Source organism: Sinorhizobium sp. KGO-5, from assembly GCF_036245905.1.
Lineage (GTDB): Bacteria > Pseudomonadota > Alphaproteobacteria > Rhizobiales > Rhizobiaceae > Sinorhizobium > Sinorhizobium meliloti_A.
Map to the genome: position 1 here is coordinate 1 of NZ_BDIZ01000003.1, position 227,904 is coordinate 227,904.

The following is a 227,904-nucleotide window of genomic DNA, read 5'->3' on the forward strand; positions in this document are numbered from 1 at the left end:
GGTCGTCCGCACCGTCCCCAGCACCAAGGCCTATGTCAGCTTCAAAGGCCGCAAGTGGAAAGTCCCAAAGGCCTTCTGCGGCGAACGCATCGCCATTCGCCCGCTCGACACGGACGGGCGATACGGCGTCTTCTTCGCTGCCCTCCGCATCGCAGCCATCGACTTGACAACCAAGCAATCCGTCAGTGATCTATCCGAACAGGTGTCAGCTATCTCCCCGGGCTAAACACTCGTCACAGGGATCCAGCAGCGCCGCGTCGGCGGCGCGGGAAGCGTTCTTTCAGTCCAAGGACTTGGTCTGGCTGGATTCCTGTGACAAGCGCAGGAATGAGGAATTCAACAAGCGGCGGCGGGTATTCGATCTCAACAGGCCTGAGGGCCGTGCAGTCGGCAGAGCTAGGCCAAGGTCGCTATCGGGCTTCAGCGATCTTTTGGCTTTGCGGAGACGGTCTCGTTGTTCCTTTTCTGATCGGCTATTCGCCCTGCGCGGCATCCAGAGCGTCGATGATGGTCTTGAATGGCAGGATCAGGCTAAGGGGGCTGCTGTCGAGCAGCGGCATTGCGCCGAAACGCTCGTACCAGCACGCCGCCTTCTCGTCCTTGGCGTCGATGGCAAGCGCCACCCCACCGACCTGCGCGGCAACGGCAAGCGCTCGCGCACCGGCTGCCAGCAAAAGATCGCCGCCAAGCCCCCGACCCTGCAGCGGAAGCGCCACCGCCAGACGGGCAAGCCGATACACGGCGACCTCGTAGCGGCCCAATCCTTTGGTCAGGGGGGCGGGGACTTTTGCGAAGGCAATTGAAGCGGGGCTGATGGAATAGTAGCCGAGTATGGTTTCGGGCGCGGTTGGAGCCACCGCCACGAAGGTCTTGGAGCCGCCGCCTTCGTGGTTCTGACGGGCGTGCCGGCGTAGATACTCGTTCAGTTCCGGCGTGCCGCAATCGAACGCCTTGCGGTCATGGTGGCGTCCGATAGGTTCCTCCCGCCAGTCAAGCACTCTTGCCGTCTCGTGCGATACGGCGGCGGGCTGCGGCGAGCAGAGCCGGCGTCGGGGCCGGCGGATTTTCCAGAAGATCGAGCACGCGCAGGGAATCCCGCTCCGACAGCGAAATACGTTCCGCGTTCTCAACCACCTCGCGCGCGGCCGGCAGGACAGCGCGCATGATGAAGCTGGTTACGTCCAGCCGCTCATGGGCGGCGGCGGCGGTGAGAAGCCGCTTTTCGTCGCGCGTGGTGCGCAGTTCGATGCGGTCGTCACGATTAGCTTGCATCTGGGCCATAACGATCTCCCTTCTATATGTACGGATAATAGCCGTACCATAGAAGAATATCAAGATGACGCTCAACGGCCCTAGCCCGTGCAGTCGGCAGAGCCAGGCCATAGGTCGCTCCAAGGGCGCACGGTCCGACCTGAAATTATCGGGATTCAGCGATCCTTTGGCTTTGCGGAGACGGTCTTGGTGTCGCCTTCGCGAAGCGGCTTCGCCAGCTCGTCAACCTCGCTCTGGCGTTTTGCAGCAACCAAAGGGTCCTTCGATTTGAGTGAAGGCACGAAGATCGCCGCCAGAACACCGATCGGCCCGAGAAGACAGCCGATGAGCAGCCAGAGCAGACTATGGCCGCCTCGGACCGCCGCGACGACGGCGGTAACAATGGCGCACAGGATCCAGAGTTCTAAGATCATTGGCTCTCGTTTGCAGCCTTCAACAATTCGGCTTTCGGTTTACGCGGCCGACGCGCGCCGCGCAGGCGTGTTCGGGCTGTGCGCGCCAGATTCCGGCACCGTTCGATTTGGCAGTTTGCTGCGCGGATGCATAGAGGCCTTTGTTGTCCGTGTCGCGATCGACTGCATTGCCGGACTCGATCAACCAGCGGTTCACGTCCTTGCCATCGGCCCGGAAACACGTTCCGACGAAGCGGCCGTAACGATCCCGTCCGGCAAACTCGCAGCGGGTCGGACGGGATGCCGACAAGAATGCATCCAGGGCCGAGGCCGATTCCTTGCCGCACCGATAATCTGCTCCTCTTTCATCGAGGCAGACCTGCCACTCTTCCGGCGCGTCCACACTGTTAAGTTGGACGCGTTCACCCGCGATTTCAATAGTATCGCCGTCGATCACCGAGGCGTGACCAATGATCGGATCTGCGGCCTCGGCGTTATGGGTCATAAGAAGCGTCGCCAGAGCGGCGCCGAGTGCCCGCGCGCCGGCAGAGACCGGTCGTGCCGAGTGCGGTGCGCGCCTGCCGCCGGCAGCTACCGCGCTTTTGATGCCGATCATGCCCCATCCCCGTCCAGCCGAAATACCCGAACAGGCTAACCCAGGTGGGTGCCATTCACATCCTTCAAAACTATGGGTGAATGCCACCGCGGCGTGCATAACGGCGTGACTGAGCGCGTGTAATCGCGCGACTTTTGCTCGTCAGGCGGATGATTCGCGATGCCGCGCGGTCAGAAGACGAACATATAGAGCAGGATAATGACGATGAGGGGAACGCCCATCAACCAAAGAATAATGCCTTTCATCTCGACCATCCATGTTGTTGCCGTCGAACTGTAACGCGGCGTGCCGCAAACCGTTCCCGCGGCCGCGCCCTGGCGGTAACAAAAGGGCGGGACGACTCGTCCCTTTTTCTCAACAGTCGGGCTCGTCTGACTATTCGGCGGCTCCTGCGGGAGCGGCTCTCGGCTTGCGTGCTCGCGCCATTTCCAGGAGCCTCCGCAACAGCGATCGCTCCGTCAGAAGGATCAGAACCGTGTAGATCACGGTGCCGATGACCGTTCCGGCGACCAATTGCAGAACGGCGTTCGGCACATGGGCGCCGAAATGCTCGAGCAGGAAACGGACGACGAGCGCCATCAGCAGCGCCGCGATCATCGGCCGGCTGGATAGGAACAAGCCCTTGACGAAGGGCGTGCTGTCGGCACGAAACACCACCCAGGAGTATCCGACAAGCGTTACGGCATTGACGATGCACAGCCAGATCATCGCCTCCACCAGCGAGCCGTCGATGGCTCCGTAGGCGACCGCACCCGTTGCCGCAATCGCGCGAATCAGCGCCCACCAGAACAGGACGGCTCCCTGGCCGACCCCCTTCAGATAGGGGATGAACGTGCTGCAGGGGGTGAGAATCCCTTTCGATAGCGCGAGAAGTCCGAGGACCGGCCAGGCATAGGCCCATTGGCTCCCGAAAAGTACGAGCATCGCCGGCTCGGCAAGTGCCCAGAGGCCGAACATCATCGGCGCCAGCAGAACGGTGGTCACCTGAGTGCTAAGCATCAGCGCCTGTGATCGCCGCTCGCGATCATGCATCATCTGGCCGAAGGTTGGGAACAGCACCCCCATGACGGCGGAGAGGACGACCTGGTTCGGGATGCTCGCGAACCGGTTTGCCGCCGAATAGGCACCGGCATCGGACAGCCCGAGATAGCGGGATATGACGACCATCGGGGATTGGAAGGTGATGAAGTTCGCGATCTCGGAGCCCATCATGCCGAAACTGAAGCGGCTGAGCGCCAGAACGCGTTGCAGCGAGAATACGAAGCGCGGTGCGTAGCGGGAAACGGCATAGAGGCCGGACAGGCGCACCAGCGCCGAGACGAAAAGCTGGGCGAGCAGCGACCATATGCCGAAACCGAGCAGCGCCAGAAGGACGGCAATAACGGCACCGAGCGATTCGGAGATCATGCTCCACACGGCGTCCTTGCGGAAATTCATCCTCCGGACAAGCAGCGAATAGGCGACGTCGCCGCCGAGCTGCAGCGGGATCAGCAGGCTCATGATCCTTAGCAGGTAGGCAGCCTCCGGCGCGCCGAGCAGCGTGGCCAGAGGCTCGGCAAATATGAACAGTCCGAGCGCCATCATGAGCGCGATGGCGAGGTTTGCCCAGAAAACCGAGTGCACGGTTTCCATCTCCTCATCCTGCTGGATGACGAGTGCGGAGGTGAGGCCGGCGCCGCCGATCATGGCGAGGAACTGCACCACGGTGAGCGCAACCGCGACGGCGCCGAACTCCTCGGGAGACAGAATGCGGGCCAGAATCGGCACCGTGACAAATTTAAGCCCGAATGTCCCTGTCTTGGAAAGAACGCTCCAGCCGACGTTGCGCGTTACGGTTTTTGCGTTAACGGTTGGGGCCATTGGCGAGGATTCCGTGAAAGTCCTTTGAAGGAGGAATGCAAAGGACAAACTCTAGATATACGGCCGCGACCCGGTGGGAGGAGACCACGCAGACTCTTTTTAGAGAAACCGCAGGGGCGAAAAGATGGCGAAGCTCACAGTTGTCATTCCGTACTACCAGAAGGAACCCGGAATTCTCCGGCGCGCGCTGGCATCCGTTTTTGCTCAGACGCTCGAGGATTTCCACGTTCTCGTGATCGACGACGAATCCCCCTATCCGATAGCGGACGAGCTTGCCGGTCTCGCCCAGGAAAAAAGGGAGCGCATCACCGTCATCCGCCAGCCGAACGGCGGGCCGGGTGGCGCGCGCAATACCGGTCTCGACAATGTTCCTGCCGACAGCGACTTCGTCGCTTTCCTCGATTCCGACGACGTCTGGACGCCGGATCATCTCCTGAACGCCTATCAAAGCATGACGCGTTTCGACGCCGACTGCTATTGGGCCTCGATCACGGGCGGCGACGCCTTCTACTATCATTTCGGGGTCGCGGATCTCGAAAAGAGCGAGACGGTCACGCGCCTCTCGGAAAGTCCGCTCGTCGTCGAGCTCCCCGAGCTTCAGGACGTCATGCTGAAGAACTGGAGCTTTCTTCACATGTCCTGCATGGTGATCGGGCGCAATCTCTTCGAAAAGGTGCGCTTCGAGGCCACGCTCAAGCTTGCGGCCGAGGACGTGCTCTTCTTCTGCGACTGCGTGCTCGCATCCAAGCGCGTCGTTCTTTGCGATGCAGCGGGCGCGGTGCGCGGCGAAGGGCTCAACATCTTTCATTCGATCGATAACGACTCGCCGCAGTTCCTGAAGCAGCAGTTCAACACCTGGGTTGCACTCGACACGCTCGAAGGCCGATATCGTAACCGGCCAAAGGCGATGGAGGCGATCCGATCCTACAAGCATACGGCGCGGCGGCAGGCGCTATGGAGTCAGGCACGCCGGATAAAGCGCAGGAAACTGCCGCAATTCGATCTTCTTGCCCGCTGGCTGTGGCGAGACCCGCGATTGATCGGCAGCGCCGCCGAATTGGCGGTTGGAAAACTATCCCGCTAACTTCCTTCGGCCCGATCGGGCACGCGCTCTTGCGCTGACAACACCCGGAAATCAAGCGACGACATTTGCCGCGGCGCGTGTCGTGTCGCCTCACATTACAAACGGAGACGGTCATGAAGCCGTATTATTGGGAATCCCAGCACGGAAATTTTGGTGACGACCTCAACCTGTGGCTTTGGGATTTCCTGCTGCCCGGTTTTCGCGAAGTCCATCCGGAGACGCTGCTCGTGGGGGTCGGGACGGTCTTGAACCGCGCTCTGCTGCCCGAGGCTACCCATAAGCTCGTCATCGGCAGCGGTTTCGGCTACGGCACGCTTCCCGACATGAGCGACCCTAAGGAGTGGGATATCCGCTCGGTCCGTGGCCCGCTGACGGCTGCGAAGGTCGGCGTGGCTCCCGAGCTCGGCATCATCGATCCTGCGGTGATGGTCGCTGACCTTCCGGAGTTCCAAGACCTTCGAAAGATCTATAAAAGAAGCTTCGTACCACACTGGGAATCGGCGATCGCCGGATTGTGGCCGGCGATCTGCGACGCGGTCGGGCTCAACTATATCGACCCGCGTGGCGAGGCCAAGGACGTCATCCGAAAGATCGGCCAGTCGGAGCTTATCGTCGCCGAATCCATGCACGGCGCCATCCTGGCCGACGCGTTCCGCGTTCCCTGGACCGCGGTCAGTACGTCGCACAGCATCAACAGTTTCAAGTGGAACGACTGGGCCCAGACCCTCGGTGTCACCTACCGCCCTCGGCGGGTGCCGGTGTCGACGCGGGCGGAAGCCATGATCAAGGGTGCCCGTTTCTGGGGCATGGGTTTCCAGGCGAAGGAGCCGCAGCCGGAGGACCCGAACCGCCGGCAGATCGACGGAGACCTGGCCGTCGCCGAGCGTGAACCACGCCAGACGTCATTGCGCGCTGCCGCCAAGCGAGCGCTCGCTGCGCCGGCGACGCTGGCGCTGTGGCAGGCAAGCCGAGCGGCGCCGCAATTGAGCAGGGACAGTGCGCTGGCAGAGCGCAAGGAGCGCTTCCGCACGGTGCTCGACGGCATACGCCGGGATTATTTTTGAGGATGATCCACGGCGAGAGCCTCGAGCAGATAGCGCACTTCGCCCTTTCCACCGAGAGCGAGGGGCGCGGGCGAACCGGACGGACGAAAACGTTCGGTCTTGTCCGCAAGAATTCCGCCAACGATCGCCGGCAGTGCGGCCGGATGGGTCAGGGCGTAGCCGATTGCACGACCAAAGCCCTGCTGATTCTTGAGATCGAGAAAATGCCGTAGTTCGTAGCGGTCGCGAATGTGCCGCTCATGCCGGCGGACCGCCGCTTCGCCGTCGCTGCTCAGGCGGCTCCCTGCGAGAATTGCACGGTCCGCCTCATAGAGACGCTTGAGGTCGATCGTCCGGTGACTGCCGCTCAGCGAGTTGCCGCGGACGACGGCGGCATAGCCGCAACTGTGGATGATCTTGTAGCGTGCGCCATTGGCGAGCGCGCGAGCGTACAGATCGTAATCTTCACCGAGGCGCAGCGTCTCGTTGTAGCGCAGGCCGTGCTGGTCGAGGAAGGCGCGCCGCATCAGCGGCTTCAGAAAGCCGATTTCGCCGCGTCGCAAGCCGCGCCGCGAGATGTTTCCTTCGACGAAGCCGACAAGATCGATGAGCCGGGGAGTAGGGTCGAATCGGTCGATCCTGCCATGCGCGTTTGCCGCCTGCGCGGCATCGATGAAGGCGATGTTGTCGGCGACGAAGTCCCAGCCGTCCTGCGAAAGCAATTGGCCCAGACGTCCCGGAAAGAAGAAATCATCCGCGTCGAGCACGCCGATAAGCGGAGAATGCGAGATCGCAATCGCATGATTGCGCGCGGCCGCGGGGCCGCGGTTTTCTTCGAAGCGAACGACATTCAGCCGCCCCGTTCCGTCATCCGCAGCGCGTGCCACCGAAGCGGTATCATCGGTCGAGCCGTCATCGATGACGACGACTTCTGCCGCCTCCGGTTCGGCAAGCGCCGAAGCAATCGCGCGCGCTATGGTGTCGGCGGCATTCTTTGCGGCAATGATGATGCAGACGTCCGTCGGCGCGGCTGCGGTCATGTGAGGCCTCCAGCAAGTTATCGGCTGCCGCGCCTCAAGGGCGCGAAGGTGCCGAACCATGCCGCGCGATCATGTCGCAAACGCGTCAGGCGAAAAATTTTTTGCAAGTGCGAAGGAGAGCAGCGTCAGCCGCTCAGGAATTGAGATGATGAGGCCGGTTCAGTCTGCGCAACGAGACCTTCCCCGGTTGCTTCTCATCGTTGGCGGCTTCGGCCGTCACGAACTGCTTCTGAGAAGAAAGCCTGCGGCGCTCCCGTGCCTCTTTCCATACGAGGAACAGGACGGCGACGAAGTAGCCGACCTGAATAAGGACTGCGCAGATCAGGGTCTGAATCGCCGTCGAGGCGAGCGATCCGTTGAGGTAATAAGTTGCAACGGCAAAAGCCGCCAACGCGCCGATCATGCTCAGAAAAACACGCGGTGCGAACATGGCGCTAACCTACCTTCGGGTCTGCGATTGGGAACCTCATTAGAGTTGTTGCCCTCTCCTCCTGCCCGGCCACTATATTAGCGCCCGCTTTTCTCTTCAACCAGGAAACGCTACTTTGTTGCAGTCGAGCATACATCGGAAATCTTTCCGCCGTCTTTAAGCATTGGCTCCATTTCGCACAATTCAAACGGGTGTGATCGCGGATAAGTTCCCCATTTCGAGGGCAGTTTGACGCACGAAATGGATGCGGAGCGAACGCGGCCGTCGTGCCCCTAAAATTGCAGGGCCTTTCGTAAAGCTGTCTTGCACGCTGCCTCTAACGGCGTGTAGCCGGCCCTTTTTTCCAATCAACTTTTGTTACACCTGTTTGCGCGGGTAGCCCGAGCAACTGTGCGCCGCAATAAAATGTTGCAATGCAAAAACTGTCGAGGAAAGTTGCCGCGCGTCAATTTCGGGCGGCACTGGTCCGCCGTCCGCCAGTGCAGAATGATGCGTCTATTAACAATACTTTATAATCCGAAATAACTAGCCCTCGATGATGTTTCCGGTGTGCGATACCGCGGGGAACTATCCTGACCCTGATTTGCGCTCTCCGAAATTAACTCTTCGTAATATTTCGCGACTTTAGCTGGCTTGAAGCCTCTGGGGGAAGGGCGCCGGAGGGCTGCCATCATTCCGCCTTTAAAAAACAAATTCTGACCACACACTCACGTTAGATGAGCCCGCGTCCCACGGGACCGACAATCGCCAACGTAAATGGAGTCACCTCTATGAAGTCCGCGACTCGCTCGGCCAGTTCGCCGTTTTTTATCCCCGAGGAAACCGGGGCAGTCCGACCGATCGGGGGCATGGCAAAACGCAGTTTCGACATTCTTGCCGCCTCCGTGGCCCTCCTTCTCTTCAGCCCGCTCTTTTTGCTCATCATGGCCCTCGTCAAGTTCTCGGACGGCGGCAGTGTCTTTTATGGCCATCGCCGAATCGGTCACAACGGCCAATCCTTCAAGTGCCTGAAATTCCGTACGATGATGGAAAAGGGCGACCAGGTCCTGGAAGAGTTTTTCAGGAACAATCCCGACGCCTACGAAGAATGGCGTACGACCCGCAAGCTTCAGAATGATCCGCGTGTCACCGTTGTCGGGACAGTCCTGCGTAAGCTCAGCCTCGACGAGTTGCCGCAACTCCTCAACATCATTCGCGGTGAAATGAGCGTCGTCGGCCCCCGTCCGGTGGTCGAAGACGAACTCGAACTCTATGATTCGGCCGCCGTGTTTTATCTGCGCTCGCGTCCCGGCCTGACGGGGCTCTGGCAGATCAGCGGCCGCAACGACGTCTCCTACGCCACGCGCGTCGCTTTTGACACGCAATATGTCCAGAACTGGTCGCTTTTCGCCGACCTTGTCATTGTCTTCAAGACGATCCCTGCCGTCTGCCTCTCCCGCGGCAGCTACTGAAATCTTGGCGCCGGCCCGGCACGGGCAACGTCGAGCAACGGAAATATCCAAAAATGCAATCGAATAGACGATCAGCGAAATCCGCTGGTTCCCGCATGGCTTCCTATTTTACCCGCCTGGCGCTCCTTGCTGCACTCGCAGCCTCAGGGGCGTCGCTGGCGTCGGCCGATGAATACCGGCTCGGCGTCATGGACAAGCTTCGGGTTCGCGTGGCCGAGTGGCAAACCGCCGAAGGAACGGTCCGCGACTGGTCTGCCGTCAGCGGCGACTATACGGTGGGCCCATCCGGCAACCTTTCCCTGCCCTTCGTCGGCGATCTGCCTGCCTCCGGCAAGACGACGCAGGAGGTGGCCGAAGAGATCGGCGTCAAGATGCAGAAGCTTTTCGGCCTCAGGGATCGCCCATCCGCGTCGGTGGAGATGGCGCAATATCGTCCGATCTATCTCTCCGGCGAGGTGCAGACGCCGGGAGAATACCCCTATGCTCCCAACTTGACGGTCTTGAAGGCCGTCAGTCTCGGGGGAGGGCTGCGGCGGGCGGATAACGGCCAGCGATTCGCGCGCGACTACATCAATGCCAGCGGGGAATCCGCGGTGCAGGTTGCGGAACGCAGCCGCCTGCTCATTCGCCGCGCGCGACTGCTTGCCGAAATCGGCAAGCGCGACACAATCCCCATGCCCGAGGAGCTCAAGAACGTTCCGGACGCCGACAAGCTGCTCGCCAGCGAGATCGCGCTTATGGAATCGCGTGACAAGCGCCAGAAGCGTCAGCTCGATGCGCTTGCCGATCTGAGATCCCTTCTTCAAAGCGAGATAGAAGCACTCGCAAAGAAAGCCGAAACGCAGGCGCGCCAGCTCGACCTTGCCACCGAGGATCGCGACAAGGTCGACAGCCTTGCCGAAAAAGGGCTGGCGCTCAGCCAGCGCAAACTGTCCCTCGAGCAGCGGGTCGCAGACGTTCAGGCGTCGCTGCTGGACATCGACACCGCATCCCTCAAGGCGAAGCAGGATGCGAGCAAGGCGGCGCAGGACGAAACGAACCTCCGCAACGACTGGGATGCTCAGCTCGCTCAGGAACTGCAGAACACCGAAGCGGAGCTGGACACGCTGACGTTGAAGCTCGGCACCAGCCGGGATCTCATGACCGAGGCGCTGCTGCAGTCGGCGGATGCCGCCCAGCTCGAAGATCAGGCCGCCGAGATCACCTATTCGATCATTCGCGACAAGGACGGCAAGCCGACCGAAATCGCCGCCGACGAGAACACACCCGTTCTGCCCGGCGATGTCATCAAGGTGAATACTGCCCTGGCAATGCGGTGAGGCAGGCATGAGGATATCCAAGGCGAGCCTTGTCAGACCTGGAGCGAATGAAGTCTACGGCATCTTCGCCTTGGCCTTGTCGCTCTTCGTCTTTGCCTATTCGGCGCGCTTCGGACAGGTTTCTATCCTCGCCTATTATGGTCTGTGGCTGCCGCTCGTCCTCGTGGACTACCGCAAGGTTCTCGGCAACTACGCCAGCTATCTCTGGATATTCGCTTTCACCATCTTCGCCTGCATTTCGATCTTCTGGTCTGCGGCCCCGTCCTTGTCGCTGCGCACCGGAATACAGTATCTGAGCCATGTAGTCTGCGCGCTCATCGCGATGCGCACGATCGACACCCGCACGCTGACGCGCGGCATGATTGCGGGCGCCGCAATCGTGCTCCTCTATTCGCTGCTCTTCGGTACCTATCATTACGATCCGCTGGACGGCACCTACAGCTTCGTTGGCGCATTCGCGTCGAAGAACCAGTTGGGCTTCTACGCCTCGCTCGGCATCTATTTCGCCTTCGCGGCCGTCTTTGTGCTCGGGGAAAAGGGCCTGTGGACGGGCGCGGCAGGGGTTGCCGGATTGCTTGCCGCCTATTGCCTGCTGACGTCGCAATCGGCGACCTCCGTGTTGACGACCGCGGCCGTCATCGGTCTTTGCCTCGGGATGCGGGCGATCACGGCCTTGCGTCCCGCGAGCAGGAAGCTCCTCTTCATTGCCGCGTCGGTGTTCGGCGGCGTTGCCGCCGTCGCGATGATCTATGCCGGCGGCGTCGATCTGATCCTCGGCGCCTTCGGCAAAGATTCGACGCTCACCGGGCGCACCTATCTTTGGCAGCAGGGCATCGAGGCGGCGAAGGCGTCGCCGCTCTTCGGCGTCGGCTACCAGGCCTATTGGGTACAGGGCTTCTCCGAGGCCGAGCGGCTATGGGAGGAGTTCTATATCGGTTCGCGCGCCGGGTTCCATTTCCACAACACCTTTATCGAAGCGGTCGTGGAGACGGGCCTGGTCGGCCTGATCCTGCTTACCATGGTGCTGGTCATAGCGCTCGTCGGCCAGTTGAAGCGCCTGCTCGCGGAGGATCGCGACCCGGAGGCGATGGTGCTCTTCGGTGTCGGCGCGCTGCTCTTCGTTCGTGCCTTCGTCGAAATCGATATACTCACTCCCTACCACGTCGGATCCTTCCTATTGTACTTCACGGCGGGGAAACTGACGATACCGCGTCGCCGGCAGGCAGCGACCCTGCTCTGGCCGGCAGGATTCCATCCGGCGCCTTACGGGCGGTCTTTCGGCCCGATGATGCCGCGGCCGGGAGACGGCCATTGAAGACGATCTACGGCATTCAATATCTTCGCGCGGCTGCGGCAATCGCCGTCGTGCTCTTCCATGCTGCGGAAAAGACAGGCTATCATTTCACGATCGGAGCCGCCGGCGTCGATGTTTTCTTCGTCATCAGCGGCTTCATCATGTGGGTCATCAGCGACCGCCGATCCGTGACCCCGGTGGAATTCATCGCCGATCGCTGCCGCCGCATCGTGCCGGTCTATTGGCTCGCGACCGCCGTGATGGTCGCCGGGGCACTGGCGGGTCTGTTCCCCAATCTGGTGCTGACACTAGAACATGTTCTGGCGTCGCTGTTCTTCGTGCCCGCGCGCTCGCCGAGCAGTGGAGAGATTTGGCCTGTGCTGGTGCAGGGCTGGACGCTCAATTTCGAGATGCTCTTCTACGCGGTCTTCGCCGGCTCGCTGTTCATGCCGCGCAACTGGCGGCTGCCCGTCGTCACAGGGCTGTTCCTTGCCTTGGTGATCGTGGGCCGCGTGGTCGCCTTCGACGATCCGGTGATGCTGACCTATACGCGACCGGTCATTCTGGAATTCGTCGCCGGCATGATCATCGGGGAGTTCTGGCTGAAGGGCAGGGTACCGCCGCTCGCCGTCGGATCTGCCCTGCTCGCCTGCTCGCTCGGCGGCTTCGCTCTCATCGGTGTGCTCGGCCTGCCATTCGACGAACTGACGACCGGGCCGCTGGCGGTTCTGCTCGTCACCGGGGTGCTTTCGCTCGAGGTGAACGGCTGCGTGCGGGCGCTGCCGCTGCCGGGGCTTCTAGGAGACGCCTCCTATTCGATCTATCTCTGGCACACATTTGCGATTTCGGTCGTTGCCAAGGCAGGCCTTGCGATCGGTCTCGGCGCACCCGTGACGATGTTCGCGGGGGTTCTTTCGGGAACGCTCATAGGGATCGCTGCCTATATGATGCTCGAACGCCCGTTGCTGCGGCGCGGCCGCGCCCGGCGTGTCACGGCGGGCCCGGCACGCCGAGCGGCCGAATAGAGCAGCTCCAGGAAAAGCCCGAACGGTTTACCTGGAAGACCCGGCTGCCCCGTCATTTCCGGCAGCCACGGTCGCTGGTCGGGAAGATCAGCCGCCCTGATTTCTGCGCGAGTGCCAGTTCCACGCCGATTCGGTGATCGCCGCGAGATCGTATTGCGGCTCCCAGCCGAGAACCTGACGCGCCTTGTCATTGTTGGCGACAAGCGTGGTCGAGTCGCCTTCCCGGCGTTCGGCGTAGCCGATGTTGAACGGTCGCTTGGCCACTTTTTCGATGGCGTCCAGCAGCTCCTTCACCGTGGTACCGGTGCCGGTCCCGAGATTGAGTGCGACGCTCTCGCCACCCTCCAGGAGATAGTCGACCGCCCGCACATGGGCATCCGCCAGATCGAGGACGTGGATATAATCGCGGACGCACGTTCCGTCGCGCGTCTCGTAGTCGGTGCCGAAGACCTTGAAGCCTTCGCGCCGCCCAAGTGCCGCATCGATGGCGAGCGGGATCGCATGGGTCTCAGGCTCGTGCCATTCGCCGATGCGGCCCTCGAAGTCTGCGCCCGCGGCATTGAAATAGCGCAGGATGACCGAGCGAAGGCCCTTGTAGAGACCGTAGTCCTTCAGCGCCTGCTCGCAGATCCACTTGGTGCGGCCATAGGGATTGATCGGCGCCTGCTTATGGCTCTCGTCCATCGGTACGCTGTCGGGCAGTCCGTAGGTCGCGCACGTCGATGAGAAGACGAAGGCATCGATGCCCGCGGCAAGCGCCGCAGACAAAAGGGTCAGCGTGCCGATGACATTGTTGTCATAGAAGGCGGCCGGGTCCTTGACCGACTCGCCTACCTCGATCATCGCCGCGAAATGCAGGATCGCCCGCGGCTTGTGCCGGGCAAGAACCTCTTCAAGACGCTGCCGGTCACGGATGTCGCCCTTTTCGAGGACGCCCCATTTGACGAATTCCTCGTGGCCGTTGGAGAGGTTGTCGTAAACGACGGGTTGGTAACCCTTTGCCGCAAGCTGAAGGCAGGTATGCGAGCCGATATAGCCGGCGCCGCCGACCACGAGAATGTTGTTGTTCTGCACGGGCAACCTCTGAGGATGATTCTGAAATTCGACAGGGCAGGCTTTGCAATGAATAGCGGCGAAATTTCCAACACATTATGAAAGTTCTGCAAAATCGCGGCATTTTCAACAGCTTCGCGGCGGGGACCCCAGACTGAACCGACGTTCGATCCCGCATGCCGCAGGCTATGGCCGCATGTCGCGGCGTGATCCGGCAAACTGTTGCAAACTTGCAGCACGCCGGCTCTGCTTGCAGGAAAATACAATATTGGCGCTTGGCGCGCGCCGCGTCCTCAACTATAAGCGGTCCTCCGGCAATCAGATTAGGGAGGTTACGATGCAGGCATTTTCTTCTCCCTACGGGGCGGATCCACGATCCTGACCTTCTGACGCAAGCGTTCGCGCTTCTTCGCAGCAGGCAGGAATTGTCATCGCCCCACCGCTTCTTCTTAGAAGCCGGCGATCCGCTGATGCCGTTCTGACCCTTTCCCCAACGGCATTTTCACGCTTTCGAAATATTGAGGCCGGTGCGCTCGTCACCGGGCAACACCTATGGCATTTACTCGTTTCACGGCGCGCAACCGCGCCTTCCGTAGCGTTTTTCGATTCTCCTGGGCCCATTGGAAGAAGCAGCCGGTGCGGCTCGCGGCTCTACTGTCAACCGTGCTGCTTTCGACGCTCGCCGATGTGCTTACGCCGCTCTACTCCGGCCGGCTGGTCGACGCGGTGATTTCAGGTGCGGCGAGCGACGAGGTTGCCTGGAACGCGGCGATGGCGGCCTTCATGATGTTGATGGCCCTGTCGTTCGGAGCCATCATCCTCAGGCATGTGACCTTCATGGGTATCGTCAGCCTCACGCTGAAGATGATGTCGGATATCGCCGCTGCCGCCTTTCATCACATCCAGCGGTTCTCCAGTGACTGGCATGCCAACAGCTTCGCCGGTTCCACGGTCCGCAAGGTGACGCGCGGCATGTGGGCGCTCGATCTCTTGAACGATACGCTTCTCGTCGCGCTTTTCCCTTCTATCGTCATGCTGGTCGGGTCCACGGCGCTGATGGCCTGGTACTGGCCGATGATGGGGGTGATCATCGGTCTCGGCTCGATCGCCTTCATCGCCGTTACCGTTTCCCTGTCACTCGGCTATGTGGCGCCGATGGCGAGCCTTGCCAACAGCTGGGACACACGGCTTGGCGGGGCGCTCGCCGATGCGGTCAGCTGCAATACCGTCGTAAAGGCCTTCGGTGCGGAAGGGCGCGAGGACGCGCGTCTCGCCAAGGTTCTCCGCAAATGGGAGAACCGGACGCGCCGTACCTGGTCGCGCGGCACGCTCAACGGTACGGCGCAGGGCGCAATGCTGCTCGTCCTGCGCGCGGCGGTGATCGGCTTTGCCCTCCTGCTGTGGGCGAGAGGGCAGGCGACCGCAGGCGACATAACGTTCGTGCTCACCTCGTTCTTCATCCTGCAGGGTTATCTGCGGGAGGTGGGGATGCACATCCGCAACCTGCAGCGGTCGATCAACGACATGGAGGAGCTCGTCGCCATCCACGGTCAGACGCTCGGCGTCGAGGACCGGCCGGGCGCAAAGCCCATCCGCATCACCGAGGGCGAGATCGAGTTCCGCGATGTGACGTTTCACTACGGGGCCCATCGCGCACCCCTTTACGAGGGATTCTCGGTCAATATCGCGGCCGGCGAGCGTGTCGGTCTCGTCGGGCATTCCGGTTCCGGCAAGACGACGTTCATCAAGCTGATCCAGCGGCTCCATGATCTGAATGCCGGCGAGATCCGCATCGACGGACAGAATATCGCCGACTTCACCCAGGCGTCGCTGCGCCAGCAGATCGCCATCGTGCAGCAGGAGCCGATCCTGTTTCACCGCTCGCTTGCCGAGAATATCGCCTATGCACGGCCGGGAGCGACGCAACGCGACATCGAGGAGGCGGCAAGGCTTGCCAGCGCGCATGACTTCATCGCCGCCTTGCCCAAGGGCTATGGGACGCTGGTCGGCGAACGTGGCGTGAAGCTCTCCGGCGGCGAGCGCCAGCGGGTGGCGATTGCCCGCGCCTTCCTGGCGGATGCACCCATCCTCATTCTGGACGAGGCGACGTCGAGCCTCGATTCGGAGTCCGAGGTGCTGATCCAGCAGGCGATGGAGCGACTGATGACGGGGCGCACCACGCTCGTGGTCGCACATCGGCTTTCCACGGTGCGTGCGCTGGACCGGCTGCTGGTCTTCGATCGGGGCCGCATTGCGGAAGAAGGCGATCACGGGGCGCTCATCCGCGTCAAGGGTGGCATCTATCGCAGTCTCTTCGAAAGACAGGCGCTGGAGCTGACGAAGGGGCTCATTCTCAGCGAGGGATGAGGCCACAAGCCCGGGCAAACGGCCGGTCGACCGCTGCGAGCAAAGATGCGGCGATCGACCGGTCGTGTAGACAGGCGCACGGATCGGCGGGCAGGGCCGCCAATTTTCAACGAGTTACAAGGACTTGGGCCAGCCTGAGGTCCGAATGCCGCAGTCACTCTTGCGGCAAGGGAATCAACGTATTCGTCGTGCTTTTGGTCGGCTTCTCGCCCGGAACGTGGGACATGGTCTTCGTCCGGCTCTGCAGTCCGTCGTCCGTAACCTTGGTCTTGGTCTGTGACTTGCTGAACGTTCCTTTGTCCATGGCCTGAGCCTTGGACTGTCCCTGCAGCTGGGAGGGATTCTCGTTTACCTTCGTCTGGCTCTTTGCCTTTCCTTGCGAGGTTGCTGCGCTTCCGCCGACGCCGATCGACGATGTCGTTCCGTCATCGGTTCTGCATGTGCCGGCCGTTCCCAACGTGCTGGCTGAGGTGCCGCCGGCCGCGGCACTTCCGCCAGATCCGACAGTTCCGGCGACATCGCAGTCCTGAGCGTACGCTGGTACGAAGGCAGCCGATGCCGACATCACGACGGAAATTGCAAGTATCGTTCTTCGAAGCATCACAGCTCCTTTCACTTCTTCGGCTGGATGATTGCGCAGGTTCCATTCGACCGGCGCGTAATGGTGGTGCCGTCGGGGCGGGTCACGCTCGCGGTCGCAAAGCTCTCTCCGCCGGAGGATCCGCTCGTCGCCGACGATGCGGAACTGCTGCTGGCAGACCCACCGCTCGCTGCCGTGCCGCCGCCAACCGTCGTGGACGAGGATACGCTGCCAGACCCCGCTGTGACCGACGACGAAACGCCGCCCCCTTCCGACTGTTCTTGTTCGATGACCATGCATGTCGAACCGTCGTCGAGTTTGATCTCTTTCGCCACGGCATGGTCCGGGGCGACCATAGCAGCCGCGAACAGTGCCGTGACAGCCGGGATTAAAAATGAACTGGAGGTCATCGGAGCTCCTCCTTTTTGAAGAACGCTGGCTTCGGAGGGCGCTCCGAAGCCAGCCGAGTTGACGTCAGCAGGACGGTTTGTTGCCCTTGGAGGCGTCCTGCTTGGCGAGGCCAGGAGGACAATTCTTGTTGCTCTCATCATCCTGGGCGGCGTCGCGGGCGCTGTTTTCATCGCCCTGGACACTGCCGGTGGTCTCATCCGATGTTCCGCCACCCGATCCAGCGGCTGAACCACCGGTTCCAACGGAGCTGCTGGAGCTTCCGCCGCCCGCGGACGAGCCGCCGGTGCCAAGGGTCGAAGCGGAGCCGGCGCTACCCGAGCCGGCGGCCGATCCGCCCGTCCCGACCGAGCTGCTTGACGTACCGCCGCCGGCCGAAGATCCGCCCGTTCCGAGCGTCGATGCAGAGCCGGACTGGCAATCGCTGGTGTTCGGATCGCAACCGCCACCAGCCGAACTTCCGCCCGTTCCGACGGTGCTGCTTGAGGTCCCGCCGCCGGCGCTGGTGCCGCCGGTGCCGATCGTTGTACTCGATTGCGCGAACGCGCCGAGGGTGGTGCCCGCGAGAAGGCCCGCCGCGAGGGCCGTCCTGATGAAATACCGCATTGGAGTTCCTTTCCTGACGTTGATGTCCTTGAGGCTGCAACCTGCCTACCAACCCAAACCCGCGTAACGTGTTCCGGGCCGGGACTTCGGACCGAAGGGATGCCGGCACATAGTCTGGAAGACGATCGGACCTTTGTCGGTTCGGCGCGTGCATAGGTCCGAGCGGCGCTTGCGAATGGAACCGGGCTGGCATGCGGTTCGTTTTGTGCCCTTGGTTTTCGGGCAACCCTTTTCAACAAACTGACAGTGCTTGCTCCCGGGGGGAGCCCTGTGGCTCAGTTTTTGATTTTTGGCCGTTGGACAATCCGTTCCTTCCATACCGGTCGGCCATTCACAAACAGTCCTCTATGGCCTAGAAGGCGCGCAGTAGAACTCCGGTCGCAGCCTACCCGGTCAAAACAAGGACACCTGTCATGAAGACAATTGTAATCTGCTCCGGCGGATTGGATTCCGTTTCGCTTGCGCACAAGGTCGCGGCTGAACAGTCGCTTTCCGGCCTCCTGTCGTTCGATTACGGCCAACGGCACCGTAAGGAACTGGATTTCGCCGCCGCCTGCGCCATGCGCCTCGGCGTCCCGCACCAGATCATCGACATCCGCGAAATCGGCCGCCACCTCACCGGATCGGCGCTGACCGACGATTTGGACGTGCCGGACGGGCACTATGCCGAAGAGACGATGAAGGCGACGGTGGTGCCGAACCGCAACGCCATCATGCTTGCCATCGCCTTCGGCGTCGCTGCAGCCGGCAAGGCGGATGCAGTCGCGACCGCCGTGCATGGCGGCGACCACTTCATCTATCCCGATTGCCGGCCGGGTTTCATCGACGCTTTCCAGGCGATGCAGAACCGCGCGCTCGACGGATATGCGGATGTTGCGCTCTATGCGCCCTATGTGAACGTCGCCAAGGCCGACATCGTAGCGGACGGAGCCAGGCACGGCACGCCCTTTGCCGAGACATGGTCCTGCTACAAGGGCGGCGCCCACCATTGCGGGCGCTGCGGTACCTGTGTCGAACGGCGCGAAGCCTTTTACCTCGCGGGTGTCCCTGATCCGACGGAGTACGACGATCCGCTTTTCTGGGTCGCGGCGACCGGCTCCTTCGTTGCCGAAGAGGTGAAATGATGTTCCGCATCACCAAGGAATTCCATTTCTCCGCCTCGCACCAGCTGAAGAGCCTTCCGGCCGAGCATCAATGCGCCCGACTGCATGGGCACAACTACATCGTCGAGGTCGAGCTTTCCGGCGAAAGGCTGAACGAGCACGGATTCGTGCGCGACTATCACGAGCTCGCACCGCTGAAGCAATATATCGACGAGTGCTTCGACCACCGCCATCTGAACGACGTGCTCGGGCACGATCGGGTGACGGCGGAATGCCTGGCGCAGCATTTCTACGAATGGTGCAGAGCCCGGCTACCCGAGACGACGGCCGTTCGCGTCAGCGAGACGGCAAAGACCTGGGCGGAGTATCGCCCATGATCCACACCCGATCCGACGAAATCCGCGTTAGCGAGATCTTCGGACCGACGATCCAGGGGGAGGGGGTGCTGATCGGCCTGCCGACGGTATTCGTCAGGAGCGGCGGCTGCGATTTCCGTTGTTCCTGGTGCGACAGCCTCCATGCCGTCGACAGCAGCTACCGGCATGAATGGCAAAAGATGTCGACCGAGGAGGTCTGGCAGGAAATCGTTCGGCTTTCGGGCGGAGAAGCTGTGATGGTGTCGCTATCGGGCGGCAACCCGGCAATACAGCCGTTCGGCGATCTGATCGCCCGCGGGCTCGAAAAGGGCTATCGATTTGCGCTGGAAACGCAAGGTTCGCTTGCCCGCGACTGGTTCGCCGCTCTCGACGTTCTGGTGCTCAGTCCCAAGCCGCCCTCGAGCGGGATGGAGACCGACTGGGAAGCCTTGGACGACTGTCGCCGCAGTGCTGGGAGCAAGCCGCAGACGGTGTTGAAGTTCGTGGTCTTCGACGAGACGGATTATGCCTATGCGCGGGCCGCCGCCGCGCGCCAGCCGGATCTGCCCGTCTATCTGCAGCCCGGCAATCATACGCCGCCGCCCGCGGACCAGGCGGACGCGCCGATCGATATCGACGGCGTGATGGAGCGGATGCGCTGGTTGGTCGACAGGGTCGTTGCAGACCGGTGGTTCGGGGCGCGGGTCCTGCCGCAACTGCATGTCCTCATCTGGGGCAACAGGCGGGGCGTTTGAAGCAGCAGTCACGTGTCTGGTCAGGCCGCAACACGCTGACCCGACTTCAAGGCGCACCGCGTGCGGCCACCTCCAGGCCCGAAACGCCACCGCCGAGGCGAACCGGCTTCAGGGCCGGGCCTTCGGCGTCCTTGACGAGATGGAGCACGCGAGAGAACTGCACTCCGTTCCGCGGCGTTCGGCCGATCTTGATTACCGCGGTCTCCCGCAGGTCGGCCTCGAAGATCGAAAGTGCCCGTTTCAGGGCATCGGCGTCCATGGTCTCCAGCGCTTCGTCGATGACGACCCAGCGGGGTTTCTGCACGAGAAGCCGGGCGAAGGCCAGGAGGCGCTGCTCGTCGTCGCCGAGTTCGCGTTCCCAACGGGCCTCGCGATCGAGCGAAGTCGCAAGGTGGTCGAGCCCGACCTTCGAAAGCGCAGTCACGAGCACTTTGTCGGGAAAACTGTCGGCGTGCGGATAGGCAAGGGCGTCGCGCAGCCGGCCGCGGGGGAAATAAGGCGCGCGAGGAATGAAGGCCACGGTTTCGCCGGCAGGCATTCCCACGCGACCGCTTCCCCAGGGCCAGAGCCCGGCGAGCGCGCGGAAGACCAGCGTCTTCCCGGCACGCGGATCGCCGATGATGTTGACCCGTTGACCGGGGGCGATCTCGATACGAGACTCTGCCAGCCTGGTTCGCCCCGAGCGGGAGACCACCTCGAGGTTCTCGAACGTCATGGTGGCAGTGTCGTTCTCGACGAAGTCGATACGCTTTTCGTCGCCATGCAGCGTGTCTGCGGTGATCAGCGCGCGGCGGAAGGCGGCAACGCGCAGCAGCGTTGCGCGCCAGTCCGTTATCGCGCTCACATTGGCGACGAACCATTTCAGCGACGAATGCACCTGATTGAACGCCCCCACCGCCATCATCAGGCCGCCGAAGCTGATGTTTCCCGCGAAATAGACGGGCGCCGCAACCAGAATGGGCGCGACGACCGTGACCCAGCCATAGCCGTCCTGAACCCAGGCAAGATTGATTTCGGCTCGGAATATGTTGCGCGTGGCGTCGAGCACGGAGGAGAGGTCGAGTTGCAGACGCCGTCGCTCTCCAGCCTCGCCGCCCGCAAGCGAGATACCGTCGATATGCTCGTTGGCGTGCATCATCGAGAAGCGAAGATCGGCCTCGCGGGCGTAGCGCTCGCCGTTCAGAACGATCAGCCGGCGGCCGACGAGCCAGCTCAGCCACGATGCGGAGCCGGCGTAGAGGATTGCAGCCCACACCATGTAGCCCGGAATTTCCAGCGACCGTTCGCCGATCTGGAAGGCAAAGCCCGCTGAAAGGGACCAGAGGACGCCAACGAACGAAATGAGCAAGATCGACGATTGCAAAAGCCCGAATCCGAGGCTGGTCGTGAGATCGGCAAGGTGTCCGGCATCCTCCTGCATGCGCTGATCCGGGTTCACGCCGATCGTGCCGGCATTGGCCAGTCGGAAGGCACGTCGCGGCCGCATCCACTGGCCGATCAAGTCCAATGTCAACCCTTCGCGCAGCTTCAAGCGCACCATCTGATTGAGCCATTGCTGGGCGACGTTGAACACCAGAAGGACGCCGGCGAGCAGGACGAACAGCATGAGCTGATAGAAGAAGCTGTTGAGATCACGCCGCTCGATCGCGTCGAAGAAGGGCCGGTACCAGCGATTGAGAACGATCTGCCCGATGGCCGTGACGATGATTATGGTGAAGCTGCCGGCCGCGAGCCACAGGATAGGCTTCAAAACCGGCGAGTCGACGAAGGCGTGCCGCATCATCTCGAACTGCTGCCAGATACTGCTGCCTTCCGGTGGGGCGGTGGACGTTCGGGCCTGAGCCTCATTGCCGGTTTGGTTCTTCATCTCCAATTTCTCCTCGGCGCACACGGCATCCCAGTCTAATCCGCGAAAAGCGCGAACGGAAAAGATCCGGGACGTTGTGTTTACGGTCGCCTCTGTGGCTTGAACAATCTGCCGGCCGGGGCAAGTGCCGTATGGCAGCGCCCGGTTTCATGCTCGGCGGCGGCGGTCCGCCAAGTGGAGATTCAGTGCCGAGCAACAGTCGGTACGAAGCAAATAGGCCGTTAAAAATCTGTAATAGAGCTAAATTAGAAATCCCCATACTGCTCAATGTATGGACAACGGCGCCGCCTGAAAACCGGATTTTGATCCGTTCCTAGACAGTCGGACCCCACCCGTTTCCCGAACGGCATCGCTGAGCATGCAGCCGCGACGTGCGACCCTTTGAATGTATTCGAGATTTTCTTCTGCAACTGTCGCATGGGAAGTACCTGAAAGGTCCCACCGGCTATACAGTAAACTTTTGTGATCTACGAGGCCTGACCGTTATCGCCGCCGGACATTTGCCCGTCGTCAGCAATATTGAGCACGGTTCTCGGCCCGGTCGCCGAATCGGGACATCGCAACCCCACGATGCCGAAAGCGACATTCCGGTGCTGGACTGGCGCTTCCGGTGCACAAGAGCGATTTCGGCTTGTCCATGTTACAGCGATGACATAAAACGTTACCGCCGTCCTGCAGCGCCGCGCGTCTCACGCGCACAAAGGTTGCTGCAGCACTTTTATCTGTTGCATGTCTTTTCCCTTGAATTGCGGTTCAGGGGGCATGCAGTGACGCGTGTCGACCCGTACTCAACAGCAAAATTCGTAAGAATTTTCATGCCAAGAGAAGGAGACATTTATGTCTATTTCACCCTCCAACATTGGCGACAAGGAAGCCGCTCCGATGCCCAACGGCGACATCGCCGCTCGCGTCAAGGCCGCGCGTGAAGCGGTCGGCTACAGCATCGAGGATCTCGCGGTCACCTGCGGCCTCGCCGTCGTCGAAATCAACGATATCGAGAACGGCACGGAGTTCAGCCCGGCGAAGCTCAAGCGCGTCGCCGGCGCACTGCAGGTGCCGCTTTCCCATTTCCTGCCCACGGAAATGTGAGATCGGCAGAACGAGGTGCGCGGTTCCGCCACCCTCTGCCGGAAGCGCTCAGCACCGTGACCCGTTGAAATCTGGCCCGGCCGGCTCATACGCCGGCCGGGCTGCCATGAAATGGGTGAAGGCCTCTTATCTTCTGGATGAGCTGCGTGCCGTTGAAGGGTTTTGCCAGGCGAGGCAGGGCACGAAATCGTTCAGGCAAGTCAAACACGGTGTAACCGGTCAACAGAAGCACCGGCACCTCGCGCTCCATGAGTTCATCGACAAGTGGATAGGCGAACTCGCCTCGTAGGTTCAGATCAAGGGTCGCGATATCGAACGGGTGTGCGCGGACTGCGGAAATCGACTGTGCGAGGCTCGTGAATGGGCCGATCACCGAATAGCCCGCCGCGACGAGATCGTCTTCAATCTGAAGCGCGACAAGAAACTCGTCCTCGACGACGAGCACACGGCATCGGTCGCCGGGGTTCATCCCGGAGCTCCGCGCGGATAAGGAACGTCGATCGTACAAACCAGCCCTTGCGGCGCAAACTCGAGATGCACTTCACCGCCAAGATCAGAGGCGAGGACCCGCTCGAGCAACAGACGCCCGAAACCGTTGTGCTTGGGCGCAACAACCGCCGGTCCGCCCGTCTCGCTCCAGCATATCCGCAGCCGCTCACTTGCCACGTCGATCATCCATTCGATATCGACTTTTCCGCTCTTGACGGAGAGTGCCCCGTGTTTCGCGGCATTGGTTGCAAGCTCGTGCGCCGCCATGCCGAGGGTGAGCGCATGCTTGGGCGGCAACATCGCCGGCGGCCCCGCAAGGGTCACGTTGGTCCTGCCGTCGTCCTGATAGGGTGCCAGTTCGTCGAACAGCACGGTCTTCAGGGAAACTCCAGACCAGCTCGCCTCCGCCAGGCGCGTATGCGTCTGCGCGAGCGCCCTTATGCGCGCATCGAAGGAACGGTGCGCCGCGGTGGCGTCCGGATTGGTCGAGAAGGTCTGTCGTGCGATCGAGCCGACGATCGCCAGCGTGTTCTTCACGCGGTGGCTGAGCTCGGCGACGAGGAGATTGCGCTGCGCTTCGGCCTCCCTGCGCTCCGTGATGTCCATGCAGACGCCGATCAAACGCCTTTTGGGGCCGTTGCGCGGCGAAAGCTGTCCGAAAGCCTCGATCCACCGGGTAGTCCCGTCGGGGAGCTGAGCACGGTACACGACGTGGTAGTCTCCCTCTTCCTCGATCGCCCTGGCCATCTCGCGCTCGATCAAGGGAAGATCGTCCGGGTGTATGTCGCGCTTGAAGTCGGCCAGCGTTCCACCGAACGATCCGGGCTCGATACGGTGAAGCGCCTCCAGCCCCGGCGACCAGATCACCTCACCCGTTTCGAGGTTCCACTCCCAGGCGCCCATATGTCCGGCATCCAGTGCGAGCTGCAGGCGCCGTTCGCTTTCCTGGAGCGCCTCCTCGGCCTGCTTGCGTCCGGTGATGTCGACAGCGGCAGCGACGGCTCCGACCACTTCGCCTGTGACGTCGCGCAGCGGAGTCGCGTTGCCGAAGATATGACGGGAGCTTCCGTCGTCGAAGCGTATTTCTTCCTCGAAGTTCTGCACCTCTTCGCCGCGCGCCGCCCTTTGTACGGGCATCTCCTCCGGCGACAATGCCCGCCCTTCCGAGAAAACGCGGAAGTTGGTGGGGTGCTCGCCGGGAGGCGCCGACATCGAAAGGTTGCTGTCGTGCGGTAGCCGCAAAATCTCGTAGGAGCTGTTATTGCCGCTGATGACGCGGCAATCCGGCGTGCGCGCCATCCAGATTAAAGCCGGGACGGCCTCCATGATCGCCGCCAACTCGGCCGCGCGCGCCCTTTCGTTCGCCTCGTTGCGGCGCAACTGCTCTTCCGCCTGGCGCCGCGCATATTCGGCTCTCATGCGCTGAATGCTGAATCCGAGTTGCCGCGCGATGGTAAGCGCCATGCCGATCTCGGTTTCCGCAAACTGATGTGGCCGGTCGTAATAGGTCATGAATTTGCCTATCAGCCTGCCTTCCGTGACGAGCGGGAAGAAGCCGAGCGCGCCAATACCTTCGCCGACTATGCTCTCCTTCAGCTCCCGCGAGATTTCCGTCTCGTCGATATTCTCGACGAAGATCGGCTCGGGTTCGTTCGCTCCCGTATGCCAAGGGGAGTGTCCGTCGACAGCGCGCTGGTAATGCTCTGAAAGGCCGCGGGCGGCGACGAACCGCATGGTCCCGGAATCGTCGAAAAGCAGAATCGACGCACGGTCGCAATTCAACGCGCCCTGGATGGCGTCCAGTGTCGCCTCGTAGACTTCTTCTATCCGTTTGGTACGCTGAACCCTTTCGGTCAGACGATACAGTGCGGCCTGCTCACGAAAGCGCGCAGCCAATGCCTCTGCCGCGCTTTTCGTCTCGGTGATGTCGCGGGCGATCTTGGAGGCGCCGATGATGCGGCCGGTTGCATCCCTGACGGGCGAAACGGTGAGCGAAATATCGACGAGAGTCCCGTCCTTGCGCCGGCGCTTGGTCTCGAAATGGTCGACCAGTTCGCCTCTACGAATGCGTTCGAGAATGCCGGGCTCCTCGCTCAGACGTTCCGGTGGTATGAGGAGGGTGATCGACTTGCCGATAACTTCTTCCGCCGTATAGCCAAAAAGCCGCTGCGCGCCGCGGTTCCAGCTGGTGATGATCCCGTCCAGGTTCTTCGCGACGATCGCATCGTCGGAAGATTCGACGATCGCGGCGAGATAGCGGGAACTGCGCTCCATATCCTTCGCGCCGCTGAGGTCCACGAGAAGATTGACGGCTCCTGTCAATGCGCCCGTGTCGTCGAAGATCGGCGTCGGATGCGGGAGAAGCGGGACCGAGGTGCCGTCCGGACGGACCGCGATCAGTTCTTCGCCCCTTATCGGCCGCCCTTCTTTCAATGCGCGCGCCATCGGGCACTGGTCGTGCGCAAGAGGCGAGCCGTCCGGCCGCCTCAGTTGCCAACTGACGCACCAGCGATCCTTGCCGAGCTCCGGCTCGCGCCCCGCAACGGCCACGGCCGCGGCGTTGCAGTAAGTGACGATACCTTCAGCGTCGGTCGCGTATACCGGCACCGCGAGTGCGTCGAGCACGGCCCGATAATCGGTCGCCTCTGAAGTCGTGACATCGTCGATCGTCGTTTTGGGTAGAATTTCTGCGCCGTGCATGTTCCCTCCGCAGCCGCCGCCAACTTCAAAGAACGCAGCCATCGCTGCTTTGTTCCGCGCCCGTCCCCCAAACTCTTGGGGGTTATTAAAACGGCAGCCCCGTCTAGATTAGGCCTGAGGACGCGATCAGCGCCGGGGTGAGCGGAGGAAACCGAACATCAAACCGGAGACATTTCGATGAGCAAAACCGTATTGAACGCCGTGGGAACGCCGCTTTACTACAGCGGCAGTTCGACTGCTTGGTTCTCCGCCACCGGCTCTGGCCCCACGCTCCATGGCACTGCCGGCAACGATTCCATGTGGGGCGACAGCTCCGTGAACGTCACCATGATCGGCGGCAGGGGCGACGACATCTACTACCTGTATTCGTCGATCAACCGGGCATCGGAAGCGGCCGGCGAGGGCGTCGACACGATAAGCACGTGGATGAGCTACACCCTGCCGGCGAACTTCGAGAACCTCACGGTTACCGGAAGCGGTCGTTTCGCATTCGGCAACGATACGGACAACATCATAAAGGGCGCGTCGGGAACGCAGACGATCGACGGGCGCGGCGGCAACGACGTCCTGATCGGCGCGGGCGGTGCCGACACCTTCGTGTTTGCGCGAGGCAACGGAAGCGACCTGATTACCGATTTCAACTATGACGACATCGTACGCCTCGACGGCTACGGCTTCACGTCGTTCGAGCAGATTCTGTCCAATGTGGCTCAGGAGGGCGCCGATCTCCGGCTCCATCTCGCCGATGGCGAGAGCCTGGTATTCGCGAACACCACCGCCGACGAATTGCAGGCGCACCAGTTCAGGCTGAGCCTCGACCGCTCCGTCCTGTCTCAGACTTTCTCGGACGAGTTCAATACGCTTCAGCTCAGAAACGGGACAAGCGGGGTCTGGGACGCCAAATTCTGGTGGGCGCCGGAAAAAGGAGCGACGCTTTCCAGTAACGGCGAGCAGCAATGGTACATCAATCCGAGCTATGAGCCGACCGCTTCCGTCAACCCCTTCTCCGTCCATAACGGCGTGCTGACGATCACGGCCGCGCCGGCGTCGGAGGCGATCCAGGCCGAGATCAACGGCTATGATTACACGTCCGGAATGCTGACGACCTACTCGTCCTTTGCCCAAACCTACGGCTATTTCGAAATGCGCGCGGACATGCCGGACGACCAGGGCGTCTGGCCGGCCTTCTGGCTGCTGCCCGCCGACGGTTCCTGGCCGCCGGAACTCGATGTCGTCGAAATGCGCGGACAGGACCCGAATACTGTCATCGCCACGGTGCATTCCAACGAAACGGGCTCGAGAACGAGCATCGAAAATGCGGTGAAGGTCGCAGATGCGAGCGGGTTTCACACATACGGGGTGCTTTGGACGGAAGAAGAGATCGTCTGGTATTTCGACGATGCGGCGATCGCGCGCGCCGATACGCCTTCCGACATGCACGACCCGATGTACATGCTCGTCAACCTGGCGGTCGGCGGCATCGCCGGCACGCCCAGCGACGGTCTCGCAGACGGGTCCGAAATGAAGATCGACTACATCAAAGCCTATTCGCTCGACGCGGACTGGCAGATCTGAACCAGGGAGTGCGAAGGCCGGCAATCCTGCGGCGCTGCAGGCTGCCGGCCTTCGACCGGCTATTTCTGGATGCAGGTATCCGCGGTCTCCTTGGTGCACTCGTCGAGGCCGGTGAAGACCGGGTCTTCGACCGGTTTGCCGGCGATCAGGTCCAGCATGACCTGCGGGGCCTTGTAGCCCATTTCGAATGGCCGTTGCCCGACGAGAGCGGTGACCAATCCTTCCCTGGCGATGGCGACCTCCTCGCCGATCGTGTCGGCAGCGCCGATGACGAATTCGTTCTTGGCGATCTTGTCGGCCATCGGCTTGAACAGATCGCGATAGGGCTGTGGCGCGCCGAACAGCGGCCACCCGCCCATGATCCCGAAAGCATCGAGGTCGGGATTGGCGGCAAGGATGTCGGTCATCGCCTGCACGCCCTTGGCGCCGTCGTCATTGGTGAAGACCGGGCAGCCCGCCACTTCGGTCCAGTTGCCTTCGCCCTTGAGTTCCGCCAGGCCTTTCTGGCCGGTCAGGGCGTCCCGCATGCCCTGGGCGCGGCGCAGAATGTTGTCGGCGCCGGGATTGCCCTCGATGGTGCAGATCTTGCCGCCATCGGGCTTGGCCTTCTTGATGTACTCGCCGATGCGGTAGCCCATCAGATAGTTGTCGGTCCCGAGATAGGTCTTGCGCAGGGCAGAGTCTTCGGCGGCGAGATCCGCATCCACGGTCATGACCGGAACCGATGGATTGGCGGTCTTCAACGTCTGGGCGATGAGCTTCGCATTGGATGGCGAGATGGCGATTGCGGCGGTTTCAGCCTTGCCCAGCATGTCCTGAACGATCTGCGCCTCGCCGGCCTCATCCGAGGTCGAAGCCGGGCCTGTGTAGAAGCACTCGTATTCCGAGTCCGGATTTTCCTTGTTCCACTTCTGGCAACCCTGGTTGATCGCTTCGAAGAAGGGATTGTCCAGCCCCTTCACCACGATGACGAGCTGTTTCTTCTGGGCCATGGCCGTTCCGGCGCTGAGTGCCAGAGCGGCAACGGCAAGCAATAGTGCCTTCCTCATTCCTTCCTCCCTTGAAACAAGCGGACACGCGCGTGCCCGCGCCTTAAATATCAGAGTTTCGGGTAGGCGGCGGCGTCGCGCAGCCGTCGATCCATCGAGGCATTGAAGAGCGGCCGGTCGCGCGCGGATCGTCAAGCAGCGCCGCGATGAGGTCCGCCTGACCCTGTCCGTGCCCCGGGGACAAGGATCAGCATGCTCTCCTCCCAGCACCAGCTAATATCCGCGCGAACGGCACGTCAACGACTATTTGTATGACAATATGCGTTTCAGCGTGTGCGGAGCGATTTGTAGGACTATTGATTGACGCTTTCCCGCGCATTTGCGTAAATGGAAGCGGTCGCCTTGCCGGGAGAGCGCGAGAGCGGGGGCAAGCGACCGAGGAGGCGGCCCGCTGCTTCGGGAGGCTAGACGGCTGTGGCAGTTCTCGAACTCGTCAATATTTCCAAGCATTTCGGCGCCATTCAGGCGGTCAGCGACGTGTCGCTCTCGCTCGACCGCGGCGAGGTGGTCGGGCTCATGGGCGACAACGGCGCCGGCAAGTCGACACTGGTCAAGATGATGGCCGGCAACTTCCGGCCGAGTCATGGAACGATCCGGCTCGACGGTGCGGAACTCGTGATGCATCGCCCGGTCGAGGCACGGCAGCACGGCATCGAGATCGTCTATCAGGATCTGGCGCTTTGCGACAACCTCACGGCTGCCGCGAATGTCTTTCTCGGGCGGGAGATCAGGCGCGGCATCGGGCCGCTGCGCATACTCGATTACAGGGCGATGTACCGCCGCGCCGGCGAGATTTTCAAAGAACTGAAGTCGGAGACGCCGCCGCGCAACCTGGTCAGGCAAATGTCGGGCGGTCAGCGGCAGGCGGTTGCAATCGCGCGGACGATGCTTTCAGAGGCCAAAATCGTGCTCATGGACGAACCGACGGCGGCCATTTCGGTGCGGCAGGTGGCCGAGGTGCTGAACCTGATCCGCGAGTTGCGCGACCGGGGCATCGCCGTCGTGCTGATCAGCCACCGTATGCCGGACGTCTTTACCGTCGCCGACCGGGTGATCGTCATGCGGCGGGGCAGGAAGGTTGCCGACAAGCCGATCGCCGCGAGTTCGCCGGAGGAGGTGACGGGCCTGATCACCGGCGCCATCGAACAGGTGTGAACCATTCGGAAAGAAAGCGAAGGTCGACAATGGCAATTACGCTCGATCGAGCAGTCGGACAGAGAGACCGCGGATGGCTCTCGTTCCTGTTGGCCAGCCAGGCATTCTGGGTCCTGGTGGCGGTCATCCTCGCCTGCCTCTTCCTGTCGGTTGCCACCGACTCCTTCGCAACGGCCAAAAACCTCTACAACATCACGCGTAACTTCACCTTCGTCGCGATCATCGCGCTCGGAATGACGCTGGTCATCATTACCGGCGGCATCGATCTGTCGGTGGGGTCGGTCCTCTGCCTGTGCAGCATGGTGCTGGCCGTGGTCATGCATGCCGGCTACGGCATAGAGGTGGGTATTGCCGCCTCGATCGGCACAGCGCTGGTCGCCGGCGCATTCAACGGGGTCATGATAGCCTATCTCGGCTTTCCACCTTTCGTGATCACCCTCGGAATGCTCTCGATCGCGCGAAGCCTGGCGATGGTTGCCTCCAACAATACGGTCGTATTCGAGTTCGGCCCGGACCACGACACGCTCCTGGCTCTTGGCGGCGGCGCCTGGTTCCTCGGTATCGCCAATCCGGTGCTCTACATGATCGTCCTGGCGCTCCTCACCGGCTTCGTTCTGCGCTGGACGAAGTTCGGCCGCTACGTCTTCGCCATCGGCGGCAACGAGCACGCCGCGACGCTCACCGGCGTTCCGGTGAGAAGGATCAAGGTTGCCGTATACATGATCTCCGCGCTCGCGGCGGGGATTGCCGGCATCATCCAGACCGGCTGGCTCGGCGCCGTGACGACCAATATCGGTGCAGGAATGGAGCTTCAGGTCATCGCCGCTGCCGTCATCGGCGGCGCCAATCTTGCCGGCGGTGCCGGCACGGCTTCCGGCGCCCTGATCGGAGCTGCGCTGATAGAGGTGATCCGCAACAGCCTCGGCTTGCTCGGGATTAACGCATTCTGGCAGGGCGCCTTCATCGGCGGCGCCATCGTGCTCGCGGTGCTTTTCGACCGGATCCGAAACTTTCGGCAAAGCGAATAGACGAGGGAAGGGCGGGTCGACGCGGCCCGCATTCAAGAACCGGTTCACCGGCTCAGCCCTTGGCGAGGATGCGCCGCATCTCTTCCATGGCGGCTTCACGCTGGGGGTCGCGTCCGTCGGCATAGGGCAGGGGGAACGGAACGGTTACGTCCGGCTCGACGCCGCGCCCCTCCAGACGCACGCCCTCATCGATCACCGCGTCGGAAACCGCAAGCTCCAGAATGCTGTCGTCCGGCAGGATATAGGCGCGGCCTGCGAGAAGCGCCCCCGCCGTGCGCGCCCCGACGAGCGGGATTCCGTTGGTCTTCAACGCATAGGCGAAGAGTTCGAGGCCGCTTCTCGATCCCTCGTCTATGATGGCGACGATCGGGCGGCGCCAGCGGACATTGGCGAGCATATCCTTGCCGTTGCGGGAGATCAGCCTGAAGTTCGGCGTATCGCCGACGAAGAGCTCCGCCGCGTCGGGCGGACCGCCGCCCCAGCGTCCGCGCAGATCGACGACGACTCCATCGGCGTCCTTGAGACGGCCGGTCGCCAGTTCACGCGCCGCGATGTCGAGACCGTCGGGACTTGAAAGGGTCCAAAGACGCAGATAACCGATGCGTCGCCCATCGCTCTCGTTGACGGACACGCTGTTCTCGATCGCCTTTTCGAATGTGGGCAAGGGCCGCAGCCGTTCGACCGCGACACTGGCCGTGAAGGGCTGTGCGTCGCGATTACGGCGCAGGCGTATCTCCACCTTTTGTCCGATCCTGTCGCGGAAGGATTCGATTTCGCGATACGGCGCGCCATCCACCGACAGAACCTCGTCGCCCACCCGGATACCCGCCTTGTCCGCAGGCGAGCCGTCATAGACGTCGCTGACGAACAGGAGGCCGTTTTCCATCCGGGCGACCATGCCGACCCCGGCATAGCTGGCCCGGCCATCCGGCGGGAACAGCCGCTTCATGTCGTGGCGGATAGCATAGCGGAATATGTCGGCGAGTTCGTAATAGGCAATCGAATCCCGCGTGAAGCGAGCGGTATGCGACGCGTCCAGGCTCGCGAGGACTCTCTCGACCGCAGCGTCGAGCCGGGGCTCCGTGCTCTTCGCGTTCAGCGGGTCGCCGCCGTCGAGTTCCTGCCGCACCGCTGCGCCGAAGCCGTCGAGCGCTGCGGGATCGTGAAAGTTGTCGACGACAAGCGTGACGACACGGTCGAATATCGGATGACCCGAGCGCGGCAGGTCGAGGCCGAAGCCCTGGGCAGGAACGAGGAGAAGCAGGAACCCGGCCAACAGGCCCCCGGGCATCTTCGCGTGCATGGATCGATCTCCGTTCTCCGGGGATCATACCGGCACATCGGCGACTGCAGTGAGGCCGCTCTCAACAACATTCCGTGAGGTCGGCGAGAGCGGCATAGTCTCTCTTTTTCATGGAACACTTGCCCATCGCCAAAGTTGTAGGCCAGGCTGCCGATGACATACGTAAAGGCGGGGAAATGGTCGTTTATCTTACAGGCCTGGTATCGCTGCTGCTCGCGGCTCTCAGCCTCGGCCCCTCCTTTGCCCATGTATTGGAGGCGCCGCCGCGGCTGTTCGTCTGGGCGCCGGAACTGTGGCGCGAGGCGACCGTCTTCAACGGCCAGTTCGCGCTTTTTGCAAAGGTCGGCGGGCCGCTTGACGTCACGACGATACTGGCGGCGTGCTTTCTTTCCTACCTGCTCGCCAATGAGCGGCCGGCGTTCTGGTTCGCCCTCGCCGGCGCGGCTTTTTTCGCTGGAGGGCTGGCGGCGTGGTTCACGCTCGTCGCTCCGGCAAACGCGATCCTGGCCACCTGGAAACCAGGCCCGATCCCGCCGGATTTCGAAGCGATACGCCTCAGATGGGAGACGGGCCACATGGCCGTCGCCGCGTTGAAGGTCCTCGGTTTCGGGTCGATTTCTATCGCCCTGCTGGCACCGCGCCTTGGCAGTGGCACATAGCGCAGTACTCAGAGAGCTATCGCCGTTGCGAGCAAGACGAGGCTGGCGAGGCCAAGGACAGCCCGTACGACATGGGATCGCTCCCAGCGGTCCCGCAGGGCGGTCCAGTCCGCGTTTTCCGCGGCCGTCGAAGCGCGCGGGGCGCCGAAAGCGAAAAAGCGCGCCCCCGTTCCTCCCAACTGCGTATCCTTGAGCCAGAAGTTGTTTACGGGGTGCGTCAACATCCAATAGGCCGCGTGCATCGCCAGCAGCCCGGCGAATGCCCCGGCCGTCAGCCAGAAGGCCGCCGTCCCGCCGGGCAGAAGGAAGAGGAGAGCGGCAGTAAGAAGCAGCGCCGCCGGCTCTGCTGCGCCCCCGATGGTGAAGCCCGGATAGTAGATTGCCTGCATCGCCAGATATTGTTCTCTAGGCAATCGCAATTTGCCGGGCAACTCGAGTGCATGGGCAAGGGCCAGTGCCGTTGCTATCGCGACCAGGACGATCGTGAGAACTTCTACCGTCACGAGCATTAAGTCGATCCGATTTGCCTGCAGGTTCCTCGACCTTGCGTGTTTCGCCAGGACGCGCAGCGCCGTAGGGTTGTGGCCCGAACCCCGGAGCGCCGATTCGGTTCCATCATTCTTCGGGCTCAGCCTCGGCTTCCGGTCTGCCGCAGGTGGCCGAATCGGAAGCGGCCCGGGGCGGCCGCGCGCACCATCATCATCTCGCCGATCGTTTCGTGCGTCATCAGCCCGACGAGGCGGTCGGAGCCGTCCAGGACGGCGAGGGCCGGCGAATGGGATTCCTGCATGAGCCGCAGGCTTTCCTCGAGGCGTTTGCGATGATGGATCGTCGGCAGGTTGCGGCGCATCGCGGCGACCACCGGTGTCGACGGGCCTTTTTCCTTCAGAGCGCGGATCATGTCGTCGCGCGTCAGCAATCCCTCGAAGTGGCCTGCGGCATCGACCACCGGAAATTCGCGCTGCGTGGTGGCAAGCAGCGTGTCGATGGCGTCGTCGATGGTCGCCGACCGGTCAAGGGTCGCGAATTCGGTGATCATCACGTCTGAGATCATCACGCTGCCGGAGATCTCGCGGATCTGGGCGTTCTGGGCTTCCGCCGTTGCGGCCAGATAGACGAAGATGGCGATGAAGATGAGAAGAGGATTGTAGAACAGACCGACGAAGCCGAAGACGAAGGCAAGGCCCTGGCCGATCGTTGCGGCGATCTGGGTCGCACGCGACCAGCTGAGCCGCGAGGCGAGTGCGGCCCGCAATACGCGGCCGCCGTCCATCGGGAAGGCGGGGATCATATTGAAGAGCACGAGGAAAACATTGACGCCGGCAAGCCTTGCCAGAAATCCGCTCTGGGGGTCTTCGACGCCCGCTATCTGCTCCATGCCCGCCGAGCTGCCGAGGATGGCGATGAGTACCGCGGCAATCGCCACATTGACCAGAGGACCGGCGATGGCGATTACGAATTCCTGGCCGGGCTCTTCCGGCATGCGCTCGAGTCTGGCGACGCCGCCGATCGGCAGCAGCGTTATGTCCGGCGTCTTGATCCCGAAACGGCGTGCCGCGGCGATGTGGCCGAACTCGTGGAGCACGACGCAGACGAAGACGGCGACTATGAAAGCAATCCCCTCCATCGCAGCCGGTGTGCCGCCGATCCGGTAGTGCATCAGCCATATCCAGATCAGAAGCAGCGCGAAGGTCACGTGCACGCGAATGACCGTGCCGGCAATCGTTCCGATACTGAAGGACCAAGCCATGAGCGATATGCTCCGTCCAGTTCTCAGGCCCGCTGAGGAAGCGCCGTTCCATCATGACAGTTGCTGCCGCGCCACACAATCGCAGGTGCCCTTAGCCGTCTAATCGGTTGGCCGTGGGATCGTTCCGCAGGCGGCGGCGAGACGAGGCCAAGGGCGAAAAATCGAGCGAGGCGCGCGCGTCTGTATCGGATATTTTGATACAAAACAAAACTCTTGAAATAAAAAATCATACAATTTAGCTTCGTCCAAAATCGACTTCAATAAACGAGGAAACACCATGCGAGCGAAGGCTACCCTTAATCGGGAATATACAATCTCGTCCGTCGACAAGCGGGTCTACGGCTCGTTCCTGGAGCATATGGGCCGTGCCGTTTATACGGGGATCTATGAGCCCGGCCACGAAAATGCGGATAAGGACGGCTTTCGAACCGATGTTTTGGATATGGTGCGCGATCTCGATATGCCGATCGTCCGCTATCCCGGCGGCAACTTCGTTTCCGCCTATCGCTGGGAGGATGGTATCGGGCCGCGCGAGGAGCGTCCGGTGCGCCTCGATCTCGCCTGGCGCACGCGCGAAACCAACCAGGTCGGCGTCAACGAGTTCGCCGATTGGGCGAAGCTTGCGGGTACCGAGATGATGCTGGCGATGAACCTCGGTTCACGCGGTCTCGACGACGCACGCAACTTCCTCGAATACTGCAATCATCCCGGCGGCACCTATTGGAGCGATCTGCGCGCAAGGCATGGCTACAAGGAGCCGCACAATGTACGCATCTGGTGCCTCGGTAACGAGATGGACGGACCTTGGCAGGTCGGTCACAAGAGTGCGGCCGAATACGGCCATCTCGCCAACGAGGTGAGCAAGGCCTTCAAATATTTCGACAAGACGCTGGAAACCGTCGTCTGCGGCTCCTCGAACGACAAGATGAAGTCCTACCCGGAATGGGAGGCGACGGTTCTCGAAGCGAGCTACGACAGCGTCGACTACATCTCGCTGCACAAATATTTCGGCAACGAGGAGCAGGACACCCTCAATTATTATGCCAAGGCGATCGAGCTGGACCGGTACATAGTCACGATCGGCGGCGTGATCGACTACATCAAGGCGAAGAAGCGTTCGAAGCGCGACGTCAAGATCTGCTTCGACGAGTGGAACGTCTGGTATCACGACCGCAAGGAGGACGGCGAGCGGATTGCCAGCTGGGACTGGCCGGAAGCGCCGCCGCTGCTGGAAGAGCTCTACAATCTCGAGGATGCGATCTTCGTCGGCTCTCTGCTGAACGTCTTCATCCGGAGATCGGACCGCGTCAAGATCGCCTGCATGGCACAGCTCGTCAATGTGATAGCGCCGATCCTCACCAAGGCCGGCGGCCCCGCCTGGCGGCAGTCGATCTACTATCCGCTTCAATATGCCTCGAAATACGGCCGCGGCACCGCGCTCACCGTGGCGCAGTCCGGCCCCACCTACGATTGCGAGGTGGCTCAGGACGTGCCCTATCTCGACCTGTCGGCGGTGCTGCACGAGGACGGCAAGTCGATCGCCGTCTTCGCGATCAACCGCAGCCTCGACGAGCCGCTCGGCCTCACCCTCGATCTTCAGGGCTTCAAGGGGGTGAAGATCGTCGAGCACCAGATGCTCGCAGGCGACGACCTGAAGGCGCGTAACTCGGTCGAGGATCAGAACCGCATCGTTCCCAAGGCTGGCAGGGAACTCGCCATCGACGATGCGGGGACGCTGGTCGGTTCGCTGCCGCCGCGCTCCTACCACTTCGTCCTTTTGTCCGTCGCTTCTGCATAAGCCTTTCCGGCCCGGGCGGCCGGGTGACGCCCGGGCCGGAATTCACTATCGGGGAGGTTCAATGTCCGGAATCAAATTGACCGGCGTCAGCAAGTCGTTCGGCGCCGTGAAGGTGATCCATGATGTCGATATCGAAATAGGGCAGGGCGAGTTCGCTGTCTTCGTCGGGCCCTCGGGCTGCGGGAAGTCGACACTGTTGCGCATGATCGCGGGGCTGGAGGAGACGACCGGCGGCGAAATCAGGATCGATGCCGAGGACGTCACCCACAGGGAGCCATCGAAGCGCGGCGTCGCCATGGTCTTCCAGTCCTATGCGCTTTATCCGCACCTCTCCGTCTTCGACAATATGGCGTTCAGCCTTTCCATCGCCCGCCGGCCGAAGGCGGAGATCGAGCAGAAGGTCAAGGCAGCCGCGGAAATCCTTCGGCTCTCGGACTATCTGAACAGCAAGCCGAGCCAGCTTTCGGGCGGCCAGCGTCAACGGGTCGCAATCGGGCGTGCAATCGTGCGCGAGCCGCGGGTCTTCCTTTTCGACGAGCCGCTTTCGAACCTCGATGCCGAGCTCAGGGTCAAGATGCGCATGGAGATCGCCCGGCTGCACCGCCAGATCGGGGCGACGATGGTCTACGTCACCCACGATCAGGTCGAGGCGATGACGCTGGCGGACAGGATCGTCGTGCTGAAGGCCGGCGTCGTTCAACAAACGGGTGCGCCCCTCGAGCTTTATCGTAATCCGGACAACATGTTCGTTGCGGGCTTCATCGGCTCGCCTGGGATGAATTTCCTGAAGGCACGCGTCGTTCCCGGCGGCGGCGACAGGCTCACGATCGAGCTCCACGACGCGCCAGGAGTTCCGTTCGAAATTCCGGCTCGGGCGGGTGTCGCCGCGGGCGAAGAGATTTTCATCGGGGTGAGGCCGGAGCACATCACGCTCGGCGAACGGGAGGGCGGCGTCGGCCTGGACGTGACGGCCGAGTTCATCGAGGAACTCGGCGGGACCGGTTACCTGCACGCCCTCACGACAACGGGGGAGGAAATGACCATCGAGTGCCGCGGCGATGAGCGGCCGCACCCCAAGCAGGCGGTCCGCCTGACCTTGGCACCCCAGGAGATGTTCGCCTTCGAGGGAAGCGGCGATCGGCTCCGTTGAAAGCGGTTCGGATGGGACCCCATCCGGGCGAGGAGCAATGCGGCGCAAGCCGGTGGATTGAACTTCAAAACAGGAGGAGAGAGACGTGAAGAAGCTACTGAAACTTGCCCTTGCGGGTGCTCTGGCGATCCTGCCTTCGGCAGTTGCCCATGCACAGACGGACATTACCTGGTGGGACTTCCTGAGCGGCGGCGACGGCGTCCGCATGAAGGCGCTCATCAAGGAGTTCAACGACACGCACCCGGACATCCGCATCAACGCGACCACGCTCGAATGGGGCGTACCCTTCTACAGCAAGGTCCAGACGGCGGCCGCCGTCGGCCAGCAGCCCGACATCATGACCTATCATCTGTCACGCTTCCCGCTTGCCATACCCTCGGGCGTTCTGCGGCCACTGGCACCTGAAGAACTCGAGGCAGCCGGAATCAAGAAGGAAAACTATGTCGAAGCGAGCTGGAACTCGGCTTCTGCCGACGGCAAGACCTATGGCATTCCCTTCGACGTGCATTCGGTTGTCCTCTACTACAACAAGAACATTCTGAAGGAGGCGGGCCTGCTCGGGGACGACGGCCTGCCGAAGGGCCTGGACGGCCTCGACAACTTCAACGCCGCCCTCGAAAAGATCAAGGCGACCGGCAAGGTCCAATATCCGCTTTCGCTCCACACCGACGAAGGCGGCTCGATGTGGCGGGTGTTCTACACGCTCCTTTCCCAGCAGGGCGCCAAGTTCATCGAAGGCGAGGAGATCCTGCCCGGCGAGGCCGGCGTCAAGGCGCTGACATCGATGGCCAACTGGGTTTCGTCCGGCTATTCGCCGGAACTCATATCCTATGAGGCTTCGATCGCTCTTTTCACCTCCGGCAAGGCGGCCATGCACATCAACGGCGTTTGGGAAGTGCCGACGATGGTCGATCTCGAGAAGAACAACGATCTCGGTTTCGAATGGGGCGCTGTCCAGATCCCGGTTCTGATGGGACAGCCTGCAACCTGGGCGGACTCCCATGCCTTTGCCGTTCCGAACAGCGAAGAAAAGCCGATCTCGCCGGAGAAGCTGAAAGCGGTTCTCCAGATCATTGCCTGGATGAACGAACACAGCATCTCCTGGGCCGGTGCCGGCCACATTCCAGCCTATAAACCGGTGACCGAGAGCGCCGAATTCAAAGCGATGCAGCCGAATTCGACCTACGTCAAGCTCGCCGACACCGCGGTCTTCGATCCCGTCTCTCCGCTGGCCGGCGTTGGCGGACCGATCTACGAGGCGACGCAGAATTTCATCGTGCCTGCCTTGAACGGCCAGCTCGATCCGGCGGATGCCATCGAGCAGATGCGCGAAGAACTGAAGAGCCAGATGTAACGCGAAAATCAACGAACCGGCCGGCCACTGCGCCGGCCGGTGGTTCGTACATTTGGCAACGGGGAGGACTATTTCGGTGATGACGAGCGAGAGACGGAGCAAGACGCTGACCGCGGTTCTGATGATCACACCGTTCGTGATCACCTATCTGACGGTCTTCGCGTATCCCGTCTACAAGATGTTCGCCTTGAGCTTTACCAACGCGCCGCTGATCGGCGAAGGCGAGTGGGTCGGCTTCGACAATTATCTGAAGCTGCTCAACCAGAAACTGTTCTTCACATCTGTGTGGAACACGGGCTATTTCGTCGTGCTCACCGTCGTACCCAACACGCTGATCGGTCTCGGTCTGGCGCTCATGGTCGTGCGCCTCAAAGGCTGGCTTCAGAGCCTCATCCTGGTGCTGTTCTTCCTGCCCTATATCCTGCCTGTCTCGGTCGTGACGCAGATCTGGGAGTGGGTGCTCGATCAGCAATTCGGGATTGCGCAACATGTCATCGAATTCGTCACCGGCAGGCGCATCAGTGTCTTTCGCGACCCTCTGTGGGCAATGCCTATGGTGGCCCTCGTCACCGTCTGGTGGACCAACGGCTTCAACCTTCTGCTTTTCATAGCCGGCCTGCGCAACATTCCGGCCGACTATTACGAGGCGGCAATGCTCGACGGCGCGACGCGCTGGCAATGCTTCAAGCGCATCACGTGGCCGCTGATCTGGCCGGTCACCGCGCTCGTCCTGACACTGCAACTCATCCTGCAGCTCAAGATTTTCGATCAGGTCTATCTGATGACGGAAGGCGGTCCCTTCAACTCGACCTACGTCCTGCTTCAGCTCGTCTATCGCGAGGCGTTCCGCCTCAACCACGGCGGGCTCGGCTCGGCTGTGGCGGTCTTCCTGTTCCTGATCATCGTGACCGTATCGGTGCTTCAGTACCAGCTTCTGCGCGTGAGGGGGCGCTGAGCGATGCAACGGAAATCCATCGGCAATATCCTTCTTCTGCTTCTTACCCTGTGCGTCGCGTGCATGTGGGCCTTTCCCCTCTACTGGGCGGCGGTGACGTCGATGAAGCCGGAACAGGAAGTCATCAGCAAGACGACCTTCATCCCCGACGTCTTCAACTTCTCGGCCTATTATTTTGCTTTGTTCGAGACCAATCTCGCAACCTGGTATGTGAACTCGCTCGTCACCTCGATAACGGTCACCGTGGTCGTCATCCTGATCAGCGTCATGTGCGCCTATGCGCTGTCGCAGATCGTCTTTCCGGGCCGGCGGCTCCTCTACGGGATCATTCTCGCGAGCTTCATGGTTCCCTCCCAGGCCCTGGTCGTTTCGCAATTCGTGCTGATGTACCGCTTTGGTCTGATCAACAGCTGGGGCGGCATCATCCTGCCGCAGCTCATCGTCCCGGTGGTCGTAATCGTCTACAAGCAATTCTTCGACTCCGTGCCGAAGGAGCTGCGCGAGGCGGCGAAGCTCGACGGCTGCGGCGATTTCCAGATCCTTTTCCGGCTTTATCTTCCGCTCAACTGGGGGATCACGACGGCGCTGGCGATCATCACTTACATCATGGCCTGGAACGCCTTCCTCTGGCCGTTCCTCGTGACGAATTCGGAGGAGATGATGACGGTGACCGTCGGTATCACGCAGGTCGACGACGCCTTCGGCGTGAAATATGCACGCGACATGGCCGTCGCAATTCTCGCGGCGATGCCGGTCGCGCTCGCCTATCTGCTCTTCCAGAAGAGGGTGACGCAGGCGCTGATGCTGTCATCCGGCATCAAGGGCTGAGCGGGCGATCCGCGGCGGTTTCGACCGCCGGATCGGCATTCGTAAAACGAAACAGTGCGACAATTGGCGGAGGTGCGTGTTATCAGCGCAGATCACGCCTGAGCCGGAGCGGCAGTAGCAGAGTATGGAGACGAAGCTTCTTACAGTGGACCCGATCAAGGATGCGGATGTCGTCCAGGCATTGGGCTCGGCAACGCGCATCGAGATACTCAACCTTCTGCGCCTGAAGGGGCCTCTGAACGTCAACGAGATCGCGACCCATATGGGCCTGCCGCAATCGACGACGGCGACCAACCTCAAGTCTCTGGAGAGGGCCGGCCTCATCCAGACGCATACGATGAAGGCGACCAAGGGCAATCAGAAGATCTGTTCCAGCATCTACGGCGAGATCCTCATCCGTTTCGACGACCGCACCAATCTTGCGGACGACGTCGTGACCGTCAGCATGCCGATCGGCCTTTTCACCGAATTCGAGGTGGAAGCGCCCTGCGGGCTCTGCTCGGTCAACAACGTCATAGGCATGCTCGACGTCCAGGAAGTCTTTCTCGATCCGCAGCGCATGCAGGCCGCACTGCTCTGGTTCACGCGCGGCTATGTCGAATACAAGTTTCCGAACAATGCCAAAGTCACGGGGCGGACGGTCCGGAAGATCGAGTTCTCCGCCGAACTGAGCTCCGAGACGCCGGCCACCAACGCCAACTGGCCCTCCGATATCTCCATCTGGATCAATGGGATCAAGGCCGGCTACTGGACGTCGCCCGGTGATTATGGCGACCGGCGGGGCATGTATTCGCCGGCGTGGTGGAAACTCAGCGGCTCGCAATACGGCAAGCTCAAGACCTGGTCCATCGACGACCGCGGTACATGGATCGACGGCGCGATGGTGTCGACTCAGACGATAAATTCCCTCGGCATACCGGATCATCATTCGATACGGTTCCGGATAGGCATCGACGAGAAGGCGGAGAACCCCGGCGGGCTGAACATCTTCGGCAAGGGTTTCGGCGATTTCGATCAGGACATCGTCATGACGATCTATTTCTAGGATCGCGGTGTCGGGCAAAGGGTAGCGCCGGTTCGTGGCCTCGACATGCCGGCCCGGAGGCGACCACATGCAATGCGATGCCCAAGTTCTTCTAATGGCTCGCGCAAGTTCTTGTCGTTTGTGAAATGCGCACAGGGCTCATAAGCATGTCCCGTCTGTTTGCCTCGTCCGGTTGCTGTGCGCCGGGCACGCGCCGCAGCTCCGGCGCATGCGGGTTGACGGACGGCCGCACCCGCCATGCGGGAGATCCAAACGAACACGAGGCTAGACACCTGTCATGACAAAGATTTCCGCGACGAAATTCGCAATGGCTGCGGCTGCTTTGCTCTGCTGCGGAGCCGGTGCGCACGCCGCCGACCGAGGCGATGAAGGACAGCTTGCACGCGTAGTGGACGAGACGATCCGGCCGCTGATGAAGGAGAATGGCGTTCCGGGAATGGCGGTCGCGGTCACCGCCCGCGGAAAGAGGTACATCTTCAATTACGGCCTCGCGTCGAAGGCGAGCGGGCAGAAGGTCACCGACGAAACGCTGTTCGAGATCGGCTCGATCAGCAAGACCTTCACGGCGACGCTCGCATCCTATGCCGAAGCGCGTGGGGACTTGGTCCTGTCCGATCCTGCCGGCAAATACCTGCCGGCGCTCGCCGGAACGAGCTTCGACGAGATCAGCCTTCTCGATCTCGGGACCTATGCCGCCGGCGGACTGCCCTTGCAGTTTCCCGATTCCGTTGCCGATCAGAAGAGCATGATCGACTACTACAGGGGCTGGCGCCCGACCTATGCCGCCGGCACGTACAGGCTCTACTCGAACCCGAGCATCGGCCTCTTCGGCTATCTCGCCGCAAAGAGCATGGGCGAACCCTTCGCCGATCTGATGGAGAAGAGGATATTCCCGGCCTTCGGCTTGACGAGCACCTTCATAGCCGTGCCGCAGGACCGGCTGGACGATTATGCCTATGGTTATTCGAAAGCCGGCAAGCCCATCCGCGTCACGCGCGGCGTTCTCGACTCGGAAGCTTACGGCGTGAAGACGACCGCTGCCGATCTGATCCGCGTCGTTGAGGCGAACATGGATGGCACGAGCCTGGACGAGACGATCCGGCGCGCAATCGCCGCAACGCACACGGGATATTTCAAGGTCGGCGCCATGACGCAGGGGCTCGGTTGGGAGATGTATTCCTATCCGACGAAGCTCGACGATCTGCTTGCCGGCAATTCCAGCCGGATGGCACTCGAGCCGCACAAGGTCACCAGACTCGTTCCACCCGCGGCGCCCAGGGAGAACGTGTGGATCAACAAGACCGGCTCGACCAACGGGTTCGGCGCCTATGCAGCCTTCGTCCCGGCCGAGCGCATCGGCATCGTGATGCTGGCCAACAGGAACTACCCGATTCCTGCCCGCGTGAAAGCTGCATACCGGATCCTGTCGACGCTCGAGAGCGACCCCGGATCGGCGGACGCCCGCTGACGCCGGCCGCCATCGTACCGCGCTCCGATCGGGCGCGGTGCCGGACCCGCATGACGAGAAGTGCGGTTCTCGACGCCTCGGTTATTCAATAACCCCTCGGGGGTACAAACAGACAGATCGTCTTCCCATAGGCTTTACCCGCCGCAGAGCACCAGTGGTACTCGCCGTCCGGCGACATTCGGACTCTGCTGTCGGCATAGGGGAGGACTTCGCCAGTTGCTCTGACGATATAGCCTTGCGGTCGCTCGCTGATCGCTGTCTGCGCGACCTGGCGGCAATCCATTGTTGAACAGCAGGCGCTCGGATACTGCCAACCGCTTGGAGCGTCGTGGGCAAAGGCCGTCGTTGCGGACAGCCCGGCGAGTAGGAAGAAAAATCCGCGCATGGGGTCTCCTTTCAGGAGCAGTCACCGATCCGGACTGCAGCCGGCAGGTTCCTACGGCGGCGTGTGCCCAAGGCGCAGAACCCGCCTAGCACTTTGCGTGCTCCATGACATTGCCCCGCAATCTGCTCGGATTTAAGGAATCATGCAGCAAGCTTCAAACCTGCGGATCGGTAAAATGATCCACCTCGGCGGGGCTTATGTCAGCCACGACTTTCGTCGCCATTGACGAGAAAGCCGTCGCTTTCGCCCTCGACCAGTTCCATCGGCCAGACCGCGTTTACCGGCGCTTGCGGATAATGGTGCTTGAAGGCAGGCATGGTCGACAGAAGCGTTTCCGCAAGCGCTATGCCGAGGTTGCGCAGCGACAAGCGAAAGCAGGTGAGCGGCGGCGAGAGAAAGTGTGCATGCGGGCTGTAGCGCCCGATCACCGCAATGTCGCGGCCCGGCCTGACGCCCGCTTCGGAGAGGCCCTGGTAGAAACCGATGGCAATCGTCTCATTGACGAGCAGGGCCGCCGTCGGTCGGTCCTTGAGCGCCAGGAGCTCGCGCGCGATCTGATAGCCGCCGGTCTCGTTCGGCGTCGATCGGAAGATCAACTCTTCCTCCAAGGGAAGGCCATGCGCGGCAAGCGCTTCTCGGCAACGGTCGACGAAGATGTAGCCGAGGTTGGCATCGTCGTGCGGACGGGTGACCGCGATGCGGCGATGTCCGCGCGCAACCAGACGGTCGATGGCGATCTGCGCCATTCCCTCGAAATCGAGGTCGAGCCAGGGGCGGCCGGCATCCGTCAGGCTTCGGCCGAGCGTTACGAAGGGGATGTTGCGTTCGGCCAGAAACTCTATGCGCGGATCGTGGCGCCGCGTTGCCGAAAGGATCAACCCGTCGGCAAAACCGCGCGCGACGACGCGGCGCAGGTAATCGGTCGGATCTTCCTCCGACGAGCAGAGCAGGGCAACGAGGTCGAGCTTGTGCCTGGCGAAAACCGCCTGCACGCCGTCGAAGACGCTCATGAAGAACGTGTCGCCCTGGCCGGTGATCTCCGTTCCGGTCTGCATCATGAAGCCAATGATGTTGGTGGTGCCCTGCCTCAGGCTGCGGCCAGACTGGTTCGCCACATAGCCGAGCCTTTCAGCCGCCTCCAGGACACGCCTGCGCGTCTCCTCATTGACGTCGGGGCGGCCGTTCAGTGCGCGCGAAACGGTTCCGATCGAAATATCGAGATGTTGCGCCAGGCGCCGAATTCCCTTCATGCGAAGCGCTTTTCCTCTCTGGTCACCGGTGACTCGACCGGCAATCGACACGAGCGAGATACTGTGCAGTTGAACCGGTCAGGCGGCCATAAGCAGTCCGCCATTCCCCGGCACCGGCCCAGTTTTCCGAATCCCTATTGACATGTTTCGGAAAGTCCGCATAGTTCCGTAAACGTTTACGGTGGCTGAAACAAGCCGGAAACGCAGGTTTGCGGGAGGAGAATGGTGATTTTGCGCGCAGTTCTGTGCGGGTGCGGAGCTATGGCCAAAGGTTGGCTCAAGGCGATCGCCGCGGACCGCGAACTCCAGTCGGCAATCCGGGTCGTCGGGCTTGTCGACGTGAACCCCGAAGCGGCTCGTGCGCTCGCGGCGGAGTTCGAGATCGAAGACGCCGTTGTCGGTTCGGACCTCGATAGCGTGTTGACGGAAGCGGCACCCGACATCCTCTTCGACATTGTCGTACCGACGGCGCGCCGCGACGTGGTCGCCACCGCGCTCAGGCATGGCTGTCACGTGCTGAGCGAAAAGCCGATGGCGGCCTCGCTCGAAGCCGGCCGCGAGCTGATCGAACTCGCCAGGAATGCGGGCAGGATCCATGCAATCGTACAGAACCGCCGCTTCATCTCCGGCATACGCCGCATCCGCCGCTTTATCGAAAGCGGCGCGATCGGCGATCTGACGGGCATCCATTGCGACTTCTTCATCGGCGCGCATTTCGGTGGTTTTCGCGAAGAGATGGAGCATGTGCTGCTTCTCGACATGGCGATCCACACCTTCGATGCCGCCCGGTTCATCGCCGACAAGACGCCGCTCGCCGTATATTGCCACGAAGAAAACCCGCAGGGCTCCTGGTACGCGCACGGCGCGGCCGCCACCGCGATATTCGAGCTTTCCGACAATGTGACCTTCACCTATCGCGGTTCCTGGTGTGCCGAAGGGGCCAATACGAGCTGGGAGAGCGAGTGGCGGATCATCGGCACCAAGGGCACGCTGCTCTGGGATGGCGCCGAGGCGCTGAGCGCCAACCGTGTCGCCGGCAGCGAGGGTTTCTTCCGGCCACTCGTACCGGTCGAAGTTCCCGAACCAGCCGATCCGCTTGAGACGCACGGACATGCCAGCGTCATCGCCGATTTCGTCGCTGCGGTCCGATCCGGTACCAAGCCGGAGACAGCGGGCGACGACAATATCAACAGCCTTGCCATGGTCTTTGCGGCGATCGAAAGCGCCCGCACCCGGCAACGCGTGACAATCTGAAGTGAGGCATCTGATGAGCAATCCAGCCAAATCCATCCGCGTCGGCACCATGATCAGCGCCACAAAGGGCGAAGCCGCGAAGCGCATAGGCGAGATCGCCGATCTTGGGTTCGAAAGCTTCGAACCCTTCTTCTGGCAGACCACCAACGGCCAGGATCTTGCCGAGCTCGGCAAGCGCTGCCGTGAGGCGATCGGCGACCGCGACATCACGATCTCGACGCTCGGCATGTTCGGCAATCCGCTGGAGGAGACCGACATCGACCTCCAGAGCCTGCAGGGCTGGAAGGACTGCATCGACAACGCTCACCATTTCGGCGCGACATGCGTTGCCGGCTTTACCGGACGCATCCGCAACCGGCCGCTGACCGACAGCCTGCCGCGCTACCGCAAGGTCTGGCGCGAGCTCGCCCAGCGCGCCGCCGACAAGGGCGTAAAGATCGCCTTCGAGAACTGCGCCATGGACGGCAACTGGGCAACCGGCGACTGGAACATCGCTCACAATCCGGACGCCTGGGAACTCATCTTCAACGAGACGCCGGACGATAACATCGGCCTGGAGTGGGAGCCTTGCCACCAGATGGTCTATCTGATCGATCCGCTGCCGCAGATCCGCAAATGGGCGCACAAGATCTTCCATGTGCACGGCAAGGACGCGACGATCCGCTGGGACGTCATCCGCGAGCACGGCATCTTCGGCAAGGAGAAGTTCGTCTTCATGCGCACGCCCGGGTTCGGCGACAGCAACTGGACCGACATCATCTCGGAACTCCGGCTCGCCGGCTGGTCCGGTTCGATCGACATCGAAGGCTGGCATGACCCGGTATATCGCGATGCGCTGGAAATGACGGGCCAGGTGCACGCTCTGAATTATCTGAAAGGCTGCCGCGGCGGCGACTTCGTCGCCGATCCGGCCTGAGACATGCCCGACGGCCGGCACGGGGGGCGCCGGCTGCGGAAAAACCCGAAAGAGGAGGAGTCCATGGGTATCCGTAAATTTGCAATGCTGGGCGCGTTCGCCCTTGCCAGTGTTTCCCTGCCGGCGTTTTCGGCAAGCGCCGACGACGTCACGATCAGCGTCTGGTCGCTCGACCGGGACATCCAGCCGGCGCCTAACTTGATAAAGGAATTCAACAAGCTGAACACCGGCATTAAAGTGGAATATCGGCAAATCCAGTTCGACGACGTGGTCAGCGAAGCCATGCGGGCCTATTCGACGGGGCAGGCGCCGGACATCATCGCTGTCGACAATCCCGAACACGCGCTCTTTGCGTCCCGCGGTGCATTTCTCGATCTGAGCGAGATGATCGCGAAGTCCTCGGTCGTCAAGCCGGAGAACTACTTCAAGGGGCCTCTCGCCTCGGTGACCTGGGATGGCAAATATTACGGCATTCCAAAGGCCACCAACACGATCGCCCTTTACTACAACAAGGACATGTTCAAGGCGAAGGGCCTGGACCCGAACAAGCCCCCGCAAACGTGGGACGAGCTCGTCGAGGCGGCGCGCAAGCTGACCGACCCGGCTCAGAACGTCTACGGCATCACCTTCTCAGCCAAAGCCAACGAGGAGGGGACATTCCAGTTCCTGCCCTGGGCGCAGATGGCCGGTGGCGGTTACGACAACATCAACGCCGAGGGCGCGGTCAAGGCGCTCGACGTCTGGAAAACGATCATCGACGAGAAGCTCGCCTCGCCGGACACGCTGACGCGTAGCCAATGGGACGCCACCGGTACTTTCAATTCCGGCAACGCGGCCATGGCGATCTCCGGCCCCTGGGAAATCGATCGCATGCTCGAGGAAGCGAAGTTCGATTGGGGCGTAGCGCTGCTGCCCGTACCGGAAGTCGGCGCCGAACGCTCTTCGGCCATGGGCGATTTCAACTGGGCGGTCTTCGCAAATACCGAGCATCCGGAAGAAGCCTTCAAGGTTCTCGAATATTTCGTTTCTCAGGACGACCGGATGTTCAAGGACTTCGGACAGCTGCCGCCGCGCTCCGACATCGCTATTCCGGCGACCGGCGAACCGAAAAAGGACGCGGCACTCCAGGTCTTCGTGGAACAGCTGAAATATGCGAAGCCCCGCGGCCCCCATCCCGCGTGGCCGAAGATCTCCAAAGCCATTCAGGACGCCATCCAGGCGGCGCTTACCGGGCAGATGAGTTCCAAGGAAGCGCTCGACCAGGCGGCCGAGAAGATAAAGGCGGTTCTCGGCTGATTGTCGCGACGATCCGCCCAGGATTTTCTCCCGAGAGAGGCGATCCCCGGCTTCGGCCGGGGTCGCCGCTGCACAGGCCGCGCGAGACTCGGCCCAAGGGACAGGTGATCGCCAATGAAAAGAATTCTATCGAGCATAACGGATGGCAGGGGCTTCGATATCGGTCTTGTGAGCTTGCCGCTCGCATTCCTGTTCATCCTCTCCGGGCTGCCGCTTGTCTACAATGTCGTGATGAGCTTCCAGGAAGTCGACATGTTCAGCCTCGGCAGCTTTACGCGGCCGTTCGTGGGGTTCAAGAATTATATCGAACTTTTCGCTCAACCCGAAACCTGGCCCATTCTCCTCAACACGGCCATCTTCGTGACCGCCTCGATCGCCGGACAGTTCCTCATAGGCTTCGGTCTCGCGCTGTTCTTCTGGGTCAATTTCCCCGGTGCGTCGTGGCTGCGCGGTCTCTTCCTCGTCTCCTGGGTCATGCCGGGCCTCGTTGTCGGCGCCATCTGGAACTGGATTCTCTCCGGCGATTTCGGCGTTCTCAATTTTCTGCTGCGGGAAACAGGCGTGATTTCCGGCAACATCTTCTGGCGTTCGGACCCGAACTATTCGCTCTGGGCCGTGATCATCGCCAATATCTGGCTCGGCACCTCATTCAACATGATCCTGCTTTCGGTCGGCCTGTCAGGTATTCCGAAGGACCTCTACGAGGCGGCCGAGCTCGACGGTGCCAATGCGTTCCAGCGCTTCTGGACGATCACTCTGCCGATGATGCGCTCGACGATCGGTGCCATTGTCGCGCTGGGGCTCATCTTCACTTTGCAGCAGTTCGATCTCTTCGCCGCCATCACGTCCGGAGGACCGAACAACACGTCCAATGTCACGCAATACTGGGCCTGGGACCTTTCCTTCCGTCAGTATGATTTCGCCAAGGGCGCGACGATCTCGGTCATCATGATCGTCTTCGTGATGTTCGCCTCCGTCGTCTATGTCCGCTCGACGCGTCATGAGGTCAGAGGATGAGTGACACTTTCCGCAACCGGTTGATGCTGGCTGTCGCGCTCGTGCTCGCCGCCATCTATCTCTTCCCGCTCTACTGGATGTACATCACCGCCCTGAAGACCGGCTCGGCGATGTTTGCGACCCCGCCGAAATTCTGGCCGAGCGAACCGCAATGGAGCATCTACGCCTTCGTCTGGGAGAGCCGCAACATGGCGCGGTATCTCTGGAATTCGCTCGTCATCGCTTTCGGCTCGGTGGCGCTGATCGCCGTGCTCGGCGTCGGCTGTGCCTATGTGCTCGCGCGCTATCGCAACGTCTGGGTGGACATCGGCCTGTTCCTCATCCTGATGCTGCAGGTGTTGCCCGCTTCCCTGATGGTGACGCCGATTTTTGTCGGCTTCTCGCAAGTGGGCCTCCTCGATACGCCGCGTCTTGCCGTGATCCTGGCGATCGCTGCCAAAAGCATGCCCTTCTTCGTGGTTCTCGTCCGCGCAACCTTCATGAGCGTGCCGATGGAGCTCGAAGAGGCAGCGCTCGTCGACGGCAATTCGCGCATCGGCGCCTTCTTCAACATCGTGCTGCCGCTCGCCCGCAACGGCATTCTCGTCAGCGCGATCCTGATCTTCATGCAGGCCTTCGGCGAATTCGTCTATTCGAAATCGATGATCCAGGCCGTCGAGCTGCAGCCCGCAAGCGTTGGCCTCAACACCTTCATGGGCCCGAACACCAATGAATGGAACAATATCATGGCCTATGCCACGATCTATGTGACGCCCATCCTTGCCGCTTTCATCCTCTTGCAGCGCCGCATCGTTTCCGGCCTCACTTCAGGAGCCCTCAAATGACCCTTCAGATCGAGCTCAACGGCGTCAACAAGTTCTACGGTTCCTACCACGCACTCAAGGACATCGATCTCGCGATAGAGGAGGGGACCTTCGTCGCCCTTGTCGGGCCTTCCGGCTGCGGCAAGTCCACGCTCCTGCGGTCATTGGCCGGGCTCGAGAAGATTTCGGCCGGTGAGATGAAGATCGCGGGTGCGCGGATGAACGACGTTCCGCCGCGCAAGCGCGACGTCGCAATGGTCTTCCAGTCCTATGCGCTCTACCCCCATATGACGGTGGAGGAGAACCTGACCTACAGCCTGCGCATACGCGGCGTGAAAAAGGCCGACGCATTGAAGGCGGCGGCCGAGGTGGCGACGACCACCGGCCTTTCCCATCTCATGAAGCGCTATCCTCGCGAACTTTCGGGCGGGCAACGCCAGCGGGTCGCGATGAGCCGCGCCATCATCCGTCATCCCAAGGCATTCCTCTTCGACGAGCCCTTGTCCAATCTCGATGCCGCGCTGCGCGTGCATATGCGCAAGGAGATCCGGGCGCTGCACGACCGGCTGGGGGCGACCTCAGTCTATGTGACGCACGATCAAATCGAGGCGATGACCATGGCGGACCATGTCGTCGTCATGCGCGACGGCGTCATCGAGCAGCAGGGCCGCCCGCTCGATCTTTACGACAGGCCGGCCAACCGCTTCGTTGCCGGGTTCATCGGCTCGCCGGCGATGAACTTCATCCCCGCGCTCGTGCAGGACGACGGCGGCCACCTGGCTCTGGACCTCGGCGCAACAAAAGCGAGGCTCTCGCTCATCGACCCGGTATCGCCGGGGGCGTCGGTCACCGTCGGCATTCGGCCCGAACACATCCGCATCGTCGGCGCGGGGCAGGGTGCCTTCGACATTCCCGTCGGCGTCGTGGAGTCGACCGGCTCGGCCACTTACATAACTTCGGCGACCCAGCCGGAACTCATGGTCGTGGAGACCGGACGCTCCGCTGCATCGGGCGGGGAACTTATCGGTCTGGCGATAGACCCGAAGCAATTGCATCTCTTCGATGCCGAAACGGGCAAGCGCCTCGAACCCAAAAGAGCGCAATTGGACGCCCAAATTACGCCTCGCGCCGCCCCTCATCCCGCTGCCGCGACCTTCTCCCCTTCTTGACCGGGAGAAGGGGCAAGCGGCTGCGTCACAATCCTCTCAGCGGGTCGCAAGTGAGGCGGAGGGTCCGCGAGTCCCCTTCGCCCCGCCTGCGGGGAGAAGGTGGCCGGCAGACCGGATGAGGGGCCATCGCGTCGCTAACTCTCCCGCCCCTTCAGATCCATGATCAACCGCTCCTGACCGACGCGGATCACATGCTCCATCGCGCTGCGTGCGGCTTCCTCGTCACGGCGCCGAATCTCCTCGACGATGCGGATATGCGCGATCGCGACGCGGTCGATCTCCGTTTCATCAGCTGTCGGGCTGGTAAGCTGAAAAACGCCCATCAGCGCCGCCTCGATCAGGCTGCCGACCGTTCGCATGAATGGATTGAGCGAGGCCTCCAGGAGGCGGAGGTGGAATTCGAGATCGGCGAGCGCCAGCGTGTGGGGGCTGTGGCCGGCATCGCCCATCGCGACGGCAAGCCGCATCATCCGCGCAATGTCCGCGTCGCTGGCGCGGCGTGCTGCCAGTGCCGCCGCATAGGGTTCGAGGGCCAGCCGCACCTCGCTCACATGACGCAGGAAATCCTCGTCGACACCGGCACCGAAATGCCAGGTGAGCACATCGCTGTCGAAGAGGTTCCAGTGAGTCCGGGGCAGCACCCGGGTGCCGATGCGGGCGCGGGCGACGACAAGGCCTTTGGCGGCGAGCGTCTTCATCGCTTCGCGCAGCACGGTGCGCGATACGTTGAAGCGCGCAGCGAGATCGGTGTCGCCGGGTAGCGTGTCGCCGACGGAAAACTCGCCGCTGACCACCGCCTGGCCGAGTTCGTCGACGACGAGCCTGTGGCTCGTGCGTTTGCCCCGTTGGCTACCGAAGATTCCCGGCATGGCGCGCGGACCCCGCGGCTACGCCCGCTGCCGTTCGGGGCGCGACAGGTGGATGATCCCCTTCTGCAGCAGGATGAAGGCAAAGAGCAGGAGTCCGATCAGGATCTTCGTCCACCAGCTCGAAAGCGTGCCGTCGAACGTGATGTATGTCTGGATGAGACCCTGGATGAGGATGCCGACCAGCGTTCCGGCAACGAAGCCGGATCCGCCGGTGAGCAGCGTCCCGCCGATAACGACGGCGGTGATTGCGTCCAGCTCGACACCGACGGCGGCCAGCGAGTATCCGGCGGAGGTATAGAGCGAAAAGACGATGCCAGACAGGCCGGCCAGCAACCCGGACAGCGCGTAGATACGGATCGTGGTGGCAGCGACCGGAACGCCCATGAGCTTCGCCGTCGCCGTGCCGCCGCCGAGCGCGTAGATATTCGTGCCGAAGCGGGTGCGGTGGGCGATGAGAATGCCGACCGCGAAGACGAACAGCATCAGGCCGCCTATGAGGGTGATGCGCCCGCCGCCGGGCAACTTGAAATAGAGGCTCTTCAAGGTCGTGTAGAAGGGATGCTTGATCGGAATGGAGTCGATCGACAGTACGAAAGCCATGCCGCGGGCGAGAAACATGCCGGCGAGCGTAACGATGAATGCCGGCATTTCGAGATAATGGATGATCGCGCCCATCAGCGCTCCGAACAGCGTCGTGATGGCCAGCAGCAACGCGAAGGCGACGAGCGGATGCATGCCGCCTTGCTCCAGTACGACGGCCAGAAAGACACCGGCAAATGCGATCACAGCGCCGATCGACAGATCGATGCCGCCCGAAAGGATGACGAAGGTCATGCCGACGGCGGCGATGCCGAGGAAGGCATTATCGGTCAGAAGGTTTCCGATCACGCGGGTCGAAAGCATGTTCGGATACTGCGCGACGCAGAGCGCGTAACTTAAGACAAAGATCAAGATCGTTGCCGTAAGTGGAAGATATTTCTGCTTCATTTCGCTTCTCGCTCGGTCGGCTTGCCGGCTGCCTTCGGGATACTCAGAAACGAGACCCCCGTGCGGAAGCGCGGTGACTGGAGCACCAGGATGAAGATGATGATCGCTGCCTTGATGATGAGGTTGAACTCGGGCGGGAAGCCGGACAGGAGAATGCCGGTATTGATCGCCTGGATGATGACGGCGCCCAGCACAGACGCCGCAATGCTGAAGCGGCCGCCGAGCAGCGACGTGCCGCCGACGACCACCGCAAGGATGGCGTCGAGTTCCAGCCAGAGCCCGGCATTGTTGGCATCGGCACCGCGGATATCGGCGGCGGCGATGATGCCGGCGATCGCGGCGCAAAGGCCCGAGAGCACGTAAGCGGCCACCAGGAGGACGGGCGTGAGCACGCCCGAGAGCGTGCTTGCCTGGCGGTTGATGCCGATCGCCTCGACAAGCATGCCGAGTGCCGTCCGTCGAACGAGGAGCGCAACGATGAGGCCGAAAACCAGCCAGATGACGATCGGCATGGGCAGGCCCGCAAAGGAACCGCTACCGATGAAGATCAGACCGGGGTGGTTGAAAGTGAGAATGGTCCCCTCGGTGATGAGTTGGGCTATGCCGCGCCCAGCCACCATCAGCACGAGTGTCGCGATGATCGGTTGGATGTCGAGGAAGGCGACCAGAACCCCGTTCCAGATGCCGCAGATGATGCCTACCGCGAGCGTCGCGAGCAGGGTCTCTGCAAGCGAATGCCCGGACGTGATCAGCGAGGCGGCAACCGCGCCGCAGATCGCCATCACAGCGCCGACGGAAAGATCGATCCCCTTGGTGGCGATGACCACGGTCATTCCGATCGCCAGAAGAACGACGGGCGCGCCGCGGTTGAGGATGTCGATCATGCTTCCATACAGACGGCCGTTCTGGATCTGCAGGTTTAGAAAACCGGGAAAGACAATTGAAATCGCTATGACAATTGCCGTCAACGCGATGAGCTGCGGCAGCAGGCGGCCGGCGTAGGTCCGCATAATCGGAATCAAGACGCTTCCCTCCCGTTGGTCGCAGCGATCGCTTCGACGATCCGATGTGCAGTCAATTGAGCGCCATCGAGTTCGGCGACGTGGGCGTGGTCGCGAAGGACGACCACCCGCGTGCTGTAGGCGACGAGTTCTTCTATTTCAGAGGAGATGACGATGAGCGACATGCCCTTCTCGCGCAGGCTCTCGATGAGCCTGATGATTTCCGCATGCGCCCCGACGTCGATGCCGCGCGTCGGCTCGTCGAGGATGAGCAGCTCCGGTTCGGTCGCGAGCCAGCGCGCCAGAATGGCCTTTTGCTGATTGCCGCCGGAAAGCAGCCTGATCGGTTTCTCGCGATCCGCGGTGCGGATATCGAGTGCCCGGATGTAGTGGTCCGCGAGACGGTTCTGCTCCGCGCGGGGGATCGGGCGGGTCCAGCCGCGCCTTGCCTGAAGGGCGAGCACGATATTCTCGCGCACGGACAGATCGCCGACGATGCCCGCGGTCTTGCGGTCCTCCGGGCAGAAGCCGAACTTCTGCCGGATTGCGGCACGCGGCGAGGAAAGATCGACGGTCCGGCCTTCGATCTCGGCGGTACCGCTATCGGCACGGTGGGCGCCGAAGAGGATTTCTGCGGTTTCCGTCCGCCCCGAGCCGAGCAGGCCCGCCATGCCGACGACTTCTCCGGCGCGGACATCGAGATCGAAGGGGTCGATCTTTCCGCGGCGGCCAAAGTTTCGAAAGCGGTAGCGTGGCTCACCCGCGACCGGGTCGGAATGGGCGGAATGGATCTCCGTCGCCAGTTCGCGACCGATCATCATTGCGATCAGCTCGCGCCGGTCGAGATCGGCCGCGTTGCGCGTGCCGACCAATTGCCCGTTCCGCAGAACGGTGATGCGATCGGAGATGGCGTAGACCTGCTCCAGGAAGTGGGTGATGAAGATGATGCCGAGCCCGCGTCCCTTAAGGCGCCGCACGATGCGGAAGAGCATCTCCACCTCGTGTGCGTCGAGGCTCGCGGTCGGCTCGTCCAGGATCAGAACCTTGCCGGAAAGATCCACGGCCCGGGCGATGGCCACGACCTGCTGTATCGCTACGGAATAGCTCGCGAGATCACGGGTGACGTCGATGTCCAGTTCGTATTCCGCGAGCAGTTCCCGCGCCTTGCGGTTCATGGTGCGCGTGTCCACCATGCCGAAGCGGCGGGGCTGCCGTCCGAGAAAGAGGTTCTCGGCAACAGTGAGGTTCCCCAGCAGGTTGACCTCCTGGTAAACGGTCCCGATGCCCAGCCTCTGGGCATCGAACGTGTCGCGCGGGTCGGCCTCGGTCCCGTCGAGCAGCATGCTGCCGCCATCCCGGCGATAGGCGCCGGTCAGGCATTTGATGAGCGTCGACTTGCCGGCGCCGTTCTCCCCGAGGAGCGCGTGAACCTCGCCGCGCCGCAAATGAAAATCCACCTTGTCCAGCGCCTTCGTGCCGGGAAAGCCCTTTTCGATCCTTGTGGCCGAAAGGATATTGTCGCTGCTGGTCTGCATGGCTGCCGTCTCTGGAATGCCGCCTGACGAACGATCGGGCGTCCGTTCGATGGAATGGCCCGCGGCGGCTGCCGCGGGTTCTAGCTCAGTGCGCTCGGCCCGATAGTCGGTGTCGATTTTTCGGGCCGAGCACTGGCGGGATCAGTAGCCGAGGCCCTTCTTTTCTTCGTAGACCTTCATCGGATCATCGGCCTGCGTGTAGAGCTTCGATTCCGTCTGGATCCATTTCGGAGGCTCTTTGCCGTCCTTGAGGAAGGCGGCAAGCGCGTCGAAGGCGGGGCCTGCCATGTTCGGCGTGAGCTCGACCGTCGCATTGGCTTCGCCGGCAGCCATCGCCTGGAAGATATCCGGAACAGCGTCGATCGAGACGACGAGGATGTCCTTGCCGGGCTTCAGACCGGCTTCCTTGATCGCCTGAATCGCGCCCACCGCCATGTCGTCGTTATGGGCATAGAGCGCACAGATGTTCTTGCCACCGTCCTCGGCCTTCAGGAAGCTTTCCATCACTTCCTTGCCCTTGGTCCGGGTGAAGTCGCCGGTCTGGCTGCGGACAATCTTCAGGTTGTCGTTGCCGGAAAGCGCCTGCTCGAATCCCTTCTTGCGGTCGATCGCCGGCGAGGAGCCGGTGGTGCCCTGAAGTTCGACGACGTTGCACGGCTTGCCCGCGACGGTATCGACAAGCCATTTGCCGGCCACGCTGCCTTCGTGGACGAGATCGGAGGTGACCGCCGTCAGGTAGAGATCGTCGGAGGCGTCGACGGTCCGATCGAGCAGGATGACCGGGATCTCCGCGTCCTTGGCCTCCGCCAGGACTTCATCCCAGCCGGTGGCGACGACCGGAGCGAGAAGGATGGCATTCACCCCTTGCGCGATGAAAGAACGGATCGCCTTGATCTGGTTTTCCTGCTTCTGCTGCGCGTCGGCGAATTTGAGGTCGATGCCGCGCTCTTCCGCCTGCTGCTTCGTCAGCGTCGTTTCGGCTGCACGCCAGCCGGATTCCGATCCGATCTGAGAAAAGCCGACGACCAGTTCGGCGGCCGAAGCGCTGCCGAAAGTGCAGGCAGCAAGGATCGTTGCACTCGCAAGTGCCTTCACGATTTTCATGATTTCCTCCCAAAGAAAGCTGCTCTTCCATGCAGCTGATCGAGAAAAAATCATACTATATTACTTTTGTAAACTCACTTTTGCTGACGACGGGACGCGTCGGTGGATTCGCCCACAGATCGTGCAGTGCGCGAGATCGGAAGAGCGTGCCGGCGCGCGGTCAAAGGACCGCTAACGTGCGGTTCGGAATGGTCCCGCGGTAGAGTTCGTGGATTCGCAGTTTGTTTTCCAGCGCGATGATGATCTCTTCGCTGAAGTCCACACCGCAAAGCGCCGCAATCTCGGGAAGACCGCCCGGCGTGAAGACATTGGCTTCCAGCACCTTGTCACCGACTATATCGAGCCCGACCAGGAACATGCCGTCTTCGATGAGCTTGGGGCGAAGCCGTTCCGCGATCTCGAGAATCTGAGGCGTAACGGTCGCGGCTTCCGGCTTGCCGCTCACATGCATGTTCGAGCGTACGTCGCCCTCGGCAGGAACGCGCCGGAAGGCGGCGTAGACGCCGTCGCGCTCGAGCGGCCTGCCATTCAACAGGAACAGACGAATATCGCCGGCGACCGCGTCGGGAATGTAGTTCTGCGCGATCAGGTAGCCGCCGCCGCTGGCGACCTCGAAGATCTGGTTGAGATTGGCCTCGTCCTTGGAGTTGATCTTGAAGACGTTCTTGCCGCCGGAGCCTTGCAAGGGTTTCAGGATAGCCCCGCCCGGATGATCCTCGATGAAGCCGCGGATTTCCTCGATGCTTCTCGAGATCAGGCTGGTTGGCCGGATGATCTCGGGGAACTCCTGAAAATAGAGCTTGTTCTGCGCGAGCGACAACCCGTCCGGGTCGTTTACGACCAGAATGCCGCGCGCGGCGGCGAGCCGCCCGAAATTCGTGCCGACATAGACTGCCCAGGGCCGCGTGTCCGCGTCTTCGGAAGGGTCGTTCCGCAGGAAAAGCACCTGAACCTCACGCAGGTCGAGCGTGGTGATCTGTGCCTGCTCGCCCTTGAGCGCTGTGAGCAGCGTCTCCGGCTTCTTCGGCTTCGTGCCTTTCAGCGTCGTTGCGCGGATCAGGAGGCTGTCGTCGGGGCGCAGCACGAAGTCGCCCGGCGTGACGTAGCAGACCTCGTGACCACGTGCGAGCGCCGCGAGCGCCAGCCATGTCGTCGTGTAATAGGGGGCTTCGCCTTCGATGGAGTTGACGAAAAAAGCGATGCGCATGTGAGCCGCTCCTATTGCCGCAGCATATCGAGTGGAGCCATCCGCTCGCGCGCTCTGGCAAGCCGCGACGGCGCTTCCGGACCATCCAGAAACATGGGTCGAACCGAAGGACCGCCGAGCAGTCCACGGGCATGAAGTTCCTGCATGACGGCAAAATGGGAGGCGGCGATCTTGCCCATCCAGAAGGGCTCGAGCGCGCCCCCGGCTGCGAGATGATCGAGGAGTTCCAGAAGTCCGCGCAGGTAGATCGCGTCCTTGACGAGGCCACCGCCGCGATATACCCGCAGAACGACGTTGAAGGCGTCAGCCCTCTGGAATCCGTGTTCCTTGACGAGCAGGCGGTACACCTCCGGCAAGGACGCGCCATCGATCATCGCGGCGCAGGCGAGCACACGGGCGGCGAGGAGACGCAGCCGCTCGCCGGTCATTCCCCCCGAAAGATATTCCGCGAAGACCGCAAGGCCCTCCTGCATTCCCTCATACCCGGCAAGACCGGAGCGAAACAGGCGAAGCCCCTGCGCCGATCCATTGAAATAGGTCAGGAGGTGAACGCCGATTTCGTGGCTTAGGATCGGATCGACGCGACCGGGCTCCATGATCGTGCTGCGCGCGATCAAAAGCCGCCTTCCCGAAACCAGCAACCCGGCGGGAAGATCGTCCCGCACCTCCACGAGCGCTTCGAAGCCCGCATACTGCCGGGCATATGCGGCGATCATCTCGCCCGCCCGCATTTCGACGAAACGGCTGTCGGCACGGCGTTCGGCGGGTGCTTGCGGGTGCGCGGCGATTTTCTGGGTGCGGGCGAGGATCTCTTCGGCCGCGCGCAGGAGGTCCGGCTCGACCGGACCGTACAGTGCACGGCCGAACTCGATGAACTTCTTCGTTTCACGGGCGGAGAGCATCGTCAGCTGCAGATCGACTTCCTGCTGCTTTTCACGGTAGAGCTGATAGAGCACCGGGTCTTCGAGGTGATCGAAGGGGATCGAGAACAGCGTCTTCTTTGCGGCTTCGATCTCGATGATCAAAGGCCGGTAGAGGAAACGCGGCGCGCGCGCGAAATCGCTCGCCGCGAATTCGCTCCAGGCGGCTTCCGCGTTTATCGGCGTGACGGCGAGAAGAAAATCGAAGCTCGAGGCGACTTCGTCGATGCTGCGGTCGGTGCGCTCCACGGCATCGATGAATGCCTTTCTCCCGAGGGCGCGATGGGTCGGGAATTGGAGGCTGCGCGTCGACCGGGCGAAGGCAGCGAAGGCGTGCAGGGCGGCATCGAAGATGCTCGCGATCAACCGCTCGCGCACTTCCGGGAAGATCCGGCCGGAATTGCGCTGCCGGTAGACCGGAGCGAAACGAACCCGCATCGAGGGGAATGGCAGATCGAGCGTCTCTCCCTCCAGTGCGGAATCCTGCGGCCGCTCATGGAGTTCGACCCGCGGCGTTCGGAACTTCGCGGGGATCGCTTCGACGGCCTCGACGAAGGCCATTGCTGCGGCTCGGATATTTGCCTCGGCGCCGGCCATCACTTCGACCTTGAAGGGCGGCAGCAAAGGCGCATGGTCGGTCAGGAGCTCATCCTGCGCGAGTTCGTCCATTTCGAGCACCATGAAGGCGCCGAAGCGACGCTCGAGCAGTTTTCCGATTGCGGCGACGATAGGTTTCGCCGTGGCAGCATCCTGCGCGAGCAGGTGGGAGGCGTTCGCGCGGACCACTTCGCGCGCAACGGGTGCCCCGTCGCTGCCGGCCAAGTGCACGCAGAGAAAGGGCAGGGCGCGGTCGATGTGGAGGCGTCCGCCGCCTTCGAACTCCTTGCGCACGGCCCTGCCTGCCTCGATCGCGGCCAGCGCCTCCGCCAGCCAATCGGGAGGATCGACCCCCGCCTCGATGGGTATGCGCGCAAGCTTCATCGACCCCGCTCCAAAGCGTCGTTGAGTGCAGGCAGCGTCGAGGCGAGCAATCTTCTGAGCGCTGCGAGCACTTCGGGGCGCGGCTCGCCCGTCCATTCCTCCATGAAGACCTTCTTGAATTCGACGGCGATGGCGCAGCCCGTGTCGGGGAAGTGCTCATGGATGAAGCGCGTCTGTTCGCCCCGCCCCTGAAAGGCGATGTTTTCGCGCACGTCCAGTGGTCGGCCGGGAAAATCGAAGGAGCGAAGCGCCGCCATGAAGCTGTCGACCACGTGCGCCCATTTTCGGCGATCCATCGAGATGGTGCCGATATTGATGTCCGGTGCATCGGTCGAAAGCGTCGGCTCCGCTTCCGGTCCGGCACGGCGATGATTGTAGCTGTGAACGTCGATGACGACGAAGCGTCCGTGGCAGCGTTCTATACCGGCAAGGAACGATGCCAGCATCGCATAATACTCGTCGTGCATGGAAAGGGATGCATCGACGAGGGCCTGCGGCGGTTCTTCCGCCCACACGTCCAGGCCCCAGGCCTGTTCCGGCCGCAGGTAGACTGCGCCGCCGCGGGGACGATTGATGTCCACCTCGAACCGCGAACGATGGACGATGATCCGATTGGCGAAGTCGCGGATCAGGAACTCGGTGAAGGGATCCTCCTCCCGCAGACGTTCTTCTTCGGAAATCGCGAACATGCGCCGCACCGCGGCACGCGTGGCATGGCCGTCGTGAATGGCGGTCGCGACGACGGGCGTATCGCCACGGTGCTGGGTCCACCAGGCGGATGTGGCGGATGGCGTCAGATCCAGCAACTGTTCAGAGGCAAGATTCATGTCCGTCGCTTCCGCGAGCGCGTTCACGGATTAAAATTCCGGATCGCGATTTCGGTTCCAAACGCCTCAGGCACGATTGATCGTCGGAAGGAGGAGTTCCACTTCGCGCTGCATCTGCGGCGACAGCGTCTCGATGTTCGTCCTCCAGAAGTCTTCCGCCTCCTTGGGCTCGTTCTCCCAATTCCTGACCGATGTCTGGTTATCGTCGATGACCACCCGGCGATGGCCGCCGAGGCGCAGGTACTCGGTCGCAAGTTTACGCGCGTTCGTCAGTTCCATGGCTGTACTCCAGGTCTTGAGTTTCGCGACGCCAGCCGGCTGCCACATATGCGAAAACGCTCCGGGCTTCTGGACGTTCCCGGTCCATTGCGACTTTGATCCTGCTCCCGATTCTACCGGTCCGGAGGCAAAATCCGGTTTGACGCCAACGACTAAGCCATCAGTCTCATGACGTCAGAAGCCGGTAGGCCAGATAGGCGACGGCGAAACTTGCAGCAAAGCCGAGCGCCACGAGGAACCCGTTTCGGAGCAACAGGAGCGAGCCCTTCATGAACGGATAACGCCTGACGCGATGGCATCGTTCGCGTCAGGCGTCTTTCGTCAAAGGCGCCGCAGAAAAATCTTATCTGTCGTCCGATGCGTTCCTCATGCCGCCTCGAGGCCGACTTTCTTGGGCTCGCCTTGCGGGGTGGGGGCGGTCTGCCTCAGGACACCCGGAAGGTTCTGGTAAATGTCGAGATAATCGCGTGTCATCCGTTCGGTAGTGAACCGTCTCTCGAAGCTTTCGCGAACCTTACGCCTGTCGAGTTCCAGCACCCGTTCGAGGCTTTCGATCGCTTCGTCGACCGTGTCGACCAGGATCCCCGACACACCGTCGTCGATCACCTCCGGCGCCGAGCCATAGCGGAAGGCAAGCACCGGAGTGCCGCAGGCCATCGCCTCGATCATCACGAGGCCGAACGGTTCCGGCCAGTTTATCGGAAAAAGGAGTGCTGCCGCATTGCCGAGGAAGTCCGCCTTCTGGTTTTCGTCTATCTCGCCGATGTATTCGACGTTGGAATGGCTTGCGACGAGAGGTTCGACGACTGCTTCCCAATAGGCGCGATCCTGGGCGTCGATCTTCGCAGCGATCTTCAGAGGCATGCCGGTCCGTGCGGCGATTTCGATCGCGCGGTCGGGACCCTTCTCCGGTGCAATGCGCCCGAGGAATGCCAGATACGCGTCAGATCGTCTTTCCCGCAGCGCCAACACCGTCGGATCCAGTCCATGCAGCACAGTGCCCCTCCAGTTGACCGGCGGCATCGGCGCTCGCTGGTGCTGCGATATCGAAACCAGGGGGATATCGGGGAAGGCGAGATAGAAGGGTTGCAGATCGGGCAGATCGAGGCGTGTATGAAGTGTCGTCACCGTCCTGTCGGCGAAATCTCTGATCAGGGGGAAATGCAGGAATTCGATATGGAAATGCAGAACGTCGAACTGAGGCGCGCGGCGGCGGACCTCTTCCAGCATTGCGATGTGATGGGGAAGGAAATCTTGAACTTTCGCATTGAGCCTAAGCGCGACATCGCAACAGGGCACCAGCTCGGCACTTGTAAGCGAATCGCCGCTGGCAAAAAGGGTCACGTCATGGCCCAGCCTTACGAGTTCTTCGGTCAGGCAATGGACGATTCGCTCCGTGCCTCCGTAAAGCTTCGGCGGGACGCGTTCTGCAAGGGGTGCGATCTGCGCAATTTTCATCGCTCAACTCCTGATATCGAGGGGCGTCGGCAGGACGTACCTCGGCGATAAGAAGGATGTTCTCACCCCTGCACAATTGCCGGAGAGCCGCTCTTGTTCCGGAGTGCCGGCTGTGTTTGCAGAGTTGGACCGCGCGCACGCACCTGCGGCTGCATGGCCGTCCGCCTTACAGCCGCAGGGAAGCTGTGTGTGCCACTTCTGGTAGCGATGTCGTGACGATAATAACCAGGGGTTTTAGGATGATGTCGACCAGTGAAGAGACCTGAGAACCCATGACCGCAGCTTACGCCGGCCTCTTCCTCGTCGCCTTCGGGGCAGCCACCGTCCTGCCGTTCCAGTCCGAGCCGTTGCTGGTGGGGCTGCTCGCTTCAGGCAAGTTTTCGCTCGTGGCACTTATCGTCGTGGCTAGCCTCGGCAATATCCTCGGAGCCGTATGCAATTGGTTCCTCGGGAGGTTCATCGATCGTTTTCACGACAGACCATGGTTCCCGGTGAAGGAGGCGTCGCTTGAAAGGGCAGGCGGATGGTACCGGCGTTACGGCCGCTGGACCCTGCTTCTCTCCTGGATGCCCGTTTTCGGCGACGCCTTCACCGTGATCGCCGGCGTCTTGCGCGAGCCGCTCTGGTCCTTCCTGATCCTCGTCGCCATCGCCAAGACGGGCCGATACGTCTTCCTTGCCGCGGCCACTCTCGGCGCCAAAGCCGTTCTCGGTTTCTGAGGCGCTCGCATTTGCTATATCCGGACGCCTCTCAGTCTCAGTGAATTGGCGATTACGCTTACCGACGAAAGGGCCATTGCCGCCGCTGCGATGATCGGTGAGAGCAGGAGGCCGAAGCTAGGATAGAGAATGCCTGCGGCGACGGGGACTCCCGCAGCGTTGTATATGAAGGCGAAAAACAGGTTCTGGCGGATGTTCTTCATCGTCGCATGGCTTAACTGCCGTGCCCGGGCGATTCCCTGAAGGTCGCCTTTGATCAGGGTCACGCCTGCGCTCTCGATTGCCACGTCCGTCCCGGTCCCCATGGCAATGCCGACATCGGCCGCGGCGAGCGCGGGGGCGTCATTGACACCGTCTCCAGCCATGGCGACGATACGTCCGTGCTGGCGCAGGCGCGCGACGATTTCGCTTTTGTGATCCGGAAGCACTTCGGCCTCGACGTCTTCGATCCCGAGTTTGCGCGCGACGGCTTTGGCGGTGGTCTTGTTGTCCCCGGTGAGCATGACGACACGGATGCCCTCATTCATCAATGTTCGCATGGCATCGGGGGTTGTCGCCTTGATGGGATCGGAAATCGCGAAGAGACCGCCGACGCGGCCGTCGATGGCCACGAAAATGACGGTTGCTCCTTCGCCGCGAAGACGTTCGGCTTCTTTCGCAAGGGCTGACACATCGACGCTTTCTTCTTCCATGATCCGGTGACTGCCGATGATCAGCTTCCGGCCATCGACCGAACCCGTGACGCCTTTGCCGACCGGGCTGTCGAAATCCTCCGCCTTGCCCAAGGTTAGATCGCGCGCCGCCGCGGCGTCGACGATTGCGTCTGCCAGCGGATGCTCACTCCCCCTTTCGAGGCTTGCGGCCAATTGGAGAAGCTCATTCTCGCCCAACCCTTCGGTCGCGACGATCGACGTCACCCTGGGCTTGCCTTCGGTGAGCGTTCCTGTCTTGTCGACCACCAGCGTATCTACTTTCTCGAACCGCTCCAGTGCCTCGGCATTCTTTATGATCACGCCCAAACGCGCGCCGCGCCCTACGCCGACCATGATCGACATCGGTGTGGCGAGACCGAGGGCGCAGGGGCAGGCGATGATGAGCACCGCGACCGCAGCGACAAGGCCGTGAATGAATCGCGGCTCCGGTCCGAGCCACATCCAGGTGGCGAAGGCGGCGACGGCGGTCGCGATGACGGCGGGAACGAACCAGCCGGAGACCTCGTCGGCCAAACGCTGGATAGGGGCGCGCGAGCGCTGCGCTTCGCCTACCATCTGCACGATCCGCGACAGCATGGTATCGCGTCCCACCTTGCCCGCCTCCATGACGAAGCCACCTGTCTTGTTCACGGTGCCGCCTATAAGGTGAGCGCCGGCTTCCTTGGTGACCGGCATGGATTCGCCGGTGATCATCGACTCGTCCACCGAACTGCGGCCTTCGATGAGCTTGCCGTCTACAGGCACTTTCTCGCCCGGCCGTACGCGCAGCCAGTCACCGACGACCACGGCTTCCAGGGGTACGTCCACTTCGTTACCCTCACCTTCGATGCGGCGAGCGGTCTTGGGCGCAAGGTCGAGCAACGCTCTTATGGCGCCGCCCGTCTGTTCCCGGGCGCGCAGTTCCAGAACCTGCCCGAGCAGGACCAGCACCGTGATCACGGCAGCCGCTTCGAAATAGACCGCAACCGCTCCGCCGTCGGAACGGTACGTTGCCGGAAACAGGCCCGGCGCTGCTGTCGCAACGACACTGTAGACCCAGGCAGCTCCCGTGCCCATGGCGATCAGCGTGAACATGTTCAGGTGCCGCGCGATAATGGACCGCCACGCCCTTTCGAAGAACGGCCAGCCACCCCACAGGACCACCGGCGTGGCAAGGACGAGCTGCAGCCAATTCGACATTTGCGGCGTGAGCAGCATGTGTAGATCGACGAGATGGCCGCCCATCTCCAGTATCAGCACGGGCATTGCCAGGACGAGACTGATCCAGAACCGCCGACGCATGTCGGCGAGTTCCGGGCTCGGTCCTGTTTCATTAGTCGCGATTTCCGGCTCCAGCGCCATGCCGCAGATCGGGCAGTTCCCGGGGCCGACCTGTCTTACCTGCGGATGCATGGGGCAGGTGTAGATCGCGTCCTCTGCCTGAGCGGCGACCGCGCGCTTTTGCGTGCGGGCCTGGTTCTCGCCTTGCGCATTATGGCGGTGATGGTGGTGTCGATCCCCATGATCTTTTTGATCTGCCATCGAAGTCTCCGTTCCGAGTTGGACGCTATTTCAGCGACGCGACGCCGAAGCGGGGATTGACCTCGGTGTTCACCCGGACGGATCCGTTCGCGATTTCTTCGATGATCGGGCAGTCCGGCCGATCGTCGCCATGACAATGGCCCGCGAGATGCTTGAGCGTCCGCGTCATTTCCTGGATGGCGGCTATCTTGCGTTCCAGTTCCGCGATGTGTTCCAGGGCGACCGCCTTGACGTCGGAACTCGCCCTGGACCGATCGCGCCAGAGGGCAAGCAGTTCCTTGATCTGCTCCACCGAAAACCCCAGATCGCGTGCCCGGCGCACGAAGCGAAGCGTATGGACGTCGTTGTCGCCGTAAGTCCGATAGCTGGACGCGGTTCGAAGGGCGGGACTGATAAGCCCGATCTGTTCGTAGTAGCGGATCATTTTGGAGGAGACGCCGCTGGCCTTGGAGGCTTCGCCGATATTCATGTGTTTCTCCTTTTCTGCGAGCGTCGATTGCGGCCGGCCGGTCGCCCTCGCACCTGCGCCTTCATGCCGGGTTGACCGATTTCAGCCGCAACGCATTGCCGAGGACGAAAACGCTCGACATCGCCATGGCCGCTGCCGCGAAAATCGGCGAAAGCAGGATGCCATTCACCGGGTAAAGCACGCCGGCTGCGACCGGTATGAGACTGACGTTATAGGCGAATGCCCAGAACAGATTCTGCTTGATGTTCAGGATCGTCGCCTTGCTGAGCGCGATCGCCTTCACAACGCCGTTCAAGTCTCCGGACATCAGCACGACGTCGGCGCTTTCTATCGCGATGTCGGTTCCCGTCCCGACGGCGATGCCGACATCCGCTTCGGCGAGAGCCGGCGCATCATTGATGCCGTCGCCGATGAACGCCACCGACCGGCCGTCCTGTCGAAGCTTTCTGATCGCCTCTACCTTGCCTTCCGGCAAGACCTCGGCGACGACTTCGTCAATGCCGAGCTTTCTGGCGATCGCCTCGGCAGTGCGGCGGTTGTCGCCGGTGATCATCGCCACTTTGAGGCCGAGCTCATGCAGGGACTTGATCGCCTGAGGCGTCGTTTCCTTGACCGGATCCGACACTGCGATGATCGCCGCCAGCCGCCCGTCGATGGCCGCATAGAGCGGCGACTTGCCGCTGGCGCCGAGCCGCTCGGCCTCGGTCGAGAAACCGGAAACGTCGATCCCGTTCGTGGCGAGCGCTCGGTCCGCGCCGACCAGCACCTGCCGCCCGGACACCGATCCGCTTACGCCAAAGCCGGGCGTCGCTTCGAAGCCGGCGACCGCGGCCGTCGCGATCCCCTTGGACTTTGCCGCCGATACGATGGCCTCCGCGATCGGATGCTCGGAAAGCGTTTCGAGACTCGCGACGAGGAAGAGCACTTCGTCGGCCTCGAAGCCCTCTGCAGCGACGAGGTCGGTCAGTTCCGGGCGGCCCTTCGTCAAAGTCCCGGTCTTGTCGAGCGCGACCACATCGGCGTCGCGCAGGCTCTGGAGAGCCTCTCCCTTGCGGAACAGGATGCCGAGTTCGGCGGCGCGGCCGGTACCGACCATGATCGAGGTCGGGGTCGCCAGGCCCATCGCACAGGGGCAGGCGATGATCAGGACCGCGACAGCATTCACGAGGGCGAATGAGAGCGCAGGCGAGGGGCCGAAGGCGTACCAGGCGGCAAAAGTCAGCACGGCTGCGAGAATCACGGCCGGAACGAACCATCCGGTAACCCTGTCGACCAGGGCCTGGATCGGCAGCTTCGAGCCTTGGACGGCTTCGACCAGTTTGATGATCTGCGCAAGCAGCATGTCATTGCCGACCTTGGTGGCCTTGAAGGTGATGGACCCGGTCTTGTTGATCGTGCCGCCGACCACCGCGCTCTCGGTTGTCTTCCGGATGGGAAGGGGTTCACCGGTGATCATCGACTCGTCGACATAGGAGCTGCCGTCGATGACCATGCCGTCCACAGGGATCTTCTCACCGGGCCTAATGCGGATGACGTCACCGGCCACGACCTCGCTGATTTGCGCCTCGACGAATTCGCCGCCGCGCAGCACGAAAGCCGTTTTCGGCTGCAGGCCGACGAGCCGCTTGATCGCCTGACTCGTGCGACCCTTCGCCCGTGCTTCGAGATAGCGGCCGAGGAGGATCAGGGTGACGATCACGGCAGCGGCCTCGTAATAGACATTCGCCGTTCCCGAAGGCAGAACGCCGGGGCCGAAGGTCGCCACGACCGAATAGCCCCATGCGGCGGTGGTCCCGAGGACGACCAGCGAGTTCATGTCGGGCGTCCAGCGCAGAAGGTTCGGCACGCCCTTCCGGAAGAACCGCAGCCCCGGTCCGAAGAGGACGAACGTGGCGAGTGCAAACTGAAGGTACAGATTGTTTCGCATGCCGATCGTACCCATGATCAGCTCATGGACGCCTGGAATGAAGTGTGACCCCATTTCGACCAGGAAAAGCGGAAGGGTCATCAGCGCCGAGATCGTCACGGCGTATCTGAGAGAGCGGAGCTCGGTGGCGCGGTGATCCTCTTCGCCTGCCGAAGCCTCGGCGGCCCTCGTCTTGCGAAGCTCGTATCCGGCACCGCGGACAGCAGCTTCGAGGGCGGACATGTCGACGGTTCCGGAAAGCAGGCGCACGGTCGCCTTCTCCGTCGCAAGATTAACAGCCGCATCCGCAACGCCTGGGACGGCCTTCAACGCCTTCTCCACGCGAGAAACACAGGAGGCGCAGGTCATGCCTTCGATCTGGAGTTCCTCGGCGGCGATCCTCGGCGCGTAGCCGGCTTTCTCGATCGCGCGCAGCACCGCAGGCGTGTCCGGCTCTCCATCGAACCGAACCGTTGCCCGTTCCGTCGCCAGGTTGACATTCGCAGAGGCTACGCCCGGCACCGCGGTGATCGCCTCTTCGACGCGTCGGACGCAGGAGGCACACGTCAGGCCCTCAATGCCGAAGTCGGTGGGAATCGGAATCGGTGTGGATTTTTCAATCTTTTTCAGTGCAGTCATCGGAAGGTCCTTTCCAAACTGCACCCTTCATAATCCTTCCAATAATGGGAAGGTCAAGCACCTTTGCGTGTTTTCTTCCCTCCACGGCAAGCAGCAGCGGGAAGTGCGTAGGGTCTTCGGCTCGGAAGGACGCCGTATCAAATACTTGGAGCGGTTCGGTGAAACACCGAACCGCTCCAAGCTCCAGCCTTACGGGGCATTCAGATGCCTTGGCTGAAGCAGGCATTGCCAATGGAAGCCTTGTAACCGGCATTCTCAATGGCGGCGACAAAGGCAGCGGGACCAATGTCGGACTCGATCGATGCGATTTTCGCCCGGAGATCAACGGTGACCTTGGCGTTCGGATCGACTGATTTCACCGCCTTTTCGACGGTGCCGGCGCAGTGGCTGCAGGTCATATGGGATATGCTGATATCGTACATGGAACACCCTTGCTTCACGAAACCGCCACAGCATGCATCTTCCAACGATGTCAGGGTCAAGGGAACGCCCGGACTTTATTTTCGGGCGCTACGGCCCGTTCACCGCCACTTCAGCGGTGTTGCCGCTTCCCGCCAGCCGTTGCCCTCCATGCAAGGGTCGGCTGGCCGGCATTCATCTGCGACAGCGGCAAGCCAGCCGGGGTGCTGACATCGAACTTGCGCGCAGCCCTTATCATCCGGGCCGCCCCGAATGGCCGCTGGCTTCATTCGACGACGCAATCGTCAGCCTTCGCGGCGGCTGTCTGCTCGCCTGACTGCTGAGCTTCGGCATCCTGCTGCGACGTGGCGAGGTTCTCGTCTCCTCCGCCCTGTTGGTTAGCCAGAGGCATCGTCTGACCGTCCTTGCTCGCAGCATTGTTCCCGGTTTCCAGCGGGGCTTTGGTTCCGTCCTTTGCTATCCCCGGCTTTTCGGCATTGATGGAGGCGGTGGTGTCCGCCGAAGTACCATCTTTGCAGGCGGCCGTGGCTGTACCGGATGCGAGGCCCGCAATCGAAATTGCTGTAAGGATCGTAGCGAGTACCTTCATTGTAATCTCCTTTATCTCGGAAGCAGATGTGTGAAAACCAATCGGCAGGCCGATCGTTCCATCGCTTGCGCGGACCAGGGATTTAAAGCTCAGGAAGCGTGATCTCACTTCGGACTTGCCGATCCGCGTCAGGTCGGCTACCCATCAATTTGATTATTGTAGGAAGATTGAAATATGGAAGAGCGACAAGCCCGATCGTCCTTCGCCGCCCTGTCGCAGGAGACGCGCCTGGGAATTGTGAGAACACTCGTCGTTGCGGGGCCGGGGGGCATGGCTGCGGGCGCGATAGCAGAAAAGATGGGCGTCTCGCCCTCGAACGTCTCCTTCCACCTGAAGGAACTGGAACGGACCGGATTGATCGCGCAGAGGCGCGAATCACGCTCGATCGTCTACAGCGCCAGCTACGAAACCCTTGCCGATCTTGTGAAGTTCCTGATGGAGGACTGTTGTGTCGGACACGCCAGCGTACGTGCATCCTTGAACGGGCCCAAACCGTGTAGCGTGGCATCCTCCGGGCCGGCCGAAGGCGGGAACGGCTGATATGAAGTCCGGGATCCCCGCAGGCATCGTCGCCGCACTCGGCCTCACCCAGATCATCGGCTATGGCACGCTCTATTACAGCTTCAGCATTCTAGCGCCCGGAATGGCACGCGACCTCGGCCTGACCGTCGAGCAAGTGTTCGGCGTGTTTTCCGCTTCGCTGCTGGTGGGTGGCCTTTCGGCTCCTCTCGTTGGGGGATGGATGGATCGGTTCGGCGCCGCGACGATTATGACTTCCGGCTCGGCCGTCTCCGCTCTGGCTCTTTTGCTGTGCGCCTGGTCTCCCTCGACGGCCGTGTTCGCCATTGCCATAGTCCTCCTGGAAGTGGCCTCCGGCATGGTGCAATATCAGGCGGCCTTTGCGGCACTTGTGGAAATTCGCCCCAAGGCGGCTTCACGCAGCATCACCTATCTGACGTTGATCGGAGGCTTCGCTTCGACGATCTTCTGGCCGATTGCCGCAACCCTTGGAGAGTTTCTCTCGTGGCGCGAAATCTACATCGCTTATGCGGCGTTGAACCTGCTCGTCTGCCTCCCGCTGCATCGCTGGATCATGCGAAGCCGGACGTCTGCAGCGATCGAATCTGCCGGCCTGGACCGGGAAGCGATTGCCGGCGCGCTTCCGGCACAGGCCAGACGGCGTGGCATGCTTCTCGTATCGTTAGCCTTTGCCCTACAGGGATTCACGCTTTCCGCGATACTGACGCATATGGTTCCGATGCTGGGAACGATCGGCTTCGGTGCGGCAGCCGTGATGATCGGCTCGCTCTTCGGACCGTCGCAGGTTCTGAGCAGGCTCATCAACATGACGTTCGGCGCAAACTTGCTGCCGCCCATGCTCGCGACCCTGTCCGCCACGCTCATCGTAGCGGGTGTCGTCATCCTCGGTCTTTCCGGAACCTGGCTGCCCGGGGCTGTGGTCTTCGCGATCTGTCTCGGTCTCGGATCGGGCATCAACAGCATTGCGCAGGGATCGCTTCCGCTCTGGCTGTTCGGATCGGCCGGTTACGGTGCGATAACGGGAAGAATGGCCGCCGCACGGCTGGCGGCGGGCGCGATGGCACCCTTTGTCTTCTCCGTCCTGATGGAACGTTTCGGCACTGATGTCGCCTTGTTGGCCAATGCCTGCCTCGGCGCGGTCGGCATGGGCGCCTTCGTGGCGGTGGCATCGGCCGCCAAGCGTCGGCCGGATGCTCTCACTCTTTGACGCTGCGTTGCCTCAGCCGGGTTCGGAGTCGACTGAGGTTCAGTCGGTGAACTCGGCGACCACCCCCGGCTTGACCATCGCCGCCAGTTCCTCGGCGTCCCAGTTCGTCAGACGAACGCACCCGTGTGACTGGGCTTTATCGATCAAGGACGGTTCGGGCGTGCCGTGGATTCCATAGGTGGGCTCCGTCAGATCGATCCAGACGGTTCCCACCGGATTGTTGGGGCCTTTGGGAAGGGTCAGGGGCTTGTTGTTGTCGCCCTGCTTGAAGTTGACATCGGGGTCGTATTCGTAAGGGGGCATTCGCGCGACCCCCTTGACCTTGTGGATGCCCGTGGGGGAGGGGGTCCCTTCGCTGCCGATGGAGGCAGGATAGGCAGCGAGCGGCGAACCATCTTCGGCGAATGCCAGAACTTGCCCCGTTCGTTTGCGCACTTCTATCCTTTTGACCGCGCCTTCCTTCGCGGCGCCGGGCTTCGCAACCCAGACCGTTTCCCCGACGGTAAACGACGCACCTGGATTCAGCGCCTTCAGAAGGTCGACGTCCATGTGAAACCGTTCGGACAACCTCTCCTCGACGCTCGTATAGCCGAGGTGATCCATCTTGGCCTGCTTGGAATAGTCGTCGGGAATCTCATCGACGAGATCCTTGGCATCCTCTTTCGTGATGACATAGGACTGGATGACAGGCTGATCCTGCGAAAGCCGGCTGACGACTTCGGGGTCCAGCCTTCCATCGACGGGAAGACGTTGCATGGCCTCGAATCCCGCAACGGCCTTGGTTACATTCTCGCCGTAGTAGCCGTCGATTACCCCGGGAGAGGCCCCCGCGCGATCCAAGAGGATCTGGAGATGGACGATGGCGGGATCCGGGTCAGGCGGCTCTTTCGGCGGCCTTTCCGGCGCGATCCCGACAATCGGCGCGTTGTTGACGGCTTCCGGCTGAAGGTCTTCAGCGCTGGCGGTGGAATGGAGGCCCAATGACAGGGCGGCTGCGAAAAGGATGATGTTCTTCATGAACATCAAATGGCCAGCCGGCCCGACTTGTTCCGCCCGCTGATTTCCTTGCCCTCGGAAGTGGATGCGGCGTGCGTCTCGCACGCCGCATCGGCGCAAGGCCGTCAGAGCGCCGCTTTGATCTTCTCGGCGGCTTCAGGCGAGACCCACTTCGACCACATGTCTTCGTTCTCTTCGAGGAAGCGCTTCGCACCTTCTTCACCGCTGGCCTGATTGTCGGTCATCCAGGCCATGAGCTGGCTGACGGTATCGTTGCTCCAGGAGCGCTTGGTCAGATAGTCCATGACCTCGGGACCGACCCGCTCGGAGAAGGGCTTGGCAACCAGCGTCACGATCGTGTCGACCGGCCATGCATTCGGCTTGGGGTCGGAGCAATCCGCTACGGTGTTGCAGCGCTTCCATTCGGCCGCGTCATGGGGCACGCCGGGGTCCAGCTTGACCATCTTGTATTTGCCGAGCAGGGCGGTAGGAGACCAGTAATAGGTAAGAAGACCCTCCTTGCGTTCATAGGCCTTGGCGATGGCCCCGTCCAGGCCGGCAGCAGAGCCGGTGTCGACCAGGGTGAAGCCCGCCTTCTCGCCGTCGAACGCGCTGAAAAGCTGCGTCGTCACCACCGTGCCGCCCCAGCCTTGCGGTCCGTTCAGGATCGCGCCCTTGCTGGGATCCTCGGGGGCCGGAAAGAGCTCGGGGTGCTTCAGCGCGTCGCCGATCGTCTTGATGTCGGGGTGTGCGTCGGCGAGGTATTGGGGGATCCACCATCCCTGGACGCCGCCGTCGGGCAGCGGCGAGCCGACTGTGATGATACGACCGTCGTCCTGGCCTTTCTTGACGACATCGGGCAGGAGGTCGATCCACGCCTCCGGCGCGATATCGGGCTGGCCCTTTTCGGCCATGGAGGTGATCGTCGGCACGGTGTCGCCGATCGTGATCTCGGCACTGCAGCCGTAGCCTTCATTGAGAATGAACTTGTCCAGGTTGGAGAGGACCTCGGCACTCTGCCAGTTCATGCTGGCAATGGTGACGCTCCCGCACTCGGCGGCATTCGACGCCGATGCTCCTGCGATGAGGCCAAGCATCAGACATGTCGACGCAAGCAGCTTTTTCATTACACTGTTCCCTCTTCTTTTTGCGGCGTCTTATCGGAAGAGCAGGGTGCCGCGTCTGCCCGCTCCTGCCTCGCTCGTTCTTTATCGCCCTCTGTCGCTATCCGGAGTAGCCGTGCCGGGCGAAGAAGCGGTCAAGCTCTCTCTGCTCCGGAGCTTGTCCGGTGAAGATCTCCACATATTCCGGAATGCGCTTCATCCGCACGGATACGTCTTCCTTCGTCTGCATCGAGATGTAGCCGATCTGCACGAGATAAATCGTGCGCGCACGCACATCGGCCCGCGCCTCGCCATGCCCGAACCGCAGGAACATGCGCGTGAGCGCGTCGAGTCGCTGCTGATCGGCGCTTTGGACTTCCGCAAGAATTTCAGGCGACTGCAGGGCCCAGCTTCGCACCGCGAACTCGAACTGAGAATCGAACAGACCGCCATCAAGCCAGCAGTCGAAAACGTTGAGCATCGCTTCGGCGATCGTCTCGGCATAGGCCTCGGACTGTCTTACCAGATTGCCCGTGTTCTTTTCGCGCCAGCGCGAGACGAGCCTGTCGAGCAGTTCCTCGCGGTCCTTGAAAAACCAGTAAAAGCTCGTCCGCGACAGATTGAGCTTCTTCGCAAGCGGCTGGATTTTCACCGCATCAATGCCGGCATCGAGCAGGGATTCGTAGGCTGCTCCAAGCCAGACATCCGGGGAACCGCGCCAGCCGCTGTCGCTCGTGATCTGCTCCATCGTCGCTATTTAGCAGATCGACGCGTACCCCCGCAAGAAAAATGTACATCAGTGTCTCCGACCCTGACTTCAATGCCTGATTTGTTGACACATGTGTACATTTTCCCCTACGCTGCCGCCACGTCCAAGCCGGAGCCCCGCAAATGCCGAACGATCCCCTCCTTCAACCGTACCAGCTGAAGCACCTGACGCTGCGCAACCGCATCATCGTAACGGCGCACGAGCCGGCCTATCCGGAGGACGGCATGCCGAAGGAGCGCTATCGCGCCTATACGGTGGAGCGCGCGCGGGGCGGCGTGGCGATGACGATGACCGCCGGTTCGGCGGCCGTCTCGAAGGACAGCCCGCCGGTCTTCAACAATCTGCTTGCCTACAAGGACGAGATCGTGCCGTGGATCCGGGAGATGACCGACGCCGTGCACGAGGAGGGGGCGGCGATCATGATCCAGCTCACTCATCTCGGCCGGCGCACGCGGTGGGACAAGGGAGACTGGCTCCCGGTCGTCGCTCCCTCGCATCATCGCGAAGCGGCGCATCGCGCCTTTCCCAAGAAGATCGAAGACTGGGACATCGACAGGATAATCAAGGATTTTGCCGATGCGGCCGAGCGCATGAAGGCCGGCGGTATGGACGGCGTCGAGCTCGAGGCCTACGGTCACCTCATCGACCAGTTCGCCTCGCCATTGACGAACGAACTCGATGGTCCTTACGGCGGCTCGCTCGACAACCGCATGCGCTTCTGTTTCGACGTTCTGAAGGCGATCCGGGCACGTGTCGGAGACGAGTTCATCCTGGGCGTGCGATACACGGCCGATGAATGCCTTCCCGGGGGGACGGACAAGGCGGAAGGTCTTGAGATCTCGAAACGTCTCAAGGGAAGCGGACTTATCGACTACCTGAACATCATTCGCGGCCATATCGATACCGACCCCGGACTGACGGATGTGATCCCTATTCAGGGCATGGCCAATTCGCCGCATCTGGACTTCGCCGGCGAGATACGCGCAGCGACGAATTTCCCGACCTTCCATGCGGCTAAAATCCCCGACGTCGCGACCGCGCGCCACGCGATTGCGTCCGGCAAGGTCGACATGGTCGGGATGACCCGCGCCCACATGACCGACCCGCACATCGTCCGCAAGATCATCGAGAAGCGGGAGGACGACATTCGCCCCTGCGTAGGCGCGAACTACTGTCTGGACCGCATCTACCAGGGGGGCGCCGCCTATTGCATCCACAATGCTGCGACCGGACGCGAGCTGACGATGCCGCACAGCATCGCGAAGGCACACTGTCGCAGGAAAGTGGTCGTCGTCGGGACCGGACCGGCCGGCCTCGAGGCGGCACGCGTGGCGGGGGAGCGTGGCCACCAGGTGGTTGTGTTCGAGGCGGCAAACGATCCCGGCGGCCAGGTCCGCCTGACTGCGCAAAGCCCGCGCCGGCGGGAAATGATCAGCATCATCGACTGGCGCATGAGCCAGTGCGAAAAGCTTGGCGTCACCTTCCATTTCAATACATGGGCGGAAGCGGAGGCTATTCAGGCGGAAAATCCTGACGTCGTCATCATCGCCACCGGCGGGCTTCCGCATACGGAGGTGCTGTCGAGGGGCAACGAGCTGGTCGTGTCGGCGTGGGACATTATTTCCGGCGATGTGAAGCCGGGCACCAACGTCCTGATTTTCGATGACGCCGGCGACCACGCCGCTCTGCAGGCCGCCGAATTTCTCGCCAATGCCGGCGCCAGGGTCGAGATCATGACGCCCGACCGCTCCTTCGCGCCGGAGGTCATGGCGATGAACCTCGTGCCTTACATGCGTTCCCTGCAGAAGCTCGATGTGACCTTTACCGTCACCTACCGTCTGGAAGCGGTCGAAAAAAGCGGCAATCAACTGGTCGCCCATGTCGGCAGCGACTACGGGGGTATCTCCAAACAGCGGACCTTCGACCAGGTGGTCGTCAATCACGGAACCATCCCGCTCGACGATCTGTACTTCGAGCTGAAGCCCTCCTCCAGCAATCTGGGCGAGATCGCGCACGACCAGCTGATCGCCGGGGAACCGCAATCGGTCGTCCGCAACGCGGAGGGCAAGTTCCAGCTCTTCCGGATCGGCGATGCGGTCGCGGCGCGCAACACCCACGCCGCGATCTACGACGCCCTCCGCCTTCTCAAGGATATCTGACGCCAGGCAGATCCACCGGCGTGTTCCCACCTTGGCGGGGACTGCAATCTCTCCTTCTTCCTCCTCCCTGTGCTCGTCACAGGGAGGAGAGCAGCGCCGGGTCTGCGGCGCGGGAAGCGTTCTTTCAGCCCAAGGACTTTGGTCTGGCTGGATTCCTGTGACAAGCACAGGAATGAGGAAACCAAACAAGCCGCGGCGGCTGTTCCAAATCTCAACAGGCCTTGGCGCGGGAGACGCAAGTGCCCTTTCAACGCCGGAAATCAGTGAATGTTGAATTCGCCATCCACCTGCCGCCACTCGTTCGGGCCGATCAACCGTTTGTGGGTGAACCGCACGGAGTGGAGCGGCCCGTCCAGCTTGGTCTGCCAGAAATCGAGGAACTTTCGCATCTGGGGAAATTCCGGTGCGACGTCGTAATCCTGCCAGACATAGGTCTGCAGGACGGATTCGAAATCGGGAATGCGGTAGAGGATATGCGCGGTCGTGAGACCGTAACCGTTGAGCTGGCGCTCGAGATCCGATGAAAATTGCATACTTCATCTCCGTTACATATCATTCGCCGGCTCCCCGCTAATCCTGCGGGGCCCCCGGCATGACCTTAACGTCACAACGAAAATTCAGGTTCCTTTCCAGTCTGTTAGCAGCCGCGTCGAAGCGCTGCTGATTTTTTTGCGGGCACCTCTTGAAATCCATTTTTTGCCCAACCAGATCAACCCGCGCGAAGTGCTCGAACGAGGCTTCGCACCCGTCCGGATTGGTCATCCGGTCCGGGATGGGGAACAAGATCATCAATGTTTGTCCATGGAGGAAAACATGGCGTTTCGACCGCTTCATGATCGTATTCTCGTCCGCCGCGTCGAGTCCGAAGAGAAGACCAAAGGCGGCATCATTATCCCCGACACTGCCAAGGAAAAGCCCCAGGAAGGCGAAGTCATCGCTGTAGGTCCTGGCGCGCGCAGCGAACAGGGTCAGATCCAGCCGCTCGACGTCAAGGTGGGCGACCGCATCCTGTTCGGCAAGTGGTCCGGCACCGAGATCAAGATAGATGGCGAAGATCTGCTGATCATGAAGGAAAGCGATGTCATGGGAATCATCGAGGCCCAGGCCGCCGAGAAGATAGCCGCCTGAAAATGCGAAGATACAGTCAACAAGCTGCCTTTGAGGAGTGAAGAAATGGCTGCGAAGGAAGTCAAATTTCAGACCGACGCACGCGAGCGCATGCTGCGTGGTGTCGATGTGCTGGCCAATGCCGTAAAGGTAACCCTCGGCCCGAAGGGCCGTAACGTCGTCATCGACAAGTCGTTCGGTGCACCGCGGATCACCAAGGACGGCGTCTCCGTCGCCAAGGAAATCGAACTCGAGGACAAGTTCGAGAATATGGGCGCGCAGATGCTGCGCGAAGTCGCGTCCAAGACCAACGACCTTGCCGGGGACGGAACGACGACCGCGACCGTGCTCGCACAGGCAATCGTCCGGGAAGGTGCCAAGGCCGTCGCCTCCGGCATGAACCCGATGGACCTGAAGCGCGGCATCGATCTCGCAGTCGATGCGGTCGTGAAGGAATTGAAGAACAACGCCAGGAAGATCTCCAAGAATTCCGAGATCGCCCAGGTCGGCACCATTTCCGCCAACGGCGACACTGAGATCGGACGCTATCTTGCCGAGGCCATGGAGAAGGTCGGCAATGAAGGGGTGATCACGGTCGAGGAGGCCAAGACGGCCGAGACTGAACTCGAGGTCGTCGAGGGCATGCAGTTCGACCGCGGCTATCTCTCGCCCTATTTCATTACCAATCAGGACAAGATGCGCGTGGAACTGGAGGACCCCTATATCCTCATCCACGAAAAGAAGCTTTCGAACCTGCAGGCCATGCTGCCGGTGCTCGAAGCCGTCGTACAGTCTGGCAAACCGCTCCTCATCATCGCCGAGGATGTGGAAGGCGAGGCGCTCGCCACCCTCGTGGTCAACAAGCTGCGCGGCGGCCTCAAGGTTGCGGCCGTGAAGGCGCCCGGCTTCGGCGACCGCCGCAAGGCCATGCTGGAAGACATCGCCATCCTGACCGGCGGCACCGTCGTCTCGGAAGACCTCGGCATCAAGCTTGAAAGCGTCACGCTAAACATGCTTGGCCGGGCCAAGAAGGTCTCGATCGAGAAGGAGAACACCACCATCATCGACGGTGCGGGTTCGAAGGCCGAGATCGAGGGCCGTACCACGCAGATCCGCGCCCAGATCGAGGAAACGACCTCCGACTACGATCGCGAGAAGCTGCAGGAGCGCCTTGCCAAGCTCGCCGGCGGCGTCGCGGTGATCCGCGTAGGCGGCTCTACCGAAGTCGAGGTGAAGGAAAAGAAGGACCGCGTCGACGACGCCTTGCATGCGACGCGGGCGGCAGTCGAGGAAGGGATCCTGCCCGGCGGTGGCGTCGCATTGCTGCGGGCGGTCAAGGCTCTCGACGGCCTTGAGACCGCCAACAACGATCAGCGCGTCGGGGTCGATCTCGTGCGCCGCGCTATCGAAGCCCCCGTCCGCCAGATTGCGGAAAACGCCGGAGCCGAGGGCTCTATCATCGTCGGCAAGCTGCGCGAGAAGGCGGAGTTCTCCTATGGCTGGAATGCCCAGACCAACGAATATGGCGATCTCTATGCCATGGGCGTCATCGACCCGGCCAAGGTCGTCCGCACCGCGCTTCAGGACGCAGCGTCGGTCGCCGGTCTTCTCGTTACGACCGAAGCCATGATCGCAGAAAAGCCCAAGAAGGACGCCGCACCGGCGCTTCCGGCGGGCGGCGGCATGGACTTCTAAGCGATCGGTCAGCCCGCCCTTGCCCTCGGGGGCGGGCCTCCCTTCCGGGTGGAAAACATACTTTTCCTCATACCGCTCGAACGTATCGGAGGACTGCAATCTCTCCTCTTCATCATCTCTGTGCTTGTCACGGAGATGAGAGCCGCGCCAACGTCTGCGGCGCGGGAAGCGTTCTTTCGGCCCAAGGTCGCCCCGATCTAGTCCTGGTTCCGGAACGCCGCCTCTCCGGCGTCCGACACCTCGACCCACTTCTTGTCCGGCTCGGCGTCTTTGACGTAGCTGTCGTGCCAGTTCCACCACTTATAGGTCGGGGTCTGCGGATAGCCCTCGGGCGAATCCTCCCAGACTTCCTGCCGGCCGAGCGGCGTGATGTCGAGGTAATTCCACGTGCTGCCCATCTGCTCGTCGCCGCGATTGTTGATGAAGTAGGTACGGAAAACGCGGTCACCGTCGCGATAGAACACGTTCGTGCCGTGCCACTCGTCCACCCCGAAATCGGCGTCGAAGCTGTCTGTCACCGTAAACCACGGGATCTGCCATCCCATGCTCGCCTTCAGCCGCGCGATTTCCGCCTGGGGCGCCCGCGAGACGAAGACGAGGGTTGTGTCACGGGCGTTCAGGTGGGCGAGGTGCGCCACCTGATCGGCCACCATGGAGCAGCCTCTGCAGGCGTGGTCGGGCCAGCCGAAAACGCCCGGTTCGAAGAAGGCGCGGTAGACGATCAGCTGACGGCGACCGTCGAACAGGTCGACGAGGCTGACCTTCCCCGCAGGGCCTTCGAACGCATATTCCTTCTCTACAGCCATCCATGGCATCCGCCGGCGCTCGGCGGCCAGCGCGTCGCGCGCCCGGGTCAGCGCCTTTTCCTTGACGAGGAGCTGCTCGCGCGCAGCCTCCCAGGCCTGCGGCGGGACGACGGGTGGCGTGTGCATCGGTTTCGTCATGGCTCGGCACCTCCAGTTTGTGCGCTTTGGCAATCTGTACGCATTGGCGCCTCTTGGAGGCGCGATCCCGACCGCGCCATCGCCTGGCTGTCGGGCTTGAAGTAGTTTGGCACCGGAACGCCGATGGTGGGAGTAACAAGTGTGGCGCCATTCCATCGGAGCTGCTGGCGGCCGCGCATTCCGACATATCGCGTGAGATCCCCTGGACATGTCGATCGAGCGGGACTGACCTAGATTACGTTGGTGCATTGGAAGAACGTGGCCGCGAATGATCGTATTCCTGGATTTCGAAGCATCGTCTCTGAACAAGAAAAGCTTCCCCATAGAGGTCGCCTGGGTCTTCCAGGACGGCCGCTCGCGTTCCTATCTGATACGACCGGCTCCGGAATGGATCGACTGGTCCGACGAAGCCGAGGAAGTCCATGGCATATCGCGGGAACTGCTTCGGGCGGAGGGGCTCCCCGTCGCGTTCATCGCCGAAGAAATGATCCGTGAGCTTGCCGGACACCAGCTCTATGCCAGCGCACCCTCCTGGGACGGCAAATGGCTGAGCGTGCTGTTGAGAGCCGCCGGGCTGCCAAGGCACGCTCTACGGCTGAAAAGGTCCGACGAGGCCTTCCTCGATGCGGCACGGCGCAAGATGGGCGAGAGGTTTTCGGATAGGGAGATATCGGACCTGGTCCTCGGCGTCATCGGCGCAACCGGGCCGTCGCCCGTCCATAGAGCGCTTCCCGATGCGCGCCTCGAGCTGGATCGATTGAGGCTGGTCGCCGAGGCGGCGGCGGAGCGTGCCGGATCGGTGTAGCTCGTGCTCGCGTCCTCCAATTTACGGCGCAGCGGCGGCTTTACATTTCTTTACATTCGCCCAGAACGGTCGAAACGTTGTCCGGTTAGCTTTTCTCCATCGCAGCAGGTGCTGCGGAGCAAAGGAGACTGACAATGGACAACGAAGAAAAGGACCTGTCGGGCCCGGGCGCCGGCAAAGCCGTTTCGAAAGGATGGGGACGGCACGCGGCAATCGGCGGCCTTGCAGCCGTCGCGGCCGTCAGCGCGGTGGGATTTGCAGCCGCGCGCAGCGACGATTTCGGCTTCGGCATGGGCCGTTTCGGCATGGGCGGCCATGTAATGCAGGCGCATATGGGAGGTGGCGGCTTTATGGAACACCGGATCGGCACCATGCTCGACGAGCTCGACGCGACACCCGAACAGGAAGACAAGCTTTGGGACATCATCGACAATGCCCGCGCCGAGATCAGGCCGACTTTCCGGGACTTCCGCGAGACGCGCGAGGAGGTTATCGAACTCTTGGGCGCGCCGGGCATCGACCGGGCCGCCGCCGAGAAACTTCGCAGCGAACGCATTGCAGCCATTGACGAGGCCTCACGCAAGATGACGACCGCGCTGCTCGACGCGGCCGAAGTGCTGACGCCGGAGCAGCGCGTCAAGCTCGTCAAGCATTTGAAAGAGCGCAGGGGCCACGGCCGGTGGTAAATATGAGTCGGGCAGAAGATTGAGCGGAGCGCAGGGATGGCGGAACGGGTCTTGATTGTTGACGACGACACGCGCCTGTCCGCCATGCTCTCCGACTATCTCTCCGGAAACGGCTACACCGTCGATACCGCGGCGACCGCCACGGCGGGCATCGCCGAGCTCGGGCGCCGCAACCCTGACGTCGTCATCCTCGACGTCATGCTGCCGGATTTCGACGGCTTCGAGACCTGCCGACGCATACGCGCGGTATCGGACGTCTCCATCATGATGCTCACGGCCAAAGGCGAGGAGACGGATCGCATCGTCGGGCTGGAGCTCGGGGCTGACGATTATCTGCCCAAGCCCTTCAATCCGCGCGAGCTTCTGGCACGGCTGAAGGCTATTCTGCGCCGCCGAAACGGCAGCGCCGCGGTTACGCGGTCCCTTCGCTTCGGACGGCTGGAGATCGATCCCGGTTCTCGCTCCGTCAGGATCGACGACCGCGAGTGTACGCTGACGAGCTACCAGTTCGACCTGCTTGTAGCGCTCGCCGAAAATCCCGGCCGCACGCTCTCGCGCGAACAGTTGATGGATGCGGTCAAGGGCGAGGAGCTGGATGCTTTCGACCGCTCGATCGACGTTCACATCTCGCGCATCAGGGCGGCCATCGAGAGCGACCCCAAGCATCCGAAGCGCATCATAACAGTGCGCGGCGCCGGCTATGTCTTCGCCCGCTATCAGGACGATATGAGATAGAGCGATGCGCAGCCGGCTGTTCCTGAAAATCTACCTGACACTGCTCGCGAGCCTTGCTGCGGTTGCCGTCGCCAGCGCCGCATTCGTATGGCTCGGGCAGGGCGAGGAGGAATCCGGTTGGCAAAGCCAGCGCGCCCGGTTCGTCGCCGCGCTCATTCCGCCGGACATGGACAACCGGACCGTCGAGGCGACCATTGAGCGGTTTTCACGCGCCTTCAATGCCGACATTGCCGTATTCGACCCGCGCGGCGGGCTGATCGCAAGCGCCGGCAGCCCGCTTCCGCGCGACATTCTCGGCCAGGCTTGGCGCCACGGCCCGGGCAATTTTCACACCATGGTGACCGAACTGCCCGACGGCCGTACCGTGGCTGCGCGCATGGAACGGCCCTTGCGTCCCTCCGGCCGCAATCCGCTCGCCTACCTCGTTTTGATCGCCGGCGTCATCGGGCTGGCCGCCTATCCGGTGGTGCGTCACCTGACCCGCCGGCTGGAGCGGCTGCGCGTGGGCGTGGATGCCTGGGGCAAGGGCGATCTAGTGGCTCGCGTGCCGGAAGACGGCAGCGACGAGGTGGCGGCGGTGGCCAAGAGCTTCAACAGAGCCGCCGACCATGTCGAGCGGCTGATCAAGTCGCACCGGGCGTTGCTCGCAAATGCGAGCCATGAATTGCGCTCGCCGCTTGCGCGCCTGCGCATGGCGATCGACCTCTACGAGCAGGCGCCGAACGAGGATCGTAAGCAGGAAATCATCCGTAATCTTTCCGAGCTGGACACGCTGATCGAGGAGATCCTGCTGGCAAGCAGACTGGACCACGTCGAGAAGCTCGATGCGCTGGAGTCCGTCGACCTTCTGGCTCTCGTCTCGGAAGAGGGCGCGCGCAACGATGTCGAGGTTTCCGGAATGCCTGCGATCGTCGCAGGCGATGCTCGCCTGCTTCGCAGGCTCGTGCGCAACCTTCTGCAGAACGCGCTGCACCACGGCGGTCCACCTGTCACAGCCGCTGTCGCGCCGGCGGACGGTGCTGCGATCCTCAGGGTCCGCGATCACGGGCCCGGCATAGCGGATAGCGAGAGGCACCGCGTTTTCGAGCCATTCTACCGCCCTTCGGGACGCAGCGAGGCTGCGGGCGGCTGGGGTTTGGGACTGGCGCTGGTGCGCCAGATAGCCGAACGTCACGGCGGCGCCGTCCGCTACGAATCTCCGCCGGACGGTGGCGCCTGCTTCGTCGTGACGCTGCCGGTGCAAAGCAGGCCTGCGAGGGATCGGTAAGGCGCCGGGGTCACCGCCGCGTGCAAACTTCGGAGAGAGGGGCAGGACATTCGAAAGCTCGGGGCACCTCGACGCGGCAGTTGGAATGCGGCAAAGTGGCGATGCACGTTTATGTGAAAAGTGGCGTCACGCTGACCCGTTAACCGCCTCGTGCAAGTACACGCTGCCGCCAATACAAGCCGTCACTTCACCAAACTGTATATTTTGCAAATATTCGAGCAATGCTAGCGTTCGCGAAGCTTGGGCCAGCTGTAGATTGAAGAAGAGGGGGCAGCGGTGGGGGGAAGTGCGCTTGCGGACACGATGGTTCACATTCGGCGTTTGCAGCGAGGCCTGGCGCCGCCTGTGGCCCCGGAGGCGTTTTCAGGCGACACGCGGCTGGTCGGCCGGTGGCGGAACCAGCCGTTCGAATATGATCTGCCGCCCCTGAGGGATCACGTCATCTCGGCCACCTATGCGGGCGCCGGTATCGCCTCGGCGAAAATTGACGGGAAGACCATTTCTGCTCCCGCAAGACCGGGCATGATAACGATAGGGGTGAGGGGACATGATGGCCGTTGGCGGGCGGACGGTTCCGTGGAGGTCTCGAATATCTTTCTAGGCCACAGCCGCCTTCACGCTTGTGCCGATCAGATCGGAAATGGCCGGGAGCCAGAGTTGGTCGACCGCGTGCACTTCGACGACCCGAAACTGTTCACGATTATGGCGCTGATCAACGACGAGATCGGTTCGGCAGACGCGATTTCGCACTTGTATATCGAGCAGCTCCTCGATCTTATGTGTCTGCAACTTCTCAGAGCTCACTCCGCAGCACCGGCGCCGATGGCGAATGGGCCTCGGCGCGGCCTTTCGGCTCGGCAAGTCAAGCGCGTGACGACCTATATGCGCGAGAATATCGCGGAGGACATCCGGCTTCAGGAACTGGCGGCACTCGTTAACCTGAGCCGCTTCCATTTCTGCACCGCATTCCGCGTGGCCACCGGGCAGACACCGTACGGATGGTTGACACGCCAGCGCATCGCCTATGCCAAATCGCTCCTGAGAGATAGATCGCTGCGGATCAGTGACGTCGCCCTGGTCGTAGGATACGAGACACAATCCGCCTTCGCTGCGAGCTTTCGAAAAGCGGTGGGGATTAGCCCGACCGAGTTTCGCCGTCGCCTCTGACATCTGTCACCACGAACTGCCTGGCAACGCCTTTGTCCGGGCCAGCACGCCGGCGGCTGGCGCCATCCTCGTCCGATCCCCAAACGATCACAGCAACATCGGAACAATTCCGAAAGACCGGAACAGTGAAGCCGCGGCGCACGTCCTATCCTCTATCGCCACTACTGAGCTGAAGGGGACCTTTCATGACTGACGAAACAGCAGAATCGCATCCGCCAGGTCTTACCATGTCACGCCGAGAAGCGCTTCAGGCAACCGCCGGGGCCGTGGCCTTTGCGGCGCTGCCGCTCCCAGCCGGGGCAGCAGCGGATTCAACCGCAACGCCCGGGCCTGACACGCACACGCTGCCGTTGGAAGTGACCGTGAACGGTCGCGTCCATCAGCTGGTCGTCGATCCCCGCTTGTCGGTTCTGGATATGCTGAGGGAGAGGCTCTCTCTGACCGGGACCAAAAAAGGGTGCAACCAGGGTGCGTGCGGGGCCTGCACGGTGCTGATAGACGGCCGGCGCGTCAATGCCTGCCTGGCGCTCGCCGTCATGCATGACGGCGCGAAGATCACGACCATCGAGGGCGTCGCGGAAGGAGAGGCGCTGCATCCGCTGCAGGTGGCCTTCATCGAGCATGACGCCTTTCAATGCGGCTATTGCACATCGGGACAAATCATGTCGGGGCTCGGCTGCATCAGCGAGGGTCATGCGTCCTCGGCCGAGGAGATCAGCTACTGGATGAGCGGCAACATCTGTCGCTGCGGCGCCTATCCCGGGATCGTTGCGGCCGTCGCCCAGGCTGCCAAGGAGGATCGTACATGAGACCCTTCGACTTTCAACGGGCGGCCAACGAGTCCGAAGCGATCGCCGCAGCCGCTGCCGGAGCCAGATATCTTGCCGGCGGGACGACCCTCGTCGACCTGATGCGCGAGGAGGTGGAGACGCCGGAAAAGATCGTGGACATCAACAGGCTGCCGCTGAATTACATCCGGGCTACGGATGAGGCGATCGTCATCGGCGCGCTGGCGCGCATGTCCGAGGTCGCCGCCGATCAGGACGTGCGCAGATTGCAGCCGCTCATTTCGGAAACGTTGACCGAGGGTGCATCGCCGCAGCTCCGCAACGTGGCGTCGATCGGCGGCAATCTGCTGCAGCGGGTCCGCTGTCCCTATTTCCGAATGCTGGACGCGCCTTGCAACAAGCGCGTACCGGGCTCGGGATGCTCGGCAATCGACGGCCTGAACGCCGGCCATGCAATTCTCGGCACGAGCGAGCACTGCGTCGCCACACATCCATCCGATCTGGCCGTTTCTCTCGTCGCGCTGGGCGCGACGCTCTCCTTGAAGGGGCCGGCCGGCGAGCGAACCATTCCGGTAGAGGAGCTCTTCCGGCTTCCGGAGTCGACGCCTCATCTCGAGCACACGCTGGAACCAGGCGAACTCATCGTGGAGGTCCAGATCCCAAACGGCCCCTATGCGAAAAAGGCGCGCTACCTGAAGGTCAGGGACCGATCCTCCTACGAGTTTGCCCTCGTATCGGCGGCGGCGGCTCTTCATGTGGAGAACGGAACAATCAAAGAGGTCCGCATCGCTGCGGGGGGCGTGGGCACCCGCCCGTGGCGCATGAACGCTGTCGAGCAGGCGCTGGTGGGAAAACCCGCCGCTCGCGCCAGCTACGAGATCGCGGCGGCGGTTTCGACCGAGGAGACGCGTCCTCTCTCCCACAACGGGTTCAAGGTGAAACTCCTTCCCGCAACGATCGTACGAGCACTCGAAATGGCAGGAGATGTGGCATGACGACGGCTATCGGTAAATCCTTGTCGCGCGTCGACGGCCGCCTGAAGGTCACTGGCCAGGCCACATACGCGGCCGAGTTCAACCAGGAAGGCCAAGCCCACGCGGTCATCGTGGGCAGTACTGTCGGGCTCGGTCGAATAGAATCGATTGACAGCGCAGCAGTTGAGAAAATGCCGGGCGTCGTGGCTGTGATAAGCCACATCAACGCGCAGCGGCTTGCCTACAATGAACACCGAGGGCCTATCGACCCGCCGGCGGGAGAACGGCTTCACGTGCTGCAGGGCTCCGAGGTACGCTTCTTCGGAGAACCGGTCGCCATCGTCGTCGCCGAGACGCTCGATCAGGCGGAGCATGCGGCCAATGCCCTCAAGGTTACCTACTCCGCTCGCCAGCCGCAGGTCGATGCACATGCCGGCGAGCGGGTCATCCCGGCCGTCGCGCGCCGGCCGGGTGCCCGGGCCGAAGCCGATCTCGCCCGCGGAGATGCCGACAAGGCGCTCGAAACCGCGGCCGTGAAGGTCGAGGCGGAATATGTCATTGCGCGTGAGAACCACAACCCGATGGAGCCGCACGCGACGATCGCCGCCTGGAACGGCGACCGCCTGACGCTGTGGAGCAAAAGCCAGTTCGTCGTCAACGAGCAGGCGGAGATCGCCGCCATTTTCGGGCTTCCGCCGGAAAACGTGCAGGTGAACTGTCCGTTCATCGGCGGCGCGTTCGGCACCAGCCTGAGAACCTGGCCGCACGTTACCCTGGCGGCTCTGGCCGCGCGGCACGTCAACCGTCCGGTAAAGCTCGTGCTCACCCGTAAACAGATGTTCTTCGCAACGGGGCATCGGCCTTACACGCTACAGCGCATCGCCCTGGGGGCGCAGGCCGACGGCAAGCTCATCGGTATCGTCCACGAAGGGGCAGGGGAGACGAGTCGTTACGAGGAGTTCATGGAGGCGCTCACGTCCGTGACGAGCTTCATGTATTCCTGCCCGAACGTGCGCACGAGCTATCGTCTCATTCCCCTGGACGCCAGCACACCGACCTATATGCGGGGCCCCGGCGAGGCGAGCGGTATCCACGCGATGGAATGTGCGATCGACGAACTGGCCTACAAGCTTCAGATGGATCCGATCGACTTGCGGCGGATCAACGAGCCGCAGATCGACGAAGGGCGGCAGGTTCCGTTCTCCAGCCGATCGATGCTGAAATGCTACGATCTCGGAGCCGAGCGCTTTGGCTGGAGTCGCCGGACGCCCGAGCCGGGCTCGATGCGGGACGGGCGCCTTCTGATCGGTTATGGGATGGCCAACGCGTCTTATCCATGCCTGTTTGCCCCGGCAAACGCCCGAGTAAGACTTCTCCCCGACGGGGCGGTGGAGGTGGAGGCGGCGGCAAGCGACATGGGGCCGGGCACCTACACCTCGATGACGCAGGTCGCCGCGGAATATCTGGGAATTCCCGTCGAGAGAATCAGGTTTTCTCTTGGCCGCTCCGATTTTCCGGCGACGCCACCCCATGGTGGGTCGATGACCATGGCGTCTGTCGGCTCCGCGATCAGAGCCGCATGCCTCGATCTTCAGGCGAAGGCGGCCGTGCTTGCCGCAAAAGGCGGAGGCAATGCGGGGCTTGCCGGGCAATCGCCGGAAGCGCTGGAATGGCGCGATGGTATGCTGTTCGTGAAAGGCCGGTCCGATCGAGGCGTCACCTATGCCGAGCTCGTGTCCTATGGCGGGGAGAGCCCGCTCGTCGGGGAGGGGACTGCCGCCCGTGACGGCGAAACCGGACAGAAATATTCCATGCATTCATTCGGCGCGGTCTTCGCCGAAGTTGCGATCGATCCCGACGTGAAGACGATCAAGGTCAGGCGAGCCCTTGGCGCCTACGGAGTGGGCCGGGTCGTCAACCCGAAGCTGGCGACGAGCCAATGTATCGGAGGCATGATCGGCGGCATCGGCATGGCCATCATGGAACGAACGGTGCTCGACGGGCGCAACGGGCGTCCGATCAATGCGCACATGGCCGATTATCTCGTGCCGGTGAACCTCGATACGCCGCACATCGAAGCCCACTTCGTCGATGAGGAAGACACGATCGTCAACCCGCTGGGGGTAAAGGGGCTCGGTGAAATCGCGCTTGTGGGAATGTCGGCGGCGGTTTCGAACGCCATTCATCACGCGACCGGAAGGCGGGTGCATGAACTGCCGATCATGATCGAGAGCCTGCTGTAGAATGTAGCCGCTTTCTTCTCCTCATTCCTGTGCGCGTCACAGGAATGAGGGTCGCCGCTTCGGCGCTGTCTCTTGCTTCCTTCACGCCGAACCACCAGGCGGCACCACTTCCACCGGCTCCAATTTGCCGCTGAAGAGCGGCCGCCCAGCAAAGAGGCCGCCGACCAATTCGAGCTCGAGCCGCTTCTCGTCCCGCTGCCGAACCTTCTCGATGATTTCGGCGACCTCGGGCAGATCCGCTCCCAAGGCCTCCAGTGTTTTCTGCCCGAGAACCAGCGAGGATTCGAACGTCTCACGAATGTGGAAATCGGCGCCCGCGCCGATAAGATCCAGCGCGTGCCGCCGGTCCGAGGCACGCGCGAGAACCGGGAGGAGAGGGAACTCGGCCTTGATGAGCTCTACGATTTTCGTGGCGTCGTCCGCCTTGTCCACGCAGACCACGATCGCATTAGCGCGCTCGGCGCCCGCCGCATGGAGGATGTCGAGGCGCTTGCCATCACCGTAATAGACTTTGAAATCGAATTCGCGGGCTGTGTTGATCATCTCCACGTCGGTATCGATGATGGAGATGACGTGACCTCGTGTCAGAAGGACCTGGCTCACGATCTGGCCGACACGGCCGAAACCGATGATCAGGACATTGCCGCTGAGGTTCTCGGGCCGCTCGACGCCATCCGTCGACAGCGGAATGTTCCTCTCCACGAGACGCAGCGCCGCGATCAGCAACGGCGTCACCATCATCGATACGATGATGATCGCCGTCAGTATGGCGTTCTCTTCGCCGCTGATGATGCCGGTGCCGAGGGCCGCGGCGTAGAGCACGAAGGCGAACTCGCCGCCCTGCGCCATGAAAACCGCACGCTCGATCGCCTCCCAATTGGACGCCCTGAAGAGCCGCGCCACCAGGTAGATGACGAGGGCTTTTACGACCATGTAGGCGACCACGTAGAAGAGGATCATCGCCCAGTTGCGAGCGATGACGCTAAGATCGAGCGACATCCCGACCGCAAGAAAGAAGAGGCCGAGCAGAATGCCCCGGAACGGTTCGACATCAGCCTCGAGCTGATGCCTGAACGTCGACTCCGACAGCAGGACACCGGCGAGGAACGCGCCCATCGCCATGGAGAGACCGCCGAGCTGCATGACATAGGCCGACCCGAGCACAACCATCAGCGCTGCCGCCGTCATCACCTCCCTGGCCTCGACGCTTGCAATGAGGCCGAAAAGCGGATTGAGCAGATAACGCCCGGCGAGGACCAGGCCTGCAATCGATGCAAGTCCGATCGCGATGGAAAGCCAATCTATCCCCCCGGACGCGGCAACGCTTCCGGGCACGATCGGCGCGAGGAACGCGACCAGCGCAAGCAGGGGCACGATGGCCATATCCTCCACGAGGAGAATCGACACGATGCGTTGTCCCTTCGGAGCCGCCATCTCTCGGCGTTCCTCCAGCAACTGCATGACGATCGCAGTCGAGGTGAGCACGAAGCCGGCGCCGGCGACGAAGGAGGGGGCCACCGGAAAGCCGGTCAGAACGCCGACGCCCGTCAGAAGTATCGCGCAAAGGGCGACCTGTACGATGCCCAGCCCGAAAATCTCGCGGCGAAGCCCCCAGAGGCGAGAGGGCCGCATCTCCAGTCCGATGATGAAGAGGAACATCACCACGCCCAATTCGGCGACGTGAAGAATGGATGACGGCTCCTGGAGCAGCCGAAGGCCGAAGGGGCCGATGGCAATCCCGGCGGCGAGATAACCGAGAACAGAGCCGAGCCCGATACGCTTGAAAAGCGGAGCCGCGACGACGGCCGCTCCAAGCAGGGCGATAACCGGCAGCAGGTCTATGCCGTGGGACTCAGCAGCCATATTTCGCTCCGAATTTCCAGATGACGGGCGCCCCGTAGAGCGGCACCAGCGACCGTTGAGGCCGGGACATCCTTCCACTCAACCAGGTTTGAATCAAGCGCGAACACTTTCGACAGAACCTCAATTCGCTGCACGTCACGCTCGCTCAATCTCCCACGCCGTCAGCCGACGTCCGCCTTGAATTCGGACGTCGGCACGATCACCTCAGACGGTCGGAACGGTGCCTCCGTCGATGACGAACTCGGCGCCGTGGATGGCGGCCGCACGGTCCGAGGCCAGATAGGCGATGAGATCGGCGACTTCGTGGGGGTCGGCCGGACGACCGATCGGAATCCCGCCAAGGCTGTCGAGGACTAGCTGCCGTGCTTCTTCGATCGTACCACCATTGGCCGCCTGTAGACGTTTCAGCAGGTCGACGGAGGACTCCGTCATGATCCAGCCGGGGGAGACGACATTGACCCGAACCCCCTTGGGACCAAGCTCCTTGGAGATGGACTTGCTGTAGGTCCTGAGCGCCGCCTTGGCGGAAGCGTAGGCGGTGGTGGCATCGGGCAGGGGAAGCACCGACTGGATGGAGGTAACGTGAACCACCGCGCCGCTGCCGCGTTCGATCATCTGCGGGATCAGAAAACGATCAAGGCGGACGGCCGCCAAGAGGTTGAGGTTCAGTTCGGACAGCCAGTGGTCGTCTGTAAGGGCAGTGAAGCCTCCGCCTGGTGTCGACGATCCGCCAAGAACATGAGCCAGGACGTCGATGCCGCCAAAGCGCTCGAGGGCGGCCTTGGCCAAGGTTGCTGCCCCCTCGGACGTCTTCAGGTCTGCCCGGACGAACTCGACGCTGTCGACGGACTCTGGTGTTCCGCGGGCTGAGGTAATCACGCGGGCGCCTCCTGCCAGGAAGCGGTCAACAGTGGCGCGGCCCGCGCCCTTGGTGCCTCCGCTGACCAGCACACGCTTCCCCGCAAACTCGGTTGGATCCACTTTGCTGTTCATGCCGTGATCTCCAAAGCCTTTATCCCGTCGTTCTCGAGGGAAAACCGATAGGTGAAACGGATCGGGCTGCCTTTGAAGTCACCGTGGACGGGTCCTTCAACCACGACCTGAAGGTTTTCATGACGCACACTGTCCGGAGTGAAGATCGCCTTCACACCTGCAGCCTCGACGAGCAGGTTCCGCAGTTCGGCATGGCCTTCGTAACGACGTCCGTTGTCCAGCACGACCGTATCCGCGCTGAATGGCTTCAGCATGCCGTCAACGTCGAGAAGTGCGTTGGCTTTGACATAGTCCGCGATGGGTCTGGGTAATGGCGGGATCATGAGTGTCTCTCCTTTGCTTGCAGAAAATCTAGCACTCAGATATTGGTCACATAAGTGGGATTAACTTGCATGCGCTGATGAAGGGATCGGGACAATGGAGCAGGCTAGCCTGAAGGAACTGGAAGCTGCGGTCGCCATCGCCCGGCGCGGGACGTTCCGCGCCGCTTCGATCGATCTCGGTATCTCGACCACCGCGCTGAGCCATACGATCGGCAGGCTGGAGTCGGCACTGGGAGTCAGGTTGTTCAACCGCACCACGCGGAGCGTTTCGCTGACGGATGCGGGGCGCCTGTTCATTCAACATGTCGCTCCGTCGTTGCAGGATCTCCACGCCGCACTGGAAACCGTGCGCGAGCAGCGCGAAACACCTTCCGGAACGATCAGGATCAACGCGGCACCATTCGCCGCGCGCGCGATCATCTCGCCGCTCGTGCTCGAGTTCGTGCGCCGATATCCCGACATGAACGTTGACATCGTCACGGAGGGTAGGATGATCGACATCGTCCGGGACGGGTTCGACCTGGGGGTCAGAGTCGCAGGACTTGTTCCCAGCGACATGATCGCCGTTTCGCTCGGTCGGCCTCAACGGCACGCTGTCGTAGGGTCTCCTGCATATTTCGAGAGGCACTGTGTCCCTGTGGTGCCGCCGGATCTCCTTACCCACAAGTGCATCCGCGTCCGGCTACCTGACGGCTCGACGTACCGTTGGCGGTTCGAGAAGGACGGCGAGCAGGTTCAGATCGACGTCGAGGGACAGATCTCGCTCGATGAAGCCAGCCTCACGCGGGCTGCTGTGCTCGCAGGTGCGGGCATCGGCTACCTGTTCGAACAGGACATTCTTCCGGAGATCAAGACGGGGCGGGTCATCCGAGTGCTGGAAGACTGGACACCGCCGTACCCGGGTCTCTGCTTGTACTACCCCGGAAGGCGGAATCTTTCGGCAGGTGTTAGAGCTTTTCTGGAACTCGCTCGTGAGCTTGCGCGGCGAGATAGTGATTAACGAACCCGAGTTGCAGTGATCAGGTGCAAGGCAGAATTACCCCTCGTGACCGCCGCTGCTGAGAGCTTGCGATCGAATGTCGCCAGTTGCCCCCCACGCGCCTTGGCGAGCGCAAGGAGATAGGTGTCAGTTACCTGCCCCGAAGTTAGGATTTTCGTGGGAGCGATATCACCTGACCCGACAAGGCTCACATCGTCCGGCCAAAAACTGTGACCGGGGAGCGACCGCATTTTGCCGAGATCTCCATCACGAGTGACGGTGAACCGGGAGAATTCGGATATTTGGGATTGCCGACAATCCGGATGACGCCGTTTTCGGTAATGGGGCAGGTAGCCCACGCGGTCTGACCCGTCGCCGCGAACCATTCGTGCGCATCGTCATGGGCAACATGGCCAGGATCGATTAAGGCAATCAGCACATTGACGTCGAGAAGGAAAGTCACGGCAGTTCGTCACGCAAGGCGTTGACGATCTCGAGCGTCACTGGCGGAGCATCCGGCTGAGGTGATAAGAGAGGAATTCCATTGCGCTCGCCGCTGCCGCGCGGTCTGCGCAAAGAACGTCTAGCCAGTTCGGAAATGACTTCGCCGACGCTCCGGTGCTGCTGGGCTGCCATCGCCTTTGCGGCGATCAGTACATCGTCGTCGATTGACAGGGTCGTTCTCATATCTCGTCGCGCATCAGCCATCACGCATCATTTAAAGGAAGAGGTCGGCCTTCTCAAGGTGGATGCGAAGGGACGCAGTCATTGGTCCGATCCGCTCACGGCGGAAAAAATCACAGTCTCACCTCTCTGCGCGAAACACGGGTCTCCGCGTGAGGCAGCGCTGCTGGCGGTTCGGTTGGTGAGTATGTTTTTGCGTTACGCTTCCGATTGGCGAACGTAATAACATCACCCAAGCAGTCGCTGTCGATCACCGAGGACGCGATGACCAACACTTGTCTGGAATTCAGGAACCTGACGCTTGGCTACCTTGGCCACGCGGCCGCCGTCAAACCGCCGGGAGAGTAACATTCTTACTTTGCAGAAACAGGACACTTTAACTTTGCGGCTACATGCAATGTCACAGCTATTTAAAGATGAGACAAAGTAGTCAACTTAGAAACGCGACAACATCCTATCCATTACTACTGCATTTGCAAGTTACTATATTTAAAAAGTACGGAGACGCAAGCCGCCGGCCGGGTGGAGCTGGTCAGGGTTGCGCAGCCCGGTCGGCGGCGGATGGCTCCAGCTGCAAGATAAACTTTAGCTTTGACATCCCGATCACTCCGCCGCTTTCAGCTGCGCAAGGGCTTGCTGGCGCTTGGCGATGACCACCGGATCCTTGGTAAAATCCGTCTTCCGGCCAGGCTTCGTGCCGCGCTTTTGATAGCCATTGCTCTGGCTGCCGTCGCGAATGCCGAACATATGGTCCGTCTGGCCGGTGCGGCGCGGCCCGCCCTTGCTGCGCTGTTGCTCTCGTCCGGCCTGCATTTCGGCCACCACCGCCAGCATGTCATCAAGGCGCTTGTTCTCAACCACCTCGCAGCGGTGCACCGAGCGCAGCGTGTCGAAGGTTCTGTAGGGCAGGGACGTCCCCTCATGGGTGACCTCGAGGCGACCGTCGGGATAGTCGCAGACAATGACCTTCTTGCCGGCCAGCGCCGTGGCGAGGTCGGTCGGATCGAGGATGAACACCACCTTGTCATAGCGCAGCGTCAGCGACTGCGACAGCTTGCGGATCTCCTTGCGGCACATCGCGCCATCGAGGTTCTCATGCGCGGCAAACGGCCGGTGCATGTCCTTCGGATTGCGCGGCGCCTTGCCAAAGCGGCGATTGAAGTCGGCCATGAACTCCGGCGCATAGGCATTCGCCGCGGCGATCGTGTCGATGCCGCGCAGCCGCAGTTCCTTGACGAGGCGATCCTGCAGCGTCTGGTTGGCGCGCTCGACGCGTCCCTTGGCCTGCGGGGTGTTGGCGCAGATGATGTCGATGTTGAGTTCATAAAGGGCTCGTCCGAACTGCGTCAGGCCACTGGTTCTGTCCTTCTTGGAAGCATGGGTGGTGCGGAAGACGCCATGCTTGTCGCTATAGAAGGCGATCGGCTTGCCCCATTGCTGCAGGTAGGCCTTCGTCGCGTGCAGATAGTCGAAGGTGTTCTCCGATCCGGCGAAGCGTAAGTGCAACAGCTTGCCGGTGGCATCGTCGATATAGACGAGCAGGGCGCATTTGGGACCGCGGTTCTCGAACCACCAATGAAGCGAGCCGTCGATCTGAACGAGTTCGCCGAAACAATCGCGCCGGCCGCGCGGCTGGAAGATCCGCTTCTTGCGCTCGCGTCGCGACACCCAGAGGCCGACTTCCATCATCCACTGACGCAGCGTCTCCTTGCTGACGGCAATCCGGTGGCGTTCCAGCAGCTTCTCGGCGGCCAACGTTGGTCCAAAATCCCCGTAATGCTCACGCACCAGATCGAGCACCAGGTTGCGGAAATCCTCGCTATGACGCCGGTTGCTCGGACGGCCGCGCTTCTTCGACACGAGACCGTCGGCGCCGTCCAGGTCATAGGCCTGCAACAGCCGGTGGACCTGACTGCGGCTGAGACGAAGCAACGCGGCCGCCTCGACGACGGTCAGGCTGCCACCGCGAATCCGCTGTATGAGTTCAAGACGATGCAATTCCTTCTGCGACATGGTGATCAAACAAGACATGACGACTCCGAACGCTCATGGTCTCAACCACGCTTCACGTCGCCAGTCTTCCTTCCAAACGTTGACGTTTGACCAGCATCCCGAGAGGCGACGACGTCGCATCTCTAACTGGCTCATATGTCGCATCTCTAAACTGCCGCTACATGCAAAAATCAGATAATCTATCTTATGGAACACCGCAGGTTTTGTTTTCGTTGCTTTGCTTAATGACAACAAGATGCTTTGACCTGATCCGCATCTTCACGACGCGATAGCGCGCGCCAAGACAAATCTTGACATGCTGAAGCGAGTGCACGCGCAAAGTCCGCCTCAGGGATTTAGGCAACAGAAGGCTATCCTGGCCGCTTCTCTGACTGGACGCACTTCGCTGCCAGCTCGTACCTTTCCGATCCGCACGGCACATTGTACCTTCGGGTCGGTAGCAACGATTCCACAAAACGCCTGTGATTACAGGCGTTTCCAGTCACTCACTCACCCAGTTTCGGAGCCGAAAGCGCACTCTTTGGAGCTTTGGTATGGTTAACGGGATCTGCTTGATCCTCGTTCGCCACATCTAGCCACCCGAAAGCTTGAACTCCGAAGTTACCTCCAGCGCGCGGTCCTGGCGCGCTTCGACGCCTTCAGGCTGGCGGTGTGTGAGCAAGGTGCGGTCACGCTCGCGGATCAGTTCGGTTATTTGCGGCTCGTAGGCGGCGAAAATTGCCGTCAGCCAACGGTTCACGAGATAAGACGGCCGCGGCATCTGTACGTCGAAGCGCGGCAAAAGAGCGATCGTGCCTTCCGCGCCGAGCCAGTCATCGCCGACCACCCACTGGTTCACCGTGAAAAGCCGCAAAAGGCGCCCGTGAGCGTCGACCCCCACAGCCGCGAGATGGTGGATCGGCCCTTGCGGTCCTTGCGGTCGCAAGAAGCAGTGGAAATGGCCGTGTTCTTCCGCTGCCTCTTCAGCCGGGTGGCAGTGATAGAACCACTGAGCGCCGCTCGTCGGGTCGAACACATCGCCTGTCGGGTAGTGGTCCCAGGCCTTGATTTCGGCCGTGTCGCGAAAGGTCTCGCTGAGCACGTTGAGACCGCCCTTGGCGAGCAAGGTTTCGCAGTAGGCAATCTCGCGGCGCGCAAGTTCTATGGCTTGCTCAGCCATTTTCCCGGTCCGGCAAGGGAATGGGCGGCGGAGGCGGCGGAAGCTTCTTGCTCTCGGCCGGGAGGGGACCCGGCGGCGGCGGTGGTGCGAGCTTGGGTGCCGCTGCCGTGCAGGGTGCCCCGGCGGCACAAGGCGCGATGGGCACTGGCGCGGGCGGCGGAGGTGGTGCCGCGAGCGGAGCTCCGGCGGCGCAAGGCGCACCGGCCGCACAAGGCGCGGCAGCGGCGCACGGGGCACCTGCGGCACAGGGCGCCGCCCCTCCCGCCGAACCGGAGGTCGCTGCCGGCTGGGCGCGCGGAACGGGATGCGTGTGGTGATCGACTGCCACAGCGGCGGTCGCTGCCGCCAGCGCTGCACCGAAAAGAAGCGTGTTCCTTGTCGTCATTTCTTCTTGAACCCGTCGAGACCGAAAAGCGGACGCATCCAGACGCCGACGAACGAGCCGACAAAGGCAGTCGCAAACCACAGCCAGCCATGCAGGCTGCCCGAAGCGATGCCTGAGAACAGCGCGCCTATATTGCAGCCGAAGGAAAGCCGTGCGCCATAGCCCATCAACAGACCGCCGACGACGGCCGCGAGCATGGAGCCAAACGGAATTTTCGCCTTCGGCGCGAATTTTCCGGCAAGACTCGCGGCGGCAGCCGCGCCAAGAACGATACCGAAATTCATCACCGATGTAACGTCGGCGAGGACGCTTGCATTGAGCGCCGCTTGCGGCCCCGGCCAGTTCCAGAACTCCCACGTCGCGACCGGAACGCCGACCGCCTGCGCCGCCTTGGCGCCCCACAGGCCGAAGCCGAACGTGACCGACCAGGGATGGCCGGCAAGCAGCAGCGTGGCGACGTTGAGCAAAGCCATGAGCAGCCCTGCCCCCACCAGAGGCCATGGACCGTAAAGCAGCCAGGCCCAACCCGCACGCGACGGTTCCGGCTCCCTTTCGATATTGCCATGCGCGCGCCACTCGATCAGCGCCGTCGCCAGGGCAACGAGGCCGAGCCCTGCGAGCGTCGCGAGGATGGCAGTGCCGGTCCCGAGCTGCCGGCCGAGATCGATCGTGCCGAAGGATGGAAGGGTCAGCCACCACGGAAGATGCGCCGAGCCGATGAGCGCGCCGACGATGAAGAAGGCAAGCGTGACGAGCATGCGGGCCGAACCGCCGCCGACGGTGAACAATGTGCCCGAACCGCAGCCGCCGCCAAGCTGCATGCCCAACCCGAACATGGCAGCCCCGACGAGTACGGAGACCCCGACCGGCGCCAGCGCGCCGACGATCGGCTGGCCACCGAGGCTGCCTGCCGAGATCAGCGGGATCATGGCCAATGCCGCCACGCCGATCATCAGCATCTGGGCGCGGATGCCGCGCCCGCGACGTTCGACCACCATCCGGCGCCACCCGCCCGTGAAACCGAAGGAGCCGTGATAAAGGGCGACCCCCAACAGGCCGCCGACGACGAAGAGGGCCGCCTGCCGCAGATCGATCAGCTGCGCGATGACGAGAAAGCCTATCAGCAGTGCGCCGCCGGCTACGAGCGCCGGCCCACGGTCGACAATCGCCGGCGGCAAATATCGCGAACGATCAAAGGAAATGTCGGTCATTTCGAATTCCTGCCGCTTGTGCGGCATTGGTCAGATCGCGAATGTCCGCAGCTTGCGGACATTCGCCTGTTCTTCCGCTACCGCGGATCGGTCCCGGTCCGCTGGCGTCAGGTGCCCGACTTGTTCTCGACCGGGCGCGCCGGGTCGGCCGTCCATTCGGCCATCGAGCCGTCATACATGGTGGTGTTCTTGTTGCCTAGCACCTCGGACAGGGCGAACCATGTTACGGATGCCCAGTGCCCCGTGTTGCAGAAGGCGATGTTTTCCTCTTCCGCAGCCAGACCGGCGGCCTCCGTCAGGGCCTTCACAGTTTCGGGTCGGGCGAAAAGCGCGTGGTCCTGACTGTAGAGCTTGGAGTGCTCGATATTGATCGATCCAGGAATAGTGCCGTTGGCGCGCACGACCGGGCTCTTGGACTTGCCCTCGTGCTGCTCGGCCGGCCGGCCATCGATGAGCTTGACGCCGACCTTAAGCGCGGCAGCGACTTCCTCGGTCGTCGCCAGCAGTTTTTCCTGCGGCTCGGCGTGGAACGTCGCCGGTTCGGGCTTTACTGCCTCGGCGGAACGGGCCCCGCCGGCGGCGTCGTACTGCCGCCACCCGCCGTCGAGGATCGAGACTTCCTCATGGCCGAGATATTTGAACGTCCAATAGACGCGGGTCGCGCCACCGAACTCGGTCGAATCCGTACCCCAGGGCACGATGACGACGTGATCGTCATCGTCGATGCCGAGATCGCCGATCAACTTGGTGATCTGCTCCAGCGGCGGCAGCATGCCGGGGACGCCACCCACCTCGGTACGCCAACCGGCGCTCGCATAGGGGGCGACCACCGCGCCCTGTATATAGGGCTTGTCGCCAAGTTCTGTCTCGGCGACCTTGTCGCGGATGTCGAGGATGACGACGTCCTTATCGCCGGCATGCGCCTTGACCCATTCGGCATCTACGAGTGGACTGATGTCGGCAGCCAGCGCTGAAGAGGCGAGGAAGGACAGCGTGAAGGCAAATGATGCGATGCGCATTTCGTGAGGCTCCCGAATTCATATGTGAACCTCATCTACCCCGCGATGTACGTCGAGTCAGGACATGGTTTGGCTGGAGATCCGCCAACTCTTGGAAAATCTTTCTGTACGGTACCAGCGATGCGGTAAGCCGCGTCGAGGACGCCCCGCCGGGAGCGTCCGCTGCTCCTGTGCAGCTGCATTGTCTCCAGTCGTTTCCTCAGAACTTGTGGCTCAAGCGCAGCGAACCGGCATGACTGTTGTAGGTGTCCGAGAACGAGCCATTATATTCCACGCGGAGACCGAAGCCGCTATCCGTTGCAAGATCGATGCCCGCGGTTACCCGCCCGACCACGTCTGCCAGCGGCACCTCGCTGTCGAACATGCCGATCCCGGCCGGAGCACCGGCCAGCCGGGCCGAGGTATCCCAGCTGTCGACCGTGCTGAAGCTCACTCCTGCGCCTGCAAACGCCCGCATCACCGTCGTTTCGTTCACCTCGACCCGCATGCCGACCTCGATCGCCGGGGTTGCGTGGAAGCTCCATTGGCCGGAGTCGTCAACCAGGAGATCGAGCGCGCCGGTTCCCGACTCGCGATAACCGCTGGCATGCGAGTAGATCAGATCGAGATCGACCAGAGGCCGCACATAATAGGGCTCCTGCGCGAAGGTATAGGCGGCGCGTACCCGGGTGCTGAGGTTGTAGATCTCCGGATCGCCCTCGGCCTGGCCGGCGAAGCCCGGAATGCGGATCGTGCGCGTGTTGTCGTACCAACCATAGCTGCCGGCGACGGCGCCCGACAGCAGCCATGGGCCGATCTCATGCTTCAGCGAGGCGCCGGCATAGATGATGTCGCCGTCGGCGTTGACCCGGCCGTCGTCGCCGCGAATGGAACTGCGGTCATAGCCGCCGGCGAAGCCGACGAACCAGTCCGGCGATACCTCCACCTGGGCCCCCGCCCGAAGAGCGTAGGTCGTCGTATCGAAGCCCGACACGCCGCCGCCGGCCTTCTGGTCCAGTGTTTGTGCGCCGGCCTGGCTCCACATGCAACTCGTCTCGACCAGAGCCGAAGTGCCATCGGCAAACATCGGGCAGCTCAATAGCAGGTCGAGACGCTGCTGCGTCATGGCGATGCTGCCGGCCGCGGCCGCGCCCGAAATGCCGGGCGACATGTCGGAGAGAGCAGCCGCGTAGTCGCCGGAATCGTGGTCGGCCAGAGATCCGAGCGTGCCGAAAAGCGTGCCGAAGGAACCGCCGCCGGCGTCCCAAACCTGCTGCAGATGACCGGCGACGTTGTTCTGGTCTTGGTTCAGCACGGCACCGGGATCGGTGAAGTGAGCCGAGTCCGCTGAAACCGACAGCTCATTTCCCGCCCGGCTGATGGAATAATCGAAGATCGACGACTCGGCGCTTAGCGAATGGTCCAGCGCGCCTTCGACGGTGAGGAACGGCAGGCTGATGTCGGGCAGGACGCTGATGGCGTTCACCGTCAACTTGCCGGCGAGCGTGGCGTCGCCGTCGATGATCAACCGGTCCATACGGAAGCCGGCGAAGTCGGCGGTGATCCCCAGCAGCCCACCTGCGTCCTGCGTGAGGTTGCCTGTGATCCGGGTGCCGTCGATACCGCCGGAACGACCGATCGTCAGGCTGCCACGATTCATTACGTCAGCCTCGTAGATCTCCGCATCCGCCAGCAGGCCGCCTGCCTCGTTGACGACGGAGACCGCCGTGTCGCCGCCCAAGCGGGCCACCCTCGACATTTTGGCCGCGACGGGCAAGGCTCCTTTCACGCTGCCGCTGATGGTACCGGCGTTGTTCACCATCAGGGTGCTGTCTCCGGGCGAGTTTACGCCGGCCGTATATTGAACGGCGACGCCCGAAGCGGCCGAGACGCTGCCTCCCGAGTTGACGGTCAACACGTTGTTTTTACCGGCCGAAACCCAGATGCCGGCACCGTTGTCGCCGGAACCGCCGGTCACAGTACCACTGACGGTCACATCGACCGTGCCGTTGTTGTCCGTTCCTGCATCGCTCTGCGCGAATATGCCGATCGAGTCCTTGCCGGACGCCTGAATAGTCCTGCCGGCAGCGAGGCTGACGGTAACATTGCCGCTCTCGCCGTTCGAGGAGAGATTTCCGTTGGAACCGATAAAGGCACTCGTCGCATTGCCGCCGAAGCCGCCGCCGCCCCCGATCGACTGCGCCAGCACGCCGAAGGCGTAGTCGCCGCGCGTGAAGATGCTGCCGTCGGCCGTGACGGCGACGTTGCCACCGTCACCGTAGCTGCCGGGACTGTTGCCGGTGAAAGAGAGCGGCGCACCCGAGGCGGCGCCGCCAACACCGCCGCCGCCGCCGATCGACTGGGCGACGAGGCCATGGGCGGCTATGCCCCGCGTCGTGATCGAGCTCTGGCTCGTCAGGTCGACGGTGACTGCGCCGCCGTTTATTGTTCCACCGCCCGAGCCGCCTACCACCAGCGAGGCAATGCTGTCGGCCTCGCCAGCGCCCCCGATGCCGCCGCCGCCGCCGATCGACTGGGCGACGAGGCCGAATGCCCGAGCGCCCGACGTGTTGAGGGTCGTGCCGACGCTGAGATCGACTTCGCCGCCGCTGCCGCCGACACCGCCGCTGCCGCCGACAACGAGATCGATCGTGTGGCTGTGCTCTTTTTCGGCGGCGGTGCTGCTTCCGGCGCCGCCGACGCCGCCGCCGCCGCCGATCGACTGCGCTACGATGCCGTGCGCGTCATCGCCGCTCGTCGAAAGGTTGATCCACCCCTTGGCGGTGACCTTACCGCCGCTGCCGCCGGCACCGCCGCTGCCGCCGAAGCCGCCGCCGACCGTGATCCTGCCTGCCGCCTGGTCGGAACCATCGCCGCCCTGCCCGCCGCCGCCGCCGATCGACTGCAGCAGCACGCCATAGGCGCTGTATCCCGCGGTGCTGATGCTGTTGCCATGATTGTCGTCGAAGGTGACGTCGACCGCACCGCCATTGCCGCCCGCACCGCCACTGCCGCCGACACCGACGGTGATGTTGGCCGTTGCCTGGCTTCCGGACGCGGTGGAGGTGCCGCCCGCACCGCCGCCCCCGCCGATCGACTGGGCGACGATGCCGTCGGCCCAGTCGCCCAGCGTGGCGATGCGACCGGCATGCGTCAGCGTGACCGCGTTGCCGTTTGCGGCCGTCCCGCCAGTGCCGCCGTCGTCGATGGTCGCGCCGACACTGACTCCGAAGCAGTAGCCGGATTCACCATCGCCGTCGATGCTGGAGCAATCGCTCTCTCCCTCGTCGTCGAGCGGCTCGGAACCGTCGGAAGTAGCCTGCCCCACCGAGCCGCCCAGCCCGCCGCCACCGCCGATCGACTGCGCCAATACCCCGTCGGCATCGGCGCCAAAAGTAGTGATCTTACCTGCGGTGGTGACGTCGACCGTGCCGGCCGAGCCGCCGCTGCCGCCGGTGCGGCCAAGCGAAACGTCGACAGATGCGGAGAAAGCGCCGCTGCCCTCTTCCGATTCTTCGGCTTCCTCGCCGCCGCCGGGCAGACTGGCGCTGGCCGACAGCCCGACGCTGGCGCCCTGCGAAGTCCCGCCGCCACCGCCGATCGACTGAACGAGCACGCCGCGCGAACCGGACCCGCTGGTCTGCAGGCTGGTGCCGCCGTCGAGCGTCACAGTCGCGTTCCCGGCGCCGGCGCCGCCGCTGCCCGATCCGCCGATCCCGACTTTTGCCGTCAGGTTGAAGCCGCTGCCGATCTGCTTGCTGTTGACACTGCCGACGCCGCCATTGCCGCCGCCGCCGCCGATCGACTGCGCCACGATCGCATTGGCATAGTCGCCGGCCGTCGCCACCGAGGCGCTGTCATCGAGATCGACCGTGACGGTACCGCCATTGCCGCCGCCGCTGCCCGAGCCTCCGACCGAGACGCCGATGTTGGCGCTAACCGTGTCCACCGTGCCCGCCGTCGCGGCCAACGACGACGCGCTGCCGCCATTGCCGCCGCCGCCGCCGATCGACTGCGCCACGAGGCCATGCGACGAAGCGCCTTTCGTGGAGACCGCGGTGCTGCCGTCGAGCGTCAGTGACACCGCGGCGGCGTCATGGGACGATCCACCGCTGCCTCCAACCGCCGTGGAGACGCTCATCGCCAGGGAGACGTCCTCACCGGTCGGCACCGCCACGGTGAGTGCGTCGGCAATCGAAGAGCCGCCACTGCCGCCGCCGCCGCTGATCGACTGCGCGAGCACGCCGATGGCATCGGTCACGTCGCCGTCGTCCTGTCCGGTCCAGATGGAACTGTCGGTCAGATGCACTGTAACCTTGTCGCTGTACCCGCCGTTGCCACCGGTACCGCCGACGGCGACCGACGCGGTGAAGCCGAGACCTGCGGAATAGGAGCTCGCGGTACCGCCGGTGCCGCCGCCGCCGCCGATCGATTGCGCCACGATGCCCGCGGCGTGCGAGCCGCCGGTCATCAGGCTGAGGCCCTGGAAGCCGACATCCACGGTATTTGCATAGCCGCCACCGCCACCGCCGCCCCCGATCTGGAAGCTGCCGAACCCGGCATCGCCGCCCGTGGCGTTGCCGCCATTGCCGCCGCCGCCGCCGATCGACTGCGCGAGAATGCCGACCGCTCCGGAACCCCCGGTCGCGATCGTGACGGGCTGCGGCGCTCCGGAACCTGCGGAGCAATCGCTGCTGGGATTCGCATTGGTGACGCAGACCCATCCGCCGCTACCGCCACCCGAGGCACTGCCGCCGACGCCCAGCCCCGGAACCGCAACCGACATATCGATCACATCGCCGCCATTGCCGCCGCCGCCGCCGATCGACTGCGCCATGATCGCATGCGCCATTTCTCCCTGCGTGGTGACCGAACCGCCGGACAGCAATATGTTGGCATGAGTACCGTAGCCGCCGGCGCCGCCCGAGCCTCCGACGCCCGCGATGCCTTCAGCACCGCCACCTGAACCGCCGCCGCCGCCGATGGATTGCGCCATGATACCGATCGCCGCGTCGCCGGCGGTGCTGATGGCACCCGAGCTCCGGACCTCGGCAGTACCGCCGTAGTTGGCGGCGCCGCCGGTACCTCCGATAGACAGCACCCCGCCCGCCGTGCCGGCAGCGCCGCCGCCGCCGCTGATCGACTGCGCGATGATGCCGTGCGCGGAATAGCCGGTCGTGGTGATGATTCCGGTATGCTGGACGCTGGCCGTCTCGGCCTTCCCGCCGTCGCCGCCATCGCCACCCAGCTCGAGCGTCAGCCCGTCGGCGATGCCGCCTGTGCCGCCGCTGCCGCCGATCGACTGTACCAGGATGCCATAGGAATGGTCGCCCGAGGTGTCGATCGTCCCGCCAGCATTGTTGATGGTGGCCGTATTGCCATCGCCGCCATTGCCGCCATTGCCGGCACCGCCGCCGAGCACGTCGGTGAAATCGCCGCCCGTGCCGCCGCCGCCGCCGATCGAATGCAGGGTGACCGCAGCCGAAAAGTCCCCTGTCGTCGTGATCTTGGAGCCAGCAGTGACATACGCGCCGACACCGCCGGCATTGCCACCGTAGCCGCCGCCGCCGCTCGTTCCGACAAGGGCCGTGTCGTCGCCGCCATTGCCTCCCTGACCGCCGATGCTTCCCCCCAGCAGGCCGTAGGCCTCAAGGCCGTCGGTCTCGATGGAACCGCCATAGACGTTGATCTGAATCTCGCTGACGTCGCCGCCTTTACCGCCGGAGCTGTCCTTCTCGCCGCTGGCGCCGTCGCCGCCTCTACCGCCCTGCGCCAGCCCGACGACGCCGGCGACATAATCGCCTTTCGTCGAAACCGTGACGCCCGATTGGACGCTCAGGGTCGAGTTGAACGCAGAGCCGTTCCCGCCACGACCTCCGGTCGTTGACTTGGTGCCGGCGCCGCCATCACCACCCTGGCTGATGGCAACGATGCCGCCGGACAGTTCGTTCGGACCGGAGCCGGTGGCGACCACGGTGATGTCGGAATAGGTGTCGATGATGAACTGGTCGCCGTCCGCGCCGGCGCCGCCATTGTCGGATGAATCCTGAGAGGCCGTGCCATAGGAGCCTTGGCTCAACGCATAGATGCCGCGCACGCTGTCGGCACTGTTCGAGTAGATGTTGATCGCACCGACCGAGGCATTTCCGCCGGTTGATCCGTTGCTGATGCGGATGGCGCCACCTGCCCCACCCGCGCCATTGTCGTGCCCCCCCGCCTGGCCGATGGATTGGGCGGCGAGACCCCAGACATAGTCCAGCCCGTTCAGCGGGTTGGTCGCGCTGCCGAGATTCACCTGTCCAGTGTTGGTGATGCTGATGCTTCCGCCGCTGCCGCCGACTCCCCCGAACTGGTCGCCTGCCGCGCCGCTGTTCTGGTTGCCGCCGGTGCCACCCTTGCTCACGGCATGGATGCCGGCCATGCCCCTGGCCGTATTGGAGCTGAGCGACTCTACGCTCAGCGCGCCGTAGTTGGTGATCGTCAGCGCGCCTCCGGACCCGCCTGCCCCACCGTTGGACTTGTAATTGTCGTTATCCCCGTCCCCCGAGCCGCCGAAGCTCGTCGCGGAAATCAGGCTGCCGATCGAGCCTGGATCCGTCGAGGTGGTCAGAGTTATGGGCCCGTAATTGGTGATCGTCACGGTGCCCCCTGCGCCGGCGCTTCCCTCGTCGACGCCAGCGCCACCCATTGTGTACGTCATGATGACACCGCCGACGGAATCCCAGGGCATGGTGTAAGGGAGACTGGCGCCGGCCGTGTACGAGGCCTGGGTGTCGATCGTTATGTTCGCTCCGGGATCACCGTTCTTCTCATCCTTGTCATCCACACCACTGTCGCCCCAACAGGCCGACCATGTGTATCCATAGTCGACCTGGCCGATCGTCTGGGTTGCACTTCCATTGCAACCCGCATACGCCTCGCCGGCCAGGGCCGCCCCGCCGAGACCCACGGCCAGCACGAACAAAAAATGCGACGTGTTCCGCTCGGACGGAAGCGCCGCTTGGTCGCCGGGCCGGAATGCTGTGAGCGAAGACCTCGGCCGGGCTTTCCTGCTTCTGGTGGCGTGCTTCATCCGATGTATCCCCCCGAAAAATGGCGCCCGTACAGCGAGACACGGCGGCAAGCCTTGCACCGCCATGTTCAACGTGCGAGTGTGCGACGCACTGAATATGCGACTCCTCATAGGTATTAATGATGCGCTCTCCGCGCATGGACACGCCCTATTCGATGAACCGGTCGATCTACTCGGTGAAGAGACCAATCCAGCCCGGGGATGACGGCAATTAGGGAATTACAGCTTCGATGGTTGTCATTGCCGAGCCCGATCCTCGTCGCGAGCTGAGTGGAGGCCACATCGCGGATCCGAGCTCCGGGCGGAGCCGGATGACGCGAAAAACCGACAGGTCGGGCACCGTTCTGGTGGGTGCGCTCGGTTCGTTCTGGCGGGCGCAGACGGCCGGCTGGCTCTTCGGCGCGCTGTTTGCCGTCGTCAGCCGTATTCTCGCATTCGAGGACGTGGCGTTCGCGTTTGCATTGACCGCCGTTCTCGAGCCCCTCGGCTTCGCGCTCACCACCCTTGCTTACCGGGTATTTCGCCACCGGATCGGCGGCGTCACGCTGACGGTCGTCGCGGTCGCCCTGGCGCTCTCGATTGCCGGTGGCCTGCTGCAGATGCTGATCGCCAACGGAATAAAGGACATCCTGCAGCCGAACATCGATCCGGACTACGGCGCCAACGGCTCGGTGATCCCGGCGATCTACTATACCCTGATCTTTCTGGGATGGTCTCTTGCCTATCTCTGGATCAAGGCGGATGCCGACGCGAGAAAGCAACGGATCCGGCGCCACCGGGCCCGCGAGGAGGCGCTGCGGGCCGAGCTTCACCAGTTGCGCCTGCAACTCGATTCGCACTTCCTGTTCAACGTGCTGAACACCGTGGCGATGGAGATTCCCGAGGAGCCGGACACGGCGCTCGAGATGATCCACCGGATCACGGCCTATCTGCGCTATTTGCTCGAGAACCAGACGCGTCGCATCTGTCCGCTCTCGGACGAGATCGAAGCAATGCTCGCCTACATCCGTATCCAGGAGCTGCGGTTCGAAGGCCGCCTCGATTTGATGGTCGAGGTGGACCCCGCGGCCCGGTCGATCGCCGTGCCGCATCTCATTCTGCAGCCGCTGGTGGAGAATGCCGTGAAGCACGGACTGCGCTCGTCGGCCAGCCGTTTCGCGGTCGGCATCACCGTGGAGCGTCGAGACGCCGACCTCGTCATCGAGATCAGCAATCCCGGCAGGCTGGAAGCGGGCGAACGTGACCGCCCGGCCATCGGTCTCGCCAACATTCGCCGCCGGCTGGAACTGCACTATCCGCTCGGTCACGCATTGACACTGATCCAGGCCGGCGACAACGTGATCGCGCGCCTGATGCTGAGGGGGGATGCATGCTTCGCGTGATGGTTGTCGACGACGAGCCGCCGGCCCGGCGAGGGCTGAAACGTCTGATCCAAGCGCACCCGGATGTCGAAGTCATCGGCGAAGCCGGTTCGCTGGACCAGGCGCAGCAACTGACGCATGCCCTGCGGCCAGATGCGATCTTCCTCGACATCGATCTTGGCGACGATAACGGATTCGGCCTGATCAAGCGGCTCGATCAGGTGCCGGCGATCGTCTTTGTGACCGGACACGGCACCTACGCGCCGCAGGCGTTCGACGTCGCAGCGCTGGATTTCCTGCTGAAGCCCGTGGAGCGGCAACGTCTGGCATTGACCCTGGACCGGCTGCGGCGCTATCGGCGCGCGCACGACCTTGACGGCAAGATCGAGGACACGGCAACAGCGCCGGTAGCCACGCCCGACAGGAGACGCCTGCACATCAGGATGGCGGGCCAAACAGTCGTCCTGCCGACCGACGGGATCGCCATGCTCGCCGCCGAAGCGGACTTCACGCGCATCGTGATGGCGGATGGGCGGGACTATCTGGTGTGCCGGCTGCTCGGCCAATGCGGCGCAGACCTTCCGACGCCGCCATTCTTCCGCGTCAGCCGCTCCCTGATGATAAATCTGGATCGGGTGGTACGCGTGAGAACGCACGACAAGGGGCGCTCGCTCCTGTCGCTCGGGCGGTCCCTTGCGCCCATCATGCTCGGTCGAGTCGCCACCACGCGCTTGCGGCGTGCGCTCGACGGAGTTCAGCGAGTGAAAACTGTATCTGACGGGAATGACGCTCCCGCTTGACCGATCAGACCGGCGCCGTCGGAGACTGCTGCCGGCCTTCAATAAATCACTGCATTGAGTGTGACGTATACAGGCGAGCCCGCCTCCAGCCGTGTGCTGCCGCGCGCAATCAGCCAGCCGTCCGCACGCTCCAGACGCGCCACGATCCGCCGCGTCGGAGAAGGCGTCGCGCTTGCAGGCGACGGCAAGGAAAATGCTATCGACTTCGATTTTCCGTCGCTTTTGATGCGCGTTTGCGTGGCGCGACGCCTCGTCTCGTCCTGAATGGCAGGGTCGTCGAGATAAATCTCGAGATGACCTTCCGGGATGACCGCGCTACCCTCGAAGGTGACTGCACCGCGGATATCCGTCGATTGCGCGGCGACCGGCCCGGCGACGGCGGCGACGGCGGCAGCTCCGACGGTCAAGAGTACCGTGCGGCGGTCGGTAGGGCGCTTCATCACACACTCTCCCTGGAGCCCCGCGAAACGCGGCGCTGCGGATGGGGCGCCTGAGGCGCCCCATCCGTGCGTCAGATGATAATGAAGTCGGAGGCCGAAAGCCTCAGATTCGTGCTCAGCTGCGCAAACTGAATGGCTGCAACGTCTCCGCCGCCATCGGCGTCATAGGACAAGGCGCCGCTGTCCGTGTCGTATATGATGCGGTCGTCTGCGTCATGGGCGACACCTCCCGCGCTTCCGTAAAATGCGCCCAGGGCGAGAGTGCCTTCGCCACCCACGCTTTCGAAAACGAGGTTGTCCAGCAGGATCATGTCGTCGATGACATCGAAGTCCTTGATCCAATCGACATTGCCGTTCCCAAGCGCCGTCGAGAAGCGGAATGTATCCTCTCCCGCGCCGCCGGTGAGCATGTCTGCCGCCAGTCCGCCATCCAGCAGATCGCTGCCTGCGCCGCCGATCAGGGTGTCCGATCCCGCGACGCCCGGCTGGGCCGGAGCCGGAGGGAACTCGACCGACACATTAAGCTCGTATGACGCGCCTGCCGGCACGGCTTCTGCCCAGCCGTCGCCCGGCGCCGTGGGCGACCAGCTGCCTTCCAGTATGTAATAGGTTCCGGTCTCCTGAGCCACGAATACCAGGCTCGAATCCCGGTTGCTGGCAGAGCCCGGATCGCCGCCGCCGTCATCGTTCTGAGCGACGATGTTGCCGGCGCTGTCGAGCAGCCTGACCCAACTGTCATGGACGTTCGGATCGGCGATTCCGTCGATGTCGATCGTAATCACCGTACCGGCCGCCAGATCGATCTTGTAGTATCCGCCCTGGCCGTTTCCGGTGGCGTTGACGGTCGTATGAAGGACGGTGGTCGAGTCGAAGATATCGGGGTCGCTGGTCAGGGAGAAGTTGTCGGAGATGTCGAACGCGGCCGCGATCGAATTGTTCGTCGCGTCCGGTCCGAGCGTCGCGTAGCCGGTTCCCATGCCCGGGCGTGGCGGCGCGTCCCCCTGATAGGCAAAATCGCCGAGCAGGGTGTCGTCACCGCGGCCGCCGTCGATCGTGTCGTTGCCGCCCTGGCCGGTCAACACGTTGGCCGCACCATTGCCGGTCAGCCGGTCATTGAATCCCGACCCTGCGAGATTCTCGATGGAGATATATGTATCTCCGCCCGACCTGCCTCCAGTGAGACTGAGCCTGACGCCGCTCGCTGCATCGGCGTAGTCTGCCGTATCGCTGCCGGCGCCGCCGTTCAATCTGTCGGCGCCGCCGCCGCCGGTCAGCGTGTCGTCGCCAGCACCGCCGGCGAGATCGTTGGCCTGCGCATTGCCGATGAGATGATCGTCAAAGGACGAGCCGACGGCATTTTCGAAGCCGACCAGCATATCGTGCCGGATAACCGCGCCTCGCCCGACGATCTGCACCGGGCCGTCACCGTCGCCGCCGCTGGCAGTGCCATTGGCAAGATCGATCGTGACGCCGTCAGGGCTACCCGCATAGACGACCGTGTCGATACCGGAACCACCATCCAGATAGTCCTGACCGGCCCCGCCGATGATCGTGTCGTTGCCGGCCTCGCCATACAGGATGTCGCCATCGTTGCCGCCATCCAGGGTGTCGTTGCCGCCGCCGCCATTGAAGTAATCTCCGCCGCCCTGGCCCCAGAAGTGATTTGCGGCGGATGTGCCGATGAAGCGGTCGATGCGGTCATCGGACCCGATCAGGTTTTCGATGCTGTAGAAAGTGTCGCCGGAGGCGGTGCCGCCGCTGGCAACATTCGTGGCAAGGTTGACGAGCAGCTGAAACGGACTTTCCTTGCTGAAATCGACGGTATCGATCCCCGCGCCGCCCCTGAATATATCGACTCCGTCCTGGCCGCTCAGCGTATCGTCGCCGGCGCCGCCGTCGAGAATATCATTGCCCTGGCCACCGAGGATCGTGTCGTTGCCGGCCCCGCCGTAGAGCGTATCGTTTCCGTCATCGCTCTCGGTCTGGTCTTCGAGGTCTTCGACGTCGATCGTATTGTTGATGTCGCGGCTGGCGAGCGAGTCGCGGCCCCCGATAATCAGGTCGTCACCACCCTGACCAAAGATCGTGTCGTCGCCGGCGCCTCCGTCGAGGGTATCGTTTCCGCTGCCGCCGAAAATGATGCTTGTCATCGTGTTGTCGCCGATGCTGGGCGGCGACGCTCCGCCGCCGCCAGGCTGCGTCATCGACTCGTCGGCATAGATGATGTTTTCGACGTTGGCGATTTTCCTGATTTTCAGGTTCCTGGACAGGAGGATGACGGTGTCGTTGCCGCCGTTGACCTCCTCACGAACGATGTCGTCAAGCGAATCGACGAAGTAAGTATCGTCGCCGCCATTGCCGGCCATGCGGTCGCCACCGCCACGGCCATCGAGCGTGTTGGCGCCGTCATTGCCGATCAGAATGTCGTCGAAACTGCTGCCGATGCCGTTCTCGATGTAATAATCGGTCCCATCCGCATTGTGGCCGGCGAAGATCGACACGTTGTTGCTGTGACCGTTGACGCTGGAGAACTGACCGGCGCGCAAGTCGAGGATCGTACCCGCGGTCGAGCCGGAGAAGTCGATCGTGTCGGTTCCGCCCGTATCGTGGATCGCAAAGCCGATGTCATGCTGCATGCCCGAGGAGGTCAACTGATAGCCGTATTGCGTGCTCCCGAAGCCGTAGACGTTGTCCCCCGTGTTGAGCTCGATGTGCTGATAAGTGCGCACTCCGTTCTCGTCCACGGTCGAGAAAAAGCGGCGGATGACCGCCTCGATGTCGGCCATGAGGGGCGTCGAGGCAGACCAGCGGCTGGTTTCCCCGACATCGATCCCGTCGAAATAGGACATCACGCTGTATTGCTGGCGATCATAAGTCCAAGTCGCATTGTTCAGATAGTTGATCTGCACGCCGCCGGGACCGCTGTAATTGTAAAGTCCGGGATGGTTCAGTCCGAATTCATGGCCGAACTCATGGATGAAGGAATCGAAGACATAGCCGCCGATGTCCGTCTTATTGGGTTCCGTGTCGTGGAAACGCTGCCCGATGCTGACATAGCGGTTGCTCGAATAGGCGCTGCCATCGTCCTCCTCGCCGAGCTCGGGGCTGACGACCTCCATCCAGTCCGTCGTGCTGTCGAACGGTGCGTCGTCGACGATCTCGAATTTTAGAGGGGTGACGGACGCCCACATCTGCAACGCGCCGATCGCGGCGGCTTTGTATTCGGGGTGATCGTTGAGCTCGTAAACGTTGATCCTCAGCGTTCCCGCAGCCAGTTCCGGCGTCAGACTGCGGGGCAACGCCCCAAGGTAGTCGAGAAAGGACTCATAGTCCTCGCTCTTGCCATAAGGGTTATCCGGCGTCTGATCGTTGATCCACCAATTGTCGCTGGTCTGGCTAGGGTTCGGCATCTTAAGCTTCCCTCTCTGACGATTGTGCGCATTTACGGCTTTGCCGTTCTGCAGCTGCCAATTTTCCACCCCGCACGCTTGGCGTGCGCCTGCCCGTCAGCCCCACCTGAAATAATGAGATTGGAAACGTCGACTTGTCACCCCCACAAAGCCGGGGGTGACGTCACCTTAGCCGGCGCGGCGGTCAGTGCGGAGCGGTAGCCGCTGCACTCTGCGATACACGCCGCCAGCCCTGTGTGCGGGCAAGAAGAAGCCGCGATACAAACGCATGAAGAAGTTTGGCCGCCACATTGGTGTAGAAGATCATCATGCCCATCGCGGCCGCCGGCGCTATGTCGCCCGCGTCATCCATGTTCAGGATGGCAACCGAGGCGAGCTTGGTGTCCGTGGCATAGAGGAACACGACTGCCGAGACCGTCGTCATGGCGTTGACGAAGAGATAGATCGCGATCTCCAGCACGGCAGGAAGGCAAACCGGCAGTGTGACCCGGAAGAAGAGCTTGTAGAAAGGTATCTTCAGAGAACCCGCCACTGCCTCGAACTCCGGATCCAACTGCTTCAGCGCAGTGAGCGCCGTCAGATGGGCGACGGTGTAGAAATGCGTGACCGTGCACAGCACCAGAATGGTCATCGTGCCGTAGATGCCGTGAAGCGGGTTTGCGGCACTGTTGAAGAAGAAGATATAGGCAAGACCCAGCACCATGCCCGGCACGGCCATCGGGAGCATTGCGAGCATATGAAAGGTCGCCCTGCCGAGCCCGAAGCCCTTGGTCTTTTCGACCATGTAGGCGCCGGTGAACACGATCAGCGAGCCGATCACAGCCGTCATGAGAGCGAGCCGGATAGAATTGTAATAGGCATCCCAGCCGCCGCCATCCATAAGGTCGAAGGCATAGTTGCGCAGCGACGGGCTGAGGTCGTATGGCCAGAATTTCACGACCGCCGCAACCTGGCACATGCCGATCATCCCGAGGACGAAGACCGCGACCAGGGAGCAGAATGCGAAACAAGCCGCATCGAAACCGCGCCGCGGCTTCGGCTCGTAGGGGACGGCGCGCGCGGAAAGCAAAGCCACCTGCCGGCGCTGCGTCATGCGATCGACGACGAAGGCCACAAAGGCCGGAACGAGCAGGATGACCGACACGACGGCGCCCATTTCGAAATTCTGCTGACCGATCACCTGCTTGTAGATGTCGACGGCCAGCATGCCATATTGCCCGCCGATCACCTTGGGCAGGCCGAAATCGGTTATGACCAGTGTGAAGACCACGAAAGCCGCGGAGATCAGGCCGTATCGGGCACCAGGCACGGTCACCGTCCAGAAGATCCGCCACTTGCTTGCGCGAAGCGACGTCGCCGCCTCGTAGTGACGGGCATCGGCGACCGAGAGAGCCGTCGATATGATCAGAAAGGCGTGCGGCAACGTGAAAAATACCGAGCCCACGACGATTCCGAGCGGGCCATAGATCGAATGGCCGAACAACAGATCATTAAAGACGCCCTGATTTCCGAACAGGTACACGAGCGCGATACCCGGCAAGAGAGACGGAATCAGGATCGGGATCGTGACGATGAGCTTGAACAGCCCCTTCCCCGCCATCCGGCTCCTGTTCAGGGCATAGGCGAGCCCGAAGGCGACGGCGAGCGTGACTGCGGTGCTGATCAGCGCCATCGTCACCGAATTCCTGATCGAACGGACGAGCGAAGGTGTTGAAAAATACTCGGCGAAATTGGAAAGTCCGATCGAGCGCGAGGGCCGCAGCATTACCCTGCGGAAATTGTTGCTGTCATATTCCTGCCACTCGGTACCGCGCACCAGCTGCGAACCGGCAAGAAAGTGCGCCTCGTCGCTCGTGCCGCGGATGCGATATCTGACCGGGCTGCGGAAGCTGAAATCCGGGAAGAGCTTCGCCGCCTGCAGCCGACCATCGGCGCTGGCCTTGAGCTCGCTTTCCGGGAAGGCGGCGACGGCGGCATTGAGCGCCGCAGCGGTAACGGCATCGCTCCACCCCTGCCCGCTTTGGTCGCTCACTTGGAACTCGAACTGGCGGAGATCGAACGTGTAGGTGGAGAACGATTTCGACAGCATCACGAAGAGCGGTAGTGCAAGAGCAACGACCAGATAGATGCCGACGACGAGCATGACTGCGCGTTTGAGCCTGTCGTCGCCGGAAATCTGCTGGCGAACGGCTCGGCCGGGCGGAAGGAAATCGACAGCAAGCGTCATTTGCGTCAGGCCTTTGCAAAAAGGAGCAGGCGTTCCTGCGGGATTTCGACCTGGATGGCGCTGCCGATCTCGATGCTCAGGCGGCGAACCGCGTTTGTCGAGAAGTCCGCAACGAGCGCCTTCTCTTTCAGGCGCGGGGCTGAGAGCCGTGTGCGCCAGAACATGCCGAGAAACTCCATATCCTCCACATGGGCGTCGATGAGATTGTCCGCATTGCCGACGGCATCGAGCCCGGTCGCCCGATGGGCGGCGGCGCCGTGCGGGATGATATCGGCTGGACGGACAGCGGCTACGACCGCCGAACCCGGGGGTAACCGATGCTCGGCACAGGCAAATCGCGTGTGACCGATTTCGACTTGCGCCCCCTTCCCGACCGTTGCGGGGAACTGGTTGGTCTCGCCGATGAAGTCGGCGACGAAGAGTGTCCTCGGGTGGCGATAGATCTCGGTCGGCGTACCGACCTGTTCGATGCCGCCATGGTTCATGACGACGATCCGGTCTGCCATGGAGAGCGCCTCTTCCTGATCGTGCGTGACCATGATCGTGGTGACGCCGAGCTTGCGCTGCAGCTCCTTGATCTCGTGTCTCAGATGCACGCGCACCTTGGCGTCGAGCGCCGACAGGGGCTCGTCGAGAAGCAGCAGGCCCGGCGAGATCGCCATGGCGCGGGCAAGCGCCACGCGCTGCTGCTGTCCGCCGGATAGCTGGGCCGGATACTTCCGGCCCTGGCTGCCCAAGCCGACGAGTTCCAGAAGCTCAGCGACGCGTGAGGCGATTTCGTGCCGCGGGCGGCCGATATTCTCGAGCCCGAAGGCGATGTTCTTCTCGATGGTCAAATTCGGGAAGAGCGCATAGGACTGGAAGACGATGCCATAGTCCCGCTGCGCCGGCGGTAGCCTGGAAATATCCTGCCCGCCTTGCCAAATGGTGCCCCGCGACTGGATGTCGAGGCCGGCGATGGCCCTCAGAAGCGTGGTCTTTCCGCAGCCGGAAGGTCCGAGGAAACAGATGAATTCGCCCTCCTTCACCTGAAGGTCGATGTCGCGCAGCGCGACGAAATCGCCATAGGCCTTCCAGAGGCCGCCGATTTCGAGGAATGGCCGTCTTTCGATCTGATGGATAGCGGAGGCGGGCATGGCCGGCTCCGTGGGGGCTGTTGCATGTTTCATCCGCAAGCTCCTGAGCAATAGGCATTCGATGAGGCTTGACGGGAACGCCCGTGGCTAAGCGCCGAACGTTCCCGTGAGATGCATGCGGATCAGGACTTGGGCTCGGATTTCGCGTCGTAGCGCTTCTGCCATTCCTTCAGAATGCGGGCGCGATTGTTTGCGGCCCACTCGAAGTCGTTCTCGATCATCTTGTCGGCGACGTTGTCAGGAAGATTTTCGATCGGCTTGGCGACGCCGGGATAAGCCACGACGGCATAGCCGACATTGTACATCTCGTTCGCTTCCTTGCTGACCGACCAGTCGACCAGCGTTTTCGCCGCCTCGAGATTGGCCGTCCCGGCGATGATCGCCGTGGCCTCGGCTTCCCAGCCCGATCCTTCCGAAGGAAAGATGATGTCGATGGGCGCGCCCGACGTCTTCGCCTTGGCACCCGGGAATTCGAAGGATACGCCGATGACGGTTTCGCCTGATGCCGCCATCTTGCAAGGCTTGGAGCCCGAATGGGTATAGGCGGCGATGTTCTCGTGCAGGGCGTCCATGAAAGACCAGGCTCCCTCTTCGCCGAACGTCTGAAGCCAGGCGGAGACGTCGAGGAAGCCTGTGCCGGAGGAATTGGGATTGGGCATCACGATATGGCCCTTGTATTCGGGCTTCGTGAGATCCTGCCAGCTGGTTGGCGGCGTCAGGCCGAGCTTCCCCGCCTCCACCGTATTGTAACAAAGAGCCGCCACATAGGCGTCCATACCCACCCAGCTCGGCGGCTTGTCACCATCCACGAAACGGGGGTCGAGCGCCTCTACGTTCTTCGGAGAATAGGGTTCGAGCATGCCCTCGGACTTCAGCAGCAGCAGCGATGTCGCAGCCACACCCCAGACCACGTCGGCCTGCGGATTGTCTTTCTCTGCCAGAAGCTTGGCCGTCATCACGCCGGTGGAGTCGCGGACCCAGTTGATCTTGATGTCGGGGTGGGCCTTTTCGAATGTCTCCTTGTAACGGTCGAGGTCGACCGCTTCGATGGACGTGTAGACGGTGAGCTCCGTCTCGGCATAGGCGGAAGATGTGAGGATGAGGGCAGTCGCTGCGCCCAGGAATATCTTTGAAAACGGCATGCTAATTCCCCTTTTTGTTGGCATTCGAATTGGCAAGCTTTTGTGGCGGTATCGGCGACTTGCGCGCCTGGAAATCCGCGCTGCCTGGGAAATCTGCGGGGGATGGATCGATAAGTAAAATCTATTTATTTTATATAAGTATTGTCTCAGCTTATATAGCTTCACGTAGGTTCTCGAAATGGAAGGAGCGGCCATCGGGCCGCTCCTTTCGCTGCTACTTGGGGGGCAGATTGTCTTACGGCCAGGGCAGCGAGAAGGTCTTGACGTTGGTGAAGCTTTTCATCGCCTCGATCACGCCTTCCTTGTAGCCGTTTCCGGAGTCCTTGATGCCGCCGAAGGGCGACATTTCAATCCGATAGCCGGGCACTTCCCAGATGTTGACCGTTCCGACCTTCAGACCGGCTATGTATTTCTGCATCCTGCGGTAATCATTGGTGCAGACGCCGGAGGAGAGGCCGAAGGCCGTGGAGTTCGACAGGGCGATCGTTGCCTCGTCGTCGTCGGGAACCCGCACGATCGGTATGATCGGACCGAAGGTCTCCTCCAGCACGAGGTCCGACTGGTGCGGCACCCGATCGACGACGATCGGCGGCAGGAGCGCGCCGCTTCTCCCGGGATGGTAGAGAATGTCGGCTCCCCCCTCCGCCGCACGCATCACCCTCTCTTCGAAAAGTGCCGCCGCCTTTTCGTGAATGACGGTCCCGAGATCGGTAGAGCGATCCATCGGATCCCCGAAACGCAAGCGCTTCGCCCGTTCGAGAACCATCGGCACGAAACGGTCCGCGACGCTCTCCTGGCAGAGAATGCGTTTGACCGCCGTGCAGCGCTGGCCGGAATTCTTCGTGGCTCCGGCGACCGCAAGCTCGGCCGCCCTGGCGAGGTCGTCGTCGGACAGGTCGTTGAGGATGATCAACGGGTCGTTGCCGCCGAGTTCGAGTACCTGGCGCTTGTAGTGCGCGTTGGCGGCGATCAATTTCCCGACAGGAACGCTGCCCGTGAAGGTGACGAGATCGACATGCGGATTGGTGATCATTTCCATGCCGATATCGGCGGGCCACCCGGTGACGACCGAAAGCATTTCCGGCGGCAGGCCGGCCTCGTAAAGAATGTCGGCGAGCAGCAGCGCCGTCATCGGCGTGAGCTCGGTCGGCTTCACCACCACGCAGTTATTGGTGGCAATCGCCGGTGCGACCTTGTGCGCCACCATGTTCAACGGGTGATTGAACGGGGTGATCGCCGAAATTGCGGTCAGGGGTTCGCGCATCGTAAAAATCTTGCGCGCCTTCCCGTGGGGCGTGAGGTCGCAGGAGAAGATCTCGCCGTCGTCGCGGATGCACATCTGGCCGGCAAGCGTAAAGACGTCGAAGGCGCGCCCGACTTCATAGAGCGAGTCAGCCTTCGAGATGCCGAGTTCCAGCGTGATGACGTCGGAAATCTCCTCCTTGCGGGCGGCCAGCGCCTCCGCGGTCGCCAGCAGGATTTTCTGCCGCTCGTAGCGCGTGAGCTTCGGCTGATAGGCGGCCGCGATCGCAAAGGCTTCTCTTGCGTGTTCGGCGCGGCCGGCGGGTACGGTGCCGACGACGGTGTCGTTCCAGGGATAGCGGACCTCTATGCGATCGTCCGTGTCGATAAGGCGCCCGGCTATGCGCATCGGTTCGTGGCGCACTGCGATTGTGACCTCCGCCTTCGTCATAGCGCGCCCTCCGCACCGGCCTCGGCCGCCGCCGTGACCGCGTAGAAGAACGCATCGAAGTTGCGAAGACGCGGCGCGTTCGGGAGTTCGGGCAGCCCGCGGTTGACGATGAACGGAACCTCCTGCTCGGTCAGCCCTCCATGGGAGCGCAACGGTTCGTCGAGGGCGGCCAGATCGTGCCGGTGCTCGCTGGTGCCGAGCGTCTTGTTTTCGGATGAAACGAGGACGATGTCGCCGATGCGGTCTTCCGGCAGCTCGAAGCGCCGGCACGCCTCCGAGCGGTCGAGCACGACGTCGATGCCTTGGATCCCATTCAGCCTTGCCATGATCTCGCCGCGGTCGCATCCATCCGGAAGATAGGCGGTGGCAAAGGACCCGAGCGCGCCGTGATGCACGACATAGGGGTCGGTGATCGGCAGGATGACGCGGGCCGCATCCTTGCCGAGCCATTCGTCGAGCAGGTCCTGAACATAGATGACGTCGGGTGAGCCGTCCGCCTTGTGCTTCGGCTTCATGCCGTGATCGGCAGTGACGACGATGGCTGCTCCGAGCCCGTCCAGTTCGGCGAGATACCGGTCGAACATTTCGTAGAAGGAATTGGCTTCGGGAACGCCGGGGGCATATTTATGCTGAACATAGTCGGTCGTCGTCAGATACATGATGTCGGGGCGAAACTCCCTGAGCAGCTTGACGCCCGCAGCGAAGACGAATTCCGAAAGTGCTGCCGAATAGACCTCGGGAACCGGCCGGCCGAGCCAGGCGGAAGCATTGTCGATCCCGTGCTCCGCGCGGGTCGCCTTGTCCGATTTTTCGGACGAGAAGCAGACGGCGCGCTCTTCGTCGAAACGGAGCCCTTTTCCGAGCAGCGCCCGCAGCTTGTCCTTCGCCGTGACGACCGCGACCCGGGCACCTGCATCATAGAAAGCCTGGAAAATGGTGGGCGCGCGCAGGAACTTCGGATCGTTCATCATCACCTCTTCGCCCGTCGACGGCTCATAGAGGTAGTTCCCGCAAATCCCGTGGACCGCCGGCGGGCTGCCGGTTGCGATCGAGAGATTGTTGGGATTGGTAAAACTCGGGATGACGCTGTGCGCCAGCCGCACGGCGCCCCGTTCCTTGATGCGCTTCAGCGCGGGCATCAGCCCGGCGTCGATCGCTGCATCGAGATAGGCGGGCTCGCATCCGTCGAGGCAAATCGCAATTGCGGGCACGCGGGGCCATGGATAGCGGCGGCCATTGACCGTCACCGAAATCTTGGACATCTGGTTCATCTGTTGTGCTCCTGGAAGGGGAATCGGTCAGGCGGCGAGGCGGGCGCGCTCGGCGAGCGCGAGCGCCGGTGGGGTGGCGGTGTCGACGCCCATTTCCGCAAGGCTCTCGGCGGCGGCGGCAACCACCTTTTCCATCACCTGCGCGTCCATCTGGCCGATGCAGCCGATCCGGAAGCTGTCGACGACGGTGAGCTTGCCGGGATAGATGATGAAGCCCCTCGCCTTCATCAATTCGTAGAAGCGCTCGAAATTGAAGTTCGGATGGGCGGGGCTGAAGAAGGTCACGATAATCGGCGAGAGCCACTCGTCACCTAGCAGTGTCTCGAAGCCGAGCTGGCGCATGCCGGCGACCATGACGTCGCGGTTGTTCGCGTAGCGCGCGCCGCGTCCGGCAACGCCGCCTTCCTTGCGATGCAGCCGCAGCGCCTCGAGAAAGGCGGCGACGACATGGGTCGGCGGAGTAAAGCGCCATTGGCCCGTCTTGTTCATGTAGGCCCATTGCGCATGGACGTCGAGACTCAAGGAATGGCTGCGATCCTTCGCAGCCTCCAGTTCCGACTTGCGCGCGATGACGAACCCGAAACCCGGTACGCCTTCGATGCATTTGTTGGCGGAGGAAACGATCGCCTCGTAGCGGAAGTCATCGACACCGGCGGGCACAGCGCCGAAGGCGCTCATGCTGTCGACCAGCAGCTTGCGGCCGCGACTGTAGACTGCCTCGGAAATTTCCTTGAGGGGATTGAGAATGCCCGAGCTCGTCTCGCAATGGACGGCCACGACATGGGTGATTGCCGGATCTGCGTCGAGAGCCGCCGCAACCTCGCTGCCGCGCGGGGGCATATAGTCGCCCTTGTCGATCGAGACGTGCGTGCGGCCGAGATATTTGAGCGTCTGGCCGATGCGCTGACCGTAGGCCCCGTTCATCAGCACCAGAACCTTGCCCTCGCGGGGAATGAAGCTGCCGAGCATGGCTTCCACCGAGAAGGAGCCGCTCCCCTGCATGGGGACGCAGTCGTATTCGCCGCTTTCGTCTCCCGCAATCGCAAGCAGTTCGCGACGCAGCTCGGCCGTCATGCCCCGGAAATCGCCGTCCCAGGACCCCCAGTCGCGCAGCATGGCCTCCTTTACGGAAAAGGCGGTGGTCAACGGCCCAGGCGTCAGCAGGTACGGCTCGCCCAATCTCGGCGCTTCGAGAACTTCATTCGTCTTTGAATCTGCGGGCATCTGGTTTCTCTCCTTTGAGAACTGCCGGGACATGGGCGAGGATGGCGATCCCATATGTATCTGTAAAATCGATATTTCATATTCATTCATAGATTTGGCTTATCAACCTTTGACAAGCGCAAGACGGCTCTCGAGCAGATCCCCCCGCTGTTTCAGGATTGGATAGGCGAGCGTGGCGAGAAGGGAGTTCACCTCCTTGAGCGCCCGTGCGACTTCGAGGTGCATGTTGCTGGACTCGACGCTTTCCGGGCGCCCTGCCCGCAATCTCGCCAGATGCCGTTCGTGACTTTCCCGTACGAGCGCGCGTACCCGCTCCTTCTCCCGGACGAGCTTTCGCGCCATCGCCGGGTCATCCGACACCAGCAGGTTGAAAGCGAGACGCATGTTGTCGCGCACGCTGGCGTGAAGCACCTTGAGCTCGGTCCAGCCCTCGTCGGAGAACTTGTTGCCGTTCTCCAGCTTGTCGCGGGCGATTTCGACCAGGGTCTTGGACACGATGTCGCCGGCATGTTCGAGATTGATGGCGATGTCGATGAGTTCTACACCCCGCCGCGACTGACGCTCGTCGAGCACGCCGCGATGGATGGCTGCGAGATAGAGCTTGATGTCGCGGTGGGCGCGATTGACATATCCGTCGAGCCGGCGGATTTCCTCGATCTTCGCCGGGCTCGGATGCTCCAGGAGCTCCATCACCGGACAGAGCATCCGCTCGACCACCTCGCCCATGAACAGCACCTCGCGCGTCGCGGCGGCGAGGGCCGTGTCGGGGCTGTCGAGCAGAGTCCGGTCCAGCGCGCTGATTCTCCGGGCAAGCGTGTCGCCGTCTTCGGAGCTCTTGAGATCCGATTTGATGAGAGAAGTAACGGCGCCGGCGGCAAGCTGCGAAAGCGGCAGGCAAAAAATCGCGAGGCAGGCGTTGAAGGCCAGATGAAAATGGACGAGCTGCTCCGCCGGGGTTGCGCCAAGATGTCGAAGTTCTGCCGACAAGGGGCCGATCGCCGGCAAGGCGATCAAGGCGCCGGAGGCCCGGAAAAGGAGATTGCCGGCCGCGACGCGCCGCGCCTCGGCTGAAAACCCGCGCGTCAGCCACATGGCGATCAACCCGCTGCCGAGATTGGCGCCGAGAATCAGCGGCAGGCCTGCCTCGACGGGCAGAAGCCCCTGCGCGGCGAAACCCAGGATGAGGATCAGGACCGCGACGCTCGAATGCACGATCCAGGTGAAGAGCATCGCCGCCGCGAAGGCCGTCACCTGGTCCTCCGCGAGATAGCCGACGATGGCGGGCAACACGTCGCTCTGTTTCAACGGCAAGGTCGCCTCGCCGATCAGCTTCAGCGACATGAGGACGAAGCCGATGCCGAGCAGCATGCGGCCGAGCTCGCGGGGCTTGTCGCTTCTGCCCTTCAGGTAAAGCAGTCCGCCGGCCGCAAGCAGGAGCGGCGACAGCCAGCCCAGGTCGAAGGAAAGAACGCGAACCACCAGCGCCGAGCCGAAATCCGCTCCCAACAGAACGGCAAGGCTGGTGTTCAGCGTAAGATAGCCGCTTGCCGAAAGACCGGAAGCGAGCATCGCCACGGCGGTCGAGCTCTGCAGCAGGACCGCAAGGACCGTGCCGCTTGCGGCGGCGTAGATGCGGCGCTCCCCTCCCCTCGCCAGCACACGCTTCAACGACGTGCCATAGGCATTCTCGACGCCGCTGCGGACGAGATGCACCGCGTAGAGCAGCAGCACGGTCGCGCCGGCCAGATGCAGCGAAAGAGTAACGAGAGCCATCTTCAATCTCTCCGGAATATCGATCCGACGACCGTCACTTTTCCCTTTACATAAATCAAATCGTTCGTTTCTATCGTTTGATCAGGTCAGCTTATGATTGGGAGAGGCCATGCGGTACGTCCAGCTTCGCGCGTTCCACAATGTTGCAGTTTGTGGAGGCTTCTCCCGTGCAGCAGAGGCGCTGTTCCTCACGCAGCCGGCCGTGTCGGATCAGGTCCGCAAACTGGAAGAGGAATATGACGTGCTCCTCTTCAACCGGAACAAGAAGCAGGTGACGCTGACCCAGGCCGGTCACCAGCTGTTGGAGATCACCCGACGCATGTTCGACACCGAGCAGCAGGCGCTCGATCTGCTATCGGAATCGCGCGCGTTGCGGGCCGGCACGCTTCGCATCGTCGCCGACGCCGCCCACCATCTGCTTCACATCCTTGCGGCCTTTCGTCAGAAATATCCGTCGGTTCAGATCTCGCTCAGGGCCGGCAACACGGAAACGGTCATCACCAGCCTCTATTCCTACGAGGCCGACATCGGCGTGCTCGGCGAGGTTCCCGAGAGCCGGGAGTTCGACATCGTCACGCTGAACTCGACGCCGATCATCGCTTTCGCGTCGAGCGAACATCCGATCGCCCGGCGAAGCACCGTCAGCCTCGAGGAACTCTCGGGCCAGCCGCTGGTGATGCGGGAACGCGGTTCGAAAACGCGGCAGAAGCTCGAGGATTTCGCGGCCGCCGCAGGCGTCACCCTGAAGCCGGCCATCGAAGCGGAGGGTCGGGAGGCCGTGCGGGAGATCGTCGCGGCCGGTGCCGGGGTGGGCTTCGTCTCAGCCGCGGAATTCGGCCGGGACGGACGTCTCGCGCCGATCGAGATCGTCGGCGCCGAAATGCTGATGGACGAGGCGTTGATCTGCCTGAAGGAGCGCAGCGGCGGAAAGCTCGTGCGCGCCTTCTTCGAAATTGCCCGCTCGCTGGCGGAGAGGTGAATGGAGCTGCCCGCTTCAGGCGGCGGCTCGCGGCTCCCCGGCATCCGCCCGCACGCGTTCTGACTTCGGATCGTAGGGGCACTTCAGGTGAGCGGTCGCCGGGTGGCGCTCACCGGCAAGGTCGATCTGGAAACTCCCGTTTGCGATGAACTCGCGGTCGACCCCTTCTCCATGTTCTATGAGGCCGAGCGCAACGGAACGCCCGAGCGTGTGGCCATAGGCGGCTGAGCGGACTTCGCCGACAGGTTTGCCGTCACGCAGGATGAGCTCCCCGCCCCAAAGCATCGGCTCGGGATCATCCAAGGTGAATTGCACGATGCGTCTGAAGGGGGCGCCGACCTGCTTTGCCCGGATCAAAGCCTCGCGGCCGATGAATCCGCCCGGCTTGTCGAACGATACGGCGAAGGCGAGCCCCGCTTCGTGAGGATTGATGTCAGGCGTCAATTCGCGGCTCCAGGCGCGAAAGCCTTTCTCGATGCGGAGCGCCTCGAGAGCGTAATAGCCGCAATCAACGAGCCCGAGATCGCGCCCCGCCTGGTGCAATGCCTCGTAAACGCCCACGGCAAATTCACTGGGCACGATCAGTTCCCAGCCGAGTTCGCCGACATAGGTCATTCGGTTGGCGTAGGCCGTCGCGTAGCCGATGTCGATCTCGCGGATGGTCGCAAAGGGAAAGCCTGCATTCGAGAGGTCAGCGGACGTGATCCGCCCGAGTATGTCGCGTGCATTCGGTCCCATCAGGGCCAGCACCGCGTAAGCCGATGTCACGTCGGTGAGGGTGACGTGGGCGTCCGGTGAGGTGTTCCTGCGGATCCAGTCGGCGTCGTGCACCGCCTGCGCGGATCCGGTGACGATGAGGAACCGGTCGACCGCGAGCCGCATCACCGTCAGGTCGCTTTCATAGCCGCCCCGTTCGTTGAGCATGCCCGTATAGACCGACCGGCCGACCTCGACATCGACGTCCGCGGCGCAGATGCGGTTGAGCGCCTTCGCTGCGTCGGGCCCCTGCACGAGAAATTTGGCAAATGAAGTTTGATCAAATATCCCAGCAGCTTGTCGCGCCGCGTTCATCTCTCGCTTTACCGCCTCATGCCAGTTCTGCCGACCGAAGGCATAGTCCGTTTCCGGTATTTGGCCTGCTTCGGCAAACCAGTTCGCGCGCTCCCAGCCCATCTTCGAGCCGAAGCATGCACCCTTGGAGGCAAGCCGGTCGTAGAGCGGCGAGCGCCGGAAGGGTCGCGCTGTGAGCAGCTCGCGGTTCGGCCATGGCATGGCATAGTGCAGTCCGAGCGTTTCCTTCACCCGGTCGTGCAGCCAGCGCGGATTGTTGTTGAAGCTCGCGAAGCGGCGAATGTCGACCGGCCAGAGATCCATTGTCGGCGCACCGTTGACGATCCACTCGGCAAGAGCCCGCCCGGCGCCGCCGGCGCTGGCGATGCCCATGGAATTGAACCCTGCTCCTACATAGAAATTCCGCAGTTCCGGTGCCTCTCCGAGAATGAAATTATTGTCCGGCGTGAAGCTCTCCGGCCCATTGTAGAATTTTCTGACCTCGGCCGTTTCGAGCTGCGGCACGCGCACCAGCGCGTTCTGCATCAGGATCTCGAACTGGTCCCAGTCATTTGCAAGCAAGGCGAATTCGAAATCGTCCGGAATGCCGTTCATGCCCCAGGGCTTGGCTTCCGGTTCGAAGCCGCCCATGACGAGACCGCCGACTTCCTCCTTGAAATAGATGTAGCCGTCCGGGTCGCGCAGCACCGGCAGGTCGGGATGCACCCCCTCGATCTTTCCGGTGACGATATACATGTGCTCGGCCGAGTGCAGAGGGACCGTCACGCCGCACATCAGCCCGACCTTGCGCGCCCACTGGCCGGCGCAATTGACGACGATTTCGGCGGCGATATTCCCCCCATCGGTCTCGACGCCACGGACCGTCCCGTCCTTAACCGTGATGCCCGTCACGCGCACGCGCTCGATAATGCGGGCGCCGCGGTTGCGCGCTCCCTTCGCCAGCGACTGGGTGAGGTCCGTCGGATTGGCCTTGCCGTCTCCGGGAAGCCAGACGGCTCCTACGAGATCGTCCATCGCCATCACCGGCCAGAGATCGGCGGCTTCCCGCGGTGAGATCACCTCGACGGCAACCCCTTGCGCCCGCGCCGATGCTGCGGTCCGCTTCAGCACGGTCATGCGATCGGTCGTGCGCGCCACGGCGAGCGAGCCGCAATTCTTCCAGCCCGTCGCAAGGCCCGTCTCCGCCTCCAGCTCGCTGTAGAGCTGCGTCGAATATCGGATGAGGCCGGTCATGTTGGCATGGCTGCGCAACTGCCCGACAAGGCCGGCCGCGTGCCAGGTGGTGCCTCCGCTGAGCTGCCCCTGCTCCAGCAGGACCACGTCGGTCCAGCCGAGCTTTGTGAGATGATAGGCGACCGAGCAGCCTATGATGCCGCCGCCGATGATGACGACCCGCGCCTGTGTTGGAAATTCCTGCGCCATGAACCGACCTCCCAATGGACTGGAGTCAGCATAGCCAGGGACTCACAAAACGCAACACAAGATGCAACAAAATGCAACATCATGCGGGGGCGACGATGACGCGGGGGCCTTTTCGCTCGAGTGCTTCCGAGATCGTCGGGGGCGGCGGCCTATCCACGATCACACCGGTCGCCTGATGAAACCCGGGTATTCGAAGGGGAGTCAGCCGCCCGAATTTCGAACTGTCGAGGACGAAGTAGGCCTTGCCCGCCATGGCGATCATGCGCGAGCGCTGCTCGGCGCCGTTGCGGGTGAAGTCGGTAACCTCGCCGTCAGGAGAAAGCCCTCCCCCACCGAGAAAGGCGATGTCCACTCGGAAGCGTCCTATCGCTTCCAGCGCGTCGAGGCCCACTGCCGCCTCCTCGGCAGGATCGATCTCGCCACCCAGCATGTGCACCCGGACTTGCGGCTGGCGGCACATGTGCAGCGCGATGGCAAGGCCGGTGGTGCAGATGGTCAGATCACGCGGACCGCTCAATGCGTGCGCGACGGCCAGTGTCGTCGTGCCCGAGTCGAGAAAGACGACCATGCCGTCCTTCACCAGTTCGGCCGCCCTCCGGCCAATCGCTGCCTTCGCGGCGGCGTTTTCCCCGCTTCGCAGGACCAGCGCCGGCTCGGTCGCTTCGAACAGCGTGGCGCCCCCATGCACGACATCGAGCTGGCCGCGATCGGCGAGCAACTTCATGTCCCGGCGGATCGTTTCGCGCGAGACGTCGAAATAGGCGGCAAGCTCGGCAATGCTCACCGAACCTTCGGAAACGACGCGCCTCAATATTTCTTCGTGGCGGCGGGGCGCGAGCGCTCGGGTGTTCGGCAACTTGGACATGTGAACAATGTTGCAATATTTGCGGCCCCCCGCAAGAGACGTCACGAACGCGAAGCGTCGGGTGCAACTACAATGCAGGTGTCGGCTGAGGGAGAAGTGACACCGTAAGCCAATTGCGATGTCCCACTTGAACCCTCGAACATGGTTGGCGATGACCAAAATGGGGCCGACTGCGGACTGTCCGGTCCTGGAAAATGCCCAGCCGATAGCTGCCGTTCGGCAAGCGACCTTCATTGTCGCCGTTCGGAGTGCCGCCACCCGGCCCGATGGCGGACAGTCCGCTCCCGAGTAGCCAGCGAAAGCCGCCCTTTCCAATTACGATCCGGCGCGCTGACTTCGGCCCCGATGCTTTATCCCTTTACGTATCCTCGACCTTCAACGATCTTTCCGTCCCGAACGCGCATGATGTTTACCCCTCGAACCCGGTCCGCCGGGCTATCGCCCCAACGAAGCCGCCATCGGATGATCCCCCGATCCTCGCTGGCCCAAATCTCCTCGGCTTCGAAGACGAGGTTCGCAGAGGATGCAATCCCCTTCCAGAAGTCGAGGCAAGCTTCACGCCCTACGTAGCGTGCGCCATCCGGTGCGGGCGCCGTGTTCTCAAGGACGCAGCCCTCACCAATCAGATCATCGAGGTCTTCCGGGCGGTGCTTCTCAAACGCGTTATGGAAGCGTTTCACGATTTCGCGGGTAGTCTCGCTATCGGTGGTCATCTTTTTACCTCTTGAGATCAGGGCCTAGAAAGGCTTTTCGGACTTGTTGGTGCGATAAAGGCTTACGGCCACCTCCCGGGGTTTTCCGCGCGGACCTCCCCTCGCGACCTTGCGCCAGGCGTCTAGCGTGGCCTGATCGCGCCAGCACTCGAAGAGATTGACGCGCTCCGGATCGACCGCGTCCGCGCTTATCGAGAAGTCGACACAGCCGTCATAGGCTCTCGCGCGTTCGACCATACTCTTGAAGGCTTCCACGGAGCCGTCCCGCTTCTCAGCGTCGGTCCGGGTATAGCCGGCTATGATAATCATGAGCTTTGCTCCCTGAAACGTGTGGATGGGTTGCTGCTGTCACTCAGGAAGCGGCGCCGACTGGCCGGGAATTTTTGAATAACCCAGCGTCATAGCCTTCGTATCGCGTTCCATTGGGTGCGGGCTGAATGGACTCCATCACGCAGTCCGGGGCGATCAGGTCTTTGAGGATAGCGGGCTTGTGATCGCGGAACGCCTGGTTGAACCTGCGCATGATCTCGGCTGTCTCGATCGTTTGCATAATCTCCTCCTAGTCAGACAGGTCTGTCTAGTTGCAGTATACAGACCTGTCTGTTAGAGTCAACCGCATGAAAAAAGCCATGTCGCCGACCGATTCCAAGGCAAGCGCCGCACGCCGCCGCTTGCTCGATACCGCCACTAGTCTTTTCTATACCGAGGGCATTCGTGCAGTCGGCATCGACCGCATCATCGCGGAGGCGGGCGTGGCCAAGGCGACGTTCTACAATTACTTCCCATCGAAGGATGACCTCGTCCTCGCCTATATCGAGGAGCAGGACCGGCTTGGGCGGGCGGCAGTCGCAGCGCTGCCGAAGCAGCCTCCACGGGACAGGATCGCCGCTATCATGGGGCGCATCAGCGAGGCCGTGGTCGCGGGAGGTTGGCGTGGATGCCCGTTTCTCAACGCGGCGGCCGAATATCCAGCCCCTAAAAGTCCCGTGCGGCAAGCCATTGAAGCGCGGCGCGCCTGGTATTACGGTGTCCTCCGGGACCTCCTTCAGGCCGACGGCGATCCGACCCCTTCCGTTACTGCCTCGTTGCTTGTCGCCGTATCAGACGGCTTGCTCGAAGCCGCATACCTTGACGATCCGGCGGCCGTTCCCGCCCTTGTAGGCGAAGCGCTGGATAGGTTGCTGGTCCGACTTTGAGGAAGTCGGATGGGCTCAAATCTGCCGAAATTCGTGAACTGTGCGCCGGGGACTTTGCCGCCAATCAGGGGCAGCTCTCCGACTCGCCTGCCCAATAGCGGCCAGTCCGATCCAGTGACCGCAATGGGTCCTCTTGGTGTCGCAGATGCTCCCGGCACTGCGACACCCGATCCTATGAACTATAAGAGGCGGACGGACATGCCCCCGTCAACGATCATGGGACTACCAGTCATGAACTGGGACCGATCCGAGAGAAGAAAGAGTGCCGCTTGAGCGATCTCCAAAGCCGAAGCCATTCTCTTTATGGGGTGCAGGTCAGAGACGAACTTTAAAGCTTCAGGATTACCTTCGCCACCTGCCGGGGTGACTGTCCCTCCGGGCAGCAGCGCGTTGATACGGATGCCCTCTCTGGCATGCTCAGCGGCAAGCGATTGGACAAGCCCATTCAACCCTGCCTTGGACGCGGCATAGGCTGCCATGCCTGGTAGTCCGCCGTTGCTGAACCCGACGAAAGAGGACGTGAAGACAATAGAGCCGCCGCCTTGCTCCTTCAGAATTGGAACCTGCGCCTTGGCCGCCCAGAAGGCGCTGGTTAGGTTTGTCGAGATTACTCTGTTCCAGTTGTCAATGGACATGTCAGGTACCGCCACCATGTCACCCACCACGCCTGCGTTGTTAAAAGCCCCATGCAGGCTGCCGAAACGCTCCAGGGCCAACTCGGTCAGCACACCTGCATAGGCTTCATCCAGTACATCACCCGCACGGTACACGACGCTGCCGCCGCCTCTGGTGATGTCCTCGGCAACCGATTGAAGTTCATCAGATCGTCGCGCGGCCAGAACGACATTTGCCCCCTCGGATGCAAACAATCTGGCGGCGGCTGCTCCGATACCACTGCTGGCTCCGGTCACGATCAAAGTCTTGTTAGCCAGTTCCATTTTTATCTCCTGTTAATGATGCAGGAGATGGCTATTGCGCCCTCAGGCCGGTCGCCACCCGTTTCCTGTCTCAGCAGAAATCCGCTTCGGGCCGAACGCGGACGCATTTGCCCAGCAACTGGCCTTGATGGGCACAGGATTGTCCCCTTCCGCGGTGCCCGTCATTGCTGTTAGGGGGATGACCTCCCCTTGGTGTCACGGCGGCCGCAATCTCGCAGCCCGCTGTTGGTGCATCAGACGGCCCTGCATTTCGTCCTCTCCTTGAACCGACCCCACGCACGCGATTAATTTGCGATTTGTGATTTTTTGTGGAGCCCTGAGATGGACGGGCGCGGCGAAACTGGCGTCAGGCGGCCTGAATCACCGTCACGGCAATCATATGGAAGACGTCGGCCGCACTGCAGCCGCGCGAAAGGTCGTTGGCGGGCCGTGAAAGCCCTTGGAGGATCGGTCCTATTGCCGTCGCGCCGCCGATCCGCTGGGCGATCTTGTAGCCGATATTGGCAGCGTCGAGGTTCGGAAACACGAAGACGTTGGCCTCCCCGCGCAGCGCCGAATGCGGCGCCTTGGTCAGACAGACGGCCTCGACGAAGGCGCTGTCGAACTGCAATTCGCCGTCGATGATAAGATCGGGCTCGGCGCGCCGCGCCATGCCGGTCGCCTCGACGACCTTCGAAACGCGCTCGTGAGCGGCGCTGCCGCCTGTCGAGAAGGAGAGCATCGCGACTTTTGCCCGTTCTCCGGCAAGCCTCTCAAAGGACTTGGCCGACATGCGCGCGATGTCGGCGAGACCGGCTGCGTCCGGGTCCACGACCAGTCCGCAATCGGCAAAGACGAAGGCCCCCTTCCTGGCGTGATGGGGCTCGCAAAGCATCATGAGGAAGAAACTGGAGACGAGCCCGACGCCGGGCGCCCTGCCGATCACCTGCAATGCGGCACGAACGGTGTCTGCGGTGGTTGCGACCGCGCCGCCGACAGTCCCATCGGCCATTCCTTCGCGCACCATCATCGCGGCGAAGGTCAGCGGTGACAGGACGGCGGCCCGAGCCGCGGTCTCGTCGACGCCTTTGCTCCTTCTGTGCTCGAGATAGGCGGTCGCGAAATCATCGGTAAGCGGAGAGCACGCCGGGTCCTCGATCCGGAATTCCTGCGGAATTGCGTCCAGGGCTGCGAGCCTCTGCGCAATCACCTCGCGGTTTCCGACCAGCGTAATCTCCGCCACGCCTTCCCGCCTCGCCTGCACGGCGCCGGCGACGATCCGCGGGTCCTCGCCTTCCGGAAGGACGATGTGCCGCGGCGCTTTCCTGGCGGCGTCGATGATGCGATCGAGAGGTTTCATCAGCTGTGTCCCAGATAGTACATGCCGGCGAGTATGAAGACGGCGATGAACAGCGTTTCGGCCACGACGAGGGCAACGGCATCTCCGCCGACTTCGAGGACGCGGCGCAGCGACGTCTTCATGCCGACGGCCACGATGCCCGCCAGCAGTGCCCATCTGGATATGGCCATCCCGACCTCGCTCGCGAGCACCGGCACCAGCCCGGCGGAATTGAAGCCCGCGAGGACGAGGAACGCCAGGACGAAGCCCGGCACGAGCGGCGCGCGCTTTCCGATGGACGCGCCCTCCTGCGGAACGCCGCGCAGGGCGAGGGAAAAGATCAGGACCACCGGCGCCAGCATCGTCACCCGGATGAGCTTGACGAGCGTCGCGGTCTCGCCCGCCTCCGGAGAGACCGAAAAGCCGGCTCCCACCACCTGGGCGACATCATGGATCGTGCCGCCGAAAAAGATGCCGGTGGCTTGGCCGTCAAGCCCGAGATACTCGGCGACGATCGGATAGCCGATCATCGCAAGCGTGCTGAGCACGGTCACCGACAGCACGGTGAAGATCAGATTGCGCTCGGAGAATTCGTTGCGGGGCAGCACGGCGGCGATGGCCATGGCGGCCGAAGCGCCGCAAATGGCAACCGCGCCGCTGGTGAGAAGGGCGAGACGCCAGCCCCGGCCAAGCAGGCGGGCGGCCAGGAGGCCGAACAGGATGGTTGCCACGATCGCCGAGACGAGCAGCAGAATGGTGCCGGCGCCGAGGCCGATCAGAAGATCGACGCTGATGCGCATGCCGAGCAGCGCCACACCGATCCTCAAGACAAGCTTTGCCGAAAGCTCGATGCCCGCGACGCAACGTCCTTCTTCCGCCAGGAAGTGGAAGGCGATCCCCAGCAGCAGCGCCATCAGCATCGCCGGCGCCCCGTAATGCTCCGACAGGAACTGGGCAGCCATGGCGACGGCGGCCGTCACCAGGAGACCCGGTCCATAGGTCGACAGGACGGCTGACAGGGATTGCTTCCGTCGCTCGGTGTTGGGGATCGCGTCCATCTTTTCTTTCCGTTGAGTGAGCTCGGCGGCGACCACCGCCGAGCGAGTCGCGAGAGCTTCTTACATAGGTCGCTGGGTGCGCATGTCGGCGCGATCGATGCCGGCCACCGCTACCGGCTTCTTCATCGCATCGCGGCGGAAGGGCTCACCGAGTTCCTGGTTGAGGATAACCTCGACGAAGGTGGTGATCCCCCTGGCCTGGTCCTCGATCGCCTTCGCAAGGGCCTCGGTGAGTGCGGCCGGCGTGTCGACCGTCACGCCCTTCAGGCCGCAGCCATCTGCAACCTTGGCGTAGCTCAGGTTCGGATTGAGCTCGGTGCCGACGAAGTTGTTGTCGTACCAGAGCGTGGTATTCCGCTTTTCCGCTCCCCACTGGTAGTTGCGGAAGATCACCATGGTGATGGCCGGCCAGCCCTCGCGACCGATCGACGTCATCTCGTTCATCGAGATGCCGAAGGCGCCGTCCCCGGCAAAGCCGACCACCGGCACGTGCGGGCAGCCGATCTTGGCGCCGACGATCGACGGGAAACCGTAGCCGCAGGGGCCGAACATGCCCGGTGCCAGATATTTCCTGCCCTGTTCGAAGCTCGGATAAGCGTTGCCGATCGCGCAGTTGTTGCCGATGTCGGTGGAGATGATCGCCTCCTTCGGAAGCACGGCCTGGATCGCCCGCCAGACCTGGCGAGGCGACATGCGATCGGGCTCGCGCTGGCGTGCGCCGACGTTCCACTCCGTGCCCGGATCGTCATCCTCATGGTCCATCGACGAGAGCTGCTGCAGCCAGGCCGAGCGCGTCTGGTGGATCAGCGCCTTCCGTTCTTCGCGGCTTGCGTCGCCGGCGGCCGGCGCAAGCTGCTGAAGAATCTGCCGCGCTACCTGCTTCGCGTCGCCGCAGATGCCGACCGTCACCTTCTTGGTCAGGCCGATCCGGTCGGCATTGATGTCCACCTGGATGATCGCCGCATCCTTCGGCCAGTAGTCGATGCCATAGCCAGGCAGCGTCGAGAAAGGATTGAGCCGCGTACCCAGGGCGAGCACGACGTCTGCCTTGCTGATCAATTCCATCGCCGCCTTCGAGCCGTTATAGCCCAAGGGTCCGACCGACAGACGGTGGCTGCCGGGAAAGGCGTCGTTGTGCTGATAGCCGCAGCACACCGGCGCATCCAGCTTCTCCGCAAGTGCCATGGATTCCTGGATGGCGTTGCCGATGACGACGCCGGCGCCGTTGAGAATGACCGGGAACTTCGCTTCCGAAAGCAGCCGCGCGGCCTGGGCGATGGCCGCGGGGCCGCCCGCCGGCCGCTCGAAGCGGACGATGCGCGGCAGATCCACGTCGATAACCTGCGTCCAGAAGTCCCGCGGGATGTTGATCTGCGCCGGTGCACAACCGCGCCATGCCTTTTCGATGACCCGGTTAAGGACCTCGGGAATGCGGCTCGGATCGCGCACTTCCTCCTGATAGCAGACCATCTCCTCGAACATAGCCATCTGGTCGACTTCCTGGAAGCCGCCCTGGCCGATGGTCTTGTTGGCGGCCTGCGGCGTGACCATGAGCAGTGGCGTATGGTTCCAGTAGGCCGTCTTCATGGCCGTGATGAAACCGGTCACGCCGGGGCCGTTCTGGCCGATCGCCATCGACATCGTGCCGGTCGCACGGCTGAAGCCGTCGGCCATCATGCCGGCATTGGTCTCGTGGGCACAGTCCCAGAACCGGATGCCCGCCTTCGGAAACAGGTCCGATACGGGCATCATCGCCGAGCCGATGATCCCGAACGCATGCTCGATGCCATGCATCTGCAGGACTTTTACAAACGCCTCTTCGGTCGTCATTTTCATGTCATGTTCCTTTCGCGTTGAGGGTAAGGCCGACCGGGCGGCTAAAGAATTTCATCCTTGAGGTAGTACCAGCGATACATGCCCCACTGGCCGAGGCGTCTGAACGGCGTGAGCAGGCCATGACTCGGCAGCGGCGACGTGAAGATCGGCAGATCGAGGGCGCCGCCCTTGCCCGCCACCATCTGGGCCATGCGGCGGCCGGCCTGTGCGGAATACATGACCCCGTTGCCGCCATAGCCCATGGCGTAGAACAGCGGCTGCTTCGGGTCGGGGCGGAAGATGCGCGGCATCATGTCGTGGCTGACATCGACCCAGCCCCACCAGGAGTAGTCGATCGTGATCCCCTTCAGGATCGGGAACTTCCGGTAGAGCCCTTCGAGCAGCCGATCGAGATGTTTGGGGTTGACCGCGTCGCGGCCGGTGATGGCGCTGCGGCTGCCGATCTGCACGCGACCGTCCGGCAACATCCGGTAGTAGTGGCGCAGCGTGCGCGTATCGGTGAGCGGGATCCGGGTCTTGAAGTTCAGTTCGGCGCGTTCTTCCTCGGTCAGCGGGCGTGTGACGATCGAGTTCGAGAGGATCGGCATCAGCCTGTGCCGCGTCAGCGTATGCAGGTCCGGCGAGGTATAGCCTGCCGTCGCAATGCAGACGGCGCGCGCACGAACGGTGCCGCCCGGCGTCGTCAGATGATAGGCTCCGTTTTTCCAGTCGCAGCCGAGAACGGGGCTTGCCGTGTGGACCCGCGCACCGAGCTTGCGCGCCAGACTGAGGTAGCCGAAGGCGAGCTTGGCCGCGTGGATGCCCATGCCGTCCGGTTCGTACATCGCCCCCCTCGCCTCCTCGTCGCGTACGAAGTCGCGGTGGACCTCATCGCGGCCGACCATGCGCGAGCGGTAGCCGAAAACCTCGTTGAGAAGCCGCGACTCGGCTTCGAGCGCCGGCAACACCTTGTCGCGGTGGGCGATATAAAGATGGCCGCCGTCCTGAGGGTCGCAGTCGATCTCGGGCGAGCGGATCAGGTCCCGGAAGAGATCGAAGGCTTCGCTGATTTCGCCATGCAGCCTTTTGGCGACATCGACGCCCCAGCGCTCGATCCATTGCGAACGCTTGAGCCGGCCGGCGGAGATCTGCGCCTGACCGCCGTTGCGGGTGCTGCAGCCCCAGGCGACGCCATTGGCTTCCAGCACCGTCGCCTTGATGCCATGCTCCTGGGCCAGATGGATCGCGCAGGAGAGCCCGGTGTATCCGGAGCCGACGACAGCGACGTCGACGTCCATATCGCGTGTGACGGGTCCGTCGTCGGCAGGCGGAGTGCCGGCCGTGCCGATCCAATAGGTCGGCGCATAGTCCTTGCCGTCGCCCGGATTAGGCGCGCGGATCGGATCATAGGTCGGATCGAAGGGCTTCCGCGATGCGATCGGTCTGGCCAGTTGATGTTCCATGTCGTGATCCTGCCCTGAGGCTCTCAGTATCTCGGCTGCGGTTCGATGAGCGGCCGGTTCTTTCGGAATGCCTGCTTGCGGACGATCTTTCCGTCGCGAAGCGTGAAGAGATCGCAGCCTTCCGCGACGATGCGCGAGCCGTCCTCATTGGTGCCTGAGAACGTCCACTCGGAGACGGCGCGATCAGCGTGGACGAAGTGGCTATGATGATCCCAATGGGCATCCCGCATTGCCGTCCATACACCTGAGAAGGCATCGGCAATCGCCGCAGCGCCGACGATGCGCTTGCCGCAGGCCTCCGGCCCGGCAACGGCGTTGAAGACGCAATCGGCGGCGAAAAAGGCCATGACGCCGTCGATGTCGTGCCTGTTGAAGGCGTCGAAAAGCTTTGCGAGATCTTCGGCAGTCATGTCGAAATTCCTTTGTTCATGCCTGGGCATAGCTTCGCCGGGCGGGCGGCCCTAAGCCCGTTTGAAATGGGTTAGAAGAGGTTGTCCGGGGCGGCGCCCACTACGTCCGATCGGCTGCCGTCACACTTTGCCCTTCCAGGGAATGAGCGCCTTTTCGAGGTAGCGGATCATGAGATCGAAGGCGAAAGCGAAGACGCCGATGACGACGATGCCCATGATGACCGTATCGCTGGCGAGATATTCGGCCGCATTCAGCACCATGAAGCCGAGGCCACGATGGGCGGCCACCATTTCGGCGGCGACGAGCGTGGTCCAGCCGACGCCGATTCCGATACGCATGCCGGTGAATATCTCCGGCAGGGCAGCCTTCAGGATCACATGCCTGATCACCTGGGCTCGCGTCGCGCCCATCGCATAGGCCGCATGGATCTGTTCCGTCGAGACCGAGCGGACACCGGCTCTGGCGGCGATCGCCATCGGCGCGAAGATCGCCAGATAGATCAGGAACACTTTCGGGAATTCGCCGATTCCGAGCCAGATGATGATCAGCGGCAGATAGGCGAGCGGCGGCAGCGGCCGGTAGAATTCGATGATCGGGTCGAAGAGACCGCGCACCACCCGGTTGACGCCCATGAGGATGCCGACGGGAACGGCCGTGACGAGTGCCAGCAGGAAAGCTCCGAGCACGCGGCCGAGACTTGACAGCGTATGCTGCGCCAAAGTGGAGTTCGAGACGCCTTCCGTAAGCGCAATCACGAACTTGTCCCAGACGGCGAGCGGCGACGGCAGGAACAGCGGCTTGATCCAGCCCATTTCGGTCACGAGCAGCCAGAGCGCGATGAAGGCAAGGGCCGTGAGCAGGCTGATGTGGCCGCTCATGCCGTCGCCCGGCGCACCGTAGATCCTGCCCGGACGAACCGGCTTGCTCTTTGCGACACCCTCAAGCATGGAGGATCTCCGGGTTCCCGGACTGGCGCTCGTCGCCATAGATGATGCCGAGGATTTCTTCACGCATGTCGATGAAGTCGCGGCTGGATTTGATTGCGCGTGCATTGCCGTTCTCCAGGAAGCGTTTGTTGAAATCGAGCTCGTAGGTATGGGTGATGCGGCCCGGACGGGGCGACATCACGATCAGCCTGGAGCCGAGGAACAGCGCCTCCTCGACGCTGTGGGTGATGAAGAAGAACATCTTGTTGGTGAGTTGCCACACTTCGAGCAGCAATTCCTGAATGGTCTCGCGCGTCAGCGCGTCGAGGGCAGCCATCGGCTCGTCCATGAGCAGCATCGCCGGATCGCAGGTGAGCGCGCGGGCGATGCCGACACGCTGCTGCATGCCGCCGGAGAGGTGATAAATCATGTGCCGGTGGAAATCCTGCAGCCCGACAAGCGCGAGATTTCTGGTCGCCAGGTCCCGCCGGGTCGCCTTGTCGACACCCCTGAGCTTCAATCCGAACTCGGTATTGTCGATGACGTTAAGCCAGGGGAGCAGCGCGTGCTTCTGGAAGACGACGCCACGGTCGGCACCGGGGCCGGTGATGCGGCGGTCGCCCAGCATGATTTCCCCGGCGCTCGGCGCCATGAACCCCGCCATCAGGTTGAGAAGCGTGGTCTTGCCACATCCGGATGCACCGAGGGCGACGACGAAATCGCCGCTTTTGATTTCGAGATCCACGCCCTTGAGCGCGATGACCGCCTGGTCCGAATAGAGACCGGGATAGGTCAGACTGACATTGCTGACGTTAAGCGTTTCCATGTCGCAGGCCTTCCTGGAAAGTGCTGTGTCGAGGGTATCAGCGGCGCTCCTGACCGCGCACGGCGCGCGGGCGGGAGCGCGCGTCGTCTGCTACTTGGAGGCTTCTTTCGCATATGAGCTGTTGACAAAGGGCGCGTAGTCGTCGAGCGCGGTGTCGATCTGTTTCTGATCGACCAGAAACTTGGCGCTCGCCTCAAGCGCCCGGACAGCGCCGCCGCCAAGCCACTGATCGGAGACCTGTTCGTCGACGGTCGGGAAGGACAGGAGGTTCAAAGCCTGGACGATACCCTCGGCGTCGCCGCCGATCAGCTTGACCATGCCCTGGACCTGCGGCGAGTCGGCCTTCCAGCCGCTGCCGTTCGCCTTGTAATCGGCATAGGCGTCCGCGAGCACCTTGGTGAAGGCGGCCATGAATTTGGGGTTTTGCTCGGCCCATTCCTTGTCGGCCACGAGGCCGTCGAAGGTCGGCACGCTTGCCGCGCCGATCGCCTCGGAATCGGAGATGACCTTGCCGCTCTTCAGGAGTTCCGACAGCGCCGGTGGCCAGACATAGGCGGCATCGATATCGCCGCGCTGCCAGGCTGCGACGATCTGCGGCGGCTTCATGTTGAGGATGTTCACTTCCCGCGGATCGGTTTTCCAGACCTGTTCGAGGCCGACCAGCAGATGGAAGTGCGAAGTCGAGACGAAGGGAACGCCGACATTCTTCCCCTTCAGGTCTTCCGGCTTTTCGATGCCGGAACCTTCTCGGGCGACGAGCGCTTCCGACTTGCCGATATTGTCCAGGATCCAGAAGAGTTCGAGCCCGACGCCGCGGGTCGCCGCGGCAGTCGTGCCGGTCGAACCGATGACGCCGATCGGCACGTTTCCGGAAGCGAGGGCGGTCGAAATGTCACCGCCGGAACTGAACTGGCGCCAATCGATCGTATAGCCGGCTTCCTTCGCTGCGGCATCGAAACGACCGTCGGCGATCGCCGAGATGAACGGGCCGACGATCTGCTGGTAGCCCACGACGACGCTGGTTTCCGCCTGGGCCGCGAAGGAGGTGAGGACACCGGCGGCGATGGCCACGGCTCCGAATAAGTGCTTGAAACTTCTAAGGTGGATCATGTCGTTACCCTCTTGGTTATGTCGCCCCGCTTTTTGCGGGGTCGCGCCGTACATTGAATGACGGTCTTTGCTTGCCGAATAGAAATATGCCCACGTCCCGGATTGCCTTATATCCAGATAGGAAGTTAGATGAGTCCAGTTGAAGGAGGTGAACAATGGCGGGCTCGACGGTCTCGGAAACGATCTTCTTCCTCGACCGGGCCAGCCAAACGGGCCTGCAGGCGCAGATCCGTGAAACGATCGTTTCGGCCGTATTGTCGGGCCGCCTGGCGCCGGGCGCCCAATTGCCCTCCAGCCGCAAGCTTGCGGCCTATCTGAATATTTCGCGGATCACCGTAACGCTCGCCTATCAGGAGCTCGCTTCCCAAGGCTATGTGGAGGCGGCGAACCGGAGCGGCTACCGTGTCGCCGGCAAACCCCCGACGACAGCAATCGCGATGCAGGCCGCCCATGCTGCGGCCGATGCGATCGACTGGTCGGCCAAGTTGCGCTCGACCTTCATCGTGGCCAAGCAGATGCGTAAGCCCCTCGACTGGCGAGCCTATCCCTACCCGTTCCTTTACGGTCAGATGGACCCGTCACTGTTCGATCTCACGGCCTGGCGCGACTGCGCGCGACGGGCGCTGGCGCGCGAGGATTTCGAGCTGATGGCGGGCGACTTCGCGGCGGCGGACGACATCCAGCTCGTCAACTATATCTGTTCGCGCACCTTGCCGGGCCGCGGCATCCGTGCGAACCCCGACGAGATCCTGGTGACGGTGGGCGCGCAGAACGCCCTCTGGATCGTCATCCAGCTCCTGTTGCGTCAGGGCGCCCATGCGGTCTGCGAGAACCCCTGCCATCCCGACATGAGTGCATCGCTTCGCTTGAGCGGCGCCGGGATCACCTTCGTCGATGTGGACAGGGACGGCCTGCCGCCCGCCGCGCTTCCGCAAGAGGTCGATGCCGTGTTCGTCACGCCCAGCCATCATTCGCCGACCGGCGCGACGATGCCGATCGAGCGGCGGGCGGCCTTGCTCGAGGCGGCCGCCTCCAAGGACTTCATAATCGTCGAGGACGATTACGAGTTCGAGATGAGCTTTCTGGCGCCCCCTTCCCCTGCCCTCAAGGCCTTCGACCGCAGCGGGCGGGTCTTCTACATCGGCAGTTTCTCCAAATCGCTGTTTCCCGGCCTGCGTCTTGGCTATCTGGTGGCACCGGCTGCCGTGATCCGGGAGGCGCGGGCACTACGGGCGCTGATGTTGCGGCATCCGCCGGGACACCTCCAGAGAACGGCCGCCTATTTCCTGGCGCTCGGCCACTATGATGCCGTGCTGCACCGGATGCGCGAGGAGTATCATCGCCGCCACATCATCATGGACGCCGCCCTCCGGGATGCCGGATTGAAGATTGCAGGATCTGCGGCTTTCGGCGGCACGTCCTTCTGGATCGAGGGGCCGGAAGGTCTCGATGCGGACCTGCTGATGAACGCTTTGCGCAAGGACGGCGTGCTGATCGAATCCGGATCCCCCTTCTTCCCGCAGGACGACGGACCGTGCCGCTTCTTCCGCATGGGCTACTCGTCGATTGCACGCAACCGCATAGCCGACGGCGTGGCTCTGACCGCGGCGCGGATCGCGGAGCGGGGTAGTATGAATCTTGCAGCTTCGGGTGGCAGTGGCGGGCAGTAGCGATCTGCGCATGGGCATTCACCGTGTCAACTTTGGCAGACGTGGGGAGTTGCCATTGGTTGAGGGTGAAAAGGGGCCGGAGGCGGACCTTCTGCTTCTAAGGCGGTTGTGAGAGACGCAGATATCCGAGGCGCGGTGTGAGGTCTGAGACTCGGCCCGAAGCCGTTGTTAAAGCTTCCTGACGCCGACGCGACACCGACGTTACCCTGCTGTCACGCCGGCATCCCACCGATATAGCGCATCGGGCATCTTCTCCTGACAGTCGGTTCCGTCCGTCTCACGAATCCTGACGAAGCCGTTTCGCTCGTAGAAGGCGATCGCATCAACATTCGCCTGGAAAACCCAGAGCTGAAGATGGTCGAAATGGTCCTGCGCCTTCGCAATCAGCTTCCGGCCGATCCCGCGGCCCGTATAGCCAGGCAGGAGGTAAAGATGTTCCACCCAACCTTGCTTGAAGGCGCAGAAGCCGACGACCCACTGCTGCTCGTCAGCCACCCACACATCGCAGTCTCGGAACACGATGTTGCGGAAGTAGGCCTTGTCTTCCTCAAAGGTGTGCAGATCTGGCAAGTAGGGGAGAAAGGCTTGGCGCGACCTCCGGAATACAGATGCCACAGCCTCTGGTTCAGTAGATCCAGCTCGACGAATCTTGATGCTGCACGGATCGGAACTCATCGCTTATGAATTTACCCTCGGTCTGGATGGGCGATCGACCCTGTGAGAATCGCGCTATCGATGTTCAAGTCAGTGTCGATGATTTAGGGAGCATTCATCGACGCCAGCAGAGCGCCATGGCTGAAACTCTTCGGGCAGTCCGAACCGCCCTGGCGGCCTGTCGGCAGTAAGCGCCTCCTTGCGCCTGCCCGGGGGCATCGGCGAAGAACTCCTGCTCGTTATCCGATCCCGGCCCGGTCCCCCGTCCAAGGTCACGACGCCAGACGCTCTCTATCACGTCTTGCCAGTCGGGTCACGTTCGCGCCTCCAGCGCATGTGAAGGATCGGATACGGTCGACCCTCTGAATCCGTGTCCGATCGTCCCTGCTGATCAAAGCCCATGGCTTCATAGAAGCCTTTTGCCGAGGCGTTCTGCTCGTTGACGTCGACGGTCGCCTCGCTCCGGGTTGCCAGAAACGAATGCAGAAGGAGCCGCCCGATGCCTTGACCCCTACTCTCAGCGTGGACGAACAAGGCATCGACATGATCTCCGGTCGTGCCCATGAATCCATGGGCGGTGTCATCCGCGTCAACCGCAACTGTGAAATCTGCGGTTGGCAGATACGACTTCTCGACGAGCTCGCCGATCTCGTCGAAGTCTTCCGCCGAGAGAAACTGGTGCGTCGCCAGAACCGACGTGCGCCAGATCTCGAAGTTGCGCGCAAGGTCTTCGCGTTTCGCCGCTCTCAAGGTGAACATGCGGTGTCCTTGAAAAGGTGCAGCGCGGCATATTGCAGGAGCATAATGGTCTTGCCGTCGCGGATCCGGCCGTCGGCGATCATCCTCAGCGCCTCTTCGATTGTCGGCTCCAGACGTTCGATGTCTTCGCCTTCGTCCGGGTCGCCACCGCCCTCCGATACTTGATCAGCGGTCGAATAGGCTCCGACAAAGAAGTGAAGCCGTTCCGTCACCGATCCAGGGCTCATGAACGCTTCGAACACCTGACTGACATCGGTGACGCGGTATCCGGTCTCCTCCTCCACCTCCGCCTTGATCCGCTCTTCCGGTGTTGCCTTGTCCAGAAGGCCAGCGGGTGTCTCGATCAGAAGATCGTCATACCCGTTGACAAAGGCAGGGTAGCGGAACTGCCGGGTGAGCAAGACCTTTCGGCGCTGCAAATCGTAAAGCAGGATCGTTGCGCCATTGCCGCGATCGTAGGTCTCCCTGCTCTGTCTCTGCCACTCTCCGTCCGTCCGACGGAAGCTGAAGGTCGTCTTCTTCAGGACATACCAGTCGTCCGACAGGGTGGTCACCTGCTCGACCCGAATCCGATCTGCAACCGACATACACGTTCTCCATCACATACTGCACGATATTGCATGATATTTGTGTTCGTGCAATATGCGGAGCATCGGCGACGGACGCATCATGGCGGGCGCGTTAAGGCGAGCTTCCACGTTCGGGAAATTCCTGCAGTCACTTCCGAGGCTGCATTGCAGAGCCGCCACAGGCTGGAGCTAGGGATTCAATTGCAGCGGTTATTGCCAGGTTTGCACTATCTGAAAAGGAAGCTTCCACATGCTGACCACTGAGCGCAAGGCGCTGCTCCTCGACGCCCTCGGCAAGGAAGGCCGGATCGTCGCGAAAGAGTTCAGCCGGAAGCTGGGCCTATCCGAGGACACGATCCGGCGAGACCTTCGGGAGCTTGCTGGCGAAGGACTACTTCAACGCGTGCATGGCGGCGCTCTCCCCGCCTCCAAGGCACTCAAAGACCTTCCCACGCGCCGAAATGTGTCAGTCAACGACAAGGCCGAGATCGCCAAGGTCGCCGCCGGCATGGTCAAGGAAGGACAGATCGTCTTCCTGGATGGGGGCACGACGACAATCAGGCTCGCGCGCGCCCTCCCAAAGGGCTTGAAGGCGACGGTCGTGACCCATAGCCCCGACGTCGCAACCGCTCTTCTTGATCATCCGGGAGTGGATGTGGAGCTTATCGGCGGTCACATCTACAAGCATTCGAACGTCTCCGTAGGGGCCGTCGCCATCGAAGCAATATCGCAGATCCGCGTGGATCTCTACTTCATGGGCGTGACCGGTATCCATGTAGAGCACGGCCTGACGACGGGAGACCGCGAGGAGGCGGCGGTGAAGCGGGCGATCTGCCGGCAGGCTGCTGAGACGGTCGTGCTTGGCTCGAGGGAAAAGCTCGGTGCCGTCTCCGCGTACAGCGTCGTTGGCTTCGATGACGTCGACGGGCTTATTGTGAGCAGGAAGTGTCCCGAGGATCTGCTCACCCCTCTTCGCGATCGAGGCATGCAGATCATATCGTCGTAAATGGCGGACAGTGGCGGAAATGAAGGCTCATTCCTGTCGCAAGATTCGTCGCTTCATGGCCAAAACACCAGCTTCCAAGCTAAGCCGGGAGCCCGTCACGCCACCTCAAGGTGCGAGGATTCCGTTCCCTGCGTGATAAGCGGCGCGGGAGACTTCGCATGCGGATGGGAAGCGTTAAGTCGCCGAGCCACGATATCGTGGTTGAGCCACAGGACGGGACCGGAGGGTTCGGAAGATTCGCCGAAAATCAGCTGCCCGGTTGCCTTCACGACGAGACCGCTCAGGAGATCGCTGATCATCAACTTGCTATCCCGATGCATCCGGGTGATTTCGTTGGACGTGCCGATGGTCAAATCGGCCTGTGCCTGGCTGTTTGCCATGGGCCATGCCGAAAACTCATAGAACGGGCGCATGACCTCGCTGGCCTGCATGTCGGTGATCTTCCGGAACACATCCTTCATGGTTAAGCCGTCTGCCAGAAGCTGCTCGCAGGCCTGCCACTGTTCGTCTGCCCATTGGCCGCCGTTTTCTTTCTTCAACGCAAGCAGCAGCGGTATCAGGGGCAGTTCGATACCCGTGAACACATCGGACGAATTGGTCCGGATTTCGGGACAGTTATAGACAGTTGCCTTGATGCCTTTCGCCCAGGCTTCCTCTGCAATGCCTTCGAGCCGCATCTTGGCATAACCCTGGGTGTAGTTGGTGTAGGTCTGCCAACGATAGCTTCCGTCAATGAGGATCGCCGATCCGTGGTAACCATAGGCCGTATATCGTATTTGACCGCCCGAAGCTTCCACGCGCTCGCGAATCGCCGCGCTGAAATCAATGAGATGGCGAAAGGTGTTTGCGGAGACGTCGTCAAAATTCTGCAGGATGAGTTTTCCCATATCACTGTCGAGCAGGGTCTGCGACGACATGTGGCGGGTTCCGGTTCCCTTGTAGATTCGATTGGCGACGACCAATAATACCTTCGCCTTCGGGATGCCTCCGGCCATTGTGTGGGCGAAGAAAACATTGCGGCCAGCGGCGATCATTCCGTCGAGAACGGTCATGACCTTTGCAAGCGACTCCGTAAAACGCGCAGTGGCGATGTCGCGGCATTGCCTCACATAGTCCCAGTCGAGCTTGTCGTGTTCCCAGCTCTCAAGCGTCATCTTTGCCAGGAGATCGGTGGGAGTTGGGCCGCCTGCGGGCGCATCGAGATCGAATCCCGCCATAAGAGGTATGTTGATGACCCTGCCGCCCAGCCGGGCCTCCGCTGAAGACAGTTCCTCGGCGTCGAGCGGCCGAAGCGCGTTGTTCTCGTCGCGCCGCCCGACGGTGATCCCCACAATCTCCATGCCAGCCCGCCGGGCTTCCTCGAGCAAACCGGTGGCGTATCCGCGGCCGAACAGTTCGCCGAAGAGTACGAAAACATCGCCTTTACGGAAGACCGTGTTCTCGGAAAGACGATTCAGTGCAACCGGATTTTCCATGCTGTCAGCTCTTTGATTCGTGTGTCGTCGAGCAATGGCTCATACGAGCGTCGCAAAGACATGACCGCACTGGCACCGAATGGGAACTCATTTTCGGTGACGGTTCATTTCAAAACGTGAAGTCGGTCTCTGCTGTTCCTGCAATGCGGCGAAATGCCGAGGCCGTTGGAGATCGGCGCGCCGATACCGAAACGAGTGCGGCTTTCGGCGGCACGTCCGTTTGGATCGAGGGGCCGGAAGGTCTCGATGCAGCTTCGGGTGGCATCGGTGCGGCAGCGGCACTAGCAAGCGGAGCGCTGTTTGCTGGCGGCTCGAAGTTTGTGAGTACCTTCTTTCTGCAAGGCGATACCCTTGTTGAGCACACCCCAGGTAGAGTGTCTTCACACCGGATTGAAGGCAGTGATAAAAACCTCATGGGCATCAAGAACTATCTAATCGAAGGCGGCTCGGGTACCGGAAAGACGTCTGTCGCTACCGAACTGGAGCGGCGGGGCTACCATGTCGTCCATGGTGACCGCGTTTTGGCCTATGTCGGCGACCCCGAGACAGGCCAGGCGCTCGCAGGACCACCCGAAGGCGCAGACCGCATCGCCTGGGGATACGCGCACTGGATCTGGTCTGTCGATAAAGTCCGAGCTATTGCTGCCGACACCACCCATCCCGCCACGTTCTTTTGTGGCGGCTCGCGCAATTTCCACAAATTCCTGGACCTGTTCGATAAGGTTTTCGTGCTCGACATCGACGTTGAGACGTTGAACCGACGACTGGATGGGCGGCCGAATGAGCCGGGCTTCGAGCCGGCCGAGCGGGCCCTGGTACTCCGCTATCATCGTACCCGGGAGTATCTTCCTGCCGGCATCAATATCGACACGGCGAATACCGTCCCAAGTGTCGTCGACGCTATCCTCGCCAAACTCACCTGAAGCCCGGCAGGCTTGTGATAGGGAGGGAAGCAACTGATTGTTGCGAGAAAGCCGCTAGCTGCCGTACGGCTCACTGGCGGCGGTGCCGGCTTCACCGGCCTTTCTGGCCGGAGCGGGCGCCAACCAGACTCCGTTCGCATTCCGCGGTACGCGCTGAGGATCGACAGGTCTACTCAGGCGCAACCTCAAGGCGCTGTTTCAGAAGCCAGTCCCAGAGCTCGGGATCGTTCAAGGCGGCCCGCTCGACGCCCGAGTGGTCCACGCCCTCCAAGACACTCAGACGAGCATTACGCTTCAGACCCACAAGCCGCTCATAAAGCACGACTGAATCCGACAAAGGGATGACTTCATCGTTCGTGCCGTGGAACACCCAGAAGGCTGCCTTTTCATTTGTTCTGCTAAGGTAGTGGCGATTGCCGCCGCCGGCGATCGGAACGACAGCGGCGAATGTTTCGGGAAACTGTTCTGCCATGGCCCAAGCAGCGAAAGCGCCGCGACTGAACCCCACGACATAGACACGCGCGCGATCGACGCGATACTTCGACATAACCTCGTCGAGTGCCGCCTCGACTTTCTCGATCGGATAAAGCAGCTCTTCACTCGGATTCTGAGGTGAAAACACCAGGAAAGGGAACTTCTTTCCCTCGTCGATCAATTTCGGAATGCCACTCGATCTGACTTTCTCGATATCGGTCCCGCCCTGATCGCCGCCGTGTAGCCACACAACAAGCGGATACGCGTTGCTGGAGGACGCATAGTCGTCCGGCGTGTAAATCAGATAGTTGAGATCATTCTTTATGGTGGTGCTCGATCTCGCTGCCAACTGCTCTGCATGCGCCACGCCTGCACTGCACATTCCGATTACGGCCGTGAAAGCCAGTGCCATGATGTTCCGCGTCATTCGACCACCTGCTTCATAATGTTGCGCCTGCAAGCATCAAATGGAACCGAAAAACCAGAACTCAAGCCTGCCTACCCCGAGGATGGAACCGCCGCCTCGGGGAAGGATTGTCGCGGAAAGCCGCGGCAATCTCGGAAGCGCGACCTGACAGCCCGGTTGTCGAGTGAAGAATTACCTCCGGCGTGGCGAGCAATCACTGGGTCGGGCCGTTCTCTCCTTCTCGTAGAAGGGCAGACAGGTCGAGCCGAACGAGCGGGTCCTGCCGCTACGTTTCCTCGATCGCATCCACCCGGTCCGGATAGAATGCCATGTGCTCCTTGATCTCGCGGACCGCTTCATGCGGATTCTCATAGGTCCAGACGGCATTCTTCGAGCGTTCGCCACCGGCCGCGATGCTGTAATAGGACGCATCGCCCTTGTAGGGGCAATAGGTCCCATGATCGGTGCGCGCAAGCAGCGACATGTCGACGTCGCTGCGGGGGATGTATTGCACGGGCGGATAGGACGCCTCGCGCAATGTGAGCGCGTCGCGCGTATCGGCCACGATGCGGCCATCGAGCCTGACTACAACACGCCGGGGATTGCGTTCGACAGTGATCGGATGGTCGGGGCCTGGAATTCTGATCGGCTTGTCTGACATGAGCGTTCGCCTTCAGATGGTTGCACCGCCTCTTAGATAGGGTCACGCCTCCCGCTCCCCAAGGGCCGCACCGCCTCGACGGGTCGGGATGCTTCCGGTCCGGCCAAACAAAATCATGAACCATCGGATATCTGAAAGAGTTGGAGCGGATGCGGGCGGAAACGGGCATGCGCCTTTCCTTGATCCCGCTTGATGTTTAGCCAGATTGGAGATGCCGGCAGATGATTGCGAGAACAGGTGGGTGCCTTTGCGGCGCGCTGAGATATGAGGTTCGCGGAGAACCTTTGCGGGTGGGACTTTGCCATTGTGCGGACTGCCGCAAGGAAAGCGGCTCTTCTTTCGTGACCTTCGCCGTCTGGCCCACCCGGGCTTTCAAGAGCTCTGGCGAAGTCAGGATATTCGCGGGCCGTGGCTTTTGCCCCGACTGCGGATCGCGGCTCTTCAACCCGGGAGAAGAGGAAACCGAAATTCGCGTCGGGTCACTGGACGACGCCCCGGCCGCCCTCAATCCCCAATACGAGATCTGGGTCGTCCGGCGCGAGGGGTGGTTGCCTCCCCTTCCGGTGCCGCAATATCCGGGGGATCGAAGCCGAAGCTAATATTTTCTCGTGCGCTGAATTTTGTTGTTGTGTGTTCTTTTTAAAATTGACGCGCGATAAGTTTTATGGTGTTTACTCCCTGCCAAGGTCAGGGACGGGAGGGCCCGCCTGCCTGGTTGCAAACGTTGAAGGCCCGCCGTTTCCAAGGGAGGAAACCATGAATATGCCCCGCATTCTCAAAACTCTCGTCGCCGGCACTGCGCTCACCTTGCTGGCATCCGGCGCCTTCGCCGACGGTATCGGCGCATCGCTCCTGACCCAGCAGCACCCGTTCTACATTGAGCTCGCCGAGGCGATGAAAGCCGAAGCCAAGGAAAAGAACGTCGCGCTCGAAGTGGCGATCGCCAATCAGGACCTCAACAAGCAGCTCGCCGACGTCGAGGACTTCATCGTCAAGGGCGTTGACGTGATCGTCATTTCGCCTGTCGACAGCCAGGGCGTGCGCGCGGCCATCGCAAAGGCGGAAAAGGCCGGCATCAAGGTGATCACCGTCGACGTTCCGGCCAATGGGGCGACGGTGACGTCGCATATCGGCACCGACAATTTCACCGGCGGCGTGAAGGCGGGCGAGCTCATGGCCGAGGTTCTCGGAAACCAGGGCAAGGTCGCCATCATCGACTATCCGACGGTTCAGTCGGTGGTCAATCGCATCAACGGCTTCAAGGAAGCGATCGCCAAGCATCCGGAAATGGAGATCGTCGCGACCCAGACCGGCATCACCCGCGCAGAAGCCCTCGCCGCCGCACAGAACATGCTGCAGGCCAATCCCGACATTACCGGCATTTTCGGCTTCGGCGACGATGCGGCCCTTGCCGCGGCCGTTGCCGTCAAGGCTGCCGGACTGGAATCGCAGGTCAAGGTCATCGGTTTCGACGGCATGAAGGAAGCACGCGATGCCGTCGACGGCAATCCGGTAATGGTCGGCGTGATCCAGCAATTCCCAGACCAGATGGGCAAACAGGCGATCGACACCGCCGTAAAGGTTGTCGCCGGAGAGACGGTACCGGCCGAGCAGCCGATCGTACCGGGCGTCTACACCGGGAAATAGGTCCCTCCCAGGACGGCTGCCGCCTGCGGGCGGCGGCATACCACGGGCGTATCCGGCGCATGCCGCCGGATACGCTCCGGTCCGGCTGAAGGAGGCCCGCCATGCATGGTTCCGCTGCGGATACCATTCTCAAGATCACCGATGTCACCAAGTCCTTCGGGCAGGTCGCCGCTCTCAAGGGGATGCGGCTCGAAGTCCGGCGCGGCCGGGTGCATACGCTGCTCGGCGAAAACGGCGCCGGCAAATCGACCTTGATGAAGATTCTCGCCGGCGTGCACGGGGCGACGTCGGGAGAGATCGTTCTCGACGGGCAGGCCTACCGGCCCGCCAACCCGCAGGAGGCCGCCTCGCTCGGGCTGGCGATCGTCTTCCAGGAATTGAGCCTCTGCAACAATCTGACGGTCGCTGAGAACATCCTCGCCACGCGCGAGCCGCGCCGTTTCGGCTTCATCAACGACAAGGCGCTCGTCGCAAAGGCGCAACGGATCGTAGCGGACCTCGGACTTCCCATCGACGTGACGGAGAAGGTCGGCAATCTCTCGATCGCCCAGCGACAGCTCGTCGAGATCGCCAAGGGCCTGAGCCATGATGCCAAAGTCGTCATTCTGGACGAGCCGACTTCCTCGCTCAGCGACAGCGAGGCCGAGATCCTCTTCGAGATCATCGGCCGGCTGAAGCAGCGCAACGCGGCGATCATCTATATTTCGCACCGCATGGAAGAGATCATGCGGCTCAGCGACGACATCACCGTCATCAGAGACGGCGAATATGTCTCGACGCATGCGCGCGACGAAGTCACCATCGAGACGCTGATCGCATTGATGGTCGGGCGCCGCATGGACGAAATCTACCCGCCGCCGATGCACCGTGTGGCGGCGGACGGCGCCCCGGTCCTTGCAGTCGACCGGTTGACGCGCGAAGGCGAGTTTCACGACGTGTCCTTCCACGTGCGCGCCGGTGAGATCCTCGGCTTCTTCGGCCTTGTCGGTTCGGGCCGCTCGGAGGTGATGAACGCGCTCTTCGGCATGAAGAACGCCGAAGGCACGGTTCGCCTCGATGGCGAGTCCGTGCGGTTCCGTTCCCCGGACGAGGCCATCGCCCGCGGCGTCGGTTTTGTCACGGAGAACCGGAAGGAAGAGGGCCTTGTCCTCGGCCACAGCGTCGAGTGGAACATATCCATGGCGGCTCTCGCGAACTTCGCCGGGGGTTTGGGCTTCATCCGCAACGACGCGGAACGGGCGGCGGCATCAGAACAGGTCGGGAAGCTCTCCATCAAGACGAACTCGCTGGAAACGCCGGCGGGGGCGCTCAGCGGCGGCAACCAGCAGAAGATCGTGCTCGCCAAATGGCTGCTCACGCGACCCAGGGTGCTGATCCTCGACGAGCCGACCCGCGGCGTCGACGTCGGCGCGAAATTCGAGATCTACAAGATCATCCGCCAGTTGGCGGCCGAGGGAACGGCAATTCTGCTGATCTCCTCCGACCTGCCCGAAGTCCTGGGAATGAGCGACCGCGTGGTCGTCATGCATGAAGGCGCGCCCGGCGCCACGCTCGAAGGTTCCGCCCTCACTCCAGAGACGATCATGGCTCACGCGACAGGGTTTCAATCATGACACAGAACACAGCAGCCAAAGCCGCCCTTGTTCGGGCTCTCAAGCAATATGGCGGCATCTTCCTTTCGCTGGTGATGCTCTGCATCGTCTTTTCCTTCTTCAACCCGCGCTTCATGACGGTTGTAAACTTCATGAACATCCTGCAGCAGGTCGCCGTTGTCGCGATCGCGGCCTTCGGGATGACGTGGGTGATCCTGCTCGGCGAGATCGACCTTTCCGTCGGCTCGATCATCGCGGTGGCAGGAATGGTCGGGGCGCAATGCTTTGCCTTCGGGATGGGTTTCGTGCCGGCGATCGCGCTGACGCTCGTTGCCGGCGCCCTGATGGGAATGTTGAACGGGGTGCTGACGGCCAAGCTGCTCTTGCCGTCCTTCATCGTCACCGTCGCGACCATGGGTATCTATCGCGGCATGGTGAGCCTGCCCACCAACGGCGCGCCTGCCATGATCGAGAACGAAACATGGACCGCAATCGGCACCGAGAGTTTCCTGGGGCTGCCGATCATCATCTGGGTCGTCGCCGTCCTCTTCGTCATCAATCAGATCGTGCTCAGCAAGACGAGCTTCGGCCGGCGCGCCTATCTGACCGGCGGCAACCGCGAGGCGGCCGTCTACTCCGGCATCAAGGTCGACCGGCTGAAGATCCTGATCTTCATGATCTCCGGCGTGATGGCGGCCATCAGCGGCATTCTGCTTTCCTCCCGCCTGTTCTCCGCACAGACCAATGCGGGCATGAGCTACGAGCTTGACGCCATCGCCGCGGCCGTTCTCGGCGGCACCAGCCTTGCCGGCGGCGTCGGAACCATGGTCGGCACGCTGATCGGCGCGCTCATCATCGGCGTGATGAACAACGGCATGAACATGCTCTCCGTCCCCTACTTCTATCAGCTGATCGTCAAGGGCCTGGTGATCCTCGTCGCCGTCTGGCTCGACGTGCGCGCCAAGCAGGCAAAGCGCTGAACCCCGACACGAGTGACATCCACATGCACAAGATACTGACGATCGGCGAGATTCTCGTCGAAATCATCGCGACCGAGAAGGGTGACGGGTTCCGCCAGGCGACGCCGCTCATCGGCCCCTTCCCTTCAGGTGCACCGGCCATATTCATCGACCAGGCCGGGAAGCTCGGTCAGCCATGCGCGATCATCTCCCGCGTCGGAGGGGATGATTTCGGCACGGTCAACCTCGAACGCCTCAAGGGCGACGGCGTCGACATTTCCGGCATCGAGGTCGATCCGCTCGCCACGACCGGCAGCGCCTTCGTCCGCTACCGGCCCGATGGCAGCCGCGCTTTCGTCTTCAACATCCGCGACAGCGCCTGCGGCAAGATCATGCTCGACGAGCGAATGACCCAGCTCGTCGGCGAATGCAGCCATATCCATGTCATGGGCTCGTCGCTCTACGCGCCGAGCGTGGTCGAAAGCATTCTCGCCGCGATCGGAATCGTCAAGGCGGGCGGAGGCACCGTCTCCTTCGATCCGAATCTTCGCCCGGAAATCCTCAAAGGCCCCGGCATGCGCGAGGCGCTGCTTACGGTGCTCGCCGAGACAGATCTCTTCCTGCCGAGCGGAGACGAGCTCTTCCTCTTCACCGAAGCAAAGACGGAAGGTCAGGCGGTCGCGGAACTCCTCGCATCCGGCATCAAAGCCGTCGTCGTCAAACGCGGCGCAGCAGGCGCCAGCTATTTCGATGCCGTGACGGCACTCTCCCTGCCGGGCTTCCCTGTCGAGGAGGTCGACCCGACCGGGGCCGGCGATTGCTTCGGCGCCACCTTCGTCAGCTTCTGGCTCAACGGGGCGAGCCCCCGCGAGGCCCTTGAATTCGCCGCCGCTTCCGGCGCCCGCGCCGTCATGCACTTCGGCCCTATGGAAGGCGCTTCGACACGCGCGGAACTCGAACGATTCATCAGCGAGCAACAGGCCTGATCATGCAAGAGAACTATCTCATCGACATCGCCCGGTGGAGCAAGCGTCCCGGTCCGCGCGGCATCCCGTCGATCTGTTCCGCGCACCCGCTCGTCATCGAAGCCGCCATGCTGCGTGCGCGCCGGGAGAATACGCCGGTGCTGATCGAGGCGACCTGCAACCAGGTCAATCAGGACGGCGGCTATACCGGAATGACGCCTGAGGATTTCACCCGCTTCGTCGGCGCCATCGCCGACCGGATTGCGTTCCCCCGGGAGAAGATCCTGCTCGGCGGCGACCATCTCGGCCCCAATCCCTGGAAGCATCTGCCCGCCGCGGAGGCGATGGCCAAGGCAGAGGCGATGATAGCGGCCTACGCGAAAGCAGGATTCACCAAGCTGCATCTCGACACCAGCATGGGATGCGCCGGCGAACCGACGGCCTTGCCCGATGCCACGACGGCGGCCCGCGCGGCGCGGCTCGCGGCCGTCGCCGAAGACGCCATCGGCGGCCCTGGGGGCGTACTCCCGGTCTACATCATCGGCACCGAAGTCCCGATACCGGGCGGCGCGCTCGAAGAGCTGGACACGCTCGAGGTGACTGCTCCCGAAGCTGCCATAGAAACCGTGCGCGTGCATCGCGCGGCGTTCGAGGAAGCCGGCGCCGCCGGTGCCTTCAGCCGCGTCGTGGGCGCCGTCGTCCAGCCGGGCGTGGAATTCGGCAACGAGAACGTCATTGCCTATGATCGTGCCAGGGCCGAAAAGCTCAGCGCCACGCTGGGCCGACTTGACGGGATGGTCTTCGAGGCCCATTCCACCGATTACCAGACGCCGGATGCGCTTCGCCAATTGGTCGCCGACGGCTTCGCGATCCTGAAGGTCGGACCCGGCCTCACCTTTGCTCTTCGTGAAGCCCTCTACGGCCTCGACCAGATCGCTGCCTTTCTCTTTCCGGCCGCGCGCGAGCGGACGCTTGCCGAAGTCACGGAAGCGGTGATGCGCGAGGAACCGGCGAACTGGGGCAAATACTATCACGGCTCGGCGGACGAGCAGCGCCTCCAGCGGCACTTCTCCTATAGCGACCGCATACGCTATTACTGGCCGCATCCGAAGGCCGCTGCAGCCGTGGACGAACTCATGTCTCTGCTCGACGGCGTTGCGATCCCGGAAACGCTGATCAGCCAGTTTCTCGCCGGCAGCTACGCGCGCGTTCGCAATGGCGAGGTCGCGCCGCAGGCCAAGCCGTTGGCGCTTGCCGCCGTCGACGCCGTTCTGCAGGACTATTTCGCAGCGTGCCGGGTCTAGATCAAGACGTCAGAGCGGGATGCGGGCGGAAAGCCGCGCACACTTTTCCTCAACCCGCTCTAGCGGAGGCGCCGTGATCGGTGAATATTCCGAAAGACCAAATCAGATGAGCGGGGACGCTTCGACCGTGACCAGACAGATCAAGACGATGGAGGATTTTTCGGAGTTCGTCGGACTGTCGCGCCCCACCGTCTCCAAATATTTCAACGACCCCTCATCGGTGCGCAAGAAGACACGCGACGCCATCGAGGCGGCGATAAAGCAATCGGGCTTTCGCCCGAACATCTTCGCCGTCAACCTGAACCGCCGCCGCACCAATATCCTCGGGGTCATCGTGCCCAACTCGACGGACCCGTTCTACATGGCGCTGACGCGGCGCATCGAGCACATTGCCGATCAGGCGGGATTCCTCGCCTTCGTCCTTTCCTCGGACGGCAGGCCCGAGATGGAAGAACGGGCGATCGAAACCTTCAAGTCGATGAACGTCGCCGGCGCGATCATCGCGCCGCTCGGCGTCCAGTCGCATCACCAGAAGCTGAATGCGCTCGGACAAAGCATACCGCTGATCTATGTCGACTCGCCGCTCGACGACAGTTCCTCCTTCGTCGGAACCGACAACCGGCAGAGCTTCAGGCTGATGGTCGACTATCTCTGCCGTTCGGGTGGCCCGCCCTGCTATCTCGGCATGCCCCCGGTCAACAACAACGCCATGGCGCGCCAGGACGCTTATGTAGAAGCCATGCGGCAACTGAAGATGAAGCCGGCGGTCGTAGAGACGACGGCATATGCCTCCTGGGACTTCGAGAAGTTCGGCTTCGACGAGACGCTGCGCATCCTGTCCAGTAGCGGTTTCCCGACGCAAACCGTTCTTTGCGCGAACGACCGCGTCGCCTTCGGCGTCATTGCCGCCGCGTTTCAGTCCGGCCTGAAGGTCGGGCGGGATGCCGACAGCGATCTGAGGGTCGCCGGGCACGACGACCATCCCTTGTCCCGCTACACCTGTCCGCCACTGACCACGGTCGCGCAGAACTACAACGAAATCGGCAGGCTGGCGATCGAACTGCTCCTGTTCAAGCTCGGCGAGGCTTCGGGTAACGGTGAAGCCTTTCGCGACGACGAACGCATTTTGCTGAGCGCGGAGATCATGTTGCGCGGTTCGGCTTAGAACTCACCTGAACTGCGCGCATGGCGCAAGCGCGAGCGCCCCAGAGCCGGTCCACAGGACGCCCGTCAGGGCCAGGACCGTCAGAAGGCGCCCCGCGCGGATCAGGAAAGGCTGGTCGTCTCCCGGATCGGCACAGCGAAGCGCTTGCGCGAGCTTTCCCGGAAAAGAGAAGGCCAGCAAGAGTGCTCCGGCCGCGGCGAGTGTGGCCACGACGATGGATCCCGGAACGATGGTGGTCGCCCACGGCCCCGCGGCGGCGCATGCCACGGCGTGGAAAGTATAGACGGCAAGCAGATGTCCACCCCAAAGGATCGGCCCGGCCAGAAGGAAGAGAATTGCGCCGGCAATGGGTGGTTCGCGGACGGGATCGTTCATGACGCACCTATCCGATCAGTCGCGGGAAGCCGTGAATCAGTCCGAGGCCCAGCAGCGACTGGGCTACGGCGTAGTGATAGAGCAGCGCGTAGCTGTCGTAGGTCACCCGCCGTACGGCATCCAGCTTCCCGGCCAGATGCCGCGCCATCGCGAACAGTCCCATGATCAGCAGGGCGAAGACGAGTTGAGCGAAGAGAACGGCGCCTAGATAAACCATGGCTCCGTAGGCGTTCCCATCGGGGCTCAAGCCCGTCGCCAAGTGCCCCCGGAGTTCAAGTGCGAACGCACCCGTCAGGCAGGCGAGCGAAAGAAGCAGAGCGGCCGCCATTGCCACGCGCGATGCCGAGAACATCCCCAGCCTGCGGCTGACAAGCCATAAGATACCCGAGCCGGCAAGAAGCAGCGCCGCGGACCCCAAGGGCCAGCGAAGGGGCGGTGGTTCCGGAGAACCGGCCGGTGCCCAGACCTCCGGCGAGACGACCCAGAGGAACAGATAGGAAAAGACATAGGCGAGATAGAGGGACGCCGCAACGAACATCAGGACCACCATCGCCCACCAGGAATGCGACGTCGGTCCGCTCATATAGGTGGGAAGGCGAACGCCCTTGGCGATTTCGATCATGCCTTTCGAAGGCCCGGGGTCGAGCCCCCAGGCCCAGACGAGGATGAAGGCGATGGCGAGGACTCCGCAGATCGTTGCGATCGTCACCATCTTGACCGTCAGCAGCAGGAAGAACGCCGCCGTGAAGACGGCCGCGAGGAAAGGCGGCCAGCCGGGGCCGGGCATCTGGATGACATATTGCGGACGGGCATGGATCGGCGAGGTCACGATCGTTTCCCGCCAGCCGGTCGGAGCGTTTGGAAGATAGTGATGGCCGTCGCGTACCTCCTGAGGGAGGCTCGGCCGGTCCCAGAGCGGTTCGCGACTGGTGATGTGAGGGATGCTTCGGGTGGAGTAGACGTCGTTCGGCAGCCATTCGAGCGTGCCCGCCCCCCAAGGGTTCTCGTGAGGTCCGTTGCCGGGGCGGAACTTCGCGGCGAGATCCACCAGAAAGACGAGTACGCCGGCGGCAAGCACATAGGTCCCCACGGTTGAGATGAGGTTCAGGGTGTCCCAGCCCATTTCGCCGGGATAAGTCCAGACCCGCCGCGGCATGCCTCTGAGACCGGTCAGATGCATCGGCAGAAAGGTGACGTTGAAGCCGATGAAGATTAGCCAGAAAACCCACCGGCCCAGCCGTTCCGAGAGCATCCGGCGGCTGAAGAGCGGCATCCAGTAATAGATCGCCGCAAACAGCGGGAAGACGAACCCGCCGATCAGCACGTAGTGGAAATGTGCAACCACGAAGTAGGTATCGTGTACCTGATGGTCGAAGGGCACCATGGCCACCATGACGCCGGTAAGCCCGCCAAGGGTGAAAATGAACAGGAAGCCGAGAATGAACAGCGATGCGGTCGTTATCCGGAAGCGCTCCCGTCCCGCGGCGATGGTCGCGATCCACGAAAAGACCTGGATGCCCGAGGGAACGGCGACCGCCATGCTGGCGGCGGAGAAGAAGGCGAGGCTCAGCGCCGGAATGCCTGTCGTGAACATGTGGTGCACCCAGAGCCCGAAGCTGAAAAAGCCCGTGCCGATCAAGGCGACGACGATCAGGTGATAGCCCACGAGCGGTGTGCGGGCCATGGTCGGTACCATCATCGAGACGAGGCCCGCGGCCGGAAGGAAGATGATGTAGACTTCCGGGTGCCCGAAGAACCAGAAGAGATGCTGCCAGAGCAGCGGATCTCCCCCCAGCGCGGCGGTGAAGAAGGGCCAGCCGAACGCCCGCTCGATCTCCAGCATCATCGTCGCCAGGATCACTGCCGGGAAGGCGAACATGATCATGCTGGCGAAGATCAGCATCGTCCAGGCGAAGATCGGCATTTTGGCGAGCGACATGCCCGGCGGCCGTGTCCTCAGCGCGCCAACGACGATCTCCACCGCCCCTGCGATCGCCGAAATCTCGATGAAGCCGATGCCGAGCAGCCAGAAATCGGCGTTGTCACCCGGCGAATATTCCATGAGCGTCAGGGGCGGATACATGAACCAGCCGCCTTTCGGCGCGAGGTCGTAGAAGATGGTCGAGAAGAAGACCAGCCCGCCGACAACATAGGCCCAGATCGCGAAGGCGCTGAGGCGCGGAAAAGGCAGATCGCGCGCCGCCAGCATCTGCGGCAGCAGCATGACGCCGAGCGCCTCGACCGCCGGCACGGCAAAGAGGAACATCATCGTCGTGCCGTGGACCGTGAACATCTGATTGTAGAGGTCCTGGTCTATGAGGCGATTGTCGCCGAGGGCGAGCTGCGTGCGCATGACGACGGCCAGCAGACCGGCCATGAGGAAGAAGAGAAACGCGACGCCGATATAGAGAAGACCGATCACCGTATTGTTGACGGCCGTCACCAGCCGCCAACCGCGCGGCGTCGCCCAGATGCGCTCCAGTTCACGGACCTCGCCTTCGGGCCGGGTATCGGGATTTGGCAGTTCCATCATCCGCCTCCGCCGCCAGTGTCGCGCAGGAAATAGAGGACGACCAGCCCCGCCAGGTAAACGGTGAGGACCGCGAAGGAGTCGTAACCCATCCTGAAGATCGTCCGGTCCCGCCGTTCGACCAGCCCGATGAAGAAGATCGCCGTGACCGTGATCGCGATCAGCGCTGCAAAGGCTTCGAAGCGCCCGGCCCCGTTCATCACCGCGTCGGCACCTCCGGTGATATCGACGATGAAAAGAAGGAAGAGATCAATGAGGTTCGTGCCGAAGATATCCGACATGGCCATGGTATAGAGGCCGGCACGCGTGGCGCTGAACACCGTGCTGACTTCCGGCAGCGACGTCGCAATCGCCACGAGGACCGCGCCGATGAAGCTCTGGCCGAGTCCGGTCGCTTCGGCGATCGCATCTCCCGAACGCGACAGCAGATAGCCCGCGACGATGATGACGGCGCCGCAGCCGGCAGTCGCCCAGCCCACCTCGCGCAGCGATTTCTTCTTGCTGTCTTCGGCCTCCTTCCGCGCCCTCTCTTCCTCCTTTTCGGGCGTAACCTCCTCGTCATTCGCGATCCAGGGCTTGTCGCGCTTCGAGCGTGACAAGACCCACATGCCGAAGCCCGTGACCGCTGCAAGCAACCACATCCACACGCCCGAGAAAAGCACCGGCACGTCCCCCACCACGATCGAGGCGGCGACGATCGACAGGAGAAGGATCTTGAAGCCGCCCTGCAGCATGACGACCGGGTCGGGAATGACCGAAGTCAGTGCCTGGCGGCCGATCAGCATGTCGGCAAGGGCAAGGATCGCCACCTGCATGGCGATGCCGCCCAGGATGCTGTTGACCGCGAGACTGGCATCACCGCTGAGCGACGAGGTCACGCCTACCGCCAGCTCCGGGAGCGAAGTGATGCCGCCGAGAAGCACGACGCCGATGAAGGCCTGGCCTACGCCCGTCTTCTCGCTGATCGCATTGGCATAGCCGGTGATCCTGACGCCAGCCATCCAGACTGCCACGGCCGCCCCCGCGAAAATCGCGAGATTCAGCCAAAGTCCGAGGCCGGCGAAGTCAAGCATAGGTCACCTCAACTGGTCCAGATAGGCGGCGAGCTGCCGCAATTCGTCGTCGGTGAAGATCTCGTATGGCGGCATCAGATTTTCCGGCTTCACGTGCTGGCCGTCGCGGATCCAGCGGACGAAGGCGGCGACATCGTTCTCGAGCGTGGCAGCGGCAAGCGAGTGCCGGCTGCCCACATGCGTGAGATCGGGGCCGATCGTACCCCGGGCATCCGTGCCGCGGACCCGGTGGCATGCGGCACAGCCGGAGGAGAGGAACAGCGCCTGCCCTGCGGCCTGATCCTGTTTCGCAGCCGAGGCGTCGCCGGCCTCACCTGCCAGCCAGGAGGAAAACTGATCTTCGTGCATGGCGATCACGTAAAAGGACATGAAGGCATGCGGCCCGCCGCAATATTCCGCACATTGGCCGCGACTGATGCCGGCCTTCGTCGCTTGAAGCGTCAGCGTGTTGGTATGGCCGGGGATCATGTCGAGCTTGCCGGCGAGCCGCGGCACCCAGAAGCTGTGAATAACGTCAGCCGATGTCAGTTCCAATTCCACCGGCCGTCCGACAGGCAGCCTGATTTCGTTGGCGCTCTCGATGCGGCGACCGGTCTCGTCGACATAGGTCACCCGCCACCACCAGCGCTCGCCTACGACCTCGATGCGCAATCCGCCCTGCGAACGGGCCGCAGTGGTGCCGGGCGCCATAAGATAGAAGCCGTAGCCCAGCAGGACGCTGAGAGCGAGGATCGGGAAAACGAGACCGCCACCGATGACCACCCTTTCGCCCGCGATGCGGGCACGCCAGCGCTCACCGCCGAAAAGCGCGACCGCCGTGATCAGGCAGACCCCGACGAGAATGGCGGTAGAGAACAGGATCAGCAGCCAACTGAGCGTGCCGATGCGCTCGGCTTCCGCTCCGGAAGGATCGAGCGCAGACTGCAGCCCGGCGCAGCCCTGCAGCGCGAGAGCGCTTGCCACCGCGAAATATCGGGCGAGCCTCATCGGTTCGCCTCCGTCATCGGCGCTGTGGCGCTTCCCGGAGGCAGTGAGCCCAGATAGGCGGCGACGTCTTCGATCTGCGCTTCGTCCAGTGCGCCGGCAACCGCCGTCATGATCCTCCCGTAGGGGGTCCCGATCCGCCCGCCGCGCCGCCAGAGCCGTATCTGCTCCTCTATGTACTCGGCATGCTGGCCGGCGAGGACCGGAAACTGCTGCGATTGACGTCCGGAATGGCAGCTCAGGCAGGCCGGTACGCCCTGATGCGCGATGCCGCGCCTGGCTATGGCTTCGCCGCGCCTGAGTTGCTCAGGGTCAGGTGGCGCCGATTGGTTTCCGGCGGTTGGCTGAAGCGCCGAGTAATGCGCTGCCAGCTCCCGCATGGCGTCCTCTGACAGAAGGTCGGCGACCGGTTCCATGGCACCGCTCGCCCGGGCACCCTGCGCATATTCCTGGAGACTGCGCAGGAGATAGGCTTCGGGCAGTCCCGCGAGCCGCGGTACACGGTCGCCGTTCGTGCCTGTGCCTTCGCGTTCATGGCAGCGCCCGCAGGCGGTCAAGGCGCTGCCGCTCACGGATCCCTCATCTCCACTCGCCTGGCTGCGCGTGAGGCCCGCCAGGTCGGGATAATTGCCTGCCGTTGCGGGCAGGCTTGCGAGGAATGCCGTGACGGCCCAGACTTCGTCGTCGCGCCGGGTATTCGGCCATGCCGGCATGCCGGTATATTTGAGGCCGTGCTTGACGATCCAGAAGATCTCCTCCGGCGGGCGGCGCTTGCCGATGTCCATCAGATCCGGAGGCGGGGGCAGCATGCCGCTGACGATCGGATTTATCTCTTCGCCGGGGCGGTTGTGGCACGCTACGCACGCACCTTCGAAATGGGATGCCCCGAGTCGGATCATGCCGTCGTCATCGAGCGGCGGAACTTCGATCGTAAAGCTTCGGTTGGCGATCGATCGTTCGCGGATCAGCGTCAGGATCCATGTCGTAATCCGCAGGTGGTCCTTGGAGGCCGCGACGTTGTAGACACCGGACCAGACGAACACGACGCCCGCGGTCACGAGCAGCACGGCGCCGACCCCGACGATTTTCGCAACGGCCGTCCAGTGAAGGTTTCTCAGGTCCACGCTGCTGCACCTGCTCTGGATCCGGCCTCGTCTTCCTCCATCGCCAAAAGCCAGCGCGCGGCAATCACGATCCCTGCGAGAACATAGGTCACAGGACAGGCGACCAGCATGATAAGCCCCGCGAGCTGCTGATCGGCCAAAGTTGCGTTCAGGGTTCCAGTTGCATGCGCCGTGTGGGATGCAGCGAAAGCGGGGTAGAGCGCTCGCGGCGCGAAGACGAAGAGTACGGCGAGAAGACAATAGAGCTTGCTGGTCATCAGAAGGGCAACGATCGGTTGCCAGGAACGCTTGCCATGAAGAAGCAGGACCGCCCGCCAGAACAGGAATGCGGTCAGGAACAGGCTGGCATTCATGAGCAAATGAACTGTGGGAAATTCCAGGGCCCGCTTGAGAAATGGCGGCGCATGCCAGGCCCAGAGGGCGGCGATCTGCGCAAGTGTCGCAAGCGGCAGAGCCCACCCGGCGATTTCCCGCCGCTGCGGCCGACCCCAAGTCATTGCGACTGCAGCCAGGGGCGCGGCGAGGTTCATCAGCAGGATGTGCACTGCCATATGCGTCGCCAACGGCCCCATCACGCCCCCTAGTCCTCCGAGCGGCTGACCAAGACCCCGCCGGTCAGGTTTCAGAAAGGTCGCCGGCGCAGGCCGCCGGTCGAAACACGGCATCGAATTACTGTGTCGCAAGGCGAAACTGTTTGGGGTGCTTCATGGTTCCAATCCGCACCTCCTGTGGTTGCGTAGACGGTCGAACCGCCCGCCGCGAGCGCTCCCGGAACAAATGGGCGGGCCCGAGGTTTCAACGGTCGACCGAACAGGAGGCGCCGATGAATCTAAATTCCGCATCGACTGCCGCGACCGTTACCACCCCGGTCCATTCGTTGCTCGTGCCGTTTCCGGTCGTCTGTTTTACGCTCGCCCTTCTGACCGATATCGCCTTCTGGCAGACGGGACATATCATGTGGCAGAACTTCTCCGCCTGGCTGCTCTTTGCCGGCATCATTGCCGGCGTGATTGCCGGTCTGGCCGGTGTGTTGGAGTTCCTGTTTCGAAGGGAGCGGCGTAGGCAAGGGGCGGTTTGGCTCCATGTACTCGGCTACGTCCTCGTCTTCGGTCTCGCCTTCGTCAACAACCTCGTCCATGCCGCCGATGGCTGGACGGCTGTGGTACCCTACGGGTTGATCCTCTCCGCGGCGACGGTGCTTCTGACGATCCTCTTCGCTTTGCTTGGCCGCGCCACCCTCTACAGGCAATCCGGAGTGAGCGGTTATGAATAGCTCTGCCTTCTTCCGTGCAAGAATCCTCATCGGAACCGGCGTTCTCCTCCTGGCGCTCGCAGGCTGCAGCGATGACGGCGCGGATTTCGATGTTTCGCAGCAGATCGGCCCCGATCCGGTCTTGCCGGAACCGACATCGGAACTCATGCCGGACATGAAAATCGCCGAGGTCGTCGGCTGGCAGGACGGCACGACACCGAGCGTTCCCGACAATCTCGTCATTGCCGCCTACGCGAAGGACCTTGCCAATCCGAGGACCGTCCATACGCTGCCGAACGGAGACGTTCTCGTCGTTCAATCGCGCGAACCCTCGGGCAAGCCGATAGAGCGGCCGAAGGACATGATCCGGGGTTGGATCATGTCCATGGCCCACGGCGGTGGTGCCGGCCCCGAAAAGGAAAGCAATCTGATCACGCTGCTCCGCGACACCGATCGCGACGGAACGGTGGACGAACGCCACGACCTGCTGACAGGGCTCAATTCTCCTTTCGGAGTGGCGTGGCACGACGGAACGCTTTACGTGGCTGCGGCCGATGCGATCCTCGCCTATCCCTATCAGCTCGGGCAGGCGGAGATCACCGGCGAGCCGCGGGTTCTAACACCGCTTCCGGGTGGCCCGATCAACCATCACTGGACCAAGGATCTGGCCCTCAGCCCCGACGGGCGCTACCTCTATGCCTCCGTCGGTTCCAACTCGAACGTGGCCGAGCGCGGGCTCGAGGCCGAAAAGGGCCGCGCTGCGATCTGGCAGGTAGATCGGGAAACGGGTGCGGCCCGCGTCTTCGCGTCCGGCCTTCGCAACCCGAACGGGTTGATCTTCCATCCGGAGACCGGCATGCTCTGGACGGTCGTCAACGAGCGTGACGAGCTGGGGCCGAATCTGGTGCCGGACTACATGACCTCGGTGCAGGAAGGCGCTTTCTACGGCTGGCCATGGAGCTATTACGGCGCCCATGTGGACGAGCGGGTCCATCCGCCGCGGCCGGACATGGTCGAGAAAGCGATCCCCCCGGACTATGCTCTTTCCAGCCACGTCGCCGCCCTGGGCCTGGTCTTCTCCAACGGCTCCGCCTTGCCGGAGCCCTTCGCCAACGGCGCCTTCATAGGCGAGCACGGGAGCTGGAACCGCAGCAGCTTCAACGGCTACAAGGTCGTCTATGTCCCATTCGAAAACGGCCGGCCGGCCGGGAAGGCTCAGGACGTCGTGACCGGCTTCATCGAAGGCGATCAGGCTCGCGGTCGTCCGGTCGGCGTTGCGATCGACGGGACCGGGGCGCTGCTTGTTGCCGACGACGCCGGCAACACCGTCTGGCGCGTCGCCGGAGCCGACGGCAGGGTCACACCGAGCCCTGTCGGTACGGACGGACAGGGGGATAGCGCGGTCACCAGTGAAGCCAGCCCGCCAGCGGGTGAGACAGGAGGGACATCCGGACGGGCCGCTCCTCCCGCAACTGGTGCCACGCCTCCGGAGCCGCCGCAGACCGATGTCGCGCCGGCTACTCTGCCGAGGGCTACGGAACAGGGATCACCGGAGCCACAGCAATAATTCCCGATCTAATCCTCGGCGTCGCCGACCGTGTCGGCGACATAGGCATCGCGCTTTCCGAGCTCCTTGGGCCGCCCTGTCGTTGAATCCCTCGCCGTCTGATGTTCCAGCTCGGCATTGAGTTCAGCACCGATGATGACGATCATCGTGGATATCCAGATCCAGAGCATGAAGCCGATCAGCGTGCCGAGAGCGCCGTAGGTGGCATTGTAGTTTGCAAAATTGTCGATGTAATACGAGAACGCCAGGGACGCGACGAGCCAGCAGATCGTGCTCAGGGCTGCACCCCAGGTAAGCCACCTGAGTTTGGCCGGCTCCCGGCTAGGACCATAGCGATAGATCAGGGTGATGCCCGCCGCTACGAGCAACAGCATCACGGGCCAGCGCACGAACCTGAGGAGACCTTCCAGTTCCAGGTGGAGAAAGGCCAGCACTGCCGGCAATATGGCAATGGCCGCGATGAGGACGGCGGTCAGGATCAAACCGGCCAGCGTGAAGCCGATGCTTAACAGTGCCAGCCGGACGAAGCCGCGCTTTTCCGTCTCGTCATAGGCGATATTCATCGCTTCGAAAAGGGCGCCTACGCCGTTGCGCGCACTCCAGAGAGCGAAGAGCAACCCGCCTATGAAGCCGAGGCTCAGGCTGGACGTTTCCTGGGACGTCAGGGTTTCCAATTGATCGGTCATCATTTGAAGCGACTGCGCCGGGAGCACGGTGGCGAGCAATGTAGCCTGCTCGGCGATCGCGGCCGGATCGGAAACGAGACCGTAGATGGAGACGAGCGAGCCGAGCGCTGGAAATATGGAGAGGAGCACATAAAAGGTGACGCCGGCGGCAACGAGCGAAATCCGGTCCTCGCTGATCTGTGAAACCACCCGCCAGAAGACGTCACGCAGACCCCTCGCTGGAATTTCGCCCGGGCTGTCGGCCGCGCGTCCCCTGCCCCCCTCTTGAGCCTTTTCGTCAGTTCCCCTCTTTGCATCACCGGATTTCATCTGCTCTTCCTCACGGGTTCGAAAGTCCGCCGTGCCGCTGATCGGGCTTGCCGATGGCGGGCGATCGCGGGTGGCATTCGAACACGCCAGGCGATGGCTTGTTCCTTGCGATGCCCCCTATTGGGGCGCGAAGCCCTTACTTCACGGCGCGACTTATTTTCTCATAAGAAGTGCTCCATGCTCTCGTGACGCGTTTTCGGATTTGAAAAGAACTGAATCATGAAACCTGCGACGCTGCGCCTCACCGCCATATTTTTGTCTGCGGCTACTCCGTTTCTTCCGGCAATCGCGGGGAATGTGCAGCACGAAAAGGGAAAAGTTCGAAGTCAAAGCCTGGCCATGAAGAAATTCGTAGATGCCAATCCCGACTGCCTCGAGTTCAATGATCAATGCTCTGTTTGTTCGTTGATCGACGGAGTGGCCGAGTGCTCCTCGCCCAAGATCGCATGTGTCAAGGGGGAGTATCGTTGCACGATGAGATCGAAATAAGTGGCACCTACATTGGCTGACGAACCGGGATTTCCAGCTTGGCACCGCGTTGTCATCTCGGAATGATGCTTATTCCCCCGTCCGCCTCGAGAACAGCGAATTTGATCTGGTCGAGGCGAGCCAGACCCTGCTGCTCTCGGGCCGCGACAAGTATGTCCTCGATGTTGACCCGGGCTCTTCTCACGGCGCGTTCGTCGACCTTCCCGTCGGCGATAAGCACCGTCGGCGTGCCGTCGAGAAACAGGGCGATCTTCGGCGACCATTGCTTGACGTAGGAGAGAACGATATCGACGCCGAAAAGCGTAAGGATGAGCAATGTTGCGTTGACGATGGAGAAGTCGTCGCCGAGCAGCGCCTGCTGAGTCGTCTCGGCGATGATGAGGAGCAGCACGAAGTCGAAGGTGGTCATCTGTGCAACCGTGCGCCGGCCGGAAAGCCGGAGCGCGGCGAGGAGTATAAAATAGATCGTAATACCGCGAACGACGGAGTCCATGACGTATCTCCTAGGGCCAGACGATCGTCCGCACCTCCTTTACCGGCTCGTCATCGATACTTGCCCGGTAGGAAACGACACCCGGAGTTTGGGCACGGAGGTGCAGAGTCAGTACGAGGGGCTGCCGCGAAGCGGACCGGAAGCGGTATACCAGCCCTTCATCGCCTGCTTCAGCGGAGATCGGTGGCGGATCCATATCCTCCACCTGAAAGCTTTTGAAGAATTCGGGCGACAAGGTCAGGCGACGTTCGTTCTCGCCGCCGGCCAATGAAGCGTTCAGCGTCTCGGAAGCCTCCCAGCGGCTGAAACGGGGCATATCGACGGCGCCGCCGGCGAACGTCACGGTCTGCCTCTGTAGCCAGCCCCTTGAGCCGGTAACGCCCAGGACGGCGGCAAGCAGCGTCAGTCCAAAAACGATCCATGCGACGCGCTCTACTTTCCAGAAAAACTCCTGGAAGGTGCGATGCTCTTCGATCTGCAATCCGTCCGGTCGAACTGGTGGTTGATCCAAAGCTTAGACCTCGCCCTTGAGCTTTGTAGAATGGCTGAACGGGCGGAAATGTTCCGTGAACCACCCTGTATGACGGCCCGCTTCCTTGCGTCGGCGTCCGCCGCAGAACTCAAGCAGTGTCCACGCAGGATACGGGCGGCAACCGGAAATCGGCTGGTTGCCGCCGGGGACGAGAGGGCCTTTAGATGTGCTTCGTCCCGTGCCTGGTGATGGATGGCGTGGCAGCGCCGTCCTCCGCCTCGGGGTCTATGCCGACCCGATGATGATAGACGAGCTCCCCGCCTTTCCAGCCGGTGTAGAGAAGCAGGAGGACGGTGGCGAGAGATAGCAGAAGGCCCCAGGGCCAAACGGCCTCGACGGAACCGTTCGCGTAGCGCAGCCAAAAACTGGCGACCGCGAGGAGTACGACGACAACGTTTCCGATCATGTGCTTCCAGGCATCGTCGATCGCCCGAATAAGGGCATTTCCGAGGAAATCCGTCAGTCCGGCGAGAGCGGCCAGGGCTGCCATCACGATGGCTGCACCGAGCGACCACATAGATACGTCTGCCCAGAATGAATTTCCGTTCGCGAGATACACGATGTCACATATGAACGTTGCGACAAGAAGCGCGATTGGAAAGGGAACGAGCATCGGATGGATCGGATGCCCGCCGATTTTCGCGCTGGCCGCCAGACCCAAGAGGTCACGATCTGCCATGGCATAGTCCTCCAGCACCGCAAGTCCCGGTGATCCTGAAATGCGTAAGAAGCGGCGATTGTTCCTTGGCGATGCGAACCGGCGCATGCCGCGGCTGATCAATCAGCCGCCTTGCCGATGGTATCGGCCACATGAGCGCCGCGCTCGCCCAACGGGAGCGGCTTGCCCGTCGTCGAATCTACCGCCGTCTGGTGTTCGAGTTCGGCGTTGATGAGTGCGCCGATGAGGAGAATCATCACCGAGATCCACACCCATGTCATGAGACCGGCAAGCGCGCCGAGAGCGCCGTATGTCGCGTTGTAGTTGGCGAAATGTTCCAGATAGTAGGAAAAGAGCCATGAGGCGGCCAGCCAAAACAAGGTACTGAACACCGCGCCCCAGTTCAGCCACCGCAACTTCGCCCGCTCGCGGCTCGGCCCGAAACGATAGATGAGGATGGTGCCGAAGGTAACGAGGAGGAGTACCACCGGCCATCTCGCCGCTCGGGTCACGAGCTCGACCCAACGATCGACCCACACATAGGCCAGTACGGCCGGCACGACGCCGATCGCCGCGATCAGCGCCACCGCGAAGAGGAGCGCCGCGAAGGTGAACGCGATGCACAGGAGGGTTCTCGACAGAAAGCCTCTCTTTTCCCTTTCTCCATAGGCGACGTTCATCGCGTCGAAGAGGGCGGCAATGCCGTTGGCTGCCAACCACAGTGAGATTGACAGGCTCACGAAGAAACTGATGCCGAGAGTGGAGGGCTTCTGCGTCGTCAGGGTCTCCAGCTGGTCCATGATCAGCCCGTAGGAGTCCGCCGGCAGAATCACCTGCAGGATACCGACATGGGTGCCGATTTCCGACGGGTCCGCGACGAGCCCGTAGATCGAGACGAGGGCACCCATCGCGGGAAAGAGCGACAGCAGAAGGTAGAAGCTTACCCCCGCGGCTATCAGCATGACCCGCTCTTCGCCAATTTCGGAAAGCACCCGCCAGAAGACGTCCCGCATCCCCTTGGCGGGGATATCCGCGGGCGTGTCGGCTGCACGCCCCCTGCCCGGCTCCGCGGCCTCCAGCTTTTCGGCAAGTTCGATTTCGTTCGCACCCATGAATCAACGCCCGCCCGGTGTCGGAACCCGGCTTTCGCCTCGCCGCATGCCTAACCAACGCCGCGGAAAATAGCTTGTTCCGGGACGCGACGGCTCAGAGGCGGTGCGCCTGCCCGCTTTCCGAAGCGCCGAGAAGCGCATTGATGAGCCGGTGGACCTTCAGCGCCTCGCGCCCGTTGACGCGCGGTTCGCCATTACCCTCGACGGCATCGAGAAAGTCGGCAAGGACCGCACGGTGATGGTGATGCGGGAATGCCATCGGATCGGCGCCGGCACCACCCGCGGCCTCGTCCTCGATCGAGAATTCCGTTCCGTCGTGGAAGGAAACCGCAAGCAGCCGGCCGCCCAGACGCGCCATGCCGCGTGTCCCGATTATATCTATCTCGTCCGGATAGCCGGGATAGGCGCAGGTGGTCGCGCTCACGGTCCCTATCGCGCCGCCCCCGAAGCGGATCGCCGCCATCGCCAGGTCTTCGGTTTCCATGCGGTGGATTCCGCTCGTCGCCGCATAGGCCTTGACCTCTTCCGGCAGGCCAGCGAGCGAAACGAGAAGGTCGAGGGTGTGTATGGCCTGGGTGAGAAGCACGCCGCCGCCGTCGCGAGCCCGCGTACCCCGGCCCGGTTGATCGTAATAGCTCTGCGGCCGCCAGTTGTGCAGCCGGGCCGAAGCACTGACGATTTGGCCGAGGCGGCCTTCATCGATGAGCCTCGCAAGTTCCTGGCTGACCCTGCGAAAGCGGTGCTGAAGCACGATGCCGAGTTTTATTCCGGCGCGCTCGGCCACCGTCACCAGGGCTTCCGATCGCTCCGGGGTGATCTCCAGCGGTTTTTCGAGAAGCACATGCTTGCCCGCTTCGGCCGCCTGCCGCACCAGATCGAGATGCGTGCTCGGCGGCGTCAATATCATGACGGCCGTGATCGACGGATCATGGAAGATCGTCTCGGCGGAGTCGCAAGTCGGTAAACCATAGGCCTCGGAAAAGGCCTCCCGCCTGGCGGCCGTGGGACTGTACGCGGCAGCGACGTCAACTCTCTCCTCAAGGTCCAACAGGCTTTTGGCATGCGGGCCAGCCGCCATGCCGAGTCCGATCACGCCGATGCGCGTCTTTTTCATTCCGTCACCCCCTCAGCACAGTTCCTCCGGACCTCTATCTACATCCTGCAGCGATGCGCGGCAAGAAAGTCATCATACAACTTCATGAAGTTTGTATGTTGACAATATATTTTACAAGCCGTAGCCATAGAGCACCTGTTGGAGGAGCGGGAGAGTGATGAGGGGACTGATCGATCCAGATCTGTTGTTTCCGGCCGAAGAGCGCACCCGTGCGCTGGCGCGGAGGCTATATGCCGAAGTAAGCGGTCTGCCGATCGTCAGCCCGCACGGGCATACGGAGCCGCGCTGGTATGCGCTGGACGAACCTTTTCCCGACCCCGCCCAGCTTCTCATCGTGCCGGACCATTACGTGTTCCGCATGCTGTTCAGCCAGGGGATCAGGCTGGAGGAGCTCGGCGTTCCGGCGCTCGACGGTTCGCAGGTCGAGACGGATGGCCGCGCGATCTGGCGGCGTTTCTGCGAAAACTACCATCTCTTTCGCGGCACGCCGACGCGGCTTTGGTTCGACTATACGCTCTCCGAGCTTTTCGGCATCGACGAACTGCCCTCCGCCGCCAGTTCGGACCGGCTTTACGACCATGTCGCCGACTGTCTGGGGCGCCCGGATTATCGCCCGCGCGCGCTCTACGAGCGGTTCAATATCGAGGTGATCTCCACGACCGACACTGCCCTGGACGATCTGGGCTGGCACGGCAAGATACTGGAAAGCGGCTGGAAAGGACGGGTCGTCCCCGCCTACCGTCCCGACGCGGTGGTCGATCCGGATTTCCAGGGTTTCTCGACCAATCTCGACAAGCTCGGCGACATAACCGGCGCCGACACCGCAAAGTGGTCGGGCTATCTGGACGCCCATCGCTCCCGCCGCGCCTATTTCAAGAATTTCGGCGCGACCTCGACGGATCACGGCCATGCGACGGCAGACACGGCCAACCTTTCGCAAGCGGAGGCCGCGGCACTCTTCGACAGGGTGCGGCTGGGCAAGGCGGATGCCGACGAGCGGCGCTTGTTCCGGGCGCAGATGCTGACCGAGATGGCGAAGATGAGCCTGGACGATGGGCTCGTAATGCAGATTCATCCGGGCTCGTTCCGCAACCACTCGCCCGCGATCCTGGCAAAATTCGGCCGCGACAAGGGCTTCGACATTCCGGCACGCACCGACTATGTGACTGCACTCAAGCCGTTGCTCGACGCAGTCGGGCTCGAGCGCGATCTGACCGTCATTCTCTTTACGCTGGACGAGACGAGCTATGCGCGCGAGCTGGCGCCGCTTGCCGGCGTCTATCCCGCGCTGAAGCTCGGACCCGCATGGTGGTTCCACGACAGTGCGGAGGGCATGCGCCGCTTCCGTGAGATGACCACCGAGACGGCGGGCTTCTACAACACCGTCGGGTTCAACGACGATACAAGGGCGTTTCCGTCCATCCCCGCGCGCCACGACATTGCGCGCCGGGTCGACTGCGCATTTCTCGCGCGTCTGGTCGCGGAACATCGCCTGCGGGAGGATGAGGCGTACGAGCTTGCGCGGGACCTTGCCTATGGTCTCGCCAAGGAGGCGTACCGGCTCTGAGAATTCACATCATGCAAACGGGAGGAAAAGCATGAAAATCCTGGTCAAACTGGCGGCCGGTCTATTGGTCGCCGCTTCTTTCATAGGCAATGCAGCCAATGCTCAGACGGTGCTGCGTTCATCCGATACGCATCCGGACGGCTATCCGACGGTCGAGGGGGTCAAATATTTCGGCGAGCTGGTCAAGGAGCGCACAGCCGGCCGCTACTCCGTCGAGGTCTATCACTCCGCGCAGCTCGGAGAGGAAAAGGACACGATCGAGCAGGTGCGCTCCGGTGTCATCGAACTGAACCGCGTATCGATGGCGCCCTTCAACGGAACGGTGAAGGAGTCGATCGTTCCGGCGTTGCCCTATCTCTTCCGTTCGGAAGAGCACATGCACAAGGTGATGGACGGCGCGATCGGCGATCAGATCAAGAAGGCCTTCGAAGGCGCCGGAGTGGTGGTGCTTGCCTTCTATGACGCCGGCGCGCGTTCCTTCTACAACAAGCAGAAGCCGATCAATTCGGTTGAAGACATGAAGGGCCTGAAGTTCCGCGTCATCCAGTCGGACATTTTCGTCGACATGGTGGCGGCACTCGGGGCGAACGCTACGCCGATGCCCTACGGCGAAGTCTATTCGGGCATCGAAACGGGCGTCATCGACGGCGCGGAAAACAATTTTCCAAGCTACGACACCGCCAAGCATTTCGAAGTGGCCAAGAACTTCTCGCTCGACGAACACACCATCCTTCCGGAGGTATTCGTCATGAACAAGGCGGTCTTCGACAAGCTCACGCCGGAAGACCAGGAGATCTTCAAGCAGGCAGCGAAGGATAGCGTTGCCAAGCAGCGCGAGCTCTGGGCTGCCAAGGTGAAGGAGTCGCGTGCGAAGGTCGAAGCGGCCGGCGCGAAGATCACCACACCCGACAAGCAGGGGTTCATCGACGCGATGAAGCCGGTTTACGAAAAGCACGTCACCGATGAGGTCCTCAAGAAGATGGTCGAGGACGTTCGCGCGGTGCAGTGACGAGTCGGACGGGCAGGCCTGCTGTGCCCATGCGCGTTGGAGCGGGATAAGGAAAAGCGTGCGCGGTTCTCCGCCCACATCCCGCTCTAATCAATTGAAATCGATGACGTTCATGATTTTAGATCGACCCGACCCAGGATCATCATAATCGAGCGCAAAGGCCGCGGCAGAAGCCTGCCCGTCCCTTTCAATAGGAATGAAACCTTGTCCAACGGATTGGCAAAATTGGGCCGGGGCCTCTCGTGGCTGGGCACTCTCTCGCTTTGGATGGCGGGTGTGGGCCTCGTCGCGATGACGCTCATCGTCGCCTGGCAGGTGTTCTGCCGCTACGTGTTGAACGACTCGCCGAGCTGGACCGAACCCGGCGCCGTCATGCTGATGAGCTGGTTCATCTTCTTGGGTGCCGCCGTCGGGGTGCGCGAAAACTATCATCTCGGCTTCGACGTGCTGCTCTATCTCGTGCCGAAAGGCGGCAAGATCTGGCTGCGCATGATCTCCGATCTCGTCGCGCTCGCCTTCGGGATCGGCATGATCTGGTATGGGGGGCAGCTCGTGGCTCTCACCTGGAACACCATCCTGCCGTCGCTGCAGATTTCCGGCGGCTGGAGCTATGTGCCCCTCGTCGCGGGCGGCGTCCTCATTTGCCTGTTCGCGCTGGAGCGCATCGTCCTGCGCCTTGCCGGAGAGCCGATCGACGATCTTCTCGACGAAATGCCGCCGGCGGAGGTTGCCGCCGAACTCGACCCTGCTGAAATAAAGGCCTGACCCGATGGACATGATGATCCTTTTCGGCGTGTTCACGCTGCTGATGCTGATCGGCACGCCGATCGCCTTCTGCCTCGGCGTCGCGTCCTTCGCGACGGTTCTCTATCTGGGGCTGCCGCCGCTGGTGATCTTTCAGCGGCTCAATTCCGGCATGAGCGTGTTTTCGCTGCTTGCCATTCCATTCTTCATCTATGCCGGCGATCTGATGGTGCGTGGCGGAATCGCCCAGAAGATCGTCGCCTTCGCGGCCTCGCTGGTCGGGCACATCCGGGGCGGGCTCGGTCAGGTCAACATCGTCACCGCAACGCTGTTCGGCGGCATTTCAGGATCGGCCGTGGCGGAAGCCGCGGCTGTGGGCGGGCTGATGATCCCGCAGATGAAGCAGCGCGGTTACGGCGCGGACTACGCCGTCAATGTCACCTCCATGGCGGCCCTGATCGCGCTGATGCTGCCGCCTTCGCACAACATGATCATCTACTCGATCTCGGCAGGCGGAAAGATCTCGATCGCAGATCTCTTCACCGCCGGCATCCTTCCCGGCCTCCTTTACGCTGCCGCACTGATGACTACCGCCTATTTCGTTGCACGCCGGCGCGGCTATCCGACGGAGGTCTTTCCCGGGTTCGCCCGCGTCGGGCGCTATCTGCTGGTTTCGACGCCCGGCCTCCTGCTCATCGGCATCATCTTCGGGGGCGTACGTTCGGGCGTGTTCACCGCGACCGAGAGTTCCTGCATCGCCGTCCTCTATGCGCTCGCGGTGACCGTCTTCGTCTACCGGCAGATGACCTGGCAGGATTTCGTGCAGGCAACCTTCGCGGCCGTGCGCACGACGGCCATGGTCCTGCTCATCATCGGCATGGCGGCCGCCTTCTCCTGGCTGATGGCCTTCCTCAGAGTGCCCGCAGCGCTGATCGACTGGATGAACACGATCTCGGAAAATCCGATCATCATACTCCTGTTGCTCAACGTCCTGATGCTGTTCCTCGGCACCTTCATGGACATGGGCCCGACCATCATCATCTGCACCCCGATCTTCCTGCCCGTCGCCATGGCCTACGGCGTCGACCCGGTTCATTTCGGCGTCATCATGATCCTGAACTTCGGCATCGGCCTCAATACGCCGCCGGTGGGCGCCGTGCAGTTCGTCGCCTGTGCAGTCGGGAAAATTTCCGTCTGGCAGGCGATGCGCAGCATATGGCCGTTCTACCTGGCGGGGTTGATCGTGCTCGGGCTCGTCACCTATGTTCCGGCCCTTTCGCTATGGCTGCCGGCCGTCTTCAAAGGGTGACAAACCGCATGGATCTTCTGACCGAACGCAAACCGAAGCTTTCCGAACGCGTCGCGAACGCAATAAGGGAGCAGGTTCTGAAGGGCGAAATACAGCCCGGGCAGAAGCTGCCGACGGAGAGCCGGATGAGCGAGTTCTTCGGCGTCAGCCGCACGGTGGTGCGCGAAGCGATCGCAACCCTTGCCGCGGACGGCCTCGTCGAGCCGCGGCAGGGTGCCGGGGTTTTCGTCATGGACCACCCGACGCTTGCCTTCGGCTCGATCAGCCTCGACGTCGGCAACAAGATCTCCCATGCGCTCAACGTCATCGAGGTGCGGATGGGGCTCGAGATCGAGAGCGCGGGTCTGGCAGCGCTTCGGCGCAATGGCGCCCAGGAGGCTCAGATCCAGGAGGCCTTCTTCGAATTCGATCGCCTGCTCGAGCGCGGCGAGGCAACCGGAAAGAGCGACTTTGCCTTCCACCGGGCGATCGCGGCCGCGACCAACAATCCCTATTACGTGGAGGTTCTCGATGCGTTGGGTCTGCGGGCCATCCCTTGCGACGTCGCCTCCCCCTGGGGGACGGAAAGCGTGCTGTCTCGCGCATATCAGGAAAGCCTCCAGCGCGAGCATCTGGCGATCCTGAAGGCGATTTCCGAAAGCGATCCGGAAGCTGCCCGCGCGGCCATGCGCGCCCATCTGACCGCGAGCCAGGAACGCTACCGTGTCCGGTTGAGCGGACAGCAGGCCGCCTGGGACGCCGCCAAGCGCGGCGTCTGATTGCCCATCTCCAGAGCGTTTTCGCTGGTATCGAAGCAGCGGAACGCTTCAACACTTTGAAACGACGCACTCCTGGACGAGAACGTTACACGTTTTTCCTGGAAGTGCCCCAATCCGAGGACCGTGAGCCGATGACCGCAAGCCATATCGACTACACCATTCGTTTCGCCGTCGACCCGGCAGCAGCAGCCCGCATGGACACCGATGCCCTGCGTGCGAATTTTCACATTGGCGATCTGTTCCGGCAGGGGCGGATCTCGCTCACCTATAGCCATTACGACCGGATGATCGTGGGCGGTGCCGTGCCGGTCGACAAGCCCTTGGCTCTCGAAACCATCCGTCCGACGGGTACGGCGCGCTTTCTCGAGCGGCGCGAGCTCATCGCCGTCAATATCGGCGGCCCCGGCCGTATCGAGATGAATGGCGAAAGCTTCCGTCTCGAGCCGCGCGACATGGCCTATGCCGGCATGGGAGAGGAGGTCACCTTCTCGTCCGAGGACCCGGCCGCGCCCGCCAAATTCTACCTGCTCAGTGCGCCCGCTCACCAGGCGCTGCCAAGGCGCCATATCCGCATCGGCGATGCCAAACGGCTCGACCTCGGCAGTGCGGCCACCTCGAACGAGCGTTCGATCTTCCAGTTCATCCACCCCGAAGGCGTGAAGACCTGCCAGTTGGTCGTCGGCATGACGCAGCTTGCCCCGGGATCGGTCTGGAACACAATGCCGTGCCACGTGCACGACCGGCGAATGGAGGCGTATCTCTATTTCGACCTCGATGACAGCGCCCGCGTCCTGCACCTCATGGGCGAGCCGAGCGAAACCCGGCACATCGTGATGGCCAGGGAAGAGGCCGTGCTTTCTCCGCCCTGGTCGATCCATTCGGGCTGCGGAACCGCAAACTACGCCTTCATCTGGGCCATGGCCGGCGACAATGTCGACTATACCGATGTGGAGATGGTGGCGATGGAGACGCTGCGATGAGCGTACCGTCGCGCTTCAGCCTGGCCGGCCGCCGTGTCGTCGTCACCGGTGCCAATACCGGGATCGGACAGGGTATCGCGGTGTCGATCGCGAGGGCGGGCGGCACGGTTATCTGCGTGGGCCGCTCCGCCATGGACGAGACCGAAAAGAAGGTCACCGACGCCGGCGGAACTTTCATTGCGGCCCATGCCGATCTTGGCGATCGCGAAGCCACCCGCTCCCTCATCGACGGGTTGTGGAACGAGCATGGCGCTCTGCAGGGCCTGGTCAACAATGCGGGGATAATCCGTCGCGCCGACGCGGTGGATTTCACCGAGGCCGACTGGGATGATGTCATCGATATCAATCTGCGTTCGCTGTTCTTCCTCAGTCAGGCCTTCGGCCGCCGGCTCATTGCAGAGGAAAGCCGCGGCAAGATCGTCAACATCGCTTCGCTGCTGTCATTTCAGGGCGGCATCCGCGTCGCTTCCTATACCGCGTCCAAACACGGAGCCCTCGGCATCACCCGATTGCTGGCATGCGAATGGGCTGCCAAGGGCATCAATGTGAATGCCGTGGCCCCCGGCTACGTCGTCACCAACAACACGGAAGCTCTGCGCGCTGACGAAAAGCGCAGCGCCTCCATTCTGGAACGTATCCCTGCCGGGCGCTGGGGCACGCCGGACGATATAGGCGATGCGGCGGTCTTCCTGCTCGCACCGGCCTCCGACTACATGCATGGCGCCGTCGTTCCGGTCGACGGCGGCTGGCTCGCCAGATAGGAGAAAACGATGGACACGAAACTTTTTGCCCGTGGCGACGACGGCGAATGGACAGAGCTCGGACAGGGCAATCGGCGCCGGGTGATCCTCCATACCGACGAGCTGATGCTGGTCGAATTCGCCTTCGAGAAAGGCGGAATCGGCGCACTCCACTCACACCCTCATGTGCAGGGAAGCTATATCGCAGAGGGCAGGTTCGAAGTCACCGTCGGCGAGCACACGCAGGTTCTTTCGACCGGCGACAGTTTCATTGCTCCATCGGGCGTGGTCCATGGCGTAAAGGCGCTGGAGGCCGGCCGGCTGATCGACAGCTTCACGCCGCACCGCGCCGATTTCCTGAAATAGAGCAGTTCAAGGAAGCGGTTTTCCGTCTGCAACCGCGCAGCCGCAAGACTTGAAGCCGTCGCGTCCCACCTGCGTCGGGCATTCCGGTTCGACGCCGCTCACCCCTCGCGCAAGGCAAGAGCACGTCCAGTCATCCTCTCGGGGATGGCTGCCGTCGTTCCCCGTTCTACCAGAGGGCCATCCACCTTGATCGTCATCGGGCGCGGGTTCTTTCCGTGTATCGCCATGTCGATCAGCATTTCCGCCGCCTTCTGACCCATTTCATAGTTCGGCAGCACCAGCGTCGAAAGCGGCGGATGCGTGTAGCGGGCGAGTTCCTGGTCGTCGTAACCCATTACCGACAGGTCCTGCGGCACGCGAAGCCCGCGTTCCGAAGCTGCCTCGAGCGCCCCGATCGCCATCAGGTCGTTGCCGCAGAAGATGGCGGTCGGCGGATTGTCGATGGCAAGCAGCTCGAGTGCAGCCTCGTAGCCGCGCAAGGGCAGCCAGTCGCCATTGCGCACCAGGGATTCGTCATAGGCGATATCGGCGGTGGCCAGCGCCTGCTTGTAGCCTTTGAGCCGATCGATTGCGGCATCCATCCACGGTTCGCCGTTGATGAAGCCGATACGCCGGTGTCCGAGAGAAGTCAGATGCGCCGTCGCCGCGAAGCCTCCGGCGACCTCTCCGGGTACGATCGCCAGGTGCTGGCGCGGCTCGGCATAGCAGTTCAGCAGAATCGTCGGAATGTTCGCCAGTTCGCGCGGAACGCTCACCTTTCGTGTGAAGATCGTCGCATAAATCACTCCAGCGATTGCCGGATCGCGCAATACAGCGCGCAGCACGGCGCTCTCAAGGTCGGGGTTGGAACGGGTCGCGTGCGCGGAAACGAGCAGGCCCTGTTCGAAGGCGTAGTCGCGAATTCCGTCGAGACTGACCACCGGGTGCGGACTGGTCGATATCTCGTCTACTATGAAGGCTATCGTATCCTTTTCGATCGCGGGAGCACGGGCGAGATCCTGCCGGGTATTCGGCAGCCTGTACCCGATCTTGCGCGCTGCTTCCCGCACGCGCGCCCTAGTTTCAGCCGAGATGCGGGCTCCGGACATTTCATTCAGAACGAGGGAAACGCTCGATTGCGAGACGCCGGCGATACGCGCCACGTCGGTCATGGTCGGCCGGCCGCCGCCCGCTTCCTTAGTCGAGGCACCGCCCCCATTGCCCTTTGCCATTTCGTTCCCCAGTCCGGCGCTGCAACGCCGCATTCAATTTGTGCATGTGCTAATAACTTTAGCCTTGACTGCTAATAATATTAGCGCAAGGTTTTCCCGTGTGAAGCATAAAGTTGCTCGCAGCCGGTAGAGGAGTACCGGCAAACCGGGAGGAGAGAACACGATGAACAGGATTTCACGTCGCGCGTTCATGCTTGCGGCCACGGCGGCCGGCGCAATCGCCGTCGCCGGCACCGTCGCTTTCGCGGAACTGCCCAAACTGGCGCAGAAGGAGACCTATAAGGTCGGTTTCGCGCAAACGGAATCCAACAATCCCTGGCGCATCGCCCAGACAAACAGCATGAAAGCCGAGGCCGAGAAGCTCGGCCATCAGCTCGTCTATACGGACGCCGCCGGGTCCGCGGCCAAGCAGGTGGCCGACGTCAACTCGATGATCGCCCAAGGCGTGGACCTGATCTTCCTGGCGCCGCGCGAAGAGAAGCCGTTGATCCCCGCCGTCATGGCCGCCAAGAAGGCCGGCATTCCCGTCATCCTGCTCGACCGCAGCGTCGATCCGTCGCTTGCCAAGGCCGGCGAGGACTACGTGACCTTCATCGGCTCGGATTTCATCGAAGAGGGCAGGCGCATCGCCGAGTGGCTCGTCAAGAATGCCAACGGCAAATCGAAGATCATCGAGCTCGAGGGTACGACCGGCTCGTCGCCGGCCAACGACCGGAAGAAAGGTTTCGACGAGACGATCAAGGCGGCAGGCGGCTTCGAGATCGTCGCTTCGCAGTCGGGCGATTTCGCACGCGACAAGGGCCGGCAGGTCGCCGAAGCCCTGTTGCAGGCGCATCCGGATGCCGACATCGTCTATGCCCATAACGACGAGATGGCGATCGGTGCCATTGCCGCAATAGAGGCGGCGGGCAAGGTCCCGGGCAAGGACGTCCTGGTCTTGTCGATCGACGGCGGCAAGGAAGCGGTGCAGGCGGTCATCGATGGAAAGATCGCCGCGGTGGTCGAGTGCAATCCACGCTTCGGACCCAAGGCCTTCGAGACAATGCTGCGCTATGCCAAGGGCGAGAAGATCGATCCCACGGTCATAAACGAGGACAAGTTCTACGACGCGTCAAACGCGGCTGCCGAACTCGCCAACGCCTACTGACAACCTTCGCCACCCGGCCGGGTCGCTCCGGCCGGGTGGCGAAGTCCGCAATCGCTGCGAAATCGGCCGCGATAAAGACAGATCGGCATCGGGAGGACTTATGCTTCTGTCCATGCAGGGCATCTGCAAGTCGTTTAACGGCATTCCGGCGCTTCGTGCGGCTTCTCTCGAAGTCGGCGAAGCCGAGGTGATGGCACTCGTCGGGCAGAACGGCGCGGGCAAGTCGACGCTCATCAAGATATTGACCGGCGCGTACCGCCGCGACGAGGGTGCGGTCGTCTTTGCGGGACAGGACGTATCCTTCAGCATGCCGGCGGAGAGCCAGGCCCGAGGCATTGCGACGATCTACCAGGAGATCAACCTCGCCCCGCAGCGCTCCGTCGCCGAAAACATCTATCTGTCGCGCGAACCCCGCCGCTTCGGCATGATCGACCGGGCCGCGATGCGACAAGGCGCCGCCGACGTGCTGCGGACCTTCAATCTGGAGATCGACGTCGATCAACCTGTCGCCGGCTTCAGCGCCGCTACCCGGCAGATGGTTGCCATCGCGCGCGCCGTGACACAGAAGGCACGGCTCGTCATCATGGACGAACCGACCTCTTCCCTCGACGAGCGGGAAGTCGGCATCCTTTTCGACACCATAAGGACGCTCAAACGCGGCGGCGTCTCGGTCGTCTTCATCGGCCATCGTCTCGACGAGCTCTACCGGATCTGCGACAGGGTCACCATCATGCGTGACGGCAAGACCGTGGCGACGGCCGCAATGGCGGACATGCCGAAGCTCGCACTGGTGCGCCATATGCTGGGCAAAGAACTCGCGGCCTTCGAAGCGATCGCCAAGGACGCCGACGAGGGCGCACAGCGACCGGTGCGGCTATCGGTCCGGAATGCGGGCGCCGGCGTCCGCGTGCGGGATGTGAGCCTCACGGTGCGCGAAGGCGAGATCTCCGGGCTTGCCGGCTTGCTCGGCTCCGGCCGAACCGAAACGGCCAACCTGATTTTCGGCGCCGAGCGGCTGCAGCGCGGCGAAATTCGCTACGATGGCGAAGCCCGCTCCTATCGCCAGCCCGCGGACGCAATTGCCGACGGCATCGGGCTCGTCGCCGAGGACCGGAAGGTCGACGGCATCATTCCCGATATGAGTATTCGCGAAAACATGACGCTCGCGCTTCTGCCGAAGCTCGCCCGCGCCGGTATCGTCGATCGCGCCCGCCAGGATGAAATCGTCGTTCGCTACATCGCGGCGCTGGGCATCAAATGCACCTCGCCGGACCAACCTATCAAGGAACTTTCCGGCGGCAATCAGCAGAAAGTCCTGCTCGGCCGGTGGCTCTGCACCGATCCCAAGCTCCTGATCGTCGACGAGCCGACCCGCGGCATCGATATCGGCGCCAAATCGGAAATCCTCCGCCTCCTGCGCCGGCTCGCCGACGAGGGCCTCGGCGTGCTGATGATTTCGTCCGAACTCGAGGAATTGCTGGCGGCGGCCGACCGGGTAACCGTGCTCAGCGACGGAACCTCGGTCGCCGTGCTGCCGCGCAAGGAATTGAGCGAGGCTGCGCTCTTTGCCGCCATGGCACATCAGGTGGAGTAGCATGACGACGGTAGAGACACAGGCGACCGCAGGCACCGTCCCCTCCGGCAAACGTTTCTTTAGGCTCGCCGGGCGTTACGGCACCGTCGCCGCCTTCCTCGCCCTGATCCTGTTCAACGTCGTTTTCACTCCGAACTTCCTGTCGCTGCAGACGCTCAACGTCAATCTCACCCAGGTCGCCACGATCGTGATCGTCGCCATCGGAATGACGCTCGTGATAGCCACCGGCGGCATCGATCTTTCGGTTGGCTCCCTGATGGCGATCGGCGGTGCGCTTGCGCCGATGATCTTCATGGGGACGCTGTTTCCGGTTTCCTCCATGCCCGTGGCCGTGGCGCTGGCCTTCGTTCTGCCGGTCGTCGCCACGGGGCTGCTCGGTCTTTTCAACGGCCTCCTCGTGACCCGTTTCGCCATCCAGCCGATCATCGCGACCCTCGTGCTGTTCATCGCAGGCCGCGGCATCGCCCAGGTAATGACCAACGGCAACCTGCAGGTCTTCCGGAACGAAGGTTTCCAATTCATCGCCCTGGGGCGTGTCGCCGGCATCCCCGCCCAGGTGATCCTGATGATTGCGATCGCGGCGATCGCCTGGGCGGCAATCCGCTACACGGTGTTCGGGCGGCAGGTCATCGCGGTCGGAGGCAACGAGAAGGCCGCACGCCTCACCGGCATACCCGTCCACCGCGTCAAACTGCTTGTCTACACGATCAGCGGCGCGCTTGCCGGGGTGGCGGGCCTCATCGTCGTCGCGCGCAATTCCGCAAGCGACGCGAACCTCGTCGGCCTCGGCATGGAGCTCGACGCGATCGCCGCAGTCGCCGTCGGCGGCACGCTTCTGACCGGCGGGCGGGCAAACATCGTGGGCACCGTGATCGGCGCCCTGGTCATCCAGCTGGTGCGCTACACCCTGCTGGCCAATGGCGTGCCAGACGCGGCCGCCTTGATCGTCAAGGCTGCACTGATCTTACTTGCGGTGTTCATCCAGCAGCGCGCCGGAAAGTCGTGAGGGAGAATGCCGATGAACCCACTCCTCAAGGCTCTTGCCCTCAAGTCCCCCGGCGATATGGCCCGCCTCGGCGTCATCCTGGCGCTGTTCGGCCTCATCCTGTTCGGAGCGCTGCGCTACGAGAACTTCCTGTCGCAATACAACATCCTGAGCTTCCTGCGTTACAACTCCATGTTCGCGCTGATCGCGCTGGGCATGGCCTTCGTCATCATGACGGGAGGCATCGATCTCTCCGTCGGCGGTACCGCAGCCATGGCGAGCGTCGTCGCAGCGCTTCTGTCGCCCTATCATTGGGCCGCAGGTCTCTTCGGCGGCATAGCGGCGGGTCTTGCCGTCGGAGCATTGAACGGTTTCACGGTGACCGTCATGCGCATCCAGCCTTTTATCGCGACGCTCGCGACAATGCTGGCCGCCTACGGAACCGGCTTGCTGCTTGCGGGAAACCAGTCCGTCTCCGTTTCCTACGACAGCGGCTTCACGGCGATAGGTCAGGACGACTTCCTTGGCTTTCCGATTCCCGCCTGGATCGCCCTTCTCGTCTATGTTGCCGGCTGGCTGGTGCTCGAACGCCTGCCTGTCGGCCGCCATGTGCTGGCGATCGGCGACGGCGAAGCGACGGCCGCATTGATGGGCCTCAAGGTGAGGCGGACGCTCGCCGCCGTCTATGTCGGCTCCGGCGCGCTGGCGGGGCTCGCAGGCGTCATCCTCGCCTCGCAGTTCGGTGCCGGCCAACCGACCGAGGGAGTCGGCTGGGAACTCTTCGCGATCGCCTCCGTAGTCGTCGGGGGTACGCTTCTGACAGGCGGTTCGGGCTCTGTCGGGGCGACGTTTGCGGGCGCCCTTCTGCTCGCGATGGTGTTCAATATCCTGAATTTCGAGAACGGCCTCGGGTGGATTTCCCTTTCGGCCTATTGGCAATCCGTCATCCGCGGCGGCTTCCTGCTGATCGTCGTCGTTCTTCAGGCGCGATTGATGTCACGCCGAACAGGCGAGGAACGCATCTGAGATGCGGCCAGGGTGAAGCCCGCGACAATGCGAAGCAAGAGGAGATGTGATGACTACGACAGCAACACATGAAAACCGGTCGGCCTACGATTTCAGCGCGTCCGTCGAAGCCTTGCAACGGGAGGGCATTACCGGACTGAAGAGTGCCTTCTCGCGCGAGTGGGCCGAAACCATGCGTGAGGACATGATGACGGCCTTCTGGTCGGCCATTCAACGGCCGGGTGGCGCCGTCGGCCGTGGCCCGCGCCGCTGGTACGTCGAGATCCATCCGCAGGATTTTTCCGGCTTCGTCGACCTCGTCACCCATCCGTGGGTGGCCGGCATGTGCGAGGCGGTGCTCGGTCCCGACTACCAGATCGTCGAGATCGGCTTCGACGTGCCGTTCCAGGGGGCGAAGTACCAGCCCTGGCACCGCGACTTCCCCTCGCCGCCCGAAACCTATGTCGAGCGCCGCATCACCTCGCTTGCCTTCAATCTCACCGGCGTGGACGTGACGGAGGACATGGGTCCGTTCGAGATCGCGCCCGGCACCCAGTGGCTCGACGGCAGGGAGTGGAAGCATGAAATGTTCCCGCCCAAGGAGAGGTGGCCTGAGTTTCAGGAGCTCGCGACGCGCAAATATCCGAAGCTGGGAGACGTTTCGTGCCGCTCCGCGCTCACCATCCATCGGGGTACGGAACATGCTTCGCCGATCGCCCGTCCGGTCATGGTCCTCGGCGTCGACGCGCCCGGCGCCGGCCACGCCGAACTGCACGACATGATGGTGACGCAGGATTACTTTGATGCCCTGCCCGTTCTGGTGAAGCAGCACCTCGTCTGCAGTGTCGTTGAGGAACTGATCCCCGTCACGCAGAAGCACGACATCGAAGGTCTGGTGATGGGCTCGACACCGACCTGAGGATCCCACAGCTCGCTTTCGCCGGAATTCAAAGCGCAACCGTCGCCAGGCCCGGCAGGACCTTGTCCAGGGTCAGCGGGAACTCGCGAACCCTTACTCCGGTGGCGTTATAGACCGCATTGGCGATCGCCGCGCCGGCACCGCAAACGCCGAGCTCTCCGAGGCCCTTTGCGCCGAAAGGATTGGCCTTGTCATCGTTCTCCTCCATGAACACGACATCGAGGGCGGGAACGTCGCTATTGACCGGAACGTGGTACTCGGCAAGGTCATGATTGACGAAACATCCGTAGCGGCGGTCAAGGACGGATTCCTCCATCAAGGCTGCGCCGAGACCCCAGATCATACCTCCGAGTATCTGTGAACGCGCCGTCTTCGTGTTGAGAATACGGCCTGCGCCGATCACGGCGAGCAAGCGCCTCGCACGAACCTCTCCCGTGTCGCAGTCGACGCTCACCTCGGCGAAATGCGCGCCGTACGAATGCTGCGAGAATGCGCGGTAGCTCTCGGTGCTCGCACCGGCCTCGACCGAGCCCGTGGCGTCGAGCCCTTCCGGTGCGACGCGCCGCATAAATTCCGGCAATGCTTCCGTCCGTTCGCCGAAGCGGATCGCTCCTGCGACCATCGAGACGTCGTCAGTCCCGGAATTCTGGTCGGGTGCACCATTTTGCGCGCGCAGCGCGGCCACGATCTTGCGTTTCAGCGCCTCGCACGCACGCAAGAGGGCCGTCCCGGCACTTGCCGCTCCCCAGGAACCGCCGGAGCCTGCGGTCAAGGGAAAGCGGCTATCTCCAAGCTCGATCGTGACTGCCGCAATCGGAACGCCGAGGGCATCGGCGGCTATCTGCGTCAGGATGGTGTAGGTCCCCGTACCGATATCGGTCATGTCGAGGCGAGCGGTCACTCGTCCCTCCGCATCGATCCGAACCGAAGCCGCCGCCGCTCCGATGTAGTTCGGCCGGATCGCAGCCGCCATGCCGAGGCCAACCAACTTCCGGCCTTCGCGCAGGCTGCCCGGTTCCGACCTGCGCCGCTCCCAACTGAAGCGCCGCGCGCCCTCCTGCATGCATGCCACGAGGTTACGCGTGGAAAACGGCACCCCGCGCTCGGGATCGAGATCGGGCTCGTTGCGGATCCTGAGCTCGATCGGGTCAAGACCCAGCCGCTCGGCCAACTCGTCCATGGCGCATTCCAGCGCGAGCATGCCTGGCGCCTCGCCGGGAGATCGCATCCACTCGCCTCTGTTGAGGTCGACTGGAACGAGCCGGTGGCGGGTCAGGCGACTGGGCGCGGCATAGAGCGAACGGGCGAAGACCGCCGTCTGCTCGCAGAATTCTTCGACGCGAGAGGTTGCCGACCAGACATCGTGTCCGAGAGCAAGCAGTTTTCCGTCGGAGCTCGCGCCCAATCGAACGTTCTGAAGCATTTCCGCACGGTGCCCGGCATTGGCGAACATCTGCTGGCGCGTCAGGGCGACCTTGACGGGTCTTCCGAGAGTGCGCGCGGCCAGAGCCGCGAGCACCGAATCGGCGTGGACGATGAGTTTGGAGCCGAAACCACCACCGATGTAACGGCTGATCACGCGCACGCGCTCTAGAGGAATGCCGAGGGTCGCGGCGAGACCGGCACGAAAGTTCGAGAGGGTCTGGGCCGAGGTATGGATCGTCACGTCGTCGCCCTGCCAGATCGCCAACGTCGCATGGGGCTCCATCGGATTGTGGTGCTGATAGGGCGTACGGTAGGTCATGTCGATCCGCACCGCCGCCTCGGCAAAGGCCGCATCGAAATCGCCCACTGCACTATCCGTATCAAAGCCTGCATTGGTCCGCTGCGGTGCGTAGGCCGCTCCGCGGCGCTCTTCGAGGCCGAAGTCGCCGGCTGCTTCGTCGTAGCGCACCTCGATGAGGGCCGCAGCGGCGCGTGCCGCCTCGAAGGTCTCGCCGACCACAAGAGCGATGGGCTCGTCATAGTGGCGAATGCGGTCGTCGCGGAGCACGGGTCGCGCACGGGTGAAAACATCGCGCACGGCCGGCGTGACGGCTGGACCAAATTCCGGTTGCGGCGGTGCATTCAGATGCGTCATCACGTGAAGGACGCCCGGCGTTCGTTCGGCCTGGCCGGTTTCGATTTCCAGAATGCGACCTTTGGCGATGCCCGCACCCAGCACAAAACCGAAAGCTGGAAGCGGGCCCTCCGCAACTTCGTAGGCATAGGTGGCGGTGCCGGTAACCTTGACCGGTCCATCGACGCGGTCGATGGGTTTGCCTATGAGGCTGCCGCCACCGCTTGTGGTATTTCGCTGCGCCTTATCCGTCATAGTGTCCACCAGTTTGCTCGGATCATGCTTGTTCGGCCAGGGAGGCGAGCGTGTAACGCACCGTCCGCTTGCCCAAGGGAATCTTGAAGTCGTTGCCGCCGTGTCCAGCGGCTCCCGCCAGGGCGGCCTCCGCGGCGTCCGTCAGCACATGGTCCGATAGTGCCGCATCCGCGAGCCTGCTCTCGGTTTCCAGGGCCCGCCAGGGTTTCGGCGCAACGCCGCCCAAGGCGACACGAGCGGTTCGCACCCGATTGCCGGAAACCTCGATGATCGCTGCAACGGAAACGAGGGCGAACGCGTAGGAGGCGCGGTCGCGCACCTTGCGATATGCCTGCCGGCCCGCCGGTGGTGGCGGCAGAGTGACGCCGGTGATCATTTCGCCGTGGGCAAGCACGGTCTCCTGGTGCGGCGTCGTGCCAGGCAGCCGGTAGAGATCTCCGATCGGGATCGAACGCGTTTCACCTCCCGGTGAGACGGTTTCGACTGCAGCGTCGAGCACCGCCATGGCGACCGCCATGTCTGAGGGATGCACCGCAATGCACGCCTGGCTCGTTCCGATGACCGCATGCATCCGGTTGAAGCCCTTGAGTGCGGCGCAACCGGCGCCCGGTTCTCGTTTGTTGCAAGGCATGTTGCGGTCGTAAAAATAGGGGCATCGCGTACGCTGGAGAAGGTTGCCGGCTGTCGAAGCCTTGTTTCGTATCTGGCCGGAGGCGCCCGCCAGCAGCGCCTGAGACAGAACCGGGTAGCGTGACCTGACGATCGGATCGGCGGCGAGATCGCTGTTGCGGACCTGAGCGCCGATATGCAATCCGCCCTCCTCGGTCGGCTCGATACGGTCGAGTCCCAAACGGCCGATGTCGACGAGATGATCCGGGCGCTCGATACCCAGTTTCATCAGATCCAGGAGATTGGTGCCGCCGGCGATGAAACGTGCCGCCGGCCGACGCGCCACAGCCGCAACGGCCGTCTCCACTGTGTCGGCCCGCTGATAGGAGAAGGGCTGCATGCTTCATGACCTCTCTGCCGCATCGCGAATGGCGGCTACGATGTTGGGGTAAGCGGCGCAACGGCAGAGATTGCCGCTCATGCGCTCACGAATTTCGGCATCGGTGAGATTGGCGGAGGCGGCCGCAACATCGGCGGTTGCGTGGCTCGGCCAACCTTCGCCGACCTCCCGCAGCATTCCGACTGCGGAGCATATCTGTCCGGGAGTGCAATAGCCGCACTGAAAACCATCGTGTTCGATGAATGCCGCTTGCATCGGATGAAGTTCGTCCTCACCTGCAAGCCCCTCGATCGTGGTGATCTCATCGCCTTCATGCATCGCGGCGAGCGTCAGACAGGCATTGATCCGGCGTCCGTTCACAAGAACGGTGCAGGCTCCGCATTGACCATGGTCGCAACCCTTTTTCGAACCGGTGAGACCGAGATGGTTGCGCAGGGTGTCGAGCAGCGTGGTCCGCGGATCCACTTCCACCGCGACGTTATTGGAATTGATGTTGAGCAGCACCGGCAGCGTGGACGCCGGGCCTGCTGACGGTGCACCGGCAGCACCGATTGCAGCGGCACGCCCGACGGGCAGGCCGGCGATGAGGAGCAGGGTCGTGGCTGCACCGCCCTCGAGCACCGCCCTTCGCGTCGGTCCATTGTCCTTTTGCGTTTCGTCCATGAGTCATCTCCGGATTCGACTGCGAGGTGGATTCCCGCCGCCTGGAACGCGCCGAGCGGCGCGCATCGACAGGAGACAACATGGCCTCCCGCGCCTGCCATTTCTTTCAGGAAATCGGCGGGGTTATCAGGATTCCGGAATAACTTTCGACCGATAGGCGTGCGGGGTGACACCTCGCAGGCGCTTGAATGTCGTGGTGAAGTGGCTCTGGCTCGAGAAACCGCAGCTCAACGCGATCGCGCTCAGCGTCGTGTCGGTCTCGCACAGGAGCACTTCCGAGCGCCGGATGCGTTCCTCGAGCACATAGGCGTAAGGCGCGAAGCCGGTCGTGACTTTGAAGCGACGCGCAAAAGAATCCGAGGCAACACCGGCGACATCGGCCAAATCGCCGAGGGAAATGTCGCCGTCCAAGTGTGCGTCTATATAGTCACGGACCCGTTTGACGACGCGGCTGCCGAGGGAGCCATGGCGGGGAACCGGTACGGGCTCGTCAGCGAAGCCACGTATCCGCAAAGTGACGAGTGCAATCAGATGTTCCATATAGGCCGAGTCGGGGATATGGCCGCTGGATATCTCGCTGCTCAACGATTGCAACAGCGCGCAGATCACATTGTCGCTCTTGTTTATCAGAACCGGCAATTCCTGCAGGTGATCGCTGGCGGGAGAGATAGACCGGGGTTTGATCCACAGGGCGGAATAGATAAGGTCGACGTCGCGATAGGCACCGAGGCGTTCCACCCCCGCGGGCACGAACGTTATCGCACCAGATCGGTCCCGCCCCTCATAAACCATCTTTCCATCGGATCGGATGGAGGTCTGCGATGTGGCGCCTTCCTCCGTCAGGACGAGTACGTGATGCGGCGCCGTCCAGCGAAGTTCGGCTTCCCGGCACGCCCACCGCCGACGATCGAAAACGACCGAGGAACCGGCCCAGGAAGCTGTCGTGGGCTGCGCCGGCTGCTCTCCGGCAGTCCGAATTCGCCCACTACCGAAAAGCGGCCTGAAAGACATATCTATCGTCCTGTGTTCTACCGAACCAAAACCGCGCCATCGCCGCGCCCCCAGGGTCCTCACCTTCTCGCCCGCACGAACTCTCCAGCATCCACGCCGGTTGCGCCACCAAACCATGTTCAAAGTGTCGTGTAGTGGCTCCCACCAGCCGAGACCAACTGGAACGATCAGGACAATTCCTCGCATGGTGCGCCCGTTTGCACCTGGCTGTCGCAACGTCTTTCGGTGAGATGCGTTATCTTTCGACAAGTCTGTCCGACTGGACCCGAACTACCCCAAACGAGCGAAGAAAACGCGATGGCGAAGAGTGTTTCCGTAGCTGAGGAAAAGGATGCTCCAGACCGCCTACTGACGCCGCGGCGTTCGCGGACATTGGCAATCCTTGTCGCGCTCGCCGCGGGATTGGTCGTCTGCTACTTCCTAGCCGTGCCCTTCCTGCCCGCTCTCACATGGGCGCTCGTGCTCACCGTGATGTTCCGGCCGCTGCATCGTCGGATCGAAAAACGCTTCCGCTACCCGGAAGCCGCCGCCGGGGCGACCGTGGCGATCGCCGTCTTCGTCGTGGCTGTTCCGCTCACCTTCATGGCGGAACGGTTGGTAAACGAGGCTGCCAAGGGGGCACAGATCTTCGAGGAAGCGGTGAGGTCGGGTAAATGGAGCGATGCGCTCGCCAACCATCCACGCCTTGCACCGGTCGTCGTCTGGGTCGAAACGCAGCTCGATTTGGCCGGGATCGCAGGCAGCGCGACCAGTTGGCTTACCAACTTCAGCGCCTCGTTCGTGCGTGGGTCCGTTGCCCAGATCGTCGACGCCATCCTGACATTCTATTTTCTGTTCTATTTCCTGCGTGACGGCCAGCAGGCACTGGGCGCGCTGAAGGAATATTCCCCTCTCAGCTCGCAGGAGATGAACCGGCTGTTCACGCGGGTAAACGAAACGGTGCAGGCCGTCGTCTTCGGCACGGTGGCCGTTGCTGCCGTACAGGGCGCGATGGGCGGCCTGATGTTCTGGTTGCTCGGTCTGCCGGCGCCCGTAGTCTGGGGCCTCGCCATGGGTTTGCTCGCCGTCGTGCCGGTGCTCGGCGCCTTCATCGTCTGGCTTCCGGCCGCGCTGTCGCTGGCCCTGGGCGGCGAGTGGGGAAAGGCGCTTATACTCGTCGCCTGGGGCGCCGGAGTGGTCGCGACCATCGACAATCTGCTCTACCCCATTTTCGTGGGAGATCGCCTGAAGCTCCACACGCTGACGGCGTTCATGAGCATGATCGGAGGCATAATCGTATTCGGGTCGGCTGGGCTGGTGATCGGCCCGGTAGCCTTCACGGTGACGCTGCTGCTCCTGGATATCTGGCGCCGGCATAATTCGAACCCCGAGGTTTGAGGCGCCGGAAAGGATCGAAACCCCACGGCGCACGACCGTGGGTCGAGGAGAATGGCCCGCCTGAAGAATCAGACGGGCAGCTTCATCAAGCAAGCTGTCAGGCGAGGATTACCACGATCTCCAGCGACGAAGGTTCGACGATGACGATCCGACCATCGGCGAGGATGAAGAACAGGTAACCTTCATATCTCGGCACGATCTTCACGATGCGGGTCGGAAGCGGCTTCAGCTTGACCTTGACGGTTTCCGGTACTGCCACTCCGACGGATACGTCGAAGTCGACGTCGATCGGCTCGACGTTCTCTTCCTTGATGATCTGCGTGATTTCGGTTTTCTGCTCTACCGTCACGTCGACATCTCCGGAAGAGCCGGAGGACTGACCCTGCTCGGTCGACTGGGACTGGCCTTGAGCGGGTTCCTTGGTTTCGCCCTGCCCGGGCTGCTGCTCGGAGTCCTGCTGCTTGGTCTGCGTGTCGGTTCCCGTCTCCCCGCTTTGCGAGCCGCCTTGATCCTGCTGCGTGCCTGTTTCCCCCTGCTGGTCCTGCTGCTGTTGGTCAGGCTGCTTCTGTTGATCTTGCTGATCCTGCTGCTGGCCCTGGTCGGCCGGTTGCTGCTGATCGGCGGGCTGTTGCTGCTGATCGGCGGGCTGTTGCTGATCTGCCGGCTGTTGCTGGTCCTGGCCCGTCTGCCCGTCCTGCTGTGTCGCACCCCCTTGAGCGTCAGGCTGCTGATCCTGTTGCGCGCCGCCCTGCGGACATTCCGTCCCGGCCGGGCAATCGGTGGATTGGCCCTGTGCCGGCTGTTCCGTCTGTGCAAAGACCGGGGTGGACGCAACCCCGAGGCTCAAAGCGAGCGCACTCTTGATAAGGATACCCTTCATCGGATGTTCTCCATTCGAACGTCCCTTCGAGTAGCCAACTGCGGATTGACAGGATTGTTCCCTGGCAACCCCGCCTGTGCAGAGTAGGAGCGGGATGAGGAAAGTGTGTGCGCACTTCCGGACGGGAAGACGCTACACACTTGCCTTGAAGCACTCTAAGCCTGGATGCCGCCCGCCCCGGCCCCACCGGAACGGACCGGTCCTTCGAACAGTCCCAAATCGTCGCGGCTGAACGCGGCAAGCGTCCATTCCACAGGATCGGCTGCGTCTTGCGGGTGATAAACCAGCCTGTCCGGACTGTCGATCCGGCGCATCGCCTCATGGTCGATCACGCCGGATCTTGCTGCTTCAGCCGCCCGTCCCCGGTCACCTTCGAACGCGTCGTCGACGAGTTCGTGCGTGAGCATTATCCCTTTGCGGGGGAGACCACGGCCATCCTCGCGGGTCAACATGACCACGGCGACACCGAGCTCTTCGGCCACTTCCTGCTCGGCCAATACCTCGAACACTGACATTGGACCCTCCATCGATGTCCCGGCGGCGGCGGCGCTACCGCAAAGGCGTCGTCGCTAGCCGTCGTCAGGCATGTGGGAATCGACGCCAAGGGTTTGAAGATTGTTGCGAACCTCCAGCACCCCGGGCACGGCCTCCACCGCTGCCGCGAGCCGGCGCGCCATCGCCAAGGTTTCGACAGCACCCTCCAGGGTTACGATGCCCTTGTCGGCGCGCACGTCGATGCTGTTGGGCTCGGCTTCACCGATTTGGCTAAGCAGATCCGTGATCACCGCTTCCAGTTCGTCGCTGTCGATGCGGTCAGGCGGCAGAGGACGACCATTGTCCGGGGAATTTTCCTCAAGACCGTCTGCGCCGGCCTCATCCACGATGAAGCCCTTTCCGCGGTCCTCATCGAAATTCGCGCCGGTAGCGCCATAGCTTCTGTTTTCGGGGCTGCTCGATGTACTGCCGCTGCCATCCGCGTAGGGCCATCCTTCGCGAAGATCGCGCTCCTCATAGTCGCGATAGTCCTCGTCGCGCGAGAGCGCCTTATCCTTACGGGGCACTTTCATTGCGATCTCCTTTCGTTTTGCAAAGGTCAAACAAAACCGACAGGCTTTTGTTCAATCCGGCTTGCGGTGACATGACCCATTGGCGGGTGCGATCACTGGTAACCAACCCCGGTTCCCGTTGTTCCGCTCCGGGTTAGACGCCACGGCAGATCGACCGTGATGGCACGGTCGACGAGCCGAGGCCTGGACAAGAATTACGAAGGAGAGCTGAACTCGATCTGATTGGCTATGCCGCAGGCGCCGCCGTTGCAGGGCCGTCGGGGACAGACACCCTCAGGGGCCCGTGGCCTTCACCAGGTGCACCGAAGCCTTCTTTATAGTTTCTTCGCCGTGCCCCGCCGCGGGCCGGCGCCGCGGGGCGGAGCCTTGGCCTTATCGGGGCCTTCATTTCCGATGCTCCCGACGCCCCCGGCCGGTCCGCGGTCGGGCTGCATTCCACCGGGCTGCAGATCCGAGGCAAGATCCGACTGAGCCTCCGCATCGATCTCCCGAGCGGCTTCGTGCCAGTACCGCTCATGGTCTCCGTGACGTCTTCCGTCATTTTCCCACAGCTCATAGGCGCGTGCGCGGATGCGCTTGTCCCGTTCATTGTCGGTGGTCATGGCTGAGCCTCCTGAGCGAAACGCAGGTTAGTGCCGATCTGCCGGCTTCGGACTCCCATCGCGAGCATAGGCGCGTACCTCCGGCGACGGAAGCCAAGATCGACTATCCGTGGTTTGTCGGGCAAATATCTTCGCCTTCATCAAGGGGAACAATCGTTAGGCATGGATCGAGACCCGTCAAGGCGGGTCTCGACCGGCGTTTGCTGATCACCAATTCCACGTCTGGCGGCCGTACCAATCGTCTATGTCGCGCCTTACGCGGTCCTTCTCGATTCCGTAACGCTCCTGGATCTTTCCTTCGAGCTGCTCGCGGCTGCCGGAGATCTGGTCCAGATCGTCGTCGGTGAGCTTGCCCCACTGCTCCTTGACCTTGCCTTTGACCTGCTTCCAGTTACCTTCCACACGATTCCAGTCCATGAGTAGTCCTCCTGGTTCAATTGCATCGAAGATTGAACTCATGAGAACGCATTTGGTTCATCGAGCCGGCCGCGATCGTGCTTTCCGGGAGACCGGCCGTCGGACGTGACGCTACAGACACAAAGTTGTGTTACCCAGGGAACTCGACCTTGCGGGGCTTCTCTGCTTCTATCATGCGAGGACTGTTTCCAATCTATCCAAAGCGGGGCGGACGATGGTTTACGATCGGGATAAGAAGCGCATGCGTCGCCGTCACGTGCTGCGGTTTTTCGCGGCGCTCGCTCTGCCCGCCCTCCTGCTCGGTTCCGCCATCGCGGCAGCGGAATGGGCCGCGCCCGATCCGCCCGCGCGTGCCGACGCCCAACAGGCGGCAGCCCGGCAGTAAATCGTTTCGGTCTGGAAGTGCGTGCGGCTTTCCGTCCGCGCTCCGCCCTAACGGGCTTCACTCGAAATGCTCCCGACAAGCCGCCTTACGGTTCGCTCCACCGAATCCTGCCAGGCTGGCATGGCCCGGCCGAAGGCCGCGGTGAATTTGGCGCTTGACAGCGAGGAGTTGGGAGGGCGGCTTGCAGGTGTCGGAAAGGCCCCTGTCGCGATGTCCCGAACATGCGCCCAGGGACCGCCTTCGGTACGGCTCGCCGAAAGAGCATGCCGCGCGAAATCGGCGCGGTTTACGACGCCCGTGCCAGCGAGGTGATAGAGGCCGAAGGCGGCGTCCTGATCGGATTTCGTCAGCCGCGCCGAAATATCGAGGATGGCATCCGCAAGGTCGATCGCCGATGACGGATTTCCGCGTTGATCCGCGACGACCGCGATATCCTCGCGCTCCTCTGCGAGCCGCAGGATGGTCTTGACGAAGTTCTTCCCGAAGGAGCTGTAGACCCAGCCCGTGCGAAGGATGAGATGGCGGGGGGTTGCCTCGGCAACGGCGGTTTCTCCGGCAAGCTTGGATGCGCCGTAGACGCTGAGCGGAGCCGGTGTGTCGCTCTCTGCGTAGCTCCCCTGTTTGCTCCCGTCGAAGACATAGTCCGTCGAGATATGGATGATCGGCACTTCGAGGCATGCGGCCGCCTCAGCGACCGCGCCAGCCCCGAACGCGTTGGTCGCAAAGGCCGCCTCCGGCTCGCTTTCGGCCTGGTCGACGGCCGTATAGGCTGCTGCGGAGACGACGAGGTCCGGCCGGCACCGCTCGATCGCCGGTAGGATCGTTGCCGGCTCCGTGAGATCGAGATGCGGCCGCCCGATCGTAACGACTTCCACGCCCGGCCAACGACCAGACCGTTCCACCAGGCTGAGGGCCAACTGCCCCTCGCAGCCGGTCACGGCAATCCTCACGCGACGCTCCGATGCTGCTCGCCGATGCGGGCGCCGGAATAGCGCTCGCGCCGGATCGGCTCCCACCACCACCTGTTTGCGAGGAACCAGTCGACAGTCTCGCTCAGTCCGCCCTCGAAGCTCCGCTTCGGCCTCCAGCCAAGCTCACGCTCGGCCTTCGAGGGGTCGATCGCATAGCGCCGGTCGTGACCGGGCCGGTCCGGAACAAGGGTGATGAGGTCCCGATAGCTATGACCGCCCTTTCGCGGAGATCGGACGTCGAGCAGATCGCAGATGCATTCCATGACCGACAGATTGTTGCGCTCGGCACGGGCGCCGATATTGTAGCTCTCCCCTGGCCTGCCCCGGCTTATGACCAGTTCCAGCGCAGTCGCATGATCGTCGACATGGAGCCAATCCCGCACATTCGCTCCCGAGCCGTAGAGCGGCAACGGCTTTTCCTCGATGGCGTTGATGATCGTCAGGGGGATCAGCTTCTCGGGAAAATGGAACGGGCCGTAATTGTTGGAGCAGTTCGAAACGACCACCGGAAGGCCGTAGGTGTGGTGCCACGCACGTGCGAAATGATCAGCTGCCGCTTTCGAGGCCGCGTAGGGGGACGAAGGTGCGTAGCGCGTCTCCTCGGAAAAAATCCCGCGGTTGAACGGAAGGTCGCCGAAGACTTCGTCGGTCGAGACATGGTGAAACCGGAAGCGCTCTCGCTCCTCGGTGCCGAGCCCCGACCAGTAGGCCAGTGCGGCGTTGAGCAATCGCACCGTGCCGAGGACATTCGTCTCCATAAACGGGTCGGGGCTCTCGATCGAACGGTCGACATGGCTCTCGGCAGCAAGATGCATGATCGCTTCGATCCGCTCCCGGCGCATGATCTGCAGCAGAACCTGTTCGTCGCGGATATCGGCCCGGTAGAAGGCATAGTGCGGATCGCTTTCCACCGCCCGTAGCGACGCAAGGCTGCCGGCATAGGTCAGCTTATCGACATTGACGACGCGCTCGGCCCCGCTTCGGATCAGATGCCGGCAAACCGCCGATCCAATGAAACCCGCGCCACCCGTTACCAAAACTCGCATGGTTTCTCCCCTCATGCGGTGAACTCGAAAACATTGGATTCGTGGAGCAATGGTGCGTTCCTGTCCTTCGCGGACAATTGCAGATGGTCGGTAGCGGCAGGCCAGTCTATGCCGATCTCGGGATCGTCGTATCGGATCGACCGCTCATGCTCGGCGCTGTAATGCTCGCTCACCTTGTAGAGGACTTCCGTTTCCGGCTCGAGCGTGACGAGGCCGTGGGCGAAGCCGACAGGCACCAGAATCTGGTTCCATTTTTCGGCCGAGAGTTCGAGACCGACCCATTTCGCGAAGGTCGGCGAACCTTTGCGAATGTCGACCACGACATCGAACACCCTGCCTCGAACAACGCGAACGAGCTTTGCCTGCGCCTTGGGCGGGAGCTGATAGTGCAGGCCGCGCAGCGTGCCCGCAGCTGCGGAATAGGAATGGTTGTCCTGTACGAAGGTCTCCGCGACGCCGTTGGCGGCGAGGGTCTCCGCATTGTAGGTCTCCGAAAAGAAGCCCCGCTCGTCGCCGAGCCTGTGCGGGACGATCTCCAGAACCCCGTCGAGGCCCAGGGGCCTTACATCAAGCATCCGAGAGCTCCCTGACCCGTCTCCGGAGATAGATCGCATAGTCGTTTTTACCGAGCAGGTCGGCACGCTCGAGCACCTGATCCGCCGAAACGTAGCCGAGCTCGAAGGCGATTTCTTCCGGGCACATGATCTTGACGCCCTGCCGGTGCTCGATCGTGCGTACGAAGGAAGCGGCATCGTGCAGGCTGTCGTGCGTGCCCGTATCGAGCCAGGCATAGCCCCGCCCGAGGCGGCAGACGTGAAGGTCGCCGCGCTCCAGATAGGCCCGGTTCACATCGGTGATTTCCAGTTCGCCCCGCGCTGAAGGTTTGATTGAAGAAGCGATGTCAAGGACGCTGTTTTCATAGAAATAAAGGCCGGTCACCGCCCAGCTGGATTTCGCCCGCTCCGGTTTCTCCTCGATCGCCACGGCCCGTCCGGTCTCTCCGTCGAAACTGACGACGCCGTAGCGCTCGGGATCATCCACACGATAGGCGAAGATCGTGGCACCGCTCGACCGGGCTGCGGCATCGCCGCAAAGCTCGGGCAGGCCGGCACCGTAGAAAATATTGTCTCCGAGGATAAGCGCCACCGAGCTGTTGCCGATGAAATCCCGCCCGATGACGAAGGCTTCGGCGAGTCCGTTCGGCTCCGGCTGCTCGGCATAGGAGATCGCGAGGCCGAACTGGCTGCCGTCCCCCAGCAGCTCCTCGAACAGCGGCCGGTCCCTGGGCATGGTGATCACCAGTATCTCGCGAATACCGGCCAGCATCAGCATGCCGAGCGGATAATAGATCATCGGCTTGTCATGGACAGGGAGCAGTTGCTTCGAAACCGAGATCGTCACCGGGTACAGCCTGGTTCCCCGGCCGCCCGCAAGGATGATGCCCTTCATGCGCCCACTCCGGTCGAGGCCATCATCTTGCTTGCGCTCCTGCGCCCTCGCCCGGTCCGATCGCCGCGGCGCCGACGGGACTGAGCTTGCCGCAGCGCCAGAGGCTATAGGAGGGCTCGGTATCCCAGTCGTAATAGTAGGCAGCCGTCAGCCGGCCTGCCTCGATCAGTTCGCCGAAGGTCGCGCGCATGACCTGGATCGCCTCCCCTCGCGATCGATCGTCCACCGGGCAGGAGCGCGCCTTGTTCGCGATCCCCCACTCCGTGACCCAGCAGGACTTGCCGGTTCCCGCGGTCCGGCAGAAATCGAGAATGCTTCTGACCCGCGCTGCAATCGCTGGCGCGGCTTTCCTTCCGGGGTAGATGTGGATGCCATAGGCATCGACCAGACTGTCGATGCCGCGTTGACGAAGGAGCGCGACGAATTCGCCGGGATCGAGCCTTTCCATCCCGCGCCTGTCGGCTTCTGCGGCGCTCATATCCGAGAGACCGGCGGAAATGACGGCTGCGTCGCGGCTGTGTACGGTTTTGCGCAGCTCCGATCGGCTGATCTCCAGCGCCTTGACGTAGTTGTCGAGGCCGCGTTCAAACCTTGTCCGCTCCCGTAGCTCGGCGATGCTGCGCGGTGACCGGGCGCCCGGTTCTCGATAGACGGCAAGATCGCCGTTGTAGCCGGCATAGTTGATTTCATTTCCCGGCTCGATCGCCACAAGACGCACGCCGAGGGCATCGATGCGTTGAAGCGCTTGCCGCAACTCCCTGCGATACCGAACAAGATCCAAATCCGACAGTCGATAGACGTCCCAGATACGGCCATGGCCCGTTCTCGGTCTGAGGCTCTGGGGATAGTAGCTTTTGTTTCCCAGCTGAATCTCGAGAAGGATGCGCAGACCCAGGCGGTGGGCGATTGCCAGCGCCTCTATGCTCTTGTCCACCGGACGCGAAAGCGAAAGCCGGACATCCGTCGCGCCGCTGGCGGCTATGTCCGCCAGTATTCTCTCCTGGTCGCCCCGGGGCAGCCAGGCGAGATTCATCCGATTGACGCCAATGCGAGCCGCCGAAGCTTCATCGGCATGCGCGGGTGCGGAAAGCGCCAGCAAGGCGCCGAGGAACAATGCTGCTGCTCCTCGCTTCGCCGAAGTCCCGGGCCGCAAACCGCTGCGCACTTTCCCCGGAACTGCTCTAGAGCCCGACATGCGCCAGAGCATTGCGGAAGTTGGTCTCACAGGCCGAGTACCGGTCGATGACTGCCTGCGAATCGATCTTGGAAAGGAAGCTGGCAAGATAGGCCTTCCTGTCCGGCTCCCGGTTCCAGACTGCCGCCTCCATGTAGGGGAAGCCGATGAATTCCAGCATTTCCCGCATGCGATCGTCGACCGCGATCATGAGCGACGGCACGCCCGCCTGCATGCCGATGATGCAGCCGTGAAAACGGCGCCCGAAGCAGAGATCGCGCGCGGAGACCCAGCTTCGCCATTGATTGGTGTCGAAGAACACCAGAAGCTCGTGTTTGCGCTGCCATTTCTCCGAATGCTTGTAGGCGGTCTGGCCGGTGATGCGCCCGCTTGCTCGGTCGTAAACGGGCAAGTCGTCGTCCACGGGAAGGGAAAGATTGTAGGCGACCACCTCGTCCTGGACGACGTAGCTCGCGACGCTCTCCGGTTTCAGCAGCGCGTGGGCATCGACGATCGTATCGGCCACGCTTCCGAGATAGCCTCCGAAGGCGATCTTCTGGGAGGAAGCGAGATCCGGATTGGCGAGCGCGGCGAGCGAACGCTTCATCTCGGCCGGCGCGAAGAAGAGCGAGGGGCAACCCGTCGGCTTGACGAACTTCATCCCCTGTTCTCTCAGGAACTCGGCCGTGAAATAACCGCGCGTGAGGAAGAAGCTCTCTTTGTTCCTCAGCACTTCCAGGAACTTGAGCGTGCCGGCAGGCAGGTTTTCCTTGAGCCCTTCCCGCCGCTGGATACCAATCCCCATGATCACCACCGGCATCTTCAGTTTCTCGAACACTTCCGCTTCGAGATCCGCCGAGTAGCCCGGGCGCAGGAGGTTGGCCGAAGCGAAGACGCAGATGTCGAATTCCTCGTTGAGGCTTTCATAAGCCTCGTCGGAATTCCTGTTGTTGACGAGATGCCAGAAAGGCAAATAGGTGACGTCATGCCCGCGCAGGGCATGGGCCGCGCCCTCGCCGATCAGATAGTTGCCGGTATTGGCTATCTTCTTGACCTGATCGATCAGTTCCTTCTTGGTTCTGACCTCGTCGAAATAGGGCCTGTGCCGAACCTCCGCGCCGGACACGCCCGAGACGGTTCGCTGCAGATAGGACGGGATTCCCGTAAGCAAGATACGCATCGATTACACCTGAGATTAGAGCCTGCAAACGCTCGCGTAGATTTATTGCCCGATCCCGATCTCCCGGAGAGCCGAGCGGAACGTGCGCTCGCGATCGGAATATCTGTCGACCAGTTCGGAAGCATTGAGCCCGGCCAGGTGGTCGGCGACGAATTCGGCACGGTTTTCCGCCTTGTCGACCTCGACTGCGTCGATCGCCGGCAGGCCCGTGTAGCCGAGCATTTCGCGCATCCGGTCGTCCACCGCCACCATCAGGCTCGGCACGGCCGCCTGCATCGCGATGATCGAGCCGTGAAAACGCCGGCCGAAATTGAAATCCATGGAAGACGCCCAGGCACGCCACTGGTTCGTATCGAAGAAGGTCCGCACGTCGAAGGGCGTTTTCAGTCTTTCAGTGCCCGGATAGCTCAGTTCCCCGAGCATCGTGCCGGAGGCGGAGTCGTAGACCCGGCCGTCGCCGTTCGCTTCGACGTTCATGTCGAAATGGAGGAACTCGTCCTGGATGACGTATTGGGGCCGCGAACCCTCGGGCGCCAGCGCCGCGGCGTCGACGATGCAATCGTGGTTGGCACCCAGATAGCCTGAGAAGATGGTCCGCGCCTTGCCGACCGGTACATTGGGCAGCTTCTTCAGCGAGGCGCGCATATTGTGCGGCATCAGATAGATGGAAGGGCAGCCCGTCGGCTGCACATAGGAGAAGCCCTGGTCCTTCAGGAAGCCGGCGGTTTCGAACCCGCGCGTCAGGAAATAGTGCTCACGCTCCTTGAGAACGTCCAGAAGCCGCTTCGTACCTTCCGGCAGGCTGTTTTCAAGGTCTCGGCGGTTCTGCAGGCCGATACCGAGCATGACGATCGGCATCTTGAGCTTGCCAAGCACTTCCGCTTCGGCATCCGCAGACAGGCCCTTGCGCAGAAGGTTCGCGCAGGTGAAGACGCAGATGTCGAAATTGGCGTTGAACTCGTCGAGTCCGACGCCGTTCTGGCTGCAATTATAAAGGTGCCAGAACGGGACCTGCTTCGCATGCGGGGCAATCGCGCGCAGCGCCCCCTCGCCGATCAGGTAATTTCCCGTATTGCTGATATTGCGAAGCTCCTGGAGAAACTCCTCCTTCGTCTCGGGCTGTTTCTGTCGCTCCGAATAGGAGACGGATAATCCCTGGGCGCCGTTGGCGAGGCGCGTGTAATGACCAGGAATTCCCGTCACGAGGATCCGTGGACGCATGCAATCGACCCTTCTTCTTGAAACCGGCGGGGCCTCAGCCCACGGCCGCAACTCCGGGATTGGATGCTTCGCGCCCACGGATAACCGTTGCGCGCGAAAGCGACGAATTGTTCACGGAACGGTCGCACCAGCCGAGGAACTCGGAGAAGGAGGACGTCCATGAGCGCCGAGCCGCCGTTCTCAGGCACCCCTCCATGAGGGGCGCGAGCATCTGACGGTTGTGGGCCACCTCCTCGATGGCCTTTGCCATGTCCCGGACCACCTGCGGATCGGCGGCGGCCTCGATGAGGATGCCGTCCTCGCCGTCGGTTATGAGTTCGTCGACGGCACCGACCGACGTCGCGATCGGGACGCAGCCGAGCTGCTGCGCCTCGGCGATCATCAAGGGAGCGCCCTCCCAGCGCGACGGCATCAGAAGGACATCCGCCCAACCGAGTGCCTTGATCAGATCCTTGCTTGCGAAGACCGGCGGGCGCACCTCGACGCCGAGGTCCTTCAGGCGATCCGTCCACGACAAGGTGGCATCCGCGAGGATTTCCCCGCCGATCGCCCGGGCATCGAAGGGCACGCGCGAAGCCCGCAATTCGGCGAACGCCGCAGCGAGACGGTCGATCCCCTTCTGCTGATCGAGCCGGCCCATATAGAGGACCCGAAGCCGATCGTCCTTGCGTTCGATGCGCCTGACCGACAGCACCTCCGCGAGCACCTTGGGCGGCACGGAGAAGCTCGCGCCGTTGGGGACGGCGAAGATCTTTTCATAGGGAACGCCGAAGCTGTGCAGATAGATCTTGAGTTGCTCCGAGCAGGTCAGGAAGGCATCGTAGCAATGCTCGTGGGCTATCGCCGCGAAGGGCTGGCCGGCGGGCCTTTTGAAGCCGGTATTGTCGACCACGTGAAGGTAGCAGGCCGTGCGCGTGCCCTCAGAGCGCAACCGTGCGATAAGCGGATGCACCGCCATGACGTGATTGTTGATCACCAGGTCGAAGCCGGAAAGCTGACCCTTGAGCGCGGCCCAATCGACGTCGTGGCCCTCGGCGATGAAGTCCTGCCCCAGGAAAGAGCCGGAGCCACCCCAGGCGGGAATGCCCTGGTCCCAGAAGTGAATATAGTCGAAGCTCTGATCGAACTCGTCGATCACATCCATCCTGGATGTGCCGAGCACGAAGAGATGGGTCTCGTAGCCGGCGGCCTTCAGCTCGCGCGAGGCCGCATATACGACCTTTTCGGCGCCGCCGAAGGATGCATTCGGAACAAGCAGGGCTGCGGTCTTCCTGCCCCCCTCGCTATGACCGAGCGGCAGCACCGGCGAGCCACCGATCTCATGGCGAAGCGCCTTGTGGAGGTCGGAATAGGGAACAAGCCGTGCCGGACGCCAGGTCCAGCGTTTGCCGGCGGTCCGCCGCAGCGGACTGGTCGCGATGGCGTTGACGCAGTTGATCATCACCTGCTGGGGCGTGATGAGCGAGCGTCGGGGCAGGCTTCTCGGGAAAGGGAAGCGGACTTTCAGAATTGCCGATGTCGGCCATACCTGCTGGTTGCCGATGGAGGCAAACCAGTCCAGCGCCTTGTTGTGAATGACATCGCGCACGAGCGAAGTGGACAGGAAGATGAGGTCGGCCGGCGCGTTGTGCTGGGCGCCCGCCTCCAGGAAGACCGGCTCGATCTTGCGCTGCGCCGCATCGTTGCCAAGCTGGACGAAGACCACGTTCGCCTTCTCGCTCAGGCGCTCCAGGTGCGAGAGCACGTTCGGCAGCATGCGTGAGCGCAGCAGCAGGTCGAGGGTGGCGCCGCTTCCGGCGATCAGGAAGGGCGGGAAGTGAACGTTGTCCGGCTCGCCGATGCTCGCCCAGAAGGCTGGAATGATATCGTCGAGACGAAGCCGCTTGGCCGTTTTGGTCGGATCCGTGAAGAACGAAATGGCAGCATCTTCCGTCCGTGCGAAAAGATAGCGCGGGCATTCCTCGTGCTCGAAATCGACCAGCATTGGCCGCTGGAACAGCGCACGGTGACGCTTTCTGAGGAAGCTCACCGAGGCGGCGCGATCGCGATTCGCCTCCTTGAAGCGGCTTTCCGCCCTCAGCCGGTATTCGAAGGTCGTGTCGTGGCACGGCGCCCCCACGAAGCCCTGCTCGATGCAGGACAGCCAGAATTCCCAATCCTCGAAACCGTTTTGCCTGTCGTCGTCGAAGCGGACCCCCGCCCGGAACACGTCGATCGAGATCATCGAGCCGGTGTCGCAAATATTGTCCGTGACGCAATGCAGGAGCCGCGAGTAGCGATTGCCGTAATGAGCGCGCCAGCTCACCGAGAACGTGTCGATATTGGTATAGATCCAGCCGCAGCCGCTGGCGCGCAGTTGCCGGTAGAGAGTCTCGATGGTCCCGGGCAAGACGCGATTGTCGGCGTCGAGAAAATAGACCGCCTCGGCTTCCGGCAGATTCGCGAGCACGTAGTCGATCGCGCGATTGCGCGCCCCGCCCGGCCCGGCATTGGCCCCAAAAAGCACATGAACCGCAGGATGGGCCGCCGCATAGAGCAGCAATTGATCGAATGTCTCCTGCCGCGGATCACCATCGACGGACACCACGACTGCCACCCTGCACCCGGCAAGCTTCGAAGCAAGCACGGACTCGATCGCCTCCAGGACGAGGGCCGCATGGCCATAAAGCGGCATTGCCACCACGATCAGGTCCGAGTTTTCCCTATTTCCGGACATTGGACGCCCCTGCGGACTGCTTTACCAATCGGAAGCCGGAGACCTTGAGCCAGGAGAAATCCACCGTATCCGTCACCGCACGGCTGAGGATCATGAGGTCCATCGGCTCACGCACGGGTTTATCCAATTGAAAGTTCACGTTGACCGCCTGCTCGGCGGTGACCTCGCGCCAGCCGCTGAAGAAGGCCGAGGGCTTGGCAGCCCCCTTTCGTGCGAGCTCCGCCACTTCCGAGCGCGCATTGGAGTTCGCCGGAGCGAGCAGGAAGCTCACGGCCGCGGGTGCGCCCTTCGGGTGATCGATGATCGCGCTTGCTGAGAAGGAGATGGTGCCGGGTTCCACGGCGCGGCCGATCGTGCCGGCGGAGATTCCGCTCGGCAGCGGGTGGCAAACGACCGCATTCTCGTGTTCGAGGAAGCGGACGGTCTGGAACTCGGGAACGACCGGCGTGACCGATACGTCGACGATCTGGCTCAGCAATTCGACCGCCAGACGATAGTCCTCGATGAAATGGCCCTCGAGCAAGGCGGTGGGAGCGATCATGTTCGGCATGCGCGTCGGTTTGACGCCGGGCAGTCCCGTAAAGACGCGGAACGCCAGGGGCCGGAGATCGAGATCAGGATGCGGGGTTTCCGATCTGGCCGTGTACCGCTCGCTCGCGATCGGATAGCCGAGTGAAAGCCCTACAGTCTCCGTGCCGGTCGTGGAGATTCTGAGCCGCAGCGTTCTCGCTGCGCCACCGCAGGCGCGTGGCAGGGCGAGGAAATTCCAGTTTGCCGCGAGCTGTGCATAGGGGACGGTCCATTCGGCCACGCCCTCGCCGTTCTCGACATAGCCCAGCATGACGATCAGCTCGCCGCCGTCCCTGGGCACGGAATGAAGGTGCAGCGCGATCCCGGCCACGCCAAGACTGGAGACCGGAAGAAGCTGATCGACACATCCGGTCGCAAGGAGCTGCCCGATGCCCTCGTCCTTCGGGTCGGCATAAGGATCATGGGCGAATATCTCCGCGACCGGCTCCCAGTTGCGGGCCTGAAAGGCATCCTCCAGCGCGCGGTAATTTTCGAGCAGCGTTTCCCGCTCACGCCGGAGAATGGCGAGCTCGGCGGTTACCGACGACGTGAAGCGGGAGAGCCGGCCCACTCCACCCTCCACCAGCGACTGCACGAGCGCAAGGCTCTCCGCCTTACCGCCCACGTCGATCCGCTGAAGCGGTATTTCGGGAATGGTGCCAAGAGCATTGATCGACGCAAGCGCCTCCCGCAGATCGGCTTCACCCTCATCCGAGAAGGCAAGCGCGATCAGAGGAAAGGCGTTCTGCAGGGGGGATCGCGAAGCTGCATCCGGATCGAGAAAATGCACCAGATGCTCGATGTCGCTCCCTTCGAAATTTTCCCGGTCCAGACCGGACGCCACAACGAGCCTTCGCTTCGCCGGCGACTGCCTCACGTTAGAAGACATCAACTCTTGCACGCCGCGACCCCAGAATAAATCGATTTATCCAGAAGATGAAATTGATGGCCTGGAAATATTCGTGCCACCAGAACCTCACGGAGCGAACCATATCCGTGGATTCCGCAGTGCACAACAATAGATTCTTGGGGTTTTACCCGGTATTTATACTTCAAAAATTGAAGCAATATTCAGACAAACTGCGTTTCTTTCGCTTGCGCAGCATTTCGACCGGTGAGGTTGCCGATCAGCGTCAACTGACGTGCGAGGCAGTCGTCCAACCGGAACCTCTGCTCGACCGTTCTGCGCGCGGCGCCGCGCAGTTCGCGAAAGTTGTCCGGGCGGTTCAATGCCCCAACGATCGTCTCGGCGAGCGCATCCGTATCGAAGAACGGAACGAGAAGACCGTTGCGGCCGGAGCGGATGACTTCCTGAACCGGCGCGGTATCGGAACCGATAACAAGAGCGCCGCAGGCCATTGCCTCCAGCACCGACCAGGAAAGCACGAATGGATAGGTGAGGTAGAGATGCGCCGCCGATATCTGAAAGAGCTGACGCAGCACGGAGTGCGGCACGACACCGGGGAAGATCAGCCTCTCGCGCGGCATATCCAGAGACGCAAGCAGATGCTCCTTCCACGATCCCCCGCCAGGGGGCGGCGCGCCGTAACTTACCCCATCGCCGCCGACGAAGACGAACAGCGCGTCCGGATGCCGCCGGACGACCTTCGCCGCCGCCTCCAGCGCCTGGGGAAAGCCCCGGTAGGGCTCGAGGTCCCGTGCCACGAAAGTGACGACGGGATCGCCGGCCTTGAGGACGCGCCCGTCCGGCAGCTTCAGCGAAGCCGCCGGGTCGGGGCGGAAACGGCGCGTGTCCACTCCCTCATGGCAAACGGCGATTCGTTGCCGCGCATCGGCTGGATAGAGGCTCTTCTGCCAATTGGTCGGGCTGATACCGCCATCCATCGCCTCCAGCGACAGCAGCTGCGCGATGTTGCGGAGGCGCAAGCGTTTGCGCGTCTCCGGGTCGGGGCGGTCGTCCGGCGCGAAGCCGACATCCGCCCCATCCGACCGATAGAAAAACTCGCAATAGCCGAGTGCCGGCACGCGCGGCAGGACATCCTTCACGAACATCATGCTGCCCCAGCCTATATGGCCGAGAACGATGTCGGGGGTCTGTCCAAGGCGGTCCATCGCCTCGAAGGTTTCCGCTACCCTGTGCCCGATCCGCACATGATGGTCGGGAACGGCAAGATGGCGCGCTATCTGGGGATTCGGTTGCGGACCGGGTTCCGCCCGATGCCGTACGACCCGGACGGAAGGTATCCGCTGGTCCACGGTCTCCGTCACGAGCGTCACCTCGTTCCCCGCTTCAGCCAGATGTCTTGCCAGGGCGGCGAACTGGCCGAACCCACGGCGGTGTACGAATGCTACATGCATCTTCATAAGCCACTTGTCAGTGATCGATCACACCTGCAGCGCCGCGCGTCCGAACGGACGCGCAAAGCTCGTTGCAACACTTGGGTTTCCTGCATGTTACCGCCCTTGCTCGGTTGCGCTTTGAGGAACATGCAGTGATGGAGCGTCAGATGCCGTAGCGTGCGGCATTCCCCCAGACGAGTTCGAGGCGGTGCAGTGTCTGGAAAGCGGTCTCCAGATTCCGCCGGTCCTGATCGCCATGGCTGAGGGCGCGTTCGTAGCCCTTGGCGGCCTGTCGCAGGCCGGTGCAAAGCTGCCTGCCTTTCTCTGAAAGCCGGATGCGGGCCGAACGCTTGTCACGCTGCGATGCGATCCGGTCGATGTAGTCGCCGTCGGCAAGCTGCTTCAGATAATAGGAAATGTTCGAACCCACATAGTGGCCCCGGTCCAGAAGCTCTCCCACCGAGAGCTCCGCCTCGCCTATGGCCAGAAGAACCATCGCCTGCGCGGGACCGATATCCTCGACCCCGAGTTTCGTCAGTTCCGCACGCAACAGGCCGGAAAACCGGCGGCTTGCGCGCTCCATCACCCGGGCCAGCTCGAAATAGGTGACGAGCGAATCATCTCCGTCACGATCGTCTACAGAGGTATCGAGGCCTTTCCGCTGCGTTTCATTCGCGGGAAGGATTGCAACAGTGTCTCCAAAGTCTGCGAACGGATAGAGTATCCTGTGGTTCATCCCTCTCTCCATTGGGAACGTACTTCCAATTCCGGAATTTACTTCAAAACTTGAAGTAAATTTCACAACACCCCTGCCCCGAAATTGCGTGCTCTTGAGCTGGCGATGTTTATTGTGTCACACTTATCGCAACAATACTGTGATTTGAGTGAATCTGGACCAGATCGCCCCATGAAACCCGCGAATGCGCTAATTAGAAGATCGCCACATGCGTGATACTGTTCGAAATCGTTTGATTAGCAAGGGCTCCAGTCGGCCAACACCGGCGCAAAACGGAACAATCGCGCCGAAGCTCCTGGTTCTGCGGGCCCGGCGTGTGTTCGTGGTGACGCTTCTTTATGCAGCCCTGCTCAGCGCCTGCATCAACCTCCTCCAGCTCACAATGCCCCTCTATATGATGCAGGTGCATGACAGGGTGTTGAACAGCCAGAGCATGGATACGCTCGTCATGCTGACGATTCTCGCCCTGGGTGCGCTGATCGTTCTGGGCGTGCTCGACTACATTCGCGCCCTCACCTTTCAGGCCATGGGCAGCGCCGTGGTCCGCTGGCTGAACCTGCCGGTCCTGACCGCCGCCGTCCAGGCCTCGGCCGATCAGGGACTTGCGCGCGCGACGCAGTCCCTGCGCGACCTTACCGAGCTGCGCGGCTTCCTCACCTCTTCGGCGGTGAGCGCCCCCCTCGACGCCGCCTGGTCGCCCATCTTTCTGGGCGTTCTATTCCTGCTGCACCCCCTCTTCGGGCTGATCGGTGCGATCTCCGTCGTCGTACTCGTCTGTTGCGGCCTTCTCAACGACCTTCTGACGCGCCAGCTCATGAAAGAGGCAAGCCAGGCTAATATTGAGGCAGTGTCGAAAATCGGTGCGACATTACGTCACGCCGAGGCCATCGAAGCCATGGGAATGCTGCCGGCGCTCGCCCACAAATGGCGCGCCGCGCAACTGCACGCGCTCAGCGTGCTGGAGGCCAGTGGGATCAGAAGCAGGGCGATGGCCTCGATCACCCGTTCGCTGCGCTTCGCCATCCAGGTGGCGTCGCTGGGCACGGGTGCCCTGCTGGTGATGAGGCAGGAGATCTCGCCGGGCGCAATGATGGCGACCACCATTCTCGTGGGCCGCCTTCTGCTGCCGTTCGATTCCGTCATCGAGAACTGGCGCCAATGGGTGTTGGCGATCGCAAGCTGGCGTCGCGTCGAAACGGCACTGAAGGAAGACCTTGCCGTTCGCCAGACCATGCCGACGCCGCGCTCCGAAGGCGACCTCGTCGTCGACAAGCTGGTCTACGCGGTACCGGGCATCGACGTGCCGATCATCAAGGGCATCAACTTCTCGCTCTCACCCGGCGAGGTGCTTGGAATCGTCGGCCCTTCCGCGGCGGGCAAGTCCACGCTGGCGCGGCTTCTGGTCGGCATTCTGAAGCCCACGGCCGGCGGCGTCTTCCTCGACGGCAACAACGTCTACCTCTGGGAACGGAGCTCTTTCGGACAGATCGCGGGTTATCTGCCGCAATCGGTTTCCCTTCTCGAAGGAACCATCCGTGAAAATATCGCCCGGATGGCGGAGAGCGATCCCTACAAGGTGCTCGAGGCGGCGCGGCTCGCCGACGTCCACGACATGATCGGACGACTGCCGCTCGGCTATGATACGCCGGTGGGCGATGGTCATCTGACGCTTTCCGGCGGGCAAAGGCAGCGCATCGCGCTGGCGCGCTGCCTTTACGGCCGGCCACGCCTGCTGGTCCTCGACGAGCCCAACGCCAATCTCGATGCCCTCGGCGAGCGCGCCCTCATCCGCGCGATCGACGAGGCGCGCAGCGACGGCGCCATCGTCATCCTGATTGCCCACCGGCCGGCCATCATGCAGGTGGCCGATAAGCTGCTCGTGCTGGAAGGCGGCCGCATCAGCCAGTTCGGCCCGCGAACGGATGTGGTGGCGACCATGATGCCCGGCGAAACAAGACGCGAAGGTACCGCTTCATGAACAAGGAAAAGATCCTGCCGGTTCGCCTGGACCTGCAGCCGCCCGTGAAGGCCGAGAGCCCGGAACGCCGCCTGCCGATGGCCGCGCCGGCTCGTCTCTCCGCGCCAATGCCGGCGCCGGACCTCTCCGAAGACAACACGCATTCGCCGATCCGACGCCTCGTCATCGCCGGGTTGACGACGATCCTCGTTGCTTTCGGCGGTTTCTTCGGCTGGGCATTCTCGACGGAACTCAGCAGTGCTTCGGTCACCAGCGGAACGATTGTCGTCGATTCGAAGCGCAAGACCGTCAGTCATTTTGAGGGCGGCGTGCTCGGCCGGATCCTGGTTCAGGAGGGAGATCATGTGGCGCCCGGCCAGCCGCTGATGAAGCTCGAGGATACGCGCGCCCGCTCCGACCTGGAGGCGCTGCAAAGCCGCCGTGTCGGTCTGATCGCAAAACTGGCGCGGCTGCGGGCCGAGCGGGCGGGACTGCAGGCGGTGAGCTTCCCGGCCGATCTTGTCTCCAAGGGCGAGGCTGCCGCGGATGCGGTAACGGCGGAAAACGCGTTTTTCGAGAAGCGGAGCGAGGCCAAGGAGGGCCGTCTGGCAATCCAGCGAAATACGATCGAGGAATATTCGGAGAAGGCGAAGTCTCTCGCAGCCCAGCTTCAGGCGACCGACAGGCAGATCGAACTGATGAACGAGCAGCGGACCGCTATCGCGACCCTTGTCGAAAAAGCCTTCGCCCAGCGCTCGAAACTCATCGAGATCGACGCACGGCTCAGCGAGCTCGCCGCGACCCGCGGCGAACTCGCTGGCGACAAGGCCCAGGCGGAAAAGGCGATGGCGGGGGCCGAGCTTGCGCTCATCGGGATCGAGTCGGATTTCCAATCGGAGATCGCCGGAGAGATCACCACGGCACGCCTCGAACTTGCAGAAGTCGAGCAGCGCATCACCGCCGCCGAGGACGTGCTTCGCCGCCTGGAAATCCGCGCCCCCCAGGCCGGTATCGTCGCCAACATTCAGCTGCGGACGCCGGGCAGTGCCGTCACCCCCGGTCAGCCGCTTCTCGACATCGTTCCCGAGGACGAACCGCTGCTTGTCGAGATGCATGTCAGCACACGTGACATCGACAGCATAACGATCGGCTCCAGTACGCAAATCCGCCTGACGGCCTATAACCAGCGCTCGCACCTGCCCCTGGAAGGCAAGGTAACCTATATCGCGGCGGACCAATCGGTGGATGAGAAGTCCAACGTCGCCTATTTCGTCGCACGGGCAGAGGTGGCGCCTGAATCGCTCGCCGCCAACCCGGACATCCGCCTCTATCCCGGCATGCCCGCGGAAGTGCTGATCGTGCACAAATCGCGTTCGGCAATCGACTACCTCGTCGCCCCGGTCTCCGACAGTTTCAACCGGGCGTTTCGGGAGGACTGATCTGTCTAACGCTTGATATCTCCTGCCGTCGTAAATTACTTTAAATTTTGAAGTGCTTTGTCCGCATTCTCGTCAGAATTACTCCTAAAATTATATTGTGCCAATATTGGCACATGGTCGAGTTATGTTTAAGACGCCGCCTTTCCTCCGAATTATCATCGTTTTATTTTACACATCTGTGTTGTGTTCGTAATTATTGCAGTGCACACTCCGGCACGCAATCCTCGGCTCCGTGCCGATGACGCATGCATCAAACCACGAAGAGGAGAAGCAGATGGCCACTTTGGAAGGCGGCGCATACGACGACGCCCTTTTTGGCTCCCGCTTTGACGATTTCATTCGCGCCCATGGCGGTGATGATTTCGTCAACGGAGGCAATGGGGACGACATCATCTTCGGCGACGACGGTGACGACTTGCTGTTCGGCGGCAACGGAAACGACACCGTGTTCGGCGGCGAAGGCACCGACGTTCTCTATGGCGAAAATGGCAATGACATCCTGGTCGGCGGATCGGGTGACGACCTGATCTACGGCGATAACGGCAACGACATTCTCCTTGGGGGCGCCGGCAGCGACTTCCTCCTCGGAGGCAGAGGCGACGACGTGCTGCTCGGCGGCGCCGGCAACGACGTCATCGACGGCGGTGCAGGGTCCGACCTTCTTGCCGGCGGTCAGGGCAGCGATATCTTCGTTTTCGACGGCGGCGGCGGCAACGACGTCATCCTCGACTTTACCCCCGGCGAAGACGTCCTGCAGATATCCAAGGGCATCAACGGCCTCGACGTCACCGCGCCCGAGGATCTCGCTTCGCGTATCACTCAGGTCGGCGGCAATGTCGTCATCGACCTCGGCCATGGCGACACGCTGACCCTGGTCAATGCCGACGCCGAAGACATTCAGGCCCACCCCGAAAACTATTTCACTGTCCACTGATAGTTTGAGACGCGGGACACGGGTGGAAAACCGCAGGCGGCTTTTCATCATCCCGCATTGGCTTCGAACGGTGCGCCCTGCCCTCCTCCCGTGGGGCGCACCATCCAAGAATTAGTCAGAGGAGTGGCGTGTGACGTTTGACGACCGTACGCGAAGCGCCAGCGGCATTTTCGAGGACGCGAAGGCCTTTCGGCTCGGTTCCGACGTGGCTGTATTGATCTCCGACGTTCGCGCCAGGTTGCCGGCCGCAGCCAAACACACGCTGGTCATGCCGGAGCAACCCGTCCCGCTCGTCAGCACGATGCTTCCTCTTGCGGAGGGTGGACAGCGCGTGCTTTGGGCCATGCGCCCGGGTGACGAAGCGCGCCGCGGACAGATTTACATCGAAAGCGACTTCGTTCAGACGATCGTGCTCCGGCCGGTCGGTGAACTTCCGCCCCTCGACGTGGAGGACCTGTTTTCCGCACTCACGCCGGAGGGCTGCGTCAAGTTCCTGAACAATCTGCTCACTGTCTGGCGAAGCGCGTTCCGTCTGTCCAGGGACCCGTTCTTCATCGGCCTCATCGAGGATGCGCTTCAGGCGCTGACATCGCGGCCGGCCCCCGCCAAGATTGCATGCCCGATCAACCAGGGGCGATACCTGCTCGAAACAGCGATAAGCCCCGACTTCGGCGAGATCAGCGCTATCTATGCCCTTGGGGCCAACGCCATCCTGCCACTGGCGTCGCCGGCGCTGATCGGCGCCCAACGCGAGCATAATCTTCGTCCTTGCCATTTCATCGTCGATTCTCCCCGATACCCCCAGTCTTTCGTGCTTGTCGGCAAAAGGGGCGTTGCCGTGCGCGAGCTCTCCTCCGGCAACCCCCATTGCGCCAACCTCCAGGCCTGGTGGGCAGAACGAGGCGATACGCCGGAGCTGCGCGAATACGTCGTCCGCTGGCTCTCGACGACACCCGAGGGTGGACTTGCCACAGCCGTCGACCTCCAGCTGCGGTCGCCGCTCCCTGAAAGGCGGATCGGCAGGTCTGCAATGCATCCTTCAGCGGAGGTGGACCTCGCATTGACGCTTTCCGGCGGTCTGCTTGCCGGGGGGTGGACCCATGATCCGACAGCCACTCTTGCCGGCATCGACTACCTCAAGGAGGACGGCACCGCGATACCGCTCGACGGCAACTGGTACGAGTTTGCCGCCTGGGCACGCGGGGCGGACGAAAAATCGCGAGCCGACGTGACCGGCTTTGTCGCCTGGCTGCCGTCGAACGATCCGCCGAGCGCCCTGCTCCAGCCGCGGTTCCAGATGCGGCTGGCATCCGGTGCTGTGAAACCGCTCGTGCCGAAGCCGCAACCCTTCGACGCTTCGGCACAGCGCAACCGCATCCTGCGCGCCGTCCCGCCGCAGCACGCGATCGACCAGGCTTTCCGGACGATCCTTGCCCCCGCCCTGCAGGACGTGGAACAGAGGTTGGGAAGAGCTTCCAAGGTCGACTACACCAAGGATTACGACCTGCCCGAAAAGGCGCCGTTGGTCTCGATCGTCGTGCCGCTTTACCGTGTTCTCGACTTCCTGCGGTTCCAGCTCTCCGGCATGGCGACCGATCGCTGGCTCGCAAGCAATGCGGAGATCATCTACGTTCTGGATTCGCCGGAGATTCAGGACGAGACGGAGCATCTGCTTGGCGGACTGCATCTCCTCCACGGGTTGCCGATGAAGCTTGTTGTGATGAACCGCAACAGCGGCTACGCGCGGGCGTGCAATGCCGGCGCGCGCTTTGCCCGCGGCTCGGTCGTCGTCATGCTGAACTCGGACGTCGTTCCGTCTGCACCCGGCTGGCTGCAGAAGCTCATCCGGCCGCTCATGGAACAGAGGAGCCTCGGCGCGATCGGCCCGAAGCTGATCTTCGAGGACGGATCGCTCCAGCACGCGGGCCTCTACTTCGCTCGCGACCAGCGCGGCATATGGCTCAACCATCATTTCCACAAGGGCATGCCCGGCGACTACGGGGCGGCTCAACTTGCCCGCAGCGTGCCCGGCATCACCGGTGCGTGCCTGGTGACGCGCCGGGAAATCTACGAGCTCGTGGATGGATACACGGAGGATTATGTGATCGGCGATTATGAGGACAGCGATTTGTGCCTGAAAATCCGCCGGTGCGGCTATGACATCGCCTACGAGCCGTCGGCGTGTCTCTATCATTTCGAGCGCCGCTCGATCCGCCGCAGCGAAGACTATATGCGCGGGGTCGCCAGCCAGTACAATTCCTGGCTGCACACCGAACGCTGGAACGACGACATCACCGAATTGATGAAAACCGATCTCGGCGGCCGCGACGAGATGCCGGCTCTCTTCGGGATCGGCGCTGCAACGAGGACCGCCGCATGAGCGAGACTGCGCTGCGCCAGGAAAACACAGCTGCCACGGAACTGCCCGCCCGCGACGAGCGCGTGGAGGCGCTGCTCGGGAGCATTCTTCGAAACCGCTTCCTTCCCGAACCTGATCCCGACAGTGTCTTCGTCGGCGACGGTTCCTTCAGGGCGGTGGGCGTCGAATTCCTCGGCCACTTCATCCGGCTGGGGGGACTGCGTCCGGAAAGCCGCGTTCTCGATATCGGCTGCGGCATCGGCCGCATGGCTGTCCCGCTCACCCAGTATCTGGATTTCGAGAAGGGGCGCTACAGCGGGATAGATCCGGTCGACGGCGGCATCGGCTGGTGCCGCCGCTTCATCACCTCGGTCTATCCGAATTTCGCCTTCCAGCGTGTCGATATTGCCCATGAGCTTTATAATCCGAGCGGGAAAATCAGCGGCAATGCGTTGAAACTGCCCTATGCCGACGGTCACTTCGATTTTGTGATCATGACGTCGATCGTGACGCATCTGCCGCCGGACGAAGTCCTGGTCTATCTGCGAGAGGTCGGAAGGCTTCTGAAACCCGGCGGACGCCTCTTCGTGACCGCATTCGTGGTCGATCACGTCGCAGCGGCCAACGAAAACGGCCGGCGCGACGCGCGGCTTTCCTTCGCCCGCGACGGCGACGGTCCATGCTGGTACGTCCCCGACATGCCACGCCTTGCCGCCGTCGGTTTCGACGACGGCTTTCTTGACGGCGCCCTCGACCGGGCCGGTCTCGCAATCACCTTGAAGGCGCTCGGCGCCTGGCGCGGAAAGGAGGCGGAGCACTACCAGGACATCTTCGTCGCCGAACGGCGGGGAGGCGGCGCGTGAGCATGCGCGTGCTCGTAGCGGCTCACAACCATCCGGCCCTCCACCCGGGAGGCACGGAGATTTTCGCACACGACCTGTTCGGCGCCTACAAGCGCGCAGGCTGCGAAGCGCTCTTTCTCGGAGCCACGAACCAGATCCACCGCCAGGCGCGGCCAGGCACGAGCTTTCAAGGCATCGGGCCTGCAGGGGACGAGTTGCTGTTGTGGTCCGGACATTTCGACCGTTTCTTCATGAGTCAGATCGATCTCTACGGCGTCGTTCCGGATATTGCGGAGCTGCTGCGCGACTTCAGGCCGGACGTCGTCCATATCCACCATCTGCTCCTGCTCGGCGCGGAGTTTCCTCATATCGTTCGTCGAACGCTGCCGCAGTGCCGGATCGTCATGACGCTGCACGACTATTATCCCATCTGTCACCATGACGGGCTGATGGTGAAAACGAGCGGCAAGGAACTTTGCCATGGGGCGAGCCCCGACGGATGTCATGCCTGCTTCAAGGACATCGCGCTCGACCGTTTCACCTTGCGCGAACGCCATCTTAAGGCCCTCTTGAGCGACGTGGACCGGTTCGTATCGCCCAGCCGGTTCCTCAAGCAGCGCTTCGTCGATTGGGGGCTTGCGGAGGACAGGATCAGCGTCATTCCCAACGGGCTGCCGGCTCGCGGCGCGCCGGCAGCGGCCCGCCGGATCGGTTCGGATCGTCCGGTCTTCGGCTATTTCGGCAATCTCAACCCCTGGAAAGGCGTGGCGGTACTGCTCCAGGCGGCACGGCAGCTCATTTCCGAGGGGCTGGAGTTCGAGTTGCGCGTTCACGGCGGCGCACCCTTCCAGAGCGAGAGTTTCGTCGACGAGATCACGCGCCTGTTCCAGGAAACGGCACCGACCGTGCAGCAGCGCGGGCCCTACCGGCGTGAGGACGTCGCCGACCTCGTCGCAGCGGTGGATTGCACGATCGTACCCTCGATCTGGTGGGAAAATGCGCCGCTGGTCATCCAGGAGGCGCAGGCCCTCGGACGGCCGGTCATAGCCGGCAATATCGGCGGCATGGCCGAGATGATCGAGGACGGGGCAAACGGCCTCACCGTTGCGCCCAACGATCCCCGGGCGCTCGCCTCTGCCATGCGCCGCCTCGCGCAAGACGGCGCCTTGGCGCGCCGGCTTTCCGCGCATGCGCGGGAACCGGAGAACATCGACACCACGGCACGACGCTATCTCGAATTGATCGAAGCGATCGAACCGTCACGTATCGAAGCGGCATAAAGGGGAAATCGATGGCTGCTGTTGCCGAGAAATCAAATGCCGCACCGGATCAGGACAATACGAAGCCGATGACCGGCCGGGTCGACGCGATCGACCAGGGGCGCATCTTCGGCTGGGCGTTCGATCCGGCAGCACCCGACAAACGCCTCACCATCCGCGTCTATCTGGACGGCAACGTCATTGCCCAGGCGGTTGCCGACCGCAATCGCCCCGATCTCAAGCGCAACGGCATCGGCGACGGCGGCTATGCCTTCGAAATCGCGCTTCCCAAGGCGGCAGCCTCGCGCACCACCGATCTCAAGGTGACCGCCCTGGACGCACGCGGCACCGAACAGCAGCTGCGCGTTCCGCGCCCCGATGAACAGGCGGCCGAAGCCCTCATCGCCGCGCCGCTCGCCAAGGTTCTCGACAAGCTCGACGTCCTCATGGCGGCTCAGCGGCAATTGCAGGTCTCGCAGCGATCTCTCCAGCGCACGCATAATGACGAGGGCGGCGAAGGCGGGGCCTTGGGGCCTGCCGCCGCCGCCGAGATCGGGCAGCGCCTGAACGATATCGATGTTCATTTGATGCGGCTCGATGGCGTGATTGCAGCGATGGAGAAGAACCTCGGAGCCTTGCAGAAGCGGTCGAATGGAGAGTTGAAACCGCTGCTGCTCCTGCTGTTCGTTCTCGCGGGCTTTGCCGCCGGCGCTGCCCTCTCGGTTTTCGCCGGGGCATGAAGAGTACCATGGCCGGAGCAGAACAGGCGCTTCCTCAAACGTCTCAAACAGCCGCGAGGATCATGCGCGGTGGGAGGGTTGTCGCCTGCCCGATCGACGATACGCTGCTGCTCGTCATAGGCGCGGGCGCGCCCGTCGCCGGCCAGGTGCCGGCGCAGATCAACGACGACCCCGCCACCGCGACGAGTGCCTCCATCATCGGTTGGCGCCTGGCTTCGCAGCCGCCAACCGCCACGCACGGGTTCGCGGCGCTCCTGCCCACCAATGACGCCGGCCGTCCGCTTACCACGCTCCGCCTGGGTCAGGAGGGCAGCCCCAGGCGCTATATCTTCGGCCCCCGCACGCTTGCTGTTCGCGATAGCGTGACGGTCCTCGCGGAGCTTGCCGGCGCCCAACTGGCAGAGGTGCTGGACCCGCTCGTGGATGCGATGATGCAGATGTCCACCGGTCGGCGTAGGCTTGCGGCAATAGTTGCCCTGATACAGGCCCGAAAGGGTAGCGACGGCTTCCTCGAATTCGTCGGCGAGACCCACGAGGGAGCGATCTTCCTCAGAGGCTGGGCCCGCGCCGCCGATCCCGGCAACGCTCGCGTGATCGTGTGCGGCGAAAATCCGGTCGTTGCCGACTGTGGCATCGCGACCTTCTCCCGGCAGGACATTCCGCAAGGCGGCGCAGGCTTCATCGGTCTGCTGGCGGCAAGCGAACCGCTTCGCGCACGAGACATCGAGGGGCTCGCCTATCGGGGGCGCGGGGGCTGGCGCTATGCTTCGGTTCACGAGCACCGGCTGATCGGCGGTCCCACGGAGACGCCCGGGCATATCCGCTCCGTGCTGCTTCAGACGCACAGCACCCCTGCCGTTCTGCTCCGGCTGCGTTCGGCCGCCAACAGCTTCGAGGGGCGCGAGACGATCTCCACTCTTCCCGTTCCCGTGCGTCTGGGAGTGGACAATATCTTTCAGGCGAACAGTGGCGCCTTTCTGATCTCCGGCTGGCTCCTCGACCCTGATGAGCATGTCCAGAGCGTCCGGTTGCGGCGTGGACAAAGCGAGATGCGGCTCGACGATCGCTGGACGCGGCTCGAGCGCTCGGATGTGACGGATGCCTTTACCGAAGAGCCGTTGTTCAAAAGCATGCTCGACCGAGAAACCCACCCGCATGGTTTCATCGTGTTTGCCGGCGGACTGGGGGCAGATGGTGTGGCCCCGCTACACCTGGAGTTGACGCTCAAGGATTCCCGCCGGGCTTTTCTGCCGCTGACACCCGCGCGGCTTCCGCCGCGTCAGGCGGTGCTCCGCCAAATCAAGTCCATCGATCCCGAAAACTGGGGCCTGACGGAAATCGTCGATCGACAGATCGTGCCCTTCCTGTGCGCGTCGGAGAGCCCCTCGCCCGGCGTCGGGGCTATCCTTGATGCCGGTGCGTTCGACGAGGCTTCGGGGCCGCCGATCATCGTCGCTGCCGGCCAAGCAGAAGAAAAGGAGCTTGCCCCTTTTCTCGGCCTTCTGGCGCTCGATCCCCAAACGCGGCACGCGCCGATCGCGCTCGTGCTGCACTCCGAATGCTTTCGCCGTCAGGCCGGCCGGATCAGGCAGCTCGCGCAGTTCTATCGGCTTCCGCTCAGGCTGATGTCGGCGGAAACGGCCGATGTCTACGATCTCCTGGAAGCCGGCATTCGCGCGCTTTCGAGCGACCCGGTCGTTCTGCTCGCCGGCTCGCTATTGCCCCGCAGGAGCGGCTGGTACGGCAGGCTGGTTTCCGCCTACGAGGAAAGTGGCGGGATCATTTCGCCCACGCTCGCCTATGAGGACCATTCCGTTCGATGGGCTGGCTCCTGGGCCGACGCGCAGTCCGAAAATTCGCTTTCGGGCCGTTATGCCGGTTATCCGTTGAGCGCGGTGACGGGTCTCAAGCTCACCCGGATCGCGGCGGCCTCTTTCGAATGCTGCATCATGCCGCGCGAGGCTTTCCTCGTCGCCGGAGGCTTTGCCGGCAGCTATCTCGGATCCCGGCAAAAGGGGCAGGATCTCGGCTTGAGGCTCAGCCGTTCGGGGATCGAATCATGGTGGCTGCCTTCGGTGCAGATGCTGGGCTCGGACGAGCCGTTCTCCACCGGCAGCGCCTCCGCGGCTCCTCTCGTCGAGCGGATCGACGAAAGACTGTTTTCGGCCCGATGGGCTCCGCAGCCGCAGGGCGAAGGCAATCGCATCAAGGAGGCTTCCGCATGAGCGAGCGGCTCCGTGTTCTCGTCGTTTCGCATGGACATCCGGCGATGTCGCTAGGCGGGGCGGAGATAGCGTCCCACAGCCTGCACAAGGGCCTGAACACGCTGCCGGGCGTCGAGTCGATCTATCTCGCCCGCGTCGGCCATCCGGTCCCTCGCCACGGCGCCTCAGCACTGATGAGTCTGCGTCTTGCAGTGGACGAAGTGCTCTTCCATGCGGATGATTACGATCACTTCTTCCTGTCCAACGGGGATACGGAGGCGATCCGCCGCGACCTCCTGCGTTTCGTCGGCGATCTGTCGCCTCATGTCGTTCACTTTCATCACCTGATCGGCCTCGGAATGGAGGCGCTTTACGCTCTACGCGAAGCGCTGCCGGAGGCGGTAATCATCGTCACCTTCCATGAGTATCTGTCGCTCTGCCACAATCACGGACAGATGGTGAAGCGACCATCCGCCCAGCTCTGCAACAGTTCGTCGCCGATCAGTTGCCATGGCTGCTTTCCCGATATCCCGGTTTCCCGTTTCCTGAGGCGCGAGGAGTTTCTGCGCGGCATGCTCGGCCTTGCCGATGCCTTCATCTCCCCGAGCATGTTCCTCGCAAACCGCTATGTCGAATGGGGCATCGACGCGGAAAAGCTCTCCGTGATCGACAACGGCATCGTCATGGGCGAGGCCGCACCGGTACGTGATCTGCCGGTCCCGTCCGCCCGACGGAACCGTTTCGCCTATTTCGGGCAGATGACACCCTTCAAGGGCATCGACGTGCTGGTCGACGCGGTCTCGCGCGTGCCGGAAGAAATCTGGGGCGAGGACTCCTGCCTGATGATCTTCGGCGGTAATCTCGAGCGCCAGCCGACCGAGTTCCAGGAGCGCCTGAAGAAGCTCATCGACGACGCCGGGCGCCGGGTGCGTTTTTATGGCGCCTATCAGAATGCCGATATGCCGAGGCTGATGCGCTCGGTCGACTGGGTCGTGCTGCCTTCGATCTGGTGGGAAAACTCGCCCGTCGTCATCCAGGAGGCCCTGCACCACCGCAGGCCCATCATCTGTTCCGACATCGGCGGCATGGCCGAGAAAGTGCAGGACGGAAGGGACGGCCTCCACTTCCGTACCGGCAGCGCCCAGGATCTCGCCGACCGGCTGTCGGAAGTGCTGGGCAAGCCCGAGGCATGGGACCGGCTGCACGCAACGCTGCGGCCTCCGACCGGCCACGTGGAATCGGCCCGCGCGCATGCCGATCTCTATCGTCGGCTGCTGGAGGACAGGCGGAGCTCTCTTGGTGCCGGGCAATATGAAGCGGCGGCACAGGCCTTGGTCTAGCCGCTTGCGGCTCCCCTCAAATTGACAGCTGCTCGGGAATTCCCATGCTCGTTTACGCCGACGAAAACCTGGAAGTGATCCATCTGCGAGGATCGTCGCCCTATCTTCTCGTCACCTTCAACGAGATGGAGATGCAGGCGAACGGCAGCCGCTTCTGGGGTCAGCGGTTCTGCGAGAAAGCCGGCATCGCCGCACTCGGCTTCATCAGCCGGCGGCCGAACTGGTTTCCGGCGGCAAGCGTAGTCGCGGCGGTCGAGGCTGCTGCGCCGATCCTTGCTGAAGCGCCGGAACGGATCCTCTACGGCCATTCGCAAGGCGGCTATGCGGCGCTGCGCTATCGCCGGCGTTTTGGCGCAAGCGTCGCCGTTGCTTTTTGCCCGCAGATCTCGATCGATCCGAAGACAGTACCATTCGACAACCGCTTCGTCCGCCACTTCGCTCCGGGGCTCCACACGAACATGGCAATCGCCCCCGACCAGGCGGCCGGGCGCGCCTATCTGTTCTACGACCCCTTTCATGCCGTCGATCGCCGGCACGCGGAGCGGATCGCGGCGATACAGAGCCAGACGCATCTCATCCCCGTGCATATGACCGGTCACGGCACCGTTCGGGCCTTCACCGGGACGGCGCGCGCGCTTTCGCTCATCGAGGCTTGCCGCGCGGACGACCGCGCCGGTTTGCGCGCACTCGCCCGCTCGGCGCGGATCGGCGCCCCGATGCGCCCCTATCAGATCGCCATCGCGGCGATTGCTCGCCACCCTGCCTGGGCCGACCGGTGTCTTCGACGCTTCGGAGAAGGCTTTTCACCTGTGGAGCGGGTAAACTTTCTTTACCATCGGGCCAACCGCCACATCCGCGACGGCGCACTCGAGATCGCTCGCGACATGCTCGCCGAGGCCGTGGCGCTCCAGCCAGGCAATCTCGGCTTTGCCCGCCGCCTCGAGGAACTCGAAGGCCGCATCGCCCGCACGCGCGCCTCGACACGGGATGAGGAAACCTCGGCACCTCTCTTCTCCCGCGCCGTGACATAGCTGGGCTTGTCTCGCCTGGTTGCGACATTCTTCGCCGCCAACAGACAGCCTTCGCCATATAGATCCATTGCAACCTGAGCGTGGTGCCGGTTAACCGGTACGCACGTTTCAATGGAGGAGAGGAAATCGATGGCGGGAGAATTGGAATTCATGAGCCGGGAGGTCGTTTCCGGCCGCCTGTCGAGGCGCGATTTTCTCGGGCGCGCGGCAGCGCTCGGCGTAACGCTCGCCTCGGCCCAGGTGCTGCTCGGCAATGCCGCGCGGGCGAGCGGCCCGGCCAAGGGCGGCATATTGCGGGCCGGGCTCGTCGGCGGCGAATCCACGAACAGCCTCGATCCGGCGACCTGGGCGAGCCAGGTGCCCTACACATTCGGCCGCTGCTGGGGAGAGCAGTTGCTCGAAGTTTCGCCGGCAGGCGAGATTGAGTATCGGCTGGCTGAAGCCTACGAAGCGTCGAAGGACGCGAAGACCTGGGCGTTCACGATCCGCAAGGGCGTGACCTTCCATAACGGCAAGGAACTGACGCCTGCCGATGTCGTCGCCACGTTCGAGCGTCATGCCGACAAGAACTCGAAATCGGCTGCCCTGCCCTTCGTCCAGGAATTCGAGACCATCAAGGCAGATGGCGACAAGGTCGTCATTACGCTGCGCCAGCCGAACGCCGATATGCCGTTCATCGTCAGCGATTATCATCTGATGATCCAGCCGAACGGCGGCAAGGACGACCCGACTGCCGGCATCGGTACCGGGCCCTACAAAGTCGTCGTCAACGAACCGGGCGTAAAGCATGTCGGCGAGCTGCAGGACGGTTACTGGGGAGCGGCCGAGCGCGGTCATGCCGACCAGATCGAAATCACCGTCATCAATGACGCAACGGCGCGCACCGCCTCGCTCCAGTCCGGCGGCGTGCACATCATCAATCGCATCGAACCGAAGATCGTCGCGCTCGTCAAACGCATTCCAGGGGTCACGATCCGCAACGTCCCCGGGAAGGGCCACTATGTCCTGATCGCCCATTGCAACACGGCGCCCTTCGACAACAACGACCTGCGGCTGGCGCTGAAATACGCGGTGGACCGCGAGGAAATGGTGGCAAAGATACTCGCCGGCTACGGCACGGTCGGCAACGATACGCCGATGATCAAGGGCTACCCGCTGTTCGACGACGATATCGAGCAGCGCGTCTTCGATCCGGACAAGGCGAAGTTCCACTTCAAGAAGTCGGGCCATGACGGTTCGATCCTGCTGCGTACCTCCGACGTCGCCTTCCCCGGGGCAGTTGACGCCGCGCAGCTTTTCCAGGCGAGCGCCGCGAAGTGCGGCATCGATGTCGAGCTGAAGCGCGAGCCGGGAGACGGCTACTGGTCCGACGTCTGGAACAAGCAGCCCTTCAGCATGTCCTATTGGACCGGCCGGCCGACGCAGGACCAGGTCTATTCCATCGCCTATCTTTCAAAGGCGGAATGGAACGACACCCGCTTCTTCCGCGAGGATTTCGACAAGCTGATCTTTGCGGCGCGCGGCGAGCTGGACGAGGCGAAGCGCAAGGTTCTCTATCGCGAGGCGGCAATGATCCTGCGCGATGAGGGTGGTGTGATCGCGCCGATGTTCAACAACTATATCGATGCCACCAGCGACAAGGTCGGCGGCTGGGTCGACGATCCGAACGGCGAACTCATGGGCGGACATGCGCTGACCAAGTGCTGGCTCGCCGCCTGAACGTGATCCTTGAAGCAGCCGGCGGCCGATGGCCGTCGGCCTCGTATCGCGCCGGCTCTCAACCTTTGAAACTACGGACTTGCGGACGGAAAACGTCAGCCAGTTTTCCTGGAAGTGCTCTAGCCGCGGCGGCGATGCAGCGAAAGCCATCCGTCGTCGACGAGGCGAGCCTCGACGTCGGTGTAATGCGAAAGCATGATATGCGGCATCTCGGCCGCAGCGGCATGCGCCCCGGTGATGACGGCAACCTCGGCGCCCGCGGATTTGCCGGCGAGAACACCCGCAGGCGCGTCCTCGAAAACGAGGCAATCTTCGGCACGCACCCCGAGTCTCTCTGCCGCGAGCAGATAGCCCTGCGGGTCGGGCTTCCCGACCGAGACATCCTCACCGGTCACCATGTGGCGAGGCAACGGAATACCGGCCGCCTCGAGCCGGCGCGCGGCGAGTTCGAGCGGCGCCGACGTAACGATCGCCCACCTTTCCGGCGGCAATGTCTTCAGGAAGGTGACGGCGCCCGGAATTTCGACAATCCCCTCGACATCGGCGATCTCCGCCTCGGCAAGAATGCGCGCCTCCTGTTCCGGATCGACCGGCAGGCCCAGCGCGCGGATCGTATCGACGGCTCGCACGCCGTGGACGACCTTCATGAGCGCCACGGGGTCTATTCCGTTGCGGAGTGCCCAGGATCCCCAGACCCTTTCAACGACTGCCATCGAGTTGAGCAGCGTGCCGTCCATGTCGAAAAGGAGGGCGGCGAAATTCTTCGTGAAGATTGCGGAAGAGGACGTGTCCAAACCGTGTCCCTTGGATTTCGAGTTCACATGCCTTGCAGGTCGGCACAACTATAGCCTGACGCGGCGTTGCACAATGCTAAAGCAATTGCTTTCCGCACGCATCGCACTGCCCCGGTTGCAGGAACCTGTGACCTACCGAAGGGGAGTAGGATTAAATCGTGTTGCGTGTTATACAGGCTCGAAACGAGAGCGGCCGATATGCGTACAACCCAATCCCTCAGCATTACCCTGCCGATCGAAATGGCCGAAATGGTCAAAGCGAAGGTGACATCGGGTGAGTATGCCACTGAAAGCGAAGTGATCCGCGACGGTTTGCGTACACTGGCTGCGCGGGACGCTGCGGTGGAACGCTGGCTGCGCGAGGAAGTCGCTGCCGCCTACGACGCCCATAAAGCCGACCCGACACGCGCTGTCCCTCTTGAGGACGGTATGGCACAGGTCCGATCGCGCGTCGCCAAGGGCAAGAGTCAGGCTTGAATGAGGCATTATACCGTTCGCCTGTCACCTGAAGCGCAGACCGATCTGGTGCACATCTATGGGTATGTCGTCGAACGGTCTGGCTCAACCGATACGGCAGACCGATACATTGAGCGCATCAGCGGGTTGCGCGTCTCATAAGACGCGCGGCGCTTTAGGAAACTTTCCGGAGGACTGCAACCTCTCCTCTCCTCATCCCTGTACTCGTCATAGGGATCCAGCAGCGCCGCGTCTGCGGCGCGGGAAGAGTTCTTTCAGCCCAAGGACTTGGGCTGGCTGGATTCCTGTGACAAGCACAGGAATGAGGAAATGAAACAAGTCGCGGCGGGTAGCCCGAATCTAAACAGGCCCTTAGCTGTATCCATCCGTAACCAGAAAATCGATCGGGCCTCCCGCCCTGTCGTCATCGAAAACGGCGCAGGAGAGCATGCCGCCGAAGACGGCGCCGGAATCGACATTGGTCCTGTTCCCGACGGTGCGCGGATTGCTTCGGCTCGGCGTGTGTCCGTGGCAGACATGCTTGCCCCAATAGGTGCCGGAGTAGTTCGGATCGGTGCGGATCCAGAGGAGGATGTCGTCGCCCTGTTCTTCGAGCCGAATGGTCTCGTCGACACCGGCATGGACGAAAATGCGGTGCTGATCGACGACGAGCGACGGCAGTTCCGCCATCCAGACCAGATGGCTCAACGGAATGGCGCCGCTATAGGAAGCCATCGTCTCCTCTCCCCCGTTCGTCAGCCATAGGGACATCTCGGCCTCGCCCTTGCGTGCCGCCAGCAGCATGGCCTCGTGATTGCCCTTGAGCGTGATCCATTCCCAGCCCGCCCTGCGCGGCCCGGCCATGATCCGCTCCACGACGCCGCGGCTGTCCGGGCCGCGATCGACGAGGTCGCCGAGGAAGACCACCCTGCCGCCGGCGACGACGGATTCGATACTGGCAAGCAAGGTTTCGAGTTGTGCGAGGCAACCGTGAATGTCACCGACGGCGAAGGTGAAACGCCGGCTATTCATGAATCGCTTCTCCTTTGCTCGTCCAAGACGGCGCGCTCCTTTCGTCGCTGATAAGAATCGGCCATCTGAGGCCGCCCAGGGTGTCCGAGAGCTTTAGCGCATCACCCGGACAATCGGAACCGATATTCGGAAAGCCCGATGCGTAGCAGGAACAGAGAGCGCGGACAGGCACAAGACGGCATTCTTCACCTGGTCCCGGTGCTTGTCAGAGGGATTCGGCAGCGCCGCGTCTGCGGCGCGGAAGAAACGTGGCAGCCCAAGAACTTGGGCTGACTGAATTCCTGTTACGGGCACAGGAACTAAGGCCCCAGGGAGATCCGCGCCAGGACTACCGGTGAGACGATCCCTTCGGAATCGCTGAACTGGTGATCGAGACGGGATCGCTTGCGGGAAACGTATCTTCGAGACCCTCTTCCAACTGCTCTTCCATGGCGTCCCGGTCATGCGCTTGCCGGGCATTCGCAAGCGCTCCCTTGGGGACCGAAGGAGACCGTTTCGTGCCGGTAATGGCAAGAAGCGTTTCATCCGCCGCGATAGCCGCGGCGAGTATCTCCTTTGCCTGGGAAACGGCATTCAGCCTGTTGAGGCTACCGTCGGCGTTCTGCGGGCAGGAGACGGAGACGACCTCCCCGTTGGTGCCGACGAACTCGACGGTGAAACCCGCCTTGCCGCCGCGCTCGGGATAGACCTGAATTCCGGCGATCTGCATCTGATTCTCCTCTGATGGACGCCCCGCCGGCTGCGGATGCGAGACCGGCCTGCAGTCTACCAGATTTGGCGAAGGTCGACAGCTTGCCGGTGGGAGAGGCATATCGGAAAATCACAGAAGGCCGGGCGCCCACCTCGCTTCCTGCGACCCGCCGGCGCTTGATGCGGGTTCGCCATTCTGGGCCGCGTGATATCCCGGCACCGGCCGGTTCTCTTTGTCTAGGGGCCGGGTGCAGGCGGCAAAAGCGTCGAGATCGCGGTTATAGATTCTCGTCTCGACGTCCATCATGCCGAGCACCGTGTGAAACAGGTTGTCGTGCGATTTGGGCTGGTCGGCGTCCTTGGCAAGACAGCCGGCATCGACGCCCATCGCAGCCTGGTACGGCTTCGAAAACCAGGCGATGAACGGCACCTGGGTCTGCTCCTTCGGGGCGATCACATAAGGCGCGCCGTGGAGGTAGAGGCCGTTCTCCCCAAGCGATTCGCCGTGATCCGACATATAGATCATCGCGCCGGCAATGCGGTCCTGATGCTTTTCGAGCAGCCGCGCGACGCTGGCGAGGATGTGGTCGGTGTAGAGGATCGTATTGTCGTAGGCATTGACCAGTTCCGCGGTCGAGCAACGCATGAGTTCCGGCGTTCGGCAGTCGGGCGTGAAGCGGCGGAACGCCTCGGGATAGCGAAGGTAGTATGAGGGGCCGTGGCTGCCGAGCTGATGCAGCACGATGACGCTGTTCGACGTCGCCGCCCCGAGTTTCCGGTCGAGATCGCCGAGGAGGATCTCGTCCAGGCATTCGCCGTTGGTGCAAAGCGGGCTGTTCTTGCGGCCGGTCTGGCTTGCGAAGCTGATGAGATCGGCAATCCCCTTGCTGCCGGTATTGTTGTCCCACCAGCTCACCGAGACACCGGCATGCGTCAGCACATTGACGAGATTTTCGGTCGAGCGCGCTTTCCAGTCGCTGTACTGGCTGCGCGGATAGACCGAAAACATGCAGGGAAGCGAGACGGCGGTCGCCGTGCCGCAACTCGTCGTGTTGCGGTAGTTGACGACCCCGAGTGCCTGCAATTCCGGATTCGTCTCGCGTTCGTAGCCGTTGAGCGAAAAGTTCATGGCACGCGCCGTCTCGCCCGCAACGACGACGACGACGACCGGTTTCCCCGCGGCGGCAACGCGCGCGCCCTGATGCGCGTCGGTTCCAAGAGGGTGTACGACCAGATTGCGCTCCCGATAGGTCGAAAGGCCGTAGCGCACGGTGGCAATCAGCGGTCCGGACGGATTGAACCTTTTCATGAGGTCCGTATGTTCGCGCAGCGCGTAGGCCACCGTCGCGAAGTTGGAATAGACGAGGCCTGCGCCGACGAGGAGCGATACGGAGACGAAGGCGAAATTGACCGCGGCCTTCCGCAGGAACCGGCGGTGGCGTACCCTGACCCAGGCGATCAGGATCGAAGGGAGGACGGCGTAGACGAGGAGATGCCGCGCAAGGCTGAATGTCAGCAGGTGGCTGGCTTCGGCCTGTGTCGTAACGGCGGCATTGCCGATCATGTCCCGGTCTATGACGATGCCGAAGGTGTCGGCAAAATACGCGGCCGTCGCCGACACCAGGATGAGAATGACCAGCGCCGGCTTCATCAGGTACTTGAGCGAGAGAGGCGTCAAGATCGCGAAGAGGACGAGGTAGAGTGCCGCTGCGAAGGCAAGCAGGCTCATCCAGGCGTGATCGAAATAGACGTTGGCATGAGCCCAGAACGAGTTGTTGGTCGCCAGCAGCAGATAGAGAGCGACGATCGCGCTCAGGCTTATACTGCCAATCTCGGGCCGGGGAATCCGCGGGATCTTCAAGCTGCTCACCTCCAAAGCCGCGCCCCTTGCAGGCTTGGTGCGGCGTGACCTTCATGTTCCCTGCACCGTTTGCGATCCAGGGGAGCATGCCCAGTAGCCCGGACGAGCTGTCGGAAAGCTGTCGGCATCGCCGGTACGAGCGGCGTCCCCGCGCCCGGCAGGGATTTCGCAAGTTGGCACCCCGGGAAAAACGTCCTATGGTCCCCCGTCACCGGCGCCAGAAGACTCAGGCTGCGATCTGCATGCGTTTACTCCTCGTCGAGGACAGTCCTCGCCTTACCGAACTCATCAACG

General features: G+C 62.5%; 202 protein-coding genes and 2 pseudogenes (1 of these 204 only partly in view). 88 read left to right on the forward strand and 116 right to left on the reverse strand.

Features of this window, described 5'->3' with window-relative positions; all coding sequences use genetic code 11:
* Positions 1–226, forward strand: a pseudogene (locus tag BHD07_RS14100) (IS481-like element ISRm20 family transposase); the annotation flags it as partial.
* A 247-nt stretch (positions 227–473) separates the two neighbouring features.
* Here BHD07_RS14100 and BHD07_RS14105 read toward each other — a convergent pair.
* The 5 genes from BHD07_RS14105 to exoT all read right to left on the reverse strand — a co-directional run bounded on the left by BHD07_RS14105 (position 474) and on the right by exoT (position 4,140).
* The gene (locus BHD07_RS14105; RefSeq protein ID WP_100670374.1) at positions 474–998 is read right to left on the reverse strand and encodes a GNAT family N-acetyltransferase; all 525 of its coding nucleotides are present in this window, start codon (positions 996–998) and stop codon (positions 474–476) included.
* Complete coding sequence (locus tag BHD07_RS14110) at positions 991–1,281, reverse strand: type II toxin-antitoxin system TacA family antitoxin (RefSeq protein WP_018097027.1); 291 nt, start codon at positions 1,279–1,281, stop codon at positions 991–993. Before BHD07_RS14110 ends, BHD07_RS14105 begins: the two co-directional genes overlap by 8 nt.
* Positions 1,282–1,427: 146 nt before the next feature.
* Positions 1,428–1,685, reverse strand: coding sequence for a hypothetical protein (locus BHD07_RS14115; RefSeq protein ID WP_324763764.1), 258 nt, complete (start codon positions 1,683–1,685; stop codon positions 1,428–1,430).
* A 19-nt stretch (positions 1,686–1,704) separates the two neighbouring features.
* Positions 1,705–2,280 carry a thermonuclease family protein gene (locus tag BHD07_RS14120; RefSeq protein WP_275599051.1) on the reverse strand — a complete coding sequence of 192 codons (576 nt, stop codon included), beginning with the start codon at positions 2,278–2,280 and terminating at the stop codon, positions 1,705–1,707.
* A gap of 375 nt (positions 2,281–2,655) precedes the next feature.
* Positions 2,656–4,140 (reverse strand): succinoglycan biosynthesis transport protein ExoT, encoded by a 1,485-nt coding sequence (exoT, locus tag BHD07_RS14125; RefSeq protein WP_338280984.1) that lies wholly within the window; start codon positions 4,138–4,140, stop codon positions 2,656–2,658.
* Between the two features lie 124 nt (positions 4,141–4,264).
* Between exoT and exoW the strand changes: the two genes are divergently transcribed.
* Both exoW and exoV read left to right on the forward strand, forming a co-directional pair.
* Positions 4,265–5,224 carry a succinoglycan biosynthesis glycosyltransferase ExoW gene (gene exoW, locus BHD07_RS14130; protein WP_338280985.1) on the forward strand — a complete coding sequence of 320 codons (960 nt, stop codon included), beginning with the start codon at positions 4,265–4,267 and terminating at the stop codon, positions 5,222–5,224.
* Between the two features lie 113 nt (positions 5,225–5,337).
* Complete coding sequence (gene exoV, locus BHD07_RS14135; protein ID WP_338280987.1) at positions 5,338–6,288, forward strand: succinoglycan biosynthesis protein ExoV; 951 nt, start codon at positions 5,338–5,340, stop codon at positions 6,286–6,288.
* On the opposite strand, the gene exoU is transcribed toward exoV, so the two are convergent.
* Complete coding sequence (gene exoU, locus BHD07_RS14140; RefSeq protein WP_338280989.1) at positions 6,279–7,307, reverse strand: succinoglycan biosynthesis glycosyltransferase ExoU; 1,029 nt, start codon at positions 7,305–7,307, stop codon at positions 6,279–6,281. The genes exoV and exoU overlap by 10 nt on opposite strands.
* 133 nt (positions 7,308–7,440) lie before the next feature.
* Positions 7,441–7,737: an exopolysaccharide production repressor ExoX gene (exoX, locus tag BHD07_RS14145; RefSeq protein ID WP_004434938.1), complete on the reverse strand. Its 297-nt coding sequence runs from the start codon at positions 7,735–7,737 to the stop codon at positions 7,441–7,443.
* A 770-nt stretch (positions 7,738–8,507) separates the two neighbouring features.
* Between exoX and exoY the strand changes: the two genes are divergently transcribed.
* From exoY to exoZ, 4 genes are read left to right on the forward strand one after another with little or no spacing between them, the layout of a single operon-like run.
* Entirely contained in the window at positions 8,508–9,188 is a 681-nt protein-coding gene (gene exoY / locus BHD07_RS14150; RefSeq protein ID WP_100670362.1) for an exopolysaccharide production protein ExoY, read from the forward strand.
* A 53-nt stretch (positions 9,189–9,241) separates the two neighbouring features.
* Positions 9,242–10,507 (forward strand): exopolysaccharide production protein ExoF, encoded by a 1,266-nt coding sequence (exoF, locus tag BHD07_RS14155; protein WP_100670360.1) that lies wholly within the window; start codon positions 9,242–9,244, stop codon positions 10,505–10,507.
* A 7-nt stretch (positions 10,508–10,514) separates the two neighbouring features.
* Positions 10,515–11,822 (forward strand): O-antigen ligase family protein, encoded by a 1,308-nt coding sequence (locus tag BHD07_RS14160; RefSeq protein WP_338280998.1) that lies wholly within the window; start codon positions 10,515–10,517, stop codon positions 11,820–11,822.
* Complete coding sequence (exoZ, locus tag BHD07_RS14165) at positions 11,819–12,826, forward strand: exopolysaccharide production protein ExoZ (RefSeq protein WP_338280999.1); 1,008 nt, start codon at positions 11,819–11,821, stop codon at positions 12,824–12,826. The genes BHD07_RS14160 and exoZ overlap by 4 nt, the downstream gene beginning before the upstream one ends.
* A gap of 87 nt (positions 12,827–12,913) precedes the next feature.
* Here the strand turns inward: exoZ and galE are convergent, their stop codons facing one another.
* On the reverse strand, positions 12,914–13,900 hold the full coding sequence (gene galE, locus BHD07_RS14170; protein WP_324763755.1) for a UDP-glucose 4-epimerase GalE: 987 nt from the start codon (positions 13,898–13,900) through the stop codon (positions 12,914–12,916).
* Positions 13,901–14,431: 531 nt separating this feature from the next.
* Here galE and BHD07_RS14175 point away from each other — a divergent pair.
* Entirely contained in the window at positions 14,432–16,246 is a 1,815-nt protein-coding gene (locus BHD07_RS14175; protein ID WP_338281001.1) for an ABC transporter ATP-binding protein, read from the forward strand.
* A 154-nt stretch (positions 16,247–16,400) separates the two neighbouring features.
* Here the strand turns inward: BHD07_RS14175 and BHD07_RS14180 are convergent, their stop codons facing one another.
* The 3 genes from BHD07_RS14180 to BHD07_RS14190 form a co-directional block, all read right to left on the reverse strand.
* Positions 16,401–16,847 carry a hypothetical protein gene (locus BHD07_RS14180; protein WP_338281003.1) on the reverse strand — a complete coding sequence of 149 codons (447 nt, stop codon included), beginning with the start codon at positions 16,845–16,847 and terminating at the stop codon, positions 16,401–16,403.
* Between the two features lie 11 nt (positions 16,848–16,858).
* Positions 16,859–17,236: a hypothetical protein gene (locus BHD07_RS14185; RefSeq protein WP_338281005.1), complete on the reverse strand. Its 378-nt coding sequence runs from the start codon at positions 17,234–17,236 to the stop codon at positions 16,859–16,861.
* Positions 17,237–17,300: 64 nt separating this feature from the next.
* The gene (locus tag BHD07_RS14190) at positions 17,301–17,840 is read right to left on the reverse strand and encodes a hypothetical protein (protein ID WP_018097010.1); all 540 of its coding nucleotides are present in this window, start codon (positions 17,838–17,840) and stop codon (positions 17,301–17,303) included.
* 413 nt (positions 17,841–18,253) lie between these two features.
* On the opposite strand from BHD07_RS14190, the gene queC reads away from it, so the two are divergent.
* Genes queC through queE form a run of 3 tightly spaced genes read left to right on the forward strand, consistent with a single transcriptional unit; the run spans position 18,254 to position 20,054 of the window.
* Positions 18,254–18,964 carry a 7-cyano-7-deazaguanine synthase QueC gene (queC, locus tag BHD07_RS14195; RefSeq protein ID WP_338281008.1) on the forward strand — a complete coding sequence of 237 codons (711 nt, stop codon included), beginning with the start codon at positions 18,254–18,256 and terminating at the stop codon, positions 18,962–18,964.
* Positions 18,964–19,320 carry a 6-carboxytetrahydropterin synthase QueD gene (gene queD / locus BHD07_RS14200; protein ID WP_026168810.1) on the forward strand — a complete coding sequence of 119 codons (357 nt, stop codon included), beginning with the start codon at positions 18,964–18,966 and terminating at the stop codon, positions 19,318–19,320. The genes queC and queD overlap by 1 nt, the downstream gene beginning before the upstream one ends.
* Positions 19,317–20,054 carry a 7-carboxy-7-deazaguanine synthase QueE gene (gene queE, locus BHD07_RS14205; protein ID WP_127712266.1) on the forward strand — a complete coding sequence of 246 codons (738 nt, stop codon included), beginning with the start codon at positions 19,317–19,319 and terminating at the stop codon, positions 20,052–20,054. The genes queD and queE overlap by 4 nt, the downstream gene beginning before the upstream one ends.
* 46 nt (positions 20,055–20,100) lie before the next feature.
* Here the strand turns inward: queE and BHD07_RS14210 are convergent, their stop codons facing one another.
* Complete coding sequence (locus BHD07_RS14210) at positions 20,101–21,921, reverse strand: ABC transporter ATP-binding protein/permease (protein ID WP_338281011.1); 1,821 nt, start codon at positions 21,919–21,921, stop codon at positions 20,101–20,103.
* 837 nt (positions 21,922–22,758) lie between these two features.
* Between BHD07_RS14210 and BHD07_RS14215 the strand changes: the two genes are divergently transcribed.
* Entirely contained in the window at positions 22,759–23,010 is a 252-nt protein-coding gene (locus tag BHD07_RS14215; RefSeq protein ID WP_018097005.1) for a helix-turn-helix domain-containing protein, read from the forward strand.
* 85 nt (positions 23,011–23,095) lie between these two features.
* Here BHD07_RS14215 and BHD07_RS14220 read toward each other — a convergent pair whose 3' ends face one another.
* On the reverse strand, positions 23,096–23,479 hold the full coding sequence (locus BHD07_RS14220) for a response regulator (RefSeq protein ID WP_338281014.1): 384 nt from the start codon (positions 23,477–23,479) through the stop codon (positions 23,096–23,098).
* Positions 23,476–26,199 (reverse strand): PAS domain S-box protein, encoded by a 2,724-nt coding sequence (locus BHD07_RS14225; protein ID WP_338281016.1) that lies wholly within the window; start codon positions 26,197–26,199, stop codon positions 23,476–23,478. Before BHD07_RS14225 ends, BHD07_RS14220 begins: the two co-directional genes overlap by 4 nt.
* Positions 26,200–26,376: 177 nt before the next feature.
* On the opposite strand from BHD07_RS14225, the gene exsH reads away from it, so the two are divergent.
* Positions 26,377–27,774, forward strand: a complete 1,398-nt coding sequence (exsH, locus tag BHD07_RS14230; protein WP_100670347.1) for an endo-1,3-1,4-beta-glycanase ExsH — start codon at positions 26,377–26,379, stop codon at positions 27,772–27,774.
* 59 nt (positions 27,775–27,833) lie between these two features.
* On the opposite strand, the gene BHD07_RS14235 is transcribed toward exsH, so the two are convergent.
* A complete protein-coding gene (locus tag BHD07_RS14235; protein WP_004434499.1) occupies positions 27,834–28,823 on the reverse strand; it encodes a sugar-binding protein in 990 nt (329 codons plus the stop codon).
* Between the two features lie 414 nt (positions 28,824–29,237).
* On the opposite strand from BHD07_RS14235, the gene BHD07_RS14240 reads away from it, so the two are divergent.
* Both BHD07_RS14240 and BHD07_RS14245 read left to right on the forward strand, forming a co-directional pair.
* A complete protein-coding gene (locus BHD07_RS14240) occupies positions 29,238–29,978 on the forward strand; it encodes an ATP-binding cassette domain-containing protein (RefSeq protein ID WP_018097000.1) in 741 nt (246 codons plus the stop codon).
* A 29-nt stretch (positions 29,979–30,007) separates the two neighbouring features.
* The gene (locus tag BHD07_RS14245) at positions 30,008–31,006 is read left to right on the forward strand and encodes an ABC transporter permease (RefSeq protein ID WP_004434515.1); all 999 of its coding nucleotides are present in this window, start codon (positions 30,008–30,010) and stop codon (positions 31,004–31,006) included.
* 52 nt (positions 31,007–31,058) lie between these two features.
* Here the strand turns inward: BHD07_RS14245 and BHD07_RS14250 are convergent, their stop codons facing one another.
* The gene (locus tag BHD07_RS14250; protein WP_338281036.1) at positions 31,059–32,309 is read right to left on the reverse strand and encodes a S41 family peptidase; all 1,251 of its coding nucleotides are present in this window, start codon (positions 32,307–32,309) and stop codon (positions 31,059–31,061) included.
* 176 nt (positions 32,310–32,485) lie between these two features.
* On the opposite strand from BHD07_RS14250, the gene BHD07_RS14255 reads away from it, so the two are divergent.
* Entirely contained in the window at positions 32,486–32,968 is a 483-nt protein-coding gene (locus tag BHD07_RS14255) for a DUF1772 domain-containing protein (protein ID WP_338281037.1), read from the forward strand.
* An 8-nt stretch (positions 32,969–32,976) separates the two neighbouring features.
* Here BHD07_RS14255 and BHD07_RS14260 read toward each other — a convergent pair whose 3' ends face one another.
* Together BHD07_RS14260 and BHD07_RS14265 are read right to left on the reverse strand one after the other, a co-directional pair.
* Positions 32,977–33,477 carry an anthrone oxygenase family protein gene (locus BHD07_RS14260; protein ID WP_338281039.1) on the reverse strand — a complete coding sequence of 167 codons (501 nt, stop codon included), beginning with the start codon at positions 33,475–33,477 and terminating at the stop codon, positions 32,977–32,979.
* Positions 33,478–33,596: 119 nt separating this feature from the next.
* A complete protein-coding gene (locus tag BHD07_RS14265) occupies positions 33,597–34,718 on the reverse strand; it encodes a site-2 protease family protein (RefSeq protein ID WP_275599074.1) in 1,122 nt (373 codons plus the stop codon).
* A gap of 277 nt (positions 34,719–34,995) precedes the next feature.
* Here BHD07_RS14265 and arfA point away from each other — a divergent pair, with 277 nt between their 5' ends.
* The 7 genes from arfA (at position 34,996) to ampC (ending at position 43,316) form a co-directional block, all read left to right on the forward strand.
* A complete protein-coding gene (arfA, locus tag BHD07_RS14270) occupies positions 34,996–36,516 on the forward strand; it encodes an arabinosylfuranosidase ArfA (protein WP_338281042.1) in 1,521 nt (506 codons plus the stop codon).
* Between the two features lie 61 nt (positions 36,517–36,577).
* Positions 36,578–37,666: an ABC transporter ATP-binding protein gene (locus BHD07_RS14275; protein ID WP_275599075.1), complete on the forward strand. Its 1,089-nt coding sequence runs from the start codon at positions 36,578–36,580 to the stop codon at positions 37,664–37,666.
* An 85-nt stretch (positions 37,667–37,751) separates the two neighbouring features.
* Entirely contained in the window at positions 37,752–39,020 is a 1,269-nt protein-coding gene (locus BHD07_RS14280; protein ID WP_275599076.1) for an ABC transporter substrate-binding protein, read from the forward strand.
* Positions 39,021–39,099: 79 nt separating this feature from the next.
* Positions 39,100–39,975, forward strand: a complete 876-nt coding sequence (locus BHD07_RS14285) for a carbohydrate ABC transporter permease (RefSeq protein WP_018096985.1) — start codon at positions 39,100–39,102, stop codon at positions 39,973–39,975.
* Between the two features lie 3 nt (positions 39,976–39,978).
* Entirely contained in the window at positions 39,979–40,803 is an 825-nt protein-coding gene (locus tag BHD07_RS14290; protein WP_004434537.1) for a carbohydrate ABC transporter permease, read from the forward strand.
* 124 nt (positions 40,804–40,927) lie between these two features.
* On the forward strand, positions 40,928–41,848 hold the full coding sequence (locus BHD07_RS14295; protein WP_018096984.1) for an ArsR/SmtB family transcription factor: 921 nt from the start codon (positions 40,928–40,930) through the stop codon (positions 41,846–41,848).
* Positions 41,849–42,125: 277 nt separating this feature from the next.
* A complete protein-coding gene (gene ampC / locus BHD07_RS14300; protein WP_338281051.1) occupies positions 42,126–43,316 on the forward strand; it encodes a class C beta-lactamase in 1,191 nt (396 codons plus the stop codon).
* A gap of 85 nt (positions 43,317–43,401) precedes the next feature.
* On the opposite strand, the gene BHD07_RS14305 is transcribed toward ampC, so the two are convergent.
* Both BHD07_RS14305 and BHD07_RS14310 read right to left on the reverse strand, forming a co-directional pair.
* Positions 43,402–43,701 carry a hypothetical protein gene (locus BHD07_RS14305; RefSeq protein ID WP_100670339.1) on the reverse strand — a complete coding sequence of 100 codons (300 nt, stop codon included), beginning with the start codon at positions 43,699–43,701 and terminating at the stop codon, positions 43,402–43,404.
* A gap of 200 nt (positions 43,702–43,901) precedes the next feature.
* The gene (locus BHD07_RS14310; protein WP_338281054.1) at positions 43,902–44,951 is read right to left on the reverse strand and encodes a LacI family DNA-binding transcriptional regulator; all 1,050 of its coding nucleotides are present in this window, start codon (positions 44,949–44,951) and stop codon (positions 43,902–43,904) included.
* A gap of 222 nt (positions 44,952–45,173) precedes the next feature.
* Here BHD07_RS14310 and BHD07_RS14315 point away from each other — a divergent pair, with 222 nt between their 5' ends.
* From BHD07_RS14315 to BHD07_RS14340, 6 genes are all read left to right on the forward strand, one after another.
* Positions 45,174–46,205 carry a Gfo/Idh/MocA family protein gene (locus BHD07_RS14315; protein ID WP_338281055.1) on the forward strand — a complete coding sequence of 344 codons (1,032 nt, stop codon included), beginning with the start codon at positions 45,174–45,176 and terminating at the stop codon, positions 46,203–46,205.
* A gap of 13 nt (positions 46,206–46,218) precedes the next feature.
* A complete protein-coding gene (locus BHD07_RS14320; RefSeq protein ID WP_100670336.1) occupies positions 46,219–47,121 on the forward strand; it encodes a sugar phosphate isomerase/epimerase family protein in 903 nt (300 codons plus the stop codon).
* 63 nt (positions 47,122–47,184) lie between these two features.
* Positions 47,185–48,417: an ABC transporter substrate-binding protein gene (locus BHD07_RS14325; RefSeq protein WP_338281059.1), complete on the forward strand. Its 1,233-nt coding sequence runs from the start codon at positions 47,185–47,187 to the stop codon at positions 48,415–48,417.
* Positions 48,418–48,531: 114 nt separating this feature from the next.
* Positions 48,532–49,434 (forward strand): carbohydrate ABC transporter permease, encoded by a 903-nt coding sequence (locus tag BHD07_RS14330; protein WP_338281061.1) that lies wholly within the window; start codon positions 48,532–48,534, stop codon positions 49,432–49,434.
* Positions 49,431–50,258 carry a carbohydrate ABC transporter permease gene (locus BHD07_RS14335; RefSeq protein ID WP_004434577.1) on the forward strand — a complete coding sequence of 276 codons (828 nt, stop codon included), beginning with the start codon at positions 49,431–49,433 and terminating at the stop codon, positions 50,256–50,258. Before BHD07_RS14330 ends, BHD07_RS14335 begins: the two co-directional genes overlap by 4 nt.
* A complete protein-coding gene (locus BHD07_RS14340) occupies positions 50,255–51,406 on the forward strand; it encodes an ABC transporter ATP-binding protein (protein ID WP_338281066.1) in 1,152 nt (383 codons plus the stop codon). Before BHD07_RS14335 ends, BHD07_RS14340 begins: the two co-directional genes overlap by 4 nt.
* A gap of 134 nt (positions 51,407–51,540) precedes the next feature.
* Here the strand turns inward: BHD07_RS14340 and BHD07_RS14345 are convergent, their stop codons facing one another.
* The 10 genes from BHD07_RS14345 to BHD07_RS14390 all read right to left on the reverse strand — a co-directional run bounded on the left by BHD07_RS14345 (position 51,541) and on the right by BHD07_RS14390 (position 62,574).
* A complete protein-coding gene (locus tag BHD07_RS14345) occupies positions 51,541–52,275 on the reverse strand; it encodes a FadR/GntR family transcriptional regulator (RefSeq protein WP_338281068.1) in 735 nt (244 codons plus the stop codon).
* Positions 52,276–52,293: 18 nt separating this feature from the next.
* Positions 52,294–53,262: a galactofuranose ABC transporter, permease protein YjfF gene (gene yjfF / locus BHD07_RS14350; RefSeq protein ID WP_018099141.1), complete on the reverse strand. Its 969-nt coding sequence runs from the start codon at positions 53,260–53,262 to the stop codon at positions 52,294–52,296.
* Positions 53,259–54,272 (reverse strand): ABC transporter permease, encoded by a 1,014-nt coding sequence (locus BHD07_RS14355; RefSeq protein WP_375341905.1) that lies wholly within the window; start codon positions 54,270–54,272, stop codon positions 53,259–53,261. The genes yjfF and BHD07_RS14355 overlap by 4 nt, the downstream gene beginning before the upstream one ends.
* An 8-nt stretch (positions 54,273–54,280) precedes the next feature.
* Positions 54,281–55,798 (reverse strand): galactofuranose ABC transporter, ATP-binding protein YtfR, encoded by a 1,518-nt coding sequence (ytfR, locus tag BHD07_RS14360; protein WP_275599085.1) that lies wholly within the window; start codon positions 55,796–55,798, stop codon positions 54,281–54,283.
* A 141-nt stretch (positions 55,799–55,939) separates the two neighbouring features.
* The gene (gene ytfQ / locus BHD07_RS14365; protein ID WP_004434596.1) at positions 55,940–56,902 is read right to left on the reverse strand and encodes a galactofuranose ABC transporter, galactofuranose-binding protein YtfQ; all 963 of its coding nucleotides are present in this window, start codon (positions 56,900–56,902) and stop codon (positions 55,940–55,942) included.
* Between the two features lie 160 nt (positions 56,903–57,062).
* The gene (locus BHD07_RS14370; RefSeq protein ID WP_100670329.1) at positions 57,063–58,109 is read right to left on the reverse strand and encodes a glutathione synthase; all 1,047 of its coding nucleotides are present in this window, start codon (positions 58,107–58,109) and stop codon (positions 57,063–57,065) included.
* 11 nt (positions 58,110–58,120) lie between these two features.
* Positions 58,121–60,010, reverse strand: coding sequence for a flavohemoglobin expression-modulating QEGLA motif protein (locus tag BHD07_RS14375; protein ID WP_338281075.1), 1,890 nt, complete (start codon positions 60,008–60,010; stop codon positions 58,121–58,123).
* Complete coding sequence (locus BHD07_RS14380; protein ID WP_338281078.1) at positions 60,007–60,864, reverse strand: N-formylglutamate amidohydrolase; 858 nt, start codon at positions 60,862–60,864, stop codon at positions 60,007–60,009. The genes BHD07_RS14375 and BHD07_RS14380 overlap by 4 nt, the downstream gene beginning before the upstream one ends.
* Positions 60,865–60,903: 39 nt before the next feature.
* Entirely contained in the window at positions 60,904–61,116 is a 213-nt protein-coding gene (locus BHD07_RS14385; protein WP_018099148.1) for a hypothetical protein, read from the reverse strand.
* Between the two features lie 366 nt (positions 61,117–61,482).
* Positions 61,483–62,574 (reverse strand): glycosyltransferase family 4 protein, encoded by a 1,092-nt coding sequence (locus BHD07_RS14390; RefSeq protein WP_018099150.1) that lies wholly within the window; start codon positions 62,572–62,574, stop codon positions 61,483–61,485.
* 272 nt (positions 62,575–62,846) lie between these two features.
* Between BHD07_RS14390 and BHD07_RS14395 the strand changes: the two genes are divergently transcribed.
* On the forward strand, positions 62,847–63,293 hold the full coding sequence (locus BHD07_RS14395; RefSeq protein ID WP_018099151.1) for a YqaA family protein: 447 nt from the start codon (positions 62,847–62,849) through the stop codon (positions 63,291–63,293).
* Between the two features lie 14 nt (positions 63,294–63,307).
* Here BHD07_RS14395 and BHD07_RS14400 read toward each other — a convergent pair whose 3' ends face one another.
* The 5 genes from BHD07_RS14400 to BHD07_RS14420 all read right to left on the reverse strand — a co-directional run bounded on the left by BHD07_RS14400 (position 63,308) and on the right by BHD07_RS14420 (position 69,550).
* Positions 63,308–65,527 carry a copper-transporting P-type ATPase gene (locus BHD07_RS14400; RefSeq protein ID WP_338281083.1) on the reverse strand — a complete coding sequence of 740 codons (2,220 nt, stop codon included), beginning with the start codon at positions 65,525–65,527 and terminating at the stop codon, positions 63,308–63,310.
* 25 nt (positions 65,528–65,552) lie between these two features.
* On the reverse strand, positions 65,553–65,996 hold the full coding sequence (gene cueR, locus BHD07_RS14405) for a Cu(I)-responsive transcriptional regulator (RefSeq protein ID WP_338281085.1): 444 nt from the start codon (positions 65,994–65,996) through the stop codon (positions 65,553–65,555).
* Positions 65,997–66,057: 61 nt separating this feature from the next.
* A complete protein-coding gene (locus tag BHD07_RS14410; RefSeq protein WP_338281088.1) occupies positions 66,058–68,541 on the reverse strand; it encodes a heavy metal translocating P-type ATPase in 2,484 nt (827 codons plus the stop codon).
* Positions 68,542–68,741: 200 nt separating this feature from the next.
* Positions 68,742–68,963 carry a heavy-metal-associated domain-containing protein gene (locus BHD07_RS14415; protein ID WP_338281089.1) on the reverse strand — a complete coding sequence of 74 codons (222 nt, stop codon included), beginning with the start codon at positions 68,961–68,963 and terminating at the stop codon, positions 68,742–68,744.
* A gap of 263 nt (positions 68,964–69,226) precedes the next feature.
* The gene (locus BHD07_RS14420; protein ID WP_018099156.1) at positions 69,227–69,550 is read right to left on the reverse strand and encodes a hypothetical protein; all 324 of its coding nucleotides are present in this window, start codon (positions 69,548–69,550) and stop codon (positions 69,227–69,229) included.
* Between the two features lie 174 nt (positions 69,551–69,724).
* Here BHD07_RS14420 and BHD07_RS14425 point away from each other — a divergent pair, with 174 nt between their 5' ends.
* Positions 69,725–70,090, forward strand: a complete 366-nt coding sequence (locus tag BHD07_RS14425; RefSeq protein ID WP_100670321.1) for an ArsR/SmtB family transcription factor — start codon at positions 69,725–69,727, stop codon at positions 70,088–70,090.
* A gap of 1 nt (position 70,091) precedes the next feature.
* Complete coding sequence (gene arsK, locus BHD07_RS14430; protein WP_338281092.1) at positions 70,092–71,297, forward strand: arsenite efflux MFS transporter ArsK; 1,206 nt, start codon at positions 70,092–70,094, stop codon at positions 71,295–71,297.
* Between the two features lie 39 nt (positions 71,298–71,336).
* Here arsK and BHD07_RS14435 read toward each other — a convergent pair whose 3' ends face one another.
* The 3 genes from BHD07_RS14435 to BHD07_RS14445 all read right to left on the reverse strand — a co-directional run bounded on the left by BHD07_RS14435 (position 71,337) and on the right by BHD07_RS14445 (position 74,144).
* Complete coding sequence (locus tag BHD07_RS14435) at positions 71,337–72,320, reverse strand: L,D-transpeptidase family protein (protein ID WP_338281094.1); 984 nt, start codon at positions 72,318–72,320, stop codon at positions 71,337–71,339.
* A gap of 98 nt (positions 72,321–72,418) precedes the next feature.
* On the reverse strand, positions 72,419–73,420 hold the full coding sequence (locus tag BHD07_RS14440) for an ABC transporter substrate-binding protein (RefSeq protein WP_100670318.1): 1,002 nt from the start codon (positions 73,418–73,420) through the stop codon (positions 72,419–72,421).
* A 97-nt stretch (positions 73,421–73,517) separates the two neighbouring features.
* Positions 73,518–74,144: a TetR/AcrR family transcriptional regulator gene (locus tag BHD07_RS14445; protein WP_100670317.1), complete on the reverse strand. Its 627-nt coding sequence runs from the start codon at positions 74,142–74,144 to the stop codon at positions 73,518–73,520.
* Between the two features lie 143 nt (positions 74,145–74,287).
* On the opposite strand from BHD07_RS14445, the gene BHD07_RS14450 reads away from it, so the two are divergent.
* Positions 74,288–76,324, forward strand: coding sequence for an NADH:flavin oxidoreductase (locus tag BHD07_RS14450; protein ID WP_338281097.1), 2,037 nt, complete (start codon positions 74,288–74,290; stop codon positions 76,322–76,324).
* Positions 76,325–76,584: 260 nt separating this feature from the next.
* Here the strand turns inward: BHD07_RS14450 and BHD07_RS14455 are convergent, their stop codons facing one another.
* Positions 76,585–76,857 carry an usg protein gene (locus BHD07_RS14455; protein ID WP_338281100.1) on the reverse strand — a complete coding sequence of 91 codons (273 nt, stop codon included), beginning with the start codon at positions 76,855–76,857 and terminating at the stop codon, positions 76,585–76,587.
* 280 nt (positions 76,858–77,137) lie between these two features.
* Between BHD07_RS14455 and groES the strand changes: the two genes are divergently transcribed.
* Positions 77,138–77,452 (forward strand): co-chaperone GroES, encoded by a 315-nt coding sequence (gene groES, locus BHD07_RS14460; protein WP_026169069.1) that lies wholly within the window; start codon positions 77,138–77,140, stop codon positions 77,450–77,452.
* Positions 77,453–77,497: 45 nt separating this feature from the next.
* Complete coding sequence (groL, locus tag BHD07_RS14465) at positions 77,498–79,126, forward strand: chaperonin GroEL (RefSeq protein ID WP_338281102.1); 1,629 nt, start codon at positions 77,498–77,500, stop codon at positions 79,124–79,126.
* 197 nt (positions 79,127–79,323) lie between these two features.
* Here the strand turns inward: groL and BHD07_RS14470 are convergent, their stop codons facing one another.
* Entirely contained in the window at positions 79,324–80,070 is a 747-nt protein-coding gene (locus tag BHD07_RS14470; protein WP_338281104.1) for a DUF899 domain-containing protein, read from the reverse strand.
* A gap of 268 nt (positions 80,071–80,338) precedes the next feature.
* Between BHD07_RS14470 and BHD07_RS14475 the strand changes: the two genes are divergently transcribed.
* From BHD07_RS14475 to BHD07_RS14510, 8 genes are all read left to right on the forward strand, one after another.
* Entirely contained in the window at positions 80,339–80,875 is a 537-nt protein-coding gene (locus BHD07_RS14475) for a 3'-5' exonuclease (RefSeq protein ID WP_338281106.1), read from the forward strand.
* A 134-nt stretch (positions 80,876–81,009) separates the two neighbouring features.
* Complete coding sequence (locus tag BHD07_RS14480; RefSeq protein WP_275599097.1) at positions 81,010–81,561, forward strand: Spy/CpxP family protein refolding chaperone; 552 nt, start codon at positions 81,010–81,012, stop codon at positions 81,559–81,561.
* A 36-nt stretch (positions 81,562–81,597) separates the two neighbouring features.
* Positions 81,598–82,296, forward strand: coding sequence for a response regulator transcription factor (locus BHD07_RS14485; RefSeq protein WP_338281108.1), 699 nt, complete (start codon positions 81,598–81,600; stop codon positions 82,294–82,296).
* Positions 82,297–82,300: 4 nt separating this feature from the next.
* Entirely contained in the window at positions 82,301–83,563 is a 1,263-nt protein-coding gene (locus BHD07_RS14490) for a sensor histidine kinase (protein ID WP_338281110.1), read from the forward strand.
* Between the two features lie 345 nt (positions 83,564–83,908).
* Positions 83,909–84,730 carry an AraC family transcriptional regulator gene (locus tag BHD07_RS14495; RefSeq protein ID WP_338281112.1) on the forward strand — a complete coding sequence of 274 codons (822 nt, stop codon included), beginning with the start codon at positions 83,909–83,911 and terminating at the stop codon, positions 84,728–84,730.
* A gap of 185 nt (positions 84,731–84,915) precedes the next feature.
* The gene (locus BHD07_RS14500; protein ID WP_338281114.1) at positions 84,916–85,539 is read left to right on the forward strand and encodes a (2Fe-2S)-binding protein; all 624 of its coding nucleotides are present in this window, start codon (positions 84,916–84,918) and stop codon (positions 85,537–85,539) included.
* A complete protein-coding gene (locus tag BHD07_RS14505; protein WP_338281116.1) occupies positions 85,536–86,513 on the forward strand; it encodes an FAD binding domain-containing protein in 978 nt (325 codons plus the stop codon). The genes BHD07_RS14500 and BHD07_RS14505 overlap by 4 nt, the downstream gene beginning before the upstream one ends.
* Positions 86,510–88,735, forward strand: a complete 2,226-nt coding sequence (locus BHD07_RS14510) for a xanthine dehydrogenase family protein molybdopterin-binding subunit (protein ID WP_338281118.1) — start codon at positions 86,510–86,512, stop codon at positions 88,733–88,735. The genes BHD07_RS14505 and BHD07_RS14510 overlap by 4 nt, the downstream gene beginning before the upstream one ends.
* 81 nt (positions 88,736–88,816) lie before the next feature.
* Here the strand turns inward: BHD07_RS14510 and BHD07_RS14515 are convergent, their stop codons facing one another.
* The 3 genes from BHD07_RS14515 to BHD07_RS14525 all read right to left on the reverse strand — a co-directional run bounded on the left by BHD07_RS14515 (position 88,817) and on the right by BHD07_RS14525 (position 91,914).
* The gene (locus BHD07_RS14515; RefSeq protein ID WP_338281120.1) at positions 88,817–90,598 is read right to left on the reverse strand and encodes a monovalent cation:proton antiporter-2 (CPA2) family protein; all 1,782 of its coding nucleotides are present in this window, start codon (positions 90,596–90,598) and stop codon (positions 88,817–88,819) included.
* A 204-nt stretch (positions 90,599–90,802) separates the two neighbouring features.
* Positions 90,803–91,591, reverse strand: a complete 789-nt coding sequence (locus tag BHD07_RS14520) for an SDR family oxidoreductase (protein WP_018099177.1) — start codon at positions 91,589–91,591, stop codon at positions 90,803–90,805.
* On the reverse strand, positions 91,588–91,914 hold the full coding sequence (locus BHD07_RS14525) for a nuclear transport factor 2 family protein (RefSeq protein WP_102763395.1): 327 nt from the start codon (positions 91,912–91,914) through the stop codon (positions 91,588–91,590). The genes BHD07_RS14520 and BHD07_RS14525 overlap by 4 nt, the downstream gene beginning before the upstream one ends.
* A gap of 94 nt (positions 91,915–92,008) precedes the next feature.
* Between BHD07_RS14525 and BHD07_RS14530 the strand changes: the two genes are divergently transcribed.
* A complete protein-coding gene (locus tag BHD07_RS14530) occupies positions 92,009–92,914 on the forward strand; it encodes a LysR family transcriptional regulator (RefSeq protein ID WP_275599103.1) in 906 nt (301 codons plus the stop codon).
* On the opposite strand, the pseudogene BHD07_RS14535 reads toward BHD07_RS14530, so the two are convergent.
* The 7 genes and pseudogenes from BHD07_RS14535 to BHD07_RS14565 all read right to left on the reverse strand — a co-directional run bounded on the left by BHD07_RS14535 (position 92,911) and on the right by BHD07_RS14565 (position 106,415).
* A pseudogene (locus BHD07_RS14535) lies at positions 92,911–93,356 on the reverse strand (TA system VapC family ribonuclease toxin). The gene BHD07_RS14530 and the pseudogene BHD07_RS14535 overlap by 4 nt on opposite strands.
* A complete protein-coding gene (locus BHD07_RS14540; protein ID WP_338281124.1) occupies positions 93,353–93,580 on the reverse strand; it encodes a CopG family transcriptional regulator in 228 nt (75 codons plus the stop codon). The pseudogene BHD07_RS14535 and the gene BHD07_RS14540 overlap by 4 nt, the downstream one beginning before the upstream one ends.
* 600 nt (positions 93,581–94,180) lie before the next feature.
* Complete coding sequence (locus BHD07_RS14545; RefSeq protein ID WP_338281126.1) at positions 94,181–95,608, reverse strand: ISNCY family transposase; 1,428 nt, start codon at positions 95,606–95,608, stop codon at positions 94,181–94,183.
* 553 nt (positions 95,609–96,161) lie between these two features.
* Positions 96,162–96,749, reverse strand: a complete 588-nt coding sequence (locus tag BHD07_RS14550) for a DUF6969 family protein (RefSeq protein ID WP_338281127.1) — start codon at positions 96,747–96,749, stop codon at positions 96,162–96,164.
* A gap of 381 nt (positions 96,750–97,130) precedes the next feature.
* On the reverse strand, positions 97,131–98,345 hold the full coding sequence (locus BHD07_RS14555) for a YeeE/YedE family protein (RefSeq protein WP_324763720.1): 1,215 nt from the start codon (positions 98,343–98,345) through the stop codon (positions 97,131–97,133).
* A 107-nt stretch (positions 98,346–98,452) separates the two neighbouring features.
* Positions 98,453–99,364 carry a sulfurtransferase gene (locus tag BHD07_RS14560; protein ID WP_338281131.1) on the reverse strand — a complete coding sequence of 304 codons (912 nt, stop codon included), beginning with the start codon at positions 99,362–99,364 and terminating at the stop codon, positions 98,453–98,455.
* Between the two features lie 199 nt (positions 99,365–99,563).
* Positions 99,564–106,415 carry an autotransporter outer membrane beta-barrel domain-containing protein gene (locus BHD07_RS14565; RefSeq protein ID WP_338281132.1) on the reverse strand — a complete coding sequence of 2,284 codons (6,852 nt, stop codon included), beginning with the start codon at positions 106,413–106,415 and terminating at the stop codon, positions 99,564–99,566.
* 230 nt (positions 106,416–106,645) lie between these two features.
* Between BHD07_RS14565 and BHD07_RS14570 the strand changes: the two genes are divergently transcribed.
* Together BHD07_RS14570 and BHD07_RS14575 are read left to right on the forward strand one after the other, a co-directional pair.
* Positions 106,646–107,797 (forward strand): sensor histidine kinase, encoded by a 1,152-nt coding sequence (locus BHD07_RS14570; RefSeq protein WP_102763301.1) that lies wholly within the window; start codon positions 106,646–106,648, stop codon positions 107,795–107,797.
* Positions 107,785–108,576 carry a LytR/AlgR family response regulator transcription factor gene (locus BHD07_RS14575; RefSeq protein ID WP_275599109.1) on the forward strand — a complete coding sequence of 264 codons (792 nt, stop codon included), beginning with the start codon at positions 107,785–107,787 and terminating at the stop codon, positions 108,574–108,576. The genes BHD07_RS14570 and BHD07_RS14575 overlap by 13 nt, the downstream gene beginning before the upstream one ends.
* Before the next feature lie 38 nt (positions 108,577–108,614).
* Here BHD07_RS14575 and BHD07_RS14580 read toward each other — a convergent pair whose 3' ends face one another.
* From BHD07_RS14580 to BHD07_RS14620, 9 genes are all read right to left on the reverse strand, one after another.
* Positions 108,615–109,016 (reverse strand): hypothetical protein, encoded by a 402-nt coding sequence (locus BHD07_RS14580; RefSeq protein ID WP_338281135.1) that lies wholly within the window; start codon positions 109,014–109,016, stop codon positions 108,615–108,617.
* A gap of 71 nt (positions 109,017–109,087) precedes the next feature.
* Complete coding sequence (locus BHD07_RS14585; RefSeq protein ID WP_338281136.1) at positions 109,088–112,426, reverse strand: M10 family metallopeptidase C-terminal domain-containing protein; 3,339 nt, start codon at positions 112,424–112,426, stop codon at positions 109,088–109,090.
* A gap of 184 nt (positions 112,427–112,610) precedes the next feature.
* Positions 112,611–114,653, reverse strand: a complete 2,043-nt coding sequence (locus tag BHD07_RS14590; RefSeq protein ID WP_338281137.1) for a putative 2-aminoethylphosphonate ABC transporter permease subunit — start codon at positions 114,651–114,653, stop codon at positions 112,611–112,613.
* Between the two features lie 5 nt (positions 114,654–114,658).
* Positions 114,659–115,822: a putative 2-aminoethylphosphonate ABC transporter ATP-binding protein gene (locus BHD07_RS14595; RefSeq protein ID WP_338281139.1), complete on the reverse strand. Its 1,164-nt coding sequence runs from the start codon at positions 115,820–115,822 to the stop codon at positions 114,659–114,661.
* Between the two features lie 89 nt (positions 115,823–115,911).
* The gene (locus BHD07_RS14600; RefSeq protein WP_338281141.1) at positions 115,912–116,931 is read right to left on the reverse strand and encodes a putative 2-aminoethylphosphonate ABC transporter substrate-binding protein; all 1,020 of its coding nucleotides are present in this window, start codon (positions 116,929–116,931) and stop codon (positions 115,912–115,914) included.
* Positions 116,932–117,166: 235 nt separating this feature from the next.
* Positions 117,167–118,624, reverse strand: coding sequence for a phosphonoacetaldehyde dehydrogenase (gene phnY, locus BHD07_RS14605; protein WP_338281143.1), 1,458 nt, complete (start codon positions 118,622–118,624; stop codon positions 117,167–117,169).
* Entirely contained in the window at positions 118,621–119,895 is a 1,275-nt protein-coding gene (gene phnA / locus BHD07_RS14610) for a phosphonoacetate hydrolase (RefSeq protein WP_338281145.1), read from the reverse strand. Before phnA ends, phnY begins: the two co-directional genes overlap by 4 nt.
* Before the next feature lie 27 nt (positions 119,896–119,922).
* Entirely contained in the window at positions 119,923–121,119 is a 1,197-nt protein-coding gene (locus BHD07_RS14615; RefSeq protein WP_338281147.1) for a 2-aminoethylphosphonate--pyruvate transaminase, read from the reverse strand.
* A gap of 102 nt (positions 121,120–121,221) precedes the next feature.
* Positions 121,222–122,892: a Na/Pi cotransporter family protein gene (locus BHD07_RS14620; protein WP_338281149.1), complete on the reverse strand. Its 1,671-nt coding sequence runs from the start codon at positions 122,890–122,892 to the stop codon at positions 121,222–121,224.
* A 109-nt stretch (positions 122,893–123,001) separates the two neighbouring features.
* Here BHD07_RS14620 and BHD07_RS14625 point away from each other — a divergent pair, with 109 nt between their 5' ends.
* Positions 123,002–123,871 (forward strand): LysR family transcriptional regulator, encoded by an 870-nt coding sequence (locus tag BHD07_RS14625; RefSeq protein ID WP_338281151.1) that lies wholly within the window; start codon positions 123,002–123,004, stop codon positions 123,869–123,871.
* A gap of 15 nt (positions 123,872–123,886) precedes the next feature.
* Here the strand turns inward: BHD07_RS14625 and BHD07_RS14630 are convergent, their stop codons facing one another.
* The 5 genes from BHD07_RS14630 to BHD07_RS14650 all read right to left on the reverse strand — a co-directional run bounded on the left by BHD07_RS14630 (position 123,887) and on the right by BHD07_RS14650 (position 128,492).
* Positions 123,887–126,364 carry a GcvT family protein gene (locus BHD07_RS14630; protein ID WP_338281153.1) on the reverse strand — a complete coding sequence of 826 codons (2,478 nt, stop codon included), beginning with the start codon at positions 126,362–126,364 and terminating at the stop codon, positions 123,887–123,889.
* Positions 126,365–126,443: 79 nt separating this feature from the next.
* Positions 126,444–127,229 carry a DeoR/GlpR family DNA-binding transcription regulator gene (locus tag BHD07_RS14635; protein WP_102762618.1) on the reverse strand — a complete coding sequence of 262 codons (786 nt, stop codon included), beginning with the start codon at positions 127,227–127,229 and terminating at the stop codon, positions 126,444–126,446.
* 350 nt (positions 127,230–127,579) lie between these two features.
* On the reverse strand, positions 127,580–127,942 hold the full coding sequence (locus BHD07_RS14640; RefSeq protein WP_102762617.1) for a nuclear transport factor 2 family protein: 363 nt from the start codon (positions 127,940–127,942) through the stop codon (positions 127,580–127,582).
* Between the two features lie 24 nt (positions 127,943–127,966).
* Complete coding sequence (locus BHD07_RS14645; protein WP_018098768.1) at positions 127,967–128,251, reverse strand: putative quinol monooxygenase; 285 nt, start codon at positions 128,249–128,251, stop codon at positions 127,967–127,969.
* 43 nt (positions 128,252–128,294) lie between these two features.
* A complete protein-coding gene (locus BHD07_RS14650) occupies positions 128,295–128,492 on the reverse strand; it encodes a hypothetical protein (protein ID WP_338281158.1) in 198 nt (65 codons plus the stop codon).
* A gap of 79 nt (positions 128,493–128,571) precedes the next feature.
* Here BHD07_RS14650 and BHD07_RS14655 point away from each other — a divergent pair, with 79 nt between their 5' ends.
* Entirely contained in the window at positions 128,572–129,138 is a 567-nt protein-coding gene (locus tag BHD07_RS14655) for a TetR family transcriptional regulator (protein ID WP_018098770.1), read from the forward strand.
* Positions 129,139–129,317: 179 nt separating this feature from the next.
* On the opposite strand, the gene BHD07_RS14660 is transcribed toward BHD07_RS14655, so the two are convergent.
* The 9 genes from BHD07_RS14660 to tauA all read right to left on the reverse strand — a co-directional run bounded on the left by BHD07_RS14660 (position 129,318) and on the right by tauA (position 139,003).
* Complete coding sequence (locus BHD07_RS14660; RefSeq protein WP_338281161.1) at positions 129,318–130,076, reverse strand: SDR family oxidoreductase; 759 nt, start codon at positions 130,074–130,076, stop codon at positions 129,318–129,320.
* A 346-nt stretch (positions 130,077–130,422) separates the two neighbouring features.
* The gene (gene pta / locus BHD07_RS14665; RefSeq protein WP_338281163.1) at positions 130,423–131,415 is read right to left on the reverse strand and encodes a phosphate acetyltransferase; all 993 of its coding nucleotides are present in this window, start codon (positions 131,413–131,415) and stop codon (positions 130,423–130,425) included.
* The gene (locus tag BHD07_RS14670) at positions 131,415–132,452 is read right to left on the reverse strand and encodes a YeiH family protein (RefSeq protein WP_338281165.1); all 1,038 of its coding nucleotides are present in this window, start codon (positions 132,450–132,452) and stop codon (positions 131,415–131,417) included. The genes pta and BHD07_RS14670 overlap by 1 nt, the downstream gene beginning before the upstream one ends.
* Positions 132,453–132,512: 60 nt before the next feature.
* Positions 132,513–134,288: a sulfoacetaldehyde acetyltransferase gene (xsc, locus tag BHD07_RS14675; RefSeq protein WP_102762612.1), complete on the reverse strand. Its 1,776-nt coding sequence runs from the start codon at positions 134,286–134,288 to the stop codon at positions 132,513–132,515.
* A 41-nt stretch (positions 134,289–134,329) separates the two neighbouring features.
* A complete protein-coding gene (locus tag BHD07_RS14680; RefSeq protein WP_102762611.1) occupies positions 134,330–135,730 on the reverse strand; it encodes an NAD(P)/FAD-dependent oxidoreductase in 1,401 nt (466 codons plus the stop codon).
* A gap of 23 nt (positions 135,731–135,753) precedes the next feature.
* Positions 135,754–136,140, reverse strand: a complete 387-nt coding sequence (locus tag BHD07_RS14685; protein ID WP_018098775.1) for a nuclear transport factor 2 family protein — start codon at positions 136,138–136,140, stop codon at positions 135,754–135,756.
* A 120-nt stretch (positions 136,141–136,260) separates the two neighbouring features.
* A complete protein-coding gene (locus tag BHD07_RS14690; RefSeq protein ID WP_100670280.1) occupies positions 136,261–137,088 on the reverse strand; it encodes an ABC transporter permease subunit in 828 nt (275 codons plus the stop codon).
* Positions 137,081–137,893, reverse strand: a complete 813-nt coding sequence (locus tag BHD07_RS14695; RefSeq protein WP_102762609.1) for a taurine ABC transporter ATP-binding protein — start codon at positions 137,891–137,893, stop codon at positions 137,081–137,083. Before BHD07_RS14695 ends, BHD07_RS14690 begins: the two co-directional genes overlap by 8 nt.
* A 90-nt stretch (positions 137,894–137,983) precedes the next feature.
* On the reverse strand, positions 137,984–139,003 hold the full coding sequence (gene tauA, locus BHD07_RS14700; protein ID WP_338281170.1) for a taurine ABC transporter substrate-binding protein: 1,020 nt from the start codon (positions 139,001–139,003) through the stop codon (positions 137,984–137,986).
* 155 nt (positions 139,004–139,158) lie between these two features.
* Between tauA and pdxR the strand changes: the two genes are divergently transcribed.
* Positions 139,159–140,673 carry a MocR-like pyridoxine biosynthesis transcription factor PdxR gene (pdxR, locus tag BHD07_RS14705; protein ID WP_324763702.1) on the forward strand — a complete coding sequence of 505 codons (1,515 nt, stop codon included), beginning with the start codon at positions 139,159–139,161 and terminating at the stop codon, positions 140,671–140,673.
* Between the two features lie 201 nt (positions 140,674–140,874).
* On the opposite strand, the gene BHD07_RS14710 is transcribed toward pdxR, so the two are convergent.
* The 3 genes from BHD07_RS14710 to BHD07_RS14720 all read right to left on the reverse strand — a co-directional run bounded on the left by BHD07_RS14710 (position 140,875) and on the right by BHD07_RS14720 (position 142,673).
* The gene (locus BHD07_RS14710) at positions 140,875–141,348 is read right to left on the reverse strand and encodes a GNAT family N-acetyltransferase (RefSeq protein WP_338281172.1); all 474 of its coding nucleotides are present in this window, start codon (positions 141,346–141,348) and stop codon (positions 140,875–140,877) included.
* Between the two features lie 273 nt (positions 141,349–141,621).
* Positions 141,622–142,086, reverse strand: coding sequence for an acetyltransferase (locus BHD07_RS14715; RefSeq protein ID WP_338281174.1), 465 nt, complete (start codon positions 142,084–142,086; stop codon positions 141,622–141,624).
* Positions 142,074–142,673 (reverse strand): NUDIX domain-containing protein, encoded by a 600-nt coding sequence (locus tag BHD07_RS14720; RefSeq protein ID WP_102762604.1) that lies wholly within the window; start codon positions 142,671–142,673, stop codon positions 142,074–142,076. The genes BHD07_RS14715 and BHD07_RS14720 overlap by 13 nt, the downstream gene beginning before the upstream one ends.
* Before the next feature lie 232 nt (positions 142,674–142,905).
* Here BHD07_RS14720 and BHD07_RS14725 point away from each other — a divergent pair, with 232 nt between their 5' ends.
* Positions 142,906–143,661, forward strand: a complete 756-nt coding sequence (locus tag BHD07_RS14725) for a DeoR/GlpR family DNA-binding transcription regulator (protein ID WP_338281178.1) — start codon at positions 142,906–142,908, stop codon at positions 143,659–143,661.
* A 95-nt stretch (positions 143,662–143,756) separates the two neighbouring features.
* On the opposite strand, the gene BHD07_RS14730 is transcribed toward BHD07_RS14725, so the two are convergent.
* Positions 143,757–145,136, reverse strand: coding sequence for an enoyl ACP reductase FabMG family protein (locus tag BHD07_RS14730; protein WP_338281179.1), 1,380 nt, complete (start codon positions 145,134–145,136; stop codon positions 143,757–143,759).
* 413 nt (positions 145,137–145,549) lie between these two features.
* Here BHD07_RS14730 and BHD07_RS14735 point away from each other — a divergent pair, with 413 nt between their 5' ends.
* Positions 145,550–146,059, forward strand: coding sequence for a nucleoside kinase (locus BHD07_RS14735; protein WP_338282287.1), 510 nt, complete (start codon positions 145,550–145,552; stop codon positions 146,057–146,059).
* Positions 146,060–146,228: 169 nt separating this feature from the next.
* On the opposite strand, the gene BHD07_RS14740 is transcribed toward BHD07_RS14735, so the two are convergent.
* Both BHD07_RS14740 and BHD07_RS14745 read right to left on the reverse strand, forming a co-directional pair.
* The gene (locus BHD07_RS14740; RefSeq protein WP_127709563.1) at positions 146,229–146,960 is read right to left on the reverse strand and encodes a carboxylesterase family protein; all 732 of its coding nucleotides are present in this window, start codon (positions 146,958–146,960) and stop codon (positions 146,229–146,231) included.
* Between the two features lie 265 nt (positions 146,961–147,225).
* Positions 147,226–147,600 carry a DUF427 domain-containing protein gene (locus tag BHD07_RS14745; protein WP_338281184.1) on the reverse strand — a complete coding sequence of 125 codons (375 nt, stop codon included), beginning with the start codon at positions 147,598–147,600 and terminating at the stop codon, positions 147,226–147,228.
* Between the two features lie 221 nt (positions 147,601–147,821).
* On the opposite strand from BHD07_RS14745, the gene BHD07_RS14750 reads away from it, so the two are divergent.
* The 7 genes from BHD07_RS14750 (at position 147,822) to BHD07_RS14780 (ending at position 155,232) form a co-directional block, all read left to right on the forward strand.
* Positions 147,822–148,199 (forward strand): GFA family protein, encoded by a 378-nt coding sequence (locus BHD07_RS14750; protein WP_102762598.1) that lies wholly within the window; start codon positions 147,822–147,824, stop codon positions 148,197–148,199.
* A 157-nt stretch (positions 148,200–148,356) separates the two neighbouring features.
* Complete coding sequence (locus BHD07_RS14755) at positions 148,357–149,247, forward strand: substrate-binding domain-containing protein (protein ID WP_338281186.1); 891 nt, start codon at positions 148,357–148,359, stop codon at positions 149,245–149,247.
* A 101-nt stretch (positions 149,248–149,348) separates the two neighbouring features.
* Entirely contained in the window at positions 149,349–150,860 is a 1,512-nt protein-coding gene (locus BHD07_RS14760; RefSeq protein ID WP_338281188.1) for a sugar ABC transporter ATP-binding protein, read from the forward strand.
* Positions 150,857–151,819: an ABC transporter permease gene (locus tag BHD07_RS14765; protein ID WP_100670268.1), complete on the forward strand. Its 963-nt coding sequence runs from the start codon at positions 150,857–150,859 to the stop codon at positions 151,817–151,819. Before BHD07_RS14760 ends, BHD07_RS14765 begins: the two co-directional genes overlap by 4 nt.
* Positions 151,820–151,842: 23 nt before the next feature.
* Positions 151,843–152,784, forward strand: coding sequence for a tagatose kinase (locus BHD07_RS14770; RefSeq protein WP_338281190.1), 942 nt, complete (start codon positions 151,843–151,845; stop codon positions 152,782–152,784).
* Positions 152,785–152,786: 2 nt separating this feature from the next.
* Positions 152,787–154,067, forward strand: coding sequence for a D-tagatose-bisphosphate aldolase, class II, non-catalytic subunit (locus BHD07_RS14775; protein ID WP_338281192.1), 1,281 nt, complete (start codon positions 152,787–152,789; stop codon positions 154,065–154,067).
* A gap of 106 nt (positions 154,068–154,173) precedes the next feature.
* Positions 154,174–155,232: a LacI family DNA-binding transcriptional regulator gene (locus tag BHD07_RS14780; protein ID WP_338281194.1), complete on the forward strand. Its 1,059-nt coding sequence runs from the start codon at positions 154,174–154,176 to the stop codon at positions 155,230–155,232.
* A 3-nt stretch (positions 155,233–155,235) separates the two neighbouring features.
* On the opposite strand, the gene BHD07_RS14785 is transcribed toward BHD07_RS14780, so the two are convergent.
* Genes BHD07_RS14785 through BHD07_RS14810 form a run of 6 tightly spaced genes read right to left on the reverse strand, consistent with a single transcriptional unit; the run spans position 155,236 to position 161,890 of the window.
* Positions 155,236–155,607 carry a hypothetical protein gene (locus BHD07_RS14785; protein ID WP_018098804.1) on the reverse strand — a complete coding sequence of 124 codons (372 nt, stop codon included), beginning with the start codon at positions 155,605–155,607 and terminating at the stop codon, positions 155,236–155,238.
* Positions 155,608–155,614: 7 nt separating this feature from the next.
* Entirely contained in the window at positions 155,615–158,137 is a 2,523-nt protein-coding gene (gene ctaD / locus BHD07_RS14790) for a cytochrome c oxidase subunit I (protein WP_338281198.1), read from the reverse strand.
* A complete protein-coding gene (locus tag BHD07_RS14795) occupies positions 158,137–159,210 on the reverse strand; it encodes a sodium:calcium antiporter (RefSeq protein ID WP_338281200.1) in 1,074 nt (357 codons plus the stop codon). The genes ctaD and BHD07_RS14795 overlap by 1 nt, the downstream gene beginning before the upstream one ends.
* A gap of 3 nt (positions 159,211–159,213) precedes the next feature.
* Positions 159,214–160,197 carry a cytochrome c oxidase subunit II gene (locus BHD07_RS14800; RefSeq protein WP_102764288.1) on the reverse strand — a complete coding sequence of 328 codons (984 nt, stop codon included), beginning with the start codon at positions 160,195–160,197 and terminating at the stop codon, positions 159,214–159,216.
* On the reverse strand, positions 160,194–161,318 hold the full coding sequence (locus BHD07_RS14805; RefSeq protein ID WP_338281202.1) for a c-type cytochrome: 1,125 nt from the start codon (positions 161,316–161,318) through the stop codon (positions 160,194–160,196). The genes BHD07_RS14800 and BHD07_RS14805 overlap by 4 nt, the downstream gene beginning before the upstream one ends.
* On the reverse strand, positions 161,309–161,890 hold the full coding sequence (locus tag BHD07_RS14810) for a cytochrome c oxidase assembly protein (RefSeq protein ID WP_338281204.1): 582 nt from the start codon (positions 161,888–161,890) through the stop codon (positions 161,309–161,311). The genes BHD07_RS14805 and BHD07_RS14810 overlap by 10 nt, the downstream gene beginning before the upstream one ends.
* Positions 161,891–162,141: 251 nt before the next feature.
* Here BHD07_RS14810 and BHD07_RS14815 point away from each other — a divergent pair, with 251 nt between their 5' ends.
* Positions 162,142–162,591, forward strand: coding sequence for a DUF2231 domain-containing protein (locus BHD07_RS14815; protein WP_275599138.1), 450 nt, complete (start codon positions 162,142–162,144; stop codon positions 162,589–162,591).
* Positions 162,584–164,137 (forward strand): PQQ-dependent sugar dehydrogenase, encoded by a 1,554-nt coding sequence (locus tag BHD07_RS14820; RefSeq protein WP_338281207.1) that lies wholly within the window; start codon positions 162,584–162,586, stop codon positions 164,135–164,137. Before BHD07_RS14815 ends, BHD07_RS14820 begins: the two co-directional genes overlap by 8 nt.
* 8 nt (positions 164,138–164,145) lie before the next feature.
* Here BHD07_RS14820 and BHD07_RS14825 read toward each other — a convergent pair whose 3' ends face one another.
* From BHD07_RS14825 to BHD07_RS14850, 6 genes are all read right to left on the reverse strand, one after another.
* Positions 164,146–165,132: a YihY/virulence factor BrkB family protein gene (locus BHD07_RS14825; RefSeq protein WP_198516631.1), complete on the reverse strand. Its 987-nt coding sequence runs from the start codon at positions 165,130–165,132 to the stop codon at positions 164,146–164,148.
* Positions 165,133–165,673: 541 nt separating this feature from the next.
* Positions 165,674–166,114: a DUF421 domain-containing protein gene (locus BHD07_RS14830; RefSeq protein WP_018098814.1), complete on the reverse strand. Its 441-nt coding sequence runs from the start codon at positions 166,112–166,114 to the stop codon at positions 165,674–165,676.
* Positions 166,115–166,124: 10 nt separating this feature from the next.
* A complete protein-coding gene (locus BHD07_RS14835) occupies positions 166,125–166,625 on the reverse strand; it encodes a hypothetical protein (protein ID WP_338281210.1) in 501 nt (166 codons plus the stop codon).
* Between the two features lie 181 nt (positions 166,626–166,806).
* Positions 166,807–167,325, reverse strand: a complete 519-nt coding sequence (locus BHD07_RS14840) for a DUF2231 domain-containing protein (protein WP_338281212.1) — start codon at positions 167,323–167,325, stop codon at positions 166,807–166,809.
* A 98-nt stretch (positions 167,326–167,423) separates the two neighbouring features.
* Entirely contained in the window at positions 167,424–168,416 is a 993-nt protein-coding gene (locus BHD07_RS14845; protein ID WP_100670252.1) for a YihY/virulence factor BrkB family protein, read from the reverse strand.
* Positions 168,417–168,510: 94 nt separating this feature from the next.
* The gene (locus BHD07_RS14850) at positions 168,511–169,530 is read right to left on the reverse strand and encodes a Gfo/Idh/MocA family protein (RefSeq protein ID WP_338281214.1); all 1,020 of its coding nucleotides are present in this window, start codon (positions 169,528–169,530) and stop codon (positions 168,511–168,513) included.
* A 157-nt stretch (positions 169,531–169,687) separates the two neighbouring features.
* On the opposite strand from BHD07_RS14850, the gene uxaC reads away from it, so the two are divergent.
* The 8 genes from uxaC to BHD07_RS14890 all read left to right on the forward strand — a co-directional run bounded on the left by uxaC (position 169,688) and on the right by BHD07_RS14890 (position 177,003).
* Complete coding sequence (gene uxaC, locus BHD07_RS14855; protein ID WP_338281216.1) at positions 169,688–171,097, forward strand: glucuronate isomerase; 1,410 nt, start codon at positions 169,688–169,690, stop codon at positions 171,095–171,097.
* Between the two features lie 31 nt (positions 171,098–171,128).
* On the forward strand, positions 171,129–172,106 hold the full coding sequence (locus tag BHD07_RS14860; protein ID WP_100670249.1) for a TRAP transporter substrate-binding protein: 978 nt from the start codon (positions 171,129–171,131) through the stop codon (positions 172,104–172,106).
* Between the two features lie 204 nt (positions 172,107–172,310).
* The gene (locus BHD07_RS14865; protein ID WP_100670248.1) at positions 172,311–172,871 is read left to right on the forward strand and encodes a TRAP transporter small permease; all 561 of its coding nucleotides are present in this window, start codon (positions 172,311–172,313) and stop codon (positions 172,869–172,871) included.
* 4 nt (positions 172,872–172,875) lie between these two features.
* A complete protein-coding gene (locus BHD07_RS14870; RefSeq protein WP_100670247.1) occupies positions 172,876–174,159 on the forward strand; it encodes a TRAP transporter large permease in 1,284 nt (427 codons plus the stop codon).
* Between the two features lie 8 nt (positions 174,160–174,167).
* Complete coding sequence (locus BHD07_RS14875) at positions 174,168–174,917, forward strand: FadR/GntR family transcriptional regulator (RefSeq protein ID WP_100670246.1); 750 nt, start codon at positions 174,168–174,170, stop codon at positions 174,915–174,917.
* A 131-nt stretch (positions 174,918–175,048) separates the two neighbouring features.
* Positions 175,049–175,897 (forward strand): 5-dehydro-4-deoxy-D-glucuronate isomerase, encoded by an 849-nt coding sequence (kduI, locus tag BHD07_RS14880; protein WP_338281221.1) that lies wholly within the window; start codon positions 175,049–175,051, stop codon positions 175,895–175,897.
* Complete coding sequence (gene kduD / locus BHD07_RS14885) at positions 175,894–176,658, forward strand: 2-dehydro-3-deoxy-D-gluconate 5-dehydrogenase KduD (protein ID WP_338281223.1); 765 nt, start codon at positions 175,894–175,896, stop codon at positions 176,656–176,658. The genes kduI and kduD overlap by 4 nt, the downstream gene beginning before the upstream one ends.
* Before the next feature lie 9 nt (positions 176,659–176,667).
* A complete protein-coding gene (locus BHD07_RS14890) occupies positions 176,668–177,003 on the forward strand; it encodes a cupin domain-containing protein (protein ID WP_100670244.1) in 336 nt (111 codons plus the stop codon).
* Positions 177,004–177,101: 98 nt separating this feature from the next.
* Here BHD07_RS14890 and BHD07_RS14895 read toward each other — a convergent pair whose 3' ends face one another.
* The gene (locus tag BHD07_RS14895) at positions 177,102–178,214 is read right to left on the reverse strand and encodes a LacI family DNA-binding transcriptional regulator (protein WP_324763680.1); all 1,113 of its coding nucleotides are present in this window, start codon (positions 178,212–178,214) and stop codon (positions 177,102–177,104) included.
* Between the two features lie 163 nt (positions 178,215–178,377).
* Between BHD07_RS14895 and BHD07_RS14900 the strand changes: the two genes are divergently transcribed.
* The 5 genes from BHD07_RS14900 to BHD07_RS14920 all read left to right on the forward strand — a co-directional run bounded on the left by BHD07_RS14900 (position 178,378) and on the right by BHD07_RS14920 (position 183,864).
* On the forward strand, positions 178,378–179,361 hold the full coding sequence (locus BHD07_RS14900) for an ABC transporter substrate-binding protein (RefSeq protein WP_100670243.1): 984 nt from the start codon (positions 178,378–178,380) through the stop codon (positions 179,359–179,361).
* Between the two features lie 100 nt (positions 179,362–179,461).
* Positions 179,462–180,955, forward strand: a complete 1,494-nt coding sequence (locus tag BHD07_RS14905; protein ID WP_338281227.1) for a sugar ABC transporter ATP-binding protein — start codon at positions 179,462–179,464, stop codon at positions 180,953–180,955.
* A 1-nt stretch (position 180,956) separates the two neighbouring features.
* The gene (locus BHD07_RS14910) at positions 180,957–181,961 is read left to right on the forward strand and encodes an ABC transporter permease (RefSeq protein ID WP_338281229.1); all 1,005 of its coding nucleotides are present in this window, start codon (positions 180,957–180,959) and stop codon (positions 181,959–181,961) included.
* Between the two features lie 12 nt (positions 181,962–181,973).
* Positions 181,974–182,966 (forward strand): ABC transporter permease, encoded by a 993-nt coding sequence (locus tag BHD07_RS14915; protein ID WP_338281231.1) that lies wholly within the window; start codon positions 181,974–181,976, stop codon positions 182,964–182,966.
* 49 nt (positions 182,967–183,015) lie between these two features.
* Positions 183,016–183,864, forward strand: coding sequence for a phytanoyl-CoA dioxygenase family protein (locus BHD07_RS14920; RefSeq protein ID WP_338281233.1), 849 nt, complete (start codon positions 183,016–183,018; stop codon positions 183,862–183,864).
* Positions 183,865–183,892: 28 nt separating this feature from the next.
* On the opposite strand, the gene BHD07_RS14925 is transcribed toward BHD07_RS14920, so the two are convergent.
* The 4 genes from BHD07_RS14925 to BHD07_RS14940 all read right to left on the reverse strand — a co-directional run bounded on the left by BHD07_RS14925 (position 183,893) and on the right by BHD07_RS14940 (position 188,861).
* Positions 183,893–186,178 carry a xanthine dehydrogenase family protein molybdopterin-binding subunit gene (locus tag BHD07_RS14925; RefSeq protein ID WP_338281235.1) on the reverse strand — a complete coding sequence of 762 codons (2,286 nt, stop codon included), beginning with the start codon at positions 186,176–186,178 and terminating at the stop codon, positions 183,893–183,895.
* A 22-nt stretch (positions 186,179–186,200) separates the two neighbouring features.
* Positions 186,201–187,187, reverse strand: coding sequence for an FAD binding domain-containing protein (locus tag BHD07_RS14930; protein WP_338281237.1), 987 nt, complete (start codon positions 187,185–187,187; stop codon positions 186,201–186,203).
* Between the two features lie 3 nt (positions 187,188–187,190).
* Entirely contained in the window at positions 187,191–187,850 is a 660-nt protein-coding gene (locus BHD07_RS14935) for a 2Fe-2S iron-sulfur cluster-binding protein (protein WP_338281239.1), read from the reverse strand.
* A 126-nt stretch (positions 187,851–187,976) separates the two neighbouring features.
* Positions 187,977–188,861, reverse strand: coding sequence for an AraC family transcriptional regulator (locus BHD07_RS14940; protein WP_338281241.1), 885 nt, complete (start codon positions 188,859–188,861; stop codon positions 187,977–187,979).
* Positions 188,862–189,158: 297 nt separating this feature from the next.
* Here BHD07_RS14940 and BHD07_RS14945 point away from each other — a divergent pair, with 297 nt between their 5' ends.
* Positions 189,159–190,238 carry an AI-2E family transporter gene (locus BHD07_RS14945; RefSeq protein ID WP_338281243.1) on the forward strand — a complete coding sequence of 360 codons (1,080 nt, stop codon included), beginning with the start codon at positions 189,159–189,161 and terminating at the stop codon, positions 190,236–190,238.
* Positions 190,239–190,335: 97 nt separating this feature from the next.
* Here BHD07_RS14945 and BHD07_RS14950 read toward each other — a convergent pair whose 3' ends face one another.
* The 5 genes from BHD07_RS14950 to BHD07_RS14970 all read right to left on the reverse strand — a co-directional run bounded on the left by BHD07_RS14950 (position 190,336) and on the right by BHD07_RS14970 (position 193,204).
* Entirely contained in the window at positions 190,336–191,118 is a 783-nt protein-coding gene (locus BHD07_RS14950; protein ID WP_338281245.1) for a DUF1236 domain-containing protein, read from the reverse strand.
* Between the two features lie 155 nt (positions 191,119–191,273).
* The gene (locus BHD07_RS14955; protein WP_338281246.1) at positions 191,274–191,633 is read right to left on the reverse strand and encodes a hypothetical protein; all 360 of its coding nucleotides are present in this window, start codon (positions 191,631–191,633) and stop codon (positions 191,274–191,276) included.
* A gap of 54 nt (positions 191,634–191,687) precedes the next feature.
* Positions 191,688–192,185, reverse strand: coding sequence for a BON domain-containing protein (locus BHD07_RS14960; protein ID WP_338281248.1), 498 nt, complete (start codon positions 192,183–192,185; stop codon positions 191,688–191,690).
* A gap of 314 nt (positions 192,186–192,499) precedes the next feature.
* The gene (locus BHD07_RS14965) at positions 192,500–192,787 is read right to left on the reverse strand and encodes a DUF2934 domain-containing protein (RefSeq protein WP_275599157.1); all 288 of its coding nucleotides are present in this window, start codon (positions 192,785–192,787) and stop codon (positions 192,500–192,502) included.
* A gap of 207 nt (positions 192,788–192,994) precedes the next feature.
* Positions 192,995–193,204, reverse strand: a complete 210-nt coding sequence (locus BHD07_RS14970; RefSeq protein WP_003528984.1) for a CsbD family protein — start codon at positions 193,202–193,204, stop codon at positions 192,995–192,997.
* 241 nt (positions 193,205–193,445) lie between these two features.
* Between BHD07_RS14970 and BHD07_RS14975 the strand changes: the two genes are divergently transcribed.
* Positions 193,446–193,589, forward strand: a complete 144-nt coding sequence (locus BHD07_RS14975; RefSeq protein WP_198516656.1) for a hypothetical protein — start codon at positions 193,446–193,448, stop codon at positions 193,587–193,589.
* Positions 193,590–193,636: 47 nt separating this feature from the next.
* Here the strand turns inward: BHD07_RS14975 and rfbD are convergent, their stop codons facing one another.
* The 11 genes from rfbD to BHD07_RS15030 form a co-directional block, all read right to left on the reverse strand.
* The gene (gene rfbD, locus BHD07_RS14980; protein ID WP_338281260.1) at positions 193,637–194,539 is read right to left on the reverse strand and encodes a dTDP-4-dehydrorhamnose reductase; all 903 of its coding nucleotides are present in this window, start codon (positions 194,537–194,539) and stop codon (positions 193,637–193,639) included.
* On the reverse strand, positions 194,536–195,606 hold the full coding sequence (gene rfbB, locus BHD07_RS14985; protein WP_338281262.1) for a dTDP-glucose 4,6-dehydratase: 1,071 nt from the start codon (positions 195,604–195,606) through the stop codon (positions 194,536–194,538). Before rfbB ends, rfbD begins: the two co-directional genes overlap by 4 nt.
* An 11-nt stretch (positions 195,607–195,617) precedes the next feature.
* Positions 195,618–196,181 carry a dTDP-4-dehydrorhamnose 3,5-epimerase gene (rfbC, locus tag BHD07_RS14990; RefSeq protein ID WP_338281264.1) on the reverse strand — a complete coding sequence of 188 codons (564 nt, stop codon included), beginning with the start codon at positions 196,179–196,181 and terminating at the stop codon, positions 195,618–195,620.
* On the reverse strand, positions 196,174–197,055 hold the full coding sequence (rfbA, locus tag BHD07_RS14995; protein WP_338281267.1) for a glucose-1-phosphate thymidylyltransferase RfbA: 882 nt from the start codon (positions 197,053–197,055) through the stop codon (positions 196,174–196,176). Before rfbA ends, rfbC begins: the two co-directional genes overlap by 8 nt.
* Before the next feature lie 22 nt (positions 197,056–197,077).
* Complete coding sequence (locus BHD07_RS15000; protein ID WP_338281269.1) at positions 197,078–198,169, reverse strand: glycoside hydrolase; 1,092 nt, start codon at positions 198,167–198,169, stop codon at positions 197,078–197,080.
* Positions 198,170–198,236: 67 nt separating this feature from the next.
* The gene (locus tag BHD07_RS15005) at positions 198,237–199,409 is read right to left on the reverse strand and encodes a polysaccharide pyruvyl transferase family protein (RefSeq protein ID WP_018098849.1); all 1,173 of its coding nucleotides are present in this window, start codon (positions 199,407–199,409) and stop codon (positions 198,237–198,239) included.
* 42 nt (positions 199,410–199,451) lie between these two features.
* Positions 199,452–200,630 (reverse strand): polysaccharide pyruvyl transferase family protein, encoded by a 1,179-nt coding sequence (locus BHD07_RS15010; RefSeq protein ID WP_003529003.1) that lies wholly within the window; start codon positions 200,628–200,630, stop codon positions 199,452–199,454.
* A gap of 34 nt (positions 200,631–200,664) precedes the next feature.
* Positions 200,665–203,346, reverse strand: coding sequence for a glycosyltransferase (locus BHD07_RS15015; protein ID WP_338281274.1), 2,682 nt, complete (start codon positions 203,344–203,346; stop codon positions 200,665–200,667).
* Positions 203,333–204,805 (reverse strand): DUF6212 domain-containing protein, encoded by a 1,473-nt coding sequence (locus BHD07_RS15020; RefSeq protein ID WP_338281276.1) that lies wholly within the window; start codon positions 204,803–204,805, stop codon positions 203,333–203,335. Before BHD07_RS15020 ends, BHD07_RS15015 begins: the two co-directional genes overlap by 14 nt.
* Positions 204,806–204,987: 182 nt before the next feature.
* Positions 204,988–206,241, reverse strand: a complete 1,254-nt coding sequence (locus tag BHD07_RS15025) for a glycosyltransferase family 4 protein (protein ID WP_338281278.1) — start codon at positions 206,239–206,241, stop codon at positions 204,988–204,990.
* Positions 206,242–206,380: 139 nt separating this feature from the next.
* On the reverse strand, positions 206,381–206,953 hold the full coding sequence (locus tag BHD07_RS15030; protein WP_018098853.1) for a MarR family transcriptional regulator: 573 nt from the start codon (positions 206,951–206,953) through the stop codon (positions 206,381–206,383).
* Positions 206,954–207,161: 208 nt separating this feature from the next.
* Here BHD07_RS15030 and BHD07_RS15035 point away from each other — a divergent pair, with 208 nt between their 5' ends.
* The 11 genes from BHD07_RS15035 to BHD07_RS15085 all read left to right on the forward strand — a co-directional run bounded on the left by BHD07_RS15035 (position 207,162) and on the right by BHD07_RS15085 (position 222,777).
* Entirely contained in the window at positions 207,162–208,931 is a 1,770-nt protein-coding gene (locus BHD07_RS15035; RefSeq protein WP_338281280.1) for a type I secretion system permease/ATPase, read from the forward strand.
* Positions 208,928–210,349 carry an HlyD family type I secretion periplasmic adaptor subunit gene (locus tag BHD07_RS15040; protein ID WP_338281282.1) on the forward strand — a complete coding sequence of 474 codons (1,422 nt, stop codon included), beginning with the start codon at positions 208,928–208,930 and terminating at the stop codon, positions 210,347–210,349. Before BHD07_RS15035 ends, BHD07_RS15040 begins: the two co-directional genes overlap by 4 nt.
* A 274-nt stretch (positions 210,350–210,623) precedes the next feature.
* Entirely contained in the window at positions 210,624–211,283 is a 660-nt protein-coding gene (locus BHD07_RS15045; protein ID WP_018098856.1) for a calcium-binding protein, read from the forward strand.
* Between the two features lie 130 nt (positions 211,284–211,413).
* On the forward strand, positions 211,414–213,663 hold the full coding sequence (locus BHD07_RS15050) for a glycosyltransferase family 2 protein (RefSeq protein ID WP_338281284.1): 2,250 nt from the start codon (positions 211,414–211,416) through the stop codon (positions 213,661–213,663).
* Positions 213,660–214,505 (forward strand): class I SAM-dependent methyltransferase, encoded by an 846-nt coding sequence (locus BHD07_RS15055; protein WP_338281286.1) that lies wholly within the window; start codon positions 213,660–213,662, stop codon positions 214,503–214,505. Before BHD07_RS15050 ends, BHD07_RS15055 begins: the two co-directional genes overlap by 4 nt.
* Entirely contained in the window at positions 214,502–215,764 is a 1,263-nt protein-coding gene (locus tag BHD07_RS15060; RefSeq protein WP_338281288.1) for a glycosyltransferase family 4 protein, read from the forward strand. The genes BHD07_RS15055 and BHD07_RS15060 overlap by 4 nt, the downstream gene beginning before the upstream one ends.
* A gap of 11 nt (positions 215,765–215,775) precedes the next feature.
* The gene (locus BHD07_RS15065) at positions 215,776–216,483 is read left to right on the forward strand and encodes a hypothetical protein (protein ID WP_338281290.1); all 708 of its coding nucleotides are present in this window, start codon (positions 215,776–215,778) and stop codon (positions 216,481–216,483) included.
* A gap of 8 nt (positions 216,484–216,491) precedes the next feature.
* Complete coding sequence (locus BHD07_RS15070; protein ID WP_338281292.1) at positions 216,492–218,708, forward strand: hypothetical protein; 2,217 nt, start codon at positions 216,492–216,494, stop codon at positions 218,706–218,708.
* Entirely contained in the window at positions 218,705–220,027 is a 1,323-nt protein-coding gene (locus tag BHD07_RS15075) for a glycosyltransferase family 4 protein (protein WP_338281293.1), read from the forward strand. The genes BHD07_RS15070 and BHD07_RS15075 overlap by 4 nt, the downstream gene beginning before the upstream one ends.
* 44 nt (positions 220,028–220,071) lie before the next feature.
* Positions 220,072–221,058 carry a hypothetical protein gene (locus BHD07_RS15080; protein ID WP_338281295.1) on the forward strand — a complete coding sequence of 329 codons (987 nt, stop codon included), beginning with the start codon at positions 220,072–220,074 and terminating at the stop codon, positions 221,056–221,058.
* A gap of 129 nt (positions 221,059–221,187) precedes the next feature.
* Entirely contained in the window at positions 221,188–222,777 is a 1,590-nt protein-coding gene (locus tag BHD07_RS15085; RefSeq protein ID WP_164866860.1) for an ABC transporter substrate-binding protein, read from the forward strand.
* Between the two features lie 119 nt (positions 222,778–222,896).
* Here BHD07_RS15085 and BHD07_RS15090 read toward each other — a convergent pair whose 3' ends face one another.
* Positions 222,897–223,571 (reverse strand): HAD family hydrolase, encoded by a 675-nt coding sequence (locus BHD07_RS15090; RefSeq protein WP_338281299.1) that lies wholly within the window; start codon positions 223,569–223,571, stop codon positions 222,897–222,899.
* Between the two features lie 198 nt (positions 223,572–223,769).
* On the opposite strand from BHD07_RS15090, the gene BHD07_RS15095 reads away from it, so the two are divergent.
* Entirely contained in the window at positions 223,770–224,048 is a 279-nt protein-coding gene (locus tag BHD07_RS15095) for a ribbon-helix-helix domain-containing protein (RefSeq protein WP_100670211.1), read from the forward strand.
* 351 nt (positions 224,049–224,399) lie between these two features.
* Here BHD07_RS15095 and BHD07_RS15100 read toward each other — a convergent pair whose 3' ends face one another.
* The 3 genes from BHD07_RS15100 to BHD07_RS15110 form a co-directional block, all read right to left on the reverse strand.
* Entirely contained in the window at positions 224,400–225,059 is a 660-nt protein-coding gene (locus BHD07_RS15100; protein ID WP_338281302.1) for a metallophosphoesterase family protein, read from the reverse strand.
* A 328-nt stretch (positions 225,060–225,387) separates the two neighbouring features.
* Positions 225,388–225,768 (reverse strand): hypothetical protein, encoded by a 381-nt coding sequence (locus tag BHD07_RS15105; RefSeq protein ID WP_338281304.1) that lies wholly within the window; start codon positions 225,766–225,768, stop codon positions 225,388–225,390.
* Positions 225,769–225,879: 111 nt separating this feature from the next.
* Positions 225,880–227,610, reverse strand: coding sequence for a phosphoethanolamine transferase (locus BHD07_RS15110; RefSeq protein WP_338281305.1), 1,731 nt, complete (start codon positions 227,608–227,610; stop codon positions 225,880–225,882).
* A gap of 242 nt (positions 227,611–227,852) precedes the next feature.
* On the opposite strand from BHD07_RS15110, the gene BHD07_RS15115 reads away from it, so the two are divergent.
* Positions 227,853–227,904, forward strand: the 5' end (the start) of a protein-coding gene (locus tag BHD07_RS15115; RefSeq protein ID WP_275599177.1) for a response regulator. It continues 620 nt past the right edge of the window; only the first 52 of its 672 coding nucleotides appear in the window; it begins with the start codon at positions 227,853–227,855; its stop codon lies beyond the right edge, outside the window.

Excerpts from the sequence above, each read along its gene's own strand:
- BHD07_RS14975 (WP_198516656.1), top strand. The coding sequence starts at position 193,446 with ATGCGTCGCCGTCACGTGCTGCGGTTTTTCGCGGCGCTCGCTCTGCCC.
- BHD07_RS14180 (WP_338281003.1), bottom strand. The coding sequence starts at position 16,847 with ATGCTTCGAAGAACGATACTTGCAATTTCCGTCGTGATGTCGGCATCG.
- BHD07_RS14900 (WP_100670243.1), top strand. The coding sequence starts at position 178,378 with ATGAACAGGATTTCACGTCGCGCGTTCATGCTTGCGGCCACGGCGGCC.
- BHD07_RS14745 (WP_338281184.1), bottom strand. The coding sequence starts at position 147,600 with ATGTCAGACAAGCCGATCAGAATTCCAGGCCCCGACCATCCGATCACT.
- BHD07_RS14965 (WP_275599157.1), bottom strand. The coding sequence starts at position 192,787 with ATGACCACCGACAATGAACGGGACAAGCGCATCCGCGCACGCGCCTAT.
- BHD07_RS14390 (WP_018099150.1), bottom strand. The coding sequence starts at position 62,574 with ATGAAAATTGCGCAGATCGCACCCCTTGCAGAACGCGTCCCGCCGAAG.
- BHD07_RS14425 (WP_100670321.1), top strand. The coding sequence starts at position 69,725 with ATGGAAGAGCGACAAGCCCGATCGTCCTTCGCCGCCCTGTCGCAGGAG.
- BHD07_RS14780 (WP_338281194.1), top strand. The coding sequence starts at position 154,174 with ATGAGCGGGGACGCTTCGACCGTGACCAGACAGATCAAGACGATGGAG.
- BHD07_RS14715 (WP_338281174.1), bottom strand. The coding sequence starts at position 142,086 with ATGTTCACCTTGAGAGCGGCGAAACGCGAAGACCTTGCGCGCAACTTC.
- ampC (WP_338281051.1), top strand. The coding sequence starts at position 42,126 with ATGACAAAGATTTCCGCGACGAAATTCGCAATGGCTGCGGCTGCTTTG.
- BHD07_RS14720 (WP_102762604.1), bottom strand. The coding sequence starts at position 142,673 with ATGTCGGTTGCAGATCGGATTCGGGTCGAGCAGGTGACCACCCTGTCG.
- BHD07_RS14505 (WP_338281116.1), top strand. The coding sequence starts at position 85,536 with ATGAGACCCTTCGACTTTCAACGGGCGGCCAACGAGTCCGAAGCGATC.
- BHD07_RS14940 (WP_338281241.1), bottom strand. The coding sequence starts at position 188,861 with ATGTCTTTCAGGCCGCTTTTCGGTAGTGGGCGAATTCGGACTGCCGGA.
- exoV (WP_338280987.1), top strand. The coding sequence starts at position 5,338 with ATGAAGCCGTATTATTGGGAATCCCAGCACGGAAATTTTGGTGACGAC.
- BHD07_RS14400 (WP_338281083.1), bottom strand. The coding sequence starts at position 65,527 with ATGGCAGATCAAAAAGATCATGGGGATCGACACCACCATCACCGCCAT.
- BHD07_RS14755 (WP_338281186.1), top strand. The coding sequence starts at position 148,357 with ATGAATATGCCCCGCATTCTCAAAACTCTCGTCGCCGGCACTGCGCTC.
- BHD07_RS14655 (WP_018098770.1), top strand. The coding sequence starts at position 128,572 with ATGTCGCCGACCGATTCCAAGGCAAGCGCCGCACGCCGCCGCTTGCTC.
- BHD07_RS14785 (WP_018098804.1), bottom strand. The coding sequence starts at position 155,607 with ATGAACGATCCCGTCCGCGAACCACCCATTGCCGGCGCAATTCTCTTC.
- BHD07_RS14540 (WP_338281124.1), bottom strand. The coding sequence starts at position 93,580 with ATGAGAACGACCCTGTCAATCGACGACGATGTACTGATCGCCGCAAAG.
- BHD07_RS14615 (WP_338281147.1), bottom strand. The coding sequence starts at position 121,119 with ATGCCCGCAGATTCAAAGACGAATGAAGTTCTCGAAGCGCCGAGATTG.
- BHD07_RS14870 (WP_100670247.1), top strand. The coding sequence starts at position 172,876 with ATGGACATGATGATCCTTTTCGGCGTGTTCACGCTGCTGATGCTGATC.
- BHD07_RS15095 (WP_100670211.1), top strand. The coding sequence starts at position 223,770 with ATGCGTACAACCCAATCCCTCAGCATTACCCTGCCGATCGAAATGGCC.
- BHD07_RS14175 (WP_338281001.1), top strand. The coding sequence starts at position 14,432 with ATGGCATTTACTCGTTTCACGGCGCGCAACCGCGCCTTCCGTAGCGTT.
- BHD07_RS14220 (WP_338281014.1), bottom strand. The coding sequence starts at position 23,479 with ATGAACCCCGGCGACCGATGCCGTGTGCTCGTCGTCGAGGACGAGTTT.
- BHD07_RS14490 (WP_338281110.1), top strand. The coding sequence starts at position 82,301 with ATGCGCAGCCGGCTGTTCCTGAAAATCTACCTGACACTGCTCGCGAGC.
- BHD07_RS14730 (WP_338281179.1), bottom strand. The coding sequence starts at position 145,136 with ATGGAAAATCCGGTTGCACTGAATCGTCTTTCCGAGAACACGGTCTTC.
- exsH (WP_100670347.1), top strand. The coding sequence starts at position 26,377 with ATGAGCAAAACCGTATTGAACGCCGTGGGAACGCCGCTTTACTACAGC.
- BHD07_RS14275 (WP_275599075.1), top strand. The coding sequence starts at position 36,578 with ATGTCCGGAATCAAATTGACCGGCGTCAGCAAGTCGTTCGGCGCCGTG.
- yjfF (WP_018099141.1), bottom strand. The coding sequence starts at position 53,262 with ATGAAGCAGAAATATCTTCCACTTACGGCAACGATCTTGATCTTTGTC.
- BHD07_RS14725 (WP_338281178.1), top strand. The coding sequence starts at position 142,906 with ATGCTGACCACTGAGCGCAAGGCGCTGCTCCTCGACGCCCTCGGCAAG.
- BHD07_RS14840 (WP_338281212.1), bottom strand. The coding sequence starts at position 167,325 with ATGGCAGATCGTGACCTCTTGGGTCTGGCGGCCAGCGCGAAAATCGGC.
- rfbC (WP_338281264.1), bottom strand. The coding sequence starts at position 196,181 with ATGCTTGATGTAAGGCCCCTGGGCCTCGACGGGGTTCTGGAGATCGTC.
- BHD07_RS14860 (WP_100670249.1), top strand. The coding sequence starts at position 171,129 with ATGAAAATCCTGGTCAAACTGGCGGCCGGTCTATTGGTCGCCGCTTCT.
- BHD07_RS14340 (WP_338281066.1), top strand. The coding sequence starts at position 50,255 with ATGACCCTTCAGATCGAGCTCAACGGCGTCAACAAGTTCTACGGTTCC.
- BHD07_RS14905 (WP_338281227.1), top strand. The coding sequence starts at position 179,462 with ATGCTTCTGTCCATGCAGGGCATCTGCAAGTCGTTTAACGGCATTCCG.
- BHD07_RS14820 (WP_338281207.1), top strand. The coding sequence starts at position 162,584 with ATGAATAGCTCTGCCTTCTTCCGTGCAAGAATCCTCATCGGAACCGGC.
- BHD07_RS14110 (WP_018097027.1), bottom strand. The coding sequence starts at position 1,281 with ATGGCCCAGATGCAAGCTAATCGTGACGACCGCATCGAACTGCGCACC.
- BHD07_RS14925 (WP_338281235.1), bottom strand. The coding sequence starts at position 186,178 with ATGACGGATAAGGCGCAGCGAAATACCACAAGCGGTGGCGGCAGCCTC.
- exoF (WP_100670360.1), top strand. The coding sequence starts at position 9,242 with ATGCAATCGAATAGACGATCAGCGAAATCCGCTGGTTCCCGCATGGCT.
- BHD07_RS14585 (WP_338281136.1), bottom strand. The coding sequence starts at position 112,426 with ATGCCGAACCCTAGCCAGACCAGCGACAATTGGTGGATCAACGATCAG.
- groL (WP_338281102.1), top strand. The coding sequence starts at position 77,498 with ATGGCTGCGAAGGAAGTCAAATTTCAGACCGACGCACGCGAGCGCATG.
- BHD07_RS14255 (WP_338281037.1), top strand. The coding sequence starts at position 32,486 with ATGGTCGTTTATCTTACAGGCCTGGTATCGCTGCTGCTCGCGGCTCTC.
- BHD07_RS15020 (WP_338281276.1), bottom strand. The coding sequence starts at position 204,805 with ATGTCTTCTAACGTGAGGCAGTCGCCGGCGAAGCGAAGGCTCGTTGTG.
- BHD07_RS14850 (WP_338281214.1), bottom strand. The coding sequence starts at position 169,530 with ATGAAAAAGACGCGCATCGGCGTGATCGGACTCGGCATGGCGGCTGGC.
- BHD07_RS14185 (WP_338281005.1), bottom strand. The coding sequence starts at position 17,236 with ATGACCTCCAGTTCATTTTTAATCCCGGCTGTCACGGCACTGTTCGCG.
- BHD07_RS14210 (WP_338281011.1), bottom strand. The coding sequence starts at position 21,921 with ATGAAGAACCAAACCGGCAATGAGGCTCAGGCCCGAACGTCCACCGCC.
- kduD (WP_338281223.1), top strand. The coding sequence starts at position 175,894 with ATGAGCGTACCGTCGCGCTTCAGCCTGGCCGGCCGCCGTGTCGTCGTC.
- BHD07_RS15100 (WP_338281302.1), bottom strand. The coding sequence starts at position 225,059 with ATGAATAGCCGGCGTTTCACCTTCGCCGTCGGTGACATTCACGGTTGC.
- cueR (WP_338281085.1), bottom strand. The coding sequence starts at position 65,996 with ATGAATATCGGCGAAGCCTCCAAGGCCAGCGGCGTCTCCTCCAAAATG.
- BHD07_RS14500 (WP_338281114.1), top strand. The coding sequence starts at position 84,916 with ATGACTGACGAAACAGCAGAATCGCATCCGCCAGGTCTTACCATGTCA.
- BHD07_RS14640 (WP_102762617.1), bottom strand. The coding sequence starts at position 127,942 with ATGACCACCGATAGCGAGACTACCCGCGAAATCGTGAAACGCTTCCAT.
- pta (WP_338281163.1), bottom strand. The coding sequence starts at position 131,415 with ATGAAACCTCTCGATCGCATCATCGACGCCGCCAGGAAAGCGCCGCGG.
- BHD07_RS14420 (WP_018099156.1), bottom strand. The coding sequence starts at position 69,550 with ATGAAGGTACTCGCTACGATCCTTACAGCAATTTCGATTGCGGGCCTC.
- BHD07_RS14650 (WP_338281158.1), bottom strand. The coding sequence starts at position 128,492 with ATGCAAACGATCGAGACAGCCGAGATCATGCGCAGGTTCAACCAGGCG.
- exoT (WP_338280984.1), bottom strand. The coding sequence starts at position 4,140 with ATGGCCCCAACCGTTAACGCAAAAACCGTAACGCGCAACGTCGGCTGG.
- BHD07_RS14440 (WP_100670318.1), bottom strand. The coding sequence starts at position 73,420 with ATGAAAAAGCTGCTTGCGTCGACATGTCTGATGCTTGGCCTCATCGCA.
- BHD07_RS14635 (WP_102762618.1), bottom strand. The coding sequence starts at position 127,229 with ATGTCCAAGTTGCCGAACACCCGAGCGCTCGCGCCCCGCCGCCACGAA.
- BHD07_RS14485 (WP_338281108.1), top strand. The coding sequence starts at position 81,598 with ATGGCGGAACGGGTCTTGATTGTTGACGACGACACGCGCCTGTCCGCC.
- BHD07_RS14375 (WP_338281075.1), bottom strand. The coding sequence starts at position 60,010 with ATGAAGCTTGCGCGCATACCCATCGAGGCGGGGGTCGATCCTCCCGAT.
- BHD07_RS14330 (WP_338281061.1), top strand. The coding sequence starts at position 48,532 with ATGAAAAGAATTCTATCGAGCATAACGGATGGCAGGGGCTTCGATATC.
- BHD07_RS14115 (WP_324763764.1), bottom strand. The coding sequence starts at position 1,685 with ATGATCTTAGAACTCTGGATCCTGTGCGCCATTGTTACCGCCGTCGTC.
- BHD07_RS15040 (WP_338281282.1), top strand. The coding sequence starts at position 208,928 with ATGAACAAGGAAAAGATCCTGCCGGTTCGCCTGGACCTGCAGCCGCCC.
- BHD07_RS14955 (WP_338281246.1), bottom strand. The coding sequence starts at position 191,633 with ATGTCAGTGTTCGAGGTATTGGCCGAGCAGGAAGTGGCCGAAGAGCTC.
- BHD07_RS14295 (WP_018096984.1), top strand. The coding sequence starts at position 40,928 with ATGGAGACGAAGCTTCTTACAGTGGACCCGATCAAGGATGCGGATGTC.
- BHD07_RS15080 (WP_338281295.1), top strand. The coding sequence starts at position 220,072 with ATGCTCGTTTACGCCGACGAAAACCTGGAAGTGATCCATCTGCGAGGA.
- BHD07_RS14915 (WP_338281231.1), top strand. The coding sequence starts at position 181,974 with ATGAACCCACTCCTCAAGGCTCTTGCCCTCAAGTCCCCCGGCGATATG.
- BHD07_RS14450 (WP_338281097.1), top strand. The coding sequence starts at position 74,288 with ATGCCGAACGATCCCCTCCTTCAACCGTACCAGCTGAAGCACCTGACG.
- BHD07_RS14920 (WP_338281233.1), top strand. The coding sequence starts at position 183,016 with ATGACTACGACAGCAACACATGAAAACCGGTCGGCCTACGATTTCAGC.
- BHD07_RS14160 (WP_338280998.1), top strand. The coding sequence starts at position 10,515 with ATGAGGATATCCAAGGCGAGCCTTGTCAGACCTGGAGCGAATGAAGTC.
- BHD07_RS14510 (WP_338281118.1), top strand. The coding sequence starts at position 86,510 with ATGACGACGGCTATCGGTAAATCCTTGTCGCGCGTCGACGGCCGCCTG.
- BHD07_RS14335 (WP_004434577.1), top strand. The coding sequence starts at position 49,431 with ATGAGTGACACTTTCCGCAACCGGTTGATGCTGGCTGTCGCGCTCGTG.
- groES (WP_026169069.1), top strand. The coding sequence starts at position 77,138 with ATGGCGTTTCGACCGCTTCATGATCGTATTCTCGTCCGCCGCGTCGAG.
- BHD07_RS14545 (WP_338281126.1), bottom strand. The coding sequence starts at position 95,608 with ATGTCTTGTTTGATCACCATGTCGCAGAAGGAATTGCATCGTCTTGAA.
- ctaD (WP_338281198.1), bottom strand. The coding sequence starts at position 158,137 with ATGGAACTGCCAAATCCCGATACCCGGCCCGAAGGCGAGGTCCGTGAA.
- BHD07_RS14190 (WP_018097010.1), bottom strand. The coding sequence starts at position 17,840 with ATGCGGTATTTCATCAGGACGGCCCTCGCGGCGGGCCTTCTCGCGGGC.
- BHD07_RS14935 (WP_338281239.1), bottom strand. The coding sequence starts at position 187,850 with ATGGACGAAACGCAAAAGGACAATGGACCGACGCGAAGGGCGGTGCTC.
- BHD07_RS15005 (WP_018098849.1), bottom strand. The coding sequence starts at position 199,409 with ATGCGTATCTTGCTTACGGGAATCCCGTCCTATCTGCAGCGAACCGTC.
- BHD07_RS14600 (WP_338281141.1), bottom strand. The coding sequence starts at position 116,931 with ATGCCGTTTTCAAAGATATTCCTGGGCGCAGCGACTGCCCTCATCCTC.
- BHD07_RS14775 (WP_338281192.1), top strand. The coding sequence starts at position 152,787 with ATGCAAGAGAACTATCTCATCGACATCGCCCGGTGGAGCAAGCGTCCC.
- exoY (WP_100670362.1), top strand. The coding sequence starts at position 8,508 with ATGAAGTCCGCGACTCGCTCGGCCAGTTCGCCGTTTTTTATCCCCGAG.
- BHD07_RS14750 (WP_102762598.1), top strand. The coding sequence starts at position 147,822 with ATGATTGCGAGAACAGGTGGGTGCCTTTGCGGCGCGCTGAGATATGAG.
- BHD07_RS14445 (WP_100670317.1), bottom strand. The coding sequence starts at position 74,144 with ATGGAGCAGATCACGAGCGACAGCGGCTGGCGCGGTTCCCCGGATGTC.
- BHD07_RS14435 (WP_338281094.1), bottom strand. The coding sequence starts at position 72,320 with ATGTTCATGAAGAACATCATCCTTTTCGCAGCCGCCCTGTCATTGGGC.
- BHD07_RS14625 (WP_338281151.1), top strand. The coding sequence starts at position 123,002 with ATGCGGTACGTCCAGCTTCGCGCGTTCCACAATGTTGCAGTTTGTGGA.
- BHD07_RS14630 (WP_338281153.1), bottom strand. The coding sequence starts at position 126,364 with ATGGCGCAGGAATTTCCAACACAGGCGCGGGTCGTCATCATCGGCGGC.
- BHD07_RS14590 (WP_338281137.1), bottom strand. The coding sequence starts at position 114,653 with ATGACGCTTGCTGTCGATTTCCTTCCGCCCGGCCGAGCCGTTCGCCAG.
- BHD07_RS14550 (WP_338281127.1), bottom strand. The coding sequence starts at position 96,749 with ATGGCTGAGCAAGCCATAGAACTTGCGCGCCGCGAGATTGCCTACTGC.
- BHD07_RS14945 (WP_338281243.1), top strand. The coding sequence starts at position 189,159 with ATGGCGAAGAGTGTTTCCGTAGCTGAGGAAAAGGATGCTCCAGACCGC.
- BHD07_RS14415 (WP_338281089.1), bottom strand. The coding sequence starts at position 68,963 with ATGTACGATATCAGCATATCCCATATGACCTGCAGCCACTGCGCCGGC.
- BHD07_RS14580 (WP_338281135.1), bottom strand. The coding sequence starts at position 109,016 with ATGAAGCGCCCTACCGACCGCCGCACGGTACTCTTGACCGTCGGAGCT.
- tauA (WP_338281170.1), bottom strand. The coding sequence starts at position 139,003 with ATGATCCACCTTAGAAGTTTCAAGCACTTATTCGGAGCCGTGGCCATC.
- BHD07_RS14565 (WP_338281132.1), bottom strand. The coding sequence starts at position 106,415 with ATGAAGCACGCCACCAGAAGCAGGAAAGCCCGGCCGAGGTCTTCGCTC.
- BHD07_RS14385 (WP_018099148.1), bottom strand. The coding sequence starts at position 61,116 with ATGGAACTGACGAACGCGCGTAAACTTGCGACCGAGTACCTGCGCCTC.
- BHD07_RS14260 (WP_338281039.1), bottom strand. The coding sequence starts at position 33,477 with ATGCTCGTGACGGTAGAAGTTCTCACGATCGTCCTGGTCGCGATAGCA.
- BHD07_RS14660 (WP_338281161.1), bottom strand. The coding sequence starts at position 130,076 with ATGGAACTGGCTAACAAGACTTTGATCGTGACCGGAGCCAGCAGTGGT.
- kduI (WP_338281221.1), top strand. The coding sequence starts at position 175,049 with ATGACCGCAAGCCATATCGACTACACCATTCGTTTCGCCGTCGACCCG.
- BHD07_RS14895 (WP_324763680.1), bottom strand. The coding sequence starts at position 178,214 with ATGGCAAAGGGCAATGGGGGCGGTGCCTCGACTAAGGAAGCGGGCGGC.
- BHD07_RS14560 (WP_338281131.1), bottom strand. The coding sequence starts at position 99,364 with ATGCGCATCGCATCATTTGCCTTCACGCTGTCCTTCCTCGCCTCTTCA.
- BHD07_RS14265 (WP_275599074.1), bottom strand. The coding sequence starts at position 34,718 with ATGGCTTGGTCCTTCAGTATCGGAACGATTGCCGGCACGGTCATTCGC.
- BHD07_RS14910 (WP_338281229.1), top strand. The coding sequence starts at position 180,957 with ATGACGACGGTAGAGACACAGGCGACCGCAGGCACCGTCCCCTCCGGC.
- queC (WP_338281008.1), top strand. The coding sequence starts at position 18,254 with ATGAAGACAATTGTAATCTGCTCCGGCGGATTGGATTCCGTTTCGCTT.
- BHD07_RS14620 (WP_338281149.1), bottom strand. The coding sequence starts at position 122,892 with ATGGCTCTCGTTACTCTTTCGCTGCATCTGGCCGGCGCGACCGTGCTG.
- BHD07_RS14245 (WP_004434515.1), top strand. The coding sequence starts at position 30,008 with ATGGCAATTACGCTCGATCGAGCAGTCGGACAGAGAGACCGCGGATGG.
- BHD07_RS14215 (WP_018097005.1), top strand. The coding sequence starts at position 22,759 with ATGTCTATTTCACCCTCCAACATTGGCGACAAGGAAGCCGCTCCGATG.
- queE (WP_127712266.1), top strand. The coding sequence starts at position 19,317 with ATGATCCACACCCGATCCGACGAAATCCGCGTTAGCGAGATCTTCGGA.
- BHD07_RS14765 (WP_100670268.1), top strand. The coding sequence starts at position 150,857 with ATGACACAGAACACAGCAGCCAAAGCCGCCCTTGTTCGGGCTCTCAAG.
- BHD07_RS14470 (WP_338281104.1), bottom strand. The coding sequence starts at position 80,070 with ATGACGAAACCGATGCACACGCCACCCGTCGTCCCGCCGCAGGCCTGG.
- rfbB (WP_338281262.1), bottom strand. The coding sequence starts at position 195,606 with ATGCGAGTTTTGGTAACGGGTGGCGCGGGTTTCATTGGATCGGCGGTT.
- BHD07_RS15055 (WP_338281286.1), top strand. The coding sequence starts at position 213,660 with ATGAGCGAGACTGCGCTGCGCCAGGAAAACACAGCTGCCACGGAACTG.
- BHD07_RS14325 (WP_338281059.1), top strand. The coding sequence starts at position 47,185 with ATGGGTATCCGTAAATTTGCAATGCTGGGCGCGTTCGCCCTTGCCAGT.
- BHD07_RS14960 (WP_338281248.1), bottom strand. The coding sequence starts at position 192,185 with ATGAAAGTGCCCCGTAAGGATAAGGCGCTCTCGCGCGACGAGGACTAT.
- BHD07_RS14530 (WP_275599103.1), top strand. The coding sequence starts at position 92,009 with ATGGAGCAGGCTAGCCTGAAGGAACTGGAAGCTGCGGTCGCCATCGCC.
- phnA (WP_338281145.1), bottom strand. The coding sequence starts at position 119,895 with ATGAACCAGATGTCCAAGATTTCGGTGACGGTCAATGGCCGCCGCTAT.
- BHD07_RS14740 (WP_127709563.1), bottom strand. The coding sequence starts at position 146,960 with ATGACGCGGAACATCATGGCACTGGCTTTCACGGCCGTAATCGGAATG.
- BHD07_RS14355 (WP_375341905.1), bottom strand. The coding sequence starts at position 54,272 with ATGCGGACCTACGCCGGCCGCCTGCTGCCGCAGCTCATCGCGTTGACG.
- pdxR (WP_324763702.1), top strand. The coding sequence starts at position 139,159 with ATGGCGGGCTCGACGGTCTCGGAAACGATCTTCTTCCTCGACCGGGCC.
- BHD07_RS15045 (WP_018098856.1), top strand. The coding sequence starts at position 210,624 with ATGGCCACTTTGGAAGGCGGCGCATACGACGACGCCCTTTTTGGCTCC.
- BHD07_RS15085 (WP_164866860.1), top strand. The coding sequence starts at position 221,188 with ATGGCGGGAGAATTGGAATTCATGAGCCGGGAGGTCGTTTCCGGCCGC.
- BHD07_RS14760 (WP_338281188.1), top strand. The coding sequence starts at position 149,349 with ATGCATGGTTCCGCTGCGGATACCATTCTCAAGATCACCGATGTCACC.
- BHD07_RS14825 (WP_198516631.1), bottom strand. The coding sequence starts at position 165,132 with ATGAAATCCGGTGATGCAAAGAGGGGAACTGACGAAAAGGCTCAAGAG.
- BHD07_RS14285 (WP_018096985.1), top strand. The coding sequence starts at position 39,100 with ATGACGAGCGAGAGACGGAGCAAGACGCTGACCGCGGTTCTGATGATC.
- BHD07_RS14695 (WP_102762609.1), bottom strand. The coding sequence starts at position 137,893 with ATGGAAACGCTTAACGTCAGCAATGTCAGTCTGACCTATCCCGGTCTC.
- arsK (WP_338281092.1), top strand. The coding sequence starts at position 70,092 with ATGAAGTCCGGGATCCCCGCAGGCATCGTCGCCGCACTCGGCCTCACC.
- exoX (WP_004434938.1), bottom strand. The coding sequence starts at position 7,737 with ATGTTCGCACCGCGTGTTTTTCTGAGCATGATCGGCGCGTTGGCGGCT.
- arfA (WP_338281042.1), top strand. The coding sequence starts at position 34,996 with ATGCGAGCGAAGGCTACCCTTAATCGGGAATATACAATCTCGTCCGTC.
- BHD07_RS14315 (WP_338281055.1), top strand. The coding sequence starts at position 45,174 with ATGGTGATTTTGCGCGCAGTTCTGTGCGGGTGCGGAGCTATGGCCAAA.
- BHD07_RS15010 (WP_003529003.1), bottom strand. The coding sequence starts at position 200,630 with ATGCGTCCACGGATCCTCGTGACGGGAATTCCTGGTCATTACACGCGC.
- exoU (WP_338280989.1), bottom strand. The coding sequence starts at position 7,307 with ATGACCGCAGCCGCGCCGACGGACGTCTGCATCATCATTGCCGCAAAG.
- BHD07_RS14890 (WP_100670244.1), top strand. The coding sequence starts at position 176,668 with ATGGACACGAAACTTTTTGCCCGTGGCGACGACGGCGAATGGACAGAG.
- BHD07_RS14250 (WP_338281036.1), bottom strand. The coding sequence starts at position 32,309 with ATGCACGCGAAGATGCCCGGGGGCCTGTTGGCCGGGTTCCTGCTTCTC.
- BHD07_RS14770 (WP_338281190.1), top strand. The coding sequence starts at position 151,843 with ATGCACAAGATACTGACGATCGGCGAGATTCTCGTCGAAATCATCGCG.
- queD (WP_026168810.1), top strand. The coding sequence starts at position 18,964 with ATGTTCCGCATCACCAAGGAATTCCATTTCTCCGCCTCGCACCAGCTG.
- BHD07_RS14875 (WP_100670246.1), top strand. The coding sequence starts at position 174,168 with ATGGATCTTCTGACCGAACGCAAACCGAAGCTTTCCGAACGCGTCGCG.
- BHD07_RS14370 (WP_100670329.1), bottom strand. The coding sequence starts at position 58,109 with ATGCGCATCGCTTTTTTCGTCAACTCCATCGAAGGCGAAGCCCCCTAT.
- BHD07_RS14320 (WP_100670336.1), top strand. The coding sequence starts at position 46,219 with ATGAGCAATCCAGCCAAATCCATCCGCGTCGGCACCATGATCAGCGCC.
- BHD07_RS14830 (WP_018098814.1), bottom strand. The coding sequence starts at position 166,114 with ATGGACTCCGTCGTTCGCGGTATTACGATCTATTTTATACTCCTCGCC.
- BHD07_RS14670 (WP_338281165.1), bottom strand. The coding sequence starts at position 132,452 with ATGGACGCGATCCCCAACACCGAGCGACGGAAGCAATCCCTGTCAGCC.
- uxaC (WP_338281216.1), top strand. The coding sequence starts at position 169,688 with ATGAGGGGACTGATCGATCCAGATCTGTTGTTTCCGGCCGAAGAGCGC.
- BHD07_RS14680 (WP_102762611.1), bottom strand. The coding sequence starts at position 135,730 with ATGGAACATCAACTGGCCAGACCGATCGCATCGCGGAAGCCCTTCGAT.
- BHD07_RS14970 (WP_003528984.1), bottom strand. The coding sequence starts at position 193,204 with ATGGACTGGAATCGTGTGGAAGGTAACTGGAAGCAGGTCAAAGGCAAG.
- BHD07_RS14520 (WP_018099177.1), bottom strand. The coding sequence starts at position 91,591 with ATGAACAGCAAAGTGGATCCAACCGAGTTTGCGGGGAAGCGTGTGCTG.
- BHD07_RS14735 (WP_338282287.1), top strand. The coding sequence starts at position 145,550 with ATGGGCATCAAGAACTATCTAATCGAAGGCGGCTCGGGTACCGGAAAG.
- BHD07_RS14795 (WP_338281200.1), bottom strand. The coding sequence starts at position 159,210 with ATGCTTGACTTCGCCGGCCTCGGACTTTGGCTGAATCTCGCGATTTTC.
- BHD07_RS14575 (WP_275599109.1), top strand. The coding sequence starts at position 107,785 with ATGCTTCGCGTGATGGTTGTCGACGACGAGCCGCCGGCCCGGCGAGGG.
- BHD07_RS14810 (WP_338281204.1), bottom strand. The coding sequence starts at position 161,890 with ATGGGGCCGTTGGCGACGCATATGGCAGTGCACATCCTGCTGATGAAC.
- BHD07_RS14475 (WP_338281106.1), top strand. The coding sequence starts at position 80,339 with ATGATCGTATTCCTGGATTTCGAAGCATCGTCTCTGAACAAGAAAAGC.
- BHD07_RS14290 (WP_004434537.1), top strand. The coding sequence starts at position 39,979 with ATGCAACGGAAATCCATCGGCAATATCCTTCTTCTGCTTCTTACCCTG.
- BHD07_RS14930 (WP_338281237.1), bottom strand. The coding sequence starts at position 187,187 with ATGCAGCCCTTCTCCTATCAGCGGGCCGACACAGTGGAGACGGCCGTT.
- phnY (WP_338281143.1), bottom strand. The coding sequence starts at position 118,624 with ATGACGAAGGCGGAGGTCACAATCGCAGTGCGCCACGAACCGATGCGC.
- BHD07_RS14305 (WP_100670339.1), bottom strand. The coding sequence starts at position 43,701 with ATGCGCGGATTTTTCTTCCTACTCGCCGGGCTGTCCGCAACGACGGCC.
- BHD07_RS14345 (WP_338281068.1), bottom strand. The coding sequence starts at position 52,275 with ATGCCGGGAATCTTCGGTAGCCAACGGGGCAAACGCACGAGCCACAGG.
- BHD07_RS15030 (WP_018098853.1), bottom strand. The coding sequence starts at position 206,953 with ATGAACCACAGGATACTCTATCCGTTCGCAGACTTTGGAGACACTGTT.
- BHD07_RS14800 (WP_102764288.1), bottom strand. The coding sequence starts at position 160,197 with ATGAGGCTCGCCCGATATTTCGCGGTGGCAAGCGCTCTCGCGCTGCAG.
- BHD07_RS14710 (WP_338281172.1), bottom strand. The coding sequence starts at position 141,348 with ATGAGTTCCGATCCGTGCAGCATCAAGATTCGTCGAGCTGGATCTACT.
- rfbA (WP_338281267.1), bottom strand. The coding sequence starts at position 197,055 with ATGAAGGGCATCATCCTTGCGGGCGGCCGGGGAACCAGGCTGTACCCG.
- BHD07_RS14525 (WP_102763395.1), bottom strand. The coding sequence starts at position 91,914 with ATGATCCCGCCATTACCCAGACCCATCGCGGACTATGTCAAAGCCAAC.
- BHD07_RS14555 (WP_324763720.1), bottom strand. The coding sequence starts at position 98,345 with ATGACCGACATTTCCTTTGATCGTTCGCGATATTTGCCGCCGGCGATT.
- xsc (WP_102762612.1), bottom strand. The coding sequence starts at position 134,288 with ATGAAAATGACGACCGAAGAGGCGTTTGTAAAAGTCCTGCAGATGCAT.
- BHD07_RS14950 (WP_338281245.1), bottom strand. The coding sequence starts at position 191,118 with ATGAAGGGTATCCTTATCAAGAGTGCGCTCGCTTTGAGCCTCGGGGTT.
- BHD07_RS14515 (WP_338281120.1), bottom strand. The coding sequence starts at position 90,598 with ATGGCTGCTGAGTCCCACGGCATAGACCTGCTGCCGGTTATCGCCCTG.
- BHD07_RS14595 (WP_338281139.1), bottom strand. The coding sequence starts at position 115,822 with ATGAAACATGCAACAGCCCCCACGGAGCCGGCCATGCCCGCCTCCGCT.
- BHD07_RS14120 (WP_275599051.1), bottom strand. The coding sequence starts at position 2,280 with ATGATCGGCATCAAAAGCGCGGTAGCTGCCGGCGGCAGGCGCGCACCG.
- BHD07_RS15065 (WP_338281290.1), top strand. The coding sequence starts at position 215,776 with ATGGCTGCTGTTGCCGAGAAATCAAATGCCGCACCGGATCAGGACAAT.
- BHD07_RS15025 (WP_338281278.1), bottom strand. The coding sequence starts at position 206,241 with ATGAAGATGCATGTAGCATTCGTACACCGCCGTGGGTTCGGCCAGTTC.
- BHD07_RS14645 (WP_018098768.1), bottom strand. The coding sequence starts at position 128,251 with ATGATTATCATAGCCGGCTATACCCGGACCGACGCTGAGAAGCGGGAC.
- BHD07_RS14235 (WP_004434499.1), bottom strand. The coding sequence starts at position 28,823 with ATGAGGAAGGCACTATTGCTTGCCGTTGCCGCTCTGGCACTCAGCGCC.
- BHD07_RS15105 (WP_338281304.1), bottom strand. The coding sequence starts at position 225,768 with ATGCAGATCGCCGGAATTCAGGTCTATCCCGAGCGCGGCGGCAAGGCG.
- BHD07_RS14845 (WP_100670252.1), bottom strand. The coding sequence starts at position 168,416 with ATGGGTGCGAACGAAATCGAACTTGCCGAAAAGCTGGAGGCCGCGGAG.
- BHD07_RS14480 (WP_275599097.1), top strand. The coding sequence starts at position 81,010 with ATGGACAACGAAGAAAAGGACCTGTCGGGCCCGGGCGCCGGCAAAGCC.
- BHD07_RS14455 (WP_338281100.1), bottom strand. The coding sequence starts at position 76,857 with ATGCAATTTTCATCGGATCTCGAGCGCCAGCTCAACGGTTACGGTCTC.
- BHD07_RS15015 (WP_338281274.1), bottom strand. The coding sequence starts at position 203,346 with ATGTCCGGAAATAGGGAAAACTCGGACCTGATCGTGGTGGCAATGCCG.
- BHD07_RS15070 (WP_338281292.1), top strand. The coding sequence starts at position 216,492 with ATGGCCGGAGCAGAACAGGCGCTTCCTCAAACGTCTCAAACAGCCGCG.
- BHD07_RS14815 (WP_275599138.1), top strand. The coding sequence starts at position 162,142 with ATGAATCTAAATTCCGCATCGACTGCCGCGACCGTTACCACCCCGGTC.
- BHD07_RS14225 (WP_338281016.1), bottom strand. The coding sequence starts at position 26,199 with ATGCACGGCGCAGAAATTCTACCCAAAACGACGATCGACGATGTCACG.
- BHD07_RS14310 (WP_338281054.1), bottom strand. The coding sequence starts at position 44,951 with ATGAAGGGAATTCGGCGCCTGGCGCAACATCTCGATATTTCGATCGGA.
- BHD07_RS14570 (WP_102763301.1), top strand. The coding sequence starts at position 106,646 with ATGGTTGTCATTGCCGAGCCCGATCCTCGTCGCGAGCTGAGTGGAGGC.
- BHD07_RS14410 (WP_338281088.1), bottom strand. The coding sequence starts at position 68,541 with ATGACTGCACTGAAAAAGATTGAAAAATCCACACCGATTCCGATTCCC.
- BHD07_RS14395 (WP_018099151.1), top strand. The coding sequence starts at position 62,847 with ATGACCGCAGCTTACGCCGGCCTCTTCCTCGTCGCCTTCGGGGCAGCC.
- BHD07_RS14690 (WP_100670280.1), bottom strand. The coding sequence starts at position 137,088 with ATGCTTGAGGGTGTCGCAAAGAGCAAGCCGGTTCGTCCGGGCAGGATC.
- BHD07_RS15035 (WP_338281280.1), top strand. The coding sequence starts at position 207,162 with ATGCGTGATACTGTTCGAAATCGTTTGATTAGCAAGGGCTCCAGTCGG.
- BHD07_RS15075 (WP_338281293.1), top strand. The coding sequence starts at position 218,705 with ATGAGCGAGCGGCTCCGTGTTCTCGTCGTTTCGCATGGACATCCGGCG.
- ytfQ (WP_004434596.1), bottom strand. The coding sequence starts at position 56,902 with ATGAAAATCGTGAAGGCACTTGCGAGTGCAACGATCCTTGCTGCCTGC.
- exoW (WP_338280985.1), top strand. The coding sequence starts at position 4,265 with ATGGCGAAGCTCACAGTTGTCATTCCGTACTACCAGAAGGAACCCGGA.
- ytfR (WP_275599085.1), bottom strand. The coding sequence starts at position 55,798 with ATGCAGACCAGCAGCGACAATATCCTTTCGGCCACAAGGATCGAAAAG.
- BHD07_RS14685 (WP_018098775.1), bottom strand. The coding sequence starts at position 136,140 with ATGACTGCCGAAGATCTCGCAAAGCTTTTCGACGCCTTCAACAGGCAC.